At 67.0% G+C, this 230686-nt stretch carries 187 protein-coding genes, 1 tRNA gene and 2 pseudogenes (2 of these 190 cut by a window edge); 106 read left to right on the top strand and 84 right to left on the bottom strand.

What is annotated here, in order from left to right; genetic code table 11:
• Window positions 1-471, bottom strand: partial view of an FAD-dependent oxidoreductase gene (locus FBZ87_RS09925; protein ID WP_145610166.1) — the start only. 1023 nt of this gene lie to the left of the window's left edge; only the first 471 of its 1494 coding nucleotides appear in the window; the start codon lies at window positions 469-471; the stop codon falls past the left edge of the window.
• A gap of 121 nt (window positions 472-592) precedes the next feature.
• Here FBZ87_RS09925 and FBZ87_RS09920 point away from each other — a divergent pair, with 121 nt between their 5' ends.
• Window positions 593-1075, top strand: a complete 483-nt coding sequence (locus tag FBZ87_RS09920) for a MarR family winged helix-turn-helix transcriptional regulator (RefSeq protein WP_145610165.1) — start codon at window positions 593-595, stop codon at window positions 1073-1075.
• On the opposite strand, the gene purN is transcribed toward FBZ87_RS09920, so the two are convergent.
• Entirely contained in the window at window positions 1072-1746 is a 675-nt protein-coding gene (gene purN / locus FBZ87_RS09915) for a phosphoribosylglycinamide formyltransferase (RefSeq protein WP_145610164.1), read from the bottom strand. The two genes, FBZ87_RS09920 and purN, sit on opposite strands and share 4 nt — an antisense overlap.
• Complete coding sequence (purM, locus tag FBZ87_RS09910; RefSeq protein ID WP_145610163.1) at window positions 1734-2801, bottom strand: phosphoribosylformylglycinamidine cyclo-ligase; 1068 nt, start codon at window positions 2799-2801, stop codon at window positions 1734-1736. Before purM ends, purN begins: the two co-directional genes overlap by 13 nt.
• Window positions 2802-2947: 146 nt before the next feature.
• On the opposite strand from purM, the gene FBZ87_RS09905 reads away from it, so the two are divergent.
• The 3 genes from FBZ87_RS09905 to FBZ87_RS09895 all read left to right on the top strand — a co-directional run bounded on the left by FBZ87_RS09905 (window position 2948) and on the right by FBZ87_RS09895 (window position 6180).
• Entirely contained in the window at window positions 2948-4192 is a 1245-nt protein-coding gene (locus FBZ87_RS09905; protein ID WP_145610162.1) for a DUF2066 domain-containing protein, read from the top strand.
• 71 nt (window positions 4193-4263) lie between these two features.
• The gene (locus FBZ87_RS09900) at window positions 4264-5415 is read left to right on the top strand and encodes an AI-2E family transporter (protein WP_145610161.1); all 1152 of its coding nucleotides are present in this window, start codon (window positions 4264-4266) and stop codon (window positions 5413-5415) included.
• Window positions 5416-5481: 66 nt separating this feature from the next.
• A complete protein-coding gene (locus FBZ87_RS09895) occupies window positions 5482-6180 on the top strand; it encodes an HdaA/DnaA family protein (RefSeq protein ID WP_186454681.1) in 699 nt (232 codons plus the stop codon).
• Between the two features lie 62 nt (window positions 6181-6242).
• Here the strand turns inward: FBZ87_RS09895 and FBZ87_RS29670 are convergent, their stop codons facing one another.
• From FBZ87_RS29670 to FBZ87_RS09870, 5 genes are all read right to left on the bottom strand, one after another.
• Complete coding sequence (locus FBZ87_RS29670) at window positions 6243-6329, bottom strand: type II toxin-antitoxin system RelE/ParE family toxin (protein WP_342780908.1); 87 nt, start codon at window positions 6327-6329, stop codon at window positions 6243-6245.
• A 622-nt stretch (window positions 6330-6951) separates the two neighbouring features.
• Window positions 6952-8310 (bottom strand): phospholipase D-like domain-containing protein, encoded by a 1359-nt coding sequence (locus FBZ87_RS09885; protein WP_145610159.1) that lies wholly within the window; start codon window positions 8308-8310, stop codon window positions 6952-6954.
• 173 nt (window positions 8311-8483) lie between these two features.
• The gene (locus FBZ87_RS30200; protein ID WP_145610158.1) at window positions 8484-8681 is read right to left on the bottom strand and encodes a type II toxin-antitoxin system RelE/ParE family toxin; all 198 of its coding nucleotides are present in this window, start codon (window positions 8679-8681) and stop codon (window positions 8484-8486) included.
• A complete protein-coding gene (locus FBZ87_RS09875) occupies window positions 8681-8863 on the bottom strand; it encodes a hypothetical protein (protein ID WP_145610157.1) in 183 nt (60 codons plus the stop codon). The genes FBZ87_RS30200 and FBZ87_RS09875 overlap by 1 nt, the downstream gene beginning before the upstream one ends.
• Before the next feature lie 35 nt (window positions 8864-8898).
• On the bottom strand, window positions 8899-10788 hold the full coding sequence (locus FBZ87_RS09870) for a CYTH and CHAD domain-containing protein (RefSeq protein WP_145610156.1): 1890 nt from the start codon (window positions 10786-10788) through the stop codon (window positions 8899-8901).
• 316 nt (window positions 10789-11104) lie between these two features.
• Between FBZ87_RS09870 and FBZ87_RS09865 the strand changes: the two genes are divergently transcribed.
• Entirely contained in the window at window positions 11105-14284 is a 3180-nt protein-coding gene (locus FBZ87_RS09865) for a phosphoenolpyruvate carboxylase (RefSeq protein WP_186454680.1), read from the top strand.
• An 80-nt stretch (window positions 14285-14364) separates the two neighbouring features.
• On the opposite strand, the gene FBZ87_RS09860 is transcribed toward FBZ87_RS09865, so the two are convergent.
• From FBZ87_RS09860 to FBZ87_RS09850, 3 genes are all read right to left on the bottom strand, one after another.
• A complete protein-coding gene (locus FBZ87_RS09860) occupies window positions 14365-15342 on the bottom strand; it encodes a malate dehydrogenase (RefSeq protein ID WP_145610154.1) in 978 nt (325 codons plus the stop codon).
• A 163-nt stretch (window positions 15343-15505) separates the two neighbouring features.
• Window positions 15506-16537, bottom strand: coding sequence for a methyl-accepting chemotaxis protein (locus tag FBZ87_RS09855; RefSeq protein WP_145610153.1), 1032 nt, complete (start codon window positions 16535-16537; stop codon window positions 15506-15508).
• A gap of 440 nt (window positions 16538-16977) precedes the next feature.
• A complete protein-coding gene (locus FBZ87_RS09850; protein WP_145610152.1) occupies window positions 16978-17508 on the bottom strand; it encodes a SixA phosphatase family protein in 531 nt (176 codons plus the stop codon).
• Window positions 17509-17682: 174 nt separating this feature from the next.
• Here FBZ87_RS09850 and FBZ87_RS09845 point away from each other — a divergent pair, with 174 nt between their 5' ends.
• The 3 genes from FBZ87_RS09845 (at window position 17683) to FBZ87_RS09835 (ending at window position 22163) form a co-directional block, all read left to right on the top strand.
• Window positions 17683-19869, top strand: coding sequence for an RNA degradosome polyphosphate kinase (locus FBZ87_RS09845; RefSeq protein ID WP_246134323.1), 2187 nt, complete (start codon window positions 17683-17685; stop codon window positions 19867-19869).
• Between the two features lie 29 nt (window positions 19870-19898).
• Window positions 19899-21431 (top strand): Ppx/GppA family phosphatase, encoded by a 1533-nt coding sequence (locus FBZ87_RS09840; protein ID WP_145610151.1) that lies wholly within the window; start codon window positions 19899-19901, stop codon window positions 21429-21431.
• A gap of 90 nt (window positions 21432-21521) precedes the next feature.
• Window positions 21522-22163, top strand: coding sequence for a hypothetical protein (locus FBZ87_RS09835; protein WP_145610150.1), 642 nt, complete (start codon window positions 21522-21524; stop codon window positions 22161-22163).
• Between the two features lie 15 nt (window positions 22164-22178).
• Here the strand turns inward: FBZ87_RS09835 and FBZ87_RS09830 are convergent, their stop codons facing one another.
• Window positions 22179-22628: a helix-turn-helix domain-containing protein gene (locus FBZ87_RS09830; protein WP_145610149.1), complete on the bottom strand. Its 450-nt coding sequence runs from the start codon at window positions 22626-22628 to the stop codon at window positions 22179-22181.
• A 592-nt stretch (window positions 22629-23220) separates the two neighbouring features.
• Between FBZ87_RS09830 and FBZ87_RS09825 the strand changes: the two genes are divergently transcribed.
• On the top strand, window positions 23221-23631 hold the full coding sequence (locus FBZ87_RS09825) for a hypothetical protein (RefSeq protein ID WP_145610148.1): 411 nt from the start codon (window positions 23221-23223) through the stop codon (window positions 23629-23631).
• Window positions 23632-23748: 117 nt separating this feature from the next.
• On the opposite strand, the gene purF is transcribed toward FBZ87_RS09825, so the two are convergent.
• From purF to radA, 3 genes are all read right to left on the bottom strand, one after another.
• Window positions 23749-25203, bottom strand: a complete 1455-nt coding sequence (gene purF, locus FBZ87_RS09820) for an amidophosphoribosyltransferase (protein WP_145610147.1) — start codon at window positions 25201-25203, stop codon at window positions 23749-23751.
• Window positions 25204-25264: 61 nt separating this feature from the next.
• Entirely contained in the window at window positions 25265-25963 is a 699-nt protein-coding gene (locus FBZ87_RS09815) for a CvpA family protein (RefSeq protein ID WP_145610146.1), read from the bottom strand.
• A 6-nt stretch (window positions 25964-25969) separates the two neighbouring features.
• Window positions 25970-27397 carry a DNA repair protein RadA gene (gene radA, locus FBZ87_RS09810; protein ID WP_145610145.1) on the bottom strand — a complete coding sequence of 476 codons (1428 nt, stop codon included), beginning with the start codon at window positions 27395-27397 and terminating at the stop codon, window positions 25970-25972.
• Window positions 27398-27641: 244 nt separating this feature from the next.
• Here radA and FBZ87_RS09805 point away from each other — a divergent pair, with 244 nt between their 5' ends.
• Together FBZ87_RS09805 and FBZ87_RS09800 are read left to right on the top strand one after the other, a co-directional pair.
• Window positions 27642-29003 (top strand): amidohydrolase family protein, encoded by a 1362-nt coding sequence (locus tag FBZ87_RS09805; RefSeq protein WP_211106908.1) that lies wholly within the window; start codon window positions 27642-27644, stop codon window positions 29001-29003.
• A gap of 236 nt (window positions 29004-29239) precedes the next feature.
• Window positions 29240-29608: a hypothetical protein gene (locus tag FBZ87_RS09800; protein WP_004274439.1), complete on the top strand. Its 369-nt coding sequence runs from the start codon at window positions 29240-29242 to the stop codon at window positions 29606-29608.
• Window positions 29609-29652: 44 nt separating this feature from the next.
• On the opposite strand, the gene FBZ87_RS09795 is transcribed toward FBZ87_RS09800, so the two are convergent.
• The 6 genes from FBZ87_RS09795 to cysQ all read right to left on the bottom strand — a co-directional run bounded on the left by FBZ87_RS09795 (window position 29653) and on the right by cysQ (window position 36353).
• The gene (locus tag FBZ87_RS09795; protein ID WP_145610144.1) at window positions 29653-30447 is read right to left on the bottom strand and encodes an ABC transporter ATP-binding protein; all 795 of its coding nucleotides are present in this window, start codon (window positions 30445-30447) and stop codon (window positions 29653-29655) included.
• Window positions 30444-31214: an MlaE family ABC transporter permease gene (locus tag FBZ87_RS09790; RefSeq protein WP_145610143.1), complete on the bottom strand. Its 771-nt coding sequence runs from the start codon at window positions 31212-31214 to the stop codon at window positions 30444-30446. Before FBZ87_RS09790 ends, FBZ87_RS09795 begins: the two co-directional genes overlap by 4 nt.
• A 29-nt stretch (window positions 31215-31243) precedes the next feature.
• Complete coding sequence (gene alr / locus FBZ87_RS09785; RefSeq protein ID WP_246134322.1) at window positions 31244-32431, bottom strand: alanine racemase; 1188 nt, start codon at window positions 32429-32431, stop codon at window positions 31244-31246.
• A 19-nt stretch (window positions 32432-32450) separates the two neighbouring features.
• A complete protein-coding gene (locus tag FBZ87_RS09780) occupies window positions 32451-33959 on the bottom strand; it encodes a replicative DNA helicase (RefSeq protein WP_145610141.1) in 1509 nt (502 codons plus the stop codon).
• Between the two features lie 148 nt (window positions 33960-34107).
• Entirely contained in the window at window positions 34108-35424 is a 1317-nt protein-coding gene (locus tag FBZ87_RS09775) for an SAM-dependent methyltransferase (RefSeq protein WP_145610140.1), read from the bottom strand.
• 128 nt (window positions 35425-35552) lie between these two features.
• Window positions 35553-36353 carry a 3'(2'),5'-bisphosphate nucleotidase CysQ gene (gene cysQ / locus FBZ87_RS09770; RefSeq protein ID WP_244909564.1) on the bottom strand — a complete coding sequence of 267 codons (801 nt, stop codon included), beginning with the start codon at window positions 36351-36353 and terminating at the stop codon, window positions 35553-35555.
• Between the two features lie 233 nt (window positions 36354-36586).
• Between cysQ and FBZ87_RS09765 the strand changes: the two genes are divergently transcribed.
• From FBZ87_RS09765 to FBZ87_RS09740, 6 genes are all read left to right on the top strand, one after another.
• Window positions 36587-37144 (top strand): thermonuclease family protein, encoded by a 558-nt coding sequence (locus FBZ87_RS09765; RefSeq protein ID WP_145610139.1) that lies wholly within the window; start codon window positions 36587-36589, stop codon window positions 37142-37144.
• Between the two features lie 218 nt (window positions 37145-37362).
• Entirely contained in the window at window positions 37363-37581 is a 219-nt protein-coding gene (gene infA / locus FBZ87_RS09760; RefSeq protein ID WP_044559220.1) for a translation initiation factor IF-1, read from the top strand.
• Window positions 37582-37628: 47 nt separating this feature from the next.
• Window positions 37629-38225, top strand: a complete 597-nt coding sequence (locus FBZ87_RS09755; protein WP_088873191.1) for a Maf family protein — start codon at window positions 37629-37631, stop codon at window positions 38223-38225.
• A gap of 13 nt (window positions 38226-38238) precedes the next feature.
• Complete coding sequence (locus tag FBZ87_RS09750) at window positions 38239-39558, top strand: ribonuclease E/G (protein WP_145610138.1); 1320 nt, start codon at window positions 38239-38241, stop codon at window positions 39556-39558.
• A gap of 11 nt (window positions 39559-39569) precedes the next feature.
• Complete coding sequence (locus tag FBZ87_RS09745) at window positions 39570-39782, top strand: DNA gyrase inhibitor YacG (RefSeq protein ID WP_145610137.1); 213 nt, start codon at window positions 39570-39572, stop codon at window positions 39780-39782.
• A gap of 210 nt (window positions 39783-39992) precedes the next feature.
• Window positions 39993-40068 (top strand) — tRNA-Phe (locus FBZ87_RS09740).
• Window positions 40069-40119: 51 nt separating this feature from the next.
• On the opposite strand, the gene FBZ87_RS09735 is transcribed toward FBZ87_RS09740, so the two are convergent.
• Window positions 40120-41241, bottom strand: a complete 1122-nt coding sequence (locus tag FBZ87_RS09735; RefSeq protein ID WP_145610136.1) for a DUF5694 domain-containing protein — start codon at window positions 41239-41241, stop codon at window positions 40120-40122.
• Between the two features lie 180 nt (window positions 41242-41421).
• On the opposite strand from FBZ87_RS09735, the gene FBZ87_RS09730 reads away from it, so the two are divergent.
• A complete protein-coding gene (locus FBZ87_RS09730; protein ID WP_145610135.1) occupies window positions 41422-41979 on the top strand; it encodes a DUF3833 domain-containing protein in 558 nt (185 codons plus the stop codon).
• A gap of 50 nt (window positions 41980-42029) precedes the next feature.
• On the opposite strand, the pseudogene FBZ87_RS09725 reads toward FBZ87_RS09730, so the two are convergent.
• From FBZ87_RS09725 to FBZ87_RS29665, 5 genes and pseudogenes are all read right to left on the bottom strand, one after another.
• A pseudogene (locus FBZ87_RS09725) lies at window positions 42030-43697 on the bottom strand (methyl-accepting chemotaxis protein); the annotation flags it as partial.
• A gap of 214 nt (window positions 43698-43911) precedes the next feature.
• Window positions 43912-44568 (bottom strand): PqiC family protein, encoded by a 657-nt coding sequence (locus tag FBZ87_RS09720; protein ID WP_145610133.1) that lies wholly within the window; start codon window positions 44566-44568, stop codon window positions 43912-43914.
• Window positions 44565-46202: a PqiB family protein gene (locus FBZ87_RS09715; protein ID WP_145610132.1), complete on the bottom strand. Its 1638-nt coding sequence runs from the start codon at window positions 46200-46202 to the stop codon at window positions 44565-44567. Before FBZ87_RS09715 ends, FBZ87_RS09720 begins: the two co-directional genes overlap by 4 nt.
• The gene (locus FBZ87_RS09710; protein WP_145610131.1) at window positions 46195-46914 is read right to left on the bottom strand and encodes a paraquat-inducible protein A; all 720 of its coding nucleotides are present in this window, start codon (window positions 46912-46914) and stop codon (window positions 46195-46197) included. The genes FBZ87_RS09715 and FBZ87_RS09710 overlap by 8 nt, the downstream gene beginning before the upstream one ends.
• Window positions 46911-47558 carry a paraquat-inducible protein A gene (locus FBZ87_RS29665; RefSeq protein WP_145610130.1) on the bottom strand — a complete coding sequence of 216 codons (648 nt, stop codon included), beginning with the start codon at window positions 47556-47558 and terminating at the stop codon, window positions 46911-46913. The genes FBZ87_RS09710 and FBZ87_RS29665 overlap by 4 nt, the downstream gene beginning before the upstream one ends.
• A gap of 358 nt (window positions 47559-47916) precedes the next feature.
• Between FBZ87_RS29665 and FBZ87_RS09700 the strand changes: the two genes are divergently transcribed.
• The 7 genes from FBZ87_RS09700 (at window position 47917) to FBZ87_RS09670 (ending at window position 60730) form a co-directional block, all read left to right on the top strand.
• Window positions 47917-50721, top strand: coding sequence for a M16 family metallopeptidase (locus tag FBZ87_RS09700; protein WP_145610129.1), 2805 nt, complete (start codon window positions 47917-47919; stop codon window positions 50719-50721).
• 171 nt (window positions 50722-50892) lie between these two features.
• Window positions 50893-53211, top strand: coding sequence for an ATP-binding protein (locus FBZ87_RS09695; RefSeq protein WP_186454678.1), 2319 nt, complete (start codon window positions 50893-50895; stop codon window positions 53209-53211).
• Between the two features lie 155 nt (window positions 53212-53366).
• Window positions 53367-54680 (top strand): pentapeptide repeat-containing protein, encoded by a 1314-nt coding sequence (locus FBZ87_RS09690; protein WP_246134321.1) that lies wholly within the window; start codon window positions 53367-53369, stop codon window positions 54678-54680.
• A 195-nt stretch (window positions 54681-54875) separates the two neighbouring features.
• The gene (locus FBZ87_RS09685) at window positions 54876-55118 is read left to right on the top strand and encodes a hypothetical protein (protein ID WP_145610126.1); all 243 of its coding nucleotides are present in this window, start codon (window positions 54876-54878) and stop codon (window positions 55116-55118) included.
• Between the two features lie 273 nt (window positions 55119-55391).
• Window positions 55392-57815 carry a response regulator gene (locus tag FBZ87_RS09680; RefSeq protein WP_145610125.1) on the top strand — a complete coding sequence of 808 codons (2424 nt, stop codon included), beginning with the start codon at window positions 55392-55394 and terminating at the stop codon, window positions 57813-57815.
• A gap of 113 nt (window positions 57816-57928) precedes the next feature.
• Entirely contained in the window at window positions 57929-58357 is a 429-nt protein-coding gene (locus tag FBZ87_RS09675; protein WP_186454677.1) for a response regulator, read from the top strand.
• Between the two features lie 96 nt (window positions 58358-58453).
• A complete protein-coding gene (locus FBZ87_RS09670) occupies window positions 58454-60730 on the top strand; it encodes a putative bifunctional diguanylate cyclase/phosphodiesterase (RefSeq protein ID WP_145610123.1) in 2277 nt (758 codons plus the stop codon).
• On the opposite strand, the gene FBZ87_RS09665 is transcribed toward FBZ87_RS09670, so the two are convergent.
• The 3 genes from FBZ87_RS09665 to ald all read right to left on the bottom strand — a co-directional run bounded on the left by FBZ87_RS09665 (window position 60727) and on the right by ald (window position 62583).
• Window positions 60727-61068, bottom strand: a complete 342-nt coding sequence (locus tag FBZ87_RS09665) for a cupin domain-containing protein (protein WP_145610122.1) — start codon at window positions 61066-61068, stop codon at window positions 60727-60729. The genes FBZ87_RS09670 and FBZ87_RS09665 overlap by 4 nt on opposite strands.
• A gap of 28 nt (window positions 61069-61096) precedes the next feature.
• The gene (locus FBZ87_RS09660) at window positions 61097-61291 is read right to left on the bottom strand and encodes a hypothetical protein (protein ID WP_145610121.1); all 195 of its coding nucleotides are present in this window, start codon (window positions 61289-61291) and stop codon (window positions 61097-61099) included.
• A 176-nt stretch (window positions 61292-61467) separates the two neighbouring features.
• Window positions 61468-62583: an alanine dehydrogenase gene (ald, locus tag FBZ87_RS09655; RefSeq protein WP_088873209.1), complete on the bottom strand. Its 1116-nt coding sequence runs from the start codon at window positions 62581-62583 to the stop codon at window positions 61468-61470.
• Between the two features lie 160 nt (window positions 62584-62743).
• Between ald and FBZ87_RS09650 the strand changes: the two genes are divergently transcribed.
• A complete protein-coding gene (locus FBZ87_RS09650) occupies window positions 62744-63250 on the top strand; it encodes an Lrp/AsnC family transcriptional regulator (RefSeq protein WP_088873210.1) in 507 nt (168 codons plus the stop codon).
• 110 nt (window positions 63251-63360) lie between these two features.
• Complete coding sequence (locus FBZ87_RS09645) at window positions 63361-64095, top strand: SDR family NAD(P)-dependent oxidoreductase (protein WP_145610120.1); 735 nt, start codon at window positions 63361-63363, stop codon at window positions 64093-64095.
• A gap of 400 nt (window positions 64096-64495) precedes the next feature.
• Here FBZ87_RS09645 and FBZ87_RS09640 read toward each other — a convergent pair whose 3' ends face one another.
• Together FBZ87_RS09640 and FBZ87_RS09635 are read right to left on the bottom strand one after the other, a co-directional pair.
• A complete protein-coding gene (locus tag FBZ87_RS09640) occupies window positions 64496-65371 on the bottom strand; it encodes a dienelactone hydrolase family protein (protein ID WP_145610119.1) in 876 nt (291 codons plus the stop codon).
• Between the two features lie 71 nt (window positions 65372-65442).
• On the bottom strand, window positions 65443-66708 hold the full coding sequence (locus tag FBZ87_RS09635) for a CaiB/BaiF CoA transferase family protein (protein WP_145610118.1): 1266 nt from the start codon (window positions 66706-66708) through the stop codon (window positions 65443-65445).
• Between the two features lie 188 nt (window positions 66709-66896).
• On the opposite strand from FBZ87_RS09635, the gene FBZ87_RS09630 reads away from it, so the two are divergent.
• The 3 genes from FBZ87_RS09630 (at window position 66897) to FBZ87_RS09620 (ending at window position 69051) form a co-directional block, all read left to right on the top strand.
• Window positions 66897-67295 carry an acyl-CoA thioesterase gene (locus FBZ87_RS09630; protein ID WP_145610117.1) on the top strand — a complete coding sequence of 133 codons (399 nt, stop codon included), beginning with the start codon at window positions 66897-66899 and terminating at the stop codon, window positions 67293-67295.
• Between the two features lie 101 nt (window positions 67296-67396).
• A complete protein-coding gene (locus FBZ87_RS09625) occupies window positions 67397-67705 on the top strand; it encodes a hypothetical protein (RefSeq protein ID WP_145610116.1) in 309 nt (102 codons plus the stop codon).
• A gap of 257 nt (window positions 67706-67962) precedes the next feature.
• Entirely contained in the window at window positions 67963-69051 is a 1089-nt protein-coding gene (locus FBZ87_RS09620; protein WP_186454676.1) for a GGDEF domain-containing protein, read from the top strand.
• Window positions 69052-69081: 30 nt separating this feature from the next.
• Here the strand turns inward: FBZ87_RS09620 and FBZ87_RS09615 are convergent, their stop codons facing one another.
• The 3 genes from FBZ87_RS09615 to FBZ87_RS09605 form a co-directional block, all read right to left on the bottom strand.
• Complete coding sequence (locus FBZ87_RS09615) at window positions 69082-69768, bottom strand: TetR/AcrR family transcriptional regulator (RefSeq protein WP_145610114.1); 687 nt, start codon at window positions 69766-69768, stop codon at window positions 69082-69084.
• 313 nt (window positions 69769-70081) lie between these two features.
• Window positions 70082-74455: a response regulator gene (locus FBZ87_RS09610; protein WP_145610113.1), complete on the bottom strand. Its 4374-nt coding sequence runs from the start codon at window positions 74453-74455 to the stop codon at window positions 70082-70084.
• Window positions 74456-74759: 304 nt separating this feature from the next.
• Complete coding sequence (locus tag FBZ87_RS09605; RefSeq protein WP_040843864.1) at window positions 74760-74918, bottom strand: DUF3309 family protein; 159 nt, start codon at window positions 74916-74918, stop codon at window positions 74760-74762.
• A gap of 537 nt (window positions 74919-75455) precedes the next feature.
• Between FBZ87_RS09605 and FBZ87_RS09600 the strand changes: the two genes are divergently transcribed.
• The 6 genes from FBZ87_RS09600 (at window position 75456) to FBZ87_RS09575 (ending at window position 78468) form a co-directional block, all read left to right on the top strand.
• A complete protein-coding gene (locus tag FBZ87_RS09600) occupies window positions 75456-75656 on the top strand; it encodes a CsbD family protein (RefSeq protein ID WP_088873218.1) in 201 nt (66 codons plus the stop codon).
• Between the two features lie 223 nt (window positions 75657-75879).
• Complete coding sequence (locus FBZ87_RS09595; protein ID WP_145610112.1) at window positions 75880-76626, top strand: lipid-binding SYLF domain-containing protein; 747 nt, start codon at window positions 75880-75882, stop codon at window positions 76624-76626.
• 306 nt (window positions 76627-76932) lie between these two features.
• Window positions 76933-77415 (top strand): ferritin-like domain-containing protein, encoded by a 483-nt coding sequence (locus FBZ87_RS09590; protein WP_145610111.1) that lies wholly within the window; start codon window positions 76933-76935, stop codon window positions 77413-77415.
• A 111-nt stretch (window positions 77416-77526) separates the two neighbouring features.
• Window positions 77527-77772 carry a hypothetical protein gene (locus FBZ87_RS09585; RefSeq protein WP_145610110.1) on the top strand — a complete coding sequence of 82 codons (246 nt, stop codon included), beginning with the start codon at window positions 77527-77529 and terminating at the stop codon, window positions 77770-77772.
• Between the two features lie 49 nt (window positions 77773-77821).
• On the top strand, window positions 77822-78286 hold the full coding sequence (locus tag FBZ87_RS09580; RefSeq protein WP_145610109.1) for a hypothetical protein: 465 nt from the start codon (window positions 77822-77824) through the stop codon (window positions 78284-78286).
• Between the two features lie 32 nt (window positions 78287-78318).
• Window positions 78319-78468 (top strand): entericidin A/B family lipoprotein, encoded by a 150-nt coding sequence (locus FBZ87_RS09575; protein WP_145610108.1) that lies wholly within the window; start codon window positions 78319-78321, stop codon window positions 78466-78468.
• 73 nt (window positions 78469-78541) lie between these two features.
• Here the strand turns inward: FBZ87_RS09575 and FBZ87_RS09570 are convergent, their stop codons facing one another.
• A complete protein-coding gene (locus tag FBZ87_RS09570; RefSeq protein ID WP_145610107.1) occupies window positions 78542-79816 on the bottom strand; it encodes an Hsp70 family protein in 1275 nt (424 codons plus the stop codon).
• Between the two features lie 158 nt (window positions 79817-79974).
• The gene (locus FBZ87_RS09565) at window positions 79975-81009 is read right to left on the bottom strand and encodes a LacI family DNA-binding transcriptional regulator (RefSeq protein ID WP_211106904.1); all 1035 of its coding nucleotides are present in this window, start codon (window positions 81007-81009) and stop codon (window positions 79975-79977) included.
• A gap of 648 nt (window positions 81010-81657) precedes the next feature.
• On the opposite strand from FBZ87_RS09565, the gene FBZ87_RS09560 reads away from it, so the two are divergent.
• The 6 genes from FBZ87_RS09560 to FBZ87_RS09535 all read left to right on the top strand — a co-directional run bounded on the left by FBZ87_RS09560 (window position 81658) and on the right by FBZ87_RS09535 (window position 92762).
• Window positions 81658-83844: a TonB-dependent receptor gene (locus FBZ87_RS09560; RefSeq protein WP_145610105.1), complete on the top strand. Its 2187-nt coding sequence runs from the start codon at window positions 81658-81660 to the stop codon at window positions 83842-83844.
• Between the two features lie 109 nt (window positions 83845-83953).
• Window positions 83954-85945: a glycoside hydrolase family 3 protein gene (locus FBZ87_RS09555; RefSeq protein ID WP_246134320.1), complete on the top strand. Its 1992-nt coding sequence runs from the start codon at window positions 83954-83956 to the stop codon at window positions 85943-85945.
• Window positions 85942-87357 (top strand): DUF1593 domain-containing protein, encoded by a 1416-nt coding sequence (locus FBZ87_RS09550; RefSeq protein WP_145610104.1) that lies wholly within the window; start codon window positions 85942-85944, stop codon window positions 87355-87357. Before FBZ87_RS09555 ends, FBZ87_RS09550 begins: the two co-directional genes overlap by 4 nt.
• A 41-nt stretch (window positions 87358-87398) precedes the next feature.
• Entirely contained in the window at window positions 87399-89630 is a 2232-nt protein-coding gene (locus tag FBZ87_RS09545; protein ID WP_145610103.1) for a beta-glucosidase, read from the top strand.
• Between the two features lie 78 nt (window positions 89631-89708).
• On the top strand, window positions 89709-91304 hold the full coding sequence (locus FBZ87_RS09540; protein ID WP_246134319.1) for a carboxylesterase/lipase family protein: 1596 nt from the start codon (window positions 89709-89711) through the stop codon (window positions 91302-91304).
• Between the two features lie 135 nt (window positions 91305-91439).
• On the top strand, window positions 91440-92762 hold the full coding sequence (locus FBZ87_RS09535) for a sugar MFS transporter (protein WP_211106903.1): 1323 nt from the start codon (window positions 91440-91442) through the stop codon (window positions 92760-92762).
• Window positions 92763-92826: 64 nt separating this feature from the next.
• On the opposite strand, the gene FBZ87_RS09530 is transcribed toward FBZ87_RS09535, so the two are convergent.
• Together FBZ87_RS09530 and ruvX are read right to left on the bottom strand one after the other, a co-directional pair.
• Entirely contained in the window at window positions 92827-93753 is a 927-nt protein-coding gene (locus tag FBZ87_RS09530) for an AEC family transporter (protein WP_145610101.1), read from the bottom strand.
• Window positions 93754-93759: 6 nt separating this feature from the next.
• Complete coding sequence (ruvX, locus tag FBZ87_RS09525; protein WP_145610100.1) at window positions 93760-94338, bottom strand: Holliday junction resolvase RuvX; 579 nt, start codon at window positions 94336-94338, stop codon at window positions 93760-93762.
• A gap of 101 nt (window positions 94339-94439) precedes the next feature.
• Here ruvX and gatC point away from each other — a divergent pair, with 101 nt between their 5' ends.
• Together gatC and gatA are read left to right on the top strand one after the other, a co-directional pair.
• A complete protein-coding gene (gene gatC, locus FBZ87_RS09520) occupies window positions 94440-94727 on the top strand; it encodes an Asp-tRNA(Asn)/Glu-tRNA(Gln) amidotransferase subunit GatC (protein WP_040845375.1) in 288 nt (95 codons plus the stop codon).
• A complete protein-coding gene (gatA, locus tag FBZ87_RS09515; RefSeq protein WP_145610099.1) occupies window positions 94727-96211 on the top strand; it encodes an Asp-tRNA(Asn)/Glu-tRNA(Gln) amidotransferase subunit GatA in 1485 nt (494 codons plus the stop codon). Before gatC ends, gatA begins: the two co-directional genes overlap by 1 nt.
• Window positions 96212-96331: 120 nt before the next feature.
• On the opposite strand, the pseudogene FBZ87_RS09510 reads toward gatA, so the two are convergent.
• From FBZ87_RS09510 to FBZ87_RS09490, 5 genes and pseudogenes are all read right to left on the bottom strand, one after another.
• Window positions 96332-97288: pseudogene (locus tag FBZ87_RS09510) on the bottom strand (IS630 family transposase).
• A gap of 114 nt (window positions 97289-97402) precedes the next feature.
• Complete coding sequence (locus FBZ87_RS09505) at window positions 97403-98440, bottom strand: GTP pyrophosphokinase (protein ID WP_145610098.1); 1038 nt, start codon at window positions 98438-98440, stop codon at window positions 97403-97405.
• Window positions 98441-98535: 95 nt separating this feature from the next.
• Complete coding sequence (locus FBZ87_RS09500; RefSeq protein ID WP_186454675.1) at window positions 98536-99312, bottom strand: ribonuclease T2 family protein; 777 nt, start codon at window positions 99310-99312, stop codon at window positions 98536-98538.
• 146 nt (window positions 99313-99458) lie between these two features.
• Complete coding sequence (locus FBZ87_RS09495; RefSeq protein ID WP_040845379.1) at window positions 99459-99644, bottom strand: hypothetical protein; 186 nt, start codon at window positions 99642-99644, stop codon at window positions 99459-99461.
• A complete protein-coding gene (locus tag FBZ87_RS09490; protein ID WP_145610096.1) occupies window positions 99641-99898 on the bottom strand; it encodes a hypothetical protein in 258 nt (85 codons plus the stop codon). The genes FBZ87_RS09495 and FBZ87_RS09490 overlap by 4 nt, the downstream gene beginning before the upstream one ends.
• A 637-nt stretch (window positions 99899-100535) precedes the next feature.
• Between FBZ87_RS09490 and FBZ87_RS09485 the strand changes: the two genes are divergently transcribed.
• From FBZ87_RS09485 to FBZ87_RS09465, 5 genes are all read left to right on the top strand, one after another.
• Window positions 100536-101792: an efflux RND transporter periplasmic adaptor subunit gene (locus FBZ87_RS09485; protein WP_145610095.1), complete on the top strand. Its 1257-nt coding sequence runs from the start codon at window positions 100536-100538 to the stop codon at window positions 101790-101792.
• A 4-nt stretch (window positions 101793-101796) separates the two neighbouring features.
• Window positions 101797-104955: an efflux RND transporter permease subunit gene (locus FBZ87_RS09480; RefSeq protein ID WP_145610094.1), complete on the top strand. Its 3159-nt coding sequence runs from the start codon at window positions 101797-101799 to the stop codon at window positions 104953-104955.
• Window positions 104952-106433, top strand: coding sequence for an efflux transporter outer membrane subunit (locus tag FBZ87_RS09475; RefSeq protein ID WP_145610093.1), 1482 nt, complete (start codon window positions 104952-104954; stop codon window positions 106431-106433). Before FBZ87_RS09480 ends, FBZ87_RS09475 begins: the two co-directional genes overlap by 4 nt.
• A gap of 129 nt (window positions 106434-106562) precedes the next feature.
• Complete coding sequence (locus FBZ87_RS09470; RefSeq protein ID WP_186454674.1) at window positions 106563-107360, top strand: transporter; 798 nt, start codon at window positions 106563-106565, stop codon at window positions 107358-107360.
• A 40-nt stretch (window positions 107361-107400) separates the two neighbouring features.
• Window positions 107401-109068: a methyl-accepting chemotaxis protein gene (locus tag FBZ87_RS09465; protein WP_145610091.1), complete on the top strand. Its 1668-nt coding sequence runs from the start codon at window positions 107401-107403 to the stop codon at window positions 109066-109068.
• Between the two features lie 36 nt (window positions 109069-109104).
• Here FBZ87_RS09465 and FBZ87_RS09460 read toward each other — a convergent pair whose 3' ends face one another.
• The gene (locus FBZ87_RS09460) at window positions 109105-111504 is read right to left on the bottom strand and encodes a glycoside hydrolase family 95 protein (RefSeq protein WP_145610090.1); all 2400 of its coding nucleotides are present in this window, start codon (window positions 111502-111504) and stop codon (window positions 109105-109107) included.
• Window positions 111505-111986: 482 nt separating this feature from the next.
• Here FBZ87_RS09460 and FBZ87_RS09455 point away from each other — a divergent pair, with 482 nt between their 5' ends.
• Together FBZ87_RS09455 and FBZ87_RS09450 are read left to right on the top strand one after the other, a co-directional pair.
• Complete coding sequence (locus FBZ87_RS09455; RefSeq protein WP_246134318.1) at window positions 111987-114461, top strand: glycoside hydrolase family 3 protein; 2475 nt, start codon at window positions 111987-111989, stop codon at window positions 114459-114461.
• Window positions 114462-114532: 71 nt separating this feature from the next.
• Window positions 114533-115282 (top strand): SGNH/GDSL hydrolase family protein, encoded by a 750-nt coding sequence (locus tag FBZ87_RS09450; protein WP_145610089.1) that lies wholly within the window; start codon window positions 114533-114535, stop codon window positions 115280-115282.
• A gap of 61 nt (window positions 115283-115343) precedes the next feature.
• Here FBZ87_RS09450 and FBZ87_RS09445 read toward each other — a convergent pair whose 3' ends face one another.
• The 7 genes from FBZ87_RS09445 to FBZ87_RS09415 form a co-directional block, all read right to left on the bottom strand.
• Window positions 115344-116588, bottom strand: a complete 1245-nt coding sequence (locus tag FBZ87_RS09445; protein ID WP_186454672.1) for a DUF418 domain-containing protein — start codon at window positions 116586-116588, stop codon at window positions 115344-115346.
• Window positions 116589-116652: 64 nt separating this feature from the next.
• The gene (locus tag FBZ87_RS09440; protein ID WP_145610087.1) at window positions 116653-118179 is read right to left on the bottom strand and encodes a tryptophan halogenase family protein; all 1527 of its coding nucleotides are present in this window, start codon (window positions 118177-118179) and stop codon (window positions 116653-116655) included.
• Window positions 118180-118326: 147 nt separating this feature from the next.
• Window positions 118327-121260, bottom strand: a complete 2934-nt coding sequence (locus FBZ87_RS09435; protein WP_145610086.1) for a TonB-dependent receptor — start codon at window positions 121258-121260, stop codon at window positions 118327-118329.
• A gap of 495 nt (window positions 121261-121755) precedes the next feature.
• Window positions 121756-123411, bottom strand: coding sequence for a tryptophan halogenase family protein (locus tag FBZ87_RS09430; protein ID WP_145610085.1), 1656 nt, complete (start codon window positions 123409-123411; stop codon window positions 121756-121758).
• A 123-nt stretch (window positions 123412-123534) separates the two neighbouring features.
• Window positions 123535-126405, bottom strand: coding sequence for a TonB-dependent receptor (locus FBZ87_RS09425; RefSeq protein WP_145610084.1), 2871 nt, complete (start codon window positions 126403-126405; stop codon window positions 123535-123537).
• A 937-nt stretch (window positions 126406-127342) separates the two neighbouring features.
• A complete protein-coding gene (locus FBZ87_RS09420) occupies window positions 127343-128002 on the bottom strand; it encodes an HD domain-containing protein (protein ID WP_145610083.1) in 660 nt (219 codons plus the stop codon).
• A 153-nt stretch (window positions 128003-128155) separates the two neighbouring features.
• Window positions 128156-128683 (bottom strand): isochorismatase family protein, encoded by a 528-nt coding sequence (locus tag FBZ87_RS09415; protein ID WP_145610082.1) that lies wholly within the window; start codon window positions 128681-128683, stop codon window positions 128156-128158.
• 296 nt (window positions 128684-128979) lie between these two features.
• Between FBZ87_RS09415 and FBZ87_RS09410 the strand changes: the two genes are divergently transcribed.
• From FBZ87_RS09410 to FBZ87_RS09345, 14 genes are all read left to right on the top strand, one after another.
• The gene (locus FBZ87_RS09410) at window positions 128980-130632 is read left to right on the top strand and encodes a GH35 family beta-galactosidase (RefSeq protein WP_246134317.1); all 1653 of its coding nucleotides are present in this window, start codon (window positions 128980-128982) and stop codon (window positions 130630-130632) included.
• Between the two features lie 75 nt (window positions 130633-130707).
• Window positions 130708-133626: a TIM-barrel domain-containing protein gene (locus FBZ87_RS09405; RefSeq protein ID WP_246134316.1), complete on the top strand. Its 2919-nt coding sequence runs from the start codon at window positions 130708-130710 to the stop codon at window positions 133624-133626.
• Window positions 133627-133938: 312 nt separating this feature from the next.
• A complete protein-coding gene (locus tag FBZ87_RS09400) occupies window positions 133939-134985 on the top strand; it encodes a LacI family DNA-binding transcriptional regulator (protein WP_145610081.1) in 1047 nt (348 codons plus the stop codon).
• An 83-nt stretch (window positions 134986-135068) separates the two neighbouring features.
• Window positions 135069-136034, top strand: a complete 966-nt coding sequence (locus tag FBZ87_RS09395) for a metallophosphoesterase family protein (protein ID WP_145610080.1) — start codon at window positions 135069-135071, stop codon at window positions 136032-136034.
• Window positions 136035-136046: 12 nt separating this feature from the next.
• The gene (locus tag FBZ87_RS09390; protein WP_145610079.1) at window positions 136047-136397 is read left to right on the top strand and encodes a cupredoxin domain-containing protein; all 351 of its coding nucleotides are present in this window, start codon (window positions 136047-136049) and stop codon (window positions 136395-136397) included.
• A gap of 12 nt (window positions 136398-136409) precedes the next feature.
• Window positions 136410-136958 carry a sigma-70 family RNA polymerase sigma factor gene (locus tag FBZ87_RS09385; RefSeq protein WP_186454671.1) on the top strand — a complete coding sequence of 183 codons (549 nt, stop codon included), beginning with the start codon at window positions 136410-136412 and terminating at the stop codon, window positions 136956-136958.
• Window positions 136955-137746, top strand: a complete 792-nt coding sequence (locus tag FBZ87_RS09380) for an anti-sigma factor family protein (protein WP_145610078.1) — start codon at window positions 136955-136957, stop codon at window positions 137744-137746. Before FBZ87_RS09385 ends, FBZ87_RS09380 begins: the two co-directional genes overlap by 4 nt.
• 138 nt (window positions 137747-137884) lie before the next feature.
• Entirely contained in the window at window positions 137885-139066 is a 1182-nt protein-coding gene (locus tag FBZ87_RS09375) for a fumarylacetoacetate hydrolase family protein (RefSeq protein WP_145610077.1), read from the top strand.
• A 70-nt stretch (window positions 139067-139136) separates the two neighbouring features.
• Complete coding sequence (xylB, locus tag FBZ87_RS09370) at window positions 139137-139898, top strand: D-xylose 1-dehydrogenase (protein ID WP_145610076.1); 762 nt, start codon at window positions 139137-139139, stop codon at window positions 139896-139898.
• Between the two features lie 18 nt (window positions 139899-139916).
• Window positions 139917-140780: an SMP-30/gluconolactonase/LRE family protein gene (locus FBZ87_RS09365; RefSeq protein ID WP_186454709.1), complete on the top strand. Its 864-nt coding sequence runs from the start codon at window positions 139917-139919 to the stop codon at window positions 140778-140780.
• Entirely contained in the window at window positions 140773-142551 is a 1779-nt protein-coding gene (locus FBZ87_RS09360; protein ID WP_145610074.1) for an IlvD/Edd family dehydratase, read from the top strand. The genes FBZ87_RS09365 and FBZ87_RS09360 overlap by 8 nt, the downstream gene beginning before the upstream one ends.
• 144 nt (window positions 142552-142695) lie before the next feature.
• Window positions 142696-144159: a D-xylose transporter XylE gene (xylE, locus tag FBZ87_RS09355; protein ID WP_145610073.1), complete on the top strand. Its 1464-nt coding sequence runs from the start codon at window positions 142696-142698 to the stop codon at window positions 144157-144159.
• On the top strand, window positions 144156-145178 hold the full coding sequence (locus FBZ87_RS09350; RefSeq protein WP_145610072.1) for an aldose epimerase family protein: 1023 nt from the start codon (window positions 144156-144158) through the stop codon (window positions 145176-145178). Before xylE ends, FBZ87_RS09350 begins: the two co-directional genes overlap by 4 nt.
• Window positions 145179-145233: 55 nt before the next feature.
• Window positions 145234-145830 carry a cadmium resistance transporter gene (locus FBZ87_RS09345; protein ID WP_145610071.1) on the top strand — a complete coding sequence of 199 codons (597 nt, stop codon included), beginning with the start codon at window positions 145234-145236 and terminating at the stop codon, window positions 145828-145830.
• A 57-nt stretch (window positions 145831-145887) separates the two neighbouring features.
• Here the strand turns inward: FBZ87_RS09345 and FBZ87_RS09340 are convergent, their stop codons facing one another.
• The 4 genes from FBZ87_RS09340 to FBZ87_RS09325 all read right to left on the bottom strand — a co-directional run bounded on the left by FBZ87_RS09340 (window position 145888) and on the right by FBZ87_RS09325 (window position 151288).
• Window positions 145888-147936, bottom strand: a complete 2049-nt coding sequence (locus tag FBZ87_RS09340; protein WP_145610070.1) for a tetratricopeptide repeat protein — start codon at window positions 147934-147936, stop codon at window positions 145888-145890.
• A complete protein-coding gene (locus tag FBZ87_RS09335) occupies window positions 147933-148565 on the bottom strand; it encodes a phosphohydrolase (RefSeq protein ID WP_145610069.1) in 633 nt (210 codons plus the stop codon). Before FBZ87_RS09335 ends, FBZ87_RS09340 begins: the two co-directional genes overlap by 4 nt.
• Before the next feature lie 89 nt (window positions 148566-148654).
• Window positions 148655-149908, bottom strand: coding sequence for a DUF1501 domain-containing protein (locus FBZ87_RS09330; RefSeq protein WP_145610068.1), 1254 nt, complete (start codon window positions 149906-149908; stop codon window positions 148655-148657).
• Between the two features lie 12 nt (window positions 149909-149920).
• On the bottom strand, window positions 149921-151288 hold the full coding sequence (locus FBZ87_RS09325; RefSeq protein WP_145610067.1) for a DUF1800 domain-containing protein: 1368 nt from the start codon (window positions 151286-151288) through the stop codon (window positions 149921-149923).
• Between the two features lie 329 nt (window positions 151289-151617).
• Between FBZ87_RS09325 and torT the strand changes: the two genes are divergently transcribed.
• On the top strand, window positions 151618-152793 hold the full coding sequence (gene torT, locus FBZ87_RS09320; RefSeq protein ID WP_186454670.1) for a TMAO reductase system periplasmic protein TorT: 1176 nt from the start codon (window positions 151618-151620) through the stop codon (window positions 152791-152793).
• A 102-nt stretch (window positions 152794-152895) separates the two neighbouring features.
• On the opposite strand, the gene FBZ87_RS09315 is transcribed toward torT, so the two are convergent.
• The gene (locus FBZ87_RS09315) at window positions 152896-153375 is read right to left on the bottom strand and encodes a Ros/MucR family transcriptional regulator (protein WP_145610065.1); all 480 of its coding nucleotides are present in this window, start codon (window positions 153373-153375) and stop codon (window positions 152896-152898) included.
• Window positions 153376-153679: 304 nt separating this feature from the next.
• Entirely contained in the window at window positions 153680-154582 is a 903-nt protein-coding gene (locus FBZ87_RS09310) for an ATP-binding protein (protein WP_246134315.1), read from the bottom strand.
• 253 nt (window positions 154583-154835) lie between these two features.
• Here FBZ87_RS09310 and yajC point away from each other — a divergent pair, with 253 nt between their 5' ends.
• Window positions 154836-155186, top strand: a complete 351-nt coding sequence (gene yajC, locus FBZ87_RS09305; protein WP_040849264.1) for a preprotein translocase subunit YajC — start codon at window positions 154836-154838, stop codon at window positions 155184-155186.
• 117 nt (window positions 155187-155303) lie between these two features.
• The gene (locus FBZ87_RS09300) at window positions 155304-155681 is read left to right on the top strand and encodes an Mth938-like domain-containing protein (RefSeq protein WP_186454669.1); all 378 of its coding nucleotides are present in this window, start codon (window positions 155304-155306) and stop codon (window positions 155679-155681) included.
• Window positions 155682-155792: 111 nt separating this feature from the next.
• On the opposite strand, the gene FBZ87_RS09295 is transcribed toward FBZ87_RS09300, so the two are convergent.
• Both FBZ87_RS09295 and FBZ87_RS09290 read right to left on the bottom strand, forming a co-directional pair.
• On the bottom strand, window positions 155793-156389 hold the full coding sequence (locus FBZ87_RS09295; protein ID WP_004274034.1) for a superoxide dismutase: 597 nt from the start codon (window positions 156387-156389) through the stop codon (window positions 155793-155795).
• Window positions 156390-156638: 249 nt separating this feature from the next.
• Entirely contained in the window at window positions 156639-157607 is a 969-nt protein-coding gene (locus tag FBZ87_RS09290) for a squalene/phytoene synthase family protein (RefSeq protein ID WP_186454668.1), read from the bottom strand.
• Window positions 157608-157824: 217 nt separating this feature from the next.
• Between FBZ87_RS09290 and FBZ87_RS09285 the strand changes: the two genes are divergently transcribed.
• The 3 genes from FBZ87_RS09285 to FBZ87_RS09275 all read left to right on the top strand — a co-directional run bounded on the left by FBZ87_RS09285 (window position 157825) and on the right by FBZ87_RS09275 (window position 160606).
• Window positions 157825-158388, top strand: coding sequence for a VOC family protein (locus FBZ87_RS09285; RefSeq protein ID WP_145610061.1), 564 nt, complete (start codon window positions 157825-157827; stop codon window positions 158386-158388).
• A 62-nt stretch (window positions 158389-158450) separates the two neighbouring features.
• Window positions 158451-159263, top strand: a complete 813-nt coding sequence (locus tag FBZ87_RS09280; RefSeq protein ID WP_145610060.1) for a citryl-CoA lyase — start codon at window positions 158451-158453, stop codon at window positions 159261-159263.
• Between the two features lie 188 nt (window positions 159264-159451).
• Window positions 159452-160606 (top strand): CaiB/BaiF CoA transferase family protein, encoded by a 1155-nt coding sequence (locus FBZ87_RS09275; RefSeq protein WP_145610059.1) that lies wholly within the window; start codon window positions 159452-159454, stop codon window positions 160604-160606.
• A 14-nt stretch (window positions 160607-160620) separates the two neighbouring features.
• Here the strand turns inward: FBZ87_RS09275 and FBZ87_RS09270 are convergent, their stop codons facing one another.
• Window positions 160621-161460, bottom strand: coding sequence for an IclR family transcriptional regulator domain-containing protein (locus FBZ87_RS09270; RefSeq protein WP_186454667.1), 840 nt, complete (start codon window positions 161458-161460; stop codon window positions 160621-160623).
• Between the two features lie 186 nt (window positions 161461-161646).
• On the opposite strand from FBZ87_RS09270, the gene FBZ87_RS09265 reads away from it, so the two are divergent.
• Together FBZ87_RS09265 and wrbA are read left to right on the top strand one after the other, a co-directional pair.
• Entirely contained in the window at window positions 161647-162375 is a 729-nt protein-coding gene (locus FBZ87_RS09265; RefSeq protein WP_145610057.1) for an alpha/beta fold hydrolase, read from the top strand.
• Between the two features lie 46 nt (window positions 162376-162421).
• The gene (wrbA, locus tag FBZ87_RS09260) at window positions 162422-163024 is read left to right on the top strand and encodes an NAD(P)H:quinone oxidoreductase (RefSeq protein WP_145610056.1); all 603 of its coding nucleotides are present in this window, start codon (window positions 162422-162424) and stop codon (window positions 163022-163024) included.
• An 84-nt stretch (window positions 163025-163108) separates the two neighbouring features.
• On the opposite strand, the gene FBZ87_RS09255 is transcribed toward wrbA, so the two are convergent.
• Window positions 163109-165364, bottom strand: coding sequence for a TonB-dependent receptor (locus FBZ87_RS09255; RefSeq protein ID WP_246134314.1), 2256 nt, complete (start codon window positions 165362-165364; stop codon window positions 163109-163111).
• 212 nt (window positions 165365-165576) lie between these two features.
• On the opposite strand from FBZ87_RS09255, the gene FBZ87_RS09250 reads away from it, so the two are divergent.
• The gene (locus FBZ87_RS09250) at window positions 165577-166434 is read left to right on the top strand and encodes a phytoene/squalene synthase family protein (RefSeq protein ID WP_145610055.1); all 858 of its coding nucleotides are present in this window, start codon (window positions 165577-165579) and stop codon (window positions 166432-166434) included.
• Window positions 166435-166444: 10 nt separating this feature from the next.
• Here the strand turns inward: FBZ87_RS09250 and trmFO are convergent, their stop codons facing one another.
• Window positions 166445-167806, bottom strand: a complete 1362-nt coding sequence (gene trmFO / locus FBZ87_RS09245) for a methylenetetrahydrofolate--tRNA-(uracil(54)-C(5))-methyltransferase (FADH(2)-oxidizing) TrmFO (protein ID WP_145610054.1) — start codon at window positions 167804-167806, stop codon at window positions 166445-166447.
• Between the two features lie 168 nt (window positions 167807-167974).
• Here trmFO and FBZ87_RS09240 point away from each other — a divergent pair, with 168 nt between their 5' ends.
• The 15 genes from FBZ87_RS09240 to FBZ87_RS30040 all read left to right on the top strand — a co-directional run bounded on the left by FBZ87_RS09240 (window position 167975) and on the right by FBZ87_RS30040 (window position 183442).
• Window positions 167975-168289 (top strand): ArsR/SmtB family transcription factor, encoded by a 315-nt coding sequence (locus tag FBZ87_RS09240; RefSeq protein ID WP_211106902.1) that lies wholly within the window; start codon window positions 167975-167977, stop codon window positions 168287-168289.
• 25 nt (window positions 168290-168314) lie between these two features.
• Window positions 168315-168572, top strand: a complete 258-nt coding sequence (locus FBZ87_RS09235; protein ID WP_145610053.1) for a hypothetical protein — start codon at window positions 168315-168317, stop codon at window positions 168570-168572.
• Between the two features lie 16 nt (window positions 168573-168588).
• Window positions 168589-169026, top strand: a complete 438-nt coding sequence (locus tag FBZ87_RS09230) for a hypothetical protein (protein ID WP_211106901.1) — start codon at window positions 168589-168591, stop codon at window positions 169024-169026.
• Window positions 169027-169191: 165 nt separating this feature from the next.
• On the top strand, window positions 169192-169419 hold the full coding sequence (locus FBZ87_RS09225; protein ID WP_004271790.1) for a Sec-independent protein translocase subunit TatA: 228 nt from the start codon (window positions 169192-169194) through the stop codon (window positions 169417-169419).
• A 131-nt stretch (window positions 169420-169550) separates the two neighbouring features.
• Window positions 169551-170090 (top strand): Sec-independent protein translocase protein TatB, encoded by a 540-nt coding sequence (tatB, locus tag FBZ87_RS09220; RefSeq protein WP_145610052.1) that lies wholly within the window; start codon window positions 169551-169553, stop codon window positions 170088-170090.
• A gap of 15 nt (window positions 170091-170105) precedes the next feature.
• On the top strand, window positions 170106-170939 hold the full coding sequence (gene tatC / locus FBZ87_RS09215) for a twin-arginine translocase subunit TatC (protein WP_145610051.1): 834 nt from the start codon (window positions 170106-170108) through the stop codon (window positions 170937-170939).
• 111 nt (window positions 170940-171050) lie between these two features.
• Window positions 171051-172322, top strand: a complete 1272-nt coding sequence (serS, locus tag FBZ87_RS09210; RefSeq protein ID WP_145610050.1) for a serine--tRNA ligase — start codon at window positions 171051-171053, stop codon at window positions 172320-172322.
• A 10-nt stretch (window positions 172323-172332) separates the two neighbouring features.
• Window positions 172333-173115, top strand: coding sequence for a 5'/3'-nucleotidase SurE (surE, locus tag FBZ87_RS09205; protein ID WP_145610434.1), 783 nt, complete (start codon window positions 172333-172335; stop codon window positions 173113-173115).
• A complete protein-coding gene (locus FBZ87_RS09200; RefSeq protein ID WP_145610049.1) occupies window positions 173112-173855 on the top strand; it encodes a protein-L-isoaspartate(D-aspartate) O-methyltransferase in 744 nt (247 codons plus the stop codon). Before surE ends, FBZ87_RS09200 begins: the two co-directional genes overlap by 4 nt.
• Window positions 173856-173932: 77 nt before the next feature.
• Window positions 173933-175252: a LysM peptidoglycan-binding domain-containing M23 family metallopeptidase gene (locus FBZ87_RS09195; RefSeq protein WP_246134313.1), complete on the top strand. Its 1320-nt coding sequence runs from the start codon at window positions 173933-173935 to the stop codon at window positions 175250-175252.
• 210 nt (window positions 175253-175462) lie between these two features.
• Window positions 175463-176872: a flagellar hook-associated protein FlgK gene (gene flgK, locus FBZ87_RS09190; RefSeq protein WP_145610048.1), complete on the top strand. Its 1410-nt coding sequence runs from the start codon at window positions 175463-175465 to the stop codon at window positions 176870-176872.
• Window positions 176869-179016, top strand: coding sequence for a hypothetical protein (locus FBZ87_RS09185; RefSeq protein WP_145610047.1), 2148 nt, complete (start codon window positions 176869-176871; stop codon window positions 179014-179016). Before flgK ends, FBZ87_RS09185 begins: the two co-directional genes overlap by 4 nt.
• A gap of 12 nt (window positions 179017-179028) precedes the next feature.
• Complete coding sequence (locus FBZ87_RS09180; protein WP_088873280.1) at window positions 179029-179310, top strand: hypothetical protein; 282 nt, start codon at window positions 179029-179031, stop codon at window positions 179308-179310.
• 439 nt (window positions 179311-179749) lie between these two features.
• Window positions 179750-182461 (top strand): flagellar hook-basal body complex protein, encoded by a 2712-nt coding sequence (locus FBZ87_RS09175; RefSeq protein ID WP_145610046.1) that lies wholly within the window; start codon window positions 179750-179752, stop codon window positions 182459-182461.
• Between the two features lie 186 nt (window positions 182462-182647).
• On the top strand, window positions 182648-183442 hold the full coding sequence (locus FBZ87_RS30040; protein WP_145610045.1) for a putative metalloprotease CJM1_0395 family protein: 795 nt from the start codon (window positions 182648-182650) through the stop codon (window positions 183440-183442).
• Between the two features lie 53 nt (window positions 183443-183495).
• Here the strand turns inward: FBZ87_RS30040 and FBZ87_RS09165 are convergent, their stop codons facing one another.
• The 11 genes from FBZ87_RS09165 to FBZ87_RS09115 all read right to left on the bottom strand — a co-directional run bounded on the left by FBZ87_RS09165 (window position 183496) and on the right by FBZ87_RS09115 (window position 200064).
• Complete coding sequence (locus FBZ87_RS09165) at window positions 183496-183855, bottom strand: hypothetical protein (protein ID WP_145610044.1); 360 nt, start codon at window positions 183853-183855, stop codon at window positions 183496-183498.
• 158 nt (window positions 183856-184013) lie between these two features.
• Complete coding sequence (locus tag FBZ87_RS09160; RefSeq protein WP_145610043.1) at window positions 184014-184745, bottom strand: hypothetical protein; 732 nt, start codon at window positions 184743-184745, stop codon at window positions 184014-184016.
• 160 nt (window positions 184746-184905) lie between these two features.
• Complete coding sequence (gene flaF, locus FBZ87_RS09155; protein WP_145610042.1) at window positions 184906-185418, bottom strand: flagellar biosynthesis regulator FlaF; 513 nt, start codon at window positions 185416-185418, stop codon at window positions 184906-184908.
• A gap of 479 nt (window positions 185419-185897) precedes the next feature.
• A complete protein-coding gene (locus tag FBZ87_RS09150; RefSeq protein ID WP_145610041.1) occupies window positions 185898-187115 on the bottom strand; it encodes an ABC transporter permease in 1218 nt (405 codons plus the stop codon).
• A gap of 24 nt (window positions 187116-187139) precedes the next feature.
• The gene (locus FBZ87_RS09145; protein WP_145610040.1) at window positions 187140-188303 is read right to left on the bottom strand and encodes an ABC transporter permease; all 1164 of its coding nucleotides are present in this window, start codon (window positions 188301-188303) and stop codon (window positions 187140-187142) included.
• A complete protein-coding gene (locus tag FBZ87_RS09140) occupies window positions 188300-188995 on the bottom strand; it encodes an ABC transporter ATP-binding protein (RefSeq protein ID WP_145610039.1) in 696 nt (231 codons plus the stop codon). Before FBZ87_RS09140 ends, FBZ87_RS09145 begins: the two co-directional genes overlap by 4 nt.
• Before the next feature lie 60 nt (window positions 188996-189055).
• Window positions 189056-190120, bottom strand: coding sequence for an efflux RND transporter periplasmic adaptor subunit (locus FBZ87_RS09135; RefSeq protein ID WP_145610038.1), 1065 nt, complete (start codon window positions 190118-190120; stop codon window positions 189056-189058).
• Window positions 190121-190311: 191 nt separating this feature from the next.
• A complete protein-coding gene (gene cysN, locus FBZ87_RS09130; protein ID WP_145610037.1) occupies window positions 190312-192249 on the bottom strand; it encodes a sulfate adenylyltransferase subunit CysN in 1938 nt (645 codons plus the stop codon).
• On the bottom strand, window positions 192249-193142 hold the full coding sequence (cysD, locus tag FBZ87_RS09125) for a sulfate adenylyltransferase subunit CysD (protein WP_145610432.1): 894 nt from the start codon (window positions 193140-193142) through the stop codon (window positions 192249-192251). The genes cysN and cysD overlap by 1 nt, the downstream gene beginning before the upstream one ends.
• A gap of 376 nt (window positions 193143-193518) precedes the next feature.
• The gene (locus FBZ87_RS09120) at window positions 193519-197928 is read right to left on the bottom strand and encodes a CHASE domain-containing protein (RefSeq protein ID WP_186454666.1); all 4410 of its coding nucleotides are present in this window, start codon (window positions 197926-197928) and stop codon (window positions 193519-193521) included.
• Window positions 197929-198090: 162 nt separating this feature from the next.
• On the bottom strand, window positions 198091-200064 hold the full coding sequence (locus FBZ87_RS09115; protein WP_246134312.1) for a CocE/NonD family hydrolase: 1974 nt from the start codon (window positions 200062-200064) through the stop codon (window positions 198091-198093).
• A 197-nt stretch (window positions 200065-200261) separates the two neighbouring features.
• Here FBZ87_RS09115 and FBZ87_RS09110 point away from each other — a divergent pair, with 197 nt between their 5' ends.
• Window positions 200262-200666, top strand: coding sequence for a spore germination protein GerW family protein (locus FBZ87_RS09110; RefSeq protein ID WP_145610035.1), 405 nt, complete (start codon window positions 200262-200264; stop codon window positions 200664-200666).
• Between the two features lie 2 nt (window positions 200667-200668).
• Here FBZ87_RS09110 and FBZ87_RS09105 read toward each other — a convergent pair whose 3' ends face one another.
• Window positions 200669-201445 (bottom strand): sulfotransferase domain-containing protein, encoded by a 777-nt coding sequence (locus FBZ87_RS09105; protein ID WP_145610034.1) that lies wholly within the window; start codon window positions 201443-201445, stop codon window positions 200669-200671.
• A gap of 294 nt (window positions 201446-201739) precedes the next feature.
• Between FBZ87_RS09105 and FBZ87_RS09100 the strand changes: the two genes are divergently transcribed.
• Together FBZ87_RS09100 and FBZ87_RS09095 are read left to right on the top strand one after the other, a co-directional pair.
• Window positions 201740-202804, top strand: coding sequence for an NAD(P)-dependent alcohol dehydrogenase (locus tag FBZ87_RS09100; protein ID WP_145610033.1), 1065 nt, complete (start codon window positions 201740-201742; stop codon window positions 202802-202804).
• Between the two features lie 166 nt (window positions 202805-202970).
• Window positions 202971-203366, top strand: coding sequence for a hypothetical protein (locus FBZ87_RS09095; protein WP_145610032.1), 396 nt, complete (start codon window positions 202971-202973; stop codon window positions 203364-203366).
• A 61-nt stretch (window positions 203367-203427) separates the two neighbouring features.
• Here the strand turns inward: FBZ87_RS09095 and FBZ87_RS09090 are convergent, their stop codons facing one another.
• From FBZ87_RS09090 to FBZ87_RS09075, 4 genes are all read right to left on the bottom strand, one after another.
• Entirely contained in the window at window positions 203428-204708 is a 1281-nt protein-coding gene (locus FBZ87_RS09090) for a DUF3422 family protein (protein WP_145610031.1), read from the bottom strand.
• A gap of 136 nt (window positions 204709-204844) precedes the next feature.
• Window positions 204845-206995, bottom strand: a complete 2151-nt coding sequence (scpA, locus tag FBZ87_RS09085) for a methylmalonyl-CoA mutase (RefSeq protein ID WP_145610030.1) — start codon at window positions 206993-206995, stop codon at window positions 204845-204847.
• A 5-nt stretch (window positions 206996-207000) separates the two neighbouring features.
• Window positions 207001-209007: an acetyl-CoA carboxylase biotin carboxylase subunit gene (locus FBZ87_RS09080; RefSeq protein ID WP_145610029.1), complete on the bottom strand. Its 2007-nt coding sequence runs from the start codon at window positions 209005-209007 to the stop codon at window positions 207001-207003.
• Window positions 209008-209018: 11 nt separating this feature from the next.
• Window positions 209019-210554: an acyl-CoA carboxylase subunit beta gene (locus FBZ87_RS09075; protein ID WP_145610028.1), complete on the bottom strand. Its 1536-nt coding sequence runs from the start codon at window positions 210552-210554 to the stop codon at window positions 209019-209021.
• Window positions 210555-210755: 201 nt separating this feature from the next.
• Here FBZ87_RS09075 and FBZ87_RS09070 point away from each other — a divergent pair, with 201 nt between their 5' ends.
• A complete protein-coding gene (locus FBZ87_RS09070; protein WP_145610027.1) occupies window positions 210756-212192 on the top strand; it encodes a helix-turn-helix domain-containing protein in 1437 nt (478 codons plus the stop codon).
• Between the two features lie 42 nt (window positions 212193-212234).
• Here FBZ87_RS09070 and FBZ87_RS09065 read toward each other — a convergent pair whose 3' ends face one another.
• Complete coding sequence (locus FBZ87_RS09065; protein ID WP_145610026.1) at window positions 212235-212951, bottom strand: MgtC/SapB family protein; 717 nt, start codon at window positions 212949-212951, stop codon at window positions 212235-212237.
• A 171-nt stretch (window positions 212952-213122) separates the two neighbouring features.
• Here FBZ87_RS09065 and msrB point away from each other — a divergent pair, with 171 nt between their 5' ends.
• Window positions 213123-213521 carry a peptide-methionine (R)-S-oxide reductase MsrB gene (msrB, locus tag FBZ87_RS09060; RefSeq protein ID WP_040847084.1) on the top strand — a complete coding sequence of 133 codons (399 nt, stop codon included), beginning with the start codon at window positions 213123-213125 and terminating at the stop codon, window positions 213519-213521.
• A 10-nt stretch (window positions 213522-213531) separates the two neighbouring features.
• On the opposite strand, the gene FBZ87_RS09055 is transcribed toward msrB, so the two are convergent.
• Window positions 213532-213936 carry a hypothetical protein gene (locus tag FBZ87_RS09055; protein ID WP_145610025.1) on the bottom strand — a complete coding sequence of 135 codons (405 nt, stop codon included), beginning with the start codon at window positions 213934-213936 and terminating at the stop codon, window positions 213532-213534.
• A gap of 281 nt (window positions 213937-214217) precedes the next feature.
• On the opposite strand from FBZ87_RS09055, the gene FBZ87_RS09050 reads away from it, so the two are divergent.
• The 11 genes from FBZ87_RS09050 (at window position 214218) to FBZ87_RS09000 (ending at window position 227565) form a co-directional block, all read left to right on the top strand.
• Window positions 214218-216170, top strand: a complete 1953-nt coding sequence (locus FBZ87_RS09050; protein ID WP_145610024.1) for a methyl-accepting chemotaxis protein — start codon at window positions 214218-214220, stop codon at window positions 216168-216170.
• Window positions 216170-217717 (top strand): chemotaxis protein CheW, encoded by a 1548-nt coding sequence (locus FBZ87_RS09045; protein WP_145610023.1) that lies wholly within the window; start codon window positions 216170-216172, stop codon window positions 217715-217717. Before FBZ87_RS09050 ends, FBZ87_RS09045 begins: the two co-directional genes overlap by 1 nt.
• A complete protein-coding gene (gene cheB / locus FBZ87_RS09040) occupies window positions 217714-218865 on the top strand; it encodes a chemotaxis-specific protein-glutamate methyltransferase CheB (protein WP_145610022.1) in 1152 nt (383 codons plus the stop codon). Before FBZ87_RS09045 ends, cheB begins: the two co-directional genes overlap by 4 nt.
• Window positions 218862-219767 carry a CheR family methyltransferase gene (locus FBZ87_RS09035; protein ID WP_246134311.1) on the top strand — a complete coding sequence of 302 codons (906 nt, stop codon included), beginning with the start codon at window positions 218862-218864 and terminating at the stop codon, window positions 219765-219767. The genes cheB and FBZ87_RS09035 overlap by 4 nt, the downstream gene beginning before the upstream one ends.
• Window positions 219760-221769 (top strand): chemotaxis protein CheA, encoded by a 2010-nt coding sequence (locus tag FBZ87_RS09030; RefSeq protein WP_145610021.1) that lies wholly within the window; start codon window positions 219760-219762, stop codon window positions 221767-221769. The genes FBZ87_RS09035 and FBZ87_RS09030 overlap by 8 nt, the downstream gene beginning before the upstream one ends.
• Window positions 221766-222008, top strand: a complete 243-nt coding sequence (locus tag FBZ87_RS09025) for a hypothetical protein (RefSeq protein WP_145610020.1) — start codon at window positions 221766-221768, stop codon at window positions 222006-222008. The genes FBZ87_RS09030 and FBZ87_RS09025 overlap by 4 nt, the downstream gene beginning before the upstream one ends.
• Before the next feature lie 126 nt (window positions 222009-222134).
• A complete protein-coding gene (locus FBZ87_RS09020; RefSeq protein WP_145610019.1) occupies window positions 222135-222518 on the top strand; it encodes a response regulator in 384 nt (127 codons plus the stop codon).
• Complete coding sequence (locus FBZ87_RS09015) at window positions 222515-223165, top strand: chemotaxis protein CheX (RefSeq protein WP_145610018.1); 651 nt, start codon at window positions 222515-222517, stop codon at window positions 223163-223165. Before FBZ87_RS09020 ends, FBZ87_RS09015 begins: the two co-directional genes overlap by 4 nt.
• 36 nt (window positions 223166-223201) lie before the next feature.
• Window positions 223202-226030: a hybrid sensor histidine kinase/response regulator gene (locus tag FBZ87_RS09010; RefSeq protein ID WP_145610017.1), complete on the top strand. Its 2829-nt coding sequence runs from the start codon at window positions 223202-223204 to the stop codon at window positions 226028-226030.
• A gap of 93 nt (window positions 226031-226123) precedes the next feature.
• A complete protein-coding gene (locus FBZ87_RS09005; protein ID WP_145610016.1) occupies window positions 226124-226966 on the top strand; it encodes a hypothetical protein in 843 nt (280 codons plus the stop codon).
• A gap of 20 nt (window positions 226967-226986) precedes the next feature.
• Complete coding sequence (locus tag FBZ87_RS09000) at window positions 226987-227565, top strand: DUF4269 domain-containing protein (protein ID WP_145610015.1); 579 nt, start codon at window positions 226987-226989, stop codon at window positions 227563-227565.
• On the opposite strand, the gene FBZ87_RS08995 is transcribed toward FBZ87_RS09000, so the two are convergent.
• On the bottom strand, window positions 227525-228436 hold the full coding sequence (locus FBZ87_RS08995) for an EamA family transporter (RefSeq protein WP_145610014.1): 912 nt from the start codon (window positions 228434-228436) through the stop codon (window positions 227525-227527). The two genes, FBZ87_RS09000 and FBZ87_RS08995, sit on opposite strands and share 41 nt — an antisense overlap.
• A gap of 143 nt (window positions 228437-228579) precedes the next feature.
• Between FBZ87_RS08995 and FBZ87_RS08990 the strand changes: the two genes are divergently transcribed.
• Entirely contained in the window at window positions 228580-229083 is a 504-nt protein-coding gene (locus tag FBZ87_RS08990; protein ID WP_145610013.1) for an Lrp/AsnC family transcriptional regulator, read from the top strand.
• A 328-nt stretch (window positions 229084-229411) separates the two neighbouring features.
• Here FBZ87_RS08990 and FBZ87_RS08985 read toward each other — a convergent pair whose 3' ends face one another.
• Window positions 229412-230215: a hypothetical protein gene (locus FBZ87_RS08985; protein WP_145610012.1), complete on the bottom strand. Its 804-nt coding sequence runs from the start codon at window positions 230213-230215 to the stop codon at window positions 229412-229414.
• 202 nt (window positions 230216-230417) lie between these two features.
• Window positions 230418-230686 carry the 3' portion of a hypothetical protein gene (locus FBZ87_RS08980; protein WP_145610011.1) on the bottom strand. Its footprint extends 244 nt past the window's final position, so only the last 269 of its 513 coding nucleotides appear in the window; its start codon lies beyond the right edge, outside the window — the gene reads right to left on this strand; the stop codon is at window positions 230418-230420.

Genomic DNA, 230686 nt, shown 5'->3' with positions numbered 1-230686 from the left:
GCGCAAGCTGACCTCCCCCTCAGCGGTGCTTAGTCGGGCGGTGACGCCCTCGGCGTCCTGGTCGAAGCCCGTCACCTCCATGGCGAAGGCGGGGGCGTGACCGAAGTCCGCCAAATGGCGGCGCAAGACCGCCTCCGTCTGGAATTGCGGTACCATCAGCGGGTTGCCATAGGGCTCCGCCGGGGTAGGCGGCTGCACGTCGTGCAACTGGGTGCGCACAACCTGGCCGCCTTCGTAGGTCAGGACGGTGGGGTAGGGGCCGCCCACGGCCTGCAGGTCGGCCAGCACGCCCAGATCCTCGAACACCTCCAAACTGCGGGGCTGCAGGCCTTTGCCGCGCGAGCCGGGGAAAGGCCCGGCGTTCTTCTCCACCAGGCGGAAATCCACGCCCCGGCGGGCCAGATCCAGCGCCAGGGTCAGGCCGGCGGCGCCCGCGCCCACGATCAGGATATCGGTATCGAAACGAGTCATGAGACTCTCCAGTTATGTGCGTGATGCACGGATATGGGCGCGATCAGCCGCGACATCCGTGTATAATGCACATATATCGATACCCTGGACGCTTGCCAAGGAAAATGTGCATAATGCACACATGAGGAACGAGCTGCATGAAGCGCTGATGGATCTGGTGGGGGTGGTGAACCGCCCCCAGCCGGACCAATACCTGTTGAACCTGGCCGGTGTGTCGCTGGACCGGGCGCTGTTCCCCCTGCTGGTACGCATCGGCCTGCGCGGGCCCCTCGGCGTGGTGGAACTGGCCGAACTGGCGGGCCGCGACCATTCCACCGTCAGCCGGCAGGTGGCGAAGCTGGAAAGCCTGGGCTTGGTTGAGCGGCGGGCCGGTGCCACCGACGCGCGGGTGCGCGAGGCCGTGGTGACACCCGCCGGCCAGGCCATGGTCGAGGCGATAGGCCGGGCGCGCAGTCGCATGTACGCGGCGGTGCTGGCCGACTGGACGGAAGAGGACAAGGCCACCCTGGCCCGGCTGCTGCGCCGCTTGGCTGACCAGGCCAAGGCATGGGTGGAGGACGGCAGCCCTCCCCCTGGTGGGGAGCAGGGCGCGGACAGGCCTTAAACAGTGGGGTTGAGGGCGATGGCCGGAAGGGGCAAGGGACCGCTCAGCACGGCGCGATTGCCTTCCACACTCACCCGGCCCTCGGCGATGAGGCGCACGGCCAGAGGATAGAGCTCATGCTCCGCCGTCAGGACGCGGGCCGACAGGGTGTCGGCGGTGTCGTCCGCCTGCACTGGCACGGCGGCCTGGGCCACGATGGGGCCGCTGTCCACCTCGCTGCGCACATAGTGCACGGTGCAGCCGTGGAAGCGCACGCCGGCGTCCAGCGCCCGCTGGTGAGTATCGATGCCGGGGAAGGCGGGCAGCAGCGACGGATGGATGTTGATCAGCCGGTCGCGCCAATGGTCCACGAACCAGGGCGACAGCAGGCGCATGAAGCCGGCCAGGCAGACCAGTTGCACGCCGGCATCCTCCAGCGCATGGGTCATGGCCTGCTCGAACGCCGGCTTGTCGGCGTAGTCCTTGTGCGGCAGGGCCAGGGCCGGGATGCCGGCGCCCCGCGCCCGCTCCAGACCCGCCGCATCCGCCTTGTTGGACAGGACCAACGCCACCGTGGCCGGGAAATCCGGCGCGGTGGTGGCGTTCAGCAGGGCCTGCAGGTTGCTGCCCCGGCCGGAAATGAGAACGCCCAGCTTGAGCCTGCCGGGCGTTCCGCTGTTTAGGAGTGCCATGCCTTGTCCGTGCCGGTCACCGTGACGCGATGGGCGGCATCGCCTGCCACCGGCACGACCTGGCCGATGCGGGTGACGGTCTCGCCGCCCTGGGTCAGGACGGAGATCGCCTCATCCGCCTTGTCGGCGGGCACCACCACGGCCATGCCGATGCCGCAGTTGAAGGTGCGGGCCAGTTCCAGGTCGGCGATGTTGCCGACACCGGCCATCCAACGGAACACCGGCGGCAAGGTCCAGGACGTGGCATCCAGGGTGACGCCCAGGCCGTCGGGCAGCACGCGCGGAATGTTCTCGATCAAGCCGCCGCCGGTGATGTGGGCCATGGCCTTCACCAGGCCGGCGCGCACCGCCGCCAGCGTGCTCTTCACATAAATCCGGGTGGGGGTCAGCAGCGCCTCGCCCAGGGTCTTGCCTGGGGCGAAGGGGGCCTGGTCCTCATAAGTCAGGCCGGAGACGGAGACCAGCTTGCGCACCAGGGAATAGCCGTTGGAATGCACGCCGCTGGACGCCAGGCCCAGCACCACGTCGCCGGCGGCGACGCCGGCGCCGGTCAGCACCTGGCTGCGTTCCACGGCACCCACGGAGAAGCCGGCCAGGTCATAGTCGCCATCGGCGTACATGCCCGGCATCTCGGCCGTCTCACCGCCCACCAGGGCGCAGCCCGCCTGGCGGCAACCCTCGGCGATGCCGGCAACGATGGCGCGGCCGGCGGCCACGTCCAACTTTCCGGTCGCGAAATAATCCAGGAACAGCAGGGGCTCGGCTCCCTGCACCACCAGATCGTTCACGCACATGGCAACCAGGTCGATGCCGACCGTGTCATGGCGCTTGGCGTCGATGGCGACCTTCAGCTTGGTGCCGACGCCGTCGGTGGTGGAGACCAGCAGCGGATCGGTGAAGCCGGCGGCGCGCAGGTCGAACAGGGCGCCGAAGCCGCCCAGGCCGGCGTCGGAACCGGTGCGCGCGGTGGACTTGGCCAGGGGCTTGATGGCCTCGACCAGGGCGTTGCCCGCGTCGATGTCGACACCGGCGTCCTTGTACGAATAGGTGCTTATGGCGTCCTCGCAGGGCCTGGGCTAAGAAGGGGCGTCCGTCAGGGCCGGCTGCGCTCAAGGCCGCCGCCCGCGACCGTCCGTTTAAGACGGTTCCATGACCCGCCCGGGTTTCGGGGCCGAACATAGCAATATCGGAAGGCTTTGCAATGCCGCACCGCTGCATCCCCCTCTTGCGCCAGACCGGGTTTCGGGGCGCCCTTTTCCTGGCCCTGGCCGCCGGCGCCCTCGCCGGCACCGCCCGTGCCGAGGCGGGCAGGAGCGTCGCCGCGGAACAGGCCTTTGTCGAGCAGGGCGTGGATGTGGACGTCACCGCCGGCAACGCCAACCAAGCCCGCGACCAGGCCATCCTGCAAGCCCAGCGCGAGGCCTTGGCCCGCCTGTTCCGCAAGCTGACCCCGGCCGCCGACGGCCGCCAACCCCCGACCGTCAGCCAAGGCGAGCTGGAGGCCCTGGTGGCCGGCTTCGAGCTGGAGCAGGAGCGTGCGTCCTCCGTCCGCTATGTCGGCCGCTTCACTGTCCGGTTCCGGCCCACCGCCGTGCGCCAGCTGCTGCAGCAGAACGGCGTGCGCTATGCCGAGATGGTCGGCAAGCCCGCCCTGGTGCTGCCCGTGGATGCCACGGGTGCCGAACCCGCGCTGTGGACCGATGGGCCTTGGCGCCAGGCTTGGTCGCAGATCGGCCTGGTGGACGGGCTGGTGCCCGTGGCCCTGGTGCCGCCGGACCCCGCTGATCAGAACGAGCTGCCGGCCAAGGCGGCGCTGACACCGGACGCGACCGTTTTGGCCCACATCGCTGCCCGCCACGGTGCCGGCCAGGTCGTCGTCGCCCGGTTGGAGGGCGACGCCGCCAAAGGCTATCAGCTGACGCTCAGCACCTTTGTGCCGGGCGAAGGCCTGTCGCCGGCTGAGACGGTGCCGCAGTCGGCCTTCGTCCCCCGCCCGCTGCCCACCGCCGCCGACACCCAGGCGCCCGCCGCCGGTGCCGCCGCCCCGCCCCCGCTGCCGGCCGCCTTGGGCCTGGCCGTGGCCACCGTGGTGGACCGGGTGGAGGAGGGGTGGAAGCGCCGCGTGGTGGTGGACGCCCACCAGTCCGGCCAAGTGGCCGTGCGCGTCCCCCTGACCGACCTCACCACCCTGGTGGAGGTGCGGCGGCGCCTGGCCGGCGTGCCCATGGTCACGCAGGTGGACACCAGCGCGCTCAAGACCACCGAGGCCCTGCTCACCCTGACGGTGCTGGGCGACGTGGGCCACCTGAAGACGGCCCTGGCCCAGCGCGACCTGGTGCTGGTCGAGGTGGACGCCGCCCCGGCGGCCGCTCCCACCCCCACCCCCGCGCCGGCGACGCCGGCTGAGGTGCGTTACCAGATCAGCCTGGCCGGCGCTCCGTCATAAGGGTGCCTGATTCCAGGGCCTTATCTGTTACTGTCTGGGCTTGTGCCTGATTCGGTGTTGGTGGGGGGACGATGGCGGAAACGCATGCGGGGCGACAGATACGGTTCTGGCTGATCGGTCTGGTTGTGGGCGTCGCCCTGATTTGGCTGCTGCGCGGCATGCTGCTGCCCTTCGTTGCCGGCATGGCCATCGCCTATCTGCTGGACCCCGTCGCCGACCGGCTGGAGGGGTTCGGGCTGCCGCGCCTGGCCGCCACCTGCGTGGTGCTGCTGGTCTTCGTCGTCGTCGTGGTGCTTTGCATCCTGCTGCTGGTGCCCTTGATCCAGCAGCAGGTCACCCAACTGATCGAAAGCCTGCCGGCCATCATCACCTGGGCCAGGGATGAAACCATGCAGCGCGTCCGCAGCCTGATGGCCGCCTTGCCCCCTGATGACATCGAGCGGCTGCGCAGTGCCGCCAGCGAATATGTCGGCACCCTGGTGGGCTGGGGGGCGGACTTCATCAAGAACCTGTTCACCGGTGGCGCCGCCCTGTTCGGCCTCGTGTCCCTGCTGTTCATCACGCCGGTGGTGGCCTTCTACTTGCTGCGCGACTGGGACCGCATGGTGGCGACCCTGGATGGCTGGCTGCCGCGCGAGCACGCCGAGGTGGTGCGCGAGCAGTTGCGCGCCGTGGACCGCACGCTGGCCGGATTCGTGCGCGGCCAGGCCACCGTCTGCCTGGCGCTGGGCGCCTTCTACGCCCTGGCCATGACAGCAGTGGGGCTGAACTTCGGCCTGGTCATCGGCCTGATCGCAGGCATCCTGTCGTTCATCCCTTATGTCGGCACGGTGGTGGGCTTCGGCGCCAGTGTGGGCGTGGCCCTGTTCCAGTTCCACGACCTGTGGCGCGAGGGACTGGTGGTGGCGCTGTACATCCTGGGCCACCTGCTGGAAGGCTATGTCCTGACGCCCAAGCTGGTGGGCGACAAGGTGGGCCTGCATCCGGTCTGGGTGATGTTCGCCCTGCTGGCCGGCGGCAGCCTGTTCGGCTTCACCGGCGTGCTGCTGGCGGTGCCGGTGGCGGCCGTCATCGGCGTGCTGGTGCGCTTCGGATTGCGCCAATACCTCGCCAGCAGCTATTACACCGGCGTGCCTCCGGAAGAGGTGCTGCGCGAGGATCTGGTCCAGGAAGGCCTGGTCACGCCGGGAACGGACGCCGGGGCGTCGCCGCCGGTGCCCTGACCCGGCGTTCCGCCAGCGCCCCGTCCGTCCGCCTTTCGTGCCCGTTGCCGGTAAGACCCTGGAATCATGGCCGACTTGAGACAATTGCCCCTGGATCTGGGGCACCGTTCCGCCATGGGGGAGGCCGACTTCCTGGTGGCGCCGGGCAACGCCGACGCGGTGGCCTGGCTGGACGCCTGGCCGGACTGGCCGGCGCCGGCCCTGGTGCTGTACGGCCCCCCTGGCTGCGGCAAGAGCCACCTGGCCCAGGTGTGGCGCGCCCGGTCGCGCGCGCCCCTGCTGGGGCCGGAGGATTTGGACCCGGCGGAGGTGCCGCACCTGCTGGGCCCCACCCGCACCGCCGTCATCGACCGCACGCATGAGATCGCGGGCGACACGGTGCGCGAACGTGCCCTGCTGCATCTCTACAACGTGACCAAGGAGGCGGGCGGCCAACTGCTGCTGCTGGCGCACTACGCCCCCGTCAACTGGACCCTGCGCCTGCCCGACCTGCGCTCCCGCCTGGTGGCCGCCCCGGCCGTGGGCATGGCCGCCCCCGACGACGCCCTGCTGATGGCCGTGCTGGTCAAGCTGTTCGACGACCGCCAGGTGCGGGTGGGGGAGGAGGTCATCGCCTGGCTGATGACCCACACGGAACGCTCCTTCGACAGCGCCCGCCGCACCGTTGCCCTGCTGGACCGCGCTGCCCTGGCCGCCAAGAAGCCCATCACCGTGGCCTTCTGCCGCCAGGTGCTGGAGCCCAAGGACAAGTCGGCGGGCACCTGATCCGACTATTGCCTCGCTGGCGTCTATTCCAGCATCCATTGAAAGTTGATGTGGATAGGACCTTAGCGTTTCTGCGAACCGTGCCAGACACGCAGGATAAGCACGCGGTCGTCTTCGATCTTATAAACGATCACATAGGGGTAAATGATTGTGATCTCGCATGTTCCAGGCTTGCAGCCTGCGCTCCAATTCTTGACGATAAATCCATCTGACTGATTTTACTGGATTTAATCGCCCTTTCCCAACCTGATCAAAAAAGTGCCCTGAATTCTGCCCTAGTTTTCGCCGCTAAAACACCGACCCTACGCCGGAATGCCCTAACAGCCAGGTGCACGGTAGCAAGGAAGATCGAAACCCGCAATGAGCCTCAATTTTGACGTAGCGCCTTGTCGATCTTGAACTACGGGCTTTGGCTTACCATGTCCGAGGCATAAACATGGAGGTTCAAAATGAGGGAAGAGATAAGACGCGCAATTGCGTGCGTGGCTGCCACGAAGGTTAATGGCCGCAGCCCATCAAGTGTATATAGCCATGACAGGGGGACTCATTCTCCAATGAGCAGTGGCTATGATCATGAAGCGGGCGCGCATTTCTCCGACTCATATCATCATGGAACCAATAGTCATTATAGTATAACCGTGAATGGAAATAACTTTCATGGATATGATCATGACCAAGGCCATCATTTCAATGGAACTGTAAGCTATAACTCAGTTCAGATTTATGATCATGGTGAGTCCAAACACTTTCACTACTCCGTATGATTATAAATTACCCTACGTAATCAACGGGGAAACCCAGTGCGCGAAGCGCCTTACTGGTACGATTATTCCTTGGGGGGAAATCGTTTGGCAGGGCCCAACCAATCATTTCGCCTAATGCACTAATTCCCAAATGATCGATGCGCCACTCCGCCTCCGCGATTGCATCCCAAAGGCGATTAGGCACCTCGTCAACTCGACCATCATACAATATATGATTGATGACCTGAATAACAGAAGACCCATTCTTCGATTTTCTGGAATAAAGATACTTGGCCAAGGCAGTAGTCTTAATTTCCATGGTGTAACTTTGGCCAGCAGATAGTCCCACTGTCTCGTTGGAAACTCGTCGGGCATGATCTTGAATCGACCAAACACGCTCGCAAATATCTTTAAATTCCTCTTCTGTGATATTCAGTATATGATTCTCGGAAAGAGCATTACGCAGAACGGGTGCCCAATCTAAAAGAACTTGGGCCTCATTGGTTGGAGGCTCGGTTAAGTCACGCCACCAGGCCATTGCTTGTTGAAGAGCGGATTCTGGATTTCCTTTATTTCTATCATGCATTTCCGCGAACTGGCTCCGCCGATCTTCGCCGATCACTTGGCAATCGTAAAACGCATGTAGAAATTGATCAGCTTGGGCCCCTCCGGGAGTATCAGCAGGAATCCACTTTGGTCGATATGCGTTGGTGGATACTCTATGGCCGATATCGCGTAATGTCTGAAGCGTCGAGTTCCATTCATCAAGAAACGCCCGACGTTGCTGCTCTCGAGCGCTTAAAGCTGACTGCCTAATCAAGCCATCCCAATGATGGATGTTCACACTTTTACTAAAGCGCCTTTTGTTATCACGATCTTGATCTTCTATTCGTTGCAGCTGCTTTGATCGTTCTTCGATCTCGCGGTACAGCTCTTCAGTAAGAGGAGAGGCGTGGGTATTGATTTCCCTGAAGAAGGTATCGATTTGCCTGTCCATGCCTGAGGCAATAATCTCCTCTTCATTGAAGAAGCACCCCGCTTCTACATTTCCATGCCAGGCTGGATCAGTTAGATTGGCGGAACCAATATAAACCCCCACTCCATGCCACCAGATAACTTTCGAATGAAAGTGAGTTAACAGCTTACATGAATAGTTTGGTGATTTTCGATCAAGGAAACCCTTAAGCACTCGCAACGCCACGGGAACGCTGGCATCATATCTTCCCCAAAATCGAAGAGGGATTTGATACTTCCAGCACCAATCAAACAGAAGAGTCTCGTCCGTGACATATGCGACCGCGACATCAACAGACCGAGTATCGACGACGTAATTGTCCGTTATTTGGCGCAGGTACTCTCCATTTATACCATTCAGAATCAGTTTCATTTTCTCGCCTCATCGGAATAAATCGTTACGACGATACTAAAACTGAAAATTCGAAAGGTTTTCACGTTATTCAATATCTAGAGCTAAACAGAGGGGCGTGAATAAAGGCCGAAGCACTTCACGATCATGACCGCGCCAAGACGACCGCATCGGGGTAATTGTCCACTATCTCCTTATAGAGAATGACATGGCTGCGAAAGGCCGTCGATTATGAGCCTGGGCGACCACGGCTGAGGGAATGTCTTCAGGCTATCACCCGCAGCGGCCAAGCGTTGGGCAATGTCGATAGCGGCGATGGGATTGAATTGGGCGATATAAGCGCGGTGTCCGATCACGTCCCGAAGTGCGGGGACCGACCAGACGACACGCATTAAGCGCCTTTCACGGGGATCGGGGCGGGCAAATCCTCGCCTGCGGCCAGCCGCAGCAGCCACTCGCGCACGACCTCATGGTCGACGTAATCACCACGAGCCACCGCTTCCAGCGCCTCATCGATCGCTCGATGTTTTGCGCCGTTGTCATCAATATCAAAGATGGAAGCTGGCTTGGTCATGCGCCCAGGATAGCATGCTTTCCGCCGGGGCCCAACTACCGCCCCATCATCCAGAACATGCGCCGCCGGCTGTAGCCGCGCCAAGTGGCCGGCAGCTTGGCCAGCGCCACGGCCTCCTCCTGTGCCAGGCGGGAAAGCAGGCGGGTGCTGCGGGCCTTGGGGCCGGTGGCCTTGGCCAGTTGCGCCACCAGTTGGGCGGCCTGGCGGGCGATGGCGGGGGCGGTGACGGCGCCGTGCAGGCGGGCGAGGGGCGCCAGAGGGTCGGCGGCGGGGCGCTTGGGTGGGGTGGTCTTGGCGCCCTTTGCCGCTTTGGGCTTGGCCGTCGCTAGGGGATAAAGGCCGCGGCAGACCTCCGCCGTCTCATATAGCCGCTGTGCCCGGCGGCGCAGGCGTTCCAGCGCATCGGCGGCGGGGGGCGCCTTGCCCATCAGCACGGCGTTCCTGGCGCCGGGCGGGGGTGGGGCCGGCAGCTCCAGCCGGTCGATGGCCCGGGCCACCTTGTCCTGCAGCTCGGCCAGCAGGCGGGGCGCCACGGTCTTCAGGGGCTGGTCCAGCGCGGGGGAGGCCCAGCCGCCGCCCTCGACCCAGGCGGCCAGGTCCAGCACCAGGGCGGTATGTCCGGCGCCGCGCAGATGCTTCATTACTCGGCGGCGCGCCTGCGTGGCGGCGTGGTCCAGGGCCAGGCGCTGGCGCTTGCTCAGGCCGGCGGCCCCCTTGCGGTCGGGCAGCAGGGCGGCGCGTTCGGCCAGGCGATCCCAGCCGCGCGCGGTTTCCAGCAAGGCGCGCAGGGGGGCCAGGCGCCGGCGCAGGGCGTCCGCCGCTTCCGCGTGCGGGTTGGGCCCCACCTTGGCCCCCACCCTGGCCGGCGGCGCGGGGCCGGCGGCCGATGGCAAGGTCATCGCCAGGCGCAGCAGGCGCATCGCCGTGTCCAGCCGGCGGCTGGCTGCCGCCATCTCGCGCAGGGCCTCCCTGTCGCCGCTGTCCAGCAGCACCGTGGCGTTTTCCAGCAGGTGGCCCAGGGCATGGCGGGTGGCGTGGCGGAAGCCCTCCGCTACCGTGGTCACAGGCGTCAGGGCCGCCGGTTGTGCGGGAACGGCCGCCGCCGGCTTGCCGGTCAACAGGCGCAGGCCCGCGTCGGCCTTGCTGCCTGTGGTGATGCGCAGGGGGGCGTGGTGGTGCAGGGCGGCGGCCACCTCGAATAGCGCCGCGACCCGGCCGCCCTTCAGCTCCAGTTCCACTTCCGCCACCGGCCAGGTGGTCTCCTCACTCCCGCCTGTTTCACGCTCATTGGACATGGACAGGCGCACCTCGCCCTGGTCCAGGGCTAGTTCCACGCTGGTACGCGGGTCCGGGTGCAGCAGCAGTGCGGTGCGTTCGATGTCGGTGGCGAAGCGGGGGGCGACCTGTGCCCACTGTTCCGATGTCAGCAGGTTGAAGACGCCGGCGGGCAGCAGGCCCAGGTCGGGGCCATCGCCCTCCGCCGGCAGCTGCCATTCCCACTCGCGCCGGCCGGCGGCGGCGGCGGTGCCGGCGTCGGAGGCCCAGGTCTTCACCGTCTGCACCCGCCGGCCGCCCTGACGCCGCACCCGCAGGGCCAGGCCGTGGGCGGCCAGCGCCAAGTCCGGTGTGTCGTAATACGTCGTCACCTGGTGGCGGTGGGCCGGGGGGCCGTCGGCCATGCGCGCCAGCAGGGGCAGCGCGTGCAGGCGGGCCAGCGCCGCCGGCGTCGCCGCCAGCTTCACCTCCACCTCCCGCACGGCCAGGGCGCGCTTGGGCGGCTGGGGGGTGGCGACGGCCGGGGAACCGTCTGGCGACGGCGGTGTTTCCAAAGCGGCGGGGGAGGAAACGGCGGTCAGCCCCGCCTCCTGGGCGGAGGTGTCGGGACCGCTGGTGGTCGGTGTGGGGCGGGCTGGGCCGTTCGTCATCCTGCATGGATAACCGAAGACGGCGCTTACGTTAAGATCGTGTTGCGGAATTACATCGATTCCGTGCAATCGGTAAATTTCTTTCCGTTATGTTGCCTTGCAGCGCACAGTTGCGATAGTCTCACGGTTCCGTTGCGTCACAATAAATCGCCACCCTTACCCGTCCTTACTCGGCCCCCGCCCCACCGGCCCATTTCGCCGTTGCGAGGTAGGATAATGACTCAACGTCATGCTTAACGCCGGATGGATGCGGAACCATGGGCACAGGCGGTCCGGCGCATCCGGGATGAGCAACCAAACTGGGCATCGAACCATCATGAAGTCATCGCTGGCAGCGTCGCGGGATGCTGAGAAGTCCGCGGAAAAGTCCACCGACTCCGGGCAGGCCCCGGCCAAGACCGTGACGCCGGCGAAGACCCCTAAAACCACTTCCACCAGCACCGCCACGCCCGGCGTGGATGTGAAGGCGGCCGACGCCGCCACGCTGGCGGCCCTGGCCAAGGCCGGCCCGCTGCTGGACCGTCCCGTCGCCAAGTTCGCCAGCCTGGACCAGCCGGGCGCGCCCAAGGCCGACGCCGTGGGCTTGACGGCCGACCTGGTGGCGCGTCTCACCCGCTATACAGAGCTGGCGGACGCCGATCCCTTCGCCAACCCCGTCTCCCTGCTGGCGCTGGACGTGTCCCGCCGCCTGCATTCCGGCGAGCTGGATCTGGCGGCGGTGGAGCAGGCCATCCAGTACCTCGGGGCCGAGGGCTTCCTGGCCCGCGCCCGCCGCCTGGGCGCCTACCTGGGCGAGGCAGACCCCGCCGCCAACGCCGCCCGCATCCGCGCCCTGATCGACGGGCTGGCGGTGGACGCGGACGGCAAGGCCGTGCCGTTCGACGCCTTCCGCGGCCAGGTGGAGAAGGAGATTTTCGGCATCGTCATCACCGCGCACCCGACGTTCAACCTGACGGGGGAACTCATGGACGCCATGGCCAAGCTGGCCACAGGGCGGGACGCGGCGGGCGTGCCCCTCACGGCGGAGGCGCGCAAAGGGTTGATCGCCGCCGTCGCGGCGACGGAGCTGCGGCCCGGTGAGCTGTCGCTCGTGGATGAGCACCGCCTGTCGCTGGCGGCCATCACCAACATCCAGGCGGCGCTGCGCACCGTCTACGACATCGTGCTGTCGGTGGCGCGGGAGCGTTACCCCGACCAGTGGTCCGAGCTGACGCCGCGTCTGCTGACCGTGGCCAGCTGGGTGGGGTATGACTTGGACGGCCGCTCGGACATCCGCTGGTCCGACACCTTGCACAAGCGCCTGGTGGTGCAGGTGGGGCAGCTGCGCCACTACTTGGCCGAGGTGCAGGCCATTCGCAAAGTGGCGCCGGTGCAGGAAGACCTGCGCAACGCCCTGGACCTGCTGGAATCGCGTCTGGCCCTGGCCATCGCCCAGGTGACGGATGAGGTTGCCGCCTTTGGCAGGGAAACGAGCACTCAGAAAGACATCGAAGCCATCGCCCAGCGCATGCATGAGGGCCTGCCCCTGCGCTTGGTGGAAGCCGCGCACGCCATCGAGCAGGTGGACCGTGCCATCCGCCTGGCCTCTGTCGCCGGGAAGGGGGCGAAGGGCGATGACGTGGTGCGCCGGCTGGCCATCCTGAAGGCGGAGTTGTCGAACTACGGACTGGGGCAGGCGCACACCCATGTGCGCATCAATGCGACCCAGCTACACAACGCCGTGCGCAAGACCGTGGGCATGGAAACGGCGCCGGACGACCCGCGCTACCGCCAGTCCTACCTGAACGCCATCACCGGCCTGCTGGACGAGGTGCGGCCGGTGCGCATCAATTTCGGCAGCATCATCGCCGAACGCACCTCAGCCAAGCGGCTGTTCATGGTCGTGGCCCAGATGCTGAAGTACGCCGACGCCTCGGTGCCCGTCCGCTTCCTGATCGCGGAATCGGAATCGGCTTTCACCGTGCTGACGGCGCTCTACTACGCCCGGCTGTTCGGCGTGGCCGACAAGGTGGACATAAGCCCCCTGTTCGAGACGGAACGGGCACTGGAGGTGGGCAGCCGCGTCATCGAACAGCTGCTGGACAATCCGCATTACCGCGACTACGTGAAGCGTCGCGGCCGGCTGTGCATCCAGACCGGCTTCTCCGACGCCGGCCGCTACCTGGGCCAGACGCCGGCGTCGGCCAGCATCGAGCGCCTGCGCCTGCGCATCGCCCGCCTGTTCACCCGCCACCGCCTGGACGGCGTGCAGCTGGTGATCTTCGACACCCACGGTGAATCCATCGGCCGCGGCGCCCATCCGGCGGGCTTCCCCGAGCGCCTGGGCTATGTCGCGGCCCCGGCCACGCTGTCGTTCATGGCCCACCACAAGATCGCCTTCAAGCAGGAGGTCAGCTTCCAGGGGGGCGACGGCTATCTCTACTTCGTGACCCAACCGGGCGCCCTGGCCGTGGTCACGCGCATCCTGGAACACATGCTGGGCGGCAAGCATGCCACCCTGGACGACGACCCGTTCTATGGCGACGCCGACTACATCCGCGAATTCTTCACCACGGTGAAGCAGTTCCAGGTGTCGCTGGTGGAGGATCCGAACTACGGCGCCTTGCTGTCGGCCCTGGGCACCAACCTGCTCTATCCTTCGGGCAGCCGGGCCATCAAGCGCCAGCACGACGGTAACGCCGACGATGTGGACCAGAGCCGTGCCTCGCAGTTCCGCGCCATCCCCCACAACGCCATCCTGCAGCAGATGGGCCTGCCGGCGAACACCGTCAGCGGCGTGGGCGAGGCCATCGACAAGGATCCGGAGCACTTCGCCGACCTCTACCGCACCTCGCCCCGCTTCCGGCAACTGCTGGGCATGGTGGAGTACGGCGTGGCCATCGCCAGCCCCGATGCGCTGAAGGCCTACATCGACACCCTGGATCCGGCCTTCTGGCTGCTGCGCGCTGCCCACACCGCCGACCCCGCCCGGGTGGAGGAGATGCGGCGGCTGGCCAGCATCCTGGAGGACAACCCCCTCCACAGCCGCCTTATCCGCATCTTCCGCAAGCTTTATCGCGATTTCGACGTGCTGGAGGAAGGGCTGGCCCGGGTGGAGCGTCATCCGGTGCCGGGCCAGGTGCCGCCGCCGGATGAGGCGCTGAGCAATGGCCTGCTGGTGCTGCACGCCTTGCGCATCGCCCTGATCCAGGAGGTGTTCCTGCGGGCGACGCACATCCCGCAGTTCTCCAGCCAGCACAACATCACCCATCGCCGCCTGCTGGCCCGCCTGATGCAGCTGGACGTACCCTGGGCGCTGGACCTGCTGTCCCGCATCTTCCCCGTGGCGGAGACCGCGGGGGAGGGCGATTTCGGCGAAAGCGCCACCTACGTCAGCGATGACAGCCAGAACTATGGGCAGGAGAACGAGCGCATCTTCAAACCCATCGCCAGCCTGTACGACCTGGTGCGTCGGGTGGGCAACGGTATTACCCAGCGCATCGGCTTCTTCGGCTGACGCCCCATGAAAAAGGGCGCCTTCCCCGGGGTGGGGACGGCGCCCTTTGTTTTTGTGCGTCGGGTCTTCGCAGGACGGGTTCAGAGGTCGGCGACGGCCGCGCGCTCCTCCATCAACTCGGCCACCGTGCGGTCCAGCATGCGGCGGGCGAAGGCGTCGAGTTCCAGCCCGCGTACCCGTTCGACGCGGCCATCACGGCATAGGGCGGGCACGCCGCAGACCAGGCCCTGGGGCAGGCCGTAATCGCCCTCCGACGCCAGGCCCATGGAAACCCAGCGGTCGCCGCTGCCCTGCACCCAGTCGCGCATGTGGTCGATGGCGGCGTTGGCGGCCGAGGCGGCGGAGGATAAGCCGCGCGCCTCGATGATGGCGGTGCCGCGCTGGGCCACTGTGGGGATCAGGGTGTCGCGGTACCAGGCGTGGTCGCCGATCAGGTCGGGCAGGGGACGGCCCTGCACCATCGCGTGTTGCCAGTCGGCGAACATGGTGGGGGAGTGGTTGCCCCAGACCACCAGCCGTTCGATAGCCGTCACGTCCACCCCCGCCCTGGCCGCCAACTGCGCCTGGGCGCGGTTGTGGTCCAGACGGATCATCGAAGTGATGGCGTCGTGCGGCAGGTCGGGCGCGTGCCGGATGGCGATCCAGGCGTTGGTGTTGGCGGGGTTGCCCACCACCAGCACCTTGGCCGTGCGCTTGGCCTGCTCGTTCAGCGCGCGGCCCTGCGCCTTGAAAATGGCGGCGTTGGCCGACAGCAGGTCACGCCGCTCCATACCCTTGCCGCGGGGGCGGGACCCCACCAGGAAGGCCGCGTCGATGTCGCGGAAGGCCACGGCCGGATCGTCGCTGACGCTGATGCCGCTCAGCAGCGGGAAGGCGCAGTCCTCCAGTTCCATCACCACCCCGCGCAAGGCGGCCAGGGCCGGCGTGATCTCCAACAGCGACAGGTGGATGGGCTGGCCGGCGCCGAACACATCGCCCTTGGCCAGGCGGAACAGCAGGGAATAGGCGATCTGCCCGGCGGCACCGGAAACGGCGACGCGAAGGGGGGCGGTAGTCATGATAGGCACCTCAGGATTGGTTTGCGCTTGGCCATGAAGCTGCGCGCCATCCTGCGATCGTTCCAATAGAACGTATTGAACCAACCAATCGTGTTTGTTGATTAATGGGCGTGACGCCCGGTGGCGACAGGTTCGACACCGGGCGAGGCGGCTCCGGATAGGCTCAGCTTTGGCCGGGTGGGTTGTGCACCAGGACGCCATACCACCCCAGGCCGCGATAGGTCTCATATCCCGGCGTCCGGGCGAAGCCGATCAGGCGGCCGTGTCGGTCCAGGTAATGGCCCATGGGCTGGCCCTGGGTCACCAGGTGGAAACTTTCCGTCAGTTCACCCCGGCCGTCGCTGGCGGCGATGATGCGGCCGGCGGCGTCCAGCAGCAGGCAGCGTGTGTTGGACCGTTCCGACGTTTCCAGGCGGACACCGGTCACCACGGCGCGGGCCTGTGGCTCCCAATCGAAGAAGATGCCCAGCGCGCCCAGGACCTCGCCGTCCTGGGCACCGTCGCGGCGCACGGCGGTGGAATAGGTCGCGACGGTACGGTTCTCCAGCACCGGGTTCGGGCGGACGTCCTCAACCGCGAAGTCGCCGCCGTCGCGGGTGCGCAGGGCGTCGATGAACCAGGCCTCGTTGGAAACGTTGGTGCCGATGGCGTGGGGGAAGCGGTCGGGCCGGCCGGTGGCGATGACGCGGCCGCTGCGGTCGGCCACCCACAGGTCGAGATAGACGGTATAGCTTTGCAGGATGACGTTCAGCCGCTCGCTGGCGTGGCGGAACGCCTCCTGCGACGGGGTCTGCAGGCCGGCGACCACGGCGCTGTCCGTCGCCCACCACCGCACGTCGCATGACCGCTCATAGAGGTTGCGGTCGATGATGTCGATGCTGTTCAGCGCCAGGTCGGCCAAGCGCTGGCCCCGGAAGCGGGTCATCAGATCCTCGCCCACCGTGGTCATGCGGTCGACCAGTTGGCCGATCTCGCTGCGCAGTTCACCCGCCACCACGCTGACGCGCTGGGAGATGGAGTTGACCTCATTGGCCACCACGGCGAAGCCCCGTCCGGCGTCGCCGGCGCGGCCGGCCTCGATCAGGGCGTTGAAGGCCAGCATCTTGGTGGTCCGGTTGATATCCTCGATCACCGAAACCTTCTGGCTGGCGACATCCAGAACGTTCTTCGTCAGGTCGATCAGGCTGTTGTCCATCGGCTCCCCACTCTCTTGATTAGCTTTTGTGCGTCGCAGCAAAGAACGTCACGTTACTACGCTAACGCAAAAGACGTGCCGGAAGCCGAATGGTGCACCATCCCATTAATAAGTCGTTAAGAATCAAGGGGGATGGCCTGTTCATTCGTGGCAGGGACGCTGCCCCGTTCCTAACCGAAAGTGGAGGATTGGCCAAATTGCGGGCAAAGGGCTGCACAGTCGATGTGCAACCTATAGGCGGTGTCCGAAAGTGAAATCGGTTTCGTCTTCCGCCGCCGCATAATCGTGGAATGCGGCGCTTATATCATTGATACAGCGCGCTGCCATTTACTTTTTTGATGGAGTCTGCAGATTTGGGATGGGATGGTTTTCGCCTGCGGGCGCATCGCTTGATTGTATGGATTATACAACCCTGACGGTTGATCCCATAGTGCCGGCCATTACGCCGCCGCTACCTCTCTCGGCGTGACGAATTCGGCCAGACGACCGGTCCCCGCAGCGAGATCGGCCCATCGGTCCAGGGGGAATTCCAGCCGCGCCAGGGCGCCGGTCGGATATTTTTCCATGATGCGCGTGCGAAGGGGGGTCTCTTCCGCCTGGGCCAGGTCCAGCGCCAGCTCCTCCAGCCCGGGGTTGTGCCCGATCAGCAGGACGGTAGCGGTGGGGTCGGCCAAGGCGCGCAGCCGATCGGCCAGGGCGCGGGCCGATGCCATATAAAAGACCCGGTCCACGCTCATGGGTGGCATCTCACGCCACAAGGGCAGCAAGCCCGCCAGCGTGGCCCTGGTACGGGCGGCGGTCGAACAGAGGATGAGGTCGGGCTGGGGTGTTCCACCCTTGCGGCGTCTGAAATAGTCGGCCATGGTCGTTAACGCGCGCTCCCCCCGCGGCGACAGGGGACGCTCATGATCAGGGACGCTGTCATCGTCCCAGGAGGATTTCATATGCCGGAGCAGGAACAGGGTCTTCACGCGACATCCCCCAGGATAGACCGGCTGCCCGAGCCCGCTGTGGAACCGGCGGCCCCGGAAAAGAAAAAAGGAACGGGTACGAAAACAACGGGATCGACAACGCGGGAACCAGAAACGGTAACGTTTGCGGCCTATGGTGATCGACCCGATACCCGTGCTGTTAATGAGGCGACCATGTCCACGGCGGTGGAAACCCCGATCCGCGAAGCTGAGCCCGCCCCCATCGATATGACGTCGGCGGACCGGTTCATCAACCGCGAACTGTCCTGGCTGGCCTTCAATCAGCGCGTTCTGGAGGAAGCGTACAACGCCCAGCATCCGCTGCTGGAGCGGCTGCGTTTCCTGTCCATTTCGGCCAGCAACCTGGATGAGTTCTACACGGTCCGTGTCGCGGCGCTGAAGGCGCAGGTGACGGCCGGCGTCGCCACCCCCTCGGACGACAACCTGACCCCGGCGCAGCAACTTGCGGCCATTAACGAGCGCGCCGCCGAGTTGATGCGCGAGCAGCAGGCCTGCTGGCTGATGATGCGCGCCGACCTGGCCAAGGCCGGCATCGCCGCCATCGACCCCGGCGAGCTGACCCCGTCGGAGACCGACTGGCTGGAAGCGAAGTTCCTGGACGACATCTTCCCGGTGCTGACGCCCATCGCCGTCGACCCGGCCCATCCTTTCCCCTTCATCGCCAATTCCGGCTTCTCGCTGGCCGTCCAGCTGTTCGACCCGGCGCGCAACACCCACCTGGACGCCCTGGTCCTGCTGCCGGCGCAGCTGGACCGTTTCGTACGCCTGCCGGGTAGCGATGTGCGCTTCATCCTGCTGGAAGAGCTGGTGCTGCTGTTCATCGACCGGCTGTTCCCGCCCTTCACCCTGAAGGGCCACGGCTTCTTCCGCGTGCTGCGCGACAGCGACATCGAAATCGAGGAAGAGTCCGAAGACCTGGTCCGCACCTTCGAAAGCGCGCTGAAGCGCCGCCGCCGCGGCAGCGTCATCCAGCTGTGCGTCAACGCCGGCATGTCGCGCGACCTGCGCGACTTCCTGGCAGGCCAGCTGCATGTGCCGACCGACGACGTGTTCGTGCTGGACGGCCTGATCGGCTTGGCCGAGACCAAGCAGCTGATCATCGATGAGCGGCCGGACCTGCTGTTCCAGCCCTACAACGCCCGCTTCCCGGAGCGTATCCGCGATTTCGGCGGCGACTGCTTCGCCGCCATCCGCCACAAGGACATCATCGTCCACCATCCGTTCGAGAGCTTCGACGTGGTGGTGCAGTTCCTGCGCCAGGCGGCCCAGGACCCGTCGGTGCTGGCCATCAAGCAGACGCTGTACCGCACCTCCAAGAACTCCCCCATCGTCGCCGCCCTGATCGAAGCGGCGGAGGCGGGCAAGAGCGTCACGGCGATGGTGGAGCTGAAGGCCCGCTTCGATGAAGAGGCCAACATCCGCTGGGCTCGCGACCTGGAACGCGCGGGCGTGCAGGTGGTCTACGGCTTCGTCGACCTGAAGACCCACGCCAAGGTGTCGCTGGTGGTGCGCCGGGAACAGAAGGGCCTGCGCTCCTACGTTCATTTCGGCACCGGCAATTACCACCCCATCACCGCCAAGATTTACACTGACCTCAGCTTCTTCACCTGCGACCCGGCGCTGGTGCACGACGCGGCCCACATGTTCAACTACATGACCGGCTACGCCACGCCCAAGGCGCTGGAGAAGATCGCTATCGCCCCCATCGGGCTGCGCGACCGGCTGGTCAGCCTGATCGACGCGGAAATCGCCCATGCCCGCGCCGGCCGGCCGGCGCAGATTTGGGTCAAGCTGAACTCCCTGGTGGACGCCCGTATCATTGACAAGCTGTACGAGGCGTCGCAGCAGGGTGTCAGCATCGACATGGTCATCCGCGGCATCTGCTGCCTACGGCCCGGCGTGAAGGGCCTGTCGGAAAACATCCGGGTGAAGAGCATCGTCGGCCGTTTCCTGGAGCATGGCCGCGTGGTCTGCTTCGGCAACGGCGTGGGCCTGCCGCACCCTGGCGCCAAGGTCTTCATCTCCTCCGCCGACTGGATGCCGCGCAACCTGGACCGCCGCATCGAGACGCTGGTGCCCATCGAGACGCCGTCCTGCCACCGCCAGGTGATGGACCAGATCATGGTCGCCAACCTGAAGGATGAGGCGCAAAGCTGGCGGCTGAGCCCCGATGGCGAGTATCATCGTATCGAAGCACCGCTGGGCGCCTTCAACGCCCACACGTTCTTCATGACCAACCCCAGCCTGTCGGGGCGGGGCAGTAGCGCGGTCACCGATCCCAAGGGGCCGGCCAAGCTGTTGCTGAAGGCGGCCGCCAAGGCCGCGAAGCGCGCCGACTGAATTGCCTGCCTTAGCCCGTACCGGATGCCATGCCCGTAAAGTTTGACCGACCCGCCCCTGAACGCCACGTTGGCGCCGACCGGTTGGCCGTCATCGACATCGGTTCCAACTCCATGCGGGTGGTGGTCTATGACCGCCTGGAACGCTCGCCCATCGCCATCTTCAACGAGAAGATCATGTGCGGATTGGGCCGGTCGGTGGAGAAGACCGGCAAGCTGCACCCCGAGGGCGTGAAGCTGGCCTTGTCCAATCTGGCCCGTTTCCGCCGCTTGATCGAGGGCATGCAGGTGGGGCGGGTGGACATCCTGGCGACCGCCGCCGTGCGCGACGCCAAGGATGGCCCGAAGTTCGTGGCGGAGGTGGAGGCGCTGACCGGCGTTCCCGTCACCGTGCTGGCGGGCGAGGAGGAGGCGCGGCTGTCCGCCATGGGTGTGCTGTCGGGCACGCCTGGCGCTGATGGCCTGATGGGCGACCTGGGCGGGGGCAGCCTGGAGCTGGTGACGCTGGACAAGGGCCTCATCGGCCGCCAGGCGACCTTGCCGTTGGGGCCCCTGCGTCTGATCGAGGCGGTGGAGGGCAAGCCGGGATCGGCGGCCAAACTGATCGACGCCCAACTGGCCAAGCTGCCGTGGGCCCTGGATGGCCGCGGGCGGGACTTCCACCCCGTGGGCGGCGGCTGGCGCGCGCTGGCCAAGATGCATATGGAACAGACGGGCCACCCACTGCACATTATCCATCACTACGTGGTCGATGCCCGGGTTATGGCCGACTTCGCCGGCCTGGTCGGGCGGCAAAGCCGCGCCTCGTTGGAGAAGATGCCGGGCGTTTCCCGCCGCCGGCTGGAAACACTGCCCATGGCGGCCCTGGTTATGGAGCGGGTGCTGCGCACCGTGCAGCCGTCCAACGTGGTCTTTTCCGCCTACGGACTACGCGAAGGCTTCCTGTTCGACCAGCTGTCGGCGGAGGAGCGGCGGCGCGACCCCCTGATCGACAGCTGTACCCAGGTGGCGGAGCGGCTGGGCCGGTTCGGCGAGGCCGCCACCCTGACGCAATGGACGGCCCCCTTGTTCGCCGGCGAGGATGAGGCGGCCGCACGCCTGCGCACCGCCGCCTGCCTGCTGTCCGACCTGGGGTGGTCGGAACATCCCGACTATCGCGCCGAGCACGCCTATCTGCGGGTGCTGCGCATGCCGTTCGCCGGCGCCGACCATGCCGAACGCGCCTTCCTGGCGCTGGCCTCCTTCGTGCGCTATGCCGGCACCATGGACGGCCAGCCCCTGGGTCTGACCCGCACCCTGCTGTCGGAGGCACAGCTGAGCCGGGCCATGATCGTGGGACTGGCGTTGCGCCTGGCCCATACGCTGACGGGTGGCGCCGCCACGCTGCTGCAGCGCACGGCCTTGCGGCTGACGCCGGACACCTTGACCCTGCTGTTGCCCCGCGACGCCGCCATGCTGGATGGTGATGCCGTGCAGCGCCGCCTGGACGGCTTGGCCAAGGTCCTGGGCCGCAAAGGCGCGGTGGTGGTCCAAGGCCCCGCCTTGGCGGAGGCTGGCGCCTGAGCGACAGCCGGTGACGGGGCATTCCGTTGGAATACCGGGCCCCGCCGCCATATAAGGTCAATCCCGTTCATTCCCGCCCGGACAGCAGCCATGGCTCTCTTTCCTCGACTTGTCCTCGCGCTTGGTGTTCTGGTGGCGCTGGCGGCCGGCGATATGCCGGCCCGGGCCGACTTCCTTCCGCCCGCGCGCCCCGGCGAGACCGATCCCATTATCCAGCAGGTTCTGAATTGCTGGAGTTATGGCCACCGACCCAACGCGAAGGGCGCTGGCGTGGGCGTTGGCGGGCAGAATCTGGTATGCGCCCATGGCGAGGCCAAGACCACGGTGATGCGGGACACTATCGCCCGCATCACGTCGGTCGATGCCCAGACGCTGGTGATCTGGTCGCAAGGGGGCGGTGACGCGCAGGCGGCGGCCGACCTGGCGCAAACCATCGTCGACCGGGGCATCACCGTCATTATCGACGGCCCTTGCGCCGGCCCCTGCGTGTGGTGGTTGGCGGCCGCGCCCAAGCGCCTGGTGACGCCGGAAGCTGTCTTCGACTTCAGCGCCGGCCCGGACGCGCCGCCGGCGGTGGTGGAGCGGGTGCGCCAGGCCACGGGCATAGACCTGAACGCCCTGCGGCAGACCGGCGGCCCCCGGCAGCCGCGGGACGAGGCCGCCTTGCGCGCCCTGGGCTTGGGCGTCACCCAACTGCCGCCCATCGTGGCGGTGAGGCCGACGCCCACCTGAGGTGCCGGCCTGTCCTCACGGTGGCCCGTCGGTCACCGCCCTGAACAGATCCTCCCGCGCCTGTTCCAGCGCGTACCGCAGGGCGCCACGCCTTTCCCTGTCGTCGGGTATCGCGATCAGCCGGTCGTAGATGCGGCTGATCAGCTGCCCTTGCTCCGTCGGCATAGGGCGCAGCCCGTCATGGGCGTAGAGGGTCAGCACACCGTCGATGATCTGGCTCAGCAACTGGGCGTCCAGCCCTGGCCGGTTGCCCGTCAAGTGCATGTTGCCGTGGCCGGTCAGCAGCCAGTCCACCGAGATGTCCAGTTCCAGCAGGCGGGCCAGAGTTTCGCCCTTGGGCAGCTTGCCCAGGCGTTCGTATCCCTGCCAGGTGTTCACGCCCAGGGCGAACCGGGCGGACATGCTTTTCTGGGTTTCGCCCAGGTGCTCACGAACCTGGCGCAACCTGTCCTTCAATCCCGTCATGGCGTCGCGCGCGGCCCTTCGGAGCGCGGACGGAGGGATGGGGGAGTGGCGGCAAGAGAAAGACGGCAGCACGAAATTTTGTGCTTCATTGGCACGAAAAAACGTGCCATGTTCAATCTCGCGTTCAGTCGGAACACTCCTTGACCACTCCTGATGTCACGGGGTCGCATAGGGGCGCCGGTGTCTTGAACGGCCATAGGATGGCGTTCCAAGGCACCGTCGTTGTTGGGGATTAAGACGGTTGCTGGGGTCGGGGTGTGCGGGTCGCGCCCCACCCGCGGAAGACGCAGGCAGTCGAGACGGGCGCACCGGTGGTGCTGAAAAAAGATGCCCAAACAGGCCGGCGATCCTCCTCGGGCCAAGCCACCATCCAAGTACGTGTAGCTTCTCCCCCGAGCGGTACATCCGTTCAGGTAAAAGTTTGATTAAGACCTGATAGAATAAAGCTCCCGGACCTGATCGCAACGCCCAATCTGCACCAACACAGCGGGCCGGAGCCTTTGCCTATCGCGGTAGGACAGGGTTAATGCACAGGGCTGATTACCGGCTTTTCCCGCAACTGCGGTTAATATGCATTATCTATAGTGGGGACATGGATGGCGATGAAATAGCGGATCATATCGGGAAGATCATACAGGGCGGCGCTGTTGGCCGGACTTGGAATTGCCTGGTTGATCTGCGGTCATTCATCGGCAACATCCATCATTCGTCTTTGGAGCGGATGTCCAAGCTACTTAATGAAAAAGAAGAATCGGGGACGCTGAAGCGATCTCCGGACAACGATGGCAGTCGGGTCGCTGTTGTAAGCTACAACGCCGGCCAGAAATTTCTGGTCAATTTGGCCCGTGTTTATATGCGGGACTATGACCTCCGGCACTTTTCCGACATGCGGCAAGGCTTTGCTTGGGCCTGCGGCCAAGATGCCCTGCCGCCGGAGATGAGGTCTCTGGACTGGCATCTGGAGAGGGCGGGCGGCGATATGCCGCCCAAACTCCGGACATAGGGGCGATCATCTCATGCGCCGCCCTGGCGCGGCCGGGGTTGGGGGAATCGAAACGCCCCCGGAAGAAGAAGACTTCCGGGGGCGTTCGTGTGTGTGAAGAACTATTTGGCGTGGCGTTTAGGCCCGGCGCTCCGCCAGGAAGGCGACTTCGCCACCCGGCGTGCCCTCGTAATCGGTCAGCGGGATGGGGTAGTCGCCGGTGAAGCAGGCATCGCAATACTGGGGGCCGCTGGTGTCGCGGCCGGCATGGCCCAGCGCCTTGTAGAGGCCATCGTTGGAGATGAAGGCCAGGCTGTCGGATCCGATGTAGCGGTTCATCTCCTCGACCGACAGCTTGTGGGCCAACAGCTTTTCCTTTTCCGGCGTATCGATGCCGTAGAAGCAGGAATGCCGGGTGGGCGGGCTGGAGATGCGCATATGCACCTCTTTGGCGCCGGCCGCCCGCATCATTTCCACGATTTTCACCGAGGTGGTGCCGCGCACGATGCTGTCATCCACCAGGATGACGCGCTTGCCCTGGATATAGTGGCGATTCGCGTTGTGCTTCAGCTTCACGCCCAGGTGGCGGATCTTGTCGGTCGGCTGAATGAAGGTGCGGCCGACATAGTGGTTGCGGATGATGCCCAGCTCGAAGGGAATGGCGCTCTGCTCGGCATAGCCGATGGCCGCCGGCACACCGCTGTCCGGCACCGGAATGATCACGTCGGCATCCACGTGGCTTTCCTGGGCCAGGTGCGCGCCGATGGCCTTGCGCACCTTGTAGACGCTGGACCCCTCGACCAAGCTGTCGGGCCGGGCGAAGTAGATGTACTCAAAAATGCAGAAGCGGCTCTTTTCCGGCTGGAACGGGCGCAGGCTCTGCACCCCGGCGGCGGTCAGCACCACCATCTCGCCCGGCTCGATGTCGCGGACGAACTCGGCGCCGATGATGTCCAGGGCGCAGGTTTCCGACGCCAGGACCGGCGCGTCGCCCAGCATGCCCAGCACCAGCGGGCGCACGCCGCGCGGGTCGCGCACGCCGATGATCTGGTCCTTGGCCATGGCGACCAGGGAATAGGCGCCCTCCACCTGGCGCAGGGCCTCGACCATGCGGTCGATGACGCTGCCGCCCCGGGCGGTCGCCATCAGGTGGACGATGACCTCGGTGTCGGTCGTGGACTGGAACAGGCAGCCGCGGCGCACCAGCTGGCGGCGCAGCGTCATGGCGTTGGTCAGGTTGCCGTTGTGCGCCAGGCCGAAACCGCCGAACTCAAAGTCCGCGAACAGCGGCTGCACGTTGCGCAGCGCGGTGTCACCGGTGGTGGCGTACCGCACGTGGCCGATGGCGGCATTGCCCTTCAGGGGGCGCATGACCGCCTCGGAACTGAAGTTGTCCCCGACCTGGCCCAGCGCGCGGTGGACGGCGAAATGCTCCCCGTCAAAGGCGACGATGCCCGCCGATTCCTGGCCGCGATGCTGCAAGGCATGCAGGCCCAGGGCGACCAGGGCGGCCGCGTCCGTGGCGCCCAGGATACCAAAGACGCCGCATTCCTCGCGCAACTTGTCGTCGTCGAAGGGGTTCGTGGTCAGCATGAGCGGTCACCGGGCGCCTTTCGCGCGAGGTTGGTACGTTGCGGTCCGTTGTGAGGAATCCTTACTCCGGCTTCCTCTTATCGACGGAATTCTCGATCAGCTGATCAAGGCCCGTGCGTTCGCGGTCGTTATAGCCCTGTTCACCCGGCTTGGCACCCGCGTTCCCCGCAGGGGTGATCGCCGGGGTTTGAAGCCGTTCCAAGTCCTGCTTGGCGGCCAGGGCCCGCTCGGCTTCGATCCGGGCGGCGTCAATTCGTCCTTCACCCTCGTGCCGCAGGTCGGACGGCGCAAGGGTGCGCAGCATGTCCGCCCCGGCCTCCAGCGCCGGCCGGGTGCGCGCGTCGCGCAGCCAGTCGGGCTTGTTGTCCGGCCAGATGTAGCCCATGAGCATGTAGCCCAGGCTGACCAGCACGGCACCGCGCACCACCCCGAAGCCGAAGCCCAGCGACCGGTCGATGGCCGACAGGGCGCTGTCGCTGACCCGGCCCGCCAGAGTGTGGCAGATCATCTGCAATACCAGCAAGGCCGCCACGAACAGGGTGATGATGGCGACGCCGTCGGCAATCATCTGACGCTCGATATGGGCGCGTACGAAGGGTTTGACCAGGGGAAAGGCATACAGCGTGACCAGGGCAGCCCCGACCCAGGCGCCGATCGATAGCACCTCGCGCACGAAGCCGCGGGCGAAAGCCAGCAGGGCCGACAGCACGACGATGACGACGACCGCGATGTCCAGGGGGTTCAGACCGTTGATATCCATGATGCCTCAGCCCCGCCCGCCGCCGGATACGGCCTTGGGTGTGTTCTTGGGCGATGCGCTTTTCTGTGCGGGAGCGGCCTGGAACAGGGGCAGCAGGTCCGACAGGTGGTGCAACTCGATGCGGCGCATGCCGGCATCGCCGCCCGACCCCTTGCGCCGGGTGGGCACCAGCGCCGTGCCGAAGCCCAGCTTCGCCGCCTCCTTCAGCCGCGTCTCGCTCTGGCTCACCGCCCTGATCTCCCCCGACAACCCGATCTCTCCATAAACCACCGCGTCGGCCGGCACAGGCTCCCCCGTCAGGGAGGAGACCAGGGCCGCGGCCACCGCCAAATCCGCCGCCGGCTCGGTGACCTTCAGGCCGCCGGCGACGTTCAGATACACATCATTGGCGCCGATGGCGAGGCCGCAGCGCGCCTCCAGCACCGCCATCACCATGGCCAGGCGTGCCGTGTCCCAGCCCACCACCGCCCGGCGGGGCGTGCCCAGGGGCGACGGCGCCACCAGGGCCTGCACCTCCATCAGCACGGGGCGGGTGCCCTCCATCCCGGCGAAGACGGCGGTGCCGGTCACGTCGCCGCGCCGTTCCGCCAGGAAGATCTCCGACGGGTTGGCGACCTCGCGCAGGCCATCCTCCGCCATTTCGAACACGCCGATCTCGTCGGTGGCGCCGAAGCGGTTCTTCACCGCGCGCAGGATGCGGAACTGGTGCCCGCGCTCCCCCTCGAAATACAGCACCGTGTCCACCATGTGCTCCAGCACGCGGGGGCCGGCGATCTGGCCGTCCTTGGTGACATGGCCCACGATCAGCAGGGTGATGCCCCGGCGCTTGGCCACCCGGATCAATTCCGAGGCCGAGGCGCGCACCTGGGCCACCGTGCCCGGCGCGCTATCCAGCGTGTCCACATACATGGTCTGGATACTGTCGATGACCGCCACGCGCGGGCCGTCGGCCGCGTCCAGCGACGCCACGATGTCACGCACATTGGTGGCGGCCGCCAAGTTCACCGGCGCCGCCGCCAGACCCAGGCGCAAGGCTCGCATGCGCACCTGGTCCACGGCCTCTTCGCCGGAGATATAGGCGCAGGACGTGCCCTGAGCCAGGCGGCAGATGACCTGCAGCAGCAGCGTGGACTTGCCGATGCCGGGGTCGCCGCCCACCAGCAGGGCCGAGCCGTGCACCAGGCCGCCGCCGCACACCCGGTCGAATTCCTGGATATGGGTCATGCGGCGCGGCGCCTGCTCCGACACACCGGACAGCTCCACAAACTCCAGCCGGCGGCCCTGCACCTTGTTGCCCAGGCCCTTGGGCGCCGCCTCGGGGGCGGCCTCCTCCACCAGGGTATTCCAGGCGCCGCAGCCCTCGCACCGGCCGCTCCACTTGGGGTGGGCAGTGCCGCAGCTTTGGCAGACATAGCGGTTGGTGTTTCGGGCCACGGGAAAGGGTTCCTGACGGGATATTCTGGCGGTCGCCATCATAACAGCTTGGGTGACGGAACCGCCACCCCGGCGCCGGGTATACAGCCACTAGATTTAGGGGGTAGGGGCGTGCGGGACGCACGACAGGATGGTTTGGGCGGCCATGCCGTGATGCCGCCGCGAATTGACAGCGTAGGGCGCGGCGCCCACAGTTGCGACCGCCCGTCTCCTGTCTGGATGTACCGCCTTGAAGCCCGCCGCCATGCTTCTCCGCTCCGCCCTGCTGGTCTCGTCCGTGCTGGTCCCGCCCATGGCGGCGGCGGAGGAGACACAGCCGGCGCTGGAGTCGGTGGTGATCTATCGCGGCGCCACCCTGATCGACGGCACGGGGACGGCGCCGCGTGCCGGCATGGCGGTCGTGACCAAGGGCCAGGACATCGCCCTGGTGGCGCCCGTGGGCAAAGTGCCGGCCGAGCTGGCCCGGGACGCCACGGTGGTGGATGCCAGCGGCCTCTACGTCCTGCCCGGCCTGATCGACACCCATGTGCATCTCGCCACCGTGCCCAACCGCAAGGCTGAGGAGGCGCTGCTGCGTCGCGCGATCTACGGCGGCGTCACGGCGGAGCGCGACATGGCGGGCGATACCCGCGCGCTGGCCGACCTGTCGCGATCGGCCCTGCTGGGCGAAATCCCGGCGCCGGACATCTACTACGCGGCCCTGATGGCCGGCCCCAGCTTCTTCAAGGACCCGCGCACGGCGGCGTCGGCCAAGGGCGATACGCCGGGGGAGGTGCCGTGGATGCAGGCCATCACCCCGGCCACGGACCTGAAGGTGGCGGTGGCCTTGGCGCGCGGCACCGGTGCCAGTGCCATCAAGATTTACGCCAACCTGCCGGCCGACCTGGTGGCCGGCATCACGCGCGAGGCGCACGCCCAGGGCTTCCGCGTCTGGGCCCATGCCATGGTCTTCCCCGCCACCCCGGCGGAGGAGATCGAGGCCGGCGTGGATGTGCTGTCCCACGCCTGCATGCTCGCCTACCAGGCCTTGCCGGTGAAGCCGACGCAGTACCATGACCGCGCGCCGGTGGACTCGGCCCGTATCGGCAATCCCGACCCCATTCTCGCCGGGCTGTTTGATGGCATGAAGCGCCACGGCCAGGTGCTGGACGCCACCGTGCGCGTCTATGCCGAGGGAGACAAGCGCTGGGCCGGCCAACCCAACCCGCCCGGCTCCTATTGCCCCGGTGAGCTGGCGGCCCGCATCACCGCCCAGGCGCATGCCGCCGGCGTGGCCATTTCCGCCGGCACGGATGGCGAGACGCCCGCCGCCGATGCCTATCCCGCCCTGCATGAGGAACTGGAGCTGCTGGTCCACCAGGCCGGCTTCACGCCCCTGGCCGCCATCCAGGCCGGTACGCAGATGGGTGCCCGCGCCCTGAACCTGGAGTCGCGGATGGGCACGGTGGCGGTGGGCAAGCTGGCCAACCTGGTGTTCGTCGCCAAGGACCCGACCCAGGATATCGCCAACCTGCGCAGCGTCGTCTACACGGTGAAACGCGGCCGCCGGTACAACCGTGCCGACTTCCGGCCCATCGCCCCGGATGAAGCGGGTGACGTCGACTGAACAAGTGACTCCAGGAAAGGCCGGTGCCGGCGGGCGTCCAGTATTGGGGGCGCCTGTCTGCTACCTATGTAGCTAAGCTGGTTACGTTTTTGAAATTGTGACCGGTAAAATGATCATGCCGGTAAAGTTTCGGCTGTGTTACCCCTTCCGCCGTCCTCGTTTCCGGTGGCAGTGCGGAAATGTATAAAATACAGCATAAATTGAATCCTTCATCCAGGATCATCTGTGTTCTGATCATGGACGATGTCGGCGGTGAAACCATCGCCGATTACATCGAGGAAATCCTGGCCTGGAATATGGACGTCGCCACGTGGAACAGCGTGACCGACCTGCGGTTGCATGTCGGCAATGTCTCGCCGGACGCCATCCGCCGCATGGGCGCCATAATGGGGGAGGCCATGCGCGGCCGTGCCGGCGGCCGGGCGGCCGTGGTCAGCCATAACGCCGGCCTGCGCTTCCTCCTGAACCTGGCCCGCTTGTTCATCCCCGGGCACGAGCTGCGCGCCTTCAGCGACATGGCAACGGCCTATGCCTGGGCGGCGGGGCGGCAGGTCGACCTGCCCCTGGAAATGGCCGTTGCCGGCTGGGGAAGGGTGGCGGCTTAACGCCGCTTCCCTCAAGCGCGGGGCGGGCGTATCCGCGCCGGTCCTTATCCCAGCTTCACCTGCATCTGGATCGGGCCCTCGGCCCGGCCGTGGATGAACTGCTCGACGTAAGCGTTGCCGCTGTCGTCGATGGCGCTGGTGGGGCCCTGCCAGATCAGCTTGCCCTGGTACAGCATGCCGATGCGGTCGGAAATCTTGCGGGCGCTGGCCATGTCGTGGGTGATGGTCAGGGCGGTGGCGCCCAGGTCGCGCACGCACTTCACGATCAAGTCGTTGATGACGTCGGCCATGATGGGGTCCAGGCCCGTCGTCGGTTCGTCGAAGAAGATGATTTCCGGCGTGGTGGCGATGGCGCGGGCCAGGCCCACGCGCTTCTGCATGCCGCCTGACAGCTCCGCCGGCGACAGGTTGGCGACATCGGGGCCCAGGCCCACGGCGGCCAGCTTTTCGATGGCGATGTCGCGCGCCTGGGACCGCTTCATGCCCTGACCCTGGATCAGGCCGAAGGCCACGTTCTGCCAGACGGGCAGGCTGTCGAACAGCGCGCCGCCTTGGAACAGCATGCCGAACTTGGTCATCACCCGGTCCCGGGCGCGGCCGCCGATGTGGGTCGTCTCCTCCCCATCCACCTTGATGGTGCCGGCATCGGGACGCAGCAGGCCCAGGATGGATTTCAGCATCACCGACTTGCCGGTGCCCGAACCGCCGATGATGACGAAGGACTCACCCTTGGCGACGCTGAGGTCCACGCCGTCCAGCACCTTCTTCGGGCCGAAGGCCTTCTTGACGCCGATGAGTTCAATCTTGGGGGTGGCAGAGTGGGGGGATACCGTGCTCATGAGAAGAACAGCCCCGTCAGCAGATAGTTGATCATCAGGATCATGATGGAGGCGGAAACCACGGCGTGCGTGGTGGCCGCGCCCACGCCCTGGGCGCCGCCCTTGGAATGGTAGCCGTTGTAGCAGCCCATCAGCGCGATGATGAAACCAAAGGCCGCCGCCTTCACCAGGCCGGAGACGACGTCGATGGTCTGCAGGTACTGCGCTGTGCTGGTCAGGTAGGCCGACGGGTTGAAGCCCAGGCGGTAGATGCTGACGACATAGCCGCCGAACACGCCGATGATGTCGGCCACCAGCACCAGGCAGGGCAGCATCAGCGTGCCCGCGAGGAGGCGAGGCGCCACCAGGTACTTGAACGGGTTGGTGGACAGGGTGGTCAGCGCATCGACCTGTTCCGTCACCCGCATGGTGCCGATTTCGGCCGCCATGGCGGCGCCCACACGGCCCGCCACCATCAGGCCCGCCATGACGGGCCCCAGCTCACGGGTGATGGACAGCACCACCACGGTGGCGATGGCGCTCGAGGCGTTGAAGCGGGCGAAGCCGGTATAGCTTTGCAGCGCCAGCACCATGCCGGTGAACAGGGCCGTGAGCCCCACCACGGGCAGGCTGTTGTAGCCGATTTCCCGCATCTGCTGGACCAGCAGGCGGGGATAGAAAGGGGGACGGACGCAGTGCGACAGGCCGCGCGCCGTGAACAGGGCCAGCCGCCCGGTGGCGGCCAGGAACACCAGGGTGGCCCGGCCGATCCCGCTCAAGAACCCCATCCGCTCCGCTCCTCAGTCATATAAGGGACTTACAATGCCAAACTGCCAGTGTCCCGTCGCGGTTGCGCCGCAACAGGCCATGCCCCCTGATACACGCGGCAAAACCTCCGGCCAAGCCCTGTTAGGATCTCATAGCCGATGGTGCCGGCATCTGCGGCCACGTCGTCCAGCGGCCGATCGGGACCGATCAGCTCGGCGAACGCGCCGGGAACCAGGGCTTCCGGGGGCACTTGCGTCGCGTCCACGCTCAATAAATCCATGGATATGCGGCCCACCACGGGGGCGCGGGCCCCGGCGATGGTGACGTGGCCGGAGGACCCCAGGGCGCGGAAATAGCCGTCGGCGTAGCCCACCGCGATGGTGGCCAGGCGCGCCGGTGCCGTGGTGCGATATGTCGCGCCATAACCCACCGTCGCCCCGGCCGGCACGTCCCGCACCTGCAGGATGCGGCCTAGCAGGCGCAGCGCCGGCGCCATGGGGTTGGGCGCCTCCGGCGTCGGGTTCACGCCGTACAGCGCTGCCCCCGGCCGGACTAGGTCGTGCAGCAGCGCCGGCTCCCGGAAGATGCCGGAGGAGGCGGCCAGGCTGGCCGGCGCCCGGGGCAGTCGGGCCAGGTGCGCCCGGAGGCGGGCGTCCTGCTCGGCGGCGAGGCCGTCGCCGGCCACGTCGGCGCTGGCCAGGTGGCTCATCCACCCCGCCAGCGTGAGGCCGGTCAGTAGGGCGGGCTCCGCGGCCAGATGCCGCGCGTCGCGGTCGTCCAGGCCCAGGCGGTTCATGCCCGTGTCGATATGAATGAAGGCGGGCAGGGAGCGGCCAAGCTCCACCGCCGTGGCCCGCCAGCGGGCGATGTCGTCCAGGCTGTTCAGGACGGGCGTCAGGCCCAGGGCTGCCATCTCCCGCTCCGTGCCCGCCGTGGGGCCGTGCAGGACCAGGACGCGCGCGCCGGAGAAGGTGCCAGGGGACAACGCCGCGCGCAGGGCGGCGGCCTCCTCCAGATCGGCGACGAAAAAGCTGCGGCAGCCGGCCTCGGCCAGAGCCGTGGCCACCGGCACGGCACCCAGGCCATAGCCGTCGGCCTTGACCACGCCGGCGCATTCGACCGCGCGGCCGGTCCGCTGGGCATGGTCGCGCAGGACGCGCCAGTTGCCCGCAATGGCATCCAGGTCGATGGCCAAGACGGCACCGGCGCCGACCGGCACCTGGCTCGGGAAATCCACGGACGGCACCCCCGGCTCCTCAGTAATCGTCGCCGGCACCGGCCAGGGCATGGTGGGTGTCGAGGTCGGAGAAGCGGGTGAATTCGCCGTGGAAGTGCAGGCGCACGGTGCCCACGGGGCCGTGACGCTGCTTGGCGATGATGGCCTCGGCCGTGTCGTGGACCTCTTCCAGGCGCTGCTGCCAGCGCTGGTAGCGGTCGTTGAACTTGTCCTCCGCCTCCTCCGGACGGCGCGATGGCTCAGCACGCTCCAGATAGTACTGCTCGCGGTAGACGAACATGACCACGTCGGCGTCCTGCTCGATGGAGCCCGACTCGCGCAGGTCTGACAGCTGCGGGCGCTTGTCCTCGCGGTTTTCCACCTGGCGCGACAGCTGCGACAGCGCAATCACCGGCAGGTCCAGCTCCTTGGCGATGGCCTTCAGGCCGCGCGTGATCTCAGAGATCTCCTGAACGCGATTGTCTGTCTTGTTGATCCCGCCGCCGCGCAGCAGCTGCAGGTAGTCGACCACAATCATGCCCAGGCCATGGGTGCGCTTCAGGCGGCGGGCGCGCGTGCGCACGGCGGTGATGGACAGGGCCGGCGTGTCGTCCACGAAGAACGGCACTTTGGAGATGTAGTTGCTGGCCTCGATGAAGCGGGGGAAGTCGCTGCCGTGGATTTCCCCGCGGCGGATCTTGTCGCCGCTGACCTCGGCCTCATCGGCCAGGATACGGGTGGCCAGCTGTTCCGCCGACATTTCCAGCGAGAAGAAGCCGACCGGCGCTCCCTCCTTGCCGCTGCTCTTCATATGGGCGCGGGCGGCGTTGAAGGCGATGTTGGTGGCCAGCGCCGTCTTACCCATCGAGGGGCGGCCGGCCAGGATAATGAGATCCGAGGGGTGCAGGCCGCCCAGCTTGCCGTCCAGGTCGCGCAGCCCTGTGGTGACGCCGGTGACGTGGCTGGACCGCTTGTAGGCCGCCTCCGCCATCTCGATCGCGGCCTTCAGCGACCGTTCGAAGGGGATGAATCCCCCCTGGGCGTCGCCGGTGGAGGCGAGGTCGAACAGCTTCTTCTCCGCCTCCTCGATCTGGTCGGTGGCGACCACGTCCAGGTCGTGCTTGTAGGCGGCGTTGACCATGTCCTCGCCCACGTCGATCAGCTGCCGGCGCAGGTAGGCGTCATGGATGATGCGGCCGTAATCCTCGGCGTTGCTGACGGTGACGACACCGGCGGCCAGGCGGGCCAGGTACTCGGTGCCGCCGATCTCCTTCAGGTCCGCGTCCTGCTCGAAATAGGCCTTCAGCGTCAGGGGGCTGGCGATCTGCCCCCGTTCCACCAGCTTGGCGATGGCGGCGAAGATGCGGCCGTTGGCGGGGTCGAAGAAGTGTTCCGGCCGCAGGAACTCGGCCACCTTCTCCAGCGCCTTGTTGTTGACCAGGGCGGCGCCCAGCAGCGCCTGTTCCGCCTCCAGGTTATGGGGCGGCGTGCGATAGGGCAACGCGCCGGTGGGGGCGGTCGGATCGGTCAACTTGGTGTCCATGGGCATCAGTGTAGCAGCGGGGGAGGCATGGCATAGCCGGCCGCCGCGTGCGCGGCAAGTGCAACATGCGGATGGATTTTATCCACAGGGGGATAATCATGAGGATAAGAGCGGCAATGGGGTGCCAATCCCGCCCTTAACCCCTGATTTTCCTTTATTCCGCAACCATCGCCGGTGTATGGGCGCGCGGTGACATGGCTTCCTCTGCCTTGTGGATATAATCCCGGGTGAGGGGCACGGCGGCCAAGGCGTTGGACAGCTGGATCTGGAAGACCATATGCCCTTGGTAGCGGAAAGCGCATTCCGATCCCGCCAGGTAGAATTCCCACATCCGGACGAAACGCTCGTCATACAGCGCGGCCGCCTCGTCGGCCCTGGCCAGGAAGCGGTGGCGCCAGGCACGCAGGGTCTCGGCGTAATGCAGGCGCAGGATTTCGATGTCGGTGGTGACGACGCGCGCCTTCTCCACCGCGGGCATGACCTCAGACAGGGCCGGGACGTAGCCGCCGGGGAAGATGTACTTGCGGATCCAGGGGTTGGTGGCGCCCGGCCCGTCCAGGCGGCCGATGGAATGGATAAGGGCCACCCCCTCCGGCGTCATCAGGTCGCGCACCGCCTCGAAATATTCCAGGTAGTGGGGCAGACCCACATGCTCGAACATGCCCACCGAGACGATGCGGTCGAAATGGCCGGCGTAGCCTTGGCCTTTCAGGTGGCGATAGTCCACCAGCTCGAACGTCACCCGGTCGGTCACGCCTTCGTCGATGGCGCGCTGGCGGGCGACGGCCAACTGCTCCTCCGACAAGGTGATGCCCATTATGCGTGTGCCCGGCGCCCGGCGGGCGATCTCCAACGCCATGCCGCCCCAGCCGCAGCCGATGTCCAGCACCTTCATGCCGGGCTCCAGCCGCAACTTGGCGATGATGTGCCGCTTCTTCAGGCTCTGCGCCTCCTCCAGCGTCGTCTCCGGCGTGGGGAAGTAGGCGCACGAATATTGGCGGTCGCTATCCAGGAATAGGGAATAGAGCTTGCCGGACAGGTCGTAATGGTGGGCCACGTTGGCCTTGGACCGTTGTGCCGGGTTGAACTGCTGGGCGTACCGCGTCAGTGTCTCGATGGGGCCCATCAGGTGATCGGACCACCCGATATGCTGCCAGCCGCTGTTGCGGGTGACCAGCGCCAGCAGGTCGTAGATGCTGCCCTCCTCCATCACCAGCGTGCCGTCCATATAGGCCTCGCCCGCGTACAGGCGTGGCGCCAGCGCCAGCTTCCAATGCAGGCTGGGGTCGGTTACGCGCACGGTGACGGGGCCGTAGCTGGCGGGGCCGCCGTCGGCGATGCCGCCGGGGCTGATTCCGCCCGGCAGGGCGTCGGGGTCGCGCCGGCCGAATTCGTAGCGGCGGCCGTGGGCGTCGATCAGTGTCAGATGGCCGGTCTTGATCAGGGACCGGAACAGGCTGGCCAAGAGCATGCCGAAGGCTCCCTCGTCTCAAATCACCTGCATATCAAAGACATGTAGGTAGTTTGCGAGCGGGTGGCCAGGGGGTCTATTAGCTCTAAGATTTACTCAAAAGGGCAGGGTTCGCCTGTGCCTCGGCCTTATTTCCCGTGGGCGATGAAGGGGCCGTTACGGAAGCCGGCCTTGCCGTAGCGGAATGGATCGCCTTCCGGCGTGGTCATGCCGCCGCCGGCGGCCAGCAGCACGGCGTGGCCGGCGGCCGTGTCCCATTCGCAGGTCGGTCCGAAGCGGGGATAGAGGTCGGCCACGCCCTCGGCGATGCGGCAGAACTTGACGGAACTGCCGCAGGCCAGGGTCTCGGCCACCGAATAGGCCTTGAGATAGGCCGCCAGCGCCTCGTCATTGGCGTGGGAGCGGGAGGAGACGACCGTGACGCCGGCGCGCGGCTGCGGGCGGCAGGTGATGGTTTCCCGCTCCCCGCCCGCGCGCTGGCGCCATGCCAGGGGCTTGGGTGCCAGCGAACCCGCGAACAGCTCGCCGCTGGCCGGGGCGTAGACCACACCCAGCACGGGCTGGCCCTTGTCGACCAGGGCGATGTTCACCGTGAACTCGCCATTGCGCTTGATGAATTCCTTGGTGCCGTCCAGCGGGTCCACCAGCCAGAAGGGCTGGCGGGCCGCCACGGCTGGAATCTCGCCCCGCTCCGCCGCTTCTTCCGACACCGCCGGGATGGCGGGCGTCAGGCGCGCCAGGCCGGGCAGGATGACCGCCTCGGCGGCGTGGTCGGCCAGGGTGACGGGGCTGCCGTCCGACTTGGCGGTGGCGCCGTGGTCGCCCTCATAGAAGGGAAGGGTGGCGTGCCCCGCCTCGACCGCCAGCGCCGCGATGTCATCCAGAAGGGCGACAAGGTCCATTCGGGCGAGGACGGGGGCGGTGGTCATGGGGCCAAGCCTATCTCTGTAGTGTCGCGGGGGATGATCGGGGAGGGGAATAGTGCATCGGCGCCCTGCTCAGCAACAGTCCAAACCCGAACGCCCACGCGCGGCTCTCATGCGCGCGGCTGTCCAATTTTAAGCCGCATTCTAAGGACAGGACCATGGGGTGGCGCCAACCGCGCCGCGAACCCGCGCAATGAGGGCGGCGGTCGACGGCAGTGAATGCTAGACTGACGCCCATGAGACTGACGCTTTCCTTCCTCATCGCCGTCCTGGCCGTGTCCGCCGACGCCCTGGCCGCCCCCCCGCCCCCGGTGGGGGGTGGGGGCGATGTCATCGAAGGGCATGCCCAGGCGACGGAGGGCGATACCCTGCTGGTGGATGGGGGGGAGATCAGGCTGTACGGCATCGACGCGCCCGACCCCGGCCAAACCTGCCAGAACCGGCGCGGCGCCACTTATGACTGTTTCGCCCAGGCGACCAAGGAATTGCAGGCCATTGTCCAGGACAAGATCGTCCGCTGTACCACGAAGGAAAGCCCGCCCAAGCAGCGGCGCCTTGGTGTATGCACGGTGGAGGGACGCGACGTCGCCGGCATCATGGTGCGGGCCGGCTGGGCGCTGGCCTACACCGCCCTGACGCCGGACTATTACAACACCCAGGTCCTGGCCATGAGCCACCGCGCCGGCATGTGGGGCGGGCGGGTGGAACCGCCCTGGCTGTGGCGCGACCGGCAGGCAACGCTGGAAGCCGATGCCACCGGCAAGCCTAAGAAAAAGCCCTCGGGCCAGCCGTGAGGCCGGCCTGAAGACAGGGGCCGCCTGCAATCCACCGGGTTGCCACCCGTATGATTGGGGGGTGCGATAGGGGGCCAGAGCCACAGTGCCGCGCAAAGACGCGGGCGCACCCCTGCTGCCGCCTGGAAAACACTTGACCGCGACCGCCGGGGCCATCACCTATGTCGCCGAAATTGCGCGTATCCCGCAGTCCACCCGTTTTTTCCTGAAAGGAAGTTATGTCGAAGGAGGATTTGATCGAGTTTTCCGGCACAGTGACCGAACTGCTGCCGAACGCGATGTTCCGCGTCAAGCTCGATAACGAACACGAAGTGCTGGCCCACACCTCCGGCAAGATGCGCAAGAATCGCATCCGCGTGCTGGCGGGTGACCGGGTCAACGTCGAAATGACGCCCTACGACCTGACCAAGGGCCGCATCACCTTCCGCTTCAAGTAAGCGGACGGTCGCCCATGGTGCGTGTGCAAGCGGACGGGACGGGGCGGATGCCACGACAGCTCCCGCCGCTGGTGCTGGCGTCCAGTTCCCCGCGCCGTCGGGAACTGCTGGCCCAGATCGGGGTGACGCCGGCCGGCATCGACCCGGCGGACATCGACGAAAGCCCGCTGGTGGATGAGCTGCCGGCCCATCACGCCCTGCGCCTGGCCAAGGCCAAGGCGGAGGTGGTGGCCGCCCGCAGCGCGGGGTCGGTTGTGCTGGCCGCCGACACGGTAGTGGGCTGTGGCCGCCGTATCCTGCCCAAGGCGGAAAGCGCCGACGACGTGCGCCGCTGCCTGGATCTGCTGTCCGGCCGCCGCCACCGCGTCTATGGCGGCCTGTGCGTCATCGACGCGGCGGGCAAGGTGCGCACCCGGCTGGTGCAGACCGCCGTGCTGTTCAAGAAACTGAGCCGCGCCGAGATCGACGCCTATCTCGCCTGTGGCGAGGGCGTTGGAAAGGCCGGGGGCTATGCCATCCAGGGCCGGGCCGCCCTGTTCGCGCGCGGGCTGGTCGGGTCCCATAGCAATGTCGTGGGTCTGTCGCTGTTCGAGACGGCGGCCCTGCTGCGTGCCGCCGGCATCGATCCGCTCTTGGCCGCGTGACGGGCCGGCCCTGATGGCCCGCGAACTCCATATCGACGTCACATTGCCGGCGCAGGGGCCCGCCTTGCGCCGCGCCGCCGTGCTGACCGACGGCGTGTTGTCGGATCTTTATATCGACCGGGTAGAGCGGCCCACCCTGGCCGGCGCCGTGATTCGCGGCCGCGTCACCCGCATCGTCGCCGGCATGAACGCCGCCTTCGTTGACATCGGCACCGGCCGCGACGGTTTGCTGCCCGCCCCCGACGTGCGCGTGCCCCAAGGGGGTGGCCCCCAGGGAGGCGGCAAGGGCGCCCCGAAGGATCGCCCGGCCGCGCGGCCCCAGGGGCCCATCGGCACGGCCTTGCGGGCGGGGCAGACCATCATCGTCCAGGTCAAGGCCGACCCCGTGGGCGCCAAGGGCGCGTTGCTGTCCATGGACGTGGCGCTGCCCGGCCGTTTCCTGGTGCACACGCCCTTGGCGGCCGGCATCCACGTGTCCAAGCGCCTGGGCCAGGGGGCCAGCGCCGCGGCGGAGCGTGCGCGCCTCACCACCGTGGTGCGCGACGCGGTGCCCGTCAGCGGCCAAGGCTGGGCCGGTGGCTGGATCGTGCGCGCGGCGGCCGCCGGCGTGCCCGCCGACTGGCTGGCGCAGGAGGCGGAGGCCTTGGCCATGGACTGGCGCGGGGCGGCGCGGGCCGGCGACGGACCGCCGGCCACGCTGCTGGCGGCCCCCCATGCCGGCATCCGCGCCCTGATGGAACAGACGGGCCAGCCGGTATCGGCCATCCTTGTGGACGACCGCGCCGCCGCCGGCCAGGACCTGTATGCGGAGCTGCGCCGCTGGTGCGACGACCGCGCCGCCGACCTTTTGCCGACACTGAAACGCGTCCCCACCGGCCTGCCGCTGTTCGACGGCGGGGACCTGGACGGCGCCATCGCCACCCTGTTGCGCCCGCGCGTCCCCTTGCGGGGGGCCGCCGCCGGCAGCCTGGTCATCGAGCGGACCGAGGCGCTGACCGTCATCGACGTGAACGGGGGGGAGAAGGGCGACCCCCTGGCCGTCAACCTGGCGGCGGTGCCGGAAATTGCTCGCCAGCTGCGCCTGCGCAATGTGGGCGGCATCGTGGTGGTGGACTTCATCAACCTGTCGCGTCCGCCGGACCGCGAGCGGCTGATTCTCGCCCTAACCGGGGCGGTGGCGGACGATCCCGGCAATACCCAGGTCTATGGCATGTCCCGCCTGGGCCTGGTGGAGATGACGCGCCAGCGCCGGGGACCTTCCCTGCTGGACCTGGTGGCGGCGGACGCGCCGGCCCCGGGCGTTTTGTCCGACGACGATGACGCCGTGATGTGAGTGATGTTGCCATGACCGACCAACCGATACCCCTGAAGCCCCGCAGGTCTCGCGCGGCCTGCCCCATCTGCGGCCGGCCGCCAGCGCCCGAGGTAAAGCCCTTCTGCTCCCCCCGCTGCGCCGACGTCGACCTGGGCCGCTGGCTGAACGAAAGCTATCGCGTGCCCGTGACCGAAGAGACGGATGAGGATGGCGAGACCGCGCCAGGAGCGGAGCGCGACTGAGTGCCAGCACCCCGCCATATCCAGAAATTTTCCAGTAAAATCAACCGCCTAAAAAAAATCTGAAAAAGATCGAAACAACAGGCTGGACAAGCCCGCCGGACTTGTCTACATACAGCCACCTCGACGCGCCGCGGACGCCAACGCCACGGCAACGGGTCACAAAAACCCACGCGAGATCAGGGACTTAGCGTCCGCTAGGTTTCTCTGGATGCCCAGGTAGCTCAGTTGGTAGAGCAGGGGACTGAAAATCCCCGTGTCGGTGGTTCGATTCCGCCCCTGGGCACCATTTTCCCTATAAAATTACTACGACTTTGGCTGAGACGGCCTTTTAGGCACGTCAGCGCAGCACCTCCCGCGTGTCGGCCAGGCGCAGGTCGTGCATCTGGTCCAGGTAGGCCTCGTAATACCCTTTGTGTGACGCGCCGACGATGGCGAGCAGGCGGGTGCCGGGGTGCTGGCCCAGGACGTCGCGGATGTTCGCGACCATGCGCAGGTTCCGCGTCTCCCAATACCCAACGTAATTCCGGCCAAATCCCTGGGGAGACGGCTCCCGCAGGGCGGCACCGAAGTCCGCCTGATAGGCCTGCAGCGCGGCCTGCGGCGCGTTGTATGCGCGATATAGGATCATCAGGCCGTCTGGTTTGGCGACGCCTGCCTCCAGCCGCTCATCTTCCGCCCGGCGCGCCTTGGCGACAGGATTGTCCCAGGCGTGCGTGATGGCGGCGGCATAGGCGTTTGCGTCCGGCGGATCGGGGAAGTCGGCGCTGTGGTCATCCACGCTCCATAACCGTTCCAGGCCCAGGCGCGCCGCCAGCACGGCCGAGATAAGGTTGGTTTCGTTGCGGCGGTCCTTGGCCCGCTCCAGCGCCGCCACCAGGTCGGGCGTGAGACCGTCGCCGTCGTGCCGCTCCTCCACCGGCAGGCGCAGCCATTGCACCAGGGCGGAGCTCCGCTCCCCCGCCGCCAGGAAGATCGCGGCCAGGTGTCGCCGGTCGGCAGGGGTGGGGGCGGCCGGCCATGCGGCCAGCAGCCGTTCCGCCTCCGCGTTGGCGGCGGGCACGTCCAGTCCGGTCGCCTTCCCGGCGGGACCGGGGTCTGGGCAGTAGTCGGCGACGGTCGAGGCATAGCGGGCGGGATAACGGCGCAGGCTGTCGCACTGCAGGCCGGACATGTCCTCGGTCGCGATGGCGTCCGGATGCCAGGCTGCCAGGCGGGCCAGCAGGGGTTCAAGCATATCCGGCCGCAGCTCGCCCTTGAGACCCGACAGATGCGGCGTGCCCAGCACCAGCACCTCGTTGGCCTTGCCCGCCGGCGGCCCCTTCAACTGGCCGGGCTTGAATGAGGGGTGGTAGTCCGACGCGCCGGTCCCGGCATCCGCTGGGATGACCTTGGCGACTGCCAGGATGCCGGCAAGCAGGGCCAAGCCCAGGCTGGCTGAGCGACGACGGACATGTGTCATGATTTCCCCCAAAGGACTGCATAGCGCTTCCGTCATCATCTTGATCGGCCGGCATCGCGAAAGGGCCGCTTTGGCGCCTGTCGCCTGGTCCTGGTCCGGCCATGATCCGCCGCGTCTCCTTCCCCGTATCGTCCAGCGCCAGGGACGACGGGTCCTGGGCAGGCCGGGAAAGGGTTTGAGATGTGGAGACGGATTTGCGCCGCGCTGCTGTGTGCACCCCTGCTCACCAGTTGCGCCGGGATGGCGCCCAAGGATTTCGCGGGCGGCACGCCCCCGCTGGTCTTGGAGGATTACTTCACCGGCCATACCAAGGCCTGGGGATTGTTCGAGGATCGTTTCGGCAGGGTGCGCCGCCAATTCACCGTCGACATCGACGGCACCCGCCAGGACGGCGCCCTGATCCTTCACGAACGCTTTCTGTACAACGACGGCGAACGGGAGGAGCGGACCTGGACGGTGCGACGGGTGGCGCCGGACCGCTATGAGGGGACCGCCGGCGATGTCGTGGGCGTGGCGCGGGGCGTGGCGTCGGGCAACGCCTTCAACTGGGCCTACCGCCTTGACCTCAAGGTCGGCGACGGCACCATGCGCGTCGCCTTCGATGACTGGATGTTCCTGCAACCCGGCGGCGTCCTGCTGAACCGGGCCCACGTCACCAAATGGGGCGTCGAAATCGGGTCGGTCAGCATCTTCTTCCAGAAGGCGCCGGCGATGGCCGCCCCGGACATGCCGGATTAGAGGGGAAGGGCCAGACGCGGCGGTCCGCCGCCCCTGGCCTGGCCTTGGCTTCAGGCGGCGCGCAGCTTGGCGAAGAAGTCGGCCACGGCCTCCTGCAGGCGGGCGGATTCCTTGGCCAAGCTTTGCGAGGCGCCCAGCACCTGGACGGACGCGGCGGCCGTCTCTTCCGAGGCCTCTGCCACGGCGCCGATGTTGTTGGAGACCAGCACCGTGCCCTTGGAGGCCTCGCTCACGTTGCGGGTGATCTCCCGTGTGGCCGCACCCTGTTCCTCCACCGCGGCGGCGATGACGGAGGTGCCGGCGCCGATGTCGCGGATGGTGGACTGGATCTGGCGGATGGCGCTGACGGCATCCGTCGTCTCCTGCTGGATGGCCGCCACCTGCGCGCCGATGTCCTCGGTGGCCTTGGCGGTCTGGTTGGCCAGCGCCTTCACCTCGGTGGCGACGACCGCGAAGCCCTTGCCGGCCTCGCCCGCCCGGGCCGCCTCGATGGTCGCGTTCAGCGCCAGCAGGTTGGTCTGGCTGGCGATCTCACGGATCAGGCTGATCACCGCCTCGATGCGCTGGGCGCCTTCGGCCAGGCCGTTGACGGTGGCGTCGGTCTCTTCCGCCTGGCGCACGGCCTCATCGGCCACGGTGGCGGACTGCAGGGCCTGGCGGCTGATCTCGCCGATGGAGGCCGTCAGCTCCTCCGTGGCGGCGGCGACCGTCTGCACGTTGGTGGAGGCCTCTTCGGCGCCCGTGGCCACGGCCTGCACCTGGCGGCGGTTGCCGTCCACGATCTGGGTCAGGCGGGCGGCCGTCTGGCCCAGTTCCTCCGACGCGTGGGCGACGAAGTTGACCAGCTCGGTGGAGACCTTGTCGAACTCCTCAATGTACTGCTCGCGCAGGCGCACGCGCGCCTCGCGACTCAGCTGTTCCTGCCGGGCCCGCTCGGCCAGCTCATCGGCGCGGATCATGCTGTCGCGGAAGACGGCGACGGCGGCGGCCATGCGGCCGATCTCGTCCAGGCGGTCGGCGCCGGGGATCTGCACCGACAGGTCATGGTCGGCCAGGCGGCCCATGGCGCCCGTCATGTCGTCCAGCGGCTTGGACACCAGGCGGATCAGCGCGAAGCCGGCCAGGCCACCCAGCGCCAGCGACAGGATCAGCGCGCCGATGACCACCACCTTGGCGGTCTGATAACTGTCGCGGTTGGCCTTGGCGGCCTCGTCCGCGCCCTTCAGGTTGACGTCGGCGTCGGTCTTCAACGCCTGGCGCAACTTGGTGAAGGTGTCGATCATCTCCCCCCGGAAAGAGGCGACGGCCTCGTCCAACTTGCCGTCGTGGGCGGTGGCCAGCAGCTTGTCATGCAGGCCCAGATAGGTCTTCCAGATGCGCTGGATGTCGTCCGCCGCGGCGCGTTCCTCGCCGGCCCCGATCAGCGGCTGATACGCCGTCCAGGACTTGTCAAAGTCCGCCAGGGTCGCGGCGAAGCGCTTTTCCACCTCTGCCCGCATGGCCGGTTCCTTGACCAGCAGATAGGAGCCTTCTAGCGAGCGGAAGCGTTCCGTCGCCTGGACGATCTGTCCCACCGCACGGGTGGAGGGCAGCCAGTCGTCACGGATATCCATCGCGGAGGCGTTCATGCGTGCGGCCTGCATCATGGCGACCACGCCCAGGATCAGGGTGATGCCCAGGACGGCGCTGAACGCCAGGATCACCTTGTGGCGGATGGACAGGTTTTTCATGGCCTTCGACGCTCCTCACCCTAGCGGGGGCCCTCAACGCGGGTGCCCCCCAAAAATCAGGGCGCCATCGCCATCAATTGGTCCTCGACCAGACAGCTTGAGGACTTTCGGAGGGACGGCGCCATGAAGCCGAATACTCCGTTAAGCATATTAAGGATCGGTAAAGCGCGGACCTATGCTGTGGGTTAGGATGCCAATCCCCTCAGTTCGCGCCGCCGGCGCAGGGCGACGCAGCGCCAGGCGCCGCCGCGTCCAGGCGGCCCAGGCTGTCGGCCACGGCGGCGGCCAGCTGCGCCGCGCCATTGGACAGGGCAGCGGCGGCCGCGTCGGATGAGGCGGCGGCCACCGGCAGGCTGAAACCGGCGCGGCAGGTGGAGGCGGCCCCCTGGGGCAGGCGCCGCATGGTCCAGCTGCCGTCCACCACGGCGGTGCCGCCGGGGGTGGCGTCGAACCGCTCGATGCGCAGGGCCAAGCGGTACTGCGGCGGGCCATTGGGGGCGGGGGCCACGGGCGCCTGATAGATGTCGGTGGCGCGCAGCCGCTGCCACAGGGCGTTGGCCAGCGCCAGCCGCATCTCATCCGCCACCGGGGCCGCCCAGCGGTCGTCGTCGCGCACGTCCAGCCGGCCGCCCGCATCGGTCAGCACCAGCTGGGTGCGGTTCAGCCGCTCCGGCACCGTCACGGGCAACACCTCCACCAACACCCGCGCGGCGCCGGTCGCGGGCGCGTCGGCCGGCTGCGGGGCCAGCGCGTGGTAGCGGATGGGGGTGGAACCGCCGCAACCGGCCAGCAGGACCAGGCCCGTCAGGCCGGCAAGGGCGGAAAGGGAACGGGGGAACGGGGCGGGGTTCGTGCTCATTCGTCCTTGTCCTTCCGGCCGCGCACCAGGGATTCCGGGTGGCGTTCCAGGCTGTCGCTCAATGCTTTAAGGGACCGGGTGGCGTCCATGACGCCCTTCAGGGCCTGGCGGGTGTCCTGCTGCAGCGGGGCGTCCGGCGCGACGCTGGCCTGGGTGGCGGCCAGGGTCTGTTCCATCTGCTTCAGGCTGTCGCGGATTTCGGGCAGCACGTCGTGGTCGGCATGCTGCACCAGCTCGTCGATATGGCGGGTGGCGCCGTCCACGCTGGCCAGCGCCTTGCGCGCGTTCTCGCCGATGGCGTCGAAGGGGATCTTGTCCAGCTTGGCCACGATCTCCTGCACCTTCTGGTACAGCTCCTCCAGATCGCCCGGCACGGTGGGCAGTTCCACGGGATCGGTGTTGGGGTTAAACTGCACCGGCGGCGCCTTGGGCATGAAGTCCACCGCCACATACAGCTGCCCGGTCAGGAAGCTGCCGGTGCGCAGCTGGGCGCGCAGGCCCCGGTTCACCAGTTCTGCCAGGCGCTGCATCCGGGCGGCGCGCTCGCTTTCCGGCGGCAGCGTCTGCTCGAACGAAGCCAGACGGTCCGGGAAGATGTTGACCATGACGCGGGAGGTGAAGTCCTGCGTGGCCGGGTCGTAGTCGATACCCACCCCGGTGACGTTGCCGATCTCCACCCCGCGGAAATCCACCGGCGCGCCCACGGTCAGCCCGCGGATGGACTGGTGGAAGCGCATCACCATGGCTACGTGGTAGCCCTCCGGCGCCTTCATGGCGTCGACATGGTTGGCGGCCAGCCAGAACTGGCTGCCGGCCGCCGCCGGGGTCATGGGCGTGTCCGGCGGATCCTCGAAAGCGATGCCCCCCATCAGGATGGTGGCCAGCGCCTCGGTATCCACCTTAAGGCCCGAGCCGTCGATGCGCACGTCCACGCCGCTGGCGTGCCAGAACTTGCTGTCCTTGGTGATGAAATGGTCGTAAGGCGACTTGATGAAGACATGCAGGGTGATGTGGCGGCCATCCTCATCCAGGGTGTAGCGCTCGACATGGCCCACGGGGATGCGCTTGTAGTAGACGGGCGATCCCGCCGCCAGCGAGCCGATGTCGTCGGTGTGCAGCACATAGCGCTGCCCCGGCACGTCGGAAGCCACCACCGGCGGATCCTCCAGCCCGGTGAACTCCTTGCGGGGGTTGTCCGACTTGCCGGCATCGACGCCGATGTAGGACCCGGACAGCAGGGTATTCAAGCCGGAGACGCCCGTCTCGGCGAAGCGTGGGCGTACCACCCAGAAACGGCTGTCGTCCACGGCGAAGCCCTTGGCGTCCTTGGTCAGCTCCACCGTCACCAGCACCCGGGCGTGGTCGTCGGTGAGGGTGACGCCCTTGACCTCGCCGATGTCCACGTCCTTGAACTTCACCTTGGTCTTGCCCGGCTCGATGCCGTCCGCGGTCAGGAAGCTGATGGTGATGCTGGGGCCTTTCATCCAAACCGTCTTCACCACCAGGGTCAGGCCCACGATGGCGGCGATGGCCGGGATCAGCCATACCAAGGACGGGATCCAGCGGCGGCCCGAGTCCACCACCGGTTCCGGCAGGTCGTCCTGATGGGGGGCGGGGGGCGTGGTTTCAGCCATGGCGGGTTCCGAAGACTAGTCGTTTCTTGGGATCGCGCCCCCTGCGCGGGCGGTGGGCGCGATCCCAGATCATGCGGGGGTCGAAGCTGTGGGCGGCCAGCATGGTCAGCACCACCACGGCGCCGAAGGCGGCCGCACCCGGGCCGGCCTGGATGACGGCCAGCCCCTGGAAGTGCACCAGGCCCACCATCAGGGCCACGACGAACACGTCCAGCATGGACCAGCGGCCGACGAACTCGACGATGCGGTAAAGGCGGGCGCGCTGGTCGGCGCGGCTTCGCGCGCCGCGCTGGATGGACACGGCCAGGGTGCTGAGCGTCGCCAGCTTCAGCAGCGGTACCAGGATGCTGACGGTGAAGATCAGCACCGCCAGTTCGGGCGAGCCGGTGTTCCAGAAATAGAGGATGCCGGACAGGATGGTGTCGTTCTGGGTGCTGAGCAGGGTGGAGGTCTGCATCACCGGGAAGGCGTTGGCCGGGATGTACAGGATGGCGGCCGCGATCAGCAGCGCCCAGGTGCGTGACAGGCTGTCCACCTTGCGCGGGTGCAGCCGCCCGGCGCACCGGGGGCAGCGGACGCGGCCATCACCGTATCCATCCCGGGCGGCCGTGTCGCGGCATACCAGATGGCAGTGCGGACAGGCGACCAAACCCGCTTGCGCCGCCGTGGTCACGCGTGCTTCCGAAGAGGAGGTGGTCGGTGCCGCGCTCATGGATGCACCGATTGTTTGGGCCGGAGGCGCCGCCTTGGCCGCACGACGACACGTTCGCCCGCGCGCCACAGGCTGCGCAGGTCCAGCGACAGGATGACCGCCAGCAGGACGGTCAGCAGGCCGAAGGCCCACAGCGCGATGCCCGGCACCACCTCGGCCATGTTGGACAGCTTCACCAGGGCCACGACGATGCCCAGCATGAACACCTCGATCATGCCCCAGGGCCGCAGCGCCTGCAGGAAGCGCAGCATGGGGGCGAAGGCCAGGGCTGGCCGGTCCCGCCGGATCATGAGCAGCAGGGCGAACAGGACGCCCAAATCCACCAGGGGGAACAGCTGGGTGGTGGCGAAGACCAGGACGGCCACGATCTCCCGCCCCTCCCGCCACAGGGCCAGCACGCTGCCGACCAGGGTGGTGCTGTTGCTGCGCCCCTGGATCTCAAGGTCGACGATGGGGAAGCTGTTGGCGATCAGGTAGATCAGGATGGCGGCGGTCACCAGCGCCAGCTGGTGGTCCGGTTCCAGGTAGGAGCGGCGGTAGAGCACGGCCCCGCAGCGCACGCATCGGGCCTTGGTGCCGGGCGCCAGCTCACGCCGTTCGTGCAGGGCGTCGCATTCAGGACAGGCGACCAGGGAGTCGGTCACAGGGGATGCCAGTTCGTCGTCATGGTTCGGCCCCGGTGCATGGCCGTTGCCGCGTTGGCCTTCATGGTGAGCGGCTTGCCGCTGCCACGATAGCCCGGCTTCCTGAATAGCACCATCGGGTGGGCGGGTGCGAACCCGATGCTGTTCGGGGGAGGCCGGTCGATGTAGCGGTCGTGCAACGGATAGGCCCTGCGCTGCCGCCACATGGGGCGGGCGGGTGCGCTGATAATTCCCTGCCCAGACGATGCGGCCTCGTGCACACTGGCCGGCCTGCCCATTCGGTGGGCAATGTTGTGGTGCGCCCCCGCAGGGTGTGTCCTGCGGCGGGTGTGTGCGGGTGAGAAAGAAAGGGACGACTTTGGCCTCTGGTAAGACCTTCCTGGCGGCGGCCCTCGCCACCAGTTGCGCCCTGTCCGCGTTGATGGCGCCTGCTCTCGTTCCCGCTGTGGCGTATGCCGCGGACCAACCCAAGGTCACCGCCCCCGCCAAGGCGGGCAAGGCCGATTTCGCCGCCCCCAGGGCGGTCGCCAGCGTCGAGGGCATCACGGAATACCGCCTGGCCAACGGCCTGCGCGTGCTGCTGTTCCCCAGCGAGGCCAAGTCCACCATCACCGTCAACGTCGTGTACCGCGTCGGCTCGCGCATGGAAGGGTATGGCGAGACGGGCATGGCCCACCTGCTGGAACACATGATGTTCAAGGGCACGCCCGATCACCACGACATCCCCCAGGAAACGCAGAAGCGCGGCTTCCAGAACAACGCCACCACGGCCGAGGACCGCACCAATTACTACGAGACCTTCGACGCACGGCAGGACTATCTGGACTGGGCCCTGGGCCTGGAAGCGGACCGCATGGTCCATTCCTTCGTCGCCCGCAAGGATCTCGACAGCGAGATGACGGTGGTGCGCAATGAGATGGAGATGCGGGAGAACAACCCCGTCGGCATCCTGATGGAGCGCATGCACTCCTCAGCATATCTCTGGCACCACTACGGCCATTCCACCATCGGCGCGCGCTCGGACGTGGAGAACGTGGACATCGGCCACCTGCAGGCCTTCTACCACCGTTATTATCGGCCGGATAACGCCACCCTGGTCATCGCCGGCAAGTTCGACCCGGCCAAGGCCCTGGCCAGCGTGCAGGCGGCCTTCGGCGCGCTGAAGAACCCGGCCGAGGCGCTGCCGCCGGAATATACGGTCGAACCGGCACAGGATGGCGAGCGGTCCGTCACCCTGCGCCGTGTGGGCGACACGGGTTACGAGGGGCTGGCCTATCACATCCCGGCCGCCACCCATCCCGACAGCGCCGCGCTGTCCATCCTGTCCTTCATCCTGGGCAGCACGCCCTCGGGACGCCTGCACAAGGCGCTGGTGGAGCAAAAGCTGGCCACCGGCGTGTCGGCTTCGGCCGAAAAGCGTGTGGACCCCGGCCTGGCCATGGCCCTGGCAGAGGTGCCCAAGGGCGGCGACGCCGCCAAGGTGCTGTCGGTCATGACGGGCGTGGTGGAGGGCGTGCACGACCATCCCATCACGGACGAGGAGGTCGACCGCGCCAAGACCCGCATGCTGAAGAATTACGACCAGTTGATGGATAACCCCGGCGGCGTGGCGCTCAGCCTGACCGATGTCATCGCCCAAGGGGACTGGCGCCTGCTGTTCGTGGGGCGCGACCGCATCGCCGCGGTGACCACGGCGGATGTGCAGCGCGTGGGGGAGACCTATTTCCGCCAGGCCAACCGCACCGAGGGCCACTTCATTCCGACCGCGGCGCCGGAGCGTGTGGACATCCCGGCCGCGCCCACCGCCGCGTCCCTGGTGGATGGCTATAAGGGGCGGGAGGCGGCCGTGGCCGACACCGTGTTCGACAGCAGCCCGGCCAACATCGACACCCATACCCAGCGCCTGGAGTTGGCGGACGGTGGCAAGTTGGCCTTGCTGGCCAAGCCGGCCCGGGGGCAGGCGGTAAACCTGGTGATCCGCCTGCGCTATGGCGACGATGCCAGCCTGACGGGGAAGGACGCCGCGTGCGAGGCGGTGGCCAGCATGCTGCTGAAAGGCACGACCAAGCACAGCCGCCAGCAGATCGCCGACCTGCTGGATAAGATGAAAGCCAATTTGGCCATCTCGTCCGGTACGCAGCAGACCAGCATCGCCGTGCGTACCGACCGCGCGCACGTGGCCGAGGTGCTGGCGCTGGTGTCCGAGATCCTGCGGGAGCCTGCCTTCCCGGCCGATGAACTGGAGCAGTGGCGCGCCGCCACCATTTCCGACCTGGAATCGTCCCGCACCGATCCCCAGTCCCTGGCCAGCAACGCCTTCGACCGGGCCTTCGACACGACGCAGCCCGACCACCCCGGCCATATCGACACGGTTGACGAGTGGATCGCCAAGATCAAGGCGCTGAAGCTGGAGGAGGTGAAGGCCTTCTATCACGCCTTTTACGGCGCTCGTGGGGCCCAGGTGGCTGTGGTGGGCGACTTCGACGCCGCCGCCATGCCGCAGCTGGTACAGGCGGCCCTGGGCGGATTCGTGGCGCCGCAGCCTTACACCCGCATTCCCGAGACCCCCGCCCAGGTGGCCGGCCTGGACCAGGTGATCCAGACGCCGGACAAGGCCAACGCCATCCTGCTGGCCGGTCTGCCCCTGGCCATGACCGAGGATGACCCCGACTACCCCGCCCTGCTGATTGCCAATCGCATCCTGGGCGGCAGCACCCTGCATTCCCGCCTGGGCGACCGTGTGCGGCAGAAGGAAGGCCTGTCCTATGGCGCCGGCTCCGCCCTGTCGGTCGGGGCCATCGACCATGTGGGGCGCCTGACCCTCCAGGCCATCGCCGCCCCCCAGAACGTGGCCAAGGTGAAGACGGCCTTCAGCGAGGAATTGGCACGCCTGGTGCGCGACGGTGTCACAGACCAGGAACTGGCGGAGGCCAAGAGCGGTTTCCTGGATCAGTTCCGCATGGGCCGGACAGAGGATGCGCGCCTGGCCAGCCTGCTGGCCACCAACCTTTACCTGGGTCGCACCATGGCCTGGTCGGCGGAAATGGAAGCCAAGGTGGCGGCGGTGACGTCGGCACAGGTGGCGTCGGCCCTGCGCACCCGCATCGATCCGGACAAGCTGTCCTATTTCCGTGCCGGGGACTTTGCCAAGGCGACGAACTGAAGCTCTGCCTTTGGGCGTATCCTGGCCGGCGGCGCCACCCAGCACGGAATACCTCCTCTAGTCAGGGGCGCATGGCCGGGTTAGCTTGGCGCCCCGGCTATGGACGGCGGACCGGGCAGCGGCTTCATGCGGCGTAGGCGTGCGGCCAGACCCCGGCGAAGGGATCGAGACGTGGCGGATGGCGAGGACATAGCGGCGGGGGGACGGGGCATCGCGGCCGCGATGCCGACGCCGGCCGGTCTGCGCGTGGCCGCTCCTCAGCGCTCGGCCCGGACCTCCTCTTCAGCGCTGGGGGTGCGTGGGCGGCTTTTGCTGGCCGCCGTCACCCTGTTGTTGCCGCCCCTGCTGGGCGGCGCCCTGCTACTGGGCGGGGCCTACACGCGGGAGCGCCGGGTGGCGGAACGCCACCTTGATGAGACGGCCCACATGCTCGCCCTGGCGGTGGACCAGCAGTTGGGGCAAAGCCAGGCCTACTTGCGCGCGCTGATCGCGTCTCCCGCCCTGGCGCACGGGGATATCGCGGCGCTGGAAGCCCAGGCCAGGGCCATCGACCTGCCCAAGGGCTACTGGTTCCGTCTGGCGTCGGCCAGCGACGGCCGGGTGCTGATGAACACCGCGCTGCCGCCGGGAACGCCGCTCTCGGGCGGCCAGTTGGGTCCGAACCTGCGTGCCGCGCTGGAGGCGAGGCACAGCCGTGTCGGCAATCTGTTCAACAGCACCCTCACCAACCAGCAGGCCATCGCCCTGCACGAGCCGGTGTTCCAGAATGGCGCCCCGGCCTACATCCTGTCGCTGGTCATGCCATCGACGGAATTCACCCAGCTGTTGACGGACCAGCAGCTGCGGGCCGGCTGGATCGGCGCCGTCGTCGACCGCTCCGGCGTCATCATCGCCCGTACCCGCGATCCCGAGCGTTACGTCGGGCAGAAGGCCCGGCCGGAATTCGTCGAGGCGTATGCCAAGCAGACATCGGGCCGCATGCCCGGCGTGTCGCTGGAGGGCATGCCGACCATGGTTTCTTTCCGGCGCACGCCCAGCCAGGATCTGGTCGTGGCGGTCGCCGCGCCTCGGGACGAGTTGGGGCGGGAGGCTTGGCGTGGCCTGTTGTTGGCGCTGACGGGGGCGGTGGCCTTGTTGGCGCTGGCCCTGGGCTTGGCCCTGCGCTTGGCCCGGGGCATCACCTATCCGGTGGAACAGTTGGCCGCCCGGGCGGCCGCGCTGGGCCGTGGGGCTCCCGTGCCGACGGAGACACTGGGCTTGGCCGAGGCGGATGCCGTAGCCCAGGTGCTGGCCGACGCCAGCCAGCGCCTGGCCCGTTCCAGCGCCGAGCAGGAGGATAAGGTGCGGGCGGCGGTGGCGGAGGCGGAGAGCGCCAACACCGCCTTGTTCCAGGCCCACCGCATGGAGGCCGTGGGCCGTCTGACCGGCGGCATCGCCCATGATTTCAACAATCTGCTGCAGGCGGTGTCCGGTTGTCTGGACATGCTGTTGCGCCGGGCCCCGGATGATCGCAGCCGCGACCTGATTCGCGCCGGCATGCAGGCGGTCGACCGGGGGGCCGGTTTGACCCGCCAGCTGATGGCTTTCGCCCGCCGGCAGGCCCTGCGTCCCGAGCCGGTGGACGTGGCCGAACTGGTGCGCACCATGCGCCAGCTGCTGATGCACGCCCTGCGCGCCGACATTGTGTTGGAAATGGTGCTGCCCCAAGGGCTTTGGCCAGCCATGGCCGACAGCGCCCAGTTGGAACTGGCGTTGCTGAACGTGGCGGTGAACGCCCGCGACGCCATGCCCAACGGCGGCGTGCTGCGCTTCGTGGCCGAAAATGTGCACTTGGCGCCGGACCAGACGGAGGATGCGCTGAAAGGCCAGTTCGTGCGCCTGGCCATCACCGACACCGGCTCCGGCATCGACCCTGCCGTGCTGCCCCACGTGTTCGAGCCCTTCTTCACCACCAAGGAGGTGGGCAAGGGTTCCGGCCTGGGCCTGTCTCAGGTCTATGGCTTCGCCCGCCAGTCGGGCGGCACCGTCCACCTGGACAGTGTGCCGGGCGTGGGCACCACGGTCACCTTGTTCCTGCCCCGCGCTGCCACCGCTCCCCGCCGGCCCCCGGCACCGGCCGAGGCCCGCCCGGCCGACCGGGTAGAGACGCGCACCGTGCTGGTGGTGGAGGATGACGCCACCGTGTCCGCCACCGTGTCGGCCAGCCTGAAGGAACGCGGCTTCACCGTGCTGCAGGCCTCGCGCGCCGACCAGGCCCTGGCCCTGCTGCAGGATGGCGACACCATCGATATCCTGTTCTCGGACATCGTCATGCCCGGTGGCATGAATGGCGTGGAACTGGCCAAGGTCGCCCGGTTGCTGCGGCCCGAGCTCGCCGTGCTGTTGACGACGGGCTATGCGGAAAACCTGCCGCCGCTGGAAGGCATGCGCCTGCTGCCCAAGCCCTACCGCATGGACCAGTTGCTGGACGCCCTGGACGCTCTGGACTGACATTCCGCCGCCCTATGCGGATTTTCCAGCCGGCTTTCAGTTTCCATTAACCCGCCGCGCCCATACTCCATACCGGCGGAGCGACCCCGCCCATTTGGGATTGGCCCGGAGGGCTGTCCCGCATGCCTGTTACTTGGTCGCGAGCGGATGGTTCCATGTTCGGCGCCCAGCTGACCCAGATTATTGATGAGCACGAGCGCTGGTTGGCGGCCAAGCCGGGCGGGCGCCGCGCCAATCTGGCGATGCTCATCCTCCGCGGCATTGACTTGTCGAACCGCAACCTGTCCCGCGCCCAGTTGGGCGGAGCCGACCTGTCCGGCGCCATCCTGACGAATTGCCGGTTGGAGGGGGCCGACCTTTATGGCGCCGATCTCACGGATGCCGACCTGACCCAAGCCTGCCTGGCGGCGGCCGACTTGCGCGGCTGCGCCTTGAGGGGCGCTCTGCTGGACCGCACGGATTTGCGCGGCGCCGATTTGCGCTCCAGCGACATGTTGATCGCGGTGCCTGATGCCGGGGGGGAAGGCGAGGGAGCGGCGGAGGTGCCACGCTCCGGCCAGGGCATCGTCTTCCGCCAGGCTCATCTGGGCCGCGCCTTGTTGGTGGGGGCCCGCCTGCCCGGTGTGGTCATGCTGGAATGCGACATCACCGGCGCGGTGCTGCGCGGCGCCGACCTGCGAGGTGCCGACCTCACCGGTTCCGTCCTGCGAGAGGTCGATTTGACTGGCGCCGACCTCAGCCAGGCCAACCTCTCGGCCGCCCGCCTCAACGGCGCCCTGCTGGTGGGCGCGCGGCTGGGGGGCGCGTGTTTCGCCGGTGCCGACCTCGTGGGGGTGGAGCTGGGCCATTGCGACCTTAGCGAGGCGTTGCTGGATGAGGCGCGCTTCTCCCGCCCCCTCGATTCGCTGGCCCTGGATATGCGCCACCGCGTCCACGACCACGAACGCTGGATAGACAGCGGCGGCGCCCGTGGCGCCCGTGCCGAGTTGGAGGGCGCCAATCTCGACGGTGCCGATCTGCGCGGCGCGCGGCTGTCGGGCGCCACCCTGCGCGGCGCGCATCTGCGGGGCGCCCTGCTGGGCGGCGCAGACCTAACCCTGGCCGACCTTTCCGGTGCCGACCTGACGGAAGCCAGCCTGCGCGGCGCCGTGCTGCGTGGGGCCACGCTGGGTCATGCCCGGCTGGCGGGCGCCGACATGGCCGACGCCCGCCTGGACCCCGCGGATATCCTGCAACCGGACGGCCATCCCAACGGCCGGTCATGGCCCGCCGACCTGACTGGCGCCGACATGGCTGGGGCCAGCCTGTGGCGCGCCCAGCTGCAATACGCCAACGTCACCGGTGCCGACTTGCGCGGCGCCGATTTGGCGCAGGCGGACACCACCGGCGTGCGCTTTGCCGACGCTCGCCTTGACGGGGCGGTGGGCCTGGACCGCCCTGAGCTGTCACCGTCGGCCCGGGTGGGCTGAAACCGGTCCCGACACGCTTCCCCGAACCCTTGCCCATCTCCGTCCCGGGTCATAGTGAACCGGCGTCCAGCCAGTACTCTTGGCCGGTATTACTCACCCAAACCGCATAGACCGAATTAATGGGCGCTAAACGAAGCGTCTTTGATTACGGTCCCTTCTATCAAGTCGTCCATGGGAAGCGGGTGGGAGCGTTAGATGAACGATCGACTAAGGCCGGAATTGCGGGAACTGGCGGTCAAGATCGCAACGTCATACGCCCGGTCCAATCCCGTCAGTGTCGAGGCGTTGCCTTCGGTCATTGTCATGGCGTACCAGGGGCTTGAAGCCTGCATCGCGCCGCCGCCCCCGCCACCGCCCGAGCCGGTGAAGCGCGGCCGCCGTGGCGCCAAGGCGGCCGCCAAGGCCCCCGGCCGCGGGCGCAAGGCGGCCAGCCGCTAAGGCTGCGCTTTACTCTCGATTCTTTTGGTCCACTGTTGCGGTCCGGTGACGTTACACTCCCGGATCGACCGCCGGATTGTGCGCGGCTGGATTGGCCGGGCCCTGTCATGTACAGTGCGCTGAGCACAAGGGTAGGGCGCGCTTGGCGCCGTGCCCCGATGGGGTCCAATCATCCAGCGGCATAAAGGTGCCGACACGTCGATCCATGGCTGTGACCAGCGGTTCCAAACGACAGCAGGCCGTCACTGCCCACCGCCCTGAAGACGGGCGGCGATGACGTCTGACCTCGATTCCCTGTTCCTGGCGGAGGATGCACCGGCGACGCGCGCGCCGGAGCTGCCGCCCTGGCCCATCCTGGTCGTCGATGACGACGAGGAAGTGCACATCATGACCCGGCTGGTGCTCAGCCGGCTGACGTACAAGGGCCGGCCGTTGGAATTGCTGACCGCGCGATCGGCGGCCGAGGCGGCGGGCATCCTGACCAAGCGCGGCGACATCGCCGTGGCCCTGCTGGACATCGTCATGGAAACGGATGATGCCGGCCTGGTGCTGGCACGGCGCATCCGCGAGGAATTCGACAACAACGACGTGCGCATCGTGCTGCGCACCGGCCAGCCCGGCCAGGCGCCGGTGCGCGACGTCATCGTCAATTACGACATCAACGACTACAAGGCGAAGACCGAGCTCACCTCGGAGAAGCTGTTCATCACCATCATCACGGCGCTGCGGTCCTACGACAACATCCGCACCGCGCGCGAGGCGCAGAGCGCCAGCCGGCTGAAGTCCAGCTTCCTGGCCACGATGAGCCATGAGATCCGCACGCCCATGAACGCCGTGCTGGGCATGCTGGAACTGATGTCCCATACGGGTCTGGATGATGATCAGATGGAGATGCTGTTCACCGCGCGGGACGCGGCCGGCACCCTGCTGCGCATCATCGACGACATCCTCGACTTCTCGAAGATCGAGGCCGGGCGCATGGACATCGAGTGCCATCCGGTGGCGCTGGGTCCGCTGGTGGAGGGTGTGGCCGACATGCTGGCGGCCCAGGCGCGCAAGCGCGCGCTGGACCTGCACGTGCACATCGACCCCGCCATCCCCGAGTTGCTGATGGGCGACCCGTTGCGCCTGCGCCAGGTGCTGTACAACCTGACGGGCAACGCCATCAAGTTCACCGAGAAGGGCGGCGTCACCCTGTCGGTGCGTTGCCTGCCCGGCGCGGCGCCGGGCCGGGCGCGGGTGCGGGTGGCGGTGCAGGACACCGGCATCGGCATCGCCGATGATGTGCAGAAGCAGCTGTTCCAGCCCTTCACCCAGGCCGAAAGCTCCACAAGCCGCCGCTTCGGTGGTACCGGCCTGGGCCTGTCCATCAGCCGCCGCCTGATCGATTTGATGCAAGGCAGCATCGGCTTGGACAGCGCGCCGGGCCAGGGGTCCACCTTCTGGTTCGAGATAGACCTGGCCGTTGCCCAGGAACAGCCGGTGGCGGCACCCCAGCCGGCCCTGCCGTCGCTGGCCGGCATCACCGTGCTGGTGGCGGCCGAGACCCAGGCCCTGCGCGACACCGTCGCCTGCTATGTCGAGGCCGCCGGCGGCCGGGTGGCGGGCGAAGGCCAGCCTTGGAACGTGGCCGTGGTCGTTCCCCGGCCGGGCGACGTTTGGCCCGACCTGCCGGCGGGCAAGCCGGCGGTGTTGGTGGCAGCGGCGGATTCGGTGCGGCCGGCGGGCCTGCCGTCGGGCACGGTGCAGATTGGCCGTCCGGTGCGCCGCGTGCCCCTGATCCGCGCCGTGGCCTCTGCAGCGGGGCAGGAGACGGCGGCCCGCGCTGTGGCGTCGCCCTTGCGCCAGGGGCGCGGCGAGCCGCCGCCGGTCGAGGTGGCCATGGCGCAAGGCCGCTTGGTGCTGGTGGCGGAAGACCAGCCCGTCAACCAGATGGTGATCCGCCGGCAGCTCAGCCTGTTGGGCATCGCCGCCGAGGTCACCGAGGATGGGCGCCAGGCCTTGGCCGCTTGGCGCACGGGCCGCTTCGGCCTGGTGCTGACCGACTGCAATATGCCGGAGATGGACGGGTTCGAGCTAACCGCCGCCATCCGAGAAGCGGAAACGGGCACCGGCCTGCGCACCCCCATCATCGCCCTGACGGCCAACGCCATGGCGGGGGAATCCCAGCGCTGCCTGGCGGCGGGCATGGACGGCTTCCTGGCCAAGCCCCTGGAGCTGGACCGGCTGGATCGCTGCCTGGCGCAATGGCTGCCGCCGTTGTCGGACAGCGGTGCGAAGGCCGCGCCGCCGCCGTTGGTTGACACGATGCCAGGGTACGCGGTGCAGCGGGACACGACGCTGGGGGACACGACGCCGGGGGATACGACAGCGGTGCTGAACCTGGCCCGCACCCTGGAATTGTTCAGCGTACTGGATGACGAGGCGCGGGCCTTCCTGAGTGACTTCCTGGGGGCGGCGCGCCCGCTGGCGGACGGCCTGGACCAGGCCTTCGCCCTCGGTGACGCGGGTGCCGCCCGGCGCGAGGCGCATGCCCTGGCCGGCGTGGCGAAAAGCGCCGGGGCCGACGTCCTGGCCCGTGTGGCCGACCGAGTGGAAGAAGCCCTGGTCCAAGGGAAGGTTGATGAGGCGCGGCTGGCGGCAAAGGCTGTTCCGGGCGCGCTGGAACAGGTCGCAGCGGCCATAGCCTCTTTATAAGAAGACGACCACCGACATTTCTGCCTATACTAATCCTGTATTCCCGGGCTTCACGTTCAGGGAGCCGGGATGGGGCGTGTATTCATTCCTCGTTAAAATAAAATTGTTTGGATTTGAAGGCGGCGGCCGTTTGGGGATGGCAGATGGGTGCGATTTCATTCAATTTCCGCAGCTCGCTGGTGATTGAGGATCAAAGTTTCATCCGTGGTGTGGTCGTCCGCATCCTGCGGCAGCTGGACTTCGGCACGGTGATGGAGGCGGAGGACGGGTCGTCCGGCCTGAACGTGGCCATGGAACGCCGGCCGGATGTCATCATCGCCGATATCGACATGGCGCCGGTCGATGGGTTGACCTTCCTGCAGCACCTTCGGGAGCGTGAAACGCAAGGACATCACATTCCTGTGGTTTTTCTGACCAATCGCGCGGACAAGGTAACGGTTTTGAAGGCCAGGGATTTGGGGGTGGACGCGTTCATCGCCAAGCCTGTCACCCTGGTGAACCTGCGGGAGAAGCTGCAGGTGGTGATGGCGCCGCGGCGATAGGCAGGGATAGCGGCGGGGAATGGGAATGGCGATGGCGCGGGGCGAGGGAAACGGGGTGGGGCGGACGCCGGCGGTTTCACCGGCGAAGGGCGTGCCGTGACCAAGCCCCACGCCATCCGTTCCAGTGTGCCGGGCCCCCGGCTGTTGGGCATCCGCCTGCCGCGCTGGGTGTGCGCCTGGCGCGTGCGCCACGCCCGCCGGCAGGAAGCGATGCGCCGCCATCAAATGACCGTGGTCTTCTGGCGATCCCTGGCGGTGCGCCAGGCGGCCCTGGCCCTGCTGTCTGCCCTGGTCATCGGCGCCATCCTGTCGCTGATCCAGGGCATCGCCCAGGCGGAGCGGGAGCGGGCCAAGTTCGCCAACGCCGGCCGCATGGTGCTGGACCTGGTGGAGAACACGGCCAGCGCCGCCGTGTGGAACCTGGATCCCGACCTGGCGTCCGGTCTGGTTCGATCCGTCCTGGCCATCGACGGCGTGCGCGCCGTGCGCCTGGTCGAAATGCCAGACCGGGTGCTGGCCGATGGCGCGCGTGACCTGCCGCCGGCGGAGGAGGGCGGGGCCTTCTGGCGCGGCTGGCTGTCTGGTGCCCGGTTCACCTCTGTCTTCCAGGACCTGGCGCGGACCCAGCGCCTGCTGTACCGCCCCGCCGGCAGCCCCCGCAACAGTCCCATCATAGGCCGGCTGGAGCTGGAGATGGACACCAGCCGGGCGGCGGCCGACTACGCCGCCTTCATCCGCACCACGGTGCTGGGCGGCCTTGTGCGCGACCTGGCGCTGGGCGTGGTGCTGGCTTTGCTGCTGCACACCTTCCTGACCCGGCCGCTGCGCGCCGTGGGCCTGGCCGTGGCCAGCATCGATCCGTCGCGCCCAGGGGCCGCCCGCCTGCCGGACTTCCCCCGCCAGGCGGATAACGAGCTGGGCTATCTGGTACGCCGCTTCAACGAGGTGCTGCGCCTGTTGGACCGCAGCCGCTCGGACATGGAACAGCTGGCGACCCATGATGTCCTGACCGGCCTGCCCAACCGCCTGCTGCTGCAACGCCGCCTGGAAGAGGCGCTGAGACGGCGGGAGCGGCGGCTGTACAATCCGGAATTGGCCCGCCAGGAAGAACCCTGCGGCCGCATCGATCGCGCCGGCGGGCGTGGCATTGCCCTGTTCTTCCTGGACCTGGACCGGTTCAAGCATGTGAACGACAGCCTGGGGCACGACGTGGGCGACCGGCTGCTGAAGGCCGTGGCGGGGCGCCTGCGCGACTGCATCGGCGAGGACGACATGCTGGGCCGCCTGGGCGGCGACGAGTTCCTGGTGGTGACGGAAAACGCGCTGGAGCCGGTGGATGCCGCCGTGCTGGCGGAGCGCCTGCTGAAGGCTCTGGAATCGCCATTGATGGTGGAGGGCGGGCACCTGCTGCACGCCGGCGCCTCCATCGGCGTGGCCCTGGCCGGCGAGGGCCCCCCCAATGGCGACGCCGATACCGCCAGCACCCTGCTGCGCCAGGCCGACACGGCCCTCTATGCCGCCAAGGCCGCTGGCCGCGGCCAATACCGCTTCTTCTCCCGCGAGATGAGCGAGCGGGCGGAGAACCGGCTGAGCACCGAGGCCAACCTGCGCCAGGCGCTCAGCATCGGCTCGTTCGAGCTGTACTTCCAGCCCAAGGTGCGCGCCGCCGACCAGGCCCTGGTGGGGGCGGAGGCGCTGGTGCGCTGGAAGCACGACGGCCAGCTGGTGCAGCCCGGCGCCTTCATGACCGTGGCCGAGGATTCGGGCCTGATCATGGAACTGGGCAGCTGGGTGCTGGAACAGGCGGTGCGCGAGGCCACGCACTGGACCAAGCTGCTGCCAGACTTCCACATCGCCGTGAACGTCTCCGCCCGGCAGATCATCGCGCCCGGCTTCGTCGAGCGGGTACGCGACTGCCTGGCGCGCAGCGGCGTGCCCGCCGACCGCATCGAGATCGAGGTGACGGAAAGCGTGATGGTGGACAGCGCCCGCTCGCTGGAGGTGCTGTGGCGCCTGAAGCGTCTGGGCGTGCGCATCGCCGTGGACGATTTCGGCACCGGCTTCTCCTCGCTGTCCTACCTGCGCCAAATGCCCATCGACACGCTCAAGATCGACCGGGCCTTCGTGCAGGACCTGCCGCGCGACAGCGCCATTGCCGCCATGATCCTGACCCTGGGCGCCCGCCTGGGGCTGGAGGTGGTGGCGGAGGGCGTGGAGCGGGAGGAGCAGCTGGCCTGGCTGGTGGCCGAGGGCTGCCCCGTCGTCCAGGGCTTCTTCATCGCCGAGCCCATGCCCGCCCGCCAACTGGAAGCCCGCTTCCTGCACCCCTTGGTCATGGCGCAGGAAGAGAGCCGCGAGGGGCGTAGCGCCTAGGCGGGCTCTCCGCCCTTGGGCCCCCAGAACAGCACCCAGGTGGCGAAGTCGTCGCTGAAGTCTTCGAAGCGATGCTCGGCGCCCGCTTCCACGAACAGCAGGTCGTGCGGTTGGAAGGGCCGGTGCTCGCCGTTCTTCACGAAGGTGCCGGTGCCGCTGATGATCACATAGATTTCATCGCGGACATGGGGGCCTTGCGGGTCGTGTCCGCGCGGGCCGTAGACGCCCACCTTCATGGTGCCGTGTTCCAGCAGGTACTGGAACCGTTCTCCCGCCGGGACATCGGGCAGGGTCGCCAGAGCGGGGGCGGCGGAAAGAAGCCAAGGCGGGGTCTGCATCGCGGGCCTTTCTGTCGGTGTGGGACGATCAGGCGCCGGCCGAGGGCACGGCGGTGTCGTGTTCCTGCTTCATCCGCCGTTCCTCGCGATCATTTTCCAACTTCAGTTTCCGCGTCCGTTCGCGGATTTCCTCTTCCTTGGCCTCAAGTAGGTCAGACAGGTTCCAAAGGCCGAAACCGCCACCGAACAAGAGAAGTAGCAAAAGCCCATCGGTAAGTGTCATTGGCGCCCCCACAAGACAAACACAAATACAACTTAGACGGTGCGTCGCCGGGCTGGCCAGGGAAAATGCTTGAGTTATGGCATCGCAGATCGACTGGGGCAGGGGAGCGGGCAGCGAAAAGGCCCGGCGTCGCCGCCGGGCCTTCGCATTCAACTTAATCGCTGATTCAGAGGGGATCAGGCGATGGCCTTGTCGGCGGCCAGGTAGCGGGCGTCGCCCTCTTCCACCAGGGCGGGGTGGGTCAGCTTGCCGCGGAACACGTTCAGGCCGTTGCGCAGATGCACGTCGTCGGCCAGAGCCTGCTGCCAGCCCTTGTCGGCCAAGGCCAGGACGAAGGGGGAGGTGGCGTTGTTCAGGGCGAAGGTGGAGGTGCGGGCGACCGCGCCCGGCATGTTGGCCACGCAGTAGTGGATGACGCCGTCGACCACATAGGTCGGGTCGGCGTGAGTGGTGGCGTGCGAGGTTTCGAAGCAGCCGCCCTGGTCGATGGACACGTCCACCAGCACGCTGCCGGGGCGCATCTTGGCCACCATCTCCTTGGTGACGACGCGGGGGGCGTTGGCGCCCGGCACCAGCACGGCGCCGATCACCAGGTCGGCGTCCAGCACCGCCTGCTCGATGGTGTCGATGTTGGCGTAGAGCGTGTTCACGCGGCGGCCGTACTGCTGGTCGATCTGGCGCAGCCGATCCAGCGACTTGTCCAGCACGGTCACTTCCGCTTCCAGACCCACGGCCATGCGGGCAGCGTTCAGGCCGACCACGCCGCCGCCGATCACCACCACCTTGGCGGCCGGGGTGCCGGGCACGCCGCCCAGCAGGATGCCGTTGCCGCCGTAGCTCTTCTCCAGGCACTTCGCACCGGCCTGGATGGACATGCGGCCGGCGACCTCGCTCATGGGCGCCAGCAGGGGCAGGCCGCCACGGGCGTCGGTCACGGTCTCATAGGCGATGCAGATGGCGCCGGAAGCCAGCAGCAACTCGGTCTGTTCCGGATCGGGGGCCAGGTGCAGGTAAGTGAACAGGACCTGGCCGGGGCGCAGCATGCGGCACTCGTGCGGCTGCGGCTCCTTCACCTTCACGATCATGTCGGCCTTGGCGAAGATTTCTTCGGCGGTGTCCACCAGGGTGGCGCCGGCGGCGGCGTACTGCTCGTCCGTCAGGCCGATGGCGGTGCCGGCATTCTTCTGCACGATGACCGAGTGGCCATGGGCCACCAGCTGACGCACATTGCCGGGGATCAGACCAACGCGATACTCGTGGTTTTTGATTTCCTTAGGAACGCCGACCAGCATGGTTATCTCCCGGATCATCTGGGTTGGCGCCGCCTGTCCGGTCGCGCAACCGTTGCCTCGATTTCGGAGCCCAAGATAAGGCCGAAGGCCGGTGCATGTCCTTGCGTTGAGGGTTAGGCCTGGCGCACAATGCGCAAGGAATCATCGTTAAAGGCCTATTATGCGGCAGAGCCTGCGAACAACGGTGCTGGATAGGATTGATCGTGCCATCCTGGCCCGCCTGCAGGAGCATGGCCGCGTCCCCAATTCGGAACTCGCCGCCCATGTCCACCTGTCGGAAAGCGCCTGCCTGCGCCGGGTCAAGGCGATGGAGGAGGCGGGGATCATCAGCGGCTACACCGCCATCCTGGATCCGGCCTCCTGCGGGCGGCCGGAAAGCGTGTTCGTGCAGGTGACGCTGGAAAAGCAGACGGAGCCCTACCTGCGCGCCTTCGAGGAGGCGCTGGCCACCTGCCCGCAGGTGATGGAGTGCTATCTGATGTCCGGCGACAGCGACTATCTGCTGCGCGTGGTGGTGGCGGGGGCTGCCGATTATGAAGCCCTGCACAACCGCATTCTGACCCGCCTGCCGGGCGTGGCCCGCGTCCATTCCAGCTTCACCCTGCGCACTGTCATGAAGCGCACAGCCCTGCCGTTGGCCGACGTGGTGACCGTGGGCGGCGATTGACGGGCGCGACGCCAGGCCGTAAACCGCAAAGCCAGCCGTTGCGGTGAGGGATGGGCACCTCGCGCCCACCGTGTCGCCACGAAAACCTTTATCCGAGGAAAGCGTCCCGCATGACCGAGCCTGCCTCCAGCCCCCCTACCGGCCGCCTTAAGGGCCGTGTCGCCGTCGTCACCGGCGCCTCGCGCGGCTTGGGCGCCGCCGTGGCCAAGGGGCTGGCGGCGGAGGGCGCGCACGTCGTGCTGATCGCCCGCACTGTGGGCGGGCTGGAGGAGGCGGACGACGCCATCCGCGCCGCTGGCGGCACCGCCACGCTGATCCCCCAGGACATGGCCGCCGACCCCGCCCAGCTGGATGTGCTGGGCCCGGCCTTGCTGGACCGATTCAAGCGGGTGGACATCCTGGTGGCCAACGCCGGCATGCTGGGCGCCATCGGCCCGATGGCCCATGCCGACGTGAAGCAGTGGGACAAGGTGCTGGCCTTGACGCTGACAGCCAACATGCGCCTGATCCGCACGCTGGATCCCCTGCTGCGCGGTTCTGACGCGGGCCGCGCCGTCTTCATTACCGACCGCTATGGCCATGAGCCGGTGGCCTACTGGAACGCCTACGCCGTGGCCAAGGCGGGGCTGGAGATGATGGCGCTGACCTACGCGCAGGAGGTGCTGCAGAGCCCCCTGAAGGTGAACCTGGTGGATCCCGGCCCCATGCCCACTAAGCTGCGAGCCCAAGCGTTTCCTGGGGAAAAGCCGGACACCCAGCCGCCGGTCACCCGCGTCGTACCCACCATCCTCGACCTGGTGGCGCCTGACAACACCCGCCATGGCGAGTGCATCGCCCTGTACTGAAGCGCTTGGGATTTCGGGGCCGTCCATTCAAGGGTGGCACACGCATGGCAGGGCATGCTTACGCTCCGCACCGTAGTGATATTGGTCACAGCCGCAGCGGTTCACCGGGCATAGTCTCCTTCTCGTACCGGGGATGGCCCCAACCTCTCCGGTGCCCGAGACGGCGACCTCGGTCCCGTTTCTGCTTCCCCGTCCGGGTGGGTTGCTCCCCGCGCCCAACCCGGCCTCTTAAAAGGCCCGCCGCTCCCCCGCAGGCGGGCCTTTTTTCTTTGTTCCAGTTCCTCAGGCGCCGGCAGCCGCGTCCGCGGCTTTGGCGCGTCCTCGATTTCCAGTCCGCTACGCTCCCCGGAAATCTCCGGCGGACGCGGTCGCGTCCTGGGGCCGGAGAGAATGGCCTTGGCTAGGCGTGCGGCACGTAGGGCACGCCGTGCTTCTTGAACCACTCCAGCATCTGCTTCCATGCCACCTTGGCGTCCGCGGGGTTGTAGCTGGGGCGGTAATCGGCGTTGAAGCCGTGGCCTGAATCCTCGAACACCATCAGCTTGCAATCGCTGGCGGCCTTGTCGCCCTGGGCCAGGGCGGCCCGCATCTGATCCACGCTGGCGACGGGGATGCCGTCGTCCTTGGCGCCGTACAGGCCCAGGACCGGAGCATTAAGCTGGTTCACCAGATCGATAGGGTTCTTGGGATGGGCGGCGTCGGTGTTGCCCACCAACCGGCCGTACCAGGCGGCGCCGGCCTTCAGATCGGGATTGTGCGCGGAATAAAGCCAGACGATGCGCCCGCCCCAGCAGAAGCCGGTGATGGCCATGCGCCGGGTGTCGGCCCTCCCATCGGTTTTCACGAAGGCGACGGTGGCATCAAGGTCGGCCATGACCTGCTCATCCGACACCTTGGATACGATGTCGCGCACCAGGGTGGGGATGTCCGGCACCTTGGTGGCATCCCCCTGGCGGAAATACAGGTCGGGGGCGATAGCGTAATAGCCCGATTTGGCCAGGCGCCGGCAGAGGTCGCGGATGTGCTCATGCAGGCCGAAGATTTCCTGCACCACCAGCACCACGGGATGGTGGCCACCCTGGCCCGCCCATTTGGGCACGGCGCGGTATGCGCCCATGGTGGCGCCGCCGGCCACGGGCACCTGCACCATGCCGGCCTCCAGATTGTCGGCGTCGGTGATGATGGTTTCGGCCGATACCGGCAGCACCGCCAGCGCGAATCCCGCTGCCAGGCCGGCCGTGGTGAAGCCGCGTCGGTTGATCACGTTATCTTCCATGGAAGTCGCCCCTTCGTCGTTGTTATGGCTGAACTCTTACCGCAAGCCCCTGCGCGCCGCATCCTTGCCGCTCACAAGGCGCCGGTATGCCGCAGGTGCCGGATTTCCTCCTCATCCAGCCGCAGCCAGTCCTGCAGCACGGCGTCGGTGTGCTGGCCCAGGGTGGGTGGGGCCTGGCGGTAGTTGACCGGCGTGTCGCTGAACTTCATGGGGCTGCCGATCAACTCCACCGTGCCCGGCAGGCCGGCACCCGGCGCTCCCGTCCCGCCCGCCTGGGGGTGGGGCAGGGTGACGCGCATCCCACGGGCGGCCACCTGCGGGTCGACGAAGACCTTGTCGATGCTGTTGATGGGGCCGCAGGGCACGCCCAGCGGTTCCAGCGCGTCGATCCAGAATTGGCTGCTCTGCCCCTGGATGACGGCGGCGATGGCGGGCACCAGGCTGTCGCGGTTGCCCACCCGCGCCTGGTTGGTGGCATAGCGCGGGTCGCTGGCCCATGCGGCGTTGCCGGTCAGATGGCAGAAACGGGCGAATTGCTCGTCATTGCCGATGGCCAGGATGATCCAGCCGTCACTGGTGGCAAAGGTCTGGTAGGGCACGATGGTGGGATGGGCGTTACCCACGCGCGGCGCCAGATGGCCGCTGGTCAGGTAATATTGGCCCGGGTGGGACAGCCAGGCGACCTGGGTGTCGAACAGCGACAGGTCGATGGCCTGGCCCCGGCCGGTGTGGTCGCGGTGGCGCAGGGCCGCCAGGATGGCGATGGCGGCATAGGTGCCGGTCATCAGGTCGGCGATGGCCACACCCGCCTTCAGCGGCTGCCCCTCCGGCTCTCCCGTCAGGGACATGAAGCCGCCCATGCCCTGAACCAGATAGTCGTAGCCGGCGCGGGCGGCATAAGGCCCGGTATGGCCGAAGCCGGTGATGGAACAGTAGATCAGCCGGGGGAAGGCGTCGCGCAGATCCTCATAGCCCAGGCCATAACGGCCCAGGGTGCCGGTCTTGTAGTTCTCCACCACCACGTCGGCGTGGCCGATCAGTTGCAGGGCCAGCGCCTTGCCCGCCGGATTGGTGAAGTCCAGGGTCAGCGAGCGCTTGTTGCGGTTGGCCGACAGGTAGTAGGCGCTTTCCCGGGTGTCCTGCCCGGCATCGTCCTTGAGGAAAGGCGGACCCCAGGCACGGGTGTCGTCCCCCTGGCCCGGCCGTTCCACCTTCACCACGTCGGCGCCAAGATCGCCCAGGATCTGCGTGGCGCTGGGCCCCGCCAGCACGCGGCTCATGTCCAGGACCTTCAGGCCGGTCAGCGGGCCGGTGGCGGGGATGGGCGGCTGGGTCATGGGCGCAGGTCTACCTTCTGTCGGGGATGCCTGGCTGTGGGGGATGCCTGATCTGCACGGCGGCGATCTTACACGGCGGACGCGACCAGCGCCTAGATGGCATCGGTGTTGTTAAGCCCAGGCTTCCCCTGCGGGCCGTTTCACGCTCTGATATCCCAATCGTTTACCTGCCGAACCCGAGGCCCCCGATGCTCGATAAGAACGCCAAGATGCCCGACGAGGTCCCCGTCATCCGCACCATCGCCATGCCGGCCGATACCAACCCCGCCGGCGACATCTTCGGCGGCTGGCTGATGTCGCAGATGGACTTGGCGGCGGGCAACGTGGCGGCCCGCACGGCGCGGGGCCGTGCCGCTACGGTGGCGGTGGACGCCATCGCCTTCCTGGGCCCGGTGTTCGTGGGGGATGAGGTCAGCCTGTTCGGCCGCCTGGTATCGCGCGGCCGCACCTCCATGCGCATCGAGGTGGAGGCCTGGCGCCGCAGCCGCGATGCCGACGACACCAACAAGGTAACCGAGGCGGTCTTCACCTTCGTCGCCATTGACGAGAATCGCCGTCCCCGCCCCCTGCCGATCACGGGGGAATAAGCGGGCGGGAACTGGGGACCCGGACCAAAGTTCCCTCGACACCAGGGGCAAGGCGCGCGCACTCTACCGTCGCCCCTTTTGCTGAAGTCAGAGCTGGTTTCATGGCCGATCCCCGTGACGAACTGCTGCGCCAGATCCGCGCCATCCGGCGGCGGATCGACCCGGACGTCCTGGAAAAGGCGGCCGCGGCGGCGGAGCGCATGCAGACGGCGCGAGCAGCCGCCCCGGCTGAGGAGTCCTCGGACGTTCCCTTTGACCGCCAGGCCGCGCGTGACGTGGTGATGACCTTTCTGCAATCCCGCCATGATGGCGGCCGCTTCGCCATGAAACTGATGGAAGAAATGAAGAAGCCCGAGGCGGCGGCCAAGGCTTACGGGCGGGCGGCGGCAAAGCCGATCCGTAAGACATGAGGTGGGAAATAGTGTTTCCTTAAGGTGATATTAAATTGCTTCGGAGGCGGGGCCAAGGTAGCGCCAGTTAAAATTCGTCCATAGGCTCAGGATGGGATTGTCTATCCTGCCTGGATTAGCCTTATCCTGCGGCATCGTGGCGGCGTGATCATCGAAATACTGGCGTAGTCGGGATGGGCCCGTGCGGTATAATCTGCCTCAGGATAATTCCATCCGGCAGGTGTCGCGCCGGGATGGGGAGACAGGGAACAGACCCGGTGGGCCACCACATCAAACAGGTCGTCTGGCCCGACCGGGCCTATGTCGACTACAAGTTCGATCACCACCGGCTGTTCAGCACCATCATGACGGTGGCGACCTCCATCACCGTCAGCGGCCTGTGGGGATGGGACTACGTCATCGATGCCGAAGGGGCGCGGCGCACCATCGGCTTGCGGTTGGTGATGTCCGTCATCATCGTGCTGCACGCCCTGCTGCTGCATTTCCGGGTGCCACGCCGCCTGACCACGGCCTACGCCTTTATCGGCGCCTTCACGTGCCAGATGCTGTTCATTGAGGTGCTGAACCGCCTGGATCACGGCATGCAGGCCCAATTCTCCGGTTTCCTGTTCTTCACCTTCCTCCCGTTGCTGGTGATGCAGTACGTGCCCTTCACCACCGGTGCCGCCTTCATGGTGCTGATTATTTCCCTGCCGCCGGTGGCAGGGGCCGTGGGCTTCGCCCATGACTTCGAATATGTGAAGTACCCGCTGCTGCTGGGTCCCGTGGGTGCTATGTTCATCTGCGTGCTCTTTGCGTTCGAGCAGATCAACTACACCAATTACGAGAACCAGCGGCTGCTGCGGCTGGTCGCCATCACCGACAGCCTGACGGGCGCCGGCACCCGCCGCTTCATTACCGACACGGCGGCGCGCGAGATGGCGCGTGCCCGGCGCTACGGCGGGCCGCTATCGGTGCTGATGCTCGATATCGATCATTTCAAGCGCATCAATGATACCTGGGGGCACCAGGCCGGCGACCAGGCCATCCGTGCCGTGGTCGACCTCTGCCGAGGTGCCATCCGCGACACCGACGTCATCGGCCGCTTCGGCGGCGAGGAATTCGTGATCCTGCTGCCGCAGACTGACCGGCCGGAGGCGGAGCGGGTGGCGGAGCGCCTGCGCTGCGCCGTGGCGGCCGCATCTGTCGTCCTGGCGCCGGACGTGTCCGTGACTCTGACCTGCAGCCTGGGCGTCACCACGCTGTCCGCCAACGACCACAGCGTGGACACCCTGCTGGGCCGTGCCGACCAGGCCCTCTACGCCGCCAAGAACGCCGGCCGCAATCGTGTCTCGGTGGCGGCATAGACTTTAGCGTTTCAATCGAGCGATCGCACCCTAAGCCGGGTACAGCGCGTCGCTATGGATGCGCAGGGGTTTGGCCACCGGCTGGGGGGCGACCTTCGCCGGGCCCAGCACGGCGGCCACCAGGCGCTGGGTCCAGCCGGGTTCGTCCAGCGGCTGGTGGCGGATCAGCAGGCGGCTGTAAAGGGTGTTGTACAGCAGTTCCACCACCACCGCCTCGTCCAAGTCGGCTGGCAATTCTCCCGAGCGCATGCCCAGGCGCACAATCTCGCGAATGCGTTCCCGGCGGGGCTGCAGGACCTGCGTGCAGTAGGTCTCCAGCACTTCCGGATTGCTTTGCCCTTCCACGATGATGCTGGCGATGACCCGGCCCATGGGACCCGCCATGGTTCCCGCCATGACCGCCAGCAGGCTTTCCAGGTCGCGGCGGGCGGAGCCGGTGGCGCGAATGGGGGCCGCCACCTCCACCACTTCCAATAGCGAGGCGACAGCCAGCGCGCCTTTGGTGGGCCACCAGCGATAAATGGTGGTTTTGGCGCAACCGGACCGGGCGGCCACCGCCTCGATGGTGAAACCGGCCAGGCCCGCTTCCACCAGTAGGTCGTAGGCGCTGCTGAGGATGGCCTGTCGCGACTTGTCACAGCGCGGACGGCCACGGCCGGAACGCTGCTGGGTGGCAGGGCCGGGGCCTGGGGCGTTGGCGAGGGCGGTGGCGGTCATTGGGCGTCTGCGCTTTCACGGCATGGGAATTCGAAAACGGAAAGACGATCCAACCCCAGCGACGGTTTCCAAACGCGGTGGAAAGGGTGCGGCGGCGCTTGGAACGACGGCGTTTCGGGGGACGGCAGCCACTCCCTGGCTTGGCTGCGTGGCGTCTTGTCCCGCCCCTCTTAACGCATCAGATCGCAACAAACAAGATGCGAGCGGGCAACAATGGGTCATATTATTTGCGATTGAGCAGGAAACTGAGCAGGAAACAGTGTCATTGCCCGCTTCCGCTTTCGCCAGTTCGGGCACAGGCTTGGGCGATGGTTCAATCGTCGGTACTGTTGGCGCTGGGTTCCAGGGCAGGGCGGTCATCACCGATGAAACGTTGGCGCAGGGCGGCCCAGGCCGGGGGGCCCTCGCGCACGATGCGGTCGAGGGCCGTCTGGGCGCCGGCCGGGTCGCCGCCCACGCAGGCCTGGTGCAGATCGCGGCCCAGGCGCTGCAGCCGGCGCAGGCCGACATTGCCGGCGGTGGAGACCAGGTCGTGCGCCTCGCCCTGGATGGTGCCGAGGTCTACGCGGGGATCCAGGGCCCGCAGGCGGTCGATGCGGGCCATCCCATTATCCGCGAAGCCGCGCACGAGGCTTTGAAAGGCTGCGGCGGGCACCGCGGCGCCCAGGCCGGACAGCACGCCGGGGTCGAAGGCTGGCTCCAGCCGCTCCGTCGGTTCCGGCGGACCGGCAGCGTCGGGGCCGGCGGCTTCAGGCGGGAGCGGGGCCGGCTGTCCCACCCAATGTTCCACCTTGTGCAGGAACTGCTCCTGATCGAAGGGTTTTGACACATAATCGTTCATGCCCGCCGCCAGGTATTCCTCACGCATGCCCACCATGGCGTTGGCCGTCATGGCGATGATGGGCACCTGGGCGCAGGGTCCACCGGTGCGGATGGCGCGGGTGGCGGCCACACCGTCCATCACCGGCATCTGCACATCCATCAGGATCAGGTCGTAGGCCCGGCCGGCGCAGCGGCCCACGGCCTGCTCCCCGTCCATGGCGTCGTCGACCGCATAGCCTTCCCGTTCCAGCATGATGCGCGCGATGGCGCGGTTGGTCTCATTGTCATCGACCAGCAGGATGCTGTGCCCTTCACCGGGATGGGGGACGATAGTCGGTACCTGGTGTCCCGCCGTGGCCGTCGCCCGTGTCCTGCCACGGGTGGCGGCGCTCGCGCGGCTGGCGGGGGCATTCTGCTGCACCAGGCGGGTCAGCAAGTCCTTCAGCGTGGTCAGGCGCACGGGTTTGGTCAACACGCCATCGAACATGCCCTTCATCTTTCCCAACTCGCCACCGATGGAGGTGACCAGCACCATCTTCACCCCGGCGTAGGCCGGGTCCTGGCGGATTTGGGCGGCGAAGGCCAAGCCGTCCATGATGGGCATGGCTTGGTCGACGAAGATAATGTCGAAGGCGCGGCCCGCCTGGGTGGCCAGCTCCAGCTGGCGCAGGGCCGCATTGCCGCCCGAGGTCGTGACGCACTCAATGCCTAGCCGGTTCAGGTGGCTCTCCATCACCGCCAGGTTCAGGGGCAGGTCATCGACCACCAGGGCGGTTCGGCCGTTCAGCACGGGCGCGCGACCGCCACGGCCCTTGGCCGATACGACCTCCAGCGGGATGGCGAAGCTGAAGGCGGCGCCCTGGCCCGGGCTGCTGGTCACGGCGATGTCGCCGCCCATCAGGCGCACCAGCTGGTGGGAAATGGCCAGGCCCAGGCCGGTGCCGCCGAACTTGCGGTTGATGGAGGTGTCGGCCTGGGTGAACTTCTGGAACAGCCGCGCTTGCTGGTCCTCCGTCATGCCAGGGCCGGTGTCGGTGACGGAGAATTCCAGCAAGCGGCTTTTCTTGTCGGCGCCCTTGGCCGCCACGGGCGCGACCTTGATGCCCACCTGGCCCGTGGCCGTGAACTTCACGGCGTTACCCGCCAGGTTCAGCAGGATCTGGCGCAGACGGGTGGGGTCGCCGCGATAGATGCCGGCGGCCTTGGCATCGACCAGGCTGGTCAGGTCCAGCTTTTTCTCCTGCGCCCGGGTGGCCAGGATGGCGACCACACCGTCCACCACGTCGCCCACGTCGAATTCCAGCATCTCCAGCTCGACCTTGCCGGCCTCCAGCTTCGAGATGTCCAGGATGTTGTTGATGATGTTCAGCAGCGCCTCGGCGCTGTCATAGATGGTCTCGGCGTAGGTGCGCTGGTCATAGGTCAGGTCGGTTTCCAGCAGAATCTGAGTCATGCCCATGACGCCGTTCATGGGCGTGCGGATTTCATGGCTCATATTGGCCAGGAACTCCGACTTGGCCTGGTTGGCGGCCTCGGCCGCGTGGCGGGACCGTTCCAGGTCGTCGGCCAGGGCCACCAGTTCGCTGGCCTGCGCCTCCAGCCGGCTGTTGACCTCGGTCATCGTCTCCAAGTGACGCCGCCGTTCCGTCACGTCGCGGGAGGAGGCGACGAAACGCGCGCCCTCCACCGGGTCGGTGATCAGGCGGGCCACCGTCTCCAGCCACACGGTGGAGCCATCGGCCCTGATGACCCGGAACTGGTAGGTGACGGGCTCGCCATTCGGGGCGGCGAGCAGGCGGCGTTGCGCGTCGGCCAGGATGGGAATGTCCATGGGTTCGGTGAACTCCACCGTGCGCCGGCCCATCACCTGGTCCACCCGCCAGCCCAGCACCCGTTCCACCGAAGGCGACATGTACAGGCAGCGGCCGTCGAGGGCGTGGAGGGCCACGATGTCGGTGGCGTTGTCGGCCAGAAGGCGGAAGCGCTGCTCGCTTTCGGCCAGCGCGGCAGCGCGTGCCTTCTCCGCCGTGATATCGGTCAGGGTGACGGCCAGGCCCCTTTCCCAGGGGACGGCAGAGACCCGCAGCCAGGTGCCTTCGCCATCCAGTCCGCTTTGATGGCGGTTCAGATGCTCAAACGTCTCGGGGGCGTTCTGGCTGACGATGCGGGCGTAGCGCTCGAACATGTCTCCCCCCAAGGGGCCCGGCAATTCCTCCCGCAGGCGCTTGCCCACCAGGTAGGCGGCCGGCTGGCCGATCAAGTGCTCCGCCGCCCGGTTCACCAGCGCGAAGCGGAAGTCGATGACGGCGCCGGTCTTCGGGTCGCGCACTGCCGCCAGAGCGAGGATGCTGTCCAGCGAGCTGTTCATGACGCTGTCCAGGAGGGTGCGCTGCGCCTGCAGGTCGATGCGCGCGCTTTCCAGTTCCGCCACCTTGGCGGCCAGGGCATGGGTTGCCTTGACCTCGGCGGTGCGGTCGCGGCCGGAGCCCCGGAAGCCCAGGAACGTGCCATCTTCACCAAAGCGGGGGATGCCGCTGATGGCGATGAAGTGCGTGTTGCCCTGGTGGTCCAGCGCCGCGTAGGTCAGTTCTCGGAAGGGCTGGCGGGCGGCCAGGAAGGCCTCATAGCGGGCGATGGAGGGATCGTTGGGGTTGGCCGACAGTTCCCGCCGGGTGCGCCCCAGCATGTCCGCGGGATCCAGGCCTATGGTGGTGATGCCCTGCGACATGGCGGAGATGCGCCCGGTTCCGTCCGTTTCCCAGAACCAGTCGCTGGAAATCTCGGTCAGGTCGCGGAAGCGGGCCTCCCGCGCCATCAGTTCCCGGTCCTGCCAGGTGATGGCCTCGGCCATGATGTTAAAGGCGTTGGCCAGTTCCCCCAGCTCGCCGGCACCGGACGGCACGTCCGCGCGAGTGGTCTTGTCGCCCGCCCCCAGGCGGTTCACCGCCTGCTGAAGGGACGCCAGCCAGCGGAGCACCGTGCCGCTCACTGCCGCCCAGGCCAAGCCCATGGCCACCAGGGTCACGGCCAGGGCCAGCAGGGCGATACGTTCGGAATCCCGGTTCACCTTGGCCAGCACGGCGGCGCGGTCGAAGCCGATGATCACGCGCATGCCGGTGGAGGGCAGGGTGGCGCTGCCCATCAGCTTCTCCCGCCCGTCCAGGTCAAAGGCGCTGCCGGTGCCCTGGTCCCGGTCCAGCGCGAAGCGGATGGTGGGCGTGTCGGCCATCTTCCTGCCGATGACCTCGGGCATGGCGGGCAGGCGGGCCATCACCGCGCCCTCCTTGTCCACCATCAGGAAGATCATGTCGTCCTCGAGGATGACCTTGCTGTTCTGTTCCACCCAATCCAGGTTGAGGCCGGCCAGAACCAACCGATCCACGTCGCCGCCGGGCTTCAGGATGGGATAGGCCAGGCCAATGATGGGCTTGGCGGCGGCTCGGCTTAGCAGGAAGCCGCTGACGGTGGGCTTGCCGCTGCGTGCCGCCTCCTGCAGGAAGGCCCGGTCGGCATAGTTGGGCCAGGGCTGGGGCAGGGAAGAGCAGACGAGTTGGCCGTTGCGGGTGGCGACGTGGATGTTGGCCAGCCAGGGCTGGGCATCCTTCATGATGGCGGCGTCGTCGTTGCAGGCTTCGGGCGGCAATAGCGCGGAATGTGTGGCGAAGCTGGCCGTCAGGTCGCGGACTTGGTCCAGCAGGCGCTGTTCGCTGTTGGCCGCCAGGCGGGCGAAGGACAGGGCGGTGGCTTGCACGCTCGCCACCGCTTCATCCCGGCGCTGCTGAATGTCCCAAGCGAGCAGGAGGATGAAAGGCAGGACCGACAACAGTAGAAACAACAGCAGACGGTGCCGCAAACCGAACCGCATGCATCTCCCCCCGCTCGGAAGCGCCGCCGTCCTCCCCTGTGGGATGGGGCGGGGCCATGGGACGGCCGCGCCATGGTCGGCGTCGCCATCCCCATCAATCAAGCAACCAAATCCCGCGAAATCGACGGGAAATAGGGGGTAGTGCCGACCCCGGCCCCAATTCTACCCCCAATCGGGGCAGCAGGATGAAATCCATAAGGGTATCTCGTCCGCCGGCTGTGAGTGCCGCGTTAGTACCCGCATACGCGAACGGCCCCGGCGCGGGGAAGCGCCGGGGCCGTCCAAGTCCGTCCGGAAGGCTGCGCTACAGTCGGCCGATCAAGATGAGGACAAGCACGATGACGATCAGCGTGCCCAGGCCGCCGGCCGGGTAATACCCCCAGTTGACGCTGTGCGGCCAAGTGGGCAAGGCGCCGATCAGGAACAGTATTAGAATGATCAGGATGATGGTTCCAAGGTTCATAGCGGCCTCTCCATAGAATTCGAAGGCGTACGGATGATGGAAATTCATTGTGACCAAAACATGTTTTTAAAGTCCCGTCGGCATGAAAAACCGTCTATCCGGCAAAGAAAAGGGGCCTACACAATTCGAGCCTAAATGCCTAAGCGCCCGATGTATCCCGGACTGCCGGGTTGGAGCGTAAGTAAAAGGGGTGGCATAGGCAGTAGGTCATATGGGGACGGGGTGTGGCCATCGTGGCGATGACGAAATAAATAATGTCCTTCTTTTCCAATCGCCTACTTCATTTCCCAACGATAATTGCCGCATGATCCACCTAAACACGCCACATTCCCGCCATAAGGCGTGTCGAACATTGACTGGCTATTGATGGATCAACTCTTGGGAAATCGCCTGCCCATACTCGATCGGGCATCCGCAGGGGTAGATCCACAGGACCCCGTCATTACCGTCCTGGAGCAAGGTATTCCGGGCGTTGGTGGACGGCGGTCCTGCTCTTCAGTCCGACTGGCACTTCAACCCCAAGTGAGGAAGACGACCATGAACAAGAACCGTATCGAGGGTAATGCCAAGATCGCCGGTGGCGCCGTGAAGGAAGCGGCCGGCAAGGTCATCGGTGACGACCAGATGGCGGCGGAAGGCAAGGCCAAGAAGGTCGAAGGCCATGCCCAGAACGCCGCCGGCAAGATTCAGGAAGCCGGCAAGGCCCTGAAGGATACCGCCAAGAAGGCTCTGGACTGATAGGGCGGCGGTGGTCTGCCGCTGTGCCCGCCGCTGGACCGGTGACGGCGTGAACGCCGTCACCCCCCGCACCGCGGCGGGGTCCCTGACCTTATTGACGAGTGCATTGAAACAGCAAAGGGAGCGGCCCGTCCGGCCGTTCCCGTCCACCATCCCCGCCGGCTGGACCCTCAGCGGCGACGGCTTGGCCGGTGCCCCCGGCCGGCCCAATAACGGAGTGACCATGATGCCTGTGTCGCACATCTCGACGGCGGCCAAGCCGTCCCTGCAGTCCCGAGTCATTCCCGCCGCCCTGTCGGCCCTGATGGTTTTCGGCGCCATGACCGCGACCGCGCCGCACGCGCTGGCCGCCGTCGCCTCGCATGGCACCGACCAGAGCAACCTGGTGGAGCGTGCCCGTGTCACCGTTGATGATCTGCGCAAGGACAAGGAATTCGGCAACGCCCGTGAGTTGATGAAGCGCGCCAAGGGCGTGCTGATCGTGCCGCAGCTGATCAAGGGCGGCTTCTTCGTGGGCGGTGAGGGCGGCGACGCCGTGCTGCTGACGCGCGGCCCCAACGGCGAGTTCAGCTATCCCGCCTTCTACACCCTGGGCTCGGCCTCCTTCGGCCTGCAGATCGGCGTGGAGCAGGCGGAGCTGGTGCTGTTCATCATGAGCGACAAGGCCCTGTCGTCCGTCCTGCAGGATGAATTCAAGATCGGTGCCCAGGCGGGCTTGGCCGTGGTGACCTTGGGCTCCACCGCCGAGGCCGCCACCGGCACCTCGATGAGCGGCGACATCATCGTCTGGTCCTCGGCCAGCGGCGCCTATGCGGGCCTGACGCTCAACGGCTCGGTCCTGAAGCCGCGCGACAGCTGGAACGAGGCCTATTACGGCAAGCCGGAATCGGTGTCTGCCATCGTCTCGGCCCGCAGCGTCAAGAATGCTGACGCCGACGGCCTGCGCAAGAACCTGGCAACCATACGCTGACGTTTTGTTCACCAAAAGGGGAGGGGCGGCGTGGAGCCCCTCCTCACCTGGAGCTATACGGATTGCGCCGGGGTATGTCCACAGGCAAGGATTGGCGCGTTCGGTCTAGGCGGAAGGTTTGAAAATAATAGGCCTGCCTCAAAGCTTATATAAAACATTCTATATTATGAAGAACCGGCTAAATTTATTGATAAAGATATAGCAAATAATTTCTGCGCAACGCTCCCTATGCAGAGTTTGTTTATTTACAGCTGGGACAAATAATACGATCCCGGCTTGGCAATCATTCAAGGAGAGGAGCAGACCATGATCCCGCCCACGGTTCCCCCCAGCGTCCCCCCCGCCGCCACCGAGCAGTCCGTCAAGGTGTTGAATGACCTGATCGAGAAGACCCTGGACAGCGCCCTTGGCTACAAGGACGCCGCGGAAGAGGCGACCAACGACAGCTTCAAGACGCTGTTCGCCACCCGCGCCCGCCAGCGTCGCCAGCTGACGACCGCCCTGCAGGCCGAAGTCATCAGCCTGGGCGGCCAGCCGGAAACCGACGGCACGGTGCTGGGGGCCGCCCGTCGCATGTTCGTGAACCTGAAGAATGCCGTCACCGGCAGCGATCAGAGCGTCGTCGCCGCCGTCGAGGCGGGCGAGGACGACATCAAGTCCAGCTTCGAGAAGGCGCTGCAGGGCGACCTGCCCATGCCGGCGCGCGAAGTGGTCGCCACCTGCTACGACAGCATCAAGGCCGACCACGACCAGATGAGCACCCTGAAGCACGCGCTGGAACGCCGTTGACCGGCGGCGCGTGACGCCAGATCCGGCGGGCCCCGTCTGACCCGGGCTCGCCAAATCTGAGGGGGACGCGAGCGCAGATCGACGTCCCCCAACCGACGAAGGAGAAGGACGATGAAGAGCGAAACCATCGACGCCGCCGCCACCGCCGCCCGTTCCGTGCGCGATGCCGCGCGGGAGGATGCCGACCACCTGTCCAGCGCCATCAAGGCGGAGGCCAGCGATCTCTACAAGACGCTGGCGGCCAAGGGCGAGGCGGCGGCCAAGGCCGTGGGTACGCAGGTGGAGGCGCAGCCCATCACCAGCCTGCTGCTGGCCTTCTCCGCCGGTTTCATCGCCAGCCGCCTGCTGTCCCGCTGAGGCGGGCGGGCGTGGCTGGACAATAAGCGCCGCATAAGGGGGACCGGTGATGGAAGGCTGGACCAAGCTGGCCGTTATGGCCTTGTCGCAACTGGGGGTGATCCCCTTTGGTCCGGTGCACCGGTCCTCTCCGGCGCCGCTGGTCGACGGTGTCGTCACGGTTGTCATCACCGGGGTGATGGCCATGCTGGCGATCATCGCGGCGGTGGGCCTGCTTTGCGCCGCGCTGTGGGCCGGGATGGAACCGCAGATGGGCCCGGTCTGGACGCCTGCGCTGGTGGCGCTGGCCCTGATCGTGCTGTGCCTGGTGCTGTTGGTGGTGATGCGGCTGCTGGTCAGCCGTCGCGAACCGCCGGCCCCGCCGGCGTTGCATCCCGCACTGGATTTAGACCCGGAGGTGCTGCTGACCGAAGCCCAGCGCCTGGTGGTCAAACACAAGGTGCCAGCCTTGCTGGCGGCCGTGGTGGCCGGGTTGATTGTCGGGAACCCCGGCAGTCGCGCCAGCCGCAAGTGAATGCAACCCCTAGCCCATCAAGGAGGGCCACGATGACCACGAAACTCCGCGCGCTTGTTCTTTTGTCCATGCTGGGCATGGGGGCGCTGGTCAGCGCCTGCCATACCACCGAGGGCGCCGGCGAGGATATCTCCGCCACCGGCCACGCCATCAGCAAGGAGGCCCACAAGGACACCCCGTGATCGGGCGTTTCCCGCGTGCCTTTAGGAAAAACACCCGCCTGCGACACCGCCGGCGGGTGTTTTTCTGCCTGCCTCAGCGATAGCGCCGATGGGCTTCCAGCGTCAGGCCCAGGCCGACGGAACCGAACTTGTCGCCCTCGACCACCCGGGCCTCCGGCAGTTCCGCCAGGATGCTGGCGCGCACGTTGGGCAGCAGGGTGGACCCGCCGGTCAGGAACACGGCATCGATCTTGTCGCGCGTGAGGCCGCTGTCGTCCAGGGCCTTGCGGATCATGCCGGCGATGCCGTCGGTCAGCGGCGTGGTGGCCGTGGCGAAGCCGGGCACGGTGAAGGGGATGGTCAATCCACGCTCGATGAAGTCGAAGGGGATGTCCACCGCCACGTCCGCTCCTCCCGGCTGGGCCGCCGTGGCGCTGAGGCGGATCTTGGTGCGCTCCACCGTCATGGCGACGCGGTGGCCCAAGTGTTCCTCCACCACATGGATCAGCCGGCCGATCAGGTCGGGCTTCGCGGACTCGCGCAGCACCTGGCGCAGCTCCGCCATTACCTTGGGAGCGTAGAGGAAGTTGATCTTGGACCAGGTGGCCAGGTCATTGAAATAGCTGTTGGGCGCCAGCAGGCCGGCGCGCTTCATCGGCGACTGGTAGCCTAGGTGCGGCATGACGCCGTGCAGCGACAGCAGGCGGTCGAAGTCGGTGCCGCCGATGCGCACGCCGGTGCTGGCCAGGATGTCCTGGCCCCGGTCCGCGGCCTCCCGCCGATCCGGTCCGATGCGCACGATGGAAAAGTCGGAGGTGCCGCCGCCGATGTCGGCGATCAGCGCGATCTCCTCCGCATTCACCTGGCGCTCGTAATCCAGGGCGGCGGCGATGGGCTCGAATTGGAAGGAGATGTCGGTGTAGCCGATGTCGCGCGCGATCTCCGCCAGGGCTGCTTCCGCCCGGCGGTCGGCCGCGTCGTCACCGTCCACGAAATGCACGGGGCGGCCGTGGACCACCTGGGTCAGGGGGTGGCCGGCCTGCTCCTCCGCCCGGCGCTTGATCTCCGTCAGCAGGATCTTCAGCACGTCGCGGAAGCGGATGCGCCGCCGGTCCAGCTGGGTTTCCATGTCGATCAGGTCGGTACCCAGCACCGACTTCAGGGAGCGCATCAGGCGCCCGTCGGCCCCCTCGGCATAGATCTGGATGGCGGCGCGGCCGAACTCCTCCCGCTTGGCGGCGAAGTCGAAGAACAGCGCGCTGGGCAGGGTGGTCTCCTCCCCCTCCAGCGGCAGCAGGCGGGCCTCGCTATCCTCGACGACGCCCAGGGTGCTGTTCGACGTTCCAAAGTCCAGGCCGCAATAGCCCATGGTGCGCGCTCCAACGACGGCCGAAAGCATCGGTTTTTGAAATGGGGGCGCGGTTTGTAACGGAAATAGCCGGGCGCGGCCAGGAAAAATGGAGTCTTTCCCTTGGCGCCGGGCCCATTTCCGCGGGCTGGTAGGCTACAGCGGCGACGCCGCCGGCTTCACGTCGGCGGGGCGGTGGACTCGCGGACCACCAGGCTGTGGTCGAACACCTTCTTCAGGTAGCTGCCCACCTGGCCGGCGGTGCGGTCGATAATGAAACGGGCGGCGGCGGCGCCCATTTCCATCACCGGCTGGCGCACAGTGGTCAGCGGCGGGCAAACGACGCTGGCGGCCGGCAGGTCGTCGATGCCGGCCACCGACAGGGCGCTCGGCACCGGGATGCCCATTTTGTAGGCCACGGACAGCACGGCCATGGCCATGCTGTCGTTGGCGGCGAAGATGGCGGTGGGGCGCCGCGGTTGTTCCAGCAGGGCGCGGGCGGCCGACAGGCCGCTGTCGAAGGTGAACAGGCCCGGCTGGATCAGACGATCTGGGATGGGCCCGCCGTCGAACAGGGCGTCGCGATAGCCCGCCTCACGCTGAGCCGCCGCCGCGTGCTTGGGGTGGCCCTGAATGAAGCCGATGTCGCGGTGCCCTTGGTCAATCAGGTGGCGCGTCATCTGGAATGCCGCCTGGTAATTGTCGATGTCGACACCCCAGCCCCATTTCTCCTCGGCGCTGCCGTCCAGGGTGGGGGAGATGCGCACGCAGGTGACACCGCGCTGTGCCAGCAGGGACAACAACTGGGGATCGTCGCACAACGGGGGGATCAGGATGACGCCATCGACGCGCAGGGTGGAAACCAGAGTCTCCGTCAGGGCGGTAAAGTCGGACGCGCCCAGGTCGATGTATTCCGTCAGCAGGTGGTAACCGCCGGCGCGGCAGGCCTGGATGGCGCCCATCTGCAGTTCGGTCACGTACAGCATGGCGTTGTCCGACACCCCGCCGGAGGAGACCAGCGCGATCAGGAAGCTGCGCGATCCCGACAGGGCGCGGGCCGACAGGCTGGGCGTGTAGTTCAGGCTGCGCGCCGCCTCCATCACCCGGGCACGCGTCTCCGCGCTGGCCTTGGGTTCCCCGTTCAGCACGCGGGACACCGTCTTGATGGAGACGTTGGCCACGCGGGCGACATCATAAATGGTGGCCTTGCTCAACGCCTCGAACCTCCAACCAGACCGCTGCCCCCTTGCCATTCCGGAGGTTTGTGCCCCGCCTCCTGAAAGCGGCGGGATCATAGCATCGGCGGGCGGCAAAGATAGTGCGTGAAACCGGCGGCGGCGGGCCGGCACTGACACGGTGTGTCCTTGCCGGCGGTTTTTGAGAAACCCTCTTGCGCGCGGTTGTTCTGGATGATAACAAAATAGGGCCAACGAGGCCTCCTTATTTTTTCGACACCAGGGACAGCGCTGTCATTCAGCCCCAGGGTCGAAGGACAACAACAAGGCGGGGCCCAACAAACGGGAGAGACGATCATGCGTGACGCTTGCGCGTTCCAGGACCGGGCCATCCGGTAAGCCGGCCGCCCTTTTTAAAAGAACATCATCGGATATGAGCCATCGCGCCCCCACGTTGCGGCGGTGAACGGCGGGCCTTGCCTTGAGCCGCCACCCCGCGCCACGGACAACGCGATGAAAGCCTGCCGGCTTAGGCACCTGCTTGGGTGCGGCCTGGCCCCTGGATGACCGGGGCCGGGGCAGGCGCCGCTCATCCTCCAGGCAGGCCCGAAAGAGGCTCGGCACAGAAGCCGGGGCCCGTCTTCGCGACGACAAGAACAAAGAAGCAGAATGGGAGTATTGGGAGAGATGCGTACCTACACCCTGTTGGCCGCCACCGCGCTGGCCAGCCTGATCGCCACCCCCGGCCTGGCCCAGACCGCCGCCCCGCAAAACGCCCCCCAGGCCGCGTCGCAGCAGCTGGAGGACATCGTCGTCACCGCCGAGCGGCGGCAGGAAACGACACAGAAGACGCCCATCGCCATCACCGCCTTTTCCGGCGACACCCTGCAGCAGCGCGGCGTTTCCAGCTCCACCGACCTCAACAACATGGTTCCCGGCCTGGCCGTGGGCAATAACGGCAGCGGGTCCGTCCAGATCGCCATCCGCGGCATCGGCAGCACCAACGACACCGAGGTGGGCGACCCCGCCGTGGCCTTCAACGTCGACGGCGTCTACATGGCCCGGTCGCGCGCCGCCATCGGCGCCCTCTATGACATCGATCGCATCGAGGTTCTGCGCGGTCCCCAGGGCACGCTATATGGCCGCAACGCCACCGCCGGCAGCATCAACGTCATCACCAAACGGCCGAGCGACAAGTTCGAGGGGAATGCGTCGCTGGATTACGGCAACTACAACAACCTGCAGACCTCCGGCATGCTGAACGTGCCGCTGACCGACACGCTGGCCGTGCGCGCCGCTTTCCAGACCAGCCGGCACGACGGCTATACCAACAACGGCCGCTCCAGCAATTTTAATGACGAGGATACGCAGGCCGGCCGCCTGCAGGTCCAATTGACCCCCAGTGAGACGTTCAAGGCCCTGCTGTCGGTCGACATCTTCCATGAGGGCGGCGTGGGCTACGCCTCCGCGCCCATCGGCCAGTACGCCAAGTTCGGTTCGCCCTACACCTATCCGGTGTCGGCGGACGGCAGCCTGAACCACACCAACAAGGGTGTGTCGCTGACCACGGACTGGGATTTGGGTTTCGCCACCCTGACCTATGTCGGCGCCTACCGCACGGACACCGACCACACCCATGGCGGTTCCACGCAGAGTTCCACCTGCGCGGCCCCCTCTGGCGCGCTTTGCGCGTCCACCATCTTCCGGTCCGATGAGGACCAGATGTCGCACGAACTGCGCCTGGCCAACAGCGACGGGCCGCTGAAGTGGGTGACCGGCCTCTATTACTTCAAGGAGAACAACGACGTCCTGTTCGCGCTGGACCCCATCGCCGGCATCACCTCGCTGGCCTTCGTCCAGCCGGTGGTGACGGAGGAGTCCAAGGCCGCCTTCGCCCAGGCGACCTACAGCCTCACCGACAGCCTGCGGGTGACGGGCGGCCTGCGCTATACCGAGGACAACAAGGCTCGCACCGGCGCCACCGAGGCCTTCGGCCACATTGTCGGCAACACCTATGTCGGCGGCTCCCCCCTGTACCTCAACGACGCGGACCTGACCTGGCATTCCACCAACTGGAAGGTGGGGGCGGAATACGATCTGGCGCCGGACAGCCTGCTCTATGCCTCCATCGGCACGGGCTACAAGGCCGGCGGCTATGGCGACGGCCAGCCGCCCAACAACAACCCCTACCAGCCGGAAAAGCTGACCGCCTATGAGGTCGGCGTGAAGAACCAGTTCATGGACAAGAAGCTGCAGCTGAACCTGACCGGCTTCTACTACGACTATCAGGACTTCCAGGTCAGCGCCATCGGCCAGGTGGCAGGCCAGGCGTCCACCGTCACGGTCAACGCCGGCACGGCCGAGGTCTACGGCGTGGAGGTGGAAGGGGCAGCCCTGCTGACCCAGAGCGACCGCGTGGACGGCAGCGTCTCCTACATCCATGCCCGCTACACTGATTTCGTCCTGGCGACGGGCGACGTCTTCCACCCCAGCAGCGCCGCCGTCTACACCGGCAACACGCTGGCCAAGTCGCCCGAATGGACCATCAACCTGGGCTACCAGCACATGTGGGACCTGGCGTCCGGCGCCATGATCACGGCCCGCGTCGACAGCGTCTATGTCGGCGACCAGAACCTGGACTACCGCAACTTCGCCGTCACCGAGCAGAAGGCCTACACCAAGACCAACCTGTCGCTGGCCTACGACGACGCCGACCGGCGCTGGCGGGTCATGGCCTATGTCCGCAACCTGGAGAACAACGCCGTGCTGGTCGTGGCTAACCCCGACACCAACGGGTCGGGCAACCGCCTGGCCGGCAGCGGCTCCTACGCCCCGCCCCGCACCTATGGCGTGAGGGTGTCCGCCAACTTCTAACCCGCTTCCTCCGAGGCCTGGTGCCTCACTTCCCCTGGGCGTGCCGCAGGAACATCCTTCCCCGGCGGCACGCCTCTTTTTCCATTTCGCCTCACGGGATGATTAGCCCATGCCTTCGCAGCACCGCCGCCTGACCGCCTTGGTGACCTTGAGCCTGCTGCTGACCGCCGCCGCGGCCGTTCCCGCCGTGGGCGGACCGCCGCAGCCGGTGCTGGGCAGCCGGGTGAAGCCGCTGCTGTCGGTGGACGGGCTGTCTTTCCGCGACCTGAACGGCAACGGCACGCTGGATCCTTATGAGGACTGGCGCCTGCCGATCGATGCCCGCGTGGCCGACCTGCTGGGCCGCATGACGGTGGCGGAGAAGGCCGGCACCCTGCTGCACGGCACGGTTCCGCCCGAAGGCGGCTTCACCTTCGCGACCATGCGCGGGCCCTACGATTTTCCGTTAGCCACCCACATGATCCGGGACTTCGGCATCACCACCCTGATCACCCGCCAGGCGACGCCGCCCCAGCAGTTGGCGGAGCAGGACAACCGCCTGCAGGCGGTGGCGGAGGGTGGACGCCTGGGTATCCCCCTGACGCTCAGCACCGATCCGCGCAACCACTTCCAGGTGACGGCCGGCGCCAGCCAGTTGTCCGCCGGCTTCTCGCAATGGCCGGAGACGTTGGGCTTGGGCGCTATCGGCGACCCCGCCCTGGTGCGCCGCTTCGCCGACATCGCGCGCCAAGAATACCGGGCGGTGGGCATCCACCAGACCCTGTCGCCTCAGGCCGACGTGGCGACGGAGCCGCGTTGGTCCCGCATCAACGGCACCTTTGGCGAGGATCCCGTCTTGGACGGCCGCCTGGTCCAGGCCTATGTCGAGGGCTTCCAGGGCGGTGACGACGGCCCCGGTGTCAGCGGCGTCTCGGCAGTGGTCAAGCACTGGGTGGGCTATGGCGCGGCGGCGGAGGGCTTCGACAGCCACAACAGCTATGGCCGCTATTCTCTGGTGCGACCCGCGCACTTCGACCAGCACGTCCTTCCCTTCAAGGGCGCCTTCGCCGCCCATGTCGCGGGCGTCATGCCCACCTATTCCATCCTGAAAGAGATGGTGGTGGACGGGAAGCCGGTGGAGCAGGTGGGGGCGGGCTTCAATCATTGGCTCCTGACCGACCTGCTGCGCGGCACCTATGGCTTCCAGGGCATCATCCTGTCCGACTGGGCCATCGCCAATGATTGCAACGCGGTGTGCCGCAACGGCTTCCCCGCGGGTGAGCGGCCTACCTTCAAGGATTTCTCCACCGCCTGGGGTGTCGAGGATTTGTCCACCCCGGCGCGCTTCGCCAAGGGACTGGAGGCCGGGCTGGACCAGTTCGGCGGCGTGGACGATCCCGCGCCCCTGCTGGCGGCGGTGAAGCAGGGCCTAGTGACCGAGGCGCGGCTGGACCAGTCGGTGCGCCGCATCCTGGCCCTGAAGTTCCAGCAAGGCCTGTTCGAGAACCCCTATGTGGATGCCGACGCCGCCGCCAAGGTTGTGGGCACGCCGCAGTTCCTGGCCGAGGGGCTGGCGGCGCAATCGCGCTCCATGGTTTTGCTGGAGGCGGGCGAGGGGCCTGTGGCCCTGGCGGGCCGCAAGGTCTACCTGCGCGGCGTGTCGGCGGAGGCCGCCAAGGCCGCCGGCCTGACGGTGGTGGACGACCCCAAACAGGCGGAAGTCGCCGTTCTGCGCCTGTCCGCGCCCTTCCAGACCCTGCACCCCAACTACACCTTCGGCAGCCTGCAGCATGAGGGCGATTTGGGCTTCAATGATGGAAACGCGGACTATGAGGCGCTGAAGGCCGTGGCCGCCGCCAAGGTGCCGGCGGTGGTCAGTGTCTATCTCGACCGCCCGGCCATTCTGACCAACATCCGCGACAAGGCCACCCGCCTCTATGCCGATTTCGGCGTCAGTGACCGGGCCTTCCTGGATGTGGTCACCGGCAAGGTGGCGGCGCAGGGCCACCTGCCGTTCGAGCTGCCGCGCAGCATGGCGGCGGTGGCGGCCCAGGCGTCGGACGTGCCGCACGACAGCAAGGACCCGCTGTACCCCATCGGCAGCGGGGGCGCTGGACGATGATGAACCGGTGGTGGGTGTGGGCGCCGCTTCTGCTGATGGCCCTGCTGGCCTCGGCCCCTGCCGTCCAGGCGGCGCCGGCCAAGCCGCGGGTCTTCGTGCTGACCGACATCGCCAACGAGCCGGATGATGAGGAGTCCTTCGTCCGCTTCCTGCTCTATACCGACCAGATGGACGTGGCCGGCATGGCGGCCACCACCTCCACCTGGCTCCGGGACCAGGTGCACCCGGAGCGGCTGCGGGAACGCATCCAGGCTTATGGTCAGGTGCTACCCAATCTGCGGGCGCATGATCCGGCCTATCCCGATGCCCAGGCGCTGTTGGACCGGGTCACGGCGGGGCCGGCGCTTTACGGCCTGGCCGGCGTGGGGGAGGGGCGGGACAGCGCCGCGTCCGACGCGCTGATCGCCGCCGTGGACGACCCCAATCCTCGGCCGCTCTGGGTTACCATCTGGGGCGGCGCCAACGTGCTGGCGCAGGCGCTGCACCATGTGGCGGCCACCCGCACGCCGGACCAGGTGGCCGCCTTCGTCGCCCGCCTGCGGGTTTATGCCATTTCCGACCAGGACGACAGCGGCCCCTGGATCCGCGCCCGGTATCCCCAGCTGTTCTGGATCGGCAGCGTCCACGCCTTCAGCCACTATTCCACCGCCATCTGGACCGGCATGTCGGGGGAGGATTTCTATCAGTTCCCCGGGCCGGACAGCGCCTCCGTCTCCCACGACTGGATCGACGCCCATATCCGCAAAGGGCCGCTGGGCGGCCTTTATCCCCAATGGAAATTCATCATGGAGGGGGACACGCCGTCCTTCCTCTACTTGGTCGATAACGGCCTGAACGCGCCGGATCATCCCGACTACGGCGGCTGGGGCGGGCGATATGGCCTGGCGAATGAGGGCATGGGGCTGCATACCGATGTGGTGGATACGGCCGTGGGCGGCGACGGCCGGCCCCATCGTAACGCCCAGGCCACCATCTGGCGCTGGCGCGAGGCCTACCAGAACGACTTCGCCGCCCGCATCGGCTGGACGCTGACGGCGGATCACGCCCAGGCCAGCCATCCGCCCCAGGTGGTGGTGAACGGGCAGGGTGGCAGCGAGCCGCTGCATCTGACCCTGCGCCCGGGGGAAAGCGCCACCCTGGACGCGGACGCCTCCATCAACCCGGATGGCGGCCCGCTGACCTTCCGCTGGTGGCAGTACAAGGAGCCCAGTACCTGGCAGGACGCCCTGGTGGTGGTGCCGGAGCTGGGCATCGCCGGCGCCGACACCGCCAAGGCCACCATCACCGCCCCGACCGCCCGGCCCCTGCTGCCGGGTCCGCAGCAGTTGCACCTGATCCTGGAGGTGACGGGCGGCGGCCCGTTGCCGCTGACCCGCTATCGCCGCGTCATCATCGCGATGCCGCAGTCATGACCCTGAAGCCTGACCAAAACAACCGGATGGAAACGTACCCCATGACCGATCGCACCCGCGTCCTGCTGCTGGGCACGGCCCTGTCGCTCTCGTTCACCGCTCCGTTGGCGACCACCGCCCTGGCCGCTGAGGCGGCGCGGCCGTGGATGGATACCAAGCTGTCGCCGGACCAGCGCGCCGACCTGTTGAACAAGGAATTGACGGTGGACGAGCGCATCGGCCTGGTCCACGGGCCCATGGCCATGCCCTTCCTGGGCGCCAAGTTGCCGGAAGGCGCCATCGGGTCCGCCGGCTACATCCCCGGCGTGCCGCGCCTGGGCATCCCGGCCCTGCAGGAAAGCGACGCCAGCCTGGGCGTCGCCAACCCCATGAACGTGCGGCCGGGCGACCCGTCCACGGCCCTGCCGTCCGGCCTGTCGCTGGCATCCACCTGGAACCCCGAAACCGCTTACAAGGGCGGCGCCATGATCGGGAGGGAGGCTCACGCCAAGGGGCTGAACGTCCTGCTGGCCGGCGGCGTCAACCTGGCGCGCGACCCGCGCAACGGCCGCAACTTCGAATATCTGGGCGAAGATCCCTTGCTGGCCGGCACCCTGGGCGGTGAATCCATCCGGGGCATCCAGGACCAGAACGTCGTTTCCACCATCAAGCACTTCGCGGTGAACGACCAGGAAACCCAGCGCATGACCCTGGATGCCAAGATCGGGGAGGCGGCGGCGCGCGAAAGCGACCTGCTGGCCTTCCAGATCGCCATCGAGAAGGGCAAGCCCGGCTCCGTCATGTGCGCCTACAACAAGGTCAACGGCGCCTATGCCTGCGACAACCCCTTCCTGCTGAACCAGGTGCTGAAGACCGACTGGGCCTATCCCGGCTGGGTCATGTCCGACTGGGGTGCGGTCCATAGCGTGCAGGCGGCTGTGAATGGCCTGGACCAGGAATCGGGTGAGCAGATCGACGTCATGCTGAGCCCCGGAGGCAAGGTCTGGTTCAATGAGCCGCTGAAGTCCGCCGTCCAGGACAAGACGGTGCCGGCGGAGCGCCTGTCCGACATGACGCGGCGCATCCTGCGCTCCATGTTCGCGGCGGGCCTGTTCGACAACCCGGCGGCCAAGGCGCCCATCGATTTCGACGCCCATGCCCAGGTGACCAAGGCGGCCGGGACCGAGGGCATCGTCCTGCTGAAGAACAAGGGCGATCTGCTGCCCCTGGCCACGAAAGGCAAGACCATCACCGTCATCGGCGGCTTCGCCAACGCCGGCGTGCTGTCGGGCGGCGGCTCTTCCCAGGTGGTGTCGGACGCGGGCCCGGGGGCCAGCATTCCTTTGGGTGGCGATGGCATGATGGGCGCCTTCCGCACCGTGGTCTATCACGCGTCCTCTCCCCTGAAGGCCATCCGCGCCAAGGCGGGGGAGAAGGCGGTTCGCTTCAACGACGGCTCCTATCCGGCGGAGGCGGCGGCCGTGGCAAAGACCACGGACGTGGCCATCGTCTTCGCCACCCAGTGGATGAGCGAGGGCGCCGACGCGCCGGACCTCAGCCTGCCCAACGGCCAGGACGCCCTGATCGCCGCCGTGGCCGCCGCCAACCCCAACACCATCGTGGTGCTGGAGACGGGCGGGCCGGTGCACATGCCCTGGCTGGATAAGGTGGCCGGCGTGGTGGAGGCCTGGTATCCCGGCAGCCGGGGGGGCGAGGCCATCGCCGACATCCTGTTCGGTGACGCCAATCCCTCCGGTCGCCTGCCCATCACCTTCCCGGCAAGCGACGCCCAGTTGCTGCGCAAGGACATCCCCGGCGCCGACAAGCCGGAATTCAGCCCGGCCGAGATCACCTATACGGAGGGCGCCGACATCGGCTATCGCCATTACGCCAAGACGGGGGCCAAGCCCCTGTTCCCCTTCGGCTACGGCCTTAGCTACAGCCACTTCAGCTATGGCGACGTGAAGGTGACGGGTGGCGACACCCTGACCGTCAGCTTCGAGGTCACCAACACCGGCAAGCGCCCCGGCCAGGACGTGCCCCAGGTCTATCTGACCAACGCCGCCGGCACCAAGACCCAGCGCCTGATCGGTTGGTCCAAGGTGACCCTGGCCCCGGGGGAAAAGAAGCGCGTGACCGTCACCGCCGACACCCGACTGCTGGGCAGCTTCGATGAGGCCGCGCACGCCTGGCAGGTCAAGGCCGGCGACTATCAGGTGGCCGTGGGGGCTTCGGCCACCGACCTGGATCTCAAGGGCGGGGCGGCCGTCAAGGCCTCCACCCGCCAGCCATAAGCCTTTTTGGAACTTGGATCGCTGCCGGTTCCGGCCAAGCTGCGACCGGTGGCGATGATCCTGACAAGGGGAAATGCGATGTCCAAGATGATGAAGCGGATCGCGGTCGCGGCGCTGTTGCTGACCACTGCCCGGCCGGCGTTCGCGGCGGAAGCGCCGGTGGTGCAGGTGGAACAGGGCCGGGTCTCCGGCGTGGTCAGCGGCGATGTGGCGGCGTTCAAGGGCATCCCCTTCGCCGCCCCGCCGGTGGGCCCCTTGCGCTGGCGCCCGCCGCAGCCGGCCGCCGCCTGGGCCGGCGTGCGCTCCGGCGCCCAGTATGGCGCCGACTGCATGCAGAAACCATTGCCGGGCGATGCGGCCCCCCTGGGTGTCGCCCCGGCGGAGGATTGCCTGTACTTGAACGTCTGGGCACCTGCCGACACCGTCAAGCCGGGTGCCAAGCGGTCGGTGATGGTGTGGATCTACGGGGGCGGATTCGTGAACGGCGGCAGTTCCCCCGCCGTTTATGACGGATCGAACTTCGCCCGTGACGGCGTGGTGCTGGTCAGCTTCAACTACCGCGTCGGCCGCTTCGGCTTCTTCGCCCATCCCGCCCTGGTGGCGGAGGCGGGGCAGGGCCCTGTGGGCAACTATGGCTATCTCGACCAGTTGGCGGCCCTGCAATGGGTGAAGCGCAACATCACCGCCTTCGGCGGCGACCCTGACAATGTCACCATCTTCGGTGAATCCGCGGGCGGCATCTCCGTTCACACCCTGCTGACCTCGCCCATGGCCAAGGGGCTGTTCAACCGGGGCATCGTCCAGTCGGGTGCCGGACGCGAACGCATCCTGCCCACACCGCCCCTGCATGCGGACGGTGACGCGCCATCGGCGGAAAAATCGGGCCTGGCCTATGCCGCCCAGCACGGCATCACCGATACGGGTGCCGCTGGCCTGGCGGCCCTGCGCGCCTTGCCGGCCGAGGCGGTGGTGGACGGCCTGAACATGGCGACCATGAACGTGCCGACCTATTCCGGACCCATGGTGGATGGCGCCGTGGTCCGCTATTCGGCGCCGGTGACGGCCTATGCGGCGGGGGCGGGCGCCGACGTGCCGGTGATGGTGGGCGCCACCGGGGCCGATGGCTTCTTCTTCGGCGGTTCGCTGGACGATGTGCTGGCACCGTTCGGCGCTGACAAGGACAAGGCGCTGGCCCTGTTCGATCCCGACGGGTCGCGCGACGTGAAGCTGATTGGCCACCGTGTTGCCGGCGCCTTCATGTTCATCGAGCCGGCGCGCGAGACCGCCCGCCTGCTGTCGGCCCACAAATCACCCGTCTACCTGTTCCGCTATTCCTATGTGGCGGAGAGCATGCGCAAGGAATGGTGGGGCACGCCGCACGCGACGGAAATCCCCTTCGTCTTCGATACGGTTAAGGCCCGCTACGGCGATGCGCTGACGGCGGCGGACGCGGCGGCGGCCAAGGCGGCGCACGCCTACTGGGTGGCCTTCGCCAAGACGGGCAAGCCGGAGCCCCAGGGATTGCCGGCCTGGACGCCCTTCAAGGCGGGCCAGGATGAACGCCTGATGGACTTCGGCACCAAGGGGCCCGTGCTGGAGGTCGACCCGATGAAGGACCGGCTGGACCTGGCGCAGAAGGTGGCCGAGCAGCGGACCAAGGCGGCGTCGAACTAAATATGCTGCGTTGCGGAAAATTTCATTTCGCAACGCAATAAAATACGAATGTGTCGTAATAGCCATTGAACCCGGGCCCGGCGGATGTCAAACCCCTCGGGCCCGGACTTATCATACCGACTGGACGAACGATCGATGTCGACCGCATCCGCCCACAATAAATCCATGACGTCGCTGGCCCCGATCGTCGTCATGCTGTTCTTCGCCTGGGGCTTCGCCACGTCTATCGTGGACGCCGTGATCCCCAAGCTGAAGGAACAGTTCTCGCTGAACTACACCGAGGCGATGCTGGTGCAGTTCGCCTTCTTCCTGGCCTATTTCGTCGTGTCGGTCCCGGCGGGCGCCCTGCTGGCGCGCCTGGGCTATCTGCGCGGCATCGTCGCCGGTTTGGTCATCATGACCTTGGGCTGCCTGCTGTTCGTGCCCGCCTCCAGCATGGGCCTGTTCGCCGCTTTCCTGCTGGCGCTGTTCGTCATGGCGGGTGGTATTACCGTGCTGCAGGTGGCGGCCAACCCGCTGATGTCGCTGCTGGGCCGGCCGGAAACGGCGTCTAGCCGTCTGAACCTGGCCCAGGCCTTCAATTCCTTCGGCACTACCATCGGCCCCATCCTCGGTTCCGTCTTCATCCTGTCCAAGGCGGCGGACGGGGATGCCAGCACGCGCGGCGTGCACGTGCCCTTCCTGATGATCGCAGCCCTGCTGGTCGTCCTGTCCATGCTGTTCTGGTTCCTGCGGGGCCGTGAGGGGGCCGCCACCGACCAGCAGTCGGGCAGCGGCCTCAGCCTGAAGGTGCTGCGCCACAGCCAGTTGGCCCTGGGTGTGGTTTCCATCTTCGTCTACGTCGGGGCGGAGGTGTCCATCGGCAGCGCCATGGTCAACTACCTGATCCTCGACCGCACGCGGGACGCGGCGTCCGAGCTGGGCACCTGGTTCGCCGGCGTGATCCACCTGCACGACGTGCTGAACACCCCGGAATCCAAGGCCGCCGTGCTGGTCAGCCTGTACTGGGGCGGCGCCATGTTTGGCCGCTTCATCGGTTCCGTGGTGCTGCGCTTCGCCCGGCCCGGCATCGTGCTGATGGCATGTTCGCTGGCCGCCGCCCTGCTGGTCAGCCTGTCCATGGCCAGCAGCGGCACGCTGGCCATGGCCACCATCCTGTCGGTGGGCCTGTGCAACTCCATCATGTTCCCCACCATCTTCACCATCGCCATCGATGGGCTGGAGGAAGAGACACCCCAGGGTGCCGGCATGCTGTGCCTGGCCATCTTCGGCGGTGCCGTGGTGCCCATGATCACGGGCAAGGTCGCCGACCTGACCAGCCTGGTGCTGGCCTTCATCGTGCCGGTGGTCTGCTACTTGATGATCGCCGGCTACGGCCTGCTGACCGGCCTGCACCTGCTGTCGGGCAAGCCCGCCGCCAAGACCGGCGGCGCCCCCCGCGCGGTGTCCATGCACTGACGCGCGTGGGCGTTTTGACGTGACGATCGGCGGCGTAGGACACCCCTGCGCCGCCGAAGTCGTTTCAGGCGGTCAACATGGCCAGAAGCACCGGTAGGGTGATGGCCGCCGCCAGGGTCTGGACGGTGATGATGCCCGCCATCAGCGGGGCGTCGCCGCCCATCTGGCGGGCCAGGACATAGGCGCTGACGGAGGTGGGCAGGGCGTTGTACAGCACCACGGCGACGAAGGCGTTGCCCTGGACACCCAGCGCCTTGGCCAGCAGTGCGGTGACAACGGGCAGGACGGCCAAACGGGCCACGCTGCTGATGGCCACCGCCACCTTGGCCCCCCGGATGGCGGAAAAGCCCAGGCCGGCGCCGACGGCCAGCAGGCCCAGCGGCAGGCTGGCCTGGCCCAGCACGTTCATGACGGGCGATACCACCGGAATCTGCCGCACGCCGGCCAGATTCAGGGCGGCGCCCACGATGACAGAGCAGACCAGCGGGTTGCTCAGGATCTGCCACAGGGTGCGCAGGGGATGACGCTTCATGCCGGCCGGCATGTCCCCGTGGCGCTGCATTACCAGGATGCTGAGGATGTTCACCGTGGGCATGCAGAACAGCACGCCGATGGCCATCAGGGCCGTGCCGTGCGGGCCCAGCAGCGCGGCGCCCAAGGCCATGGCGACATAGGTGTTGACCCGCACCGCCCCCTGGAAGACGGAGGTGTAGGCCGGATCGCTGCCCGACAGGCGCCGGCAGGTCAACTGCAGGCCGGCGCTCAGCAGCAGGATGCCGCCCACCAGGGCGCCGCCCATGGCCCAGATGTCCATGCCCGACAGGTCGGTCTTGGCGGTGCCGTCGATCAGCAGCGCGGGGAACAGCAGGTAATAGATCAGCCGTTCGGCCGCACCCCAGAAGGCGGCGTCGATCAGCTTGAAATGCCGCAACCCGAAGCCGATCGCGATCAGCAGGAAGGTGGGCGCCAGCGCCGTCAGGACCTGCAGCATGCCTGGTCAGTCGTCCCGGTCGCGATCTTCTTCATCGTGTCTTCCATCCAGGCCCGCCGCGTCACCCTTCGCTTCGTCGCGGGCGGCCAGGGCGGCGCGCGCGGCCTCGGCCGCCATGAAGTCCAGGGCGCCCTGAAGGATGTAGGCCGCGGCCATGCGGTCGACCACCTCGTCCCGGCGTTTGCGGGTCATGTCCCACTCGATCATCATGCGGCTGACGGCCGAGGTGGACAGGCGTTCGTCCCAGAAGGCGATCTCGGGTACCTGGCCGCCCAGCAGGTGGGGCTGTTCGATCAGGTTCTGGGCGAAGCTGCGGGCGGATTGGGCGGCCGGGCCGTCGCTGCCGTCCATGTTGCGGGGCAGGCCGATGACGAAGCCGGCGACGTTGCGGCCGCGCAGCTCCTTGGCCAGATCCTGCACGTCGGTCGTGAACTTGCGCCGCGTGATGGTGCCGACCGGCGAGGCCACGGTCAGGCCGGGATCGGAGATCGCCATGCCTATGGTTTTGGACCCCAGATCCAGGCCCATCAGCCGCCCGCCGGGGGGCAGCTGGGCCTTGAGGTCCCTGATGTTGCGGATCGCCATACCGGGTGTTACCTTCCGCGCCGCCCGGGGGCCGGCGGCATACGACACGCCGCCTGTCATCGCCCCCGTGGCTCCTTATTCCGAAGGAGAGACTTAGCACCATGTCCCTCGACAAGGCCACCGTGGCGAAGATCGCGCATCTCGCCCGCATCAAGGTCCCGGACTCCGATCTGGAGCAGCTGGCCGGCGAACTCAACACCATCATGCATTGGGTGGAGATGTTGGGCGAGGTGGACACCCAAAACGTGGAACCGATGACCAGCGTGGTCGCCGCCAACCTGCGCCGGCGCCCCGATGCCGTGACCGACGGCGGTTATCCGGAAAAGGTGGTCGCCAACGCCACCGACGCCACCGAGAATTTCTTTTCCGTGCCCAAGGTTGTCGAGTGATGACGAAGCTGACCCACCTGACCATGGCCGACGCCTTGGCCGGCCTGGCCGCCAAGGAGTTCACCGCCGTCGAGCTGACCCAGGCGCACCTGGACGCCATGGCAGCGGCCAAGGAGCTGAACGCCTACATCATCGAGACGCCGGACGTGGCGCTGAAGCAGGCGGCCGACGCCGACGCCCGCTACGCCAAGGGTGAGCAGCGGGCCCTGGACGGCCTGCCCCTGGGCATCAAGGACCTGTTCTGCACCGAGGGCGTGCAGACCACGGCCGCCAGCCACATCCTGGACGGCTTCGTCCCGCCGTATGAGAGCACGGTGACCACCCAGCTGTTCCGCGACGGCGCCGTCATGCTGGGCAAGCTGAACCTGGACGAATTCGCCATGGGTTCGGCCAACATCACCAGCCACTACGGCCCGGTGATCAGCCCGTGGTCGCCCAAGGACGAAGCCGGCAACTTCACCCGCAAGCTGGTGCCCGGCGGGTCCTCGGGTGGCTCGGCCGCCGCCGTGGCCGCCCGCCTGGCGCTGGGCGCCACCGGCACCGATACCGGTGGTTCCATCCGCCAGCCGGCCAGCTTCGTCGGCATCGTCGGCATCAAGCCGACCTATGGCCGCTGCTCGCGCTGGGGCATCGTCGCCTTCGCCTCGTCCCTGGACCAGGCAGGCCCCATGACCCGCACGGTGAAGGACGCGGCGCTCATGCTGCGCTCCATGGCCGGTTACGACCCCAAGGACAGCACCTCCATCGATGTGCCGGTGCCGGACTATGCCGCCGCCCTGACCGGCGACATCCGCGGCCTGCGCGTGGGCATTCCCAAGGAATACCGCGTCGATGGCATGCCGGCGGAGATCGAGAAGCTGTGGCAGCAGGGCATCGAATGGCTGAAGGCCGCCGGCGCCACGCCGGTGGAGATCAGCCTGCCGCACACCAAGTACGCCCTGCCGGCCTACTACATCGTGGCCCCGGCCGAGGCCTCCTCCAACCTGGCCCGCTATGACGGCGTGCGCTTCGGCCTGCGCGTCGAGGGTAAGGACCTCAAGGAGATGTACGAGAACACCCGTGCCGAGGGCTTCGGCGCCGAGGTGAAGCGCCGCATTATGATCGGCACCTACGTGCTGTCGGCCGGCTACTACGACGCCTATTACCTGAAGGCGCAGAAGGTGCGCGCCCGCATTGCCGAGGACTTCACCAAGGCGTACGAGCTGTGCGACGTCATCCTGACGCCCACCGCCCCGTCGGCCGCCTTCGGCATCGGCGAGAAGATGGACGATCCCATCGCCATGTACCTGAACGACGTCTTCACCGTTCCGGCCAACCTGGCGGGCCTGCCCGGCCTGTCGGTGCCGGCCGGCCTGAGCGGCGAGGGCCTGCCCCTGGGCCTGCAGGTGCTGGGCCGTCCGTTTAATGAGGCAACCGTGCTGAAGGTCGGCCACGTCATCGAACAGGCTGCGGGCCCGCAGCCCCTGCCGCCGCTGGTGTCGTAAGGGCAGTTCCGGTTACGGAATGATAAAAGGCGGCGTCCTCGCGGGCGTCGCCTTTTTTTATTACATAGCTGAGAGATCACTAATTTGCGCTGATTCTTATTGTATTAGAGCATCGAGCCTTTAATCGGACGCATACCCTGCGGCCTTGAGGTAGTTCCAGCATTCATCTGGATCGTAGAGGTCGCAGATGTTTCCGATGGCCTTCCAGAGATCGTCAATGGTCCTGGCGCCGATGCGCCTGAGGTGAGCCTTGAGCTTGGCAAAGGCCATCTCGATAGGGTTCAGATCAGGGCTGTAAGGCCGCAGGAAGAGGAACCAGGCGCCCGCCTCCTTGAGGATGGCCTTGGCCTTCTCGCTCTTATGGCTGGCCAGGTTGTCGAGGATGACGACGTCGCCCGGACTGAGCGTGGGTGCCAGCTGGGTTTCGACATAAGCCTCGAAGAGAACCCGGTTCATCGGCTGGTTGATGATCCATGGAGCGGTCAGACCATCGCAGGGCAGGGCGGCGATGAAGGTCTGCGTCTTCCAATGGCCGAAGGGGGCTTGGGCCCTGAGGCGCTGTCCCCGCCGTGCTCGGCCGCGCAGGCGAGTCATCTTGGTGGTTGTAGCGGTCTCATCGATGAAGACCAGGCGGTGGGGCTCCTGGCGCATGCGCGGCTGACGGTGCGTCCGCCAAACTTGGCGGCCCTCGCGGATGTCAGCGCGTTCGCACTCGGATGCCAGCAGTGTTTTTTTTGGTGCTGAACCCTGCCTTCAGCAAAGCCCGCGACAGCGAAGCCGGTGCGCGACAACGCCCGTGGTGGCTGCTAGCTTCGCGGCCAACTCCGGCATCGAGATGTCGGCTTGCGCCTCCACCCAAGCGACCAACTGGGGCATATGCTTTGCCAGTTTGCCGTCGCCGGGAGGTCGGCCCTGGCGTCCCGGTTCAATCGACCCAGTAGCCACAACACGCTGCGCCAACTTCACAGCGAAGCTCGCGCTTACACCGAAGTGCCGCGATGCTTCTCGGCGGGAATGACCCGCCGCTATCCGGGCCTCAACCCGTTCCCGAAGGTCCTCTGAATACGGCTTGCCCATGATCCACCTCCGATAAAGATGAATCACATCCAGCGTCTCAAGGGAATCCCCCGATTCCGCGTTGGAGCTCGATGCTCTAGTTGCGAAATATTTTAAGATTAAATGATTTGTTGTTCATTCTGGCTTCACTATTTCGACATTTTTATCTTTTAGAATTGACTGTATTTTTTTGTCTTCGTATTTTCTGGTGAGCGTGTCGTAAGTTCCTTTGTGTATTCTCCCCCAACTGAAATTGACACGGGAAAAATAACGATCGATGTCATGAAAAAGCATCAGTAATCGGATAATGCCGATTACTGATTTGGGGGCTATTTCTTGTTTTAGAGATTCTATGGCGTCATCAGAAATAATACTATTAAGATCTGCGACAGAGTTAAGTCCATATTCATGTAGCTCACTGATGCATGTCGATACGCTTTCGTCGTCTATTTTGCGTTTCGTTTCTATTTTATTCACTGTAAGGAAATTAGTCATGAATTTAACAAATGTTATTGAGTCTATGACTTTATCGTTGAGTTCGACCGGTGATGATTTAGCAATTTCTTTAGCATAAGAATCTATAGAATTTGAGATTTCTTCAAATCCCTTATCCGCAAGCTCGAGGAGACCGGAATATAGGTTAATTTGACGTTCTAAATTCGGGGGAAGCGTGGCCCCAAATTTGTATGAACGGTCATGAGCTAGCTCTGCCCACGCATGCTGAAGCACTGTGCGTATTTGAATTTCGAACTTTAGATCGCATAAACTGCTATATTCGGCAATGCCGGCTCGGGCTTCGCCAAGTGTGCAGACATAATGGACCGAGCGATATCCGATCCGGTCAGTTCCGAGAGAGCCGGCTCTGTCGAGGCTGTTTTCCTTGTCGATTTCAAAAGTTCGTTTAATAATCTCTTCTATTGAATTGACGTCCGAGTTCAAGAATGTAATTATTCTGACTCCAGATATATCTGTAAATTTTTTAGCAAAATCTTTATACTCTTTCCGTCGTTGTTTTCCTATGATGCTTTCTTTTGTTTTTGTTCTTCCTGTAACACTAAGGAAATCTATATCATTTGACCGGAGAATTCCTTCAATTATAGAAATGATCATTGGTGTTAACCGTCGATAATTCATTAAATTATTTCTAATAAAATCCTCTATATTGATATACATTCTCACGTTTCCTTTGGTTTTGGGATTTTTCGGACTTCCAAGGCTTCCTCCGTCCCTCTCTCCCCCCCCCCCAGTATTTTCTATAATATCGGCTCTTACTTGAACCCCGCCACCTTCAGCGCCTCATCCGGGTTGCCCTTGTCGCAGCGGCCGGCCTGGTCGGCGGGGCTGTCGGTCAGGTGGGCGGCGTCCAGGGCGGTGGTGCCGTCGTCGGCCGCCTTCAGGGTGAAGGTGATCTGGGTCAGGAAGGCGGCCTTGCCCGTGCCCAGCACGGCGGACTGGCGCGCGGCTTCGCCGAAGTCGGCGGCCAGGGCGTCGCAGAGGGCCTTGCGCGTCACGCTCTTGCCCGTGGCCTCGGCCAGCAGGGTACCCGCCTTCGCAGCCCCCAGCGTTTTCACCATGGCGCCGGCCTGGGCATAGTACTGGTCGGCGGACAGGCCGCTGCAATAGCCGTGCTTCTGCCATTCATGCAAGGTGAGGCCGGAGGCGATGCCGGGCATGACCTCCGCCAGCGTACCTTGCACCGCCGGCGACAGGGGCGGCAGCACGCGGTCCTTCCAGGTGGGGTCGTTGTCCTTGGCGGAGAGGGAGCACGCGCTGCTCCACTGCGGCCACAGGCCATGCAGGGTCAGGTGGGTGGCGCCGAAGCTGGTGGCGCGGTCGCCGGCGGCACATTCCGGATGGCCATCGCCGTGCAGGTAGCAGAACTCCGGCTCCCAGCTCAGCACGAACATGTAGGTGTGGTGGCCCGGCGTCTGCTTGTCCCCGGGAACCGACGCGCCCCCAGCGGCGTCAGCAGCCAGGGCGGTGCCGCCGGCCAGACAGGCGGCCATAAACAAAGCCGTGGCGGTGTTCCGAAGACCCTTGCGCATCGCGTGCATCTCCCCTTGCGGTTTGCCCTTATGGAGTGTGGGAACACGCGGTCGCCGTCAAGGGGAAAGAGGTCCAAAAGGGGAACAAAAGGAATAGGCCTGGCGATGGCGGCCAGGCCTATTCGCGTCGTGGAGACCTCAGGGCGTCATGGCGTCCTGCGGAACAGGCCTGCCAAGAACTGCAGCAGGAACAGGAAGACACCGATGCCGACGATGATGCGCAACACCTCTGCCAGGATGGGCGGCAGCAGGGTCACGGCCAAATCCACCAGCATGATGATCAGCAGCAGGCTGAGGATGGCGTAAAGGATGTTGCGAAGGGGGGCGTTCATGGCGCGATCTCTCTCGTCAGGGAGCCGGCACGGGGACCGGTTCCAGTCTTGGGCAGGTGGATGCTGGGCAGGCGCGCGTGCCGGACGGCGGCCACCAGCACCTGGCCCATGAAGGCCAGGAAGACCAGACCCACCAGCAGCGGCGGCAACGCGCCGATGACAGGGGGCAGCACCTGCATGGCCAGGTCCGTCAAGGGAACCAGCAGCAGAAGAACGACGGTGATCGACAAAAGGTTGCGCAAGGCGTTCAGCACAGGCGATCTCCAGACCTTCCTCGATGGCCCCCCAGCGGCGCATCTCATGATCCATTCGGAAGGGCCCATCCGGCCTTTCCCTGGTAACAAATCGGGAAATAGCAGGGCCGGTTGCCGTGGCAACTGGCAGGCGGGCCAAAGCGCTAAGGGCCGCGCCGGAATGCCTATCCACCCACCAGGCGGGTCGAGGATGGGAATATCCGGCCTGCCGGACGGCATGACAAAAGGCGACGGGCGGAGGGGTGCGACCGTGTTCTCAGCCATTCGGCCTATGACCTGCGTCAAATGGCCCGGCCGGCCGAAGGGCGCCGTCTCAACACTCCACCGCCCGCCCGGGAAAGCCTGCGGGCGGACCGGCTGTACGGGGGCATTCCAAGGAAAACAAGCGTCCCGCCCCGGGCGCGCGCGATGCCGCGTAATCAAATCGACACAGCGATGAGGCGCTAACCATGAATTTCAGGAATGCCTCCAATAAATCCGGCGGCACCTGCGCTGAAATGGCCCATTGCCCCGTTCCTGCAAAGGTGCGATCCCGCGTTTCCTTGATTTTTGCGGTGCACCGTGTGGATGCGTCATCGCGACGCGGCTGTTTTGCCCTTCCGCCGTCTGCCCGCGACTGTGGCGTGGAGTGTTTAAGGTGCCTTCTTTCCGCTTTCTTCCCGGTCCCGGTCGCGGGCTGCAGTGGCTGGGTGCCGCCTTGCTGGTGGCCGCGGTCGTGGGGATGATCGTGATCCGGGAAAGCGATGTGCCTTCTCCTCCTCCGTCCCAGCCGGAGGCGGCCCCCGGCACCTTCCAGGTGACGCCGGGCCAGTGGGCGACGCTGGGCATGGAAACCGTGGCCCCACACCCCTTCCGGACGCACATCGACACCGATGGCCGGGTGACCGCCAATGACGAGGCGACAACGCCGGTCTATTCCCCCGTTTCCGGTCAGGTGGGTACCGTGACCGCCCGCGTCGGCGATCACGTGGCCAAGGACGCTGTCCTCATGACCGTCGACGCCACCGACATGGCGCAGGGACGCAGCGACCTGGCGGCCGCCGCATCGGCCGCCGCTGCGGCCGATGCCCAGCTGCGCCAGGCCCGCGTGACGGTACAGCGCCAGCGTGACCTGTACCAGGCCGACGGTAGCGCCCTGAAGGATTGGCAGCAGGCCCAGGTGGACTTGGTGACGGCGGAAACGGCCGCGCGCACGGCGCAGGCGGCCCTGGCCGCCGTCCGCGACCGGCTGCGCGTGCTGGGCCGCACCCCACAAGAGATCGCGGCCCTTACGCATGAGGGGGTCGCCTTGGCACCGACCCCGGTGCGCGCACCCGTCGCCGGCACGGTGCTGCAGCGTCAGGTTTCCCCGGGTCAGTACGTCAACGGGGTGGCCAACGGCGGCACCATGGCCTTCAGCCTGGCCGACCTTTCCACCGTCTGGCTGCTGGCCAATGTGCGCGAGGCCGACGCGGCCGCCGTGGCCGTGGGGCAGGAGGTCGAGGTGCGCGTGCCCGCTTATCCGGCCCGGGTCTTCCGGGGCCGGGTGACGGCGGTGGCCCCGGCCATCGACCCCGCCACCCGGCGCCTGGCGGTGCGCGTCACCCTGGACAACGCCGATGGCGCCCTGAAGCCAGAGATGATGGCGACCGTGCGCCTGTTTACCGACCCTGGGGCCTCCACCCCCACCGGCCCGGCCCCGACCCTGGCCGTGCCGGAACGGGCGGTGATCCATGAGGGTGAGGTGTCGCGCGTCTGGGTGGCCGATGCCGCCCACCACGCCCTGGCGCTGCGCCCCGTGACCCTGGGGCGGCAGCAGGACGGGCTGGTGGAGGTGTTGGGCGGCCTGAAGGCGGGGGACAGCGTGGTGACCAAGGGCGCCCTGTTCATCGACCGCGCGGCGCAGGGCGACTGAGATCATGAACAAGGTCGTCATTTTCGCGTTGCGCCAGCGCGTCCTGATGCTCGCGGCGCTGGCCGTCCTGCTGGTGGTGGGCGTGGGCGCCTTCCTGCGCCTGAACATCGAGGCCTATCCCGATCCGGTCCCGCCCATGGTGGAGATCGTGACCCAGAACAGCGGCCAGTCGGCGGAGGAGATCGAGCGCTACATCACCGTGCCCATCGAGGTGCAGATGGCCGGCATCCCCCACGTCACGGCCATCCGCTCCGTCTCCCTGTTCGGGCTGTCGGACATCAAGATCCAGTTCACCTACGACTTCACCTATGACGAGGCGGTGCAGCGGGTGGTCAACCAGCTGTCGCAGCTGTCCAACCTGCCGTCGGGTGTGCAGCCGGCCATTTCGCCGGAAAGCCCCATCGGCGAGATCCTGCGCTATCAGGTGGTGGGGCCGCCGGGCTATTCCGTCACCGACCTCAAGACCCTGCAGGACTGGGTGCTGCAGCGCCGGTTCAAGGCCGTGCCGGGCGTCATCGACGTGTCCGGCTGGGGCGGCAAGACCAAGGCGTACGAGGTGACGGTGGATCAGCGCAAGCTGACCGCTTATGGCCTGACCATTCCCGGCGTACTGCAGGCACTGAACAACGCCAACATCAATGTCGGCGGCCAGACGGTGAACATCGGCGACCAGGCCATGGTGGTGCGTGGCGTGGGCCAGATCCATTCCCTGGACGACATCCGGGGCACCATGCTGGCGGCCAACAACGGCACGCCGGTGCTGGTGGGCGACGTCGCCACCGTCACGGTGGGCAACCAGCCGCGCCTGGGCATCGCAGGTCGCGACGGCCAGGACGACATCGTCCAGGGCATCGTGCTGATGCGCCGGGGGGCCGAGAGCAAGCCCACGATCCTGGCCGCCAAGGCGGAGATGGAGAAGATCAACACGTCCGGCATCCTGCCGCCGGGAGTCTACCTCAAGACCATCTACGACCGGTCGGACCTGATCGATCTGACCACCCACACCGTGCTGCACAACATGGTCATGGGCATCATCCTGATCTTCTTCGTGCAGTGGCTGTTCCTGGGGGACCTGCGCAGCGCCGTCATCGTTGCCGCCACCGTACCCTTCGCCCTGTTCTTCGCCATCCTGATCATGACCCTGCGCGGGGAGTCGGCCAACCTGCTGTCCGTCGGCGCCATCGACTTCGGCCTGATCGTGGACGCCACCGTCATCATGGTGGAGAACATCTTCCGCCACCTGGCGCAGCCGCCCAAAGAGCGGTTCGCCAAATCCTCCATCATGCACAGCGTGCGGCAGGAGGTGATCCTGCGCGGCCGGTTCGGCGTCATCGCCAACTCCGCCGTCGAGGTCAACCGCGCCATCTTCTTCTCCGCCGCCATCATCATCGCCGGCTTCGTGCCGCTGTTCACCCTGTCGGGGGTGGAGGGACACATCTTCGGCCCCATGGCCAAGACCTACGCCTACGCCATCGCCGGCGGCCTGATCGCCACCTTCACCATCTCCCCCGCCTTGAGCGCCATCCTGCTGCCCGAACAGGTGCGGGAGCATGACACGGTGGTGGTGCGCGTGCTGCATCGCCTGTACCCACCCCTGCTGCGCCTGGCCCTGGCCAACAGGCGCTTGGTGCTGGCCGTGGCCGGCGCGCTGATGGTGCTGGCCATCGTCTGCACCCGTTTCATGGGCATGGAATTCCTGCCGCACCTGGAAGAGGGCAACCTCTGGATCCGCGCCAACCTGCCCCTGTCCATCTCGCTGGAGGCGGGGACGGAGGCGGTGGATGGCATTCGCCGCATCATCAAGGACTATCCGGAGGTGGAGACCGTTATCTCACAGCACGGGCGCCCCGACGACGGTACCGACGCCACCGGCTTCTTCAATGCCGAATTCTTCGTGCCGCTGAAGCCCTTCGACAGCTGGCCCAAGGGCTGGGACAAGGAACGCCTGACCCGCGACATCGAGGCGAAGCTGACCGAGCGCTTCCCCGGTATCGAGTTCAACTTCTCCCAATACATCGAGGACAATGTGGAGGAGGCGGCCAGCGGCGTCAAAGGTGAGAACTCGGTCAAGCTGTTCGGCAACGACCTTGAGACGCTGGAGAAGACTGCCAACCGCATCAAGCAGGTGATGTCCACCGTGCCCGGCGTGACCGACCTGGGTGTGTTCAAGTCGCTGGGCCAGCCCACGATCAAGATCACGGTGGACCGGGGCAAGGCCGCCCGCTACAGCCTGTCCACCGGCGACGTCAACGCCGTTGTCCAGGCCGCTATCGGCGGCCAGGCGGCGGGCAACCTGTACGAGGATGGCAGCGATCGCAACTTCCCCATCATGGTGCGCCTATCGCCCGAGGATCGCGGCAGCCTGGAGGCCATCCGGCACATCACCGTGGGGACGACCGCGCTGGGCACGGGAACGGCACCCATCCCCCTGGCCGACGTGGCCGACATCCGCATGGTTTCCGGCGCGTCCTTCATCTATCGCGAGGGGCAGGGCCGCTACATCCCCATCAAGTTCAGCGTGCGTGGACGCGATCTGGGCAGCGCTGTGCTGGAGGCGCAGCAGAAGGTGGCGGAGCAGGTGCAGCTGCCCGGCGGCTATCGCCTGGAATGGGTGGGGGAATTCGGCAACCTTCAGGATGCGGTGCGCCGCCTGGCTGTGGCCGTCCCGGTCAGCCTGGCGCTGATCTGCGTGCTGCTGTACCTCAACTTCGCCTCCATGACCGACACGCTGCTGGCGGCCAGCGTCATGCCCATGGCGCTGGTCGGCGGCATCTTCATCCTGGCCGCCACCGGCACGCCCTTCTCCATCTCCGCCGCCATCGGCTTCATCGGCCTGTTCGGCATCTCGGTGATGGAGGGCATCATCGTCATCTCCTACTTCAACCAGCTGGTCCACGCGGGCATGGAACGGGCGTCGGCGCTGGTGAAGGCGGCGGAGACGCGCCTGCGTCCCGTCATGATGACCTGCATCGCCGCCTGTGTCGGCCTGCTGCCGGCGGCCCTGTCGCACGGCATTGGCTCCCAGGTGCAGCGGCCGCTGGCCATGGTGGTGGTGGGCGGCATCCTGCTGGCGCCCATCCTGATCCTGGTGGTGCTGCCGGTGCTGATCAGCCTGTTCTCCAGCCGCACGGCCCTGCCTGTCACTCCGGGGGAGGCTGAATGATGCGCCGCGTCCTGCATCTCATCCCCGCCCTGCTGCTCGCGGCCTGCGCCGCCGGTCCGGACTACCAGACGCCGGCCGCCCCGCCCAAGACGGCGCTGTCCCCGCCGCCCAAGCTGCCGGATCAGAGCCTGCTCGCCGGCCGCGACATCCCGGCCGACTGGTGGGCGCTGTTCAAGTCGCCGGCCCTGGACGGGCTGGTACGTGAGGCCATGGCACACAACGCCGACGTAGCGGCGGCGCAGGCGGCCCTGCGCGTGGCGCGGGAAAACGCCTACGCCAATGCCGGTTCCTTCCTGCCCGCCATTGACGCCAGCTTCCAGGCCACCCGGCAGAAGGACCCCACCGGCACCGTGGCGCCCACGGCGGCCAACAACGCGCCGCAGCTGAACCTGTTCACCCCGCAGCTGTCGGTGTCCTACAGCCCCGATCTGTGGGGCGGCACCCGGCGGGGGCAGGAGGCGCTGGACGCCACTACCGAGGGCCAGCGCTTCCAGGTCGAGGCGACCTACCTGACCCTGACGTCCAACGTGGTGGTGGCAGCGGTGACGGAAGCCAGCCTGCGCGGCCAGATCGACGCCGCCCAGTCCATCATCGCCGACGCCGGCAAAGCCCTGGCCATCCTGCGCCGCCAGCGTGACCTGGGCCAGGTTTCGGCCGCCGACGTGGCGGCGGGGGAGACGGCGCTGGCGCAAGCCGAGCAGACGCTGCCGCCATTGGAAAAACAGCTGGAACAGCAGCGCCATCAGCTGAACGCCCTGCTGGGCCGCATGCCAGCCGACCCGACACCGGAAACCTTCCAACTGGGCGACCTGGTCCTGCCGGCGGAGCTGCCCTACAGCCTGCCGGCCCGAGTGGTGGAACAGCGGCCCGACATCCGCCTGGCCGCCGCCAACCTGCATGTCGCCAGCGCCAATGTCGGCATGGCCGTGGCCAATCGCCTGCCCAACCTCACGCTCAGCGGGGCGGCGGGGTCCAGCGCCTCGGCGTTGAACAGCCTGTTCACCGCCGGCAACGGCTTCTGGAACTTCGGCGCCAGCCTGACCCAGCCGGTGTTCGAAGGGTTCAGCCTGGCGCACAAGGAAAAGGCGGCGCGGGCGGCCCTGGACCAGGCGGCGGCGCAATACCGCTCCACCGTGATACTGGCCTTCCAGAACGTGGCTGATACGCTGTCGGCATTGAAAAGCGATGGCGATGCCCTGGCCGCGGCGCAGCGGGCGGAGGCGGCCGCGTCCCACGCCCTGACCCTGGCCCGGCGCCAGCTGGAGCTGGGGGCGGCGGCGCCCACGGCGGTGCTGGCGGCCCAGCAGGCGGCGGCCCAGGCGCGGCTGGCCTTGGTGCAGGCGCAGGCGGCGCGCCTGATGGACACCGCCGCCCTGTTCCAGGCATTGGGCGGCGGCTGGTGGAATGTGCCACCGAGGGAGCCCGGGGCCGAGCCCGGCCACGCAGCGCCGCCCGATGGGGGCTTCATTACCCGATAAACTTTCGGAGGTTCATTCGGTTAACCATCCGGAAACCCATTCCTGGCACCGTGATGTCGCAGAGACGATTTGTCACAGGCGACACGGGCGGGGCTGGCTTTGCGGACTTTCTACTTCCGGACCGGATTGTTGGCGCTGGCCGTGCTGGCCACGCCGGGTTTGACGTCGGCGCTGGCGGCGGAGGGGGAGCTGCGCGAATTCGCGCCCGACCGGCCCGACAAGACCGACGGCCCCTACACGATCGATCCGGGCCACGTCCAGGTCGAGACGGACATCGTCAGCCACAACCGCGACTTCTATAACGACGACGGCACGCGCAAGCACGAGTCCGTCTTCATGGCGCCCAACATCCGCATCGGCGTCTGGGACGACACCGAATTCGACATAATCGCCCCCGCCTACACCGTCATGGGCCTGTCCGAGCGGGGCGGCGGCCACACCCGGCTTCACGGTTGGTCGGACATGACCGTGCGGGCCAAGATCAACCTGTGGGGTAATGATCGCGAGGGCACGACCGCCCTGGGCCTGATCCCCTTCGTGAAGCTGCCTACGGCCGCCACCGCCTACGGCAATGGCGCGTTCGAGGGCGGCATCGGCGTGCCCTTCGCCATTAAGCTGGGCGGGGAGTGGGAACTGGGCACGCAGACCACGCTGGCCGTGAACCGCAACGCCATCGGCGACGGCTACGACCCCGACCTGGCCTTTTCCATGAGCCTCAGCCACCCGCTGGGCGAGGTGCTGGACGGCTATATCGAGCTGTATGGCGAGCGGCAGACCGGCCCCGACGCCGCCACCGTCGCCACCCTGGACTTAGGCGTGACCTATCAGGTGACGCCGAACTTCTCCGTCGATGGCGGCGTGAACATCGGCCTCAGCAAGGCGGCCGACGATGTGAACCCCTTCATCGGCTTCACCATCCGCTTCTGATTTTTGACTTGGATTTCGTGACCGAACCCGGAGGCCCGCGATGAAACTGGCACACAAACTGACCCTGTCTTCGGCCATGACGGTGCTGATGATCCTGCTGATCGCGGGGGTCTTCACCCTGACCCTGGGTTGGTTGGCCGAGAGCAAGAAGACCCTGACCGGCACCTCGGGCGTGGCCGCCAAATCGGTGCGCGCCGTATCGGCGGGCAACGACCTCTACGCCATCGTCGCGGACGCGGAAATCAACCACAACCTGGATGAGACGCGCAAGGACTGGGCCGAGAAGAAGCAGGGCATCCTGGCCATGTTCAAGGACCTGCGCGCCGAGGCCGACCTGCCGGAGGAAAAGGCCGCCCTGGATGGTGCTGAGGCGGGCTTACGCGACTACATGGCTATCTTCGAGCAGCAGATGCTGCCGGCGCTGGAGAAAACCGATGCCTTGACCCCAGCCATTCGTGAGCTTGACGGCAAGGTGGACGAGGCGCGCGACCAGATGACCCAGAACCTGGAGAAGATGGCGGTGCTGAACCTGAAGCAGTCCGAGGATGCGGAGAAGGCCTTCGACGCCGCCTCTGCCAACGGCCGCGCTCTGGGCTTCACTTTCGCCGGCATCGCCATCGCGCTGAGCCTGGTGCTGTCCTGGGCCACGGGCCGGTCCATCACCCGCCCCGTGGAGCTGCTGCGCGGCGTCATGGAGACCATGGCCGGCGGCGCCCGGCAGGTGGATGTGCCTGGCGTGGCGCGCGGCGATGAGATCGGCGCCATGGCCCGCGCGGTCGAGGTGTTCAAGGAAAGCCTGATCCAGGGCGACGCGCTGGCGGCCGAGCAGGCGACGCTAAAGGCCGAGGCCGAGGCCCAGCGCAAGGCCGCCATGGCCAGCGCGGCCGACCATTTCGAGGCGACGGTGCGCGCGGTTGTGGACAAGGTGGCGACGGCCGCCGCCGACATCCAAACGACGGCTCGCGAGCTGGGCTCCGCCGCCGAGGAGAGCCTGCGGCAGACCACCACCGTGTCGGCCGCCGCCAGCCAGTCCGCCGGCAACGTGCGCACCGTGGCAACGGCCAGCGAGGAACTGTCCTCCTCCATCGGTGAGATCAGCCGGCAGGTGGAGAATTCCGCCGTTGTGGCTCGTGAGGCGGTGGTTCAGGTAGACGCGACGCGCGGCACGGTCGACGGCCTGGCCGACGTGGCCAACCGCATCGGCGCCGTGGTCCAACTGATCAGTGACATCGCTGGGCAGACCAACCTGCTGGCCTTGAACGCCACCATCGAGGCGGCGCGGGCGGGTGAGGCTGGCAAGGGCTTCGCCGTCGTGGCCAGCGAGGTGAAGACCCTGGCGACGCAAACGGCCAAGGCGACCGAGGAGATCGCCGCCCACGTCGGCGCCATCCAGGGGGCCAGCGGCCAGGCGGTGACGGCCATCGGCGACATCGGCGCCACCATCCGGCGCATCGACGAGATCGCCTCCATCATCGCCGCCGCGGTGCAGGAGCAGGGTGCCGCCACCCAGGCCATCGTCAGCAACGTGGGCGAGACGGCGCGGGCGACGGAGGAGATCACCGAGAACATCTACGGTGTCAACGAACGCGCCGGCAAGACGGCCCGCAAGTCGGCGGAGGTCGAGGCCTCCTCCACCGAGCTGACCAGCGAGGCCCAGGTACTGCGCACCCAGGTCGACGCCTTCCTGGCCCAGCTGCGCGCGGCCTGAGCGCAGGGGCATCCATGAGGAGCGGTGGGCTGGTCCTCAGGCGAGGGCCAGCCTGCCGTTTTTCAGGGCCACGCGCTTTTCACCACCGGCCGGCACCGTCACCGCCACCACATCCTCGCCCAATCGCACTTGCCAGCGTTGCGGCTGCGCGCCGGCGTTGCGCAGGGCCGCCTGCGCCAGCGTGCCGTCCTTCCAGACCAAGTCCAGCCGGCCCTGGCCGCGCACCCGCACGCCGCGCAGGCTGCCATGGCCCCAGGCGCGGGGCAGGGCGGGCAGCAGCTCGATATCGTCGCCGATGCTTTGCACCAGCATCTCCACCATGCCGGCCGTGCCGCCGAAGTTGCCGTCGATCTGGAAGGGTGGGTGGGCGTCGAACAGGTTGGGGTAGGTGCGGTCGGGGCCCAGCAGCAACTTCAGGATCGCGTGCGCATGGTCGCCGTCGCCGAGGCGCGCCCACAGGTTCAGGCGCCAGCCCAAGCCCCAGCCGGTGGCGTCGTCCCCCCGGATCTCCAGTGTCTTGCGGGCGGCTTTGATGAGGTCCGGCGTGTCCCGCCGGGTGATCTGGTCGCTGGGATAGACAGCGTAGAGGTGGGAGACGTGGCGGTGGTGGATTTCCGGCGCCTGCATGTCCCAATCCTCCAGCCATTCCTGCAACTGGCCGGCCCCGCCGATGCGGTCGGGCGGCAGGCGCTCGCGCGCGGCCGCCACCTTGGCGCGGAAATCGGCGTCCTTGCCCAGGATTTCGCCGGCCTTGACGGCGATGGCGAACAGATCGCGCAGGATCTGCCGGTCCATGGCCGGACCGGCGCACAGCGAGGTGCCCAGGGGGTGCACGTTTTCCGGTGACAGCGACGGGTTGGTAACCAGCCAGTCGCTGCCCGGCAGGACCATGAGCGTATTCAGGAAGAACTGGGAGGCGCCCTTCAGGATGGGGTAGATGTCGGCCAGGAACGCCTTGTCCCGGCCATAGTCGTAATGGTCCCACAGGTGACGGCAGAGCCACGCCCCGCCCATGGGCCAGAGGCCCCATTTGGGGCCGTCCGGCGGCCCCACCACCCGCCAGACGTCGGTGTTGTGGTGGGCCATCCAGCCGCCGGCACCGTACATGTCCCGTGCCGCCCGCGCGCCGGTTTCCGAAAGGTCCTTCAGCATGCCCACCAAAGGCTGCACACATTCGCCCAGGTCCACCAGCTCCGCCGGCCAGTAGTTCATCTCGGTGTTGATGTTGATGGTCCACTTGGACTCCCAGGGCGGATCCACCTGTTCATTCCAAATGCCCTGCAGGTTGGCAGGCTGGCCGCCGGGGCGGGAACTGCTGATCAGCAGGTAGCGGCCGTAGTTGAAGTAGAGGGCGGCCAGGGCAGGGTCGTCCTGGGGGGCGGCGGCGCGCACACGTTCATCCGTGGGCAGGCCGGCGGCAGGCGTCGTCCCCAGGTCCAGGGCCACGCGGCGGTACAGGCGCTGATGCTCCGCCACGTGGTCGGCCAGCAGCCGGGCATACGGCTTGGCCGCGGCCTGGGCCAGGGTGGCGGCCGTCAGGGCCGCCGGATCGGCGCTGATGTCGTCGTAGCGCCTATAGCCGGTGGCGGCGGTTATCAGCACCACGGCCTCATCCGCGTGGTCGATGACGATGCCGTCGCTGCCGGCCCGCACCGTGCCGCCGCTGGCGATGACCTTCAGGCGCACGGCGAATTTCAGCCGCCCCTCTATGCCGAAGCGGCTGGGGCTGATGCCGGTCAGCAGCAGGCCGTCCGGCCCATCCGCCACCAAGGTGGCGTTCTGCGGCGTCAGCAGCGACAGGTTGGCGCTGATCAGGCCCGGCTTGTTGGCCGAGAGCCGGGTGACGATCACCTGGTCCGGCGCGCTGGCGAAAACCTCGCGCGTGTGGGTGGACGACCAGGCGCCGCCGCCGCTGACAAGACGGGTGGTGGTCACCGCGGTGTCGAGATCCAGCCGGCGGTGATAGTCGTGCACCGTATCCAGGCTTTGGAACAGCAGCACGGCGTCGCCCAGGGTCTGGTAGGGCATCTGCTTCAGGGGTTTGGCCATCAGCTTGGCGCCGGCCAGCGCCTCCGCCTCCCTATACTTGCCCTGGAAGATCAGCTCGCGCACCTGGGGCAGGTTGGTCTTGGCCTCCGGATTAACGTCGTCGTAAGGCCCGCCGGCGTAGAAGGTGTCCTCGTTCAACTGCAGCCGTTCCATGGAAATGCCGCCGAACACCATGGCACCCAGCCGGCCATTCCCCACGGGCAGCGCCTCCACCCACTGCGCCGCGGGCTGGTTGTACCAGAGCGTCTGGGCCGGATCCGGGGTGGGGAGGGGCGCCACCGGGGCGGCGGGCGGTGCCTCCTGCGCCAGGGCGGGCCGCGTGGCGCTGGCCGACAGCAGGGCGGCGGCGCTGGCCATCAGGATTTCCCGGCGCGATATGCTGGACATGGGCAGGCGACCTTCCCCTCGGTGGATCGACAGTCACGACAGGGGATTGGTATTCGGCGGGCCCGTCGGGCCGCCGGCCGCGCTGGGGCGCCCGTTTCCTCCGTCACCGGCGATCAGCGCCGCCGTTGCCGGTGATCCTAATGTGACCGGTATCATGGGGCAAGGCGTGGCTCGCTTGCGGGGGGTGGATGATAGCGTTATCATCCTACTAATTCGCGCCCCTGGAAATCCGCCCATCCCGACGGGAATAGAGGTGGGACGGGGCCCCGCGGATCCACCTGTCCGGCACTAGGGAGGTCCGGGGCGGGTGGCGGCATCGGCTAGCGGCACCCAAGAAGACCTGAGAAGAACAAGGAACACCCATGAAGCACCGCATGGCCCTTCTGGCGTCCGTGACGCCGGCTTTACTGCTTGCGGCCCTGGCGCCGCCCCAGGTTTCAGCCCGGCAAACCTCAAATCCCCCGCAAAAGGCAGCTTCCACCGTGACAGACAGCGCCCGCGGCGTCGCCCACCCTGAGCTGTGGCCGGCCGCCAAGAGCAAGGGCCTGGTGGACGCCAAGACCGAAGCCTTCGTGACCGGCCTGATGGCCAGGATGAGTTTGGAGGACAAGGTCGGCCAGATGATCCAGGCCGACATTTCCACCGTGACCCCGGCCGACCTGGCCGATTACCCCCTGGGCTCCATCCTCGCGGGCGGCGATAGCGCGCCGGCGGGCGGCGACGACCGCGCCGGCCCGGACAAGTGGGTGGAGACGGCGCGCGCCTTCCGCGCGGCCTCGCTGGCGGAACGGCCCGGGCACGTGGCCATTCCCATCATGTTCGGCATCGACGCCGTGCACGGCAACAACAACGTGGTGGGCGCCACGCTGTTCCCCCACAACTCCGCCCTGGGCGCCGCCCACGACCCCGCCCTGATCCGCCGCATCGGCGTCGCCACGGCGCAGGAGACGGCCGCCGCCGGCATCGACTGGGCTTTCGGTCCCACCCTGGCCGTGCCGCAGGACCACCGCTGGGGCCGCACCTATGAGGGCTACTCCGAGGATCCGGAGATAGTGCGCCAGTACGCGGGCGAGATGGTGCTGGGCCTGCAGGGCCAGGCGGGTGCCGGCCAGGCGCTGCAGCATGGGCACGTCGCGGCCTCGGCCAAGCATTTCCTGGGCGACGGCGGCACCACCAACGGCGTGGACCAGGGCGACGCCGATGTCAGCGAACAGGACCTGATCCGCATCCACGCGGCGGGGTATCCGGCGGCGGTGGACGCCGGCATCATGACGGTGATGGCCAGCTTCTCCAGCTGGCAGGGTGCCAAGATGCACGGCAACAAGTCGCTGCTGACCGACGTGCTGAAGGGGCGCATGGGCTTCGACGGCTTCGTCGTCGGCGACTGGAACGGCCACGGCCAGGTGCCGGGCTGCACGGCGGACTCCTGTCCCGCCGCCGTTCTGGCCGGCCTGGACATGTTCATGGCCCCCAACGACTGGAAGGCGCTGTTCACCAACACCGTCGCCCAGGTGAAGGCGGGCACGATCCCCATGGCGCGCATCGACGATGCCGTGCGCCGCATCCTGCGGGTGAAGACCAAGCTGGGCCTGTTCGACCCCGCCCGCCCGTTCGAGCTGAAGGACGGCGTCATCGGCAATGCCGAGCACCGTGCCCTGGCGCGCGAGGCTGTGCGCAAATCCCTGGTCCTGCTGAAGAACAACGGCCAGGTGCTGCCGTTGAAGGCCAAGTCCCACGTTCTGGTGGTGGGGGAGGCGGCGGACGAGATCGGCCGCCAGACCGGCGGCTGGACCCTGTCGTGGCAAGGCACCGGCAACAAGAACAGCGACTTCCCCGGCGCCACTTCCCTCTATGAGGGCATCCGCCAGGCGGTGACCGCCGGCGGCGGCACCGTGGACCTCAGCGCCGACGGCAGCTACACCACCAAGCCGGACGTGGCCGTGGTGGTGTTCGGCGAGATGCCCTATGCCGAGTTCCAGGGCGACATTCCCAGCCTGGAGTTCCAGGCGGGCGACAAGCAGGATCTGGCGCTGCTGAGGAAGCTGAAGGCCCAAGGTATCCCGGTGGTGTCCGTCTTCCTGTCCGGCCGTCCGCTGTGGGTGAATCCGGAGATCAACGCGTCCGACGCCTTCGTGGCGGCTTGGTTCCCGGGGTCGGAGGGCGGCGGCGTGGCTGACGTGCTGGTGGGCGATATGCTGGGCCGGCCGCGCTACGACTTCACCGGCAAGCTCTCCTACTCCTGGCCCAAGACGGCGGCGCAGGCGACACTGAACCGACTGCGCCAGCCCTATGATCCGCTGTTCCCCTTCGGCTATGGCCTGCGTTACGCCGACGCCAAGCCCGTGACCGTGCCGCAATTGCCGGAGGTGTCAGGTGTGGACGCGGCGGCGGCCAACATCGACACCTATTTCGTGAAGGGCCGCAACCCCGCGCCGTGGAGCTTCGTGCTGCGCCAGGGTGCCGCCAGCGTGCCCGTGCCGGGCGACGGCACGGTGACCGAGGTGGCGGGCGCCCTGGCGCTGAAGCCGGTGGATGCCGGCGGCATACAAGGTGCTGGCCGTCAGCTGAGCTGGACCGGCAAGGGGGAGGCCGCCATCGCCGTGACCGGCGGCAACGGCCTGGACTTGACACGTCAGGCCAACGGCGCCCTGTCCTTGCAGGTGGACTATCGGGTGGATGAGGCGCCGGCCGGCACCGTCTGGCTGATTTCCGGCCCGGGGAGCGGCACCGGGCCTGCCGCGCCGGGCGCTCTGGACCTGACCAGCGTGCTGAAGGCCGCCCCCCTGGGGCAATGGCAGACCCTGAAGGTCAAGCTGTCCTGTTTCAAGCAGGCCGGGGCCGACCTGTCCCGGGTCACCACCCCCTTTGCCCTCAGCACCGGCGGCACCTTGCGCCTGTCGCTGGCCACGGTGCGGCTGTCGGCCGATCCGGCGGGCTCCATCTGCCCGGGCCATTGACGGTCAATTAAATTAAGATGCTTTATTAATTTGGGTCCCGGCTGCGGGGCCGCGTGGGAGGAACCTTGAGAATGAAGAAACGTACCGTCGCCGCTGCCCTGATGCTGGCCGGCCTGATGGCTACCCCGGCGCTGGCCGAGGACAACAAGCCGCCCAGCGCCGAGCAGGTGGCCAAGTGGCACCAGGAAGAGGAAGACCGCCTGCACCACGACTTCGCCTATCTCAACCGCTACGCCGCGGACAATGAGAAGCTGGCGCCCGGTTCGGTCCAGGTGGTGTTCATGGGCGACAGCATCACCCAGCTATGGGTGGACAAGACGCCCGGCTTCTTCACGCCCGGCCGCGTGGGCCGGGGCATCAGCGGCCAGACCACGGCGCAGATGCTGCTGCGCTTCCGCCAGGATGTCATCGACCTGCACCCCAAGGTCGTGCACCTCATGGCCGGTACGAACGACCTGGCCCAGAACTGGGGGCCGGTATCGCCGCAGCAGCTGAAGAACAACATCATGAGCATGGTTGAACTGGCGCAGAAGCACGGCATCACCGTGATCCTGGCCGGCATTCCCCCGGCGCTGGACTTCAAGTGGCGCCATGGCCTGGACCCGGCGCCCAAGATCGCCGCGCACAATGCCTGGCTGAAGGACTACGCGGCCCAGGTGGGCGCCCTGTTCGTCGATTACAAGGACGTGGTGGGCGACGGCAAGGGCGACTTCAAGCCCGGCCTGGCCTCCGACGGCGTGCACCCGACCGAGGCCGGCTATGTCGCGATGGCCCCCCTGGCCGACAAGGTGGTGAAGGAAGCGCTGGCCAAGGCCAAGTAAGTTCGCCGAACGTTGTCGGAGCGACGAACGCCCGGGATCGGCTGGTCCCGGGCGTTTTGATTTACGCCGCCTTCGCCAGCGCCGCCTTCGGGGTGTGGCGCAGGGGCAGGGACAGGGTGCGGAAGGTGGCGGCGCGCCAGACCCATTCCAGGGGGCCGTAGCGGTAGTGGCGCAGCCACCAATGGGCCAGGACGCATTCCAGGATGACGAAGGCGATACCGCTGGTCACACTGTAGAAGGGGCCCATGTAGCGATAGAGCCCCAGGCCGAAGCCGTAGAACAGCGGCACGAAGACCAGCGCCTGGGTGATGTAGCAGGTCAGGCTCATGCGCCCGAAGGAGGCGAGCGCCCGCAGCGGTGCCAGGGACTGGATGCGGGGATACAGCAGGACGAAGCCGCTGGCCCAGACGGCCATCTGCGCCAGGCCGCAATAGGCGCTGGCCAGGTTCGTCACCTCATAGGCCGTCATGGGCGGCAGGCCGGCACCCTCCGCCAGGCGCTTCAGGGGATAGAGCACGGCGAAGGCCAGCGCGCCGCCGGCGAGGACGCCCTGCAGCAGGCGGCGATGCTGGGATGCCCGTTCCAGGATGTGGTTGCGCCCCACCACCAGGCCCACCAAAAACAGGCCCATCATCTGCATATAGCGGCCGGTCTCGATGGTCCAGAAGGTGCGGGCCAGCACGCCCTGCCATAGGTTGGCCTTCACCACGTCCCAGAAGCCGCCGTGGGCGTAGATGGGCATCAGGCCCTCATACACCGTCCAGTGGACGGGGACGGCCGGCGTGGGGGCGGTGCCGCTCAGTAGGCCCGCCACCAGCCACAGGGTGGGCGGCTGGATCAGCAGCGCGGCCGCCAGGGCCAGCAGAACCCGGTCCCCCAGGCGGTGCAGCAGCACCAGGGGCGCGCCCATGACGGCCAGGATGGTCAGGATGTCGCCGCAGTAGATCAGACCGTGCAGATAGCCGATGGCGAATAGCACGGCCAGCCGCCACAGGAAGCGGAGCGACGCGCTGCCCGCCCGCCGCGACCAGCTGCCCAGGATCAGGGAGAAACTGATGCCGAACATCAGGGCGAAGATGCCGTAGGCCTTGCCGGCGAACAGGAAGAAGGCCGTGTCGTGGGCCGCGGTGTCGAACGGCTTCAGCCAGGCCGGCGGCACGGCCACGTCGCTCAGGAAATCGAAATGCTCAATGGTGTGCAGCAGGAACAACCCCACCAGGGCCGTTCCCCGCAAGGCGTCGATGACGGTGATGCGGTCGCCCGATCCGTCGGCACCCGATCCCGATGCGCTCCCCGATGCACTCATATCAGGCCATCCCGTTGTTCTTCTTACCCCCTGGCTGGACATCTTCCCGGGGATGCCAGCGTTGTCATGCTGCCACCGGCCGGTCGGCGCGGCAATGCCGGTTGATGAACTCGGCGTGGGTGGGCAGGGCGTCCGCCATGCGCCGGATGGCCTCCCGGATGCGGGCCAGGCGCGCCGTCACCTCCGCCTCCGGCATGACGTCGGCTACCGGGTCGTAGGAGTGCGGCTGGATGCCCTGGCCCAGGAACACGGCAACCCAGCTGGGCTCGGCGAACAGTTGCTCGTCAAAGCGGGCGATGCGGCCTCGGGCGCGGAACAGGTCGATCTTGTGCCGCAGGCTGTCGGGGATTTCCATGGTGCGGCAGTAATTCCACAGCGGGGAATCATCCCGCTCCACCGCATGGTAATGCAGGATCAGGAAGTCGCGGATCTGTTCGTATTCGATGTTGGTCAGGCGGTTGTACTCATCTACCGTCGCCTGTTCGAACCCGTCGCGGGGCAGCAGCGAGACCATGCGGAACAGGCCGCTTTGCACCAGGTGGATGCTGGTGGATTCCAGCGGTTCCATGAAGCCGGAGGCCAGGCCCAGGGAGATGCAGTTCTTGGTCCAGGAGTTCTTGCGGCGCCCGGTGGTGAAGCGCAGCAGGCGCGGGTCGGCCAGGGGCTTGCCGTCCAGGTTGGCCAGCAGGGTGGCGGTCGCCTCGTCGTCGCTGATGAAGCGGCTGCTGTAGACATGGCCGTTGCCGATACGGTGCTGCAGCGGGATGCGCCATTGCCAGCCGGCCGCCCGCGCGGTGGAGCGGGTGTAGGGCGTGATCGCCGCCACCCCCTCGCACGGCACGGCCACCGCGCGATCGCACGGCAGCCAGTGGGACCAGTCCTCGTACGGGGCCCTCAGCGTCTCCCCGATCAGCAGGCCGCGGAAGCCGGAGCAATCGACGAACAGGTCGCCCTCCACGCGGGTGCCGTTGTCCAGCACCAGGCTATCGATGAAGCCATCGGGCTCGCGTTGCGTCACCTGGACGATCTTGCCCTCGGTGCGCTTCACACCGTTGCGCTCGGCGATGCCCCGCAGGTACTGGGCGTACAGGCCCGCGTCGAAATGGTAGGCGTAGGCAATAACGGGGCCGCCGGGCCGCGCGTCCGGCGCCGGCGGCTGGAACTTGCCCATCCGCGCCGCGACGGTGGAGGGGGAATAGTCGCCGATGTCGCTGGTGTCGCCCTGGGACTGCTGGCGCAGCCAGTAATGATGGAAGGAGACGGCGTCGATGGTGTGGCCATGCGGCCCGAAGGGATGGAAATAGCGGTGGTTCAGCCGCGTCCAATCGACGAATTCGATGCCCAGCTTGAACGTCGCCTGGGTCTTGCGGACGAAGTCGACCTCGTCGATGCCCAGCAGGTGGTTCAGGAACTGGATGGGCGGGATGGTGGCCTCGCCCACGCCGACGGTGCCGATTTCGGCTGATTCCACCAGTTCGATGGCGCCGTATTTGCCCTTCAGCACCCGGGCCAGGACGGCCGCCGCCATCCAGCCGGCGGTGCCGCCGCCCACGATCACGATTTTACGCCCGCTCCGCATCGCCTCGGCCATGGCGGCATCCCCCCACATGATCTTATCGTTGGCCGCCCAGCTTACGGCAGGGAACGGCCTTAAAAAAGGCGGCCCTGCCTCCCCGGCCGCGACCAGCGCGACCGGGAAGAGACAGGGCCAGACAACGAGACTCCCCAGGAGAAAGCGTTACAGGGAGCCGCGGATGACGAAGGCGTAGCGCCGGTCGGCGTCGACCCAGTTGTGGAAGGTCAGGTGGCCGGGGTACCCGACCAGGATGCGGGTCTGCGCGTCGGTCAGGTTGGCCGCTTCCACACCCACCTTCAGGTAGCTGTTGATGGTGTAAAAGAAGGACGCGTCCAACTGGCCGTAGTCGTCGGACCAGGCCGGAATGTTGATGTTGGCCGCCGATGTGGTCAGCAGGTAGCGCTGGCGCCAGTTGTAGGCCAGGCGGAACTCAAACGGGCCCTTCTGGTAGATGCCCGCCAGGTTGTAGCTCCACTTCGACATGCCCTCCAGCGGCAGGCTGGTGTTCGTCGGCGCGGCGTTGGTGACCTGGGTGGCGTCGTAGGGGTTGGCCGCCGCGTTGCGGCCACCCTCGCTTTGCACGAAGGTGACGTTGCCCTGGAAGCCCAGGCCGCTCAGGAGGCCCGGCAGGAAATCATAGAACTGGGTGTAGTCGAACTCGAAGCCCTTCACGCTGCCCTGGCCGGCGTTGTAGGGCTGCACCACCAGGACGTTCCGGGTCACGCCGTTGTTGGTGAAGGCGACGTTCTGCGGCGACGTGGTGATGAAGTCGAACACGTCCTTGTTGAACACCGCGGCGGTGATGCTGCCCGTGGGGGCGAAGTACCACTCGATCGAGGTGTCGAACTGGTTGGACCGCATCGGCTTCAGGTTCGGGTTACCAGCGTAGCCCGTCCACTGGTAGACGCAGTTGCCGGTGGCGCCCGTTCCCAGGCTCTGGCAGTGGCCACTGCTGTCCAGCAGACCGGCGGTCGCACCGATGTTCAAGGACGGCTGCAACTGCGAGAAGTCCGGACGGACGATGGACTGGGCGAAGGCGAAGCGCCACTGCAGGTCGTCCTGCAGCTTCAGACGCAAGTTCACGCTGGGCAGCAGATCGGTGTAGTTGCGGCCGCCGCTGATGACCGTGCGGGCGCCGTTGGCGAAGGCCAGGTCCGACGAGGGCGCGCCGTTGAGGTTGGTCACGGTTACGAAGTTGGCGTTGCCGGTGCCCTTCGCGTCGGTATTGACGACGCGGAAACCGACATTGCCGTCAAACGGCTTGTTGCCGCCGAAGAAGGGCACGTCATGTTCGAAACGCACCAGGGCATATCCGGCCGTGGTCTCTTCCGTCTGGGTGTTCACACCGGCACCGCCGCCGTTGTAGCTGCTGTAGTCGCCGTTGAACGGAACCCAGTTGCCATAGGAGTCCGCTGCCGACAGGGCCTTCAATTGGGCCGCGACCCCATTGTAGAAGCCCTTGCTCAGGGAGGCGCTGGGGATGACGAACTGTGTCGGGACGGTCACGCCGCCGCGATAGAAATTCTGCAGGGGCCACACGCTGGCCGACGATGCGCCGGGCGTGGTCTGGTTCAGCGTCTGGATGCCGTTGGCGCCCCAGCTCTGCACCACGCCGCCCCAGTTGTAGTTGGTTTCACGCGTGATGGACTTGCGGTCGGTGTGACGGACGCCGAAGCGGAAGGACTTCAGCCAATCGGCGTCGTCGAAGCTGTACTCGGCGTCCAGGCGCTCGGCCCACTCATGCGCCTCGTTGTTGTTATGATAGTCCATCGCCGCGTTGTAGTAGTAGTTCGCGGGATTGGAGATGAAGCTGGTGTTGGCCGGGATGCTGATGGTGGGCAGACCGCTGCCGTTCAGCGTCAGCGTTGCCGCCGGCAGGGGGTTGGTCAGCGCTTCGAAAACCGTGAAGTCCAGCTGCTTGCTGGTGGCGTCGATGTACTGGGCGTCGCCGCTGATGTTCCAGTTCTTGGTCGGCGTCCACTTCATGTGCAGGGAATAGTCGGACGTGACCGATTCCTTGATGTCATAGCGGCTGTCGATGACGTCGGGATTGTTGGTCGTGCCACCCACGGTGTCGGCAATGGTGCCGGAGATATAGTTGCCTTGGGCGTCGTACTTGAAGCTGGTACCGGCGGCCGGGCCGTTGCCGGTGCCGGAGTCCAGGCCGATGGCGTTTTCCAGCGACTCTTCCGTGGCTTCCGACCGGATGTACTGCGCCGTGAATTCCAGGTCGCTGCTGGGCCGCCATTGCAGGGCGCCGACGATGCCCTTGCGCTCACGCGTGAATTCCAGGCTGCGGTATCCGAAGCCGGTGGGGACATAGACGGTCTGGCCGGGCACCAGGTCGGTCCGCGCCTGGAAGGGGTCGACCGACACGGTGTCGGTGCGGCTGGCGAACTTGCCGTCCGCCACGTCAATCAGCACGCCCACTTCGCCGATGCCGGTGTTCCAGCGGTCGCTGTAAAGGGCGGAGCCGGACGGCTTGCCCTTGCCCACCAGGTCGCCATAGCTGTAATCGGCGGAGTAGGCGAGGATGCGCTCTTCGCTGTCGAAGGGCAGGCGCGTGCGCAGGTTGATGGTGCCGCCGATGCCACCTTCGACCAAATCGGCCGACGGGTTCTTGTAGACGTCGACGCCGGCCATCAGTTCCGACGGAATGTCGGCGAAGCTCAGCGTGCGGCCGGACTTGGCCGAGAAGCTGTCGCGGCCGTTGAATTCACCGCGGACCCAGCTCAGGCCGCGGACCTGGACACCGTCGCCCTCGACCGAGATGCGGTCGGCGTCGCGCGGATCGGGCGTGCGCTGGATGGTGATGCCGGAGATGCGCTGCAGGGCCTCGGTCACGCTGCGGTCGGGCAAGGCGCCGATGTCCGTCGCGGTGATGGAATCCACCATCTGTTCCGAGTTCTGCTTGATGGCCTGCGAGCTTTCGATGCTCTTGCGAAGGCCGGTGACGACGATTTCCTGCAAATCATCGCCCGCCGCCGGAGAGGCGGTTTGTGCATATGCGAAAGACGTGGCGCCGATCGCGCCAATGGTCAGCGCCGAAGCGCCCGCCAACATGAAATTACGATAGGAGCGATTGGAGCGTCGCATCGCGTTTCCCTTCCCTGATTTATATTATTCCACGGCAGAACCGCGGCTCTTTTTACCAAGGCGCCGCTCTGGGGCGTTAGCCTGTGGTCATATAAATCCATATGGGACTTCTCGCCGGCGTGCAACCAAAGAATGTTAGCGCTCCCATCAAAAATGGTAGCGTTCCTTTACGCAATGTTAGGAAATCGCGGACTTGACCAATATGCAAACGCTCCATAGCGTAGCGAATATTAAAAAAGCGTTTTTGAATCCTATACATAGCGGCCACCTCTGGTAGTGCACTCGCCACGGCGGCTAGGTGTTGCGCGGATGCCGCTATCGGTGACAAAGACGGTGCGGTTTCGGTCCCCACGTCCCGCCACTGCCGCTCCGCGGTCGCTACCATTGTAGGCCTAGGACTCAGGTCGTATTTTTCAGACAAGAGTCAAAAACCGCCGGAAAGGACCTCCGGCGGTTTTATCAGACATGGAGTGAAGACCTGGCTCGGGTGGGCGCTTAACGGGACAGGCCGGCCATGCCGGAGGACAGGCTGGCCCGGCCGGAAGGGGGCCCCCCGAAGGGCGTGCGCGGGCGCAGGCCGTGGCGGTAAATCTGAGTGATCAGGTCGCGGTGCCGGGGCAGGGCGCCCAGGGCCTGCTCCGTGCTGGCGCGGATGGCGGCGAACTGTTGACGGGCCTCATCCATGTGGCGGAAGGCGCCGGCCTGGGCGCTGAGATCGGTGTGGTAACCCATGCCGTACAGCACGAATTGCCAGCTGGCCTCGCTGAAGGTGTCAAGGTTGAGATCGAAGTCCAACCCCTCCGGCGGGCGATGGCGCCAACGGTCCAGCAGGTCGTGCAGCGTGTCGGGCGCGGTGGCGGCGTCGGCGTTGTCGCGCCAGAAGGCGGTATCGGTCCGCCGTGTCAGGCAATAGTGCAGCTTCAGGAAGTCCAGCGCCCGTTCATAGCGCTGGCGCATGATGCGGTTGAACTGCCGCGCCGCCGTGTCCATGTTGCCCGCCCAGGGGAACAGGCTGGTCAGCAGTACGGACGCCACCTCGATCAGGACGATACCGGTCGATTCCAGCGGCTCGAAGAAGCCGCTGGAGAGGCCGATGGCGACGCAGTTGCGCACCCAGGGTTCCGGGCGGTAACCGGCTTCGAAGCGGAAGGTGCGGGCCGTTTTGCCGGCGGCCGCCGGGCCGATATAGTCGCGCAACACCTGCTCGGCCCGCGCGTCGTCGGTATGGTCGGAGGAATAGACGTGGCCGATGCCGCGCCTCGTCTCCAGCCCGATGTCCCAGGTCCAACCGGCCCCATGCGCGGTGGAGATAGTGTAGGAGGGGATGGGGGCGTCCGGCTGGTCGTAGGGCACCTGCAGGGCCACGGCGCGGTCGCAGAACAGCCACTTGCGGCAGGACTGATAGGGGGACTTCAGCGCCTGGCCGATCAGCTGGGCGCGGAAGCCGGTGCAGTCGATGTAGAGGTCGGCTGTCAGGGTGCCGTTCTCGCGCGTGACCACGCCGGCGATGGCGCCTGCTTCGTCCAGGGGCACGGCGTCCACCGTGTCGATCACGTGGCGGACGCCCAGATCCGTGGCGACGACGCGCAACAGGCGCGCGAACTTCACCGCGTCGAAATGATAGGCATAATTCAGTGGCGCCGCATAATCGGCATCGCCAGAGCGCTTGGGCGCCAGGGCCGCGTCAGCCACCCGCTTCTGCATCGTGAGCGCAGTATCCAGCGGCACGCCCTCACCGGCGGCACCCAGCAGCCAATAGGGCACCAGGTCCAGGTCTTGGCGGCTGATGGCGGACTGGAAGGGATGGAAGTAGTGGTCGCGTTCCCCGGACCCCGGGGCATGCTGCCAGTGATCGAAGCGGATGCCTTGCTTGAAGGTCGCCTCGCTCTCGCGCATGAATACCGATTCATCGATGCCGATGCGGCGCAAGGTGCGCTGGATGTTGGGGAAGGTACCTTCGCCCACGCCCAGGATGCCGATGTCGGCCGATTCCACCAGGGTGATGCGCGCGCCGCCCGGCTGGCCGATGGACAGCGTGCGGGCAAGGTAGGCCGCGGCCAGCCAGCCGGCGGTGCCGCCCCCGACGATGAGGACGTTCCTGACCGGTGCGCCGTTGGCGCGGGTGCCATCGGGGGCGTTGGTGTCGGCCATGCCCGTTCTCTCCCATGATGATCCGGGACCCAATAGAGCCTCAGACCTTGGCAAAGGAAAACCCCCGGCCCATGACAGGCCGAGGGCTCCCTTTATCACTACCGTGTCGACCCTGGGGGCCGATCAGTAGGTGAAGCGCACCACCGCGCTGTAGCGGCGGTCGGCCACGAACCAGCTGCGGCCGTATTGCTGGCTGCCATAGCCCATCAGCGTCTTGGTCTCGCTGTTGGTCAGGTTCTGGGCTTCCAGCGTCAGGGTGATGTGGTCGTCGAAGCTATAGGCGATGGACGCATCCAGCGACCCGTAGTCGTCGGAGAAGATGGGCAGGTTGTAGGTGACCGTCTGGCCGGCGGCATTGGTGTAGGTGCCGTTGGTGCCGTTGGCCGTCGGGGTCAGCAGGTACTTGCTGCGCCAGGTGTAGGCGAGGCGGGCCGAGATCGGGCCTTTCTCGTACATGCCGGTGATGTTGTAGTTGTACTTGGACAGCAGATCGACCGGCAGGCCGGTAATGCGGTTGCCCAGCATGTCGTAGGACAGGTCGCCGGGGCTGCGGCTGTTGATGTAGGTGAAGTTGGCGTCGATGCCCAGGCCGTCGAACGGGGCGGGCAGGAAGCTGAAGAACTTCTGCACGCCGAACTCGGCGCCCTTGATGTAGGCGGGCGAGGCGTTGAAATAGCCGCTGGACGACACCGGCATGACCTGCGTCACGCCGCCCGGCAGGGCGATGGGCAGGTTCAGCGGGGTCACGCCATAGGAGATGTAATCCTTGATCTGCTTGTAGAAGCCGGCCAAGTGCACCTGGCCGTCCGGCATGTACCATTCCAGCGAGACGTCCAGGTTGTTGGACAGTTGCGGCTTCAGGTCCGGGTTGCCGGCGTAGGTGGTGGCGCCGGTGATCTGCTGGCTGGCGTTGGTGATCAGGCTGATCTGGCCCGAGGCGTTCAGGGCGTTGAAGCTCGGGTTGGACATCGACTGGTACGCCGCGAAGCGCAGATGGATGTCATCCTGCGGCATGAACTGGATGTTGAACGACGGCAGGGCCATCAGGCTGTTGTGCCCGCCGCTGTTGGCGGTGAAGCCGCCCGGCAGGGTGCCCGAGGCGCCGTTGTAGAACACGGTGCCGGTCGGCTGCTGGATGGAGCCTTCGCTGCTGTTCTCGTTGTTGACGATACGGACACCGAAGTTGCCGTTCATCTTCCAGCCGAACAGGTCGTCCTCACCGAAGCGCGTCATGATGTAGGCGGATTCGGTGCGCGTCTTGGTGTGGGACAGCGTGGCGGCCGTATAGGTCACCGGCTGGGTGTTATCGCCGGGCAGGCCGTAGGCGTGGTGGATGGCCGTCAGGTTTTCCGGATAACCCTCCGCCAAAGCCCAGGACGGGAAGGCGGCGGCGCTGGGCAGGGCCGTGGCGCCCCGGAAGAAGTTGCTGAAGCCGCTGACGGTCACGTCGCCAGGGGCGGCGTTGCTCAGGTACTTGAAGGTAGACGGGTCGTTGAACGACGGCGTCAGGCCCACCCAGTTATAGCCCGAGACGTTGTCCTTCTCCGTCCGGTCGGCGAAGCGGGCACCGACCTTGATGGCGCGCAGGAAGCTGGACTCTGAGACCTTGTACTCGGCATCCCCCGACCACGACAGCTCGCGGCCAATGTGGTTTTCCAGGTGGTCCATGGTCGCGTACCAGATGGTGCGCGACGGATCCGCCACCTGCGCCGGGTTGCTGACCTTGATGGACGGCAGGTCGCCGGTCAGGTCGATGGCGTAGCTGGGCACCGAAACCTGCGAGAACAGGTCGATGCGCTGCGTCTGCGCCTGGGAGACGGCGTACTGGAAATCAGTGTTGATGGTCCAGTTCGACGTCGGCGTCCACTTCATGCCCTGGGACAGGTCGGTGGTGACGTTGTGCTGGTTGGTCAGGCCGGGGTTGACCGTGGCCAGGCTGCCGCCGGTCTCGGAACCCACCTGCAGCGGATCCCAGCCGGTGGAGCTGAGGTTGTTGGAGGTCAGCAGCCCACCCGAGGGGCCGAAGGTGCTGGTGCTGCCAGGGGACACGGTGACGGCGTTGCCGCCCGTGTTGTAGACGCCCGCCTCGGTCGACTTGCTCCAGTAATCCGAGCGGAAGCCCGTCTGGTAGAAGGTCAGGTCCGGGTTGGGCGACCACTGCAGGGCCTCATAGGCGCCCAGGCGCTTGCGGTCGAAGTTGCCCGAACGCCAGTCGAAGCCGCCCGGAACGTAGACGTTCTTGCCGTTGAAGGTCTGCGGGAAGTAGGGCTCGACCTGAATGGTGTCGTGGCGGGTGCTGATGTCGCTGTAGGCGACGTCGAACATCGCGCCGATCTCGCCGATGCTGGTCTGCCAGCGGTTGGCGTACAGGATCGAGGCATCGGGCTTGGTCTGCTGGATGAAGTCGCCGTAGTTCGCGCCGACGGAGCCGCTGATGGTCTCCTTGTCGTAGTCGAACGGCATCTTGGTGCGCAGGTTGACCGAGCCGCCGATGCCGCCCTCGATGATGTCGGGGGTGCCGCTCTTGACGACGTCGATGCCGGCCAGAAGTTCCGGCGGCACGTCCTCGAACAGCAGCGCGCGGCCGCCGTTGGCGCTGAAAGCCTCGCGGCCGTTCAGGGTGCTGCTGACCTGGGACAGGCCGCGCACGGTCACACCGGAGCCTTCCACCGAGTAGTGGTCAGGGTCGCCCACGGCGGCGAAGTGGGTGATGGACACGCCGGGGACGCGCTGCAGCACTTCGGTCACGCTGTTGTCCGGCAGCTTGCCGGCGTCGTCGGCGGAAATGCTGTCCAGGATCTGGTCGGCGTTGGCCTTGCGCTTGGCGGCGTCGGAAACGGCGAAGCGCTGACCGGTGACGACGATCTCCTGAAGTTCGTCATCGGCAGCGGCGGCCTGGGCCCGCGCCACGGAAGCGGCGGTCAGGGCGCCGAGAACCAGCACGGACGCGCCGGCCAGCACGAAGGAACGATAGGAATTCTGGGGCCAACTCATGGCGTTTCCCTTCCCTGGGTATCTTATTTTCGTGGGTCGAGCCCCACGCGTTTCGGCCCGGAGTGCCGCCGTTCAGCGCGTCACACCGTAGTCATATAAATGCATATGGAGATTCATGGGGGCCTGCAACGAGAGAATGTTAGCGCTCACATGAAAATTGGTACCGGTCCCTTTTCAAGGGCGGTTATTTTGAAAATTATCTAATAAAATCAATCTACTCAACTATAGGTCTGTGTTGCATGAAGGGCACAGCGGCGTCTTTGCAGGGGGTGTTCGTTATCGTGCATTTCGTCGCGGGAAAAAGGGTTTTCTGACCGAACGGCCAGCCAGGTTGTCGGCCGGATATGACTGATTAACCTGGATATATCGGCAGCGCCGTTGGCTGTGCGAACGGTTATGGCAGGCTCAGGCCCCCGCTGTCGGGCTCGATGCCGGCAAGGACAACGGGAACGATGTCGCACGTCGCATCCACTTGGAATCCACACGTCAAGATGGCAATGTTCGCCAACCCAAACTCGTGCAATTCTGCCATCATATTATCGAATGCAGAGTGATTTGGTGGGATTTATGGTCACTATCTTGAGTAAATGCCACCATCGATTTTCTATTATCGAATATAAGTGCTAATCATTCACCAAAAATCACCTAACCAACACGACGTCATCTAAATATGATAAATATCTAGTCCGATAAATGACACCGTTGTCGGTGCGCTTGCCACCGAGCCCGCCCCGGGTGCGGATGTTTTGTTTGATATAGGTCCGAAAATCGGGTGAATGGGACGTTGGTGATCTCGAAGACGGCCGCCAGTGACGGGGCGGCGGGCGCGACGGCGCTGGTGCTCCCCGATCACTGCGACCAGTTGTCCGCTCGTTCGGCGTGCGCCGCACGTTGAGGCTGCGGGAACGTTCAGGGAAGGGGGGCTCGGTCCACGGCCTTAGCCATGCCAGTGCGATCCGCGGATGACGCTGCAGAAGTTGCCCCGGTGGAAATGCGGTTCCTTGTCGGCGATCACGTCGGCCTTGACGTTGCCGAAGGTGGTGTCGGGCTTGTGCTTGATGCCGTCGTAGAAGGCCTGGATGATGTCTTCCTTGAAGGTGGGCGTCCGCGGGAAGGCGGCCACCACGGCGTCGCGGATGTGGTCCGGATACTGGTCGTAGGTCAGCCCCAGCACATCCATCTCCACCCCGGCGGTGGTCAGAGCCACGACGGGATGCATGAATTCAGGAATGCCGGGCGTGGTGTGCAGAGCGATGGCAGTCCACACCGTGTCCAGGTCGGTCGTGGCGATGCCCCGGCTTTTCAGAAAGTCACGGGCGGCGTTGGCGCCGTCGACCTCAAAGCGCAGATGGGCGCTACTATGCGCCGGCATCAGGCCGGTGTCGTGGAACATCGCGGCGGCGTAGAGCAGTTCCGCATCATAGGTCAGGCCGCGCTGCACGCCGGCCAGCGCGCCGAAGAGATAGACCCGGCTGGAATGGTTGAACAGCAGCTCGGTTTCCGTGTCGCGGATATAGGCGGCGATGTCGCGCGCCAGGGCGCTGTCCGGAATAGCGACACCGCCGATGGCATCGGGGGAGATCAAGGGGGTGGCCATGGGATCCTCCTGGGGTCGGGTGTGCCGGGCCAGGACGGCGCCGGCCACAATGGTATGCGCCGGCGGTGTGCGCCGCCGCAACGCGACCCGGGGCTGAATTCCTGCCAATCATGCCCTGTTTCCTGCCAGGGCCCGTTTACCGCCTGGAAGCCCTTATTTGATCAGGGCGATGACCTCGCGGAAGCGGGGATGCCCCGCGCTTTCCAGCCATTCGAACACGGCCATTTCGATGGTGATGATCTCCGCCCCTTCGGCCGCCAGGCGGTGCAGGCCGGCGGCCTTGTTCTCTGCCGTGCGCGAGCCCACGGCGTCCCCCACCACGCAGACGCGGCGTCCCCGCTCCAGCAGCCCCAGCGCCGTCTGCAGCACGCAGACATGCGCCTCGCACCCCGTCAGCACCACGGCATGGTCCGGGGGCAGGCGGTCGATGAGGACGGGCGTGGCGTCAAAGGTCATCTTGGGCAGGACGGATGCAGCATCGGGCGTCAGTTCCGGCACGGTGACGCCCAGGCCGCGCGGGTTCTGTTCGGTGAACAGGGCAGGAATGTCCATCAGCCCCGCGGCGGTCAACAGGCGCCGGGTGTTGGCCACCACGCCGCCGCCATCCTGGAGGGCCGGTATCAGCCGGGCCTGCAGGTCGATCACGGCAAGCGTGCTGCGGCGGGGATCAAGACGGGGCACGGCTAGGCTTTTCGGCTGGGGCGAGGGGCGTGAAACCCACTATGCGAGGGGCCGCCCGCGTCGGCAACAGCGGCGGATCGCCTGGGGTGAGCGCGAACGGCTAGACCGAAAGTAAGGGCGTGTGCCGTCATGGAGGTCTGGTAGCGGTATCAGACATGCGGATTGATTTGATACCGCTAACGCGTATGATCGCGCCCGGGCCGCTATGATCATATAAATGTGGCCAGTGCCGGATGGATGGGGCTGGCGTGACCGGCGCCCTGAATAAAGCGATACGGGCTTGGGAGGGCCTGCCGATGATGCGCATTTCGACCATGACGAAGGCTGGCCGGTCCCTGCTGATGGCCGCCACCATGCTGGCGGGCTTGGCCTCCATGGCGCACACCCCGCAGGCGCAAGCCGCTGATGGGCACAACGCCGAGATGCCGCGCCTGGTGCGCGAGGATGGGCGTTATGCCCTGATGGTGGATGGCGCCCCCTATCTGGTCTTGGGTGCCCAGGCCAACAATTCCAGCAACTGGCCCTCGGTGCTGCCGCAGGTGTGGCCGGCGGTGGAACAGGTGCAGGCCAACACTCTATTCATGCCCATCGCCTGGCAGCAGATCGAGGCCACGGAAGGCAAATTCGACTTCAGCTTTCTCGACACCCTGCTGGCGCAGGCGCGGGAGCACAAGAAGCATCTGGTGCTGCTGTGGTTCGGCACCTGGAAGAATAACGGTCCGTCCTATGCGCCGGATTGGGTGAAGCTGAACAACGACCGCTTCCCCCGTGTCGTGGGCTCCAAGGGGATCATGCGCGGTTCCCTCTCGCCGCTGGCCTCCGCGACGCTGGACGCCGACAGGAAGGCCTTCGTCGCCTTCATGCGCCACCTGAAGCAGGCGGACGGCCAGCAGCATACGGTGCTGATGGTGCAGGTAGAGAATGAGACCGGCACCTATGGCGCCGTCCGCGACTTCACCCCCATGGCGCAGAAGGTGTTCGAGGGCAAGGTGCCCGACGATCTGGTAAAGGCGCTGAAGAAGCAACCCGGCACCTGGAAGGATGTGTTCGGCAAGGACGCTGATGAGTTCTTCCACGCCTATTACATCGCCCGCTTCGTCGACCAGGTGGCGGCGGCCGGCAAGGCGGAATACCCCATCCCCATGTACGTGAACGCCGCCCTGCGCGACCCGTTCAAGGACCAGGACCCCTACAGCTATTCCAGCGGCGGCCCCACCTGGAACGTGCTGGACATCTGGAAGGCGGCGGCCCCCAGCATCGACCTGATCGGGCCGGACATCTACGATCGCGGCTACGATTTCTACATCAAGACGCTGGAGCAGTATAAGCGGCCGGACAACGCCCTGTTCGTAGCCGAGACCGGCAATGACAGCGTCTACGCCCGCTATATCTTCGCCACCCTGGGCCACCAGGGCATCGGCTTCGCGCCCTTCGGCATCGATTACACCCGCTATGTGAATTACCCGCTGGGTGCGGCCAAGATCGACGCGGAGGCGCTTGAGCCCTTCACCATGAACTTCAAGCTGCTGGGCTCCATGAACCGCGAACTGGCGGCGCTCAGCCTGAAGGGGAAGGTCTGGGGGGCGTCGGAGCCGACGGCGGATCACAGCAACACCCTGGACCTGGGGCCGTACAAGGCCACCATCAGCTATGGCCTGCCGCAGTTCGGCGACGCCAAGCCCACTGGCAACGACAAGCCCTGTGGCGGCGTCGTCATCGCCGAGATGGCGCCCAATGAGTACCTGGTGGCGGGATATCACGCCCGCGTCGACTTCGCCCAGACCACCAAGGCCGGCAAGAACGGCTTCATGATGGCCAGCGTGGAGGAGGGGCACTTTGAGAACGGCAAGTGGGTGTTCGAGCGCCTGTGGAACGGTGACCAGACCGACTATGGCCTGAACTTCACCTCCATCCCCCAGATCCTGAAGGTGCGGTTCGCCACCTACTGAGCGGGCTGACGCGGCCTGGATGTAGGTCCAGGCCGGTCGTCCCTTTTTCCCGATCTTCTCCCACGGAGAATCGCCATGAACATTCGTTCCTGGGCCTTGGCTTCTGCCGCCTTGGCGCCCGTGCTGTTGCTCGCCTCCTGCGAGACGGCCAAGTCCCCGTCCGACGTCGCGGCCAAGGCGGCGCCGGCGCCGTCTTTCCAGCAAACCGCCGACGGCGTGGTGGTCACGGTCACCGGCGCCGCTGTCAAGAAGGTACGGCTGCAGGTCATCAACGACCGCATCGTCCACGTCACCGCCGTGCCGGGTGACAGCCTGGATCTGCCCGCCAGCCTGATGGCCGTGGCCAAGCCCGCCACCGGCGGCTTCCAGGTGGCGGAGCACGGCGGTCAAGTCGTCCTGACCACGCCACAGCTGCGGGCCGAGGTCAGTGTCGCCAGCGGCGCCGTCAACGTCTTCGATGCCAAGGGGCAGCCCCTGCTGACGGCGGTGGATGGCGGCAGCTTCAAACCCGCCACCCTGCCCACAGGCGAGACCGGCTTCTTCCAAGTGCGCCAGCAGTTCAACCGCGGCACGGATGAGGGTTTCTACGGGCTGGGCCAGCACCAGAACGCCCAGATGAACTATAATGGCGAGGATGTCGAACTCGCCCAGCACAACATGGACATCGGCATCCCCTTCGTGGTGTCCACGCGCAATTACGGCGTGCTGTGGGACAACAACGGCATCACCCGCTTCGGCGATGCCCGCGAATACCCGCTGATGTCCAAGGAGCTGAAGCTCTTCGATGCCGATGGCAAGGAGGGCGGCCTGACCGCCCGCTACTACCAGGACGGCAAGCTGAAGCTGACCCGCGTCGAAAGCGACATCAATTACCAGTACATCAAGGATCTGGCCGCTTGGCCGGTGGAGGTCGGCGGCAGCCGCGTCAACGCCAAGCAGCGTGCCACCAAGGACAAGTCCGTGGTGTGGGAAGGCAAGATCGAGTCACCGGTGGACGGCGTCCACCGCTTTCAGGTCTATGCCAGCGGCTATTTCAAGGTGACGCTGGACGGCAAGGTGGTCATGGACCGCTGGCGCCAGGACTGGAACCCTTGGTACCACAATTTCGACCTGCCCATGGTGGCGGGCAAGGCTCAGATGCTGAAGGTGGAATGGGTGCCGGAAGGGGGCTTCATCTCCCTGATGCATCAGAATCCATTGCCGGATGGGGAGCGGCATGAGCTGTCGCTGACCTCGGACGTCGCGCGCGCCATCGACTATTACGTCGTTGCGGGGAAGGACATGGACGACGTCATCGCGGGATACCGCCAGCTGACGGGCAAGGCGGTGATGATGCCGCGCTGGGCCTATGGCCTGTGGCAGAGCCGCCAGCGCTACAAGACGGCGGACGAGCTGACCGGTACGGTGGCGGAGTTCCGCAAACGCAAGCTGCCCCTGGATAACATTGTCGAGGATTGGTTCTACTGGCGCGAGGACGACTGGGGCAGCCATAAGTTCGACCCCACCCGTTTCCCCGACCCGCAGGGCCTGGTCGATACTCTGCACGGCCAGAACGCGCACTTCATGATTTCCGTGTGGCCCAAGTTCTACCCCACCACGGACAACTACAAGGAGCTGGACGCCAAGGGCCATATCTACCGCCGCAATGTCGAGGTGCATGAGCACGACTGGGTGGGCAAGGACGGTTATGAGAACGCCTTCTACGACCCCTATTCGGCGGAGGCGCGGCAGATCTATTGGCGCCAGATCAATGAGAACCTGAATAAGCTGGGCATCGACGCCTGGTGGCTGGACGCATCGGAGCCGGACACCCACTCCAACCTCGACATCCCGGAGCGCATGCTGCGCATGGGGCCGACGGCAATGGGACCGTCGGCCGCGTTCTTCAATTCCTACCCGTTGATGCACACCAAGGCGGTGTATGAGGGCAACCGCGCCGCCAACCCGGACAAGCGCGCCTTCATCCTGACCCGCTCCGGCTTCGCTGGGCAGCAGCGCAACGCCGCCGCCAGCTGGAGCGGTGACGTCGCCTCGCGCTGGACCGACCTGCGCAACCAGATCTCGGCCGGCGTCAACTTCTCCCTGTCCGGCGTGCCCAACTGGACGACGGACATCGGCGGCTTCGCCCTGGAAAAGCGCTATTCGGCCAAGAACCCCAAGGCATCGGATGTGGCGGAATGGCGGGAGCTGAACCTGCGCTGGTTCCAGTTCGGCGCCTTCTCCCCCCTGTTCCGCTCGCACGGGGAATTCCCATATCGCGAAATCTATAATCTCGCGCCGAAGGGCTCGGAGGTTTACGACAGCCTGGTCTGGTATGACGAGCTGCGCTACCGCCTGATGCCCTACATCTACACCCTGGCGGCCGACACCTATCACCGCGACGGCACCATCATGCGCGGCCTGGTGATGGACTTCCCCGACGACCGGCAGGTGTGGGGCATCAATGACCAGTACCTGTTCGGCCATGCCTTCCTGGTGGCGCCGGTGACGGACTATCAGGCGCGCAGCCGGGCCGTCTACCTGCCCTCGGGCGCCCAGTGGTACGACTTCCAGACCGGCAAGCTGTATGACGGCGGCCAGCGCATTGCCGCCGACGCGCCGCTGAAGCGCATGCCGCTGTTCGTCCGCGCCGGGTCCATCGTGCCCACGGCGCCGGTGACCCAGTACACGGGACAGATGCCGGATGCGCCGCTGACCATTGTCGTCTACACCGGCGCCGATGGCCATTTCGACCTCTATGAGGACGAGGGCACGACCTATGGCTATGAGCACGGCGCCTTCAGCCGCATCCCGCTGTCCTTCGACCAGGCGGCGGGCACGCTGACCATCGGCGCGCGCGCCGGCAGCTTCCCCGGCATGGTGCAGGAGCGCGTGATCAACGTCCGCTTCATCGGTCCCGGTGCCCAAGCGGCCCCGGCCGACTTCGCCGTCAAGCCGGACCAGACGGTGCGCTACCGCGGTCAGGCCGTGACGGTGGTGCGGGCCAAGTCTTGAAAACGGCCATATAGTCAAGTTCTTACGGGGGAAAGGCCTCGCTGCTTTCCAGGTTTTGCAAAGCGGCGGGGCCCCTTGCCGACTCGCCAGCAGGCCCCGAGTCCAAGTTGCGATCCTTATGAGCCTGTATTTGGCGCCCCTTTAACGCCGTCCACCCATGTAAAGGGCACTCGAACATCCCTGCAGGCCTGCGTCCCAGCCAGTTTTTACACAAAATTGTCAGCAGGCGATTGCGCAAATCCCGATGGTACTGCTATCACCGGTGCAAACCGGCAATGGATGCGCGGATCCGATAAGCGGAGCAGGAAGCGTATGGAAAAGCGGCGTGGGCGGAGTTCGCAGGGGGTCACCATTCGTGAGGTGGCGGCGCGCGCCGGTGTTTCCCCGATGACGGTGTCCCGCGTCATCAACAATGAGAACAACGTCACCCCGGCCACGTCCGCCGCCGTAATGGCTGCCATCCAGGAACTGAAGTACACGCCCAACCCGGCGGCCCGCCGTTTGGCGGGATCGGAAACCTTCCGCATCGGCCTGCTGTACAGCAACCCCAGCGTCGCCTTCCTGAGCGAGTTCCTGCTGGGTGCCCTGGACGAAAGCAGCAAGACCGGCCACCAGCTGGTGGTGGAGAAGTGCGGCGCCACCGCCGCCACGGAAAAGGCGGCCCTCCAGAAGCTGCTGCAGAGCGGCGTCGATGGTGTCGTCCTGCCGCCGCCGTTGTGCGAGGCCAAGAGCATCCTGGCGGAGATCGCAAAGTCCGGGGTGGCCGCCGTGGCCGTGGCCGCCGGTCAGCCGGGTCCCGATGTCGCCACCGTGCGCATCGACAATTACAAGGCCGCCCACCGCATGACCCAGCACCTGTTGTCGCTGGGTCACCGCACCATCGGCTTCATCAAGGGCCACCCTAACCAGACCGTCAGCGACCAGCGCCTGCACGGCTTCCTGGATGCCCTCAGCGAGGCGGGGCTGGATCCCAAGGCGGCCCCGGTGGAGCAGGGCTACTTCAACTACCGGTCCGGCCTGGCGGCGGCGGACAAGCTGCTGGCCCTGAAGGACCGGCCCACCGCCATCTTCGCCGCCAACGACGACATGGCCGCCGCCGTGCTGGCCACGGCCCACCGCCTGGGCCTGAACGTGCCGGTCGATCTGTCCATCGCCGGCTTCGACGACACGCTGATCGCCGGCACCATCTGGCCGGCCCTGACCACCGTGCGCCAGCCCATCGCCGCCATGGGCCGCGCCGCCGTCAGCATGCTGCTTGACGAGGTCAAGCGCCGTCGCGGCGGCGGCACCGGCGCCCCGGCGCAGCAACTGTTGCGCCATACGCTGGTGGAGCGCGAGTCCACGGCGGCCCCCGCCTGAAAATAATTTACGCCGACCGGGAATAAGCCGGGGCACCGGCCGGTCTTGCCCCCTGGAACCACCTTTTCCAGGGGAGCGGCGTCATGGCCAAGCAGTCTTCCGTACCAGAAGATGAGATCGACACGGGGCGCCGCCACGCCCTGAAATGCATGACCTGGGCCGGCACCGGCCTGGTGTGGAGCCTGGCCGGCGGCGTGCCGCTGACGGCCGGCCTGCTGGGGCGTGACGCGCAAGCGGCGCCGGTCAACCCGGCCCTCACCTTCGTCCAGATCAGCGACAGCCATGTCGGCTTCGACAAGCCCGCCAATCCCGACGCGCTGGCGACCTTGCGGGAGGCGGTGGCCGGTGTCCGCAGCCTGCCCACCCGGCCCGCCTTCGTCATCCATACCGGCGACATCAGCCACCTGTCGCGGGATGAGCAATTCGACGCCGCCGACCAGGCGCTGAAGGAACTGGGCGTGCCCGTCTTCTTTGTGCCCGGCGAGCACGATGTGCTGGACGACGGCATGGGCGCCGCCTATCTGGCGCGCTACGGCAAGGGGCCCAATGGCAAGGCACTGGGTGCCGGCTGGTATAGCTTCGACCACGGGGGTGTGCACTTCGTGGCTCTGGTCAATGTCGTGAACCTGAAGGGTGGCGGGCTGGGCAACCTAGGGCAGGATCAGTTGGCCTGGCTGGCCGACGACCTGCGCGCCCTGTCGGCCAGCACGCCGGTGGTGGTCTTCGCCCATATCCCGCTGTGGACCGTCTACCCGGAATGGGGCTGGGGCACCGACGACGGCGCCCGCGCGCTGGGCCTGCTGGCCCGCTTCGGCAGCGTCACCGTAATGAATGGGCACATCCACCAGATCCTGCAGAAGGTGGAGGGCAATGTCGCCTTCCACACGGCCCGCTCCACGGCTTTCCCCCAGCCGTCACCGGGCAGCGCCCCGTCGCCGGGGCCCGTGAAGCTGCCGGCGGACAAGCTGCGCGGCGCTTTGGGCGTCACCACCGTTACCTACCGCGCCAAGGCCGGCCCCCTGGCCGTCGTCGACGCCACCCTCGGTTAAGCGAGAAAACCCATGCGTTCCCTGATGTCCGCCGCGCGCGTCGCGGCCGTGCTGTTCTGCGCCCTGACGGGTCTGGCCCACGCCGAGACCGTCGAGATCCGCATCGACAATTTCACCTTCAGCCCGGCGGAGGTGCACGTGGCGCCGGGCACCACCATCGTCTGGATCAACGCCGACGACATTCCCCATGCCGTGGCCGCCAACGACAAGTCCTTCAGGTCCAAGGTGCTGGATACGGAGGAGAAGTACAGCCGCACCGTGGCGGGGCCGGGCACGATCGATTACTTTTGTTCCCTGCACCCGCATATGACCGGCCGCATCATCGTGGATGGCAACGGCTCGGATGGGGCCGGGGGGCATTAGGAGGCGGGCGCCTTGAGGGGTGATGAGACGGCGGACAGGACCCGCCGCTTCCAGGACCAGGTGCTGATCCACCTCGACGCCGCCTATGGCCTGGCGCGCTACATGACGCGCGACCCGGCGGCGGCGGAGGATATCGTCCAGGACGCCTTCCTGCGGGCCCACCGCGCCTTCGACGGCTTTCGCGGCGGCGACGCCAGGGCCTGGCTGCTGACCATTGTGCGCAACAATGTCCGCAGCTGGGCCGCCGCCCGCCGTGACCGGGCCGAGCAGGCCCTGGAGTCGCTGCCCGGGCAGGGGGCGGAGATCGCCGACGACGCGGCGCCGACGCCCGAAGCCTGGCTGGCGGCGCAGGAGGATGCGGCCGACCTGCGTGCCCTGATCGAGGGACTGCCGCCCGCCTTTCGTGAAACCCTGCTGCTGCGGGAGATGGAAGAGATGTCCTATCGCGACATCGCCGCCGTGACCGGCGCGCCCGTGGGGACTGTCATGTCGCGGCTGGCCCGCGCGCGCGACCTGCTGGCCGCCGCCTGGCGGCGGCGAGAGGCTGGAGAGACGAGATGACGGCATGCCCGGACAAGGCGGAGCTGCTGCACGGCCTGCTGGACAACGAACTGGATGCGGCCCACGCTCGCGAGCTGGAGGTGCACATCGCCACCTGCCCGGTTTGCGCAGAAGCGTTGGTGGAGCTGCGGGCCCTGCGCGCGCTGCTGGCTGATCCCGCCCTGCGGCCCAAGGCGCCCGCGGCCTTGCGCGCCCGCATCCTGGCGGACATCGGCGCTGTCGATCCGCTGCATCATGTCAGCAAGTCTCAAGGCCGGCCCCGGTCCCGGCAGCTGCGCCGCTGGGGCGGGGCGGGGGTGGGTGTCGCCATCGCCGCCAGCCTGCTGTTGCTGATGGTGGCCCCGTTCGGGGGCGACGCGGCGCTGGAGCGGGAACTGGTGGCGGGGCATGTCCGCTCCCTTCAGGCGCAGCACCTGCTGGATGTGCCGACCAGCGACCACCATACGGTGAAGCCCTGGTTCGCCGGCAAGTTGGATTATTCCCCGCCCGTGCCGGAACTGGCGGCGGCCGGCTTCCCCTTGCAGGGCGGGCGGCTGGACTATTTGGCCGGCCGGCCGGTGGCGGCCTTGGTCTATCGCCACGGCGCCCATGTCCTGAACCTCTATGTCTGGCCCGACGATGGGCCCCGCCAGCCGGCCTTCGAGGCGCGTGATGGCTACAACCTCATGAGGTGGCGGGACGGCGGCATGGCCTACTGGGCGGTGAGCGACGTGGGTGTGGAGGAGATGCACGCCTTTGCCACAGCCCTGGCCGGGGCCGTCGCGGCCCAGAATCCTGGCAAACCTTAGCGCGAAACCTTCGTGCGTTCCGCGTCGAATTCCGGACTGGTATGGTAACGTCGCCTTGACAGCGCTTCTCCCTGGCCTCTAATGTTAGCGTTAACAAGGGCCGCCTGGCGATAACGCACCTTGGGAGGAGTTCAAGAGATGGGGTACCCGGTCGATACGCCGGTGCAGACTACGCACGACAGCATTTTTCCTGAGGACAGCGCGGACGCCGTTCTGTTGGGCCGTATCGACGCGGGCGAGGGGCCGACGCCCATCCTGATCCGCAACGGCGAGATTTTTGACCTGTCGGGCGTGGCCCCGACCGTGTCCGAACTGATGAACCGTCTTGAGCCCGGCCAGATCCCCGAGGGCAAGTCCATCGGCCGCGTGGCCGACTGGAACCTGAACCCCACCTGGGCCGGTGGCACTAAAGGCGCCAAGCTGCTGACCCCCATCGACCTGCAGTGCATCAAGGCCGCCGGCGTCACCTTCGCCGTCTCCGCCCTTGAGCGCGTGATCGAGGAACGGGCGCGCGGCGATGCCGGCAAGGCCCTGGAAATCCGCCAGGCCCTGTCGTCCCGTGTCGGCACCGACCTGCGCCTGGTGAAGCCCGGTTCCGAGAATGCCGCCCGCTTGAAAGAGGCGCTGATCGCCGACGGCCTGTGGTCGCAGTACCTGGAAGTGGCCATCGGTCCCGACGCCGAGGTGTTCACCAAGGGCCCGACCCTGTCCGCCATGGGCTGGGGTGTGGAGATCGGTGTGCGCGCCGACAGCCACTGGAACAACCCGGAGCCCGAGGTGGTGATCCTGTGCGACGGCCAGGGCCGCGCGCGTGGCGCCACGCTGGGCAACGATGTGAACCTGCGCGACTTTGAAGGCCGCAGCGCCCTGCTGCTGTCCAAGGCCAAGGACAACAACGCGTCCTGCGCCATCGGGCCCTTCGTTCGCCTGTTCGATGACAAATTCACCATGGACCACGTCCGCGAGGCCGTGGTGCACCTGAACGTGACGGGTGAGGACGGCTTCGTCTTGGATGGCAAGAGCACCATGTCCGAGATCAGCCGCGATCCGCTGGACCTGGTCGGCCAGACCCTGAACAAGAACCACCAGTATCCCGACGGCTTCGCACTGTTCCTGGGGACGCTGTTCGCGCCGGTCGAGGATCGCGACGCGCCGGGCCGCGGCTTCACCCACAAGACCGGCGACATCGTCAGCGTCTCCAGCCCGCGCCTGGGCACCCTGGTCAACAAGGTGGTGCCCTGCCACGAGGCGGCGCCCTGGACCTTCGGCCTGACCGAACTGATGCGCAACCTGGCCCGCCGCGGCCTGCTGAACGGGTGATGCCGCTGGCGTCACCCACCCAAATCCGTTCTTTTGGGCAAACCCTTTTCTGTTGGGCCTGAAATACATCATGACGCACGCCATCTATCCCAGCCTGCGGGGCAAGCGGGTCATTGTCACCGGTGGCGGCTCCGGCATCGGCGCCGCCATCACCGAGGCGTTCGTCCGTCAGGGCGCCCAGGTTTCCTTCCTGGATATCGCGGAAGCCGATAGCCGCGCCCTGGAGCAGTCGCTGGCCGAGGGTGCGGAGCACGCGCCCAAGTTCTATAAGTGCGACCTGACCAACCTGGATCAACTGAAGGCGACGCTGGCGGAAATCCAGAACGCCGGCCCGGTCGACGTGCTGGTGAACAACGCCGCCAACGACGACCGTCACACGATCGAGCAGATCACGCCGGAATACTGGGATAACCGCATGGCGGTGAACCTGCGGCACATGTTCTTCGCCAGCCAGGCCGTGGCCGCCGGCATGAAGCAACAGCGCAGTGGCGCCATCATCAACTTCGGGTCCATCTCCTGGCATGTGGCCTTGCCCGAGTTGCTGATCTACCAGACCGCCAAGGCCGGTATCGAGGGCATGACGCGGGCCCTGGCCCGCGACCTGGGTGAGCACAACATCCGCGTCACCTGTGTGGTGCCGGGCGGCGTGCGGACGGAACGCCAGATGCGTCTGTGGCACAACCCGGAAGAAGAGGCCCGTATCCTGTCGCAGCAGTGCCTGAAGGAACGGGTGGATCCGCCGCACGTCGCTGCCATGGTGCTGTTCCTGGCCTCCGATGATGGCCGGATGTGCACCAGCCACGAATACTTCGTCGACGCCGGCTGGCGCTAAGGATTGGGGCCGGTGACGATGGAGCCGCGCTGCATCTGGGCTTTGGGCGCCACCTTGGGGGAGGGACCGGTGTGGTCCCCCCGGGACCGGGCCCTGTGGTTTGTGGACATCAAGAAGCGGCAAATCCACCGCTTCCGCCCCGCGGATGGTGACACCCGCAGTTTCGACGCGCCGGACCAGCCGGGCTTCGCCCTGCCGCGCGCTGGGGGTGGTTTGATCGTGGGTCTGCCGGGCAAGCTGGCCCGTTTCGATAGCGAAACGGGTATTTTCGAACCCCTGGTGCCCCTGGAATGGGATCGGGCGGGCAACCGCCTGAACGATGGCTTCGTCGATGCCCAGGGCCGGCTGTGGTTCGGCTCCATGGATGATGCGGAAGAGGGGCCGACCGGCGCCCTCTATTCTTGGACCGGGACGCTGAAGCGCCACGTGGACGGCATCGTCATCACCAACGGACCCTGCACCAGTCCGGACGGCCGCACCTTCTATCACACCGATACCCTGGGCAAGACCATCACCGCCTACGACCTGTCGGCCGACGGCACGCTGGACAATGGCCGCCTGCTGATCACCATCGAGGACGGGGCCGGCTGGCCCGACGGAACGGTGGTGGACGCGGAGGGCTGTCTGTGGGTGGGCCTGTTCGGCGGCTGGGCCGCCCGCCGCTATTCCCCGGCAGGGAAGCTGCTGCAGGTCGTGCGCTTCCCCTGCGCCAACATCACCAAGCTTGCCTTCGGCGGCGATGACCGCTTGGATCTCTACGCCACCACCGCCGCCAAGGGCCTGAGCGACGACGATCGCGCCGCCCAGCCGCTGGCTGGCGGCTTGTTCCACTTCAGGGCCACCGTGCCGGGCCTACCCCCGGCGGAGATAGCGTATGGTTGACCGTCCTTCTGTGCGATTCCGCTCCCGCGATTGGTTTGACGCGCCGGACCGGATCGACATGACCGCGCTCTATCTGGAGCGCTTCATGAACTACGGCATCACGCCGCAGGAGTTGCGCTCCGGCAAGCCCATCATCGGCATCGCCCAGACCGGCAGCGACATTTCCCCCTGCAATCGTATTCACCTGGATTTGGCCAAGCGCGTCCGCGACGGTATCCGCGACGCTGGCGGCATTCCCATGGAATTCCCGGTCCACCCCATTTTCGAGAACTGCCGTCGTCCGACGGCGGCCATGGACCGGAACCTCGCCTACATGGGCCTTGTCGAGATCCTGTACGGCTATCCCATCGACGCCGTGGTGCTGACCACCGGCTGCGACAAGACCACGCCGGCCGGCATCATGGCCGCCAGCACTGTCGACATCCCGGCCATCGTCCTCTCGGGCGGCCCCATGCTGGATGGCTGGCACGAGGGCGACCTGGTGGGGTCCGGTACCGTCATCTGGCGCAGCCGCCGCAAGCTCGCCGCTGGCCTGATCGATGAGGAAGAGTTCCTGGACGCGGCCGCCTCCTCGGCGCCGTCCGCCGGCCATTGCAACACCATGGGCACAGCCAGCACCATGAACGCCGTGGCCGAGGGCCTGGGCCTGTCGCTCACCGGATGCTCCGCCATTCCCGCGCCCTACCGTGAGCGCGGGCAAATGGCGTACGAAACCGGCCGGCGCATCGTCGACATGGCCTATGAGGATCTGCGCCCGTCCAAGATCCTGTCGCGCGAAAGCTTCCTGAACGCCATCAAGCTGGTGGGCGCGCTCGGCGGCTCCAGCAACGCGCAGCCGCACATCAACGCCATGGCCCGCCACGCCGGCGTGGACCTGACGGCCGACGATTGGCGCATCCACGGCTATGACGTGCCGCTGCTGGTCAACATGCAGCCGGCCGGCAAATACCTGGGTGAACGCTTCCACCGCGCCGGCGGCGTGCCCGCCGTGATGTGGGAGTTGCAGCAGGCCGGCAAGCTGTTCGACAAGGCCATGTCGGTCACCGGCCGCCCCATCGGTGAGAACCTGGCGGGCCGGGAAAGCACGGACCGGGAGATGATCACGCCCTACAGCCAGCCCCTGAAGGAGCGTGCCGGCTTCCTAGTGCTGAAGGGCAACCTGTTCGACTTCGCCATCATGAAGACCAGCGTGATCTCGGAAGAGTTTCGCCAGCGTTACCTGAGCCAGCCGGGCCGCGAGGGCGTATACGAGGGCCGCGCCATCGTCTTCGACGGTCCGGACGATTACCACGAGCGCATCAACGACCCGGCGCTGAACATCGACGAACGCTGCATCCTGGTGGTGCGCGGCGCCGGTCCGCTGGGCTTCCCCGGCTCGGCCGAGGTGGTGAACATGCAGCCGCCGGACGCGCTGCTGAAGGCTGGCATCACCAGCCTGCCCACCATCGGCGACGGCCGCCAGTCCGGCACCTCGGATAGCCCATCGATCCTGAACGCTTCGCCGGAGAGTGCCGCGGGTGGTGGACTGGCCTGGCTGCGCACCGGCGATACCATCCGCATCGACCTGAACCAGGGCACCTGCGACATGCTGGTGGACGATGCCGAGATCCAGAAGCGCAAGGCCGATGGCATCCCGGCCACCCCGCCCAGCTACACGCCGTGGCAGGAGATGTACCGCCAGACCGTGGGCCAGCTGGACAGCGGCGGCTGCATGGAACCGGCGCTGAAGTACCGGGGTGTCGTGGCCCACCCGCCGCGGCACAACCATTGATCTGAAGGATACCGGTGCCTGGCGACGTCTTGTCCGGGGCGCCGGTGGTGATCTGAGGTGCAAGGGCGTCCCCGTTCCAGGTGGAGTGGGGGCGCCTCGCTTTAGGACAAATGGCGGGCGACCTGGCCCGTCGGGGAGGAATGAATGGGCAATAAGCAAGGCGCACTGTCGCTGACGACGGGCCTGACACTGATCGCCACCCTGGGCGGTCTGCTGTTCGGGTATGACACCGCCGTTATCTCCGGCGCGATGGACAGCATCGATATCAATTTCATCCAGCCGTTGAACCTGGCGGAAACGGCGCATGACAGCCTGAAGGGGCTGACCATTTCCAGCGCCTTGGCCGGTTGCGTGCTGGGCGGCTTGGTCGCCGGCAAGATGGCCGACCGTTTCGGCCGCAAGCCGACACTGATCGTCGCCGCCCTGATGTTCCTCATCTGCTCGCTGGGGTCGGCCTGGCCCGAATTCGGCCTCGGCACCATCGGCCAGATGGGCCCGGATGCGCTGACGCCCTTCAACATCTACCGCATCATCGGTGGCATCGGCGTGGGCATCGCCTCGCTGGTTTCTCCCCTCTACATCGCGGAGATCGCGCCGGCCGAATCCCGCGGTCGTCTCATCTCCTTCAACCAGATCGCCATCGTCGGCGGCATGGTGGGCGTCTATTTCGTGAACTGGGCCATCGCCGGCCTCGGGGACGAAACCTGGCTGCACAGCACAGGCTGGCGCTGGATGTTCGCCTCCGAAGGGCTGCCCTCCATCCTGTTCGCCGTCCTGTTGCTGTTTGCCCCGGACACCCCCCGCTACCTGGTTATGCAGCGCCGTGACAACGAGGCCTTGGACGTGCTGAAGCGCCTGGGCGGCGCCACCGACCCCAAGGTCACGCTGGTCGAGATCGAGGAAAGCCTGGTCGTGACCAACGAACGCCTGTTCGCGTTCGGCGGCTTGGTGGTGTTCGTCGGCATCCTGCTGTCGGTCTTCCAGCAGTTCGTGGGCATCAACGCCGTGCTGTACTATGCCCCCCAGATGTTCAAGAACATGGGCATGGATACCAATGCCTCGCTGTGGCAGACGGTCATTGTCGGCATCGCCAACGTGGCCTTCACCCTGGTGGCGACCGTGTCGGTCGATCGCCTGGGCCGTAAGCCCCTGCTCATCGCCGGCGGCTTGGTCATGACCGTTTCCATGTTGGCCCTGGGCACGCTGTTCGCCACCAACCAGTTGGGACTGGTGGCGCTGATCGCCATGCTGGTTTATATCGCTGGCTTCGCCTTCTCTTGGGGCCCGGTGGTTTGGATCCTGCTGGCCGAGATGTTCCCGAACGCCATCAAGGGCAAGGCCCTGGGCATCGCGGTCGCGGCGCAGTGGATCGCCAACCTGGTGGTCACCTGGTCCTTTAACGTCATGGACGGCAATTCCGTGCTGAACGCCCATTTCCATCACGGTTTCGCCTACTGGGTCTACGGGGTGTTCAGCCTGTTGTCCGCCCTGTTCGTCTGGCGCTTCGTGCCGGAAACCAAAGGCCGGAGCCTGGAAGCCATCCAGGAGCTGTGGACCCACAGACCCCTGCACAGCGCCGCCCAGCAGGTGAGGGCCGCGCGGTCATGATCCGATCCTTCGGGACGACCAAGGACGGTGCGCCGGTCCGGGCAGTGACGCTCGGGCCGGCGGACGGCCTACAGGCGGAGGTGCTGACCTTTGGCGGCATCCTGCGGCAGCTGTCAGTGCCTGGCCCCAAGGGCCGGCGCAACCTGGTCCTGGGCCTGCCGGACGTGGCGGCCTATGAGAACGATCCCGCCTATCTGGGATGCCTGGTGGGGCGCTATGGCAACCGTATCGCCAACGCCCGCTACATCTACCAGGGCCGCACCGTGGAGCTGGTGCCGAATGAGGGCGTCAACCAACTGCACGGCGGTCCGGGCGCCTATGGCCGCAAGGTCTGGCGTCTGCAGGATTTCCAGGGTGGGGCGGACTCCTGGCTGGTGCTGGGCCTGACCTCCCCGGATGGGGAGAACGGCTTCCCCGGCACCTTGGAGGTGACGGCGGAAATCACCATCAGCGGCGGTGACCTGACCCTGCGCTTCACCGCCATCGGGGACGCGGACACACCGGTCAGCCTGACCTGGCATCCCTATTTCAACCTGGCGGGCGATCCGCAGGTGGCGGCGGACCGGCAGATGCTGCGCCTACGGTCCCAGCATTTCCTGCCCGTGGGCCCCGGCCTGATTCCCACCGGCGCGCTGGAGCCGGTGGCCGGAACGGCCTTCGACTTCCGCCGGCCGCGCCTGGCGACACCGCGCCACAATCATCCCCAAATCTTCCAGGCCGGCGGCTACGACCATTGCTTCGTCCTGGACCGGGACGACACCTGGGACGAGGCGGTGGACTGGGCCGCCACGCTGTCCTCGCCCGACAGTGGCGTCAGCCTGCGCCTGCATACCGACCAACCGTCGGTGCAATTCTACGGCGGCCAGGGTCTGGCGTCCCAATACCCGGGCCTGGGCACGGGTGTTTGCCTGGAACCCCAGGCCTTCCCCGATGCGCCCAACCAGCCGTCCTTCCCGGACACCATGCTGAAGGCGGGTGACCGCTACAGCAGGATGATGCGTTTCAGCATCAGCTGGTGAGCCGCCTGGCGGCATGTATTGACAAAGGGTGCCCATCAAGGCGTCATCGCCCGCGATGGACACCCTTTTTCTTTGCGCCGCCGCGGCTGTGGCTGTCTTCGCCGCCACCAACATCGATGACCTTTTCATCCTGGTGGCGCTGTTCGCCGGGGGGCGATGGCGTGCCCGGGACATCGCGGCGGGACAATTCCTGGGCATCGCCATCCTGGTGGCCGCCGGATTGACGGGGGCCCTGGCTGCCCTGGTGGTGAATCCGGTCTGGCTGGGATTCCTGGGGGTGGCGCCGATCCTGCTGGGGGTACGTCTGTTGTGGCAGGGCGGTACTGAGGGGGAAAGCGACGCGCCTGCTGCCCAGGGCGGCGCATGGGCTGTCGCCGCTGTCACGGTAGCCGGGGGCGGGGACAATATCGGTGTCTACGTGCCGCTTTTCGCCGCGCAGGACGCCAGCCAGATTGTCGTGACCGTGGCGGTGTTCGCTGTGCTGACGGGCGCCTGGGTGGCCCTGGCCCATTGGCTTGCCACCCACCCGTCGGCCGGGCCGCCGGTACGGCGCTGGGGCGGCCGGCTGCTGCCCTGGGTGTTGATCGGCATCGGCGGCTGGGTGATCGCCGATGCGGGAACGTTTGCGCTGGTCCGGTCCTGGTTGGGCTGAGTTCGCTTTGAGGCGGCCTATGCGGGCGCGCTCAGGAATGTTCGGCGGCGTTTCGGCTTACGGGCAGGGACCGAGGCGGCCCAGATTGGCCGCCGCCTTGTCATAGCCGGGATTGAGGCGCAGAGCGGTGTGCCAGGCCTCCGCCGCCTCAGTCCGCCGTCCCAAGGCGAGCAGCACGGCGCCCAGGCTGTTCCACGCTTCGAAAAAGCCAGGCTCCGTCGCCAACACCTGACGCAGCACGGGCTCCGCCTCCATCGGCCGTTGCACCTGGTGCAGCAGCACGCCCAGCAGGTGCAGGGCGTCGCCCCGCGTCTGGGCGTCCGCCGGCCCATCAGCCAACAGGCGGCGGTAGGCCGCCTCCGCCGCGTCCATCCGGCCGGCCTGGTGCAGGGCCAGCGCGTCGTTCAGGGTTGGCGGCGGCGCTAGTGGCGGGGAGACGGCGGCCGCGTCCACTGCCAAGGCCGCTAGGGCGTGAACCATGCGTTGGATCACGTCGGCCAGGGTCTCTTCCTCCCTGGGCGCGGGGAAGATGCGCATGGCGGGGTACCAAGGGCGGACCATGGTGCCCAGCCCGCTCCAGTCCTGGCTGGGTGTGGAGATGCGCCAAGTGGGCACGCCCAGGCCGGCGGCAATCTCCCCCACCGACGTGGGGGCGGTCAGCACCAGGTCGAGGGTGGAGATGAGGGCGGCCGCCCCCTCCAGGTCGTCGCGCTGGTCCAGGTCCGGCCAGTCGGCGATCTCCAGGCCCCGGGCGCGTGCCTGGGGTATTTCGACGGCGGCGATGTCGCGGTTGTACTGCAGGCTGACCAGGTGGATGCCTGGCACCTGGGCCAGGGGCAGCCAGTCGGCCAGGGTGGTGTAGCTGATGGCCCGCTCCGCCGTCAGCAGGCCGCTGGTCCAGCACAGCCCCACCTTCAGTCCCGGCCCAAGGGCCGACACCCGCCGTGTCCACAGGGCGACACGCTCGGGATCGGGCTTCAGGAAGGGGCGGGCGGCCTGGAAGCTGGCCAAGGTAGGCCGGCAATAGCGGGCCAGGCTGCCGGTGGGCAGTTGCGTCGTGGCCGTGGCGGTGCGCGGATCGGCGGAGGTGTCCCGCGACCCGCTGCGGGCCACCGCCGCCGGGCGGCCCACCACCGTTATGGGGCCGAATGACCGGGCGAACAGCGGCACCAGCCGCTCGTCGCATTCAAGCAGGATGTCGGTGCCGGCGGCGCGCACGGCGGCGCTCAGGCCGGCGGCCAGGTCGGGCACCTGGCTGGCGAACAGGATTTCGTCGCCCAGGCCTTGTTCACCCCACAGCAGCAGCCGCCGGCCCAACAGGCTGTCGCCTTGCCACACCGGCACCGGGAAAGACCGGCGCACGGAGGGAAAGTGGCTAACCTTCCAACGGCTTTCATGCAGGGTCCAGGCCTCTGCCCCCGGTCCCCGCAGCAGCAGCAGGCGGGCCAGGTTGTAGCGGGCGTCGTAGGCTAGCTGTTCGCTTGTCCCAGGCTGGGCCAGCAGACGGCGCAGCTCTTCCACCGCCATCGCTTGCTGTTCCAGCGCCTTGTAGGCCAGCGCCAGATTCATGCGGGCGCCGCCGTTGGCGGGATCCAGGGTGACCGCCTGACGCAGGGCCGCGCGCGCCGCATACATGGCCTGCTGGTCGAACAGCATCTTGCCCAGGTTGGCGTAGGCACCGGCGAAGGTGGGATCCAGGGCGATGGCACGGCGCCAGTGGGCCTCCGCCACCAGGGGCTGGCCATTGTCACAGGCCACCAGGGCCAGTCCGTTCTCCGCATCGGCGGCGAGGTCGGCGGGCAGGCCGGGCAGGGCGGCCAGATGGGCATAAGCGGCGCCGGCCTCCGCCATGCGGCCCGCCTGCCGCCGCTGCTCCGCCACGTTGGCCCAGGCGGGGGCGTGGGCCGGCAGCAGGGACGCCGCCCGCTCGGCGGCGGCCAGCGCGTCGCTCGCCTGGCCCAAGGCGGCTGTGGCCACGCTCAAGGCCAGCCAGCCTGTGCCATCGTGTGGCCATCGGGTCACCACCTCCCGGTATAGGGTGGCCGCGTCCATCATGCGGCCGGCGGCCAGGGCGGCCTGCGCCCGCCCCAGCAGAGGCGTGCTCATACTTGGCCGTCCCGCTTCCGCAGCAGGACGCGCAGAGCGGCCAGGAAGCGCTCCGCCGCCATGTCGGCGGGCCAGGGCTCCCAGGGTATGCCGGCGTATTCCTGATGCAGGGGATCATCGTCCAGGGGTTGGTAGGGAATCTTGAGGGTGCGGCGGATTTCGTCCCGCGACCAGCCGACCACGTGCAGCGCTTCGCTGGCGGCGGCGATGCGATCAGCCCGCTTGTGGTTCTTCTTGGTGGTCAGGTTCCAGGCCGGGATCTGGTACCGCAGGGTGATCGCTCCCTCCAGCCGCGCGGCCAGGGCCTTGTACTCCGGCCCCAGAAAGGGCTTCAGCGGTGAAATGGCGTCGAAACCCAACAGGCCCTCATCGGCGTCGTGCAGCAGTTCCCGCAACTCCGCCGCCGGGCTCAGCGGCTTTTCGGCCTGGGCGCGCGACAGGGCCAGCACGGTCAGGGAATGCTGGGCCACCGACAGGGGCAGGGGCCAGCGGGAGTGCCCACCCCAGCGGTAGGTGCGGGCCAGGCCCATGGCCAGGTCCTCGTCATCCCAGTCCAGGGGCGTGGGCGCCAGCAGGTTCAGATGGCGCCGAGAAGGCAACCTGACCCAGGCCCGTGCCTCACCGCTCATGCCTGCCGCCTCCCTCCGCGCCCATCCTGTAACCGGCCGTCCTGTAACGGGCCATCCTGCAACAGATAGCGCGTCGGATGGGGTCAGGGCTAGGTCCGGATCAAGTCGCGCACGGCGGCGGGGGTGCCCCCGCCCGGGAAGACGGCCTTGTCCAGGGCGCCGGTGTCCAAGCCCAGATGGTCCCGCAGGATGCCTTTCATCACGGCGCGCAGATCCTGCGTGGGCGCCAGGTCGCGGCCCTGGTACAGGCGATCGTCGGCCAGGCCGGGCCAGGTCGCCAGCACGCGCCCGCCCCGCACGGCGCCGCCCGCCAGAAGGGCCGCCGTGGCCGTGCCGTGGTCGGTGCCGCCGGTGCCGTTGGGTCGGGCGGTCCGCCCGAACTCCGTCACCACCGCCACCACCGTCTGCCGCCAGGCGGGGCCCAGGCTGGCGCGCAAGGCCACCAGTACCTTGGACAGGTTGCCCAACGCCCCGGCCAGCCGGCCGGCGGTTGTGCCCTGCTGGGCATGGGTGTCCCAGCCCTGCAGATCCATGACGGCCACGCGCGGGCCGTTCGCGTCGGCCAGCAGGCGGCCGGTGGCGGTCCCCAGCTCAGCCGGATCCAGGTGCACGGCCTTGGGCTTGGGGGCGGCGGCCATCATCGCCCCGTCCATGGCGCCATCGGCGTCGGTATTGAGGGCATGATCGGCCATGCTGGCCGAATCCAAACCGGCCTTCAGCGCGTTCGCCAGCAGGGGGTCGTTGGCGTACAGCGCCGCCACGCGGTCCAGGAAATCCCCGTCCGCCTCCTTCAGCGGTGATGGCGACCAGGAGGCGATGGGGGCGGCCCCGCGCAGCACGAGGGGCACGCCCTGTCCAACGGCCAGGCCCAGGCGCCGCCCGCCGGTATCGCCCCCCAGCTGCGCAAGGGCCCGGTTCAGCCAGCCGCTGGCCACACCGTGCGGCGTCACCGTTCCGTTCTCCAGCAGATCCTGGGCGTCGAAATGGCTGCGGTCGCGGTAGGGGGTGGCGACGGCGTGGGCGACCAGCAACTGGCCTTCCTTGTACCAGGGGTGAATGTCAGCCAGGGCCGGGTTCAGGCCGAAGAAGCCGTCCAAATCCAGCACGCCGCCCTGGGCATTAGGATCCGGCAGGGCCAGGCGGCCGCGCAGGGCCGCATAGTCGCGGTCGGCATAGGGGGCGACGGCGGCCAGGCCGTCCATGCCGCCGCGCAGCACGATCAGGACGAATCGCTGCTCGCCCACCGTGCGGGCGAAGCTTACCTGCGGCAGCAGCGACAGCGCCGCGGCACCGCCCAGGCCGGCCAGCAGGCCGCGGCGGTTAAGGGGGAGAAAGCTGGTCATGATGGCACTCCTTCAGCGCCGCTGGAATTCGGGGGCGGAGATCAGCAGGGCCAGGCCCTCGGCGGCGCTGGGGGCGCGGGCCACGGCCTGGCGGGTGGCGTCACCCGCGAACGATCCCAGCGCCTGCTCCGCGATCTGGCGGGGGTCGATGCGGTCGCCCAGCTTTTCCCCCACGGTCAATGCCCAGTCGATACGCTGCACCATGGCCTCCGGCCCCACCCAGTCGGCGGCCTGGTCCGGCCAGCCGGCGGGCGAGGGGGCGGCGAAGGGCAGCTGCCCCAGCAACGCCAGGGAGCGTAGGGCGGGCTCGGCGCGTGCCGCCTTCATGTCGGTGTCGCCATCGTCCGCCGCAGGGTGGATGTCCGCCCCCAGGGCGCGGCCGGTGGAGACCACCAGCTCTGTCGGCGTCTTCACCTTGCGGGCCTCGGACGCCCAGGCGGCATCCTGATGCAACAGGGTGCGGGTGACCTCTCCCAGATGGCCGTCGCTGTCGCGGTAGCTTTTTTCCAGCGCCGCCACCACGGCTGGCGGCGGATTGTCGGCAATGAAATGCCGCGCCAGCTTGGTGGCGAGATGACGGGCCGTGGCCGGGTGGCGGGCCAGGCGCTGCAGGGCCAACAGGCCTTCGCCCATGCCATCCTCGCTGTAACGTTGGCCCAGCAGGATTTTGTCGCCCGGCTCGTGCAGGTTGGGGCGAAACAGGAAGGTCCCGGTATCGCGATCCCGCTCCACCGCAATGCTCCAGCCCGTCAGGATGCGGGCCAGCTCGCGCACGTCCGTCTGGCTGTAGCCGCCATCCACGCCCAGGGTGTGCAATTCCAGCAGTTCGCGGCCCAGATTCTCATTCAGGCCGCGCTGACGCCGGATGCCGGCCAGGCTGTCCGGCCCGACGGACACGGCGTTGTCCAGATAGGCCAGCATCACCGGGTGGCGGGTCGCGGCCAGCAGCATGTCGGCGAACCGGCCGGTGACGTGCGGGCGTATGGCCTCGTTCTCATAGGGAACCACGGCAGCGGCGACGATGGGCCGGCTGGTCGAGACGGTGAAGTGGTTGGACCAGAAATGCACCAGCCGTTCGCGCAGGGGCGTGTCGGTGGCGATCGCGGCCCGGGTGCGCCGCGCGGCGTCGTCGCGGTAGGTGGCGCGCAGCGCCTCGCGGAGGGGTTTGCGCGCCTCCTCGTCCTTTTCCTTGCGGGCGGCGTAGGTCGCGGCCAGGCGGGTTGCGCTGTCCTCCACCCCCCGCAGATCCGGTGGCAAGTCGGGGGCCTGCGCCAGCTGCGCCTCCAGCCAGCCGCGGGGATCGGATTGGGCCGCCGCGATATCGCCGGGGCGGGCGCCCAGGCCGAATCGGTTGGTGGCGATGGCCGCTTGCAGGGTCATGCGGATGTCCTCGAACAAGCCGATTCCACGATCGGCGTCCCGGTGCTTCCACGCCGGTGGCTTTAGGGCCGGTGGCTTTAGGGCCGGCGGCTTCAGGGCCACGTTTGGCGCCAGGGAAACATCCCGTCTTGGCCCTGGTACGACCGACGCCGACCGGACCCTGCAGTGCCCGCGATGGCGGAAGAATGGTGGGCTCACCGGCGCCGTCCGCCTTTCATCGCCGCGCCGGGGGTGTCAGCATTGGGGAAGACTAGGCGGGGGCAGGCATGGCTTGGGGGCGAGGCCGGCATCGGCGGCGGGGGCTGCGTAGCCTTCTCGTGATGACGGGGGTGGTTTTCGGACTGGGAATCGCGCAGGCGGGCGTGCCGCCGGGGACGGAGGCTGGCCAGGCAGCGCCACCGCCGGCCAGTCTGTCGCAAGGCAACGTGTCGCAGAACGACTGGTCGCCGGTATCGGTATCGCGCGACGGGCGGGTGGGCCCCTATGTCCCCCTGGCGCGGACGGCGCATCCCTGGCGGATTTGCGCCCTGCTGCCGGGCACGCAGGACAAGTTCTGGTGGGGCGTGTCCTGGGGACTGGTGCGCGAGGCTGAACGGCTGGGCGTGGTCATCGGCGTCTATCAGGCCGGCGGCTATGACAAGCTGGATGTGCAAAAGGCGCAATTGGACACTTGCCGCACGCTGAAGCCCGACGCTTACATCGTCGCCGCCATCACCAGCGATGGTCTGGACGCGCAGGCTGCCGCCATCGCCGACGGCGGACGGCCACTGATCGACCTTATCAACGGCATGGCATCCCCCTACGTCACCGCGCACATCCTGGGGAATTTCCGCGAGAACGCCCGCTTCGGCGCCAACTACATCCTGGAACACCGCGCGGAATGGGAAAAGGCGGCCGGCCGGCCGCTGAAGGTGGGGTGGCTGCCGGGGCCCAAGGGGGCCGAATGGGCGGATGCCATGGAGGCGTCCGCGCTGGACGTTTTGCGACGCGCGGGCGTGGAGGTCATCCACGGCGGCTATGGCGCCACTGGGATGGCGACGCAGATGGATTTGGTGCGCGCCCTGTTCGACCGGGTGCCGGATGTGGACGTGGTCTTCGGCAACGCCGTGGCGATCCAGGCCGCGGCGAACTACCTGCGCTCCCGTCACGACGGTGGCACCCACCTGGTGGCAACCTACGCCACCGATGGCATCACCGATCTGGTCCGCGACGGCATCATCGAGCTGGCGGTGTCTGATTCCCCCATCGTGCAGGCGCGCATCGCAGTGGATTTGGCCGTGCGCGCGCTGGAGGGCCGACCCCACGGGGTGTGGAACGTCATGACGGTGGACCGGTTGGACCAGGCGCGGCTGGTCGGCTACGACCTGTCCCGCATCGCCGTGCCGGAGGGGGAGCGGTTTCAACTGCGCCCCTTGCCTCCCCTGGAGCCCCGCCGGGGGCCAAGTGTGCCGCCCAGCCCATCGCCGGCCGGCGTGAGCGGCTCGCCACCCGGCTGGGGATCATGAAAAGGCGCTTCACGGTTAAGATTGGGGTGAGAAAGCGCCCAAATGAAAAGGGCGGACGCCAGGGCCCGCCTTCTCCATTACTCAGACACTGAGCGCGGTACCTTACTCGGCGGCGGCGCTGCTGCTGCGGCGGCGCTTGCCGCTGGGCTTGCCCTCGGTGCGGGAGCGCTGGCCCAGGCCGATGGCCTTGGCCAGGCCCGAGCGCTGCTCGGCATAGTTGGGGGCGACCATGGGATAATCGGACGGCAGGCCCCACTTCACGCGGTATTCCTCCGGCGAGAGGCCGTAGGCGGTGCGCAGGTGGCGCTTCAACATCTTAAGCTTGCGGCCATCTTCCAGGCACACGATGTAGTCGGGTGTGACAGACTTGCGGATCGGCACGGCCGGGGTCAGCGGCTCTGCCGGTGTGGCGACCACTTCCTCGGGCGTGACCAGACGACGCAGGGTGTCGTGCACCTGCTTGATCAGATCAGGCAGGGCGGCCGGGGCCAGCGTGTTACCGGCAACATAGCTCGTGACGATCTTTCCGGTCAGGGCGATGATCTGCAGGTCGTCATTGGAATCGGATATCGGTTGTGTCATGTCCAGCCCTGGCGTTGTTTGTCACTTGTTGCAGGTTTTGTTGGACGGACTATAACCGAATTTATCTTGTTTGTATTGAAAAGAAGTGGTTTCCCCCTTGGAATTGCAGGAATGAGGGAAAACTTGGGGGAACAGAGTAATGGAAGGTCCAGTTACCGGCCCCATCAAGGCGAAAACCCGAGAGAATCGGAAGCCGTAAACCGTTACATGCCGAGGATGGGAAGTCGCCTTGACGGCGACTCCCAATCCGTTTCAAACGCTTCGCTGGGGAAGTTGAATGAACCGTTAACGGCGGTTCAACGGCTCAGGCGCCGGGCGCGGCTTGCTGTCCGACGATGTCTTGCCCGGCGATATCCTGGATGAACTGCCAGGCGACGCGGCCGGAACGGTTACCGCGCGTGACGGCCCATTCTACGGCGCGGGCGTGCAATTCCTCCGGGGACAGGGCCAGGCCCAAGGCCGCGGCATAGCCGTCGACCATGGCGAAGTAGGTGTCCTGGTCGCAGTTGTGGAAGCCCAGCCAGAGGCCGAAGCGGTCCGACAGGCTGACCTTCTCCTCCACCGCTTCGGACGGGTTGATGGCCGTCGACCGCTCATTGTCGATCATGTCCCGGGGCATCAGGTGGCGGCGGTTGGAGGTGGCGTAGAAAACCACGTTGGCCGGACGACCCTCCACCCCGCCTTCCAGCACCGCCTTCAGCGATTTGTAATGGGCGTCGTCGTTGGTGAAGGACAGGTCGTCGCAGAACAGGACGAAGCGGCGGCCGCTGTCGCGCACGGCGGCCAGCAGGCGGGGCAGGGAGGGAATGTCCTCGCGGTGGATTTCCACCAACGCCAGGGGCCCCCGGCCGGCCGGCCGGCCGGCCGCCTCGTTCACCGAAGCGTGCACCGACTTCACCAGCGAGCTTTTGCCCATGCCGCGCGCACCCCACAGCAGGGCGTTGTTGGCGGGCAGGCCCTGGGCGAAGCGGCGGGTGTTTTCCAACAGGGTGTCGCGCTGGCGCTGTACCCCCTGCAGCAGGCTGATGTCCACCTTGGAAACCTCAGGCACCGGCGACAGGCGATCCCCCTCCGCATGCCAGACGAAGGCGTCGGCGGCGTGGAAGTCGATAGGTGCCGGCGGGGGCGGTGCCAGCCGGTCCAGCGCGTCGGCGATGCGGGCCAGAAGCGGCAGCAAGGCGGAATCAGTGCTAATGGGGGCGGTCACGGGGCTTGTTTCCTTCTGTCCATTTCTTATCGCGCCCATCCCTTACTTCCCCGCCAGTGGCGGCGGTTTTGGGCGGCGGCCTGCCTATTCAACCGGGGAACGGTACGGGGATGGCCGCCGGCCGGCAACCCGCACCGATGGGGGGTCTGAGATTGGGTTGCAACATGGCCTGCGGTCGGTATAGTCGCGCCCAAACGTGGGCATGCCCGCCCCGTTGGCTTTTGTTATTCCCGCACGCTGGAGCAACCGTCCCATGTTCGTGTCCACCGCCCAGGCCCAGACCACCGGCGGCGCCGGCCCCGTCGATGCCGGCTCGCTGATGCAGATCCTGCCCTTCGTGGCGGTGTTCCTGGTCATGTACTTCTTTCTGATGCGCCCGCAGCAGAAGAAGATGAAGGAACACAAGAACATGCTGGAGTCGCTACGCCGTGGCGACAAGGTCGTCACCGGTGGCGGCATCATCGGCACCGTGGTCAAGGTCGGCGACAACGACGAGGTCACCATTGACGCCGGCGAAGGCGTGAAGTTCCGCGTCCTGCGCAGCACCATCACCACCGTGCTGGCCAAGACCGAGCCGGCCAAGACCGAGACCGATTCCAAGTGAGCCAGGGCGGGGCGGGTTTGAAACCGCCGCCGCCGCACGCCAGGTAAAAGGCCCGGCACCCGCATCCCCCAAGGGGCGAGTGCCAGGCCTTTTTCATTGTGGGAGGGCTGGAAGCCCATGGACATCACCCCTCTGATCCCGGCAGACCGCCAAGTCATCGACGCCTACGGCCCCGGCCGCTTCCGCGTCAGCAACGTGGTCTATGAGACGCCCATCATTGTCTTCCCCGACCGCACCATCCCTTGGACCGTCGATGGGTTCGCCGGCCTCCGGCCGGATGATTTCGCGGCCCTGATCGCCGAACAGCCGCCGCTGGAGATCGTGCTGCTGGGCACCGGGCCCACCATGCAGCTGTTCACCTCCACCTTGCGCCGTGCCGTCAAGGAACGCGGCTTGGGCGGCATCGACGCCATGGACACGGGTGCCGCCTGCCGTACCTATAATGTTCTTCTGGCGGAAGGCCGCCGCGTCGCCGCGGCTTTGCTGCCGGCTTGAGCGCCCCCTAAATTCAGGCGAATAAAAACCCCGGCCCTCGTAAGAAGGCCGGGGTTCGCATTTGAGCTTCCGCCCCGGGCTTTTCAGCCCAGGGTCATCAGCCGAGGTTCGTCAGCCCAAGTTCTGGGCAGCGAATTCCCAGTTGGCCAGCGTGTCGACGAAGGCCTTCAGGAAGTCGGGGCGACGGTTGCGGTAGTCGATGTAGTAGGCGTGTTCCCACACGTCGGCGGTGATCAGCGGCTTCAGGCCGTGGGCCAGCGGCGTGTCGGCGTTGGCCGACTTCGTGATCTTCAGCTTGCCTTCCTTGGTGTCTTCCACCAGCCAGGCCCAGCCGCTGCCGAACTGGCCGATGCCGGCGTCCACGAAGGCCTTCTTGAAGGCCTCGACGCTGCCGAAGTCGGAGACGATGCGCTTCTCCAGCTCACCCGGGATGGCCGAGGCCTTCGGCGTCAGGCTGTTCCAGAAGAAGGTGTGGTTCCAATGCTGGCCGGCGTTGTTGAAGATGGCCTGGGACTCGGCCTTGCCGGCGGTCGCCTTGACGATGTCCTCCAGGCTCTGGCCCTCGAACGCGGTACCGGCGATCAGCTCGTTCAGCTTGGTCACGTAGGCGTTGTGGTGCTTACCGTGGTGGAAATCCAGCGTCTCGGACGACATGTAGGGCTGCAGGGCGTCCTTGGCGTAGGGCAGAGGGGCAAGTTCGAAAGCCATGGTTTTCCTCGTCTTCTACGGGGTTATTCGGGAGTGGGCCGACGCGGCCGTCATGCGGGGGCCGCCAGTCCACCGGGACCGTTATTCTTCAACGAAATCATGCCCTGGCGGAGACGCCCAGGCATGTGGGCGCGATCACATCAGGGCAGCCGCCCGCGCCCTGGTTTGCGCACCCGGAGCAAGGGGGTAACACGAACATTCCCATCCCGGGAAGCGAATAGAACCGGTTTGGGGGCGGAAAGATTAACCTTATTGTTGCGGATGCCGTTCCGGGCCGGGGGGGGCCTGATCACCCTCCTCACCTGGGTCGACGGGCGGGCCGGAGGGTGGGGCCGGCGCCATGCCCGCCATGCTGCGGGCCAGGGCCAGCCGGGCACGCACCACCACCCAGCCGCGGGCGAGCGGGCCCAGGCTGATGCCCTGGGCCAGGGGGTCGCGGCGGCGCAGGCGTCCGGCCATCAGCCGGGCTGCATGCAGCAGGACGGCTGTTTCCATACGCAGACCGGGATCGCGTAATGCGCCCGGCAGGGCCCGGGCATGGTCCAACTGGCGGTCGATGCGGTCCAGCATGCGGTCCAGCACGACCCGCACGGCCGGGGTTGCCCGGTGTTCCACCAGGTGTTCCGGGCTGGCACCCACCGCGTCGAACCAATCCAGAGGGAAATAGCAGCGGCCCAGCCTCACCCAATCGTCCCGGCACTCCTGCACCACCCGCAGTAGGCGGATGGCCGTGCACAGCGCGTCCGTGGCGGCCAGCGCGTCGGCGCTTTCTCCGTAAAGCTCCAGGATATGGTGTCCCACCGGATTGGCCGCGAGCCGGCAGGCCATCAGCACATCACCCCAGGTTCGCGCCCGGTACCCCTCCGCATCGCGGCGGAAGGCCTGCAGCAATTGCCGGGCGTGAAGGGAGGATCCGCCGGTGACGGCCAGGCTGGCCTTCAGTTCCAAGGCAGGGCTGAGCCATGAGGGCACGCCGCCGCCGCTGACCAGCGCCCGTTCCAGCGCGTCCAGCTGGGCGATCTTGGCCTCCGGCTCCAGGTTGGCGTCGCCCGTGATGTCGTGCGCGAGTTTCAGGAACGAGGCGAAGGCCGCCGCGTGGCGCCGCATGGCCTTGGGCACCCGCCGCAGGGCCGAGGCATAGCCGCCCTGGACGGGTGGGCGGCGGGGGGCCGCGCGCGTGCGTCCGAAATGGGCAGTCTTGATACGGAAGTCGGCCATGGGCGGTCTTCTGTCCGGGCAGCGGAAGGACGCGGGATGAATAGGGGCACAGAGTGCCAGAGCTTGGCCGCCGGATGAAGCTTGCGTTTGGCAGAGGCCGAAGTGGGTGGAAGGGGGCAGGCGGCACGGGGCCGCCTTGACGGACCCGATCCGCTTGCCTAATATACGAACATCGAATATATATTCGATATACGAAAATAAAAGAGGGAGGGCGGGCATGACTGTTCAGGCTGGAACGGCGGGGGCCGGGTTGCCGCTGCGGCTGCACCATAACGCCTATGTCACGGCGGATATGGAGGCGACGCGCCGCTTTTATGAGGATCTGGTGGGCATGCCGCTGGTGGCCACATACTGCGAGACCGACCATCTGTTCGGCGCCGATCGGGTCTATTGCCACTGCTTCTTCGCGCTCAGCGATGGTGGCGCCCTGGCCTTCTTCCAGTTCGCCAGCCCCGAGGACCAGACCCTGTTCGGCCCGGCCATGCCGCCCTCGCCCTTCCATCACATCGCGCTCAAGGTCGATGCCGCCACGCAAGCCGCCGTCCACAGCCGCTTCCGCGCCGCCGGCGTGCCCGAGCCGTCGGATGACTGCTATTTCCTGGACCATGGATATTGCCAGTCGCTGTACGTGCGCGACCCCAACGGCCTGATTGTGGAGCTGACGGTGGACGCGCCCGGCATCGAGGACACGGATGAGGAGCGCAAACGCAACGCGCATGCCGACCTTGCCCGCTGGCTGGGCGGCGACCACCGTTCCAACAACCTGTACCGCCCGCAGTAACCGGCGGCGCCCAACCGACGCCAGGGGGACGGCCGTCGCCGCCCTTCAAAGGAAAGTCATTGATGAAGATCGGACCAGACACGACGCCGACCACGGCCATTTCCGGCTCCAATGCCGAGACCATCATCGTCCGGGGCCATGACCTCGTTCAGGATCTGATCGGCACGGTCAGCTTCACGGACCATGTGTGGCTGCTGGTCTGCGGCACGCTGCCCAGCCCGGAGCAGCGGCGGGTGCTGGACGCCACGCTGGTCGCCATCGCCGAGCATGGCCTGGTGCCCAGCGTGCAGGCGGCGCGCATGACCCTGGCGGCCGCGCCGGAAGCTCTGCAAGGCGCCGTTGCCGCCGGCCTGCTGGGCTGCGGCTCCGTCATTCTGGGCAGTGCCGAGGCGGCGGGCCGCTTCCAGAGCCAGGTGTTGGACGTGGCCGGGGGCAACGACGGCGACCTGGATGCCGCCATCACCGGCACCGTACGCGCCTATCGCGCGGAGAAGCGGGCCATTCCAGGGTATGGCCATCCCTTGCACAAGGACGGCGACCCCCGCGCCCTGCGCCTGTTCGCCCTGGCGGAGGAGGCGTCGCTGGCGGGCCCGCACATGGAGGTGGCGCGCCGTGCGGAACACCTGCTGCCCGACCTGGTGGGCAAGCCCCTGAAGATGAACGTGTCGGCCGCCATTCCGGCCGTGCTGCTGGACTCGGGCTTCCCCCTGCTGGCGGTCAAGGGCGTCCCCCTGCTGGCGCGCACCGCCAGCCTGGTGGCCCATTTGCTGGAGGAGCAGCGGCACCCCATCGGCTTCCGCATGTCGCACGCGGCCAGCGGCGCCATCCGCTACGACGGGCCGGCGCCGGACGGCTTCGCCGCCGATGAGAATTAGTGCCAGCGGTACGAGATGTTGAGTCGTCCCCCAGGGCGCGACTGCGCCCGCCGGAGGGGCGCCGCGGGAGCGGAGCGAGGATAGCCAGGTCAGCGGATGCTGACGCCGGCGCTTGAGGGGGCATTTGAGAGGTCACGGTCAAATGCCGCGCGCATAAGAAGAACGGATAGTCGAAAGGTTGCAGGCTGATGGTTGAGGTGCTGAAAGGCATACGGGTGGTGGAGCAGGGGACCTTCATCACGGGTCCCTGTGCCGCCATGCTGCTGGCGGACCTGGGGGCGGACGTCATCAAGATCGAATCGCCCGAAGGTGGGGACCCCTACCGCACCTTCAAGGACGGGCACTACAGTGCCCACTTTCAGGCCTACAACCATGCCAAGCGCAGCCTGTGCCTGGACCTGAAGAAGGCGGAGGACCGCACGCTGTTCCACGGGCTGGTCAGCAGCGCCGACGTCTATATCCAGAACTTCCGTCCCGGCGTCGCCGGCCGCATCGGTGCCGGCTGGGACGACCTGTCGGCGGTGAATCCCAAGCTGGTCTATTGTTCCATCAGCGGCTTCGGCCCGGACGGGCCCTACAGCCGCCGGCCCAGCTATGACAGCGTGACCCAGGCGCTGAGCGGCTTCCTCAGTGTCGCCATCGACCCCGCCAACCCGCGCCTGCTGGGCCCCGCCCTGGCCGACGCCATCACCGGCCTGTATGCCGCCCTGGGCATCCTGGGCGCGCTGGTGGAACGGGGGCGGACGGGTACGGGTCGCCTGTTGGAAATCTCCATGCTGGAGGCGATGATGCACTTCGCCATCGAGCCGTTCGCCGGCTATTTCGCCCTGGGCGAAGTGCCGACGGGTATGGATCGGCCCCGCCTGGCCCAGGCCATGATCCTGACCTGCGGCGATGGCAAGCATGTGGCCGTGCACATGTCGTCGCTAGAGAAGTTCTGGGACGCGCTGGTGGCCGGGATCGGGGGGCAGTCCCTGACCCAGGATCCGCGCTTCGCCACCCGCCTGGCGCGCATCGACCATTATCCACAGCTGGTGGCCGCGCTGAACGCCATTTTCGCGACCCGGCCGCGGGCGGAGTGGGTGGCGCGGCTGAGCGATACGGACCTGCCCTTCGCCCCCGTGAATTCCATTGCAGACACTGTCGCGGACCCACAGGTGGAGCACCTGCAGATGCTGGTGCCCGTGGCCAGGCGGATCGAGGGGGCAAGCCGCCTGGTACGCTCGCCCTTCGCCTATGGTGGTGCCCGCGACGACGCGGTGGTGGCAGCCCCGCTGCTGGGCCAGCACAGCGCCGGCATCCGCGCGGCCCTGGCCGAGAACCCCGGCGCCTGGCCCGGCTGATCAGCGCCGACCCATCAGCGGCCCAGGGCGACCGTATCGGCCACGGGCAGCAGCCCGTTGCCCGAGGGCAGGCGGCGCAGTTCGCGGGAAATCTGCTCGGCCACGCCGCGCAGATGGTCCAGGCGTTCGGCCACCAGCTGGTCCTTGGCATAGCGTTTGGAGTGGCTGGCGGAATTCAGGGTGGCGATGGTGCGTCCACCCTGATCCTTCAGGGGCACGGCCAGGGAGACAACGCCGTAGGCCAGCTCATCCTCCACCGCGCAGTAGCCATCCTTGCGCACCTGGGTGATCAGGTCGAACAGACGGTCCCGGTCCACCACGGTTTTCTCGGTGATGGGCGCGATGGCCGCCTTGTCCAGGAAGGCGCGCAGCATGGGGTCGGGCAAGGCGGCCAGCAGCACGCGGCCCATGGCGGTGGCGAAGGCGGGGAAGCGGCTGCCGACATGCGCCTCAAGCCGCACCAGGGTGCGGACGGAGGCGCGGGCGACATAGATGATGTCCTCCCCATCCAGCACGCTGATCGACGCGCTGTCCGACGTGGCGTTGGCCAATTCCGTCAGCGGCACGGAGGCCAGGCGCTCGATGTCCAGGGCCTCCAGATAGGCAGCCCCCAGGTCCAGCACCTTGGGGCGCAGGAAGAAGCGGCGCTTGACCGAGCCGACATAACCCAGGGACTGCAGGGTCAGCAGGCAGCGGCGCGCGGTGGCCGGCGCCAGGCCGGTGATGGCGGCGATCTCGCTGAGCGACAGGCTGGGGTGGTCGTGGTTGAAGGCCAGCAGCACGCTGAGGCCTTTGGCCAGCCCGGCCATCTCTTCGCGGCGGCCTTCGCCCTCCGTGCCCGCGTCCTCATCCATGCCGCGCATCCTTCGCTTTTTCAAATCGTGTCAACCAGGCGGCGGGAGGGTCGGCTTGGCCGCTTGTCCTTGTCAAGCGACGGCAGGGGCCGCCAGCGATTGCGCCGCGTGGTGGGTGCTGCTACCATACGATATTAGAAAAATAATTCGATAAACGAATTTAAAGTCGCAGGGAGAGCGATATCCATGGCGTCCGATCCTGTCCCCCCGCCCACCCTGGTCCTGTTGCCCGGCTTGCTGTGCGACCGCACCGTCTGGGAACCGCAGATCGCGGCCCTATCCTCCCGCCGGATGATCCAGGTCGCGGACCTCTGGGGCCAGGACAGCTTCGACGCCATGGCCGACCGGGTGCTGGACGACGCCCCGCTTCGGTTCGCGCTGGCCGGTCATTCCATGGGCGGCCGGGTGGCGCTGGAGATCATGCGCAAGGCGCCGGAGCGGGTGGAGCGGCTGGCCCTGCTGAGCACGGGCGTGCATCCCGTGCTGCCCGGCGAGGCGGCGCAGCGGGAGGAACTGATCCGCTTCGCCTGGGAACAGGGCATGACGGCGCTGGCCCGGCGCTGGCTGCCGCCGGTGCTGCATCCTGATTGCCGCGGGGATGCGGAGCTGGTGGGGCGGTTGGAGGCGATGTGGTGCCGGGCCACCCCTGCCATCCATGAGGGCCAGATCCGGGCGGCGCTGAACCGCCGGGACGCACGTGACGTGCTTTCCACATTGACGTGTCCACCCTTGGCTTGCCCCACCCTGGTCTTGGGGGGGCAGGATGACCCGTGGAGCCCGCCCGCGCAGCAGGCCGCCATCGCCGAGGCCATTCCTGAGGGTCGCCTGGCCATCATCCCCCGTTGCGGCCATATGGTGACGCTGGAGGCGCCCGAGGCCACCACCACCCTATTGGTGGATTGGCTGTCGCGCTGACCGACCCAACCTTGATCCCACCCTCAACACCATGGAGAACGCCGCCATGACCAAGGTCCTGGTCCTCTATTACAGCACCTACGGCCATGTGGAGACGCTGGCCTATGCCATCGCCGATGGGGCCCGCGAGGTGGCCGGCACCGAGGTCACGGTCAAGCGCGTGCCGGAGCTGATGCCGCCGGACGTGGCGGCCAAGGCGCACGCCAAGCTGGACCAGAAGGCCCCCCTGGCCGATCCGGCGGAGTTGGGGCGCTACGATGCCGTGATCATCGGTGCGCCCACCCGCTTCGGCAACATGGCCGCACAGATGCGCAATTTCCTGGATCAGACGGGGCCGTTGTGGGCCCAGGGGGCGCTGGTCGGCAAGGTGGGGGCCGCCTTCACCTCCACCGCCAGCCAGCACGGTGGCCAGGAAACCACCCTGACCTCCATCCACACCACGCTGCTGCATCACGGCATGGTGATCTGTGGCGTACCCTATTCCGAGCCGGGCCTGACGGTGATGGATGAGGTCACGGGCGGCACACCCTACGGCGCCAGCACCATCGCCGGCCCCAAGGGCGAGCGCCAGCCCAGCGCCAACGAACTGGCCATCGCCCGCGCCCAGGGCCGTTTCGTGGCCGGCGTGGCCGCCAAGCAGGCCGCCTGATAAAAAGGGGCCGCCCCGGAACGCGCCCGGGGCGGCCTATCCGCCCGGCCGGCGGATGCTCCGGCCGGGCTGGGAAGCAAGGAGTCAAAACCAGAAGGTGGCCTCCGCCCCGAAGCGGCGGGGCAGGGCCTTGAAGACGAAGCCGCCGGGCGAATATTCGGCGTTGTAGCGCTTGTCGAAGACGTTCTTTGCCCACAGCGCCACGGACCAGTCGTCACGGGTGTAGGTGGTGCGCACATCCACCAGGTCGACGGGGTCGCGCACGGTGGAGTTCTGCGGATCCCAATAGGTGTCGCCGATGCGCTGGTATTCCAGACGGGAGACCAGGGATGAACTTTTATCGAAGTCCCAGGTGTGCTGGAGGGCGGCGTTGATGGTGTACTTGGAAACGCCGGGCGCCTGGTTGCCGATGACGGTGCGGTCAGTGGCTTCCGTGATGTTGCTGTCGGTGTAGCCCGCCCCGATGCTGGCCTGCAGGCTGTCCGTCAGGTGGGCGGTGAGGCCGGCGTCGGCGCCCTTGTATTCCACCAGCCCGAGGTTACCCAGGTTCTGGGTGGAGTTGGCGGCCAGGAAGACGAAGAAATAGGGATTGTGGGAGCGGGTGTAGAAGCCGGCGCCCTCCACCTCCAGCCGCCGGTCGAACAGAGTCTTCTTGAAGCCTAGTTCATAGGTATCCGCCCATTCCGCCTGGAACACGTCGGATACGCCCAGAATGCCGTTGGCCGCGGCCACGGCGCCCACGCCCGTCTGGTTGAAGCCGCCGCTGCGGAAGCCACGCCCCCAGTCGGCATACAAGGTGGTGGTCGTGTCCGGCTTGTAGCGCAGCACGATCTTGGGCTGGGCCCGGTCGAAGGTGCGCTCGCGCACCTCGCCGCTGACCCCCTGGGGGAAGCCCGGGATGTTGGGCAGGAAGGCGGTGGGGGTCAGGGTGGTGTTGCGCCGGTTGTCGCTGTCGTAGCGCAGCGACAGCGCCAGCTCCAGCTGGTCGGTCAGTTCCGCCGTCAGGTCGCCGTACAGCGCCCAGGCCATGTTGTCCTGGCTGTCGGCCAGGAAGGTGGCTTGCGGGTTCAGCGGGTTGGTGCTGGGGCTGCGGTAGACGGGGAAGACGCCGTTGCCGGTGTCCACCATGTTGCCGGTGGAGATGTAGCGGTCGGTATGGATGAGATAGCCGCCGACGATCCAGCGCAGGAAGCCCTCGTTGGGCGAAGTCAGGCGGAAATCCTCGCTGACCGCCTTTACGTCCAGGAACTGGCTCTGGTTCATGTCGAAGCCCAGCAGTCCCTTGAAGAAGGATTCGTTGATGGGCAGGAAGTCGAAGGCGTCGCCGGTGACGATCTCGCGCACCACGTCATAGGCCGTGACCGAGGTGGCGGTGGCGAAGCCCAGGTTCCAGTCGACCTTGACCGAGGCATCCAGCAGACGGCGGTTGTCGATGCCGGCGTTGTTGACCCGCACCGGCAGGCTGGTGTCGTTCACGTCGCTGACGATGTTGTAGTAGAAGCCGCGCGTATCCAGTTCCGACATGGAAAAGCGCGTGTCCACGGTCAGATCCTCGGTGGGCGTGAACAGCAGCTTCAGCCGGCCTGAGGTCTGCTTGACCGGGTTGGCCTCGGTATCCAGGTAGGTGTTCTTGATGGTGCCGTCGTTGCTGGTGTGGCTGATGGAGCCGATGAACTTCAGCTTGCCGGGGACGATGGCGCCGCTGGCCGTGGCCTGCTCGGTATAGCCCGGGCCGTTCTCCACCCCCGCCTTGACCTTGAACTCATAGCTGTCGGTGGGTTCCTTGGTGGTGATCAGGATGGCGCCGCCGATGGCGTTGCGGCCGTAAAGGCCGCCCTGCGGGCCCTTCAGCACTTCGATCCCTGAAATGTCGAACAGATCCTGGTTGAACTGGGATGGGTTCACCTGCTGCACCCCGTCCACCACCACGGCGGTCGACGGCTCGCTGTTGCGCGCCTGGCCGATGCCGCGCACGACCACGAACGCCGTGCCCACGTTCTGGGTTTCCACCAGCGTGACGTTGGGTGTCATGGCGATGAAGTCGCGGGGCGCGGTGATGCCCGACGCCTCGATCTGCGCCTCGGTGAAAGCCGTCACCGCCGCTGGCACGTCCGTCAGCTTTTCCGAGCGCTTGCGGGCGATGACCAGGATGTCCTCCAGCTGGCCAACGGCGCTGTTGTCGCTCGCGGCGCTGGTCTGACCCAGGGCGCCGCCGCCGGAAAGCAGGGCGGCCGTCAGTGCCAGGCGCGAGGCCGTCCGGGTGAAGGCGGAGTGCGCCTGGCGACGGCGCAGGTGGTGGTCAGGTGTCAGGCGATCCCCGTGCACGGCCGCTGGCGGCATCGTTGTCCTCCCCGTTCTTTTTCGTATAACGAAAATATTTTCTATAAACGTATCTTAGCATTCTGGCGAAGATCGTCAAGACGCCGACCCCGGCGCGGCGGCGGCCGGCTATCGTCCTTTGGGAGAGAGGCGGGGTGATGAAGGTGGCGCTGGTCAGGGGCGGGGCGGGCGGTTCATAAAGGCGGCCTCTTTCCCGCCGGATGCGCAGCGCCATGGCCCCCTCAGCCCAGCCCACCCTGTCCTATTGCCTGGAAACCGTCCGCCGTCAGGATCCGGACCGCTTCCTGACCCTGCTGTTCGTCCCGGCGGACAGGCGGGAGGATTTGGCCGCGCTGTACGCGTTCAACCATGAGGTGGCGAAGACGCGTGAAGTGGTGACCGAGCCCATGTTGGGCCAGATCCGTCTGCAATGGTGGCGCGACAGCATCGCCGGCATCTATGAGGGCGAACCCCGCCGGCACGAGGTGGTGCAGCCCCTGGCCCAGGCGGCGCAGCGCCACGGCCTGGATCGCGCGCAGTTGGAATTGCTTGTGGATGCGCGTGAGGCGGACATGGACGACGCGGCGCCGGCGGATCTCGCCTGCCTGGTGAACTATGCCGAGGTGACGTCCGCCCCGCTGGTGCGCCTGGCGTTGCAGATCCTGGGTGTCGCGCCTGAGGGGGCCGCCGCGACGGTGGCGACCCACGTCGGCCGTGGATGGGCCCTGGCCGGCATCCTGCGCGCCGTGCCCTTCCTGGCACGGGCCCACCGCTCGCGCATGCCGGCGGATTTGATGCAAAGGCACGGTGCCGATGAGGCCCAGCTGTTCGAGCTGAAGCCCCACCCCGGTCTGGCCGCCGTGGCCAAGGAGATCGCAGACGCCGCGCGTGCGGAACTGGCCGCTGCCCGGCGTCTGCGTGGCGCGCTGCCCCGCGCCGCCGTGCCGGCCCTGCTGCCGGCCCGTCTGGCCAGCCTATCCCTGGACCGGCTGGCCAAGGCCGGCCACGATCCACTGGCCCCAGAGCTGCTGCGCCCTGACGGCCTGCGGGCTGCGCGGCTGGCCTGGGCGGCATTTAGCGGCAGGTGGTAATAGGGGTCCCTTACCCCAACCAATCTGCCAAGTCGTTGAGCGCGCGCCGCGTGTAGGCCAGCTTGCGTTCCTTGCCGCGCAGCTCGCGGCCGCGGGCATCCCGCTCCTCCGGCGCTGGGAACAGGCCGAAGTTCACGTTCATGGGCTGGAAGGTCTCGGCCTCCGCCCCGCCGGTGATGTGGTTCAGCAAGGCGCCCAGCGCCGTGGTGACGGGCGGGGTGGGCAGGGCGCGACCCAACCGCTCGGCCGCGGCGAAGCGTCCCGCCATCAGGCCTACCGAGGCGCTTTCCACATAGCCCTCGCAGCCGGTGATCTGGCCGGCGAAGCGGAGGCGCGGCGCGGCCTTCAGCTTCAGGGTCGGGTCCAGCAGGCGGGGGCTGTTCAGGAAGGTGTTGCGGTGCAGGCCGCCCAGGCGCGCGAACTCAGCGTTCTCCAGGCCCGGGATCATGCGGAACACCCGTGTCTGGTCGGCATACTTCATCTTGGTCTGGAAACCGACCAGATTGTACAGCGTTCCCAGGGCGTTGTCCTGGCGCAGCTGCACCACGGCATAGGGACGGCGCTCGTCATGCGGGTTGGTCAGGCCCACCGGCTTCATCGGGCCGTAGCGTAGGGTGTCCAGGCCGCGTTCGGCCATGACCTCGATGGGCAGGCAGCCTTCGAAATAGGGCGTGTCCTTTTCCCACTCCTTGAACTCGGTCTTGGGCGCCTCGATCAGGGCCTGGATGAAGGCCTCGTATTGAGCCTTGTCCATGGCGCAGTTGATGTAGTCCTTGCCCGTGCCGCCGGGGCCGACCTTGTCGTAGCGCGACTGGAACCAGGCCTTGCTGAGGTCGATGCTGTCGAAATGGACGATGGGGGCGATGGCGTCGAAGAAGGACAGCTGCGCCTCCCCCGTCAGGTCCAGCACGGCCTGCGCCAGGGCGGGTGAGGTCAACGGGCCGGTGGCGACGATGACGCTGTCCCACTCCTCGGGCGGCAGGCCCGCCACCTCGTCCCGCACCACGGTCACCAGCGGGTGGGCGGTCAGCTTGGCGGTGACCGCCTGGGCGAACGCGTCGCGGTCCACGGCCAGCGCGCCGCCGGCCGGCACCTTGTGCTCATCGGCGCAGGCCAGGATGAGGGAGCCACAGCGCCGCATCTCCTCATGCAGCAGGCCCACCGCATTGTATTCATGATCGTCGGAACGGAAGGAGTTGGAGCAGACAAGCTCGGCGAAATGCTCGGTCTGGTGCGCCTCCGTCCCCCGCACGGGCCGCATCTCATGCAGCACCACGGGCACGCCGGCCTGCACCAGCTGCCAGGCGGCCTCGCTGCCGGCCATGCCGCCGCCGATGACGTGCACAGAAGGGATGGTGGGGGTGTCGCTCATGACCAGACCTTGCCTTCAACAAAACTGAAACCGTGTGGGGCCAGAGACGCCAGCCGGCGCCGTCCGTCAAGCCCTGGGAAGTGGGGGCGATGCGGGTGCCGAAAAAGGCGCTTGCAATTCGCTGACACCTGTAAGAATTTACTGACACATGTTCGATGGGGTTTGCGCTTGTCCATTTCCGGAGACGACCTGCTGACGATGCTGTCGGCGTTGGCCAATCCGCACCGGCTGCGGATCCTGGCCATGCTGAAGGCCGAGGGTCGCAGCTACGTCAGCCAGCTGGCGCGGCAGGTCGGTATCAGCCGGCCGCTGTTGCACCTGCATCTGCAGAAGCTGGAGGAGGCGGGGCTGGTTACCAGCCAGTTGGAGTTGTCGCCGGACGGTAAGGCGCTGAACTTCTTCGCGGTCGCGGATTTTGCAGTGGATCTGACGCCGGACCTGCTGGTCCAGGCGGTGGCGACGCTCAGCGCCAAGACCGATTGAGACTTTGAGCTGAAGGAACAAAGGAATGTCGCCCAGTATCTATCTCCTTACCTTGCTGCTGTTCTTCGGCACCTTCGTGCTGATCTTCGGCTTCAAGTACTTCTCCGCCGCCGTGGCGGCCCGCGCCAAGCTGGAGACCGAGGCCGGCTATCGCGCCCTGGCCGAGCGGGCGGTCGCGGCCCAGGCGGAGACCCAGGCCGCCCTGGCGGCGCTGACGGGCGACATGGCCAAGCTGGCCGCCAGCCTTGCTGCGGTGGAACGCATCCTGCGCGATGTGGAATAGGGCCCGGTCGCCGGGCGTGCCCATCAAAATCAAAACGGGGGACAGGGAAATGACGATATCGGTGTTTCGGCTTTATCTGTTGCGGGCGGGCTATCTGTTGATCGCGTTGGCCATGGGCGGGCTGACCTGGCCCCAGATCCTCGACCCGGCGGCGAACTGGAGCTTCAACCAGGGCGTGGTCCGTTGCATGTTGGGGGCGTTGACGTTGCTGTGCCTGTTGGGCGTGCGCTATCCGCTGCAGATGCTGCCCCTGTTGATGTTCGAATTGACGTGGAAAATGATCTGGCTGGCGCGGGTGGCGCTGCCGGCCTGGATGTCCGGTCACATCGACGACGGCATGGCGGAAAACATCTTCGCGGTGGGTATCGGTGCCATCTACTGGTTCATCATCCCCTGGCGCTATGTCGTCGATCGCTATGTAACCCAGTCCGGTGACCGCTGGGCGTGGCGCTGATGCGACGGGATGACCGGCGCCGGGCGAGGGGGTTACATCGGGCGTCGGTCGTTCCCATCTGAGGGAGGCCAAGCATTGCGGCGGGCGGCACCGCCATGCCATAGTGCCGCGCCTTCACGGGCGTCGTTATCGACCTACACCTTATTCAGGACACGGGACCCACCCATGGGCTCTTTTAGCATCTGGCACTGGCTGATCGTTCTTTTCATCGCCCTGCTGCTGTTCGGCAACCGCCTGCCCCGCATGATGGGCGACTTCGGCAAGGGCATTAAGAACTTCAAGGCCGGCCTGAACGAACAGGAAGAAGGCGGCGCCTCGGCGCCTCGCTCGATCGACGGCCACACGGACGCCGCGACGACCTCCGCGCCCAAGGACACCGTTTCCAAGGGCTGAACCGGCTCGGGGCCAGGCGGTCGCCGGCCCCGCTGGACGGATCCGTCGCGCCGGAACGGCCGGGGCGCAACTGCGCCCGCGCCCGTTGTGTGCCGACGTCGGAGAATTGTCGGGAATAAGGCACGCCGCCCATGTTCGACATCGCATGGTCCGAACTCGCGCTCATCGGTGTGGTGGCGCTGGTCGTCATCGGGCCCAAGGACCTGCCGGTGGCGCTCTATACCGCCGGGAAGTGGATGCGCAAGGCGCGCCTGCTGGCCCGCGACTTCCAGTCCCACCTGGACGATATGGTGCGTCAGGCCGAGCTTGAGGATCTGCGCAAGCAGGCCCAGAAGGTGGCGCAATTCGACCTGACGGCCGAGGTCACCAAGATGGTGGACCCCACCGACAGCGTGCGCCAGGCCCTGGAGATCAACCCTACCGCGTCGCCGACGGCGACGGAGGTCACGCCCGCGCCGACGGCCGCCCCGGAGGGAGCGGTCGAGATGTCGGCCGATGCCAAGCCGGCGGAGCCGGAGTTGCCGGCCATCGGGTCGCCCGCCATGCCCCTGATCCTGCCGGAGTCCACGCCCGAGGCGGCGGTCGAGCCCGTGCCGGTGACGCCCGCCGGGGCCCCGGCGCCGCACGCCGAACACGCTGGCGCCGATGCGCCGGCCCTGACCAAATCCTGATAGGGCCAGCGCCCCATGGCCGACCCCACCCAAGACGAAATCGACGCCTCGCGCATGCCGCTGCTGGATCATCTGATCGAGCTGCGCAACCGCCTGATCATTTCCCTGTCCGCCCTGCTGGTCGCGTTCCTGGTCTGCTACCAGTTCGCCGCCCGCATCTACGGCTGGCTGCTGGTCCCCATGGTCAAGGCCTGGGGTGAACATGCGCCGGAGCATAAGTTGATCTTCACCGCGCCCACCGAGGCCTTCTTCACCTATGTGAAGGTGTCCTTGTGGGCGGCGGCGCTGATCGCCTTCCCCATCATTGCCCAGCAGATCTGGAAGTTCGTGGCGCCCGGGCTGTACAAGCATGAGCGCAAGGCTTTCCTGCCCTTCCTATTGGCGACGCCGGTGCTGTTTTTGCTCGGCACCTGCATGGTTTATTTCTTCGTGATGCCCACGGCGCTCAGCTTCTTCCTCAGCTTTGAGCAGAAGGGCGGGGCAGGGGTTGTTCCCATCGTGGCCGAGACGCGGGTGGAACAATACCTGTCCTTCGCCATGTCGCTGATCTTCGCCTTCGGCATCGCTTTCCAGATGCCGGTGCTGCTCAGCCTGCTGGTGCGCGTCGGCATCCTCAGCGCCGACCAGCTGGCGTCCAAGCGCCGTTACGCCATCGTGCTGATCTTCGTGCTGGCCGCCATCCTGACGCCGCCCGACCCCATCAGCCAGACCACCCTGGCGGCACCCATGATCGTCCTGTACGAGGTGTCGGTGTTCGCCGCCCGCCGTATCGAGCGCAGCCGGGCGCGGGAGCTGGCGAAGGCGGAGGCGGAAGAGAAGGCCGCGAATGGCGAGGGCACGTCCGGCTGATGCCGGGCGTGACGCCGGGGTAGGGCCAAATGGCGGGCGGACTGGACCCCGGTGGGGCTTCCCGCTTATAAGTCGGTGACCAACGTCTAACCGTCTTCCAAGAAGCCTGCCATGCATGACCTCCGCGTTCTCCGCGACAATCCCGAAGCCTTTGACGGCGGCCTGGCCCGCCGCGGGTTGCCGCCCCAGTCCGCCGTCGTGCTGGACCTGGATGCCCGCCGCCGCGCGGCGCAGACGGCGCTGCAGGACATGCAGGCCCGCCGGAACGAGGCGTCGAAGCTGATCGGCGCCTACAAGAAGGACGGCAAGGACGCCCAGCCGCTGATGGACGAGGTCGCCAGCCTGAAGGAAGGCATGGCGGAGGCCGAGGCCACCGAGAAGGCGCTGTCGGAAGAGCTGGACCGCCTGCTGTCGACCATCCCCAACCTGCCGGCCGCCGACGTGCCACAAGGCAAGGACGAGCACGACAATGTGGAGCGCCACCGCGTCGGCACGCCGCCCGTGATCGAAAACGCCAAGGAGCATTTCGACCTGGGGGAGGCCCTGGGCTTCATGGACTTCAGCGGTGCGGCGAAGCTGTCGGGTGCCCGTTTCACGGTGCTGAAGGGTCCGCTGGCCCGGCTGGAGCGCGCGCTGGGCGACTTCATGTTGGACACCCACACCCGTGAGTTCGGCTATACCGAGGTGTCGCCGCCCCTGATGGTGCGGGACGAGGCCGCGTACGGCACCGGCCAGCTGCCTAAGTTCGCCGAGGATCTGTTCCAGACCAACACTGGCCACTGGCTGATCCCAACGGCCGAGGTACCGCTGACCAACCTGGTGGCCGACAGCATCCTGGATGCCGAGGAACTGCCGCTGCGCATGACGGCGCGCACGCCCTGCTTCCGGGCCGAGGCGGGTGCTGCCGGCCGCGACACCCGCGGCATGATTCGCCAGCACCAATTCTACAAGGTGGAAATGGTCAGCGTGACCACGCCCGATCAGTCGGCCGCCGAGCATGAGCGCATGACTGAAGCGGCGGAAACGGTGCTGAAGCGCCTGGGCCTGCCCTTCCGCACCGTCACCCTGTGCACCGGCGACATGGGTTTCAGCGCCGCCAAGACCTACGACATTGAGGTCTGGCTGCCGGGCCAGAACATGTATCGCGAGATCAGCAGCTGCTCCAACTGCGGGGACTTCCAGGCCCGCCGCATGAAGGCCCGCTGGCGCAACAAGGGCGACAAGAACACCCAGTTCGTCCACACCCTGAACGGTTCGGGCGTGGCGGTGGGCCGCGCCTTGCTAGCCGTGATGGAGAATTATCAGGAGGCCGACGGCTCCATCCGCGTGCCCGAGGTTCTGGTCCCCTACATGAACGGGCTGGAGCGCATCGTCCGTGGCTGAGGGCACGCCGATGCGGGCCCCGGGGGAAGCTCGCCCCCTGCGCATCCTGATCAGCAATGACGATGGCATCCACGCCCCCGGCCTGGCGGCACTGGAGCGCATCGCGCGCCAGCTGAGCGACGACGTCTGGGTGGTGGCGCCGGAGGCGGAGCAGTCCGCCGCCAGCCATTCGCTCACCATCCACCGCCCGTTGCGCATGAAGCGGGTGGCCGACCGGCGTTATACCGTCGATGGCACGCCCACCGACTGTGTGCTGCTGGCCGTAAACCAGCTGATGGCCGACCAGCGGCCGGACGTGGTGCTGTCCGGCGTGAACCACGGCCAGAACCTGGGCGAGGACGTGACCTACTCGGGCACCGTCGCTGCCGCCATGGAGGCAACCCTCCTGGGCGTCCGGGCCTTCGCCTTCAGCCTGCGCTTGCGCGACGGCCGCGACCCCGACTGGGCCACGGCCGAGCGCTGGGGGCCGGAGGTGGTGCGTAAGGGCCTGGTCGTCGAGTGGCCGCGCCATGTCCTGCTGAATGTGAACTTCCCGGCGGTGGATCCGGACAAGGTGGCCGGCATCCACGTGGTGCGCCATGCCAACCGCAAGGCCGGCGACGATTTGTTCGAGCGCATGGACCCTCGGGGCCGTCCGTACATCTGGATCGGCGCCGCGCGGGGATTGAATGAGGTGCCGGAAGACACCGACGTCCACGTGGTAGAGGCGCTGGGCGGCATCTCGGTCACGCCTGTCCACCTGGACTTGACGCACTACGAGACCTTGAAGCGGCTGGAGGGGGTATTCGGGTGAGCAGCGTGGCGCGCAAGATCCGTCTGTTGATGCTGTTGCGCCGCAATGGCGTGAACAGCACGGACGTTTTGCGCGCCATGGAGCTGATCCCGCGGGAGGTGTTCGTGCCCCCCACCTTCCACGACCAGGCCTATGAGGACACGGCGTTGCCCATTGGCCATGGGCAGACCATCAGCCAGCCCATGGTGGTGGGGTTGATGACCCAGGCCCTGCAACTGAGCGACCGGCTTAAGGTGCTGGAGATCGGCACCGGGTCCGGCTACCAGGCGGCGGTGCTGGCCAAGATCGCCCGCCGGGTCTACACCATCGAGCGCCACCGACCCTTGCTGGCGGAGGCGGAGGGGCGTTTCCAGGCCCTGCGCCTGCATAACATTACCGCGCGCCATGGTGACGGCATGCGCGGCTGGCCCCAGGCGGCGCCCTTCGAGCGCATCCTGGTGACGGCGGGGGGCGGCATGGATCCGCCACCCGACCTGATGGACCAGCTTGCGGTGGGGGGCATCATGGTCATACCCTTGGGCGCCGACCGCCGCAGCCTGCATGTCGTGCGCCTGCGTAAGACGGAGACGGGGGTGGAGCGTGAGCAGCTGTGGCCGGTACGGTTCGTGCCCCTGCTGCCCGCAGTCCCAGCCGAGCCGGGACAGGCCGTACCGGGGCAGGGGCAGACAGAGCGGGGGGATATGCCTCCGCCGGCCCTAATTCCGCCCGACTTTTCCGACGTAATCCATCAGCGGGCGTGATGCCTTTCCTCGAACGACAAAGCGCGATGGCCTTGAAGACTTTTCACCGGATGACCGGTGCCGACGCCCGTCCGACCATGACCCTCGATTCCGCGAGCGGCTTGTCCCGGCTGTTGATGCAGGGGGCCCTGGCGGGCGTCCTGGCATTCGGCCTGTCGGCCTGCGCCAGCCGGTCGGAGCCGCCGGCGCCGGTGGTCACGCCACCGCCCACGCCGGCCAACGTCATCTTCGTATCCAAGGGGGAGACGATCTATGACGTGGCCAAGCGTTACAACATTCCGCTGCGCGACTTGATCGACGAGAATCGCCTGCAGCCGCCCTACACGGTCACGGCCGGGCAGCGCCTGGTGGTGCCTACGCCGCACACCTACGTCATCAAGCCGGGCGACACCCTGTACGGCATCGCCCGGACCTTCAACGTCGACAGCAGCGAACTGGCGCGCCTGAACAGCTTGGCGCCGCCCTACCTGCTGCGCGTGGGCCAGACCCTGAATCTTCCGCATGCCGGTCCAGCCCCGGCCTGGACGCCACCGGGCGGCGCCCCCACGGTCGCCGAAGCGCCCCCGCCAGCGGCCGCCCCGAGGCCAGGGGTCACCAGCGCCGGCCGCGCGCCTGTCTCGGTCGCCCCCGCGCCGCAAGTATCCGCCGCCCCGCCGCCTGTCACCGTGGCCCCGCGCCGCACGGTGGAAAGCCAGGAGTTGGCTGTCCCGTCGGCCTCGGCGCCGGCGGCGGCTCCGCTGCCCACGGGCAGCACCGGCGCCGCCATCCCGCCGGGCGCCACGGCCGCGCCCGCCGCGCGCTGGGCCCCTGTGACGCCGGGTTCCTCGTCCGAGCCCACCAGCGCCTCTCCCTCGGCCGCACCCGCCGTTTCCTCATCGCCCACCACGCGCACCCCCGGCACCGCCACGCCGCCGGCCGTGGTCGCCGCCGGACCATCGGTACCGCCGCCGTCCGCCATGCCCGCCACGCCGGCACCCGAAGCTCCAGCGCCCGCCCCGAAGGGCGGCGCGCGCTTCTTGTGGCCGGTCACGGGGCAGGTGATCTCCACCCACGGGGCCAAACCCGGCGGCCAGTACAACGACGGCATCAACATCGCCGCCCCCACGGGCACACCGGTGGTGGCCGCCGACGCCGGTGTGGTGAAGTATGCCGGCAACCAGTTGCGTGGCTTCGGCAACCTGGTGCTGATCCAGCACGCCGACGGCATGGTGACGGCCTACGCCCAGCTGGACCAGATTATGGTGGAGGCCAACACCAAGGTGGCGCGTGGCCAACGCATCGGCACCGTGGGCGCCACCGGCAACGTCACCAGCCCGCAGCTGCACTTTGAAGTACGGCAGGGCAATAAGGTCTTGGATCCCATGGATGTTTTGGATCCGGGCAAAGGTGTCCGCTAGCCCGGTCATCCCTGCCTAGCGGAACTCGGGAACAAAGGTGGGGCGGCAGATTTTGCCGCCCTTGCCTTTTCCGGCAGTTTGCAAAAATACGAATAATTCCAATGCCCTAACTTGCTGGTCCAAGTGGCCCGGGGTTTGCGTAGTGGGGGGCGGATCGGCCATGGGGGTCGGTCCCCTGCGCGGAACTCCCCGCCACCGAGGCCCGGTCCCATGAGTTTGTTCAGCGCGCTGAATTCGGCCGCCAACAGCCTGAATGTCATTCAGGCCGGCATCCAGGTCGTTTCAGACAACATGAACAACGCCAACAGCCCGGATCGTACGAAACATACCGTTTCGCAAACGACCGATCCGTTGAGCGGCGTCACCATCTCGCAGTATTCGCGATCGGTGGACGTGGCCCTGCAGGCTCAGCTTCAGGGGACGACGTCAGAGAACGGGATGCAGCAGGTGCTGTCCCAGTACATGAGCCAGATCGGCGGCATGCTGGGCACCACCAACTCCAGCAATTCCAGCGACAGCGCCACGCCCAAGCTGACCAAGGCGTTCCAGGACTTCACCTCCGCCTTGCAGGATCTGTCGGCCTCGCCAGAAAATGCCGTGGCACAGAACCAGGTGGTGCAGAAGGCCCAGGCCCTGGTGCAGACCATCCATACCCTGTCGGCGGGCGTGGACCAGATGGAAGTCCAGGCCAAGGGGGACATCACCCAGACGGTGAAGTCGATCAACACCGATCTGACCCAGATCGACCAGTTGAACGCCACCATCACCCAGCTGAAATCCGCCAACCAGCCAACCGCCGATTTTGAGGACCAGCGCGACGCCACGCTGCGCGACCTGTCCTCCATGATCAACATCCGCACCACGCAGCGCGATGATGGCTCCATCGCCGTCTTCACGCCCACAGGCTCCACGCTGGTGGACGGCACCGCCACCCAGCTGAGCTATGACGGCAAAGTGATCTCGGGCGCCGGTGGCGCCGACATCACCGCCGCCATTAGCGGCGGCAAGCTGGGCGGCCTGCTGGACATGGTGGCCGACAGCTCGCCGGCTCCGGCCAGCGGCGATGCCACCACCGAGGTCTTCCGCAAGCTGAAGTCGCAGCTGGACGCCGTGGCCGGCGCCCTGACCGGCACGACGCAGGCGGGCCAGCCCACCAGCATCACCGACGCCTATAACAAGGCCAGCCCCACCAACGACGGCGAACTGGCCAGCGGCCTGTTCTCGGGCAGCGACGCCGGCACCCTGGCGGTGAACAAGGACCTGCTGAACGGCACCAAGACGATCAAGCAGTCGGCCGTGAACGCCATGGTCAGCGCCATGACCGCGACCGGCCGCACCATGACGGCCGATGGCCTGACCCTCACCAACGTCAGCTACGGCGGCATGGCCGACCAAGTGTCCAGCAACTGGTCCACCATCCAGTCCAACGTCAACACCCAGGCCACCACCACCTCATCCTTCATGACCAGCCTGCAGACGCGCTACGCCAGCTCGACGGGCGTGAACATGGATGAGGAGGTCGCGAACCTGCAGGTCCTCCAGCGCAACTATTCGGCTACCGCCCGCGTGATCTCGGTCATCGGGCAGATGTTCGACACTCTGACGCAGGCCGTGACATGACCATCTCCCGTGTAAGCACCTACGGCAGCTACCTGTCGATGCTGAACGGCATCAATGGGAACTCTTCGTCGCTGGCCGAGCTGCAGCAGCAGTTCAACACCGGTATCAAGTCGCAGGACCTCTCCGCCTACGGTACCCAGGCCAACCAGTTGCTGGCCCTGAAGGCCCAGTATGCCCAGCGCACGGGTTATTCCAGCGCCATCACCGCGGCCACGACCCAGGTGAACGCGACGGAGAAGGCGCTGTCGTCGATGCAGACCGTCGTGGCCAACCTGTTGAGTTCGGCCAACATACCGGCTGGCGCCGGCAGTCCCACCATCTCGGCCGTCACCTCGTCCAACAGCGGCAACCTGGGCCTGTCGGTCGACACGACCAAATCCGTGTTCAACGCCGCCGCCACCTATACGGTCAGCGCCGTCCCCTCCAATTCCGGCAAGCTCGGCAGCTATGACGTGACCGTCAGCGACGGCATGGGTGGCGTGTCGACCAAGACGCTGAACCTCAGCGCCATCCCGCCCGATGACGGCCAGCAGACCTTCGAAATGACGGGTGGGCCGGGTGATGGGTCCACCATCGCGCTGGACATCAACCAGTTGAAGGGCACGGGCAGCGCCACGTTCAGCGTGGGCTTCCCGGACCTCGCCGCGCCCAAGGCGCTGTTGCAGGGCGCCTTGACACAGCTGTCCAGCCTGCTGAACACCAAGGCCGGTGACCGCTACATCTTCTCAGGCAGCCGCTACGACACGCAGCCGGTGGGTGACCTGTCGGCGACCAAGCAGGTCACCAAGATGACCTTCAAGGGCACGCTGGGCGTGGCCGGCGACACGTACGAGATGTATGTGGGCGACAAGCGCTACACCTATACCACGACGGGCAGCGAGACCAGCCCGTCCGACATCCTCAACGGCCTGGCGTCGCAGATCAACGGGCCCAACCAGACGGCCATCCTCAACGGTCAGAAGCCGAACCCGCCGGTGGTCGCTTCGGTGTCGGGCAATGTGATGACGCTGACCGGCATGGACGCGGGCTATACCTTCACCGCCCAGTCCAACGTTTACACCCAGCCCGGCTACAACAATACCGAAAGTGGCGCCGCTACGCCGGTCGCGGCCTATACGCCGGCCACGAACGACGGGCAGGACGCCATTTACGCCCAGTTCATGACCCAGCCGGCCATCGCGGCCGATCCCACCGCCGTGCCGCCGGTCACGGGACAGCAGCAGATCGACCAGGTGAACCTGAGCGGCGCCAGCGTGGACGTCGGCGATGTGTTCACCATCACCATGGGCAACCGCAATACCGTCAACGTCACCAGCGACGATGCCAATCCCGCCAACAACATCTCATACGACAAGGTGAGCGGGCCGACGACATACAGCTACGTCATGACGGCGGGCGACATCGCGGCGGCCAAGGCCGATCCGAACGGCCCCATGAACTACGTGGCCAACAAGCTGGCCGGTCTGGTTAATGCCGATCCGCAGCGCTCGGCCGATGCCGCGGTCACGGCCAACCCGCCGCTGGGTGCGCAGCTGACGCTGACCGGCACCGGGACGCAGCGCTTCGCCACCACGGCGACAGTCCAGAACAACACCAACCAGAACAGCTTCACCACCAACACGCTGGACCCGTTCCAGGACCCCAACTCGTTCAGCACCACCATCACCAGCCCGCCCAGCCTGGCGGTCTACGATACGCAGTACAGCAGCGGCGCGCAGAGCACGGCCGCCTTCGCCAGCAGCACGCTGAACGTGGACGACAACACCACCGCGACCTATGGCATCAGTTCCAACGATCCCGCCATTCAGAACCTGATCATCGGCATCAAGCAGATGCTGTCCGCGGTCAGCAACCCCGGCAACTACACGGCGATGATGAGCACCGCGCGTTCCACCCTCGTGCAGGCCCAGGGGCAGATCCGCCAACTGGACGCCAGCACAGTGAACGCGCAGAGCGTCCTGGGCACGGCGGCGTCCAACCATAAGGACGCCATGAACGACATCGAAAACCAGATCGCCAACATTCAGAACGTCGATCCGACGACTGTGGCCGCACAATTGCAAGCGGCTTTGAACCAACAGCAGGGCGCCTACACGGTCGCCGGCAAAATCGCTTCCCTTTCCCTTGTCAACTTCCTGAGCTGAGGAGACCTTGCCATGAACGCCTACACGCCTGCAGAAGCCTTCGCCGTCGCCACCGTCGCCGCCGCTCCGGTGAACGATGAGGCCCAGCGCGCCCGCCTGTTCGACCAGTTCAACGCCTATTGGGTGAACGCCGCCAGCGAGGGCGTGCCCTACGACACCATCGGCACCATGTCCGTGATGGCCTCCATCTACGGAATCCTGGCCAAGTACGGCAAGACCACCACCGCCGAATACCTGGAAATCCTGGCTGAGAGCGTGCGCTCCGGCGAGTTCTCGGTGAAGCAGGGCGCCTGATCCGACAGACGTTCTCCGACGCGTCAGGGTCCAAAAGGGACCCGCAGGAACGGACCAGGAAAAGGCCGGGCCGGTCTCCCCAAAAGGGGGAAGACCAGCCCGGCCTTCCTTGCTTTTAGGCTATGGTTTACCGGCCCCGAACTTAAGCGAAGCCTACCGGGAAGAAACGGCCGGGTTCGGGTAGCCGGTAGGAAAAAACGCCCCGGTCCCCCGCCGCCGCGGCACATCCTGCCAGGCGGTCTGACGAGCGATGTGATGGCGGCGGAGGGGCTGATTTTTCAAAATACAAGGCGATAACAATAACTTACGACGCGACCCTCCCGGAAGGACCCCGCCTGCCCAGAAAATTGTGGGTGCCGAGCCAATCTTCGCAAACTGGCATCCATCTTGCTTTCCTTCGGGTCCAGATACGCAACCGCTCTTCCTGGGAGCCAGCACCATGAGCATTTTCGGCTCGATGTCCGTCGGCATTTCTGGTTTGCAGGCGCAGTCCACCGCGCTCAGCAACATCTCCGACAACATCGCGAACGCCCAGACGACGGGCTTCAAGCGCATCGACACATCGTTCGAATCCCTGGTCATCTCGGCCAGCAACACGCAGTACCAGGCGGGCGGCGTCCAGGCCTCCCCCAACTATATCAACAGCGTGTCGGGCACCATTTCGACCTCGGACACGCCGACCAACATCGCCATCCGCGGCAACGGCTTCTTCAGCGTCAGCAAGCTGACCACGGTGAACGGCACGACCACGGCGTCGACCGAGCGCTACTATACCCGTGACGGCAGCTTCTCGCTGAACTCCACCCGCACCCTGGTCAACAATTCCGGCTTCGCGCTGAATGGCTTCGCCTATGACAGCACCACGGGCTTGTATGCCACCTCCGCCACGCCGGTGCAGGTGCAGTCGGACATTGACAGCCCGGTGCCGACCAAGCAAATCGACCTGAAGGCGAACCTGCCGACCGACCCGTCGGGCGGCATCACCCCCACCCAGATCCAGGTCTATGACAGCGCGGGTACGGCCCACAACCTGAACCTGTCCTGGCGCCAGGGGAACACGGAAGGCACCTGGCAGCTCGGCGTCACCGCCGACGGCAGCCAGGGCTCGCAGCCCATTCAGTCGCTGCTGAGCACCGGTTTCCCCGCCGCCATCACGGAAAGCAGCCTGCTGACCGGAAGGAACGACCGCGCCCAAGTGGACGACGTGACGTTCGCCACCTCGGCCGTGGCGCCGGCGGTTGGCTTCAATATCGGCGATACGTATTCGGTGGTTGTCAACGGCACCACCTACAGCCAGAGCATCACCCAGGCCAACGCCGCGCAGTTCAGCGGCATGAAGGATATCGCCCAGGCCCTTGCCGACAAGATCAACGGCGCCGACACTTCCTCCGGTGTTCTTGCGACGGTGACCACCACCGGCAACCTGCGCCTGACGGCCAAGACGGCCGGCACGCCCTTTACCCTGGACCAGAGCGTTACGGCGGGCGCCATCACCACCCACACGGCGACCGACACCCTGGTGCAGAGCGCGACGGCCACTACGCCGGAAATCCGCACCTCCACCTTCGTCGGCAACTCCATCAACATCGACGACGTTTACAGCATGACTGTGAACGGCAACACGTACTCGGTGACGGTGACGCCGGCGAACATCAATTCGCTGTCGAACATCAACGGCGTGGTGCAAAAGCTGGCGGCGCAGATCGGTGCCGGCGACCCGACGGTAACGGCCACGCCGTCCAACGGGACCATCACTGTCAAGTCGACCACCAATGGCACGCCCATCACCGTCGTGTCCTCGGCCACCGACTCGCCGGGTCTGACCAACACGGCGACCCAGTCGACCTACACCGGCAACATCACCGGTTCGAAAGAGGTCGAGAAGATCAGCCTTACCGGCCAGCCTGGTGACGTGGGGACGACCTACAGCATCACCATCCAGTCACCGCAGGCCAAGACCGTGACGCCGGTCGAGACGCTGAACGCCGGCGCGCCCACCGACTACACTTATGACTTCGCGACCCCCTATGGCGGTACGGCGCCGGCGGTGGGCCAGCTGTACACGATTTCGTTGGGGTCTTCGACCTACAACATCCAGATGACCAATTCCAATATCGCCAACTACCCCGACGTGGCGTCGGTGGTGACCGATTTGGCCGCCAAGGTCCAGGCCGACACCAACTCGCCCTTCACGGTGGTGTCGTCGGCGGGCGGCGTGTTGCAGCTGGCGACCAAGGCCAACGATGCCCAGTTGTCCACGACCCAGGTGGTGCCGCAGAGCTTCTCCCAGGCCATCAGCTATACGACTGACGGTACGGAGACCAGCCTCAGCGACATCAGCGGCAAGCTGGCGGCCAAGGTCAATGCCATCTCCGGTATTCCGGTACAGGCGACCTCGTCGGGTGGCACCATCACCCTGACCGGCAACACCGATGCCTCCGCCTTCTACACCAGCATTCCCGGCGGCTCGACCGCGTCCACACCGGGCGTGGTCGTCGGTAAGACGCCGGGTCATATCAGCCTGACCTTCGGCGGCACCTTGTCCGACGGCACCACGGCGGCGGCGGGCACGCTGAGCCACATGGATACCGCGTCCATCGGCACCGGCAACGCTACCGTCAGCGCCGACCAGAGCGCCAACTCCTCGGCTCAGGTGGGCTTCGACTTCGACTTCGGCTACGGCCTGCAGCACATCGTGTTGAACCTGGGCAACTTCGGCGAGTCCTCCGGTCTGACCCAGTTCGACGGCACCAACATCAACGTCACCTCCAAGGTTCAGGACGGCAGCCCGGCCGGTACCTTCAAGGACGTGCAGATCAACGCCGACGGCACCGTGCTGGCCAACTACGACAACGGCCGCCAGCGCACCATCGCCAAGGTTCCGATCGTGCTGTTCAACAACCCGGACGCCCTGTCACGCTCCACCGGCAACGTCTTCACTGAGACGGTGGACAGCGGCAAGGCCCGCTTCAACGATACGGGCGTCAATGGTGCCGGCGACATCGCCTCCAGCAGCCTGGAAGGTTCCAACGTCGACATCGCGTCGGAATTCACCCAGCTGATCGTGGCGCAGCGGTCCTACACCGCCAACACCAAGGTCATCACCACCGCCGACGACCTGCTGCAGGACACCATCAACCTGAAGCGGTAAGGTGTAGCGTCCTGATGGCCCGGGCGTGGCGGATTGCCGCTGGCCAGGACCTGAAGGGTAGACGAATCAAGTGCTTGGGCAGAGCCGTCCCGCGTCCTCGCCAGGATGCGGGCGGCTTTGTCTTGCGCCGGCGGACGGTTGGTGCTGAAGTATTTGCATTATTAAGACTAATGCGATCGCTTCGGCATGTCCGCCCTTAGTGGCATTTCCGCGTCGCCCGTCTGGGCACGCGCCCAGACGAGCCCAACCCCCGCCGTCGCCGCGGTGGGGTCAGGGGCGGCTGTCACCGCTGCAAGCCCATCCGGGCAGGCGCCCAACCCTTACAGTGTCCGGGGGCAGGGGCAGGCCAATCAGTCCAGCGGCGCCAAGGCGGCCGGCAACGGCACGGCCAGCGACGGCACCAAGCTGAGCGATGCCCAGCAGCAGCAAGTTGACAAGCTCAAGACCGTGGACCGGGCGGTGCGGGCGCATGAAGCGGCGCACAAGGCGGCGGGCGGGCCCTACGCCGGGTCGGAATCCTTCACCTTCACCACCGGGCCTGATGGGCAGCACTATGCCACGGCGGGTGAGGTCGCCATCGACATCGGCTCGATCCAGGGCGACCCCCAGGCCACCATCACCAAGCTGGAAACGGTGCGCCGCGCCGCCCTGGCGCCGGCTGATCCCTCGGGTCAGGATCGCGCCGTGGCCGCGCAGGCCCAGGCCGGCATCGTCGCCGCCCAGGGGGAGGAGGCTAAGCAGAAAACGCAAGCCGGTGGCGGGACGGCCAATAGCGGGACGGCCAATGGCGATGCGACCGGCGGCGGTGGTGCTTCGGATTCCGGTGGTATCGCCGGTGCGGAGGCGGGACGGGTGGGGGCCGGCGGCGTCACCATTCGGCAGGGGGCCGCCGCCTACCGGAAAAGCCAGGGCGCGCTGGACGCCAGCATTGTGCAGGCCGCCCAGGCCGCCGCCGCCCAGCCCCTGGCGCTGATCGCCTGAAACGCGAGCGGCCGGCGACGGAGTCGCTGGCCGTTCGTCGGAAAGGAGCGGTCTTAGTTGGCGTCGCTGTACCGCAGGGCACAGATCTTGGTCGCCATGTCCGCCATGACGGCACCGCCCTCATTCTTGGCGAGCGTGGCGGCGTCGGCGCACTTGTGCTGATCGATCAGGCTGTCCACCCGCTGAGCCACATTGGTCAGGCGCGCCTTGGTCGCGGCGGTCATGCCCTTGGGCTCCACGATTGGCGGATGACCGTAGGGCGTGGAGGCGTCATAACTGAAAACCGGGTTGACGGAGGCGAGGCCCCCACCGGGGCTCCAGTAGGGAGTGGCGGCACCCGTGGTCGCCGCGGCGGAGGCGGCGCCGGCCAAAATGATAAAGGTCGCCGCCAGCACGCCGGTCATCGTCTTCATACCAACCTCCCACCGCTATGATGAAATCCTTCCCAAGGGTGTGCCGATTGCAACCCTTAGGGTGTGTTTATCATCACACCTTTGCCAGGAATTCCAAATTAAAAAGCCGGCCATCATCGATGGCCGGCTTTGGCGTTCCTGCAGGCGGAAAGGCCTGTTCAGGCAAACAGATCCATCATGCTGCCCATCAGCTTCTGCGTGCCCGTCTGGCCGATGGTCCAATTCTTCATGGTGGTGATCTGGTCGCTCAGGGCACCGGAGATCGCGGCGGCGCTGGAGGAGATCGCCGCGGTGGAGGAGGCGGCCTTGATCGTCGTGGTGTAATCCTTGGAATAGTCGCCCGCGGCGACCTGGACACCGTAGTTCACCTTCTGGGTCAGCTTGACGCCCGTGGCGCGCGATATCTTCAGCACATAGGTGCCCGAGTCCAGCGACTGTTGGCCGTTGACCATGGCGTTGTAGGCGTCATACGCCTTGCCGGATTTGCTGTCGCTATCCGCCATGACGACGCCGGTCTTGGTCATGACCTGAACCCGTGTCTGGTCCAGGTTCAATTGCCCCAGGTTGATGGCGCCTTTACGGGATAGCTTGAAGCTGAGGTAATCGGCCTGGTCCCCGGCGGCAAGGCTGCCGAAGGCGTTCACGCGCGTCTGCCCCTTGATCACCGTGCCGATATCGGTGGCCGAGGCGACGGTGTTGTATTGCGACTTCGACACCGACTTGGTGAAGTCCTGGGGCGTGCCGATGGCATTGGACGTTTGGGCCGAGCCCTGGGCGGCGATGGCATCATTCTGGGCCGCCAACTGCGACTGGATCTGCGCGAGCTGCGCAAACACCGAGGCGTTCGAGCTGGAGCCGGCCGAGGCTGCGGTTGATGCGACGTTGCTCACGGGAACGATCCCCATTGCCGGTTCCCGCGCCCACGCGGGAGAAAGTGGTCCTAACTACCTTGCGGTAGTCTGCGGAATGAAAGCATAAAATGCAAGATATTTGCGACGATAACCTTCGCGGTGTCTCATTTTCAGCGCCCGCTTTGGCGCCGCCGACCGTTTAGATCGATATGTTGAACTTGCCCATACCACCCGCCGCCACGCCAGGGGCCATGCCGGGACGCTGCGCCCCAGGGCCGGCGGCCGGGGGGGCCATCATGGGCGCGCGCGGGGCCGTTCCGGCCGGCGCGGGGGCCGGCGGGGCCGCGGTTGCGTCGGTGGGGCGCTGTGACAGGCCGGCGGCGATGTTGCGGTTGATGTCGATCAGCGAGTGCAGCTTGGTGACGTCCAGGTCGCCCAGCCGTTCGAAGGTCTGGCGGTCTACGATCAGGGACAACACCAGGATCTTCTCACGCAAATCCTTGGGCAGGGGGCAGTCCGGCTCCGCCATCGAGGATTGGAAGATGGTCCACAGGCGCTGGTTCAGGGACAAGGCCTGGCGCAGGGGTTCGGGGTTCTCGGGCGTTTGCGCCGCCAGCATCAGCCGGCGCGCAGCTTCCGTCAGGCCCCAGGCTTCGATGTCGCGGGGATTGTCCGACGCGGGACGGTTGGTATATCCGGCCGAAGGCTTCATCAGATCACGTGATCCCTGGCTAACTCGTTTCCGGGTGGCGGGTCCGCGACACCGTCCGGCGTGCCGGCCTGGGGGTGTTCCCGCAGACAGGTCAACGACGGACGGGACGGTGCCGATGCCGCCCTCTACCTTCACCGGAAGGGTCCCATCCTCTAGGGGACGCCTACCGGGCCCTCTTATTCCCGACCGCCTAGCGGGCGGTTCCACATCACCGGCTACCTCTTTGTGGCTACCCTAGGTGGGGCTATGCGCACGCGGCGTATGCCAATAATGCCGACTTGCAAGTATCCCATACTCATTTAGGACCAGCAACCCGGCAACAAATGCCGGCCTGCGCCCCTTCTCGGGCCCTGCACCTGCCAGCGTTGCAAGGGGTGGGCCAGGAATGGGGCGGTAACCGCTGCGGGTCCGCGAGAGACGTGTTTAAGGTAAAAAGGTAAAGATATTTTGAAGCCCGCGCCGGGAGAAGGGGCAGCGGCTCAAGGCGTGCCGTAGGCTTCCACGATGGGAATGCGCGCCGCGCGCCAGGCCGGGAACACACCGCCCACCAAGCCCACCACCAGGGCCAGGATGATGCCCTGCACAGCCACCGCCGGTGTCAGGTGGAAGGTGAAGACGATCTGGGAGAAGCTGGCGCCCGACAAGGTGGAGCCTGTCAGCCCGTCGAACAGCACCCAGGTGACCAGCGTGCCGACGATACCGCCCACCAGGGCCAGCACCAGGCTTTCCAGCAGGGTCCCGATGAAAGAGGATGTGCCACTGAAGCCAATGCAGCGCAGGGTGGCGATCTCCTGCGCGCGGGCCGCCACCGAGCTGTACATTGTGTTCAGGGCACCGGCCAGGGCGCCGAAGGCCATGGCGATGGCCAGCGGCCACCCAAGTTTCTGAATGAGGTCGGAGGTGCGGCTGGCCTGCTGCGCGTAGTAGTCGGCCTCCGTCGTCACGTCCAGCTTCAGCTGCGGGTCGTTGGCGGCATAGTCCGACAGGGCCTTCAGGGCGTCGGGCCCAGTCAGGCGGGCGCGGATGGATTGGAAGACGTTCTGACGGTGGAACAGATCCTGCACCTCGGGCGTGTCGGCCCATAGTTCGGATTCAAAGACGCTGCCGCCCAATTCGAAGGCGCCCACCACCAGCCAATTGCTGTTGCCGAGCTTGACGGTGTCCCCGACGTTCAGGCCCGCGAAATCCTTCTGCAGGGCCCGGCCCACCATCAGCTCATTGGTGCCCGGCTTGAACGCCCGGCCTTCCACGATCTTCAGGCCGGGGCGAACCGCGATGCCGGCGGGTCCCAGGCCGCGCAGGGTGAGGTTGGAGCGAGGGGCCTTCTTCAGGTTGCCGTCGGCCGGTACGGCGGTCTTCTTGACGCCATCGACGATGACGTAGAGTTCGGGCGACACCAGGGGCTTGCCGTCCGCATCCTTCATGACGCCCGGCGCTTCCTCGATCAGACGCGCCTGGTCGCGGGTGACGCCGCTGTTCAGCTCCGCCTGCGATCCCGCCCGCATCAGGATGGCCATGTCCTTGGTGCCCGTGCCGCGCAAGGTCTGCTGGAAGCCCGCCGCCATGGCCAGGAAGGCCAGCAGCACGGTCACCACCAGCCCCACCGCCACCACCGTGGAGAAGGAGGCCCAGAAGCGTTGCGGGATGCTTTTGATGCAGATGGTGGTGACCACCGCGATCTCGTTGAACACACGCATCACGTTGTTTCCTTCCGAGGGCGGTCACAGACGCCCGAGGGCGGTGACGATGTTCAGGCGCAGCGCATTCCAGGCCGGCAGGAAGCCGGTCACCACCCCGAGAAGCAGCATGAAGGCCACGCCCAGGCCGGCGACGGGCAGGGTCAGCGCCAATCCCGGGATGGCGCCCGACGCGACTTTGGACAGCAACGCCACCAGCAAGCCGGCCACCAAGAGGCCTGGCACGCCGCCCAGCAGGGACAGCAGCACGGATTCCCCCAGCACCTGGCGCCAGATGCGCCAGGACGGGAAGCCGAGGGTCTTCAGCACGGCGATCTCCTTGGTGCGCTCGCGCACCGCCATCACCATGGTGTTGCCCACGATCATCAGGATGGTGGCGAAGGCGGCCCCCACCACCAGGGTGATGATCAGGGCGATGTTGCCCAGCTGGGCCAGGAAGGCCTTGCCGAACGCCTTTTCCGATTGGGTGTTGGTCTCCGCCGTGGAATTGGCGAACATGTCGTCGATGGTGGCGGCCACCGTGTCGTTCACCGCGGCGCTGTCCGTCTCTAGGGTGATCCAACCGACCGTATCCTTGCCGAACGTCTTGCTTTCGTTGAAGTTCTCGTACTGGAAGATGATGAAGCTGGTGTTGAACGATTCCTTCGCCGCATAGGCGATGCCGGCCACGGTCAGCTCCCAGGTGTGGCTGCCGTCGGCCTTGTTGGTGAAGATGTTGGAATTGATGGGAATGCGGTCGCCCACCTTCCAGCCGTACTTCGTGGCGATGGCCTCGCCCACCACCATGCTGGTGCGGTCGTGGATGAAGGCGTCGCGCTGCGCGGGATCGATGCGCAGGTCGTCGCGATAAATCCGCAGATAGCTTTCGGGATCGACGGCGAAGGTGCCGATCTGGTTGCGCGCGTCCTGGTAATAGCCGCCGAACCAGTTGGCAAAGGTGATGTTCTTTACGCCTTTGATGGCCGCGATCTTGCCGACATAGGCATAGGGCAGGGGCTGGATGAAGGTGATCTTGTTCACCACCACCAGCCGGTTGTCGGCCGACGAATCCACGCCATGCTCGAAGGCGTAGTTGATGCTGCCCAGCACGCCATAGATGACGAAGGCCACGAAGATGGCCAGCATCATCAGGAAGGTGCGCAGCTTGCGGCGGAACAGGTTGCGCCAAAGCAGGTAAAGGTCGCTCATGCCACCAGCTCCCGCTCGGTGAAGCGGCCCTTGTCCAGGTGCAAGGTGCGGCGGGCATACTTGGCCGCCTCCGGATCGTGGGTGACCATGACGATGGTCTTGCCCATCTCCTGGTTCAGCAGCCGCAGCATGGCGAGGATCTCATCCGCCGTGGTGCGGTCCAGGTCGCCCGTGGGCTCGTCGCACAGCAGCAGCTTGGGGTCGGAGATCAGGGCGCGGGCGATGGCCACGCGCTGCTGCTGGCCGCCCGACATTTCCCGTGGGTAATGATCCGCCCGCTCCGCCAGGCCAACCAGGCTCAGGGCCGCCTCCACCCGCCGCTTGCGCTCCGCCCGGCTGAACGAGGTGAGCAGCAGGGGCAATTCAACGTTCCGCGCCGCCGACAGGGTGGGCATCAGGTTGTAGAACTGGAAGATGAAGCCGACATTGTGGGCGCGCCAGCGGGCCAGCTGCCCCTCCGTCAGCGTGTCCACGCGGCCGCCGTCGAAGGTGATGCTGCCCTCCGTCGGCTGGTCGATGCCGCCCAGCAGGTTCAGCAGCGTGGTCTTGCCCGAGCCGCTGGGCCCCATCACCGCCACGAAGTCGCCGGCGGGGATGCTGAGGCCCAGATGGTCGAAGATGGTGATGGTGTCCTTGCCCTTCACGAACCGCTTGGAAACGTCCTGCAGGTGAATCAGCGTCTGGCCCGTCATGGCCTCAGGCTCCCGATTGTGGTCGTGGGACGATGAGATGGGGTGGGCAGGGTGGCCGGATCAGCCGCCCTTGCCCTCATTCAGGAAGGTCACCTTGGCCGCCATGTTGGGCAGGATGCGGGGATCCTTGACCGCGATGGTCACGCGCACCTTGATGGTGGCCTTTTCCCGGCTGGCGGTGGGGATGATGGCCAGGACCGAGGCTGGCACCTTCCAGTCCGGGTAGGCGTCCAGCGTCGCCTCCACCTTCTGGCCGGGGCGGACGCGGGCGATGTTGGCCTCGTTTACCTCCACCTCGAATTCCAGGCTGTCCATGTCCACCAGGGTGCAGATGCCCGTGCGGGTGAACCCGCCGGACGACATGGGGGAAATGATTTCGCCCGGCTGGGCATTTTTTTCCGTGACCATGCCGGTGAAGGGCGCGCGGACCTGATAGCGGTCCACCATCTCCGCGTCATAGGCGACGGTGGCGCGGGCGGCGTTCACGTCGGCCTTGGACTTCACCAGTTGGGCGCGCAACGAGGCGGCGCGGGCGTCCGCCTTGATCAGGTCCGCCTCGCTGGAGAACTGGCGGCCGGTGAGGGCGCGCGTGCGTTCCAGCGTCTTTTCCGCGTCCACCAGATCCGCCTGGTTGGCGACCACAGCGGCCTCGGCCGAGGCCTGGCGGGCCCGGGCCAGATCCAGGTCGCTGCGGGCCAGAACGTCGTCCAGCGTGGCCAGCACCTGGCCCTTCTGCACCAGCATGCCTTCCTGCACCAGGACCTCGCGCACCCGGCCGGTAACGTCGGCGGAAACCGTGGCCACCCGTCGCGCCACGACATAGCCGGAACCAATGAGATTGCCGCTGCGCACCTCGGAGACCGGGGCGGCGGGCGTTGGCTGGGCCGGGCTGGCGGAGGTGCCGGGCGCAGGCTTGGCGGAAATGGTCGCCGGCGCCGGATCGGCGCCGGCGACGCGGTTGAGCAGGCCGGCGGACCAGGCAACCGCCACGGCGACCGCTACGACGGCCGCGCCAGCACCCAGGCCCAGGAGAAGGCCCCGCCCGCCGCCGCCTTGCCGCGCCGGTGGCGGCGCCGTCCGATCAATGGCGATGGACCGCAAAAGCTCCGCTTTGTCCCGCTGCACCTTGGCCCCCCGACTGGCACAATCCCCAACGGCATCATAGCGCGCCAGGCACGCTGCCGCACCACAAATGGTTGATCTGAAAGGCGGGCTGCACGCGAGGGCCACTTCGGAAGGGCCGAAGGGGGCCAAAAATGGCGAAGGGCCGGCGGATCGCTCCGGCCGGCCCTTTATTCAGGAACAAGCGCCCGCCGTCAGATGGCGGCGCCGTCCACCAGGTCGGCATCCTCATCGAAGCGGGACAGCAGCGTGAAGATGTGGTTGGCCGCCTGCTCGGCGGTCATGGCCTGGGTGTCGATGCGCACGTCGGGCGACTCCGGCGGCTCATAAGGGCTGTCGATGCCGGTGAAGTTCGGGATCTTGCCGGCGCGCGCCTTGGCGTACAGGCCCTTCACATCCCGGCCCTCGGCCACCGCCAGGGGCGTATCCACGAACACTTCCAGGAACTCGCCCGGGCCCAGCAGCTCGCGGGCCATGCGCCGTTCCGCGCGGTAGGGGGAGATGAAGGAGACCAGGACGATCAGGCCGGCGTCGACCATCAGCTTGGACACCTCGGCCACGCGGCGGATGTTCTCCACCCGATCGGCGTCGGTGAAGCCCAGGTCGCGGTTCAGGCCGTGGCGGACATTGTCGCCGTCCAGCAGCATGGTATGGCGGCCATGGGCGTGCAGCTTCTTTTCCACCAAGTTGGCGATGGTGGACTTGCCAGCGCCCGACAGGCCGGTGAACCACAGCACGCGCGGACGCTGGCCCTTCATCTGCGAGCGGGCGCGCCTGTCCACGTCCAGCACCTGCCAGGGCACGGTGCGCACGATGGCGGACCGGATGAGGCCGGCGGCCACCGTCTCGTTGGTCAGGCGGTCGATGAGGATGAAACCGCCTGTGTCGCGGTTGTTGCGATAGACGTCGAAGGCGATGGCCTGGTCCAGGCTCAAGGTCGCCAGCCCCACCTCGTTCAGGCCCAGCGTCTTGGTGGCCAGCTGTTCCAGGGTATTGACGTTGATCTTGTGCTTCAGCGTCGCCACGGTGGCCGGCACCGACTTGGTGCCCAGCTTCAGGATGTAGGGGCGGCCGGGCAGCAGCGGCGCCTCCGACATCCAGACCAGCGTCGCCTCCATCTGGTCGGCCGCCTCGGCGGCCTCATCCAGGGTGGAGAGGATGTCGCCGCGGCTGATGTCGATTTCGTCCGTCAGGGTGAGGGTGACGGATTGGCCGGCCACGGCCAAGGGCAGGTCGCCGTCATGGGTGACGATGCGGGCCACCCGGCTTTCCTGGCCCGAGGGCAGGACGCGGATGCGGTCGCCCGGGCGCACCGTGCCGGCGGCGATGGTGCCGGCATAGCCACGGAAGTCCAGGTTGGGTCGGTTCACCCATTGCACCGGCAGGCGGAACGGCTGGCTGGCGCGCAGGTCCGCGACCTCGACCGTCTCCAGATGCCCGATCAGGGTGGGACCCTGGTACCAAGGCATGGCGTCGGTCAGGGTAGTGACATTGTCGCCCTTCAGCGCCGACAGCGGGATGGCCTGGATGTCGGTCAGGTCCAGCTGGCGGGCGAAGGCGCGGTATTCCGCGACCACGCGGTCGAAGACGGCCTGGTCATAGCCCATCAGGTCCATCTTGTTGACGGCCAGCACGATCTTCCGGATGCCCAGCAGGGAGACCAGGAAGCTGTGGCGCCGCGTCTGGGGCAGCACGCCCTTGCGCGCGTCGATCAGGATGATGGCGAGGTCGGCGGTGGACGCGCCGGTGACCATGTTGCGCGTGTACTGCTCATGTCCGGGCGTGTCGGCCACGATGAACTTGCGCCGGTCGGTGTTGAAGAAGCGGTAGGCGACGTCGATGGTGATGCCCTGCTCCCGCTCCGCCGACAGGCCGTCGACCAGCAGCGCGAAGTCCAGGTCGCCGCCCTGGGTGCCGACCTTGCGGCTGTCGGCCTCCAAGGTCGCCAACTGGTCCTCGAACAGCATCTTGCTGTCGTACAGCAGGCGGCCGATCAGGGTGCTCTTGCCGTCGTCGACGCTGCCGCAGGTGATGAAGCGCAGCAGGCTCTTGGACTGCTGGGCCGCGAGGTAGCGCTCGATCTCGGACACGCCTGGCTCCGGCGTCTCGGGCAGGGGGGTATCGGGGGCCATCAGAAGTACCCTTCCTGCTTCTTCTGTTCCATGGAGGCGCCGCCGTCGCGGTCGATCACGCGGCCCTGGCGCTCCGACGTGCGGGCCAGCAGCATCTCGCGGATGATGGCGGGCAGGCTGTCGGCGTCGCTGTCGATGGCGCCGGTCAGCGGGTAGCAGCCCAGGGTGCGGAATCGCACGCGGCGCATCTGCGGCGTCTCGCCGGGCTTCATGGGCAGGCGGTCGTCATCAACCATGATCAGGGCGCCGTCACGCTCCACCACCGGGCGTTCGGCGGCGAAATACAGCGGCACGATGGGGATGTTTTCCAGGTAGATGTATTCCCAGATGTCCAGCTCGGTCCAGTTGGACAGGGGGAAAACGCGGATGCTTTCGCCCTTGTTCTTGCGCGCGTTGTACAGCTGCCAGAGTTCTGGGCGCTGGTTCTTGGGGTCCCAGCGGTGCTGCTCATTGCGGAAACTGAAGATGCGCTCCTTGGCGCGGCTCTTCTCTTCGTCGCGGCGGGCACCGCCGAACGCGGCATCGAAGCCGTAACGGTCCAGCGCCTGTTTCAGCGCTTCCGTCTTCATCACCTGGGTATGGATGGCGGAGCCGTGGGTGAAGGGGCCGATGCCGCGCGCCAGGCCTTCCGGGTTGGTGTACACCAGCAGGTCCAGGCCCAGATCCACCGCCCGCTGGTCGCGGAAGGCGATCATCTCGCGGAACTTCCAGGTGGTGTCCACGTGCAGCAAGGGAAAGGGCGGCTTGGCCGGATAGAAGGCTTTCATCGCCAGGTGCAGCATTACCGCGCTGTCCTTGCCGATGGAATAGAGCATGACCGGGTTCTGTGTTTCGGCCACCACCTCCCGCAGGATGTGGATGCTTTCAGCCTCAAGCCGCTGGAGATGGGTCAGCCGGGGGGCCGAAAGGGGGCCGGCAAGCGATACGGGAAGGGGGGAGGGGGGCTGTATGATGCTGTCCAACACTGCCGCGTCTTTCACGTCAATCACTCTGTCCGTCACGCCTAGGCCGCCGTCTTATACGGCTAACAGTCTAATCCGCCTGCGGTTGCACGCCAACGGACACGCTGCTGGTCGGCTGATTCCTCAATACCCTGTCAACAGACGTATAAAGGAAACTTTCACAGCGGGCATTGCGATTATGGAATTGCTGTGAGGGCGAAAAATACCTGGATGAACGGGTAATAAATAACACACTAACAGTGTATTTTTCGTTAACGGTCGAAGACGGGCATAACTCCTAGGAAAACCTGGGTTACGGCCGGCCCGCTCAGTCCGCCGTTTCCAGGAAGCGTCGCCCCAGGGCCCGCCAAGATTGAGGCCCTATGGTGCCGATCAGGTCTCCCAGGGCCCGGGCGCGATCGGTGTCGCCAGCATCGCAGGCGAACTGAAGCTGGCGTGCGGCCTCCTCCAGCCGTCTTAATCCACAATTTCCCGCCGTGGAAATAAGGTCATGGGCCTGTTGCCCCAACGTGTGCAGGTCGGTCCTGTCACCCGCGGCCGCAAGGCTTGCCACCCTGTCCACCCGGGTCGCACCGTTGCCGATGAAATCGCGCACCAGCCGGTCAAAGGCGCCGGGGCCTGCCACCGGTTGCAGGCGGCCCAGGACCCCTTCTTCCAGCAGTGGCAGATCAGTCATGGCGTTCGCTGCCGGCATCGGTTCCGGCACCGCGAGAGGCTCGGGAGTGGGGGCTTCCAGCCGTGTGGCGGCGGAGACTCCGGCGCGGGACCAGTCATCGACCACCTGCAGGATCTGCTGTTGGCGGAAGGGCTTGTAGACGCAATCGTCCATGCCGGCGGCGGCGTAGTCGGCGCTCATCCCGGCCATGGCATTGGCGGTCATGGCCAGGATGGGGGTGCGGGCGCGGCCTTCCGCCGCCTCCGCCGCCCGGATGCGGCGCGTGGCCTCCATACCGTCCATCACCGGCATCTGCACGTCCATGAGCACGATGTCGTAGCGCTCCCGGGCGCAGGCCGCCACCGCCTGCGCGCCGTCCTCCACCACCGTGACCATGTAACCGGCCTTGCGCAGCATCAGGCTCGCCACCGCCTGGTTGGTGGGGTTGTCTTCCACCACCAGCACGCGGCGGCCCTGGCCGCCCGGCGCCGTTTCCGCCGCCGCCGGCCGGGGCGCGCAGGGCGGTACCAGGCAGCCGAAGGCGCGCGCCACCGCCTCGTTCAGGGACAGGCGGCGCACGGGCTTGGCCAGCAGGGCGTCGTAGCGGGTGTCGATCGCTGGCTGGTCCGGTTCGATGGAACTGACCAGGATGATGCGCAGGTTCTGGAATCGGGCGTCGGCGCGTACCCTGGCCACCACCTCGGGCCCATTGAGGCCCGGCATGCGGTTGTCGATCAGCAGGATGTCATAAGGGTCGTCGCCACCCGCCGCCGACCACAGCCGCGCCAGCGCGGTTTCCCCGTCCGGCGCCTCATCCACGCGCAGGCCCAGGTCGAAGCTGAGGTTGTGGGTCAGGATCAGGCGGTTCATGGCCAGGTCGTCGACCACCAGGGCGTGCCGGCCGCGCACGCTTTCCAGCGAGGGCAGGGGCGCGTCGGCCGGCTCCGCCGGGGCCAGGGGTAATTCGAACCAGAACAGGGACCCTTGGCCCGGCGTGCTCTCCACCCCGATGTCACCCCCCATCAGCTCCACCAGCTGCTTGCAGATCGCTAGGCCCAGGCCGGTGCCGCCGAAGCGCCGGGTGACGCTGGCGTCTGCCTGAGTGAATTTCTGAAACAGGCGCTGGGCCTGCTCGTCGCTGAGGCCGATGCCGGTGTCCTGCACGGCGAAGCGCAGGCGCCGCGTACCGGGCGCGGTGCCGGCCAGGCAGGTGACGATGACGCTGACCCAGCCGCGGTCGGTGAACTTGACCGCGTTGCCGGCGAGGTTCAGCAGCAGCTGCCGCAGGCGGGTGGGATCGCCGCGCCAGTGCCGCCGCGCCTCTTCCACCACCAACACGCCCAGCTCGATACCCTTGTCGCGGGCGCGGGGCGCCAGGATGGCGGCCACCCCCTCCACCAGATCGCCCAGATCGAAGGACAGGTTCTCCAGGTCGACCTTGCCCGCCTCGAGCTTGGAGATGTCCAGGATATCGTTGATGACGCCCAGCAGGGCATCGGCGCTGTCGCGAATGGTTTCGGCGTAACCACGCTGTTCGGGGGTGAGGCCGCTGGTGTCCAGCAGCAGCTGCACCATGCCCACCACGCCGTTCATGGGCGTGCGCACCTCATGGCTCATATTGGCCAGGAAGTCGTTCTTGGCGCGGTTGGCCTCTTCCGCCCGCCGCTTTTCCGCGGCCAGGGCGCGGGCGCTCTCGCGCGTTGCCGTCACGTCCCAGTTCACGCCCACGATCTTGATGGCCTGGCCCTGGGCGTCGCGCTCCACCAAGCCGTTGGTCTTGATGTGACGGATGGCGCCATCGGGCAGGCGGATGCGGAACTCCGTATCTAGGGGCACTTCGCCACGTACGGCCGCCTGCACCTCCGCCTGCATGCGGCCCAGATCCTCGGCATGGCAGCGGGACTGCCAGGTGGCGAAGGTCAGAGGCCGTGGTGTGTCGGGATCGACGCCGTACATCTGGAACATGCGTTCGTCCCAGACCAGTTCCTGCGTCGCCAGATCGAATTCCCAGACGCCGATGCCGCCGGCCTGCGTCGCCAGGGTCAGGCGTTTGCCGGCGGCCATCAGCTTGGTGTTGATGGCGCTCAATTCCCGTGTCATGCCCTCGGCGATCGCCGTGGCGCGGGCGCGAACCAGGTGCAAATTGGCGGTCAATGCCGCCAGCATAAGCGAAATAAAGGCCAGGCTGGCGGCGGCCAGCGCGGCGCCCGCTTGGCCGGCGGTGGCGAAGCTGGCCGCCCGCGACCAGGCCAAGGTCAAGGCGTGACCGCCCTCATCCACGCGGCTCACCTGGTCCGGAGCACCCAGGCCCGAGGCTTTCAGGCCCACCCGCGCGGCCAGCCGGCCCCCCAAGGTGTCGGGTGTGATCTTGCGGTACAGCAGGGCGTCGGGCCGCGTCTCGCCGCCGTCGTAAACGGCGACGTTGACCTCGTCCACCATGTCGCGCAGCGCTTCGCGGAAGAACACCTCCGAAATAAAGGGGGCGAAGATCCAGCACTGCAGGGCGTGGCGGCGCTGCGCCACCGTATCCAGCGGCTTGCCGCGCGTGTAGACGGGAATGAAATAAAGGAAGCCCGCGCGCCGCTGCGCATCCTGCACCAGGATGATGCGCTTGGTCATGGCGGGCTGGCCGGTATCGCGGGCGCGAAAGGCGGCGTCGCGGCGGTTGGCCTCCGTCGCCACGTTCAGCCCCAGGGCGGCCGCGTTGGCGTCCGCGGGCTCGATATAGGTGATGACGTCGTATTCCAGTGCGTCGGCGAAGTCGTCCAGCACCGGTTCGGTGGAGGCGGCGCGCAGCCTGAAGTCAGGCGCGCCATCGGCCCGGACATGCGCCAGGAAGGCCTCCAGCCCATCGGTGGGCACGGGATAGACGACGCCGATGCCGTTGATGCCGGGATAGCGGCCGTCGATGTTGATGGTGCTGGCGAACGCCCGCCACTGATCGCGGCCCACGGGCAGGCCGGTGGCGTATAGGGCGGCGCCGGACTCCAGCGCGTTGGAATAGACCAGCAGGCGTTCGTGGATGCGCGCCATGGCATTGTCCACGATCTTGCCCAGGTGGGCCTCATCGCGGGAGCGGGCGATGTCCGTCCGGTCCAGGAAGACGCCGGCGGCCACCAGGCAGCCCACCAGGAAGACGACGGATCCCAAGCGCGCCGACTGCGGGGGAATGTCGGAGAAGACGATGGCGGTCAGGGCGAACGTCGCCAGCATGGCCTGCATGTTCAGCAAGCTTTCGTTCAGGGTGGCATCCATGAACGGGCCGATGCCGGCGGCCGTGCCCAGCACATAGACCGTGGCCGCCGCCAACACCACCAGGTGGGCCGCCGCCGGGCCGTAACGGCGGGCGGCCAGCAGGATGGCGGGATACAGCAGGAAGATGCCCAGCGCCGCGGCCGAGCCCAGCAGCGTCCGCGCCACGGGCAGGAAGGGCAGGGTCAGGGCCGCCAACGTCAGCCCCAGCACCGGCATCAGGCCACTGAACAGCGTGGCCCACAAGTGGGCGGGGCGGTAGTCGGCGGCCTTGGCTTCCCGCAGGGCCACCAGCAAGGCGGTGACGATCAGGATGCCCAGCGCATCGCCCGTCCACCAGGTGATCCAGATGGCGCCCAGGTTAACGTCCCAGGACAGGTTGCCCGCCACCAGCAAGGCGCTCACGCCGACGGTGGCGCTGCAGACGGGCGCCACGATGGCGGCCAGGCCATGGGCGGCGGCGCGGGATACCTGCAGCCTTTCCTTGTCGATGCCGTCGATGCGCGTGAACAGCAGGGCGCCCAGCATCGCCTCGCCCGTGTTGCCCAGCGCGATGAAGGCCGCTGTCAGCGGCCCCACGCCCGGGGTGAGCAGGTTGGCGATGAAGGCGCCGATGAGGACGAAGGGCCAGGCGCCCCGGCCGAAGATCAGCAGGCCCGCGACGGCCAGGCCGGAGGCGGGCCACACCGGGCTGGCGCTCTCGCTCAGGCTGGCCAGGGCCAGGCCCAGGCGTGCCGTGCCCAGATATGCCGCCGCCAGGAGCAGGACCTTGAACGAAGTCGCCAGGGCGTGCCCCGGGAGTGGACGCATGACGCCGCCTGTCTTCACGTGCGCGCCCTTGCCCGCACCCCTCACATCCGACAAGTCTACCGGCATGGGCCGGGTGATAGAAGCCGTGCAATCGGGGAGCGAAAAAATAAGCCGGGCGTGTGCCGCCCGGCTTTAAAACATGGGTTCGGCGGATTATTGCGCCTAGTTGGCGGGCACCACCGGCAGGTCGATGAAGCTGGCCTGCGCGCCCTGATGGAAGACGCGCTGCGTCGCCTTGCGATAGTCGCCGGGCTTGGCCAGGAAGATGTTGTCCACGAAGGTCTGCGGGTTGCGGTCGTACAGCGGGAACCAGCTGGACTGCACCTGCACCATGATGCGGTGGCCGGGCAGGAAGACGTGGTTGGCGTTGGGCAGCTCAAAGCGATAGCGCTGCACCTTGTCCGCCGGGATGGCGGTGGGGTGTTCCAGGCTGTCCCGGTAGCGGCCGCGGAAGATGTCCATGCCCACGGCCAGCTGATAGCCGCCCATCTCCGGCTGCGATGGCACCTCGTCGGGATAGACGTCGATCAGCTTCACCACCCAGTCGCTGTCGGTGCCGGAGGTGGAGGCGTAGAGGTTCACCACTGGCGCGCCACTGATCTTCATCGGCGCGGTCAGCACTTCGCTGGTGTAGACCAGCACGTCGGTGCGGTCGGCCACCGCCCGCTGGTCGGTGACCAGCCAGCGCTTCCAGGCGTCGCCATCGCCGAAGCGCACGGGACGCGGCACATAGGGCACAGGCTTGGCCGGGTCCGAGACGTACTCGTCATAGGCGGGGCCGCCCTTGGCCGGGGCCGTGAAGCCCAGGCCGCCGTTAGCCTGCAGGTACAGGGGCTTGGGCGTGGCGGCGCAGCCGGTGGCGCAGGAGGTCGGCCATTTCTGCAGGCGGCGCCAGACGTTGGTGCCGCTTTCGAACACCAGCACCGGCGGTGTGTCGGCCTTGGGCGCGCCGTCCTTCAGGTGTTCATCCAGGAAGGGCAGCATGGTGTTGCGGCGGAAATCCAGGGCGGTGTCGCCCTCGAACTTCAGCGGGCCCAAGGTGCTGCCGTCATAGTTCACGCCGCTGTGCCGCCAGGGGCCCAGCACCAGGTAGTTCAAGGTGTTGCTGGTGTCCTTGGGCTCGATCGCCTCATAGGTGTGGACGGCACCGTACATGTCCTCCTGGTCCCACAGGCTGGCCACGATCATGGTGGGCACGGTGGGGGTACGGGCGCCCAGGATCACGTCCAGCGCCTGGTTCTGCCAATAGGCGTCATAGGCCGGATGCTCGATCAGCTTGTGCCAGAAGGGCAACTGCTCCAGTCCGTATTGCCGGGCGAAGCCATCGGCGGAGCCGGCGCGCAGGAAGGCGTCGTAGTCGTCGTAGATGCCGCGCGGGATGTCGCTGCCTTCGCCCCTTACCGTCGTCTGGTGCTGGAAATAATCGAAGTTGGTCTGGCGGAAGGCGCCGTTGTGGAACCAGTCGTCGCCCTTCCAGCCGTCGACCATGGGGCTCATGGGCACGGCGGCCTTCAGCGCCGGATGCGGGTTCACCAGCGCCATCAGCACCGTGAACCCTTCGTAGGAGGAGCCCACCATGCCGACCTTGCCGTTGCTCTCCGGCACGTTCTTCACCAGCCAGTCGATGGTATCGTAGGCGTCGGTGGCGTGGTCGACCTCGCTGTCGTTCAGGGGGCCGCGCAGGGGCCGGGTCATGACGTAGTCACCCTCCGACCCGTATTTGCCGCGGATGTCCTGAAAGACGCGGATGTAGCCCTCGGCCACGAAGCTTTCGTCCCCCATGGCCAGCGTCGCCTGCATGTGCGGGCTGGTGGATCGTTTGGCGCGCTTGGTGGCGTTGTAGGGCGTGCGCGTCAGCATGATGGGGGCGCCCTTGGCACCCACGGGGATGACGATGACGGTGTGCAGTTTCACGCCGTCGCGCATGGGGATCATGACGTCGCGCTTGATATAGTCGGCGCCCTGGATGGTGCTGTCGACCTTGGCCGGGATGTCGGGCGCCAGGTAGAGGGTGGCCGGCGACGGCTGCGACGCCGTCTGGGCCAGGGCCGTCGTGGCCAGCAGCACGCCGATGCCCACGCCCGCGCCGGCACGGGCCAACCCACCGGCCATTCGTCCCACCTTGAACCACGCCATGAACCTTGCCCCTTTATCCGATATCCCTTTGGCCCATCTGCCGTGGGCGGGATGAACGATACCGGGGTAGGCGCTCTGGTCAAATGGCGTTCGGTAACGGAACTGTTACAGAAAGGGTCTGGGACTCCTTAGGTGGAATTATTCCATGTTGATGCGCGCCATGATAGTGTTGCGCCGCAACAAGGAGGTTCCTCGCCATGCTGCTCAATCCCTTTGCCGACCCCACCAAGACCCTGACCCAGGACCTGCTGACGGAATTCGAGACCATCCTGGGCAAGGGGGTGCTGGGCGCGCCGGTGGAAATCCCCGGCGGCCTGATCGTGCCGGTGAACATTACCACCTTCGGTGTCGGCGTCTACGGCGGCAGCGTCTGGGGTGAGGCCGTAGGCGGCGGGGGCGGGGGTGGCGTCATTCCCGCCGCCGTGCTGGTGGTGCAGGACGGCAAGGTGACCTTCCATCCCATCGCGCCGGAGACCACCAAGGCCGCGGCGGAGCATGTGACCGCCATGGTCAGCAAGATGCGCGGGCCCCGCGCGCCGCAGCAGGGGGAGGATACGCCGGTCGCCCAGGCGGTGCCGGTTCCAGCCGCCGCCGGCGCCTGACGTCAGGCAGTGGCCGTCCTGTCCGGCGGCAGATAATAGGCCGCCAGGAAGGACCAGAAGGCGTTGTCCATCAGGGACTGCGCCCGGTCCGGCAGGGCCTTGTATTTGCCCACCGCGCCATCGCCGATGTGGCTCCTGTGCCAATGGGTGACGGGGTCGTAAAGGTTGGGATGCGCGTCCGTTCCGGCATTTTCCACGAAGCGGCCGGTATCCTCCATCTGGGCCAGGGTCCGCTCCACCGTCCGGGTCTGCAGGCTTTCGTGAATGGCGAGCAATGCCGGGTCCGCTACCGTCACGCCGATAAATTCGGCGATGCGGGCCACCGAGTCCGGATGGTCGTGGAAACCGTCCTCATAGCGGAACAGCAGGGTGCGCCGGCCCTGGGCGACACAGGCCTGCACCCGGCGCACGCTGCGCAGCACATAGGCGAAGGCCTCGTTGAACGGCTGGTCGAAGCGCCGCATCAGCGAGGCGACACAGTCGCGCGGGTCCCGCAGCGTGATGATGGTGGCGATGTCCTCATGCGCGATGCGCAGTTGCATCATGGTGTCGGGGTGATGGGTCTTCAGCACCACCGGCATCCTGGCCTTCTCGCCAATGCCGACATAGTCCGACAAGTCATTGGCATAGTCTGACCTGAAACCGGACTGGCCATAGGCCTGGGACAGCAATTGCCGCACCACATTGAACGACCAGGTGGAGGCACTGCCGGGCAAACCGACGCAAATAATCGCAACATTGTCATCAACAGTGGCGGTCGCGCCATTCTCTTGCATCATTGTAATAACCGAGCTGCCAATATCTTTGTTACTGACTTAGCGATCATGACTTATACGCGTGATGACGGATATTTTGTCGCGTCCGGTCGGGGAATGGGGGCGGCGCATCCGGGGAGGTGCCGTCGGGGGCGTGGCCAAAATTTCTGAAAACACCGCTACCGAGGTGGTTGAACTAAGTCACTTCACTTCCCATTTGCGGCGGGTAGGGCTTCGGGGGTCGGATCGCCCGCACCCGGGGGGGACACCGGGAAGCCCTGCCTCTTATCGGGATCAAGCCATCAGAGAGGGGCTGACGTGATCAAGACCTTGGGATATGCGGCCTATAAGGCCAAGGAAGCCCTGGCGCCGTTCACCTTCGAACGCCGGGACCCGCGTGACCACGATGTGGTCATCGACATCCAGTACTGCGGCATCTGCCATTCGGACGTGCACCAGGCACGGGACGAATGGGGCGGCAGCCTGTTCCCCATGGTGCCGGGGCACGAGATCGCCGGCATCGTCACCCGGGTCGGCCCGGCGGTCACCAAGTACAAGGTTGGCGACCGGGTGGGCGTCGGCTGCTTCGTCGATAGCTGCCGTGAGTGTGACTACTGCAAACAGGGCCTGGAACAATTCTGCATCCAGGGGATGACCGGCACCTACAACGCGATGGAGCGTGACGGCAGGACGCTGAGCCAGGGCGGCTATTCCACCACCATCGTGGTGGACGAGAACTATGTCCTGCGCATTCCGGATACCCTGTCGCTGGATGCCGCTGCGCCGCTGCTGTGCGCCGGCATTACGCTCTATTCCCCGCTGGCCCATTGGAAGGCCGGGCCGGGCAAGAAGGTGGCCATCATCGGCCTGGGCGGCCTGGGCCACATGGGGGTGAAGCTGGCCCACGCCATGGGGGCCGACGTCACGGTACTGAGCCAATCGCTGCGTAAGGAAGCCGACGGCCGGCGCCTGGGCGCCGACCATTTCTACGCCACGTCGGACGAGGCGACCTTCACGAAGCTGGCGGGCACCTTCGACCTGATCATCAACACGGTGTCGGCGCCCATCGACTGGAACGCCTACCTGAGCCTGCTGAAGGTTGATGGTGCCCTGGTCGTGGTGGGCGTGCCGGAGGAACAGGTGCCGGTGGGCGCCTTCTCCCTGATCATGGGCCGCCGCAGCCTGGCCGGTTCCCTGATCGGCGGCATCCAGGAAACGCAGGAGATGTTGGATTTCTGTGCCAAGCACAACATCACCAGCGACATCGAGACCATCGCCATCAACCAGGTGAACGAGGCCTATGACCGCGTTGTCGCCAGCGATGTGCGGTATCGTTTCGTAATCGATATGGCATCGTTGAAGACTCCTGAAGCCGGCTTCTAAGGCCTTAAGGTTAGACGTTGGACGTTGGACGGGCGGCGGGGGCATTCCGCCGCCCGTTTCATTTTACGGAAATGGAATTTAGGTTGCGCCGGGCGCGCATCGGTTGTGGCCATCCCGGATGCGGACTACGCTCAAGGTCATCGAATGGCTCTGAAGCGGTGACCCTATGCGCCCTGGTGTGCTGATCCTTGCCGGCGTGATCGCCGCGTTGTCTTCCGGGGCCTGGGCCCAGGGCACCAATAGTTCGGCCACCAGTCCGGCGGCCAACAATCCAGCTGGCAGCCCGGCGGCCGGCCCGGCGGCACCGCCTGCGCTGAAGAGGGACGAGGTGCCCCGTGACATCATCGTCACCCCGCAGGTGCTGCCGACGCCGGAGGAGGAACAGGCCTACCACGATGCGGAATATGCCCGTCTCAAGGCCATGTTCGGTCCGCCGGACCTGCCGCCGATCTCGCGGGGGGACGCCTTGAGCCGGGAAGAGACACAGAACACCGGCACCGTGGCGGGCCCTAAGGCCGTGAATTGTCCTGATGTCGTGGCCTGCTACGCACCGCCGAAATAGGCCCCATCAGGGCCGTGGGGGCCAGGGCCGCCAGACTTCCTTGAACGTCAGGAAAACCGCTTCAATGCGACACGTTGCGCCGCAGCCAGCGGGCGGCGATGGCCACCACGCCGGCGCAGACCGGCACGGCGATGGCCACGATGCGGCTGGTGGAAGGCCAGCCCTCCGTCTCCGGCAGGCCATGCATTACCTTTTCCACCAGGGACACCAGGTAGTAGGTAATGCCCACGATGGACAGGGCCTCCACCGCCTCCTGGATGCGCACGTGCATGCTGGAATTGCGGTCCAGCGAGGTTAGCAGGGTGGCGCTCTGGCTGGACAGGCCGACATCGACACGGGTGCGCAGGCTGGCCTGGGCGCGTTCCATGCCGGCGGCCAGTTCCCCCTGAAGGCGGGCGGCAGCCTCCACCGTTCGGATGCCGGGCCGCAGGCGCCGCTTCAGGAACAGGCCCACGCGCTGCAGGCCGGGGATGCGTTCCTCCCGCAGTTCGTCCAGCCGCTCGCTGACGATCTCGCCATAGGCCAGGCTGGCGCCGAAGCGCCAGCGGTTGCGCGTCACCAGGTGGCCCAGATCGACCGCCAGGTCGGTCAGGCTGTCCAGGATGGCGCGGTCCTCCGCCGGGGTCTTGCTGTCGCGGATGCGCCCGACCGTGTCCTCCAGTCGGCGTTCCATGTCGGTCAGGACTGCCATCGTCTCCCGCGCCTGAGGGAAGGCCAGGAAGGCGGCGGCGCGATAAGTCTCGATCTCCAGGATGCGCTGCACCAGACGGCCCAGCCGATCGTCGGTCAGGCCCCGGTTCTGGATCAGGGCGCGGCTGTAGCCGTCATCGTCGATGTGGAAGTCCAGCGCCACCCAGGCCTCGCCACCGTTCACGACGGCACCAGCGCAGGTGCCGGTGGGGAAGCGGGCGGCCAGCGCCACGGGGTCCGGTTGCCCCTCCGCCTGATCGACCTGCACGTAAACCGCCGCCAGGCGCTGGGCGCCCAGGGGACCGAACACGCCGTCCAGCAAGGTTTCCACCGCCAGGCGGGTCTCCTCCCCGTGAGCGCCGGTAACGGCAACGCTGACGCTGAGGAATTCGGTGTGGTGCTCCCACTTCACCTGGGCCGGCCGGCCGGCGATGGCGGTGGCGATGACGCCATAGCGCGGCGCCTCGGCTTGGGAGGAGGGCAGGGCATCAAGCACCGTCAGCAGGCGGCCGGTGCAGGCCGACCCATCTGCCGGGGTGCAGAGGTAGGTGGCCTGGAAGACCTCCACCGGCGCCTTCACCGGCATGGCCATGCGGGAGTGCAACTCCTGCATCAGCATGCCGCGCAGCGGGTGATCCGCCTCTATGCCCATGATGCCCTACCCCTCACGCCGTAAGCCGAAGTTCCGGGGGAATGCTAACACAGGGTGGGCGCCAAGCCAGGGCGGAGCCCTGTGCGTTGGACGCACAGGGTGTTTCCCCCGCTGCATGGCTTGGGCGAGTTGCCGGTCAGGCTGCGGCTGGGCGCCGTTTCTGCAAAATCTCCAGTATTTCCGCGGCGGCCGTGGGGATGTTGGTGCCTGGGCCGTAGATGGCCGCCGCCCCCGCCTGGTACAGCATGTCATAGTCCTGGGGCGGGATGACGCCGCCGCACACCACCAGGATGTCGCCCGCGCCCTGCGCCTTCAGGCTGCCGATCAGGGCCGGAACCAGGGTCTTGTGCCCCGCCGCCTGCGACGACACGCCGATGACGTGCACGTCGTTCTCCACCGCCTGGCGGGCCGCTTCCTCCGGCGTCTGGAACAGGGGGCCCACGTCGACGTCGAAGCCGATGTCGGCGAAGGCCGTGGCAATGACCTTCGCACCCCGGTCGTGGCCGTCCTGGCCCATCTTCACCACCAGCATGCGCGGCCGGCGACCTTCCGCCTCCGCAAAGGCCTCCACATCCTTGCGGATGCGGTTGAAGCCTTCATCGCCGTCGTAAGCCGAGCCGTAGACCCCGCTGACGGAGCGGATAACGGCGCGGTGGCGGGTGAACACCCGCTCCAGCGCGTCGGAAATCTCGCCCACCGTGGCGCGGGCGCGCGTCGCCTTGATGGCGAGATCCAGCAGGTTTCCGGTGCCGTCGGCAGCACCCTGGGACAGGGCGTCCAGCGCGGCTTTCACCGCCGCGTCGTCGCGGCCGGCGCGGATGGAATTCAGGCGGGCGATCTGGGCCTCGCGCACGGCGGTATTGTCGATGTCCAGCACCTCCACCCGTTCCGGGTTCTGGGGGCGGTACTTGTTGACGCCGACCACCACTTCCTCGCCCCGGTCGATGCGGGCCTGGCGGCGGGCCGCCGCCTCCTCGATCATCAGCTTGGGCAGGCCGCTGTCCACGGCCTTGGTCATGCCGCCCATGCCCTCCACCTGGTCGATCAGCTTCTCGGCCTCGGCCGCCAGGCTGTGGGTCAGGCTTTCCACGTAATAGCTGCCGCCCAGCGGATCGACCACGTGGGGCACGCCCGTCTCCTCCGCGATGATCAGCTGGGTGTTGCGGGCGATGCGGGCGGAGAAGGGCGTGGGCAGGCCCAGCGCCTCGTCAAAGCTATTGGTGTGCAGCGACTGGGTGCCGCCCAGCACGGCGGCCATGGCCTCGATGGTGGTGCGCACCACGTTGTTGTAGGGGTCCTGCTCCGTCAGGCTGACGCCCGAGGTCTGGCAATGGGTGCGCAGCGCCAGCGACCGCGCATCCTGCGGGTCGAAGTGCTTCTTCATCAGCTTGGCCCAAAGCAGGCGGGCCGCACGCAGCTTGGCCACCTCCATGAAGAAGTTCATGCCGATGGCGAAGAAGAAGGACAGGCGGGGGGCGAACTGGTCGACCTTCAGGCCCTTGGACGCCGCCGCCCGCACATACTCCAGACCGTCCGCCAGGGTGAAGGCCAGCTCCTGCACCGCCGTCGCCCCGGCTTCCTGCATGTGGTAGCCGCTGATGGAGATGGAGTTGAACTTGGGCATGTTCAGCGCCGTGTACTCGATGATGTCGGCCACGATGCGCATGCTGGGGCTGGGCGGATAGATGTAGGTGTTGCGGACCATGAACTCCTTCAGGATGTCGTTCTGGATGGTCCCGGACAGCTTGTCCTGGCTGACGCCTTGTTCCTCCGCCGCCACGATGTAGCCGGCCAGGACCGGCAGCACGGCGCCGTTCATGGTCATGGACACGCTCATCTTGTCCAACGGGATGCCGTCGAACAGGATCTTCATGTCTTCCACGCTGTCGATGGCGACGCCGGCCTTGCCCACGTCGCCCACCACGCGGGGGTGGTCGCTGTCATAGCCGCGATGGGTGGCCAGGTCGAAGGCCACTGACAGGCCCATCTGGCCCGCCGCCAGGTTGGCCTTGTAGAAGCGGTTGCTTTCCTCCGCCGTGGAGAAGCCGGCGTACTGCCGAATGGTCCAGGGCCGGTGGCTGTACATGGTGGCCCGGGGACCCCGCGTGTAGGGCGCGAAGCCGGGCAGGGTCTGGAGCTCCAGACCCTCCAGATCCGCCGCGGTGTAGAGCGGCTTCACCGCGATGCCCTCAGGCGTGGTGCGCACCAGGCCTTCGGGGTCGGCACCGAATTCCTTGGCGGCCAGGCGCTGCCAATCGGCCAGGGTCTTCTCGGGGAAGTCGCTCATGATGGTCACTCGAACTCGATGATGATCTGGTCGACGGCCAGGGACGTGCCCTTTTCTGCCGCGATCTTCTTGATGGTGCCGTCGGCCTCGGCGCGCAGGATGTTTTCCATTTTCATGGCCTCCACCACCGCCAGTTCCTGGCCGGCCTTGACCTCGTCGCCCACGGCCACGGCCACGGTGACCAGCAGGCCCGGCATGGGCGACAGCAGGAACTTGGACATGTCCGGCTTGGCCTTGATAGGCATCAGGGCCGCGAACTCCGCCGCCCGGGCGGTCAGCACCTGCACCTCCAGCTCCGCACCGCCGTGGAACAGGCGGTAGCCGATGCCGGTGCCGTCCACCTGCACGGCCAGGGCGTGGCCATCCACCGTGCCGGCCCACAGCGATTGGCCGGGGTGCCAGTCGGCGTTGCGCACCGCATAGGTCCGGCCATCCAGCGTCACGTCATGGCCGTCCTCCACGGCGACGATCTCCGCCGGATGGTTGTCCCGGCCGCAACGCACCACCCAGGTGGCGGGCACCACGCGGTGGTGGCCGGCCATCTGGCCGGAGATGGTCGCGTCCCGTTCCACCCGGGTGCGGTGGAGGCTGGCGGCCATGGCCAGCAGGCGGGTCAGCACCTCGGCCGGCAGTTCGCGACCGTGGAAGCCGTCCGGGAATTCCTCGGCGATGAAGTTGGTGGTCAGGCGCCCTTCACCGAAGCGGCGGGATTCCACCAGGGCCGCGAGGAAGCTGATGTTGTGGCCCACGCCCCGGATCTGGAAGCGGTCCAGCGCGTCGCCCATGGCGGTGATGGCCGTGGCGCGATCAGGGCCATAGGTGATCAGCTTGGCGATCATGGGATCGTAGAACATGCTGATCTCGCCGCCCTCATGGATGCCGGTATCCACGCGGACGATGCTGCCTTCTTGCGCGCCAGGGCCCTCGGCCGGGGGCCGGTAGCGGGTGACCCGGCCGATGGACGGCAGGAAGTTGCGCGTCGGCTCCTCCGCATACACGCGGGCCTCCAGCGCCCACCCGTTCAGCTTTACGTCATTCTGGGTGATCGGCAGCTTCTCGCCCGCCGCCACCCGGATCATCAGCTCCACCAGGTCCAGGCCGGTGATCATCTCGGTTACCGGATGTTCCACCTGCAGGCGGGTGTTCATCTCCAGGAAGTAGAAGTTCCTATCCTTGTCGACGATGAACTCCACCGTGCCGGCGCTGCGGTACTGCACCGCCTGCGCCAAGGCCACGGCTTGCTCCCCCATGGCCTTGCGCGTGGCCTCATCCAGGAAGGGGCTGGGCGCCTCCTCGATCACCTTCTGGTGGCGGCGCTGGATGCTGCATTCACGCTCGCCCAGGTAGACGCAGTTGCCATGGGCGTCGGCCATGACCTGGATTTCGATGTGCCGGGGCTCGGTCACGTACTTTTCGATGAACACCCGGTCGTCGGCGAAGCTGGAGCGTGCCTCGTTGCTGGCGCTGCGGAAGCCTTCGCGCGTCTGGGCATCGTCCCAGGCCACGCGCATACCCTTGCCGCCGCCGCCGGCCGACGCCTTGATCATCACGGGATAGCCGATGTCGTGGGCGATGCGCACCGCCTCCTCATCGTCCTTGATGACGCCCAGGTATCCCGGAACGGTGGAAACACCGGCGGCCTTGGCCAGCTTCTTGGACTCGATCTTGTCGCCCATGGCCCCGATGGCGTGGACGTCCGGGCCGATGAAGGCGATGCCAGCGGCCTTTAAGGCCTCGCAGAACGCGGCCTTTTCCGACAGGAAGCCATATCCGGGATGCACGGCCTCGGCCCCCGTTTCCAGGCAGGCCTGGATGATGCGGTCGGCCACCAGATAGCTTTGGGCCGACGGCGCCGGGCCAATGGCCACGGCCTCGTCCGCCATCTGAACGTGCAGGGCGCCGGCGTCCGCCTCGGAATAGACGGCGACGGTCTTGATGCCCATGCGGCGCGCCGTCTTGATGACCCGGCAGGCGATCTCGCCCCGGTTGGCGATCAGGATCTTGGAAAACATCGGGACGGGCCTCAAAGCGGCAGGTTGTCGTGCTTCTTCCAAGGGTTCTCCAGCTTCTTGTTCTTGAGCATGGAGAACGCCTTGATCAGGCGGCGGCGGGTGTTGTGCGGCATGATGATGTCGTCGATGTACCCGCGCGAGGCCGCGACGAAGGGGTTGGCGAACTTCTGCCGGTATTCCTCCGTCCGCGCGTCGATCTTGGCCGCGTCGCCAATGTCGGCGCGGAAGATGATCTCGACGGCGCCCTTCGGCCCCATCACCGCGATCTCGGCCGACGGCCAGGCATAGTTGACGTCGCCGCGCAGGTGCTTGGACGCCATGACGTCATAGGCGCCGCCATAGGCCTTGCGCGTGATCAGCGTGACCTTGGGCACGGTGGCCTCGGCATAGGCGAACAGCAGCTTGGCCCCGTGCTTGATGATGCCGTTGTATTCCTGCGCCGTGCCGGGCAGGAAGCCGGGCACGTCCACCAGGGTGCAGATCGGGATGTTGAAGGCGTCGCAGAAGCGCACGAAGCGCGCCGCCTTGATGGAGCTGTCGATGTCCAGGCAGCCGGCCAGCACCAGCGGCTGGTTGGCAACGAAGCCCACGGTGGACCCGTTCAGGCGGCCGAAACCGATGATGATGTTCTTGGCGTAGTCCGGCTGCAGCTCGAAGAAGTCGCCCTCGTCCACGACCTTCAGGATCAGCTCCTTCATGTCGTAGGGCTTGTTGGGGTTGGCCGGCACCAGGGTGCCCAGCGACGGTTCCGGCCGGTCCACCGGGTCGGCGGTCACGCGCGTCGGCACCTGTTCCCGGTTGGACAGGGGCAGGAAGTCGAAGAAGCGCCGGGTGTGCAGCAGCGCCTCGACATCGTTGTTGAAGGCGAGATCGGCCACGCCGGACTTGGCGGTGTGGGTCACGGCCCCGCCCAGCTCCTCCGCTGTCACCACCTCATGCGTCACCGTCTTCACCACGTCCGGGCCGGTGACGAACATGTAGCTGCTGTCCTTCACCATGAAGATGAAGTCGGTCATGGCCGGGCTGTAGACGGCACCGCCGGCGCAGGGGCCCATGATCAGCGACAGCTGCGGCACCACGCCGGAGGCGAGGACGTTACGCTGGAACACCTCGGCATATCCGCCCAGGCTGGCCACGCCTTCCTGGATGCGGGCGCCGCCGCTGTCGTTCAGGCCGATGACGGGGGCGCCCACCTTCATCGCCTGGTCCATGATCTTGCAGATCTTTTCGGCATGCGCCTCGGAGAGGGAGCCGCCGAAGACCGTGAAGTCCTGGCTGAAGACGAAGACCAGGCGACCGTTGATGGTGCCGTGGCCGGTCACCACGCCGTCGCCCGGCACCTTCTGCTCCGCCATGCCGAAGTCGGCGCAGCGGTGCTCCACGAACATATCCCATTCCTCGAAGGAGCCGGCGTCCAGCAGCAGCTCCAGCCGCTCGCGGGCCGTCAGCTTGCCCTTGGCATGCTGGGCCGCCACACGCTTCTCACCGCCGCCGGCGCGCGCGCCCTGGCGTTTGGCTTCAAGGGTTTCAATGACCGTGAGCGTCAACGCCCGTCTCCTGACCGGTTATGGGTGCGCCGGATGGCGGCTGTTTTTTGGTGTGGCGATGGCGGCGGGGGCCGCCTGGATTGACAGCTGCGATGTTTGCAAACAGTTTGATCCCAGTTCAAGTCGATGCCACGCGAAATCGTGCGACGCCGGGGTGGTTAATTTGTAAAGTTTGTGAAATCCAGTGAGGGACGGACGGCCATGGCGGGCAAGATTTTCGCGGGCGAACGGGTGCGGCAGCTGCGTCAGCAGCGGGGTATGGCGCTGTCCGCCCTGGCCCAGGCCAGCCAGCTGTCCATGAGTTATTTAAGCCAGATCGAAAACAATCAACGCCCCCTCAGCACGGCGGCGCTCGCCGCCATCTCCGCCGTGTTCGGGGTGGAACCGCGCCATTTCGCCGACGACAGCGACCTGCGCCTGGGCAGCGAACTGCGCGAGGTGCTGGGCGACCCGCTGTTCGCCGACGACACCTCCAGCCTCAGCGCCATCAGCGACGCGGTACGCGCAGCACCCGGCATCGCCGGCCAGTTCATCAAGCTCTACCGCGCCTACCAGCATTTGATGGAGGAGGGGGCGCGCCACCGCCTGGACCAGGATCTGGAGATGGAAACCGGCGGCACGGCGCCTTTCCCCTACGACGACGTGCGCGATTTCGTGCAGAGCAAGCGCAACCATTTCGCCAGCCTGGACGTGGCGGCGGAAACGCTGTTCGAAGGCCAGGGCTTCACCGCCACCCGCCTGCTGGAAGACCTGATCGACTACCTGCGCGATCGCCACGGCGTCACCTGCGCCGTATCCGCGGCGCTGGGTGGGGAGGGGGTGCTATGGCGCTACGATCCCACCTTGCGCCAGCTGCACCTGGCGGAGAGCGCGCCGCGCGAAAGCCGCGCCTTCTTCCTGGCGCAGCAGATCGGCCGCATGCAGTTTGCCCCCCTGATTGAGGAGGAGGTGCGCAAGGCGCCGCTGAGCAGTCCCGAGGCGCGCGGCCTGGCCTACACGGGCCTGGCCAATTACTTCGCCGGCGCCCTGATCCTGCCCTATGGCCGCTTCCTCACCCAGGCGCGGGCCGTGCGCCATGATATCGAGCGGCTGCAGCACCATTTCGGCACCAGCTTTGAGCAGGTGTGCCACCGGCTCAGCACCATGCAGCGGCCGGGCAATGCCGGCATCCCGTTCTACTTCCTGAAGGTCGATCGCGCGGGCAACATCTTCAAGCGCAGCAGCGCCACCCGTTTCCAGTTCGCCCGCTTCGGCGGCGCCTGCCCCTTGTGGAATGTGCACGAGGCCTTCGCCCAGCCGGGCCGCATCCTGGTGCAGGTGGCGCGCACGCCGGATGGTATCACCTATCTCTGCATCGCCCGCACCGTCACCATGACCGGCGGCGGCCACCTGTCCCGCCCGCGTGAGGCGGCGCTGGGCCTGGGCTGCGAGATCACCCATGCCGGCGACCTGGTCTATTCCGCCGGCCTGGACCTGCAGAACCAGGAAACGGCGGTGCCCATCGGTTCCAGCTGCAAGGTCTGCGACCGCGACGACTGCCGCCACCGCGCCTTCCCCTCCATCGGCCGGGGCCTGGCCATCGCGGGGCACGAGCGCCATGTGGTGCCGTTCAGCATGACGCCGGGCGGGATCAAGTGAAGCCTCGCGGCCGGATGGACGCGCCCGGTGTTGGGGGGGGCCTTAGGTTTCCGGCTCGGCCCGCTCCACTTCCCAGCTGACGGCGTAGACGTAGGGCTCCAGGCTCAGGCGGCCCACCATCTGTTCCAGCGCCGCGTCGTTGCGGGTCGGGGAGACGGCCTTGGCGGTCACGTCCACCTTGGTGCTGTCCGGCACGTCCTGGCTGTCGATGCGGCGCAGGCCCAGGCCGCCGTGGGTCAGGGCATGCATGAGCAGGGAGCGGATGTGCGCCTCCTCCGCCCCCTTGCAGGTGACGGAGACGGTGTAGTGCGTCTCCACGTCCGTGGCGATCAGGATGCGGCGGTTCATGCGGCGCACCAGGGGGCGCAGGATCAAGTTGGTCACCACCACGAACCCGGCCGCCGCCAGGCTGGGCAGCCAGTAGCCGCCGCCGGCGAAGGTGCCGACCATGGCGGAGCACCACAGGGTGGCGGCGGTGTTCAGGCCGTGGACGTTCACGCCCTCGCGCAGGATCACGCCCGCGCCCAGGAAGCCGATGCCCGACACCACCTGTGCCGCCACGCGGGTGGGATCGCCCTGGCCCACCATGGCGGAGAAGATGACGAAGCCGGCGGAACCCAGGGCCACCAGCGCGTTGGTGCGCAACCCCGCCATCTTCTGGTGCAACTGGCGTTCGAAGCCGATGCCCGAGCCCAGGGTCAAGGCCATGGCCAGGCGCAGCACGACTTCCAGGTGGTTGGTCAGGTCGCCGGTTATCATCCTGTATTCTCTTGTCTTTGGCGCCGCGCCGATCGGCACCGTTTATGGCGCCGGCCGAACCATAAGGCAAGCAGGCGGACGGCCACGACCCTGTGGCAATCCGCGCGCCGAAGGCCCATATCGGTAGCGACCCATATCGGTAGCGACTTGGTATAAAAGGAGCGTCAGGCCATGGATGGCGAATACGAAGTGGTGCGCACGGACGAGGAATGGCGCCAGCTGCTGACGCCGGAGCAGTACGCCGTCATGCGCGGCCACGGCACCGAACGGCCGGGCAGTTGCGCCCTGAACCATGAGAAGCGGCCGGGCACCTTCTCCTGCGCCGGCTGCGGCCAGCCGCTGTTCCAGTCCACCCGCAAGTTCGAGAGCGGCACCGGCTGGCCCAGCTTCAACGACCCGGTGGAGGGCTCCGTCGCCACCACGGTGGACCGCAGCTATGGCATGGTACGGACCGAGGTGCATTGCGCCCGCTGCGGCAGCCACCTGGGCCACGTCTTCCCCGACGGCCCGCCGCCCACGCACCTGCGCTATTGCATCAACGGCGTCGCCATGAATTTCGAGGCCGATTGAGATCGCGCGGTTAATGCCGGCCCAGCTTGCCCGCGGCGGGGCCGGCGGCGGCCACGGCCTGTTCCGCGCACTTGGTCAGGGTGTTCTCCTGGCAGGTGACTTCGGTGAACCCCAGCGTCTGGCCTTGGGCGGAGGCGTAGCGGATGGGGAAGGCCAGCTTGTAATGGATGCCCGCGCGCGCCGCCGCGGTGGGGGCCTGCACCACCACGATCAGGGAACTGGCCCGGTGCCCGCTGCTGAGCACGAAGGCGCCGTCGCGGCCGAAGGCCTGAACGACGGCGCCGGCCAGGGCGGCCGTGACGTCGTCATCGCCGCCGCGCAGCACCTCCACCTGGGTGGGCGCGCCGGCCCGGGCAGGGGACCATGCCGGGACGCACAGGACAGCCACGGCCATCGCCGCCGCCACTTTCGTCATCCCGCGCGCATCCATCGCCCTCTCCCTTCCTCAAAGGCCTGCGCGCACAGCTTTACGCGAAACGCTTGTGGGTTTGCCAGAGGTGGCTCCCCATGAAGGGACCGTGCGCCGGCGCCCCTTGACCATACTGCCTATGGCCTTACGTCGCTTGCCGCGGCAAGCGGCTGGCCTGTAGAACGGACTCCGCGCATCGTGACGCCAAGGATACCCGGGATGCCCTCCCGGACGGTTTGGGGCGGGGCCCCCTTCGCAGACGGGGGCTTCGGATTGGGGAAAACATCATGGCATTGGTAAAAACCTCCCGCTTGGCCGGGGCGAAGGGCCGAACCCGCACCCAGGCGGCGGCCGCCGCCACGGCCGAGGCGCCGGTGAAGGCCGCGCCCAAGGCCGTGGCACAGCCAAAGCGCGCGCGCCGGCCCTTGCTGGCCGCTACACGCCAGACGGCGGCGGAACGTATCGCCGCCGCCACCGAGGAATTGGCCGCCGGCGTGGCGGAGGCGTCCGCCGCGGCGGAAGAGCTGCGCCGGTCGCTGGAGCAGATCGCCAGTGCGGCGGAAGAGGCGGCGTCGGCCAGCCACGAATCCCTGGCGGCCGTCGCGGGTATGGCCACCTCGTTCCAGCAGGCGCGGGAGCGGGCGGACAGGGCGCAGACACGCACCCTGGCCCTGCAGACCCAACTGACCGAGGCCGCCGCCCTGATCGAGGCGTCGGTGACGGCGGTGGCTGCCAGCGCTGACCGGCAACTGAAATCGGTCGACATCATTGTCACGCTGGAACGCCACGCCGCCCACATCGGCGACATCACCCGCACGGTGGCGGACATATCCGACCAGACCGGCCTGCTGGCCCTGAACGCCGCCATTGAGGCGGCGCGGGCAGGCGATCACGGCCGGGGCTTCGCCGTGGTGGCGGATGAGGTGCGCGCCTTGTCCGAGACCTCGGAAAAGCGGTCGCGCGACGTCCAGGTCCTGGCCGGCAGCATCACGGATGAGGTGCGCATCGTCGCGGACCGGGTACGCGCGGCGGCGGCCACGGCGACTGCCGAGGCCGCCGAGGGGCGCACCGTCACCACCCAGCTGGAGAGCACCCGCGCCGACCTGGCCGCCCTGGTGGATGGCGCCCAGGCCATCCTGCTGGCGGCGGTGGAGGCGGACGCCGCCGCGCGGGAGGCGCAAAAGGGCGCGGAAAACATCTCCAGCGCGGCGGAGGAACAATCGGCGGCGGCGGCGGAGGCCCAGCGCTCCGTGGCACAGCAGAGCCAGGCGCTGGACCAGAGCCGCCAGGCCGCCGACGCCCTGGCCGCCCTGTCCGAGGGCCTCAGCCTCGAAGGCCAGCGCGACAGCCTGGTGGAAGACGTGGGCGCCATGGCGGAGCAGCTGTCGGCGGCGGTGCAGCAGCTGTCGGGTGCCGCCGGCGAAATCCTGATCGCCATCAACCAGATCAGCCGGGGGGCCCAGATCCAGGCCGCCGCCACCCAGCAGTCCAGCAGCGCCATGGCGCAGATCCAGCGGGCGGCCCAGGCCACCGGCGCCAGCGCCGGTCAGGCGCTGGACCGGATCAGGAACTCGCAAGCCATGCTGGCGCAAGGCCGTGCCACCGTGGGCAGGCTGACCCAGGGCGTGGGCCGGGCCCTGGCCGAAACCCGCGTGGTGATCGACCTGGTCGCCGCGCTGGAGGAAACCGGCCGGCGCATGGAGAAGATCGTGGACGGCATCGCCATCGTGGCGGTGCAGACCACGATGTTGGCCGTCAGCGGATCGGTCGAGGCGGCGCGGGTCGGGGACCAGGGCACGGGCTTCGCCGTTGTTTCCACCGATATCCGCGCCCTAGCACGGGACTCGGGCGAAAACGCCGACCGCGCCAAGGACGTCATCCGCCAGTTCCAGCTGCTGGTGGCGGCCGTGCGCCGCGATCTGGAACAGATCGCCGCCGTGGCCGAGGCCGAGATGCAGAAGAACAAGGAGATCGACGTCCGGCTGGCCGCCATCGCCACCGGCGCGCAGGAGCTGTATGCCGCTGGCAGCGACATCGTCGCCGGCGCCGACGCCATCAGCGGCACGGTACGCGAAGTGTTGGACGGCGTGCAGCAAATCGCCGTGGCGGCGGAACTGGCCGGCGGGGCCGCTATCCAGGCCGCCACCGCCGCCCGGCAGCAAGCCCGCGGCGCGGAAGACTTGGCGGCCGCCATCGAGGAGATCGCGTCGCTGGCCGACGAGTTGCAGAAAGCCGGGTGATGGCTGCTTCCAAAGCGGCCAGGGGCCGCCGCCAGCAAGTGCTGACCTTCCGCGTGGGCGCCAACCGGCTGGCGGCCTCGGCCGCCGACGTGACCGAGGTGCTGCGCCAGGTGCGCGTCACCCGGGTGCCGCACGCGCCGGCCGGCCTGGCCGGCGTCGCCAGCGTGCGCGGCGCCGTCGTGCCCGTGTTGTCGCTGGCCCGCCTGCTGGGTGGAGAGGAGGCCGCGCCCAGCGCCGCCTCCCGCCTTCTGCTGCTGCAGGCGGAGGAGCCCGTGGCGCTGACGGTGGACGAGGTGGGGACGCTGGCCCAGCTTGACGCCGGCGCGGACCAGGCCGCTGGCGGGCTATACGCCCATAAGGACGGCGCCCTGCGCCTGATCGACTTGGCCGAGCTGCTGCGCCGGGAGTTCGCCGGCCTGGTCCGGCGCGGTGCTGGAGCAGGCCCGGCGGAGCCCGCTGCGCCGCGTCGGCAGGCGGCCAAGGATGAGAGCGCCTTCCTGGCCTTCACCCTGGCGGATCAGGCCTACGCCTTGCCTTTGGTGGATGTGGGGGAGGTCATGACCCTGCCGGGCCATCTGGCGACGCTGCCCCGGACCGACGCCGCCATGGTGGGCGCCGTTTCGCTACGGGGCGCCCTTTTGCCCATCGTTTCCCTTCGGGCGCTGCTGGGCCTGGGTATCGCCCCCGGCGATCAGCGCGGCACGCGTGTGGTCGTCGCCCATGTCGGTGGTTCGCGGGTGGGGCTGCTGGTTGACCGGCTGAATTCCATCCTGCGCGTCCCGGCGGACAGTGTGGGCGCCGTGCCGGCGGTGCTGAACCGGGGCCGGGGTGAGGCCCAGATCCAGTCCATCTGCCGTCTGCCGGATGGTCGCGGCCTGGTCTCCCTCCTGTCGGGCGCACGGCTGTTCCGGGATGACACGGTAGCGCATATTCTGGCGGAGGGCGGCCCCGACGCGCAGGAGGCAGCTGACATGAACGTACCTGACGCGAACACTGACGGCCGTGCGACGGCGGGTGACCGGGTGGTGGTCTTCCAGCTGGGGGACGAGGAATACGGCCTGCCCGTGGACGCGGTGGAGGAGGTCGTGCGCCTGCCCGACACCTTGACCCGCGTGCCCAAGGCGCCTGGCTTCATCGAGGGGGTCATGAACCTGCGCGGCCAGGTGCTGCCGGTCATCGACCAGCGCCGCCGGTTTGGCGTGGCCGGGCCCGGCACGGGCCGGCGGCGGGTCATCGTGACCCGCATCAACGGCAAGCTGGCCGGATTCGCCGTGGATGGCGTGTCGGAGATCCTGGCCCTGCCGGCTGGCCGGGTGAGTGAGGCGCCGGATTTCACCCGGCCGGGCGACGCCGAGGGCGCGCCGATGTTCAGCCGCATCGCCAACCTGGAAACGGTGGACGGCGCCGGGCGCATGATCCTGCTGATCGAACCGCAGGCCCTGCTGGACCGGGCGGAGCGTGACCTGTTGGCCGCCCTTGATGCGGCCTTGAAGGGGGACGGTGCCCCGGCGGGGGGCGATGCCATGACCGGTTCGGCCGCCCCGTGACCCGCCTGCTGATCGTCGACGACAGCGCCCTGGTCCGCCGCCTGCTGGGCGACCTGTTCACCGCGGCCGGTGATTTCGAGGTGGCGTTTGCCCGCGATGGGCTGGAGGCGCTGGCCCAGCTGCGGGAGTTCAGTCCCGATGTCATCACCCTGGACGTCCACATGCCGCAGATGGACGGGCTGACCTGCCTGGACCAGATCATGGTGGAACAGCCCCGGCCGGTGGTGATGGTCTCCTCCTTCACCGAGGCGGGGGCCGAGGTGACGCTGGAGGCCATGGCGCTGGGGGCGGTCGATTTCGTCCAGAAGCCGGAGGGGGCCATCTCCCTCAAGATGGACCAATTGGGGCCCGGTCTGGTGGACAAGGTGCGCCAGGCGGCGAGCGCCCGCCTGCGCCGGTCCCACCGCCTGGCCGAGCGCCTGCGCCGGCAGGCGGGCGCCATCGAGGCCAGCGGGCTGGATATCCGCACTATACCCCGGGGCGCCGCCGCCCGGGCCAGGCGCGTCCGGGCGCTGACCGACGCCCCGCCGCAGGAGGCCGAAGGGGTGGCACTGCCTGAAAGGCAGGCGCTGCCCGGCCTGGTGCTCATCGGCTGTTCCACCGGTGGTCCGCCGGCGCTGGATGCCGTGCTGGAGGGATTGCCGGCGGATTTTCCCTGGCCGGTGCTGGTGGCCCAGCACATGCCGGCCACCTTCACCGGCCCGTTGGCGCGCCGCCTGGACCGCCTCTGCGCCCTGACGGTACAGGAAGTGGCGCGCCCCACCCCGCTGGCCCCGGGCAATGTCTACATCGGCCGCGGCGACGCCGACCTGGTCCTGAGCCAGCGCCCCTCCGGCTTGGTGGCGTTGCCTACCCCCGCCAAGGAAGAATACCGCTGGCATCCCAGCATCGACCGCCTGGTCGACAGCGCATTGTCGCTGGTGGAGCCGTGGCGCCTGGTAGGCGTGCTGATGACCGGCATGGGCTATGATGGCGCGGCGGCCATGGCCCGCCTGCATAACGGCGGCGGACGCACCATCGCGGAGTCCGAGGAGAGTGCCGTGGTCTGGGGCATGCCGGGTGAACTGGTCAAGGCGGGTGGCGCGGACGTGGTGGCCCCGCTGGAGGAGATATCCGACCGCCTGGTGCGCATGGTGGCCGGCCGATGAGTCCCGGCCGCCACCAGGGCCCCAACGGCGACGCCCCGCTGCTGAGCGCGTCCGAACTCGCCCGCTTCTGCGAGTTCCTGTATGACCGCACGGGCATGCAGTTCGGAGAGAGCAAGCGGTATTACATCGACCGGCGGGTGGGCCAGCGCATGGCGCTGACGGGGGCCGACAGTTTCACCGACTATTTCAACCGCCTGCACCTGGATCCCGTGGAGTTGGAGCGGCTGATCAACAGCTTCACCATCAACGAAACGTATTTCTACCGCGAAGACCATCAGCTGAAGAGCCTCAGCCGCGACATGCTGCCGGACATCGTTTCCAGGCGGGGGCCGGGCGACAAGCTGCGCCTATGGTCCATCCCCTGCTCGACGGGCGAGGAACCATATTCCATCGCCATCTGGCTGCTGGAGAACTGGGCCATGGTGGACGCCTATCATGTGGAGATCATCGGGTCGGACATCGACACCCAAGCCTTGGAGGAAGCGCGGCGGGGGCGGTACACAGCCAAGTCGATGGCGCGCTTGCCGCCGGATCTACAGCGGGACTATTTCCTGACGTCCAAAGGACGGGGTGGGGTTGAGCAGTTCCAGATCATTCAGGACTTGCGGGAATCCGTGACCTTCACCAACGCCAACCTGATGGATGGGGACGCGCTGGCCATTCACGGCAGGTTCGATGTCATCTTCTGCCGCAACCTGTTGATTTATTTCGACGACCGATCGCGGCGCCAGGCGGTGCGCACCCTGTACGACCGGTTGGTGCCGGGCGGGTATCTGTGCCTGGGCCATTCGGAGTCGCTGGCCCGCCTAAGCGATAGTTTCGACGTGCAGCGTTTCGCCGACGCCGTGGTCTACCAGCGCCCGCGTGATCCCCGTCCAACAAAGGCGGGCCGCGATGGATGAACTGCTGGAACAGTTCCTGATAGAGGGGCCGGAGCAGGTGCAGCAGGCAGGCGAAGCCTTGCTGGCCCTGGAAGGCCGACCGGGTGACACCGCCCTGGTCGACCAGGCCTTTCGCGCCATCCACACGCTCAAGGGCTCGGTCGGCCTGTTCGACCTGCCGGCCATGGGGCGGGTGCTGCACGTGGCGGAGGATCTGCTGGGCGCGTGGCGCGATGGGCGCCGGGCCCTGTCACGGGGCGCCATGGACGCCCTGATCGCGGCCACCGGCCAGACGGAACGCTGGCTGGGCGCCCTGGCGGCGACGGGCGGCGACCTGCCGGCGGACGCCGACGCCGTGGCGGGCGACCTGGTCAGCCGCCTGAGCCGCGCCCTTGACAGCGATGCGCCGGCATCCGCGGCGGCCCAGGCGACGCCCGTCGATACCGCCTGGATCGAGGCCCTGTTCCGGGACCGCGATTTAGACCCCGCCCGCCACCCCACGGTGACGGCCCTGCGCTATGCCCCTGATGCCGGCTGCTATTTCCGCGGGGAGGATCCCGTCGCCTTGGCGCGGGCGGTGCCGGATCTGCTGGCTTTGCGCATCACACGGCGGAATGCCGCGGCGCCTGTGGCGGCCGATGCCTATGATCCCTACGCCTGCGACCTGGTGATTGAACTGTTGTCGGCTGCGGCGCCGGAGGCGGTAAAGGGACCCTTCCGTTTCGTGCCCGACCAAATTCAGCTGCTGTCCTGGTCGCCGCCTCCGTCACCATCCGCGCCCGCGGCGCCGCCAGTCCTGGCGGAGGGGCCCCGCAGCCTGAGGGTGGAGGCCGGACGTATCGACGCCCTGGCCCAGCTGGTGGATGAGCTGGTGGTGGCCAAGAACGCGCTGTCCGATCTGGCGGGGCAGATGGCCGACGGATTGGCGCCGCAAGCGGCGGCGCAAATCCTGGGGGACCGCCAGGCGGCGCTGGACCGGCTGGTCGGGCGCCTGCATCGCACGGTGATGGGCATACGCCTGGTGCCCATCCTGCCCTTGCTGCGCCGCTTCCCCCGGGTGGTGCGCGAAACCGCGACCGCCTTGGGCAAGGAGGTCGACCTGGCGGTCGATGGCCAGGATGTCCAGGTCGACAAGGCCATCGCCGAGGGGTTGTTCGAACCCCTGACCCATTTGCTGCGCAACGCCGTCGACCACGGCATCGAGCCGGCGGCGGAGCGTGCGGCGGCGGGCAAGCCCGCCCGCGCCCTGATCAGCCTGGTCGCCCGGCGCGAGGGCGACCACGTCGTCATCGACGTGGCGGACGATGGGCGGGGCATGGACCCGGCCCGCATCCGCCAGGCCGCCGCCGCGCGCGGGCTATTGCCCGACCGCATGCTGGACTCCCTGGCCGACGACCAGGTGCTGGACCTGGTGTTCCGTCCCGGCTTCTCGACCGCCCAGGCGGTGACCGACCTGTCCGGCCGCGGGGTGGGCATGGACGCCGTACGCGCCGCGGTCGGCCGCCTGGGCGGCAGCGTCGGCATCAGCAGTGCCTCCGGCCAAGGTACGACGGTGCGCCTGGTCCTGCCCCTGAACCTGGTGCTGACCAAGGTAATGGTCGTGGCGGTGGCGGAGGAACGCTACGGCATCCCCATGGACGGCATCGTTGAAACGGCGCGCGTGGACCCGGCCCGCGTCCGGCCCATTCGCGCCGGGCGGGCCTTCGTGCTGCGCGACACGGCCGTACCGCTCCTGTCCCTGGCGGCGTTGCTGGGGCTGCCGGAAGAGTCGTGGACGGATGGGGAACCGTGCCGGGCGGTGGTGGCGCGGGTGGGCGGCGACTTGGTGGCGGTTAAGGTTGACGCTTTCGTCGGTCGCCGCGACGTTGTGTTGCGGCCCCTGACCGGCCTGCTATCCGCGATGCCGGGCCTGTTGGGGACAACTCTTTTGGGGGATGGGCACGTGCTGATGATCCTGGACGTGCCCGGCCTGATCGCCGCCGCGCCCGGCGATACGGCGCCGGTGGGGCAGGGGGCGCCATGACGGTGGAGGTGGCGGGGAATGTGATCCGCCTGCGAGGCGTTTGCGCCGCCGAGGACGCGGAAACCTTGCTGTCGCGGCTGCAGGCGGCGCCCGAGTCCGAAATCGACGTCACCGCCTGCCGCCACCTGCACGGCGCCGTTGTCCAGGTTTTGCTCGCTTTTCGGCCTAATGTACGCGGTATGGCCGAAGATATATTTCTCCGCGATTGGGTCATACCCAATTTGGCGGCGCCGCGGTAAGTCTTTCGCAGACAAGATTACTGGGCGCGCGCTATACATATTTGGTCACTGGCCGGGCGCGAAAAGACCGATAACTTGCTGGTGACGATAATAGGCAGATTGGATGACTTGGGCGGGATGGTTGAAATGGGTACTACGGTCTTAATCGTCGATGATAGCAAACTAGCGCGCATCGTCGTGGCCAAGGCTATCGCGGCGCTGCAGCCCGGTTGGACAAAGGTCGAGGCGGGCAATGCCGACGAGGCGTTGGCCATCCTGCGCGATGGTCAAGTCGACCTCGCCATCCTGGACTTCAACATGCCCGGCCGAAATGGATTGGAATTGGCGGAGCATATGCGACATCGCTACCCGGACATGCCCATAGCGCTTGCGACCGCCAATGTGCAGGACGAGGTGATCGCCCGCGCCCGCGCGGCCAACGCCACCTTCGTCAGCAAGCCCATCACCGAAGATGGGATCCGGGACTTCCTGTCCGGCGCGGCCTTGAAGCTGCGCGCGGTGCACGGATGAACCAAACCCCCCATATCCTGGAGGAGTTGGAGAACGACGCGCTGACCGAACTGGTCAACATCGGTGTCAGCCGCGCGGCCGTCAGCCTGCGCAAGATGGTGGGCAACCAGGTGACGCTGTCGGTGCCGTCGGTGGAGGTGGTGGGGCGCAAGTTGGCCGCCACCCTGATCCAGGAGCGGGAAAGCGATGAACTGGTGGCCGTTCGCCAGGATTTCACCGGCGCCTTCAACGGCCGCGCCCTGCTGATCTTCCCTGAGTCCAACAGCCTGGAACTGGTCCGCGCCGTCACACAGGATGAGCTGTCTCGGACGGAGATGGTGGACATCGAGGAGGAGGCCCTGGCCGAGACGGGCAATGTCGTTCTGAACGGCTGCCTGGCCACCATGGCCAACATCCTTCAGCGGCCCCTGACCATGTCGTTGCCGCAGGTGCTGCGCGGCGATGGGCAGATCCTGTTCGAACTGGCGGAAAAACACGATGACGATGGCGTCGTCCTGTTCCTGTACATCAATTTCGCCATCAGCGGCCGGGACATCCGGGGCTATATCGCCATGCTGATGGATCTGCCGTCGTTGCAGTCGCTGAAGGAGCTGATCGGCGAATTCATCGCGCGGGTGGTGGGCACGGACGGTGGCGATGCCCACTGACGGTCTTGCCTCTGGCGCCGGGGGGAGGGGACGGGCATGACCGGCCGAGCGGAGGCTGTGATCGTGATGGAGCGGGACGGCGGGGTTTTGCCGGAGGTGCGGGCGCTGTGCGGCCCGCTGCTGGACGCGCTGGTCCAGTCCGGCATGCCCTTGACCATCACCGACCATCGCCGGCCGGGCGAGCCGCTGGTTTTCGCCAATCCCGCGTTCGAACGCCTGACCGGCCACGCCTTTAGCGGCCTGGCCAACCGGCCTTTCGGCTTCCTGGCCGCCGCCGATGCCGACCCCGCCATCCTGGCCGGGATCGAGGAGGCTTTGGCCGCCGACCGGCCGCTGACGGCCGATCTGCGGGTGATGCGCAAGGATGGTACCATTTTTTGGGACCGCCTGCGGCTGACCCCGGTCGTGGATGGTCAGGGCACCACGCCCTATTTCCTGTGGACCCACTGTGACCAGACCGTTGAGCTCGCCCGCATGGAGGTGGAGGCCGAGCTGGCCGCCAGCCGCCAGGCGCTGGCCAACGCCAAGGAACGGGCGCGCCTGGCCCAGGCCGTGGGCGGCACCGCCGGCGCCTGGGAATGGGACGTGGCCGACGGCCGGCTTTATGCCGACGCCCGCTTCGCCGAGCTGTACGGCCTGGATCCGGTGGCCGCCGGCAATGGCCTGTCCACCGACGCCTTCTTCGATTCAATCCATACCGACGACCGCATGCGCATCCGCATCGCCGTGGCCGGGGTGATGCATGGCGCCGACATCTTCGCCAAGGACTACCGGGTGGTGGGCCGTGACGGCACGGTGCGCTGGGTCTCGGCCCGCGGGGGGGCCGACCGCACCGCCGACGGGGCGGCGCGCCGCTTCCGTGGCGTGCTGGCCGACATCACCGAGCAGAAGCGGGTGGAGGAACAGCTGCGCGTGGCCCAGACCGCCGGCGGCGTGGGCACGTTCGAGTATATCAGCGGCTTCGGCACCGTATCCGTGTCCGAGCAGTTCTGTCGCCTGCTGGGCCTGCACCCGACCACGGCCCTGCCGGTACGCACCGTCAATGCCGTAGTGCTGGCCGATGATGCCCCCCTGATCACCAGCCTGGAAGGCGGGGAGACGGCGCCTCCCTACCGCGAGTTTCGCATCCGCAGGCCCGATACGGGGGAGATCCGCTGGCTGGCCCAGCGGGGGGAGCACCGCCGCGACGGCAAGCGCGACCGCGAAGGGCGCCAGGGATCGGGCAGCCGCTTCATCGGCGTGATCTACGACATCACCGCGTCCAAGGATGCGGAGGAAAAGCTGCGCCAGTTCGCGGAGACGCTGGAGGCGCGGGTGGAGGAGCGCACGCGGGAGCGTGACCGCGTCTGGAACAACTCGCGTGACCTGCTGGTCATCATCGGCGCCGATGGCATCTGCCGGGCGGTCAGCCCCTCATGGACCGCCATCCTGGGCCATGAGACGGAAGAGGTCGTGGGCCGCCAAGTGCAGGACTTCGTCCACGCCGACGACATGGTGGGGACGGCGGAGGCGCTGATGGGCGCCCTTCATGACCAGAACCTGACCAATTTTGAGAACCGCCAGTTGCACAAGGACGGCAGTCTGCGCTGGATCTCCTGGAACACGTCCAAGGAAGGTGACCTGGTCTACGCCTACGGTCGCGACATCACCGAGGACAAACAGCGCGCCGACATGCTGCGCCAGACGGAAGAGCAGCTGCGCCAGGCCCAGAAGATGGAGGCCGTGGGCCAGCTGACCGGCGGGTTGGCCCACGACTTCAATAACATGCTGATGGGCGTCATCGGCGGCCTGGACATCGTGCGCCGCCGCATTTCCCAGGGGCGGCTGAACGACCTGGACCGGTTCATGGACGCCTCCATGGCCTCAGCCCAGCGGGCGGCGGCCCTGACCCATCGCCTGCTTGCCTTCTCGCGCCGGCAGTCGCTGGACCCCAAGCCCATCGACGTCAACGGCCTGGTGCGCTCCATGGAAGACCTGCTGCGCCGGACTTTGGGCGAGCAGATCGAGCTGCGCATCACCGTGGCGGAGAACCTGACGGCGGCCCGCAGTGACGTGAACCAACTGGAAAGCGCCATCCTCAACCTGGCGATCAACGCGCGCGACGCCATGCCCGACGGCGGCATCCTGACCATCGAGACCAGCCGCGCCACCCTGGACCGGTCCTACACCAACCGGCACGACGGCCTGTCGCCCGGCGACTATGTCATGATCCGGGTCAGCGATACCGGCATGGGCATGCCGCCCGATGTGGTGGCGAAGGCCTTCGATCCCTTCTTCACCACCAAGCCTATCGGCCAGGGCACGGGCCTGGGCCTGTCCATGATCTATGGTTTCGTGAAGCAGACGGGTGGCCATGTGCGCATCGACAGCGAGCCCTGGCGCGGCACGGCCATCACCCTGTACCTGCCGTGCGACGGTGGCGCCAACGCCCAGGATGGCGGCCTGGCCGGCATGGGCGAGACTCCGGAAGGGGCGGGGGAAATCGTCCTGGTGGTGGAGGACGACGATTCCGTGCGGCTGCTGGTCCTGGATGTGCTGCAGGAACTGGGGTACACCGCCCTGCACGCGGCGGACGGGCGCGGTGCGCTGAGCGTCATCGAATCGTCCAGCCAGATCGACCTGCTGATCACCGATGTCGGCCTGCCGGGCTTGAACGGCCGGCAATTGGCGGAGATCGCGCGCCGGCGGCGGCCCAACCTGCCGGTTCTGTTCGTCACGGGGTACGCCGCCAACGCCGCCGTGCGCGGCGATTTCCTGGAGCCGGGCATGGACATGGTGATGAAGCCCTTCGCCATGGACGAACTGGCGGCCAAGATCCGCGGCATCCTGGAAGAGCGGCAGGTACTGGCGGCCGCTCCTCCTTAACGGGTGTTTTGTTGGATTGAATTCCGTATAGGTTGCGACCCGGCCTGCTTTCCGGCATACCAGGCTCCAGCGGATTAAACCCTGGGGGCTGGGATGCGGACGAATTTGATCATGGGCGCGGTGGCTTTGCTGGTGCTGGCCGGCTGCGCCGCCACGGGACAAGGAACGGGTGGCTCGGGATCGGCCGGGCCGGGCACCAATGCCACGCCGGCCGAGCTTTTCGCCCGCTCCCTGAACGCGGCGGCCGTGGCGCGGCCCGACCTGATCGGGCCGGAACTGGTGCGCATCGTGCCCGATGCCCCCCAGGCATCCTGGGCCAAGCTGATGTGGCGTGATGGACCGCATGGGCGCCAGGTGCTGGTGGCCTCGACCATGGCCACCGCGGCTTATGAGAAATATTATGCCGGGAAGGCCGGCGGCACCTCGCCCGACAGCTGGGGCACCATGTGGGTGACGGCCGTGCCGCAGCTGCAGGAGTTCTGCGCCGGTGCCACCGGTGATGCAGCCGCCAAAACCGAACGGGTGAAACAGTATCTGGGCCTGGACCCATCCCGCGATTATTCCGAGGTGGTGGAGATGTGGGTGGCGCCCGAGGCGTTGGCCCGCCCGTGTCCGGACACCGATGTGACGGCCGCCCACTGCACCCTGGACACCTCTTCCACCGCGGCACGGCCCACCTGCACCGCCGGTGACGCCGCTTGCCTGGAGACGCAGGGCTATTGGGATTGGTTCGCCCGCAACATGCGCGTGAATTATGTCGAGGGCGGCGCGCCCTGGACCCGCCTGGGGTACACCTATGACTGGCATCCCCAGGCTGGCGGGTCCGACGGCGCCGTGCGCTACGGCGCCAGCGAGTTCATCCTGAAGCCCAGCCGCCCCTATGACATCCGCGCCGCCTACACCCTCGCCGACTATTGCCGCAAGCCGGCGGCCTGAGGCCCACGGAGGGCGGCGCCATGTGGCACAATCGCTGGACGGAAAAGCCGTCCTATGAGGAGGCGCTGGCGCTGACCGGCCTCATGAAGACCTTGGCGGCGTTCAACCCGCGCGTCGCGGGCACGCCGCCCCTGGGCCTGGATCTGCCGTCCAGTGACATCGACATCCTGTGCCATGCCCGGGACGCGACCGCCCTTGCCACGGCGCTATGGACTATGGGCGCGGACTGGGAGGATTTCACTCTGCACCAATGGCGGCGGGCGCCGCGGCCGATCATCGCCCGTTTCCGGGCCCACGGCTGGGCCTTCGAGGTTTTCGGAAGCCCCGAGCCGGTGGAGATGCAGGCGGGATGGCGGCACTTCATGGTGGAGGCGCGCTTGCTGTCCCTGGGCGGTCCGGCCCTACGCGCCGCCGTCATGGCGGCCCGGCTGGACGGACTGAAGACCGAACCCGCCTTTGCGCAGGTGCTGAAGCTGCGGGGCGACCCTTATGCCGCCCTTCTGCTGTTGGCGGCCGCGCCCGAAGACCGGCTGTCGGCCCTGGTGGCCGCCGCTGGCTTCATTCCGGCATCACGGGGGTTGCTGACCGGCGGGCGCTGAGCGTGGCGCCGATGGAGGCGACCATGATGGTGGCGATGGCCAGCCAGTGGAGGGGCGACAGCGCCTCGCCCAGAAGCGCCATGGCCATCAGGGCGCCCACCGCCGGCTCCGCACTGGTCAGCGTGCTGAAGGTCTGGGCCGGCAGGCGGCGCATCGCGAACATTTCCAGCGTGTAGGGCAGGGCGCTGGACAGGGCCCCCACCATGACGGCACTGCCCAGGATGGCCGGCTGGAACAGGGTGGCGGCCCCGGTCTGCGCGATCCCGATAGGCAGCACCAGGGTGGCGGCGATCAGCGTGCCCGCCGCTGTCGCCTGGGTGCCATGGGCGCCGCCCACCTTCTTGCCGGCGACGATGTACAGCGCCCAGAACACGCCCGCCCCCAGGGCGCAGGCGATGCCGTACGGGTCCAGCTGCGCCGCCGACCGCTCCAGCGGCAGCAGCAGCGCCAGCCCCGCCACGGCCAACCCTATCCATAGGAAATCGACCCGGCGGCGGGATGACAGCAGCGCCAGGCCCAGCGGCCCCGTGAACTCCACCGCGATGGCGATGCCCACCGGTATGGTCTGCAGCGCCTGGTAGAACAGGAAATTCATCGCCCCCATGGCGCCGCCGTAAACCAGCAGCGGCCGCCAGCTGTTCCGCGTCAGCCGCAGGCGCCAAGGCCGCAGCAGCAGGGTCAGCATAAGGGCCGCCGTCGTCAGGCGCAGGGCCGTGGTGCCCTGCGGGCCCGTCACCGGGAACAGGGTCTTGGCGATGGACGCGCCCGTCGTGACCGATATCATGGCGGCGAACACAGCCACCGTGGGCAGGATCGAGATCAGGCGATCGACCCCCTGGGTGGAGGGGGGAAGGGTGGTGTCGTGGGACATGGGAGAGATCGACGATCAAAAGGCGGTGCCAGGACGCCTGAGGCTCAAGCGTCACGATAGTTTAGTGATGCGGCTGGTCTAAACGTGTCGATTATGGCCGATTCATGATAATTTTTATCACGCACCATACGCATGGCCCATAAATGATATCGCCTGAGCTGGACGCCATCGATGCCAAGCTGCTGGAGCAGCTGCAGGGCGACGCCCGCCTGCCCATGCCGGTGCTGGCCGAACGGGTGGGGTTGTCCGGTCCGGCCTGTTACCGCCGTGTTCGCCGCTTGCGCGAGATCGGCGCCATTGAGCGTGAGGTCGCCATCATCCGACCGCGCACGCTGGGCTGGCCTTTGACCATGGTGGTGCTGGTGACCTTGGAGCGCGACAGCGGCCGCGCCACCGACGCCGGCGGCGGTCACATCATCGACCAGTTCATGCGCAAGATCGCCGCCGTACCGGAGGTGGTGGAGGCCTGGTACGTCACCGGCGACCACGACTTCGCCCTGCGCGTTGTCGCCCGCGACATGGAAGGCTATGACGATCTGACCCGGCGTATGCTGCTGTCTGACGAAAACGTCCGCACTTTCAAGACTTTGGTCGTCATGCGGCAAGCCAAGCCGCTAAGCCCCGTCCCGGCCGACCTGCCGGCTTAGATATAATTTCCATAACGTATCTTATCGGTTTTTGGTATGTAAGCGCAAAGTTAAACTGTCAGTCCAGAGCAAAGTAGAAGTGTCAGTCTCCTGGTTGGGTGGTGCCGGCTGGGAGGTTGGTGATGGGCTGGGTGGTGATGAGCGACCGGGAAGTTCGGCGGGTGGAGGTTCTTGGGGATGTGGTTGGCGGCCGTCTGACGGCGTCGTCCGCTGCGGCTGTTCTGGGCTTGAGCGAGCGGCAGGTATGGCGCTTGCTGCGCCGGTCTCTCGGTTGCGGCGCCATCGCCTCTCCGGCGCCGCCTGTTTCGATCAAGGTTCGCGCCAGATGTCAGCCGGCCGTGGGGAACAGGGCGTGGAGGACGGCGGCCTTCCTCTGCAGATACTGGCCTATGATCCCTTCCAGATCATAGGCCGTCCAGTCAACCTCCATCGCCCGGGCGTAATGCGTCAGGGTGTTCACGGCGTGGAAGAAGTGATTCTTCTCGGTCCCGCCGCAATGCACCGTGATCCAGCGCAGCGGCCGGGCGGTGTCCTCTTCGGTGTAATGGTACTGATCGACCAGCCAGCGCTTGAACAGCGGCAGGATGAACTCGACTTCGCCATGGGTGTAGATCTCGTGCGTCAGCGTGGTCAGCAAGCCCAACGCGATGTCAGGCTCCCGCAGGGACATATGGTCCTTCCACTTCTTGAAATCGGCGGCGGTTGGGTCGATGTGGCGGGTCTGCAGCCAGGCGTCGTCGCCGACGATGCTGGTCGCCATGGTGTGGAACAGCTGCGAATGGAGGACCTTGTGCGTCACCGCCAGGTCTTCATCGATGATGCGATGCAGGGCGACCAGGCTTTGCAGCAGGGCGTGGGAGTCGATCACCGGTTCGCCGCGATACAGCTTCAGGGTCAATCGATTGCTGATGCCGGCGACCGTCATGGCGCTGTTGTTTGTCTGGCTCCAACTGGCGAAGAACCGGCGCAGGACGTCAGGGTCCTGCTTGCCCGCCGTCAGGATACTGAATCCCCTCTCGATGGCGGCGAAGTCGGCCGGGCAGTTCGAAAAGCCCTTCAGCAACGGTTCCCGGAACGGCCCGTCAGGCATGGTCCGCAGCACGGGCAAGATATGAGTGCTCAGGCTTTCCATGAAAGAATCCCCCCAAACAGAATGGTGCGCGCCGTTGGTGGCGCGGAATTGCATTAAGCGGGTAGCAGGAAGGGTGGATTAACATAAATTACGGCAGAAGTCCGCTAGTCATGCCGATTATTATTTGCCATTTATTACGGAGTATTATTTTGATACCGACAATTGTTTCGGCAAACTTGTGTATGATCCGTGTCCTTTATCATCAAATATCGGACTCCCCTCCCCTCAACACCGCCGGGTCATCCTGTAGCGCCTGATGCAGACGGCGGACCGCGACATGGGCGCCGGTGATGGTGATGTCTGGCCCATCCACGCGCACCTCCACCGCACTCTCCCGCCACGCCAACCAACTCAGGCACCAGGGGACGGCCAAGCGGTACAAGATGCGATCGCCGGCGCGTTCGGCCGGCTGGTACTTGATGCCTGCCAGGATGGCCGTGGCCTTGGCGGCCACGATGCCGGGATAAGCCG

The sequence above is a fragment of the Nitrospirillum amazonense genome, from assembly GCF_007828035.1.
GTDB classification, from domain to species: domain Bacteria; phylum Pseudomonadota; class Alphaproteobacteria; order Azospirillales; family Azospirillaceae; genus Nitrospirillum; species Nitrospirillum amazonense.
The sequence above is the reverse complement of the archived record's forward strand: the minus strand, read 5'-3'. Positions and strand labels throughout refer to the sequence as shown.

What these genes read in the sequence shown, in the direction of transcription:
- FBZ87_RS09270 (WP_186454667.1), bottom strand. Translation starts at nt 161,460, where the DNA reads ATGGATGAGGACGCGGGCACGGAGGGCGAAGGCCGCCGCGAAGAGATG.
- FBZ87_RS09330 (WP_145610068.1), bottom strand. Translation starts at nt 149,908, where the DNA reads ATGACCAGCTTTCTCCCCCTTAACCGCCGCGGCCTGCTGGCCGGCCTG.
- FBZ87_RS09120 (WP_186454666.1), bottom strand. Translation starts at nt 197,928, where the DNA reads ATGCGTCCACTCCCGGGGCACGCCCTGGCGACTTCGTTCAAGGTCCTG.
- gatA (WP_145610099.1), top strand. Translation starts at nt 94,727, where the DNA reads ATGACGAAGCTGACCCACCTGACCATGGCCGACGCCTTGGCCGGCCTG.
- FBZ87_RS09805 (WP_211106908.1), top strand. Translation starts at nt 27,642, where the DNA reads ATGCTTCTCCGCTCCGCCCTGCTGGTCTCGTCCGTGCTGGTCCCGCCC.
- FBZ87_RS09095 (WP_145610032.1), top strand. Translation starts at nt 202,971, where the DNA reads ATGCGCCCTGGTGTGCTGATCCTTGCCGGCGTGATCGCCGCGTTGTCT.
- ruvX (WP_145610100.1), bottom strand. Translation starts at nt 94,338, where the DNA reads ATGGCGATCCGCAACATCAGGGACCTCAAGGCCCAGCTGCCCCCCGGC.
- purF (WP_145610147.1), bottom strand. Translation starts at nt 25,203, where the DNA reads ATGCTGACCACGAACCCCTTCGACGACGACAAGTTGCGCGAGGAATGC.
- FBZ87_RS09350 (WP_145610072.1), top strand. Translation starts at nt 144,156, where the DNA reads ATGATCCGATCCTTCGGGACGACCAAGGACGGTGCGCCGGTCCGGGCA.
- FBZ87_RS09840 (WP_145610151.1), top strand. Translation starts at nt 19,899, where the DNA reads ATGCCCGTAAAGTTTGACCGACCCGCCCCTGAACGCCACGTTGGCGCC.
- FBZ87_RS09575 (WP_145610108.1), top strand. Translation starts at nt 78,319, where the DNA reads ATGACCACGAAACTCCGCGCGCTTGTTCTTTTGTCCATGCTGGGCATG.
- FBZ87_RS09745 (WP_145610137.1), top strand. Translation starts at nt 39,570, where the DNA reads ATGACCGACCAACCGATACCCCTGAAGCCCCGCAGGTCTCGCGCGGCC.
- FBZ87_RS09530 (WP_145610101.1), bottom strand. Translation starts at nt 93,753, where the DNA reads ATGCTGCAGGTCCTGACGGCGCTGGCGCCCACCTTCCTGCTGATCGCG.
- FBZ87_RS09090 (WP_145610031.1), bottom strand. Translation starts at nt 204,708, where the DNA reads ATGGGCATAGAGGCGGATCACCCGCTGCGCGGCATGCTGATGCAGGAG.
- FBZ87_RS09430 (WP_145610085.1), bottom strand. Translation starts at nt 123,411, where the DNA reads ATGGCCGACACCAACGCCCCCGATGGCACCCGCGCCAACGGCGCACCG.
- FBZ87_RS09015 (WP_145610018.1), top strand. Translation starts at nt 222,515, where the DNA reads ATGAACCAAACCCCCCATATCCTGGAGGAGTTGGAGAACGACGCGCTG.
- FBZ87_RS09610 (WP_145610113.1), bottom strand. Translation starts at nt 74,455, where the DNA reads ATGCGGTTCGGTTTGCGGCACCGTCTGCTGTTGTTTCTACTGTTGTCG.
- FBZ87_RS09625 (WP_145610116.1), top strand. Translation starts at nt 67,397, where the DNA reads ATGGCCGATCCCCGTGACGAACTGCTGCGCCAGATCCGCGCCATCCGG.
- FBZ87_RS09425 (WP_145610084.1), bottom strand. Translation starts at nt 126,405, where the DNA reads ATGAGTTGGCCCCAGAATTCCTATCGTTCCTTCGTGCTGGCCGGCGCG.
- FBZ87_RS09600 (WP_088873218.1), top strand. Translation starts at nt 75,456, where the DNA reads ATGAACAAGAACCGTATCGAGGGTAATGCCAAGATCGCCGGTGGCGCC.
- FBZ87_RS09605 (WP_040843864.1), bottom strand. Translation starts at nt 74,918, where the DNA reads ATGAACCTTGGAACCATCATCCTGATCATTCTAATACTGTTCCTGATC.
- FBZ87_RS09295 (WP_004274034.1), bottom strand. Translation starts at nt 156,389, where the DNA reads ATGGCTTTCGAACTTGCCCCTCTGCCCTACGCCAAGGACGCCCTGCAG.
- FBZ87_RS09845 (WP_246134323.1), top strand. Translation starts at nt 17,683, where the DNA reads ATGTCCACGGCGGTGGAAACCCCGATCCGCGAAGCTGAGCCCGCCCCC.
- FBZ87_RS30040 (WP_145610045.1), top strand. Translation starts at nt 182,648, where the DNA reads ATGTCCGCCCTTAGTGGCATTTCCGCGTCGCCCGTCTGGGCACGCGCC.
- FBZ87_RS09640 (WP_145610119.1), bottom strand. Translation starts at nt 65,371, where the DNA reads ATGGAAGATAACGTGATCAACCGACGCGGCTTCACCACGGCCGGCCTG.
- FBZ87_RS09885 (WP_145610159.1), bottom strand. Translation starts at nt 8,310, where the DNA reads ATGAAACTGATTCTGAATGGTATAAATGGAGAGTACCTGCGCCAAATA.
- FBZ87_RS09865 (WP_186454680.1), top strand. Translation starts at nt 11,105, where the DNA reads ATGAAGTCATCGCTGGCAGCGTCGCGGGATGCTGAGAAGTCCGCGGAA.
- FBZ87_RS09360 (WP_145610074.1), top strand. Translation starts at nt 140,773, where the DNA reads ATGGTTGACCGTCCTTCTGTGCGATTCCGCTCCCGCGATTGGTTTGAC.
- FBZ87_RS09460 (WP_145610090.1), bottom strand. Translation starts at nt 111,504, where the DNA reads ATGTCCAGCATATCGCGCCGGGAAATCCTGATGGCCAGCGCCGCCGCC.
- FBZ87_RS09555 (WP_246134320.1), top strand. Translation starts at nt 83,954, where the DNA reads ATGCCTTCGCAGCACCGCCGCCTGACCGCCTTGGTGACCTTGAGCCTG.
- FBZ87_RS09775 (WP_145610140.1), bottom strand. Translation starts at nt 35,424, where the DNA reads ATGCTCTTGGCCAGCCTGTTCCGGTCCCTGATCAAGACCGGCCATCTG.
- FBZ87_RS09020 (WP_145610019.1), top strand. Translation starts at nt 222,135, where the DNA reads ATGGGTACTACGGTCTTAATCGTCGATGATAGCAAACTAGCGCGCATC.
- FBZ87_RS09900 (WP_145610161.1), top strand. Translation starts at nt 4,264, where the DNA reads ATGGCGGAAACGCATGCGGGGCGACAGATACGGTTCTGGCTGATCGGT.
- FBZ87_RS09055 (WP_145610025.1), bottom strand. Translation starts at nt 213,936, where the DNA reads ATGACGAAAGTGGCGGCGGCGATGGCCGTGGCTGTCCTGTGCGTCCCG.
- FBZ87_RS09000 (WP_145610015.1), top strand. Translation starts at nt 226,987, where the DNA reads ATGTGGCACAATCGCTGGACGGAAAAGCCGTCCTATGAGGAGGCGCTG.
- FBZ87_RS09285 (WP_145610061.1), top strand. Translation starts at nt 157,825, where the DNA reads ATGACTGTTCAGGCTGGAACGGCGGGGGCCGGGTTGCCGCTGCGGCTG.
- infA (WP_044559220.1), top strand. Translation starts at nt 37,363, where the DNA reads ATGTCGAAGGAGGATTTGATCGAGTTTTCCGGCACAGTGACCGAACTG.
- FBZ87_RS09420 (WP_145610083.1), bottom strand. Translation starts at nt 128,002, where the DNA reads ATGGCCACCCCCTTGATCTCCCCCGATGCCATCGGCGGTGTCGCTATT.
- FBZ87_RS09265 (WP_145610057.1), top strand. Translation starts at nt 161,647, where the DNA reads ATGGCGTCCGATCCTGTCCCCCCGCCCACCCTGGTCCTGTTGCCCGGC.
- cysN (WP_145610037.1), bottom strand. Translation starts at nt 192,249, where the DNA reads ATGGCCCCCGATACCCCCCTGCCCGAGACGCCGGAGCCAGGCGTGTCC.
- FBZ87_RS09195 (WP_246134313.1), top strand. Translation starts at nt 173,933, where the DNA reads ATGACCCTCGATTCCGCGAGCGGCTTGTCCCGGCTGTTGATGCAGGGG.
- FBZ87_RS09110 (WP_145610035.1), top strand. Translation starts at nt 200,262, where the DNA reads ATGCTGCTCAATCCCTTTGCCGACCCCACCAAGACCCTGACCCAGGAC.
- FBZ87_RS09275 (WP_145610059.1), top strand. Translation starts at nt 159,452, where the DNA reads ATGGTTGAGGTGCTGAAAGGCATACGGGTGGTGGAGCAGGGGACCTTC.
- FBZ87_RS08985 (WP_145610012.1), bottom strand. Translation starts at nt 230,215, where the DNA reads ATGGAAAGCCTGAGCACTCATATCTTGCCCGTGCTGCGGACCATGCCT.
- FBZ87_RS09280 (WP_145610060.1), top strand. Translation starts at nt 158,451, where the DNA reads ATGAAGATCGGACCAGACACGACGCCGACCACGGCCATTTCCGGCTCC.
- msrB (WP_040847084.1), top strand. Translation starts at nt 213,123, where the DNA reads ATGGATGGCGAATACGAAGTGGTGCGCACGGACGAGGAATGGCGCCAG.
- FBZ87_RS09730 (WP_145610135.1), top strand. Translation starts at nt 41,422, where the DNA reads ATGTGGAGACGGATTTGCGCCGCGCTGCTGTGTGCACCCCTGCTCACC.
- FBZ87_RS09855 (WP_145610153.1), bottom strand. Translation starts at nt 16,537, where the DNA reads ATGGACAACAGCCTGATCGACCTGACGAAGAACGTTCTGGATGTCGCC.
- FBZ87_RS09185 (WP_145610047.1), top strand. Translation starts at nt 176,869, where the DNA reads ATGACCATCTCCCGTGTAAGCACCTACGGCAGCTACCTGTCGATGCTG.
- FBZ87_RS09165 (WP_145610044.1), bottom strand. Translation starts at nt 183,855, where the DNA reads ATGAAGACGATGACCGGCGTGCTGGCGGCGACCTTTATCATTTTGGCC.
- FBZ87_RS09505 (WP_145610098.1), bottom strand. Translation starts at nt 98,440, where the DNA reads ATGTATATCAATATAGAGGATTTTATTAGAAATAATTTAATGAATTAT.
- FBZ87_RS09550 (WP_145610104.1), top strand. Translation starts at nt 85,942, where the DNA reads ATGATGAACCGGTGGTGGGTGTGGGCGCCGCTTCTGCTGATGGCCCTG.
- FBZ87_RS09920 (WP_145610165.1), top strand. Translation starts at nt 593, where the DNA reads ATGAGGAACGAGCTGCATGAAGCGCTGATGGATCTGGTGGGGGTGGTG.
- trmFO (WP_145610054.1), bottom strand. Translation starts at nt 167,806, where the DNA reads ATGAGCGACACCCCCACCATCCCTTCTGTGCACGTCATCGGCGGCGGC.
- FBZ87_RS09235 (WP_145610053.1), top strand. Translation starts at nt 168,315, where the DNA reads ATGTCGCCCAGTATCTATCTCCTTACCTTGCTGCTGTTCTTCGGCACC.
- FBZ87_RS09595 (WP_145610112.1), top strand. Translation starts at nt 75,880, where the DNA reads ATGATGCCTGTGTCGCACATCTCGACGGCGGCCAAGCCGTCCCTGCAG.
- FBZ87_RS09070 (WP_145610027.1), top strand. Translation starts at nt 210,756, where the DNA reads ATGGCGGGCAAGATTTTCGCGGGCGAACGGGTGCGGCAGCTGCGTCAG.
- FBZ87_RS09540 (WP_246134319.1), top strand. Translation starts at nt 89,709, where the DNA reads ATGTCCAAGATGATGAAGCGGATCGCGGTCGCGGCGCTGTTGCTGACC.
- flaF (WP_145610042.1), bottom strand. Translation starts at nt 185,418, where the DNA reads ATGAAGCCTTCGGCCGGATATACCAACCGTCCCGCGTCGGACAATCCC.
- FBZ87_RS09440 (WP_145610087.1), bottom strand. Translation starts at nt 118,179, where the DNA reads ATGGCCGAGGCGATGCGGAGCGGGCGTAAAATCGTGATCGTGGGCGGC.
- FBZ87_RS09065 (WP_145610026.1), bottom strand. Translation starts at nt 212,951, where the DNA reads ATGATAACCGGCGACCTGACCAACCACCTGGAAGTCGTGCTGCGCCTG.
- purN (WP_145610164.1), bottom strand. Translation starts at nt 1,746, where the DNA reads ATGGCACTCCTAAACAGCGGAACGCCCGGCAGGCTCAAGCTGGGCGTT.
- scpA (WP_145610030.1), bottom strand. Translation starts at nt 206,995, where the DNA reads ATGAGCGACTTCCCCGAGAAGACCCTGGCCGATTGGCAGCGCCTGGCC.
- FBZ87_RS09765 (WP_145610139.1), top strand. Translation starts at nt 36,587, where the DNA reads ATGAGACTGACGCTTTCCTTCCTCATCGCCGTCCTGGCCGTGTCCGCC.
- FBZ87_RS09710 (WP_145610131.1), bottom strand. Translation starts at nt 46,914, where the DNA reads ATGAGCGCGGCACCGACCACCTCCTCTTCGGAAGCACGCGTGACCACG.
- FBZ87_RS09685 (WP_145610126.1), top strand. Translation starts at nt 54,876, where the DNA reads ATGAACGATCGACTAAGGCCGGAATTGCGGGAACTGGCGGTCAAGATC.
- FBZ87_RS09335 (WP_145610069.1), bottom strand. Translation starts at nt 148,565, where the DNA reads ATGAGCGGTGAGGCACGGGCCTGGGTCAGGTTGCCTTCTCGGCGCCAT.
- FBZ87_RS09645 (WP_145610120.1), top strand. Translation starts at nt 63,361, where the DNA reads ATGACCGAGCCTGCCTCCAGCCCCCCTACCGGCCGCCTTAAGGGCCGT.
- FBZ87_RS09450 (WP_145610089.1), top strand. Translation starts at nt 114,533, where the DNA reads ATGAAGAAACGTACCGTCGCCGCTGCCCTGATGCTGGCCGGCCTGATG.
- FBZ87_RS09585 (WP_145610110.1), top strand. Translation starts at nt 77,527, where the DNA reads ATGAAGAGCGAAACCATCGACGCCGCCGCCACCGCCGCCCGTTCCGTG.
- FBZ87_RS09905 (WP_145610162.1), top strand. Translation starts at nt 2,948, where the DNA reads ATGCCGCACCGCTGCATCCCCCTCTTGCGCCAGACCGGGTTTCGGGGC.
- FBZ87_RS09835 (WP_145610150.1), top strand. Translation starts at nt 21,522, where the DNA reads ATGGCTCTCTTTCCTCGACTTGTCCTCGCGCTTGGTGTTCTGGTGGCG.
- FBZ87_RS09660 (WP_145610121.1), bottom strand. Translation starts at nt 61,291, where the DNA reads ATGACACTTACCGATGGGCTTTTGCTACTTCTCTTGTTCGGTGGCGGT.
- ald (WP_088873209.1), bottom strand. Translation starts at nt 62,583, where the DNA reads ATGCTGGTCGGCGTTCCTAAGGAAATCAAAAACCACGAGTATCGCGTT.
- FBZ87_RS09010 (WP_145610017.1), top strand. Translation starts at nt 223,202, where the DNA reads ATGACCGGCCGAGCGGAGGCTGTGATCGTGATGGAGCGGGACGGCGGG.
- FBZ87_RS09755 (WP_088873191.1), top strand. Translation starts at nt 37,629, where the DNA reads ATGCCACGACAGCTCCCGCCGCTGGTGCTGGCGTCCAGTTCCCCGCGC.
- FBZ87_RS09465 (WP_145610091.1), top strand. Translation starts at nt 107,401, where the DNA reads ATGAAACTGGCACACAAACTGACCCTGTCTTCGGCCATGACGGTGCTG.
- FBZ87_RS09345 (WP_145610071.1), top strand. Translation starts at nt 145,234, where the DNA reads ATGGACACCCTTTTTCTTTGCGCCGCCGCGGCTGTGGCTGTCTTCGCC.
- FBZ87_RS09445 (WP_186454672.1), bottom strand. Translation starts at nt 116,588, where the DNA reads ATGAGTGCATCGGGGAGCGCATCGGGATCGGGTGCCGACGGATCGGGC.
- FBZ87_RS09570 (WP_145610107.1), bottom strand. Translation starts at nt 79,816, where the DNA reads ATGGGCTATTGCGGCCTGGACTTTGGAACGTCGAACAGCACCCTGGGC.
- FBZ87_RS09480 (WP_145610094.1), top strand. Translation starts at nt 101,797, where the DNA reads ATGAACAAGGTCGTCATTTTCGCGTTGCGCCAGCGCGTCCTGATGCTC.
- FBZ87_RS09790 (WP_145610143.1), bottom strand. Translation starts at nt 31,214, where the DNA reads ATGGGGTTCTTGAGCGGGATCGGCCGGGCCACCCTGGTGTTCCTGGCC.
- wrbA (WP_145610056.1), top strand. Translation starts at nt 162,422, where the DNA reads ATGACCAAGGTCCTGGTCCTCTATTACAGCACCTACGGCCATGTGGAG.
- FBZ87_RS08995 (WP_145610014.1), bottom strand. Translation starts at nt 228,436, where the DNA reads ATGTCCCACGACACCACCCTTCCCCCCTCCACCCAGGGGGTCGATCGC.
- FBZ87_RS09180 (WP_088873280.1), top strand. Translation starts at nt 179,029, where the DNA reads ATGAACGCCTACACGCCTGCAGAAGCCTTCGCCGTCGCCACCGTCGCC.
- FBZ87_RS09080 (WP_145610029.1), bottom strand. Translation starts at nt 209,007, where the DNA reads ATGTTTTCCAAGATCCTGATCGCCAACCGGGGCGAGATCGCCTGCCGG.
- FBZ87_RS09365 (WP_186454709.1), top strand. Translation starts at nt 139,917, where the DNA reads ATGGAGCCGCGCTGCATCTGGGCTTTGGGCGCCACCTTGGGGGAGGGA.
- FBZ87_RS09475 (WP_145610093.1), top strand. Translation starts at nt 104,952, where the DNA reads ATGATGCGCCGCGTCCTGCATCTCATCCCCGCCCTGCTGCTCGCGGCC.
- FBZ87_RS30200 (WP_145610158.1), bottom strand. Translation starts at nt 8,681, where the DNA reads ATGCGTGTCGTCTGGTCGGTCCCCGCACTTCGGGACGTGATCGGACAC.
- cysQ (WP_244909564.1), bottom strand. Translation starts at nt 36,353, where the DNA reads ATGACCACCGCCCCCGTCCTCGCCCGAATGGACCTTGTCGCCCTTCTG.
- FBZ87_RS09400 (WP_145610081.1), top strand. Translation starts at nt 133,939, where the DNA reads ATGGAAAAGCGGCGTGGGCGGAGTTCGCAGGGGGTCACCATTCGTGAG.
- FBZ87_RS09560 (WP_145610105.1), top strand. Translation starts at nt 81,658, where the DNA reads ATGCGTACCTACACCCTGTTGGCCGCCACCGCGCTGGCCAGCCTGATC.
- FBZ87_RS09375 (WP_145610077.1), top strand. Translation starts at nt 137,885, where the DNA reads ATGGGGTACCCGGTCGATACGCCGGTGCAGACTACGCACGACAGCATT.
- FBZ87_RS09650 (WP_088873210.1), top strand. Translation starts at nt 62,744, where the DNA reads ATGCGGCAGAGCCTGCGAACAACGGTGCTGGATAGGATTGATCGTGCC.
- FBZ87_RS09140 (WP_145610039.1), bottom strand. Translation starts at nt 188,995, where the DNA reads ATGACGGGCCAGACGCTGATTCACCTGCAGGACGTTTCCAAGCGGTTC.
- FBZ87_RS09720 (WP_145610133.1), bottom strand. Translation starts at nt 44,568, where the DNA reads ATGAGCACGAACCCCGCCCCGTTCCCCCGTTCCCTTTCCGCCCTTGCC.
- FBZ87_RS09615 (WP_145610114.1), bottom strand. Translation starts at nt 69,768, where the DNA reads ATGACCGCCACCGCCCTCGCCAACGCCCCAGGCCCCGGCCCTGCCACC.
- FBZ87_RS09580 (WP_145610109.1), top strand. Translation starts at nt 77,822, where the DNA reads ATGGAAGGCTGGACCAAGCTGGCCGTTATGGCCTTGTCGCAACTGGGG.
- FBZ87_RS09870 (WP_145610156.1), bottom strand. Translation starts at nt 10,788, where the DNA reads ATGACGAACGGCCCAGCCCGCCCCACACCGACCACCAGCGGTCCCGAC.
- FBZ87_RS09715 (WP_145610132.1), bottom strand. Translation starts at nt 46,202, where the DNA reads ATGGCTGAAACCACGCCCCCCGCCCCCCATCAGGACGACCTGCCGGAA.
- FBZ87_RS09025 (WP_145610020.1), top strand. Translation starts at nt 221,766, where the DNA reads ATGACGGTGGAGGTGGCGGGGAATGTGATCCGCCTGCGAGGCGTTTGC.
- FBZ87_RS09115 (WP_246134312.1), bottom strand. Translation starts at nt 200,064, where the DNA reads ATGGCGTGGTTCAAGGTGGGACGAATGGCCGGTGGGTTGGCCCGTGCC.
- xylE (WP_145610073.1), top strand. Translation starts at nt 142,696, where the DNA reads ATGGGCAATAAGCAAGGCGCACTGTCGCTGACGACGGGCCTGACACTG.
- FBZ87_RS09690 (WP_246134321.1), top strand. Translation starts at nt 53,367, where the DNA reads ATGTTCGGCGCCCAGCTGACCCAGATTATTGATGAGCACGAGCGCTGG.
- FBZ87_RS09325 (WP_145610067.1), bottom strand. Translation starts at nt 151,288, where the DNA reads ATGACCCTGCAAGCGGCCATCGCCACCAACCGATTCGGCCTGGGCGCC.
- FBZ87_RS09105 (WP_145610034.1), bottom strand. Translation starts at nt 201,445, where the DNA reads ATGATGCAAGAGAATGGCGCGACCGCCACTGTTGATGACAATGTTGCG.
- FBZ87_RS09390 (WP_145610079.1), top strand. Translation starts at nt 136,047, where the DNA reads ATGCGTTCCCTGATGTCCGCCGCGCGCGTCGCGGCCGTGCTGTTCTGC.
- FBZ87_RS09045 (WP_145610023.1), top strand. Translation starts at nt 216,170, where the DNA reads ATGGCTGCTTCCAAAGCGGCCAGGGGCCGCCGCCAGCAAGTGCTGACC.
- FBZ87_RS09035 (WP_246134311.1), top strand. Translation starts at nt 218,862, where the DNA reads ATGAGTCCCGGCCGCCACCAGGGCCCCAACGGCGACGCCCCGCTGCTG.
- FBZ87_RS09795 (WP_145610144.1), bottom strand. Translation starts at nt 30,447, where the DNA reads ATGAGCACGGTATCCCCCCACTCTGCCACCCCCAAGATTGAACTCATC.
- FBZ87_RS09500 (WP_186454675.1), bottom strand. Translation starts at nt 99,312, where the DNA reads ATGCGCAAGGGTCTTCGGAACACCGCCACGGCTTTGTTTATGGCCGCC.
- FBZ87_RS09825 (WP_145610148.1), top strand. Translation starts at nt 23,221, where the DNA reads ATGGATGGCGATGAAATAGCGGATCATATCGGGAAGATCATACAGGGC.
- tatB (WP_145610052.1), top strand. Translation starts at nt 169,551, where the DNA reads ATGTTCGACATCGCATGGTCCGAACTCGCGCTCATCGGTGTGGTGGCG.
- FBZ87_RS09405 (WP_246134316.1), top strand. Translation starts at nt 130,708, where the DNA reads ATGAACATTCGTTCCTGGGCCTTGGCTTCTGCCGCCTTGGCGCCCGTG.
- FBZ87_RS09895 (WP_186454681.1), top strand. Translation starts at nt 5,482, where the DNA reads ATGGCCGACTTGAGACAATTGCCCCTGGATCTGGGGCACCGTTCCGCC.
- FBZ87_RS09630 (WP_145610117.1), top strand. Translation starts at nt 66,897, where the DNA reads ATGCTCGATAAGAACGCCAAGATGCCCGACGAGGTCCCCGTCATCCGC.
- FBZ87_RS09545 (WP_145610103.1), top strand. Translation starts at nt 87,399, where the DNA reads ATGACCGATCGCACCCGCGTCCTGCTGCTGGGCACGGCCCTGTCGCTC.
- FBZ87_RS09315 (WP_145610065.1), bottom strand. Translation starts at nt 153,375, where the DNA reads ATGACACAACCGATATCCGATTCCAATGACGACCTGCAGATCATCGCC.
- FBZ87_RS09635 (WP_145610118.1), bottom strand. Translation starts at nt 66,708, where the DNA reads ATGACCCAGCCGCCCATCCCCGCCACCGGCCCGCTGACCGGCCTGAAG.
- FBZ87_RS09380 (WP_145610078.1), top strand. Translation starts at nt 136,955, where the DNA reads ATGACGGCATGCCCGGACAAGGCGGAGCTGCTGCACGGCCTGCTGGAC.
- FBZ87_RS09225 (WP_004271790.1), top strand. Translation starts at nt 169,192, where the DNA reads ATGGGCTCTTTTAGCATCTGGCACTGGCTGATCGTTCTTTTCATCGCC.
- serS (WP_145610050.1), top strand. Translation starts at nt 171,051, where the DNA reads ATGCATGACCTCCGCGTTCTCCGCGACAATCCCGAAGCCTTTGACGGC.
- surE (WP_145610434.1), top strand. Translation starts at nt 172,333, where the DNA reads ATGCGGGCCCCGGGGGAAGCTCGCCCCCTGCGCATCCTGATCAGCAAT.
- FBZ87_RS09175 (WP_145610046.1), top strand. Translation starts at nt 179,750, where the DNA reads ATGAGCATTTTCGGCTCGATGTCCGTCGGCATTTCTGGTTTGCAGGCG.
- gatC (WP_040845375.1), top strand. Translation starts at nt 94,440, where the DNA reads ATGTCCCTCGACAAGGCCACCGTGGCGAAGATCGCGCATCTCGCCCGC.
- FBZ87_RS09875 (WP_145610157.1), bottom strand. Translation starts at nt 8,863, where the DNA reads ATGACCAAGCCAGCTTCCATCTTTGATATTGATGACAACGGCGCAAAA.
- FBZ87_RS09250 (WP_145610055.1), top strand. Translation starts at nt 165,577, where the DNA reads ATGGCCCCCTCAGCCCAGCCCACCCTGTCCTATTGCCTGGAAACCGTC.
- FBZ87_RS09150 (WP_145610041.1), bottom strand. Translation starts at nt 187,115, where the DNA reads ATGCGTGTGTTCAACGAGATCGCGGTGGTCACCACCATCTGCATCAAA.
- flgK (WP_145610048.1), top strand. Translation starts at nt 175,463, where the DNA reads ATGAGTTTGTTCAGCGCGCTGAATTCGGCCGCCAACAGCCTGAATGTC.
- tatC (WP_145610051.1), top strand. Translation starts at nt 170,106, where the DNA reads ATGGCCGACCCCACCCAAGACGAAATCGACGCCTCGCGCATGCCGCTG.
- FBZ87_RS08990 (WP_145610013.1), top strand. Translation starts at nt 228,580, where the DNA reads ATGATATCGCCTGAGCTGGACGCCATCGATGCCAAGCTGCTGGAGCAG.
- FBZ87_RS09590 (WP_145610111.1), top strand. Translation starts at nt 76,933, where the DNA reads ATGATCCCGCCCACGGTTCCCCCCAGCGTCCCCCCCGCCGCCACCGAG.
- FBZ87_RS09410 (WP_246134317.1), top strand. Translation starts at nt 128,980, where the DNA reads ATGATGCGCATTTCGACCATGACGAAGGCTGGCCGGTCCCTGCTGATG.
- FBZ87_RS09680 (WP_145610125.1), top strand. Translation starts at nt 55,392, where the DNA reads ATGACGTCTGACCTCGATTCCCTGTTCCTGGCGGAGGATGCACCGGCG.
- FBZ87_RS09300 (WP_186454669.1), top strand. Translation starts at nt 155,304, where the DNA reads ATGGACATCACCCCTCTGATCCCGGCAGACCGCCAAGTCATCGACGCC.
- FBZ87_RS09815 (WP_145610146.1), bottom strand. Translation starts at nt 25,963, where the DNA reads ATGGATATCAACGGTCTGAACCCCCTGGACATCGCGGTCGTCGTCATC.
- FBZ87_RS09495 (WP_040845379.1), bottom strand. Translation starts at nt 99,644, where the DNA reads ATGAACGCCCCCCTTCGCAACATCCTTTACGCCATCCTCAGCCTGCTG.
- FBZ87_RS09535 (WP_211106903.1), top strand. Translation starts at nt 91,440, where the DNA reads ATGTCGACCGCATCCGCCCACAATAAATCCATGACGTCGCTGGCCCCG.
- FBZ87_RS09665 (WP_145610122.1), bottom strand. Translation starts at nt 61,068, where the DNA reads ATGCAGACCCCGCCTTGGCTTCTTTCCGCCGCCCCCGCTCTGGCGACC.
- FBZ87_RS09145 (WP_145610040.1), bottom strand. Translation starts at nt 188,303, where the DNA reads ATGAGCGACCTTTACCTGCTTTGGCGCAACCTGTTCCGCCGCAAGCTG.
- FBZ87_RS09830 (WP_145610149.1), bottom strand. Translation starts at nt 22,628, where the DNA reads ATGACGGGATTGAAGGACAGGTTGCGCCAGGTTCGTGAGCACCTGGGC.
- FBZ87_RS09395 (WP_145610080.1), top strand. Translation starts at nt 135,069, where the DNA reads ATGGCCAAGCAGTCTTCCGTACCAGAAGATGAGATCGACACGGGGCGC.
- FBZ87_RS09780 (WP_145610141.1), bottom strand. Translation starts at nt 33,959, where the DNA reads ATGCCCATGGACACCAAGTTGACCGATCCGACCGCCCCCACCGGCGCG.
- FBZ87_RS09860 (WP_145610154.1), bottom strand. Translation starts at nt 15,342, where the DNA reads ATGACTACCGCCCCCCTTCGCGTCGCCGTTTCCGGTGCCGCCGGGCAG.
- FBZ87_RS09290 (WP_186454668.1), bottom strand. Translation starts at nt 157,607, where the DNA reads ATGGCCGACTTCCGTATCAAGACTGCCCATTTCGGACGCACGCGCGCG.
- FBZ87_RS09735 (WP_145610136.1), bottom strand. Translation starts at nt 41,241, where the DNA reads ATGACACATGTCCGTCGTCGCTCAGCCAGCCTGGGCTTGGCCCTGCTT.
- xylB (WP_145610076.1), top strand. Translation starts at nt 139,137, where the DNA reads ATGACGCACGCCATCTATCCCAGCCTGCGGGGCAAGCGGGTCATTGTC.
- yajC (WP_040849264.1), top strand. Translation starts at nt 154,836, where the DNA reads ATGTTCGTGTCCACCGCCCAGGCCCAGACCACCGGCGGCGCCGGCCCC.
- FBZ87_RS09750 (WP_145610138.1), top strand. Translation starts at nt 38,239, where the DNA reads ATGGCCCGCGAACTCCATATCGACGTCACATTGCCGGCGCAGGGGCCC.
- FBZ87_RS09030 (WP_145610021.1), top strand. Translation starts at nt 219,760, where the DNA reads ATGGATGAACTGCTGGAACAGTTCCTGATAGAGGGGCCGGAGCAGGTG.
- FBZ87_RS09435 (WP_145610086.1), bottom strand. Translation starts at nt 121,260, where the DNA reads ATGCGACGCTCCAATCGCTCCTATCGTAATTTCATGTTGGCGGGCGCT.
- FBZ87_RS09800 (WP_004274439.1), top strand. Translation starts at nt 29,240, where the DNA reads ATGGACGATGTCGGCGGTGAAACCATCGCCGATTACATCGAGGAAATC.
- FBZ87_RS09255 (WP_246134314.1), bottom strand. Translation starts at nt 165,364, where the DNA reads ATGCCGCCAGCGGCCGTGCACGGGGATCGCCTGACACCTGACCACCAC.
- FBZ87_RS09050 (WP_145610024.1), top strand. Translation starts at nt 214,218, where the DNA reads ATGGCATTGGTAAAAACCTCCCGCTTGGCCGGGGCGAAGGGCCGAACC.
- FBZ87_RS09340 (WP_145610070.1), bottom strand. Translation starts at nt 147,936, where the DNA reads ATGAGCACGCCTCTGCTGGGGCGGGCGCAGGCCGCCCTGGCCGCCGGC.
- FBZ87_RS09005 (WP_145610016.1), top strand. Translation starts at nt 226,124, where the DNA reads ATGCGGACGAATTTGATCATGGGCGCGGTGGCTTTGCTGGTGCTGGCC.